General features: G+C 54.5%; 205 protein-coding genes, 4 pseudogenes and 2 riboswitches. Of the genes and pseudogenes, 69 read left to right on the forward strand and 140 right to left on the reverse strand.

Features of this window, described 5'->3' with window-relative positions; all coding sequences use genetic code 11:
- Positions 1–431: 431 nt before the first annotated feature.
- The 12 genes and pseudogenes from D7024_RS09770 (at position 432) to D7024_RS09820 (ending at position 10,284) form a co-directional block, all read left to right on the forward strand.
- A complete protein-coding gene (locus D7024_RS09770; RefSeq protein WP_243113847.1) occupies positions 432–1,343 on the forward strand; it encodes a hypothetical protein in 912 nt (303 codons plus the stop codon).
- 164 nt (positions 1,344–1,507) lie between these two features.
- Positions 1,508–1,675, forward strand: a complete 168-nt coding sequence (locus tag D7024_RS09775) for a hypothetical protein (protein ID WP_243113751.1) — start codon at positions 1,508–1,510, stop codon at positions 1,673–1,675.
- A gap of 71 nt (positions 1,676–1,746) precedes the next feature.
- Positions 1,747–4,488, forward strand: a complete 2,742-nt coding sequence (locus D7024_RS09780) for a UPF0182 family membrane protein (RefSeq protein WP_121451627.1) — start codon at positions 1,747–1,749, stop codon at positions 4,486–4,488.
- A 59-nt stretch (positions 4,489–4,547) separates the two neighbouring features.
- On the forward strand, positions 4,548–4,703 hold the full coding sequence (locus tag D7024_RS14840) for a hypothetical protein (protein WP_165859337.1): 156 nt from the start codon (positions 4,548–4,550) through the stop codon (positions 4,701–4,703).
- A gap of 82 nt (positions 4,704–4,785) precedes the next feature.
- A complete protein-coding gene (locus D7024_RS09785) occupies positions 4,786–5,571 on the forward strand; it encodes an alpha/beta fold hydrolase (protein ID WP_121451628.1) in 786 nt (261 codons plus the stop codon).
- A gap of 81 nt (positions 5,572–5,652) precedes the next feature.
- Positions 5,653–6,753: a 6-phosphofructokinase gene (locus D7024_RS09790; protein ID WP_121451629.1), complete on the forward strand. Its 1,101-nt coding sequence runs from the start codon at positions 5,653–5,655 to the stop codon at positions 6,751–6,753.
- A gap of 44 nt (positions 6,754–6,797) precedes the next feature.
- Positions 6,798–7,268, forward strand: coding sequence for an HAD family hydrolase (locus tag D7024_RS09795; protein ID WP_121451630.1), 471 nt, complete (start codon positions 6,798–6,800; stop codon positions 7,266–7,268).
- Positions 7,269–7,296: 28 nt separating this feature from the next.
- Positions 7,297–7,584, forward strand: a complete 288-nt coding sequence (locus D7024_RS09800; RefSeq protein WP_121451631.1) for a late competence development ComFB family protein — start codon at positions 7,297–7,299, stop codon at positions 7,582–7,584.
- A 16-nt stretch (positions 7,585–7,600) separates the two neighbouring features.
- Positions 7,601–7,712 (forward strand): annotated as a pseudogene (locus tag D7024_RS15665) (radical SAM protein); the annotation flags it as partial.
- 217 nt (positions 7,713–7,929) lie between these two features.
- Complete coding sequence (locus D7024_RS09810) at positions 7,930–8,385, forward strand: hypothetical protein (RefSeq protein ID WP_121451633.1); 456 nt, start codon at positions 7,930–7,932, stop codon at positions 8,383–8,385.
- 90 nt (positions 8,386–8,475) lie between these two features.
- Positions 8,476–9,651 carry a glycosyltransferase family 4 protein gene (locus D7024_RS09815; RefSeq protein WP_341466974.1) on the forward strand — a complete coding sequence of 392 codons (1,176 nt, stop codon included), beginning with the start codon at positions 8,476–8,478 and terminating at the stop codon, positions 9,649–9,651.
- A gap of 96 nt (positions 9,652–9,747) precedes the next feature.
- Positions 9,748–10,284, forward strand: coding sequence for a DUF2179 domain-containing protein (locus tag D7024_RS09820; RefSeq protein WP_121451635.1), 537 nt, complete (start codon positions 9,748–9,750; stop codon positions 10,282–10,284).
- A gap of 49 nt (positions 10,285–10,333) precedes the next feature.
- Here D7024_RS09820 and D7024_RS09825 read toward each other — a convergent pair whose 3' ends face one another.
- Positions 10,334–10,663 carry a hypothetical protein gene (locus D7024_RS09825; RefSeq protein ID WP_121451636.1) on the reverse strand — a complete coding sequence of 110 codons (330 nt, stop codon included), beginning with the start codon at positions 10,661–10,663 and terminating at the stop codon, positions 10,334–10,336.
- A gap of 887 nt (positions 10,664–11,550) precedes the next feature.
- On the opposite strand from D7024_RS09825, the gene D7024_RS09835 reads away from it, so the two are divergent.
- Positions 11,551–12,075 (forward strand): cation:proton antiporter regulatory subunit, encoded by a 525-nt coding sequence (locus D7024_RS09835; protein ID WP_121451638.1) that lies wholly within the window; start codon positions 11,551–11,553, stop codon positions 12,073–12,075.
- Positions 12,065–13,285, forward strand: a complete 1,221-nt coding sequence (locus D7024_RS09840; RefSeq protein ID WP_121451639.1) for a cation:proton antiporter — start codon at positions 12,065–12,067, stop codon at positions 13,283–13,285. Before D7024_RS09835 ends, D7024_RS09840 begins: the two co-directional genes overlap by 11 nt.
- Positions 13,286–13,436: 151 nt before the next feature.
- Here the strand turns inward: D7024_RS09840 and D7024_RS09845 are convergent, their stop codons facing one another.
- From D7024_RS09845 to D7024_RS09855, 3 genes are read right to left on the reverse strand one after another with little or no spacing between them, the layout of a single operon-like run.
- Positions 13,437–14,333, reverse strand: coding sequence for a glycine betaine ABC transporter substrate-binding protein (locus tag D7024_RS09845; RefSeq protein ID WP_121451640.1), 897 nt, complete (start codon positions 14,331–14,333; stop codon positions 13,437–13,439).
- Between the two features lie 2 nt (positions 14,334–14,335).
- The gene (locus tag D7024_RS09850) at positions 14,336–15,175 is read right to left on the reverse strand and encodes an ABC transporter permease (RefSeq protein WP_121451641.1); all 840 of its coding nucleotides are present in this window, start codon (positions 15,173–15,175) and stop codon (positions 14,336–14,338) included.
- Positions 15,172–16,332: a quaternary amine ABC transporter ATP-binding protein gene (locus D7024_RS09855; protein ID WP_243113752.1), complete on the reverse strand. Its 1,161-nt coding sequence runs from the start codon at positions 16,330–16,332 to the stop codon at positions 15,172–15,174. Before D7024_RS09855 ends, D7024_RS09850 begins: the two co-directional genes overlap by 4 nt.
- 227 nt (positions 16,333–16,559) lie before the next feature.
- On the opposite strand from D7024_RS09855, the gene D7024_RS09860 reads away from it, so the two are divergent.
- The gene (locus D7024_RS09860) at positions 16,560–17,975 is read left to right on the forward strand and encodes a metallophosphoesterase family protein (RefSeq protein ID WP_125185646.1); all 1,416 of its coding nucleotides are present in this window, start codon (positions 16,560–16,562) and stop codon (positions 17,973–17,975) included.
- A 163-nt stretch (positions 17,976–18,138) separates the two neighbouring features.
- On the opposite strand, the gene D7024_RS09865 is transcribed toward D7024_RS09860, so the two are convergent.
- The 3 genes from D7024_RS09865 to D7024_RS09875 all read right to left on the reverse strand — a co-directional run bounded on the left by D7024_RS09865 (position 18,139) and on the right by D7024_RS09875 (position 20,472).
- Positions 18,139–18,861 (reverse strand): amino acid ABC transporter ATP-binding protein, encoded by a 723-nt coding sequence (locus D7024_RS09865; RefSeq protein ID WP_121451644.1) that lies wholly within the window; start codon positions 18,859–18,861, stop codon positions 18,139–18,141.
- On the reverse strand, positions 18,854–19,549 hold the full coding sequence (locus D7024_RS09870; RefSeq protein WP_121451645.1) for an amino acid ABC transporter permease: 696 nt from the start codon (positions 19,547–19,549) through the stop codon (positions 18,854–18,856). Before D7024_RS09870 ends, D7024_RS09865 begins: the two co-directional genes overlap by 8 nt.
- 80 nt (positions 19,550–19,629) lie before the next feature.
- Complete coding sequence (locus tag D7024_RS09875; protein ID WP_243113753.1) at positions 19,630–20,472, reverse strand: basic amino acid ABC transporter substrate-binding protein; 843 nt, start codon at positions 20,470–20,472, stop codon at positions 19,630–19,632.
- Between the two features lie 374 nt (positions 20,473–20,846).
- On the opposite strand from D7024_RS09875, the gene D7024_RS09885 reads away from it, so the two are divergent.
- Together D7024_RS09885 and D7024_RS09890 are read left to right on the forward strand one after the other, a co-directional pair.
- The gene (locus tag D7024_RS09885; protein WP_121451647.1) at positions 20,847–21,767 is read left to right on the forward strand and encodes a DMT family transporter; all 921 of its coding nucleotides are present in this window, start codon (positions 20,847–20,849) and stop codon (positions 21,765–21,767) included.
- Positions 21,768–21,783: 16 nt separating this feature from the next.
- Positions 21,784–22,065 (forward strand): DUF503 domain-containing protein, encoded by a 282-nt coding sequence (locus D7024_RS09890; RefSeq protein WP_121451648.1) that lies wholly within the window; start codon positions 21,784–21,786, stop codon positions 22,063–22,065.
- Between the two features lie 165 nt (positions 22,066–22,230).
- Here D7024_RS09890 and D7024_RS09895 read toward each other — a convergent pair whose 3' ends face one another.
- From D7024_RS09895 to D7024_RS09980, 18 genes are all read right to left on the reverse strand, one after another.
- The gene (locus tag D7024_RS09895) at positions 22,231–22,902 is read right to left on the reverse strand and encodes a zinc dependent phospholipase C family protein (RefSeq protein WP_243113848.1); all 672 of its coding nucleotides are present in this window, start codon (positions 22,900–22,902) and stop codon (positions 22,231–22,233) included.
- 115 nt (positions 22,903–23,017) lie between these two features.
- Positions 23,018–23,326: an STAS domain-containing protein gene (locus D7024_RS09900; protein WP_165859339.1), complete on the reverse strand. Its 309-nt coding sequence runs from the start codon at positions 23,324–23,326 to the stop codon at positions 23,018–23,020.
- A 232-nt stretch (positions 23,327–23,558) separates the two neighbouring features.
- The gene (gene pstA, locus D7024_RS09905) at positions 23,559–24,443 is read right to left on the reverse strand and encodes a phosphate ABC transporter permease PstA (RefSeq protein WP_121451651.1); all 885 of its coding nucleotides are present in this window, start codon (positions 24,441–24,443) and stop codon (positions 23,559–23,561) included.
- Positions 24,440–25,417 carry a phosphate ABC transporter permease subunit PstC gene (gene pstC / locus D7024_RS09910; RefSeq protein ID WP_121451652.1) on the reverse strand — a complete coding sequence of 326 codons (978 nt, stop codon included), beginning with the start codon at positions 25,415–25,417 and terminating at the stop codon, positions 24,440–24,442. The genes pstA and pstC overlap by 4 nt, the downstream gene beginning before the upstream one ends.
- Positions 25,418–25,521: 104 nt before the next feature.
- Positions 25,522–26,424 (reverse strand): phosphate ABC transporter substrate-binding protein, encoded by a 903-nt coding sequence (locus D7024_RS09915; RefSeq protein ID WP_121451653.1) that lies wholly within the window; start codon positions 26,422–26,424, stop codon positions 25,522–25,524.
- A 268-nt stretch (positions 26,425–26,692) separates the two neighbouring features.
- Positions 26,693–28,084 carry an oxaloacetate decarboxylase subunit alpha gene (locus D7024_RS09920; RefSeq protein ID WP_121451654.1) on the reverse strand — a complete coding sequence of 464 codons (1,392 nt, stop codon included), beginning with the start codon at positions 28,082–28,084 and terminating at the stop codon, positions 26,693–26,695.
- 29 nt (positions 28,085–28,113) lie between these two features.
- The gene (mdh, locus tag D7024_RS09925; RefSeq protein ID WP_121451655.1) at positions 28,114–29,046 is read right to left on the reverse strand and encodes a malate dehydrogenase; all 933 of its coding nucleotides are present in this window, start codon (positions 29,044–29,046) and stop codon (positions 28,114–28,116) included.
- Between the two features lie 34 nt (positions 29,047–29,080).
- The gene (locus tag D7024_RS09930; RefSeq protein ID WP_121451656.1) at positions 29,081–29,521 is read right to left on the reverse strand and encodes a biotin/lipoyl-containing protein; all 441 of its coding nucleotides are present in this window, start codon (positions 29,519–29,521) and stop codon (positions 29,081–29,083) included.
- Between the two features lie 30 nt (positions 29,522–29,551).
- Positions 29,552–29,749: a hypothetical protein gene (locus tag D7024_RS09935; protein WP_121451657.1), complete on the reverse strand. Its 198-nt coding sequence runs from the start codon at positions 29,747–29,749 to the stop codon at positions 29,552–29,554.
- 22 nt (positions 29,750–29,771) lie between these two features.
- Positions 29,772–31,307 carry an acyl-CoA carboxylase subunit beta gene (locus D7024_RS09940; protein ID WP_121451658.1) on the reverse strand — a complete coding sequence of 512 codons (1,536 nt, stop codon included), beginning with the start codon at positions 31,305–31,307 and terminating at the stop codon, positions 29,772–29,774.
- Between the two features lie 18 nt (positions 31,308–31,325).
- Entirely contained in the window at positions 31,326–31,736 is a 411-nt protein-coding gene (mce, locus tag D7024_RS09945) for a methylmalonyl-CoA epimerase (RefSeq protein ID WP_121451659.1), read from the reverse strand.
- The gene (locus D7024_RS09950) at positions 31,733–32,158 is read right to left on the reverse strand and encodes a cobalamin B12-binding domain-containing protein (protein WP_121451660.1); all 426 of its coding nucleotides are present in this window, start codon (positions 32,156–32,158) and stop codon (positions 31,733–31,735) included. Before D7024_RS09950 ends, mce begins: the two co-directional genes overlap by 4 nt.
- Before the next feature lie 19 nt (positions 32,159–32,177).
- Positions 32,178–33,848: an acyl-CoA mutase large subunit family protein gene (locus tag D7024_RS09955; RefSeq protein ID WP_121451661.1), complete on the reverse strand. Its 1,671-nt coding sequence runs from the start codon at positions 33,846–33,848 to the stop codon at positions 32,178–32,180.
- A 20-nt stretch (positions 33,849–33,868) separates the two neighbouring features.
- A complete protein-coding gene (gene sucD, locus D7024_RS09960) occupies positions 33,869–34,735 on the reverse strand; it encodes a succinate--CoA ligase subunit alpha (protein ID WP_121451662.1) in 867 nt (288 codons plus the stop codon).
- Positions 34,736–34,767: 32 nt separating this feature from the next.
- Entirely contained in the window at positions 34,768–35,883 is a 1,116-nt protein-coding gene (gene sucC, locus D7024_RS09965) for an ADP-forming succinate--CoA ligase subunit beta (RefSeq protein ID WP_121451663.1), read from the reverse strand.
- A 73-nt stretch (positions 35,884–35,956) separates the two neighbouring features.
- Positions 35,957–36,511, reverse strand: coding sequence for a Fe-S-containing hydro-lyase (locus tag D7024_RS09970; RefSeq protein ID WP_121451664.1), 555 nt, complete (start codon positions 36,509–36,511; stop codon positions 35,957–35,959).
- Positions 36,512–36,540: 29 nt separating this feature from the next.
- Positions 36,541–37,383 (reverse strand): fumarate hydratase, encoded by an 843-nt coding sequence (locus D7024_RS09975; RefSeq protein WP_121451665.1) that lies wholly within the window; start codon positions 37,381–37,383, stop codon positions 36,541–36,543.
- A 265-nt stretch (positions 37,384–37,648) separates the two neighbouring features.
- Entirely contained in the window at positions 37,649–39,355 is a 1,707-nt protein-coding gene (locus D7024_RS09980; RefSeq protein WP_121451666.1) for a sigma 54-interacting transcriptional regulator, read from the reverse strand.
- 157 nt (positions 39,356–39,512) lie between these two features.
- On the opposite strand from D7024_RS09980, the gene lexA reads away from it, so the two are divergent.
- Positions 39,513–40,121 (forward strand): transcriptional repressor LexA, encoded by a 609-nt coding sequence (gene lexA / locus D7024_RS09985; protein ID WP_121451667.1) that lies wholly within the window; start codon positions 39,513–39,515, stop codon positions 40,119–40,121.
- 23 nt (positions 40,122–40,144) lie between these two features.
- On the opposite strand, the gene D7024_RS09990 is transcribed toward lexA, so the two are convergent.
- The 15 genes from D7024_RS09990 to D7024_RS10060 all read right to left on the reverse strand — a co-directional run bounded on the left by D7024_RS09990 (position 40,145) and on the right by D7024_RS10060 (position 57,603).
- Positions 40,145–40,783 (reverse strand): DUF1847 domain-containing protein, encoded by a 639-nt coding sequence (locus tag D7024_RS09990; RefSeq protein WP_165859340.1) that lies wholly within the window; start codon positions 40,781–40,783, stop codon positions 40,145–40,147.
- Positions 40,784–40,847: 64 nt separating this feature from the next.
- Positions 40,848–41,501 (reverse strand): succinate dehydrogenase/fumarate reductase iron-sulfur subunit, encoded by a 654-nt coding sequence (locus D7024_RS09995; protein ID WP_121451669.1) that lies wholly within the window; start codon positions 41,499–41,501, stop codon positions 40,848–40,850.
- Between the two features lie 2 nt (positions 41,502–41,503).
- On the reverse strand, positions 41,504–43,186 hold the full coding sequence (locus D7024_RS10000) for an FAD-dependent oxidoreductase (RefSeq protein ID WP_121451670.1): 1,683 nt from the start codon (positions 43,184–43,186) through the stop codon (positions 41,504–41,506).
- 35 nt (positions 43,187–43,221) lie between these two features.
- Positions 43,222–44,439 carry a Coenzyme F420 hydrogenase/dehydrogenase, beta subunit C-terminal domain gene (locus D7024_RS10005; RefSeq protein ID WP_121451671.1) on the reverse strand — a complete coding sequence of 406 codons (1,218 nt, stop codon included), beginning with the start codon at positions 44,437–44,439 and terminating at the stop codon, positions 43,222–43,224.
- Positions 44,440–44,475: 36 nt separating this feature from the next.
- Positions 44,476–45,882, reverse strand: a complete 1,407-nt coding sequence (locus D7024_RS10010; RefSeq protein ID WP_121451672.1) for an MmgE/PrpD family protein — start codon at positions 45,880–45,882, stop codon at positions 44,476–44,478.
- Positions 45,883–45,922: 40 nt separating this feature from the next.
- Complete coding sequence (locus D7024_RS10015; protein ID WP_121451673.1) at positions 45,923–46,819, reverse strand: succinate--CoA ligase subunit alpha; 897 nt, start codon at positions 46,817–46,819, stop codon at positions 45,923–45,925.
- Positions 46,820–48,046: a succinate--CoA ligase subunit beta gene (locus D7024_RS10020; RefSeq protein WP_121451674.1), complete on the reverse strand. Its 1,227-nt coding sequence runs from the start codon at positions 48,044–48,046 to the stop codon at positions 46,820–46,822.
- 12 nt (positions 48,047–48,058) lie between these two features.
- Entirely contained in the window at positions 48,059–48,961 is a 903-nt protein-coding gene (locus D7024_RS10025; RefSeq protein ID WP_121451675.1) for an HpcH/HpaI aldolase/citrate lyase family protein, read from the reverse strand.
- A gap of 233 nt (positions 48,962–49,194) precedes the next feature.
- Positions 49,195–50,895 carry a sigma-54 interaction domain-containing protein gene (locus tag D7024_RS10030; RefSeq protein WP_121451676.1) on the reverse strand — a complete coding sequence of 567 codons (1,701 nt, stop codon included), beginning with the start codon at positions 50,893–50,895 and terminating at the stop codon, positions 49,195–49,197.
- Positions 50,896–50,913: 18 nt separating this feature from the next.
- On the reverse strand, positions 50,914–52,197 hold the full coding sequence (locus D7024_RS10035) for a TRAP transporter large permease (protein WP_121451677.1): 1,284 nt from the start codon (positions 52,195–52,197) through the stop codon (positions 50,914–50,916).
- Positions 52,198–52,227: 30 nt separating this feature from the next.
- Positions 52,228–52,737 (reverse strand): TRAP transporter small permease, encoded by a 510-nt coding sequence (locus D7024_RS10040; protein WP_121451678.1) that lies wholly within the window; start codon positions 52,735–52,737, stop codon positions 52,228–52,230.
- Between the two features lie 123 nt (positions 52,738–52,860).
- The gene (locus D7024_RS10045) at positions 52,861–53,889 is read right to left on the reverse strand and encodes a TRAP transporter substrate-binding protein (RefSeq protein WP_121451679.1); all 1,029 of its coding nucleotides are present in this window, start codon (positions 53,887–53,889) and stop codon (positions 52,861–52,863) included.
- Between the two features lie 134 nt (positions 53,890–54,023).
- Positions 54,024–55,070 carry a TRAP transporter substrate-binding protein gene (locus D7024_RS10050; RefSeq protein WP_121451680.1) on the reverse strand — a complete coding sequence of 349 codons (1,047 nt, stop codon included), beginning with the start codon at positions 55,068–55,070 and terminating at the stop codon, positions 54,024–54,026.
- 169 nt (positions 55,071–55,239) lie between these two features.
- Positions 55,240–55,929: a response regulator gene (locus D7024_RS10055; RefSeq protein ID WP_121451681.1), complete on the reverse strand. Its 690-nt coding sequence runs from the start codon at positions 55,927–55,929 to the stop codon at positions 55,240–55,242.
- 84 nt (positions 55,930–56,013) lie between these two features.
- Positions 56,014–57,603: an ATP-binding protein gene (locus tag D7024_RS10060; RefSeq protein WP_121451682.1), complete on the reverse strand. Its 1,590-nt coding sequence runs from the start codon at positions 57,601–57,603 to the stop codon at positions 56,014–56,016.
- 282 nt (positions 57,604–57,885) lie between these two features.
- Here D7024_RS10060 and spoVK point away from each other — a divergent pair, with 282 nt between their 5' ends.
- The 3 genes from spoVK to D7024_RS10075 are packed head-to-tail and all read left to right on the forward strand — an operon-like array spanning position 57,886 to position 61,070.
- Positions 57,886–58,830, forward strand: coding sequence for a stage V sporulation protein K (spoVK, locus tag D7024_RS10065; protein WP_121451683.1), 945 nt, complete (start codon positions 57,886–57,888; stop codon positions 58,828–58,830).
- Positions 58,831–58,875: 45 nt separating this feature from the next.
- Entirely contained in the window at positions 58,876–60,123 is a 1,248-nt protein-coding gene (locus tag D7024_RS10070) for a methionine gamma-lyase family protein (RefSeq protein ID WP_121451684.1), read from the forward strand.
- Positions 60,120–61,070, forward strand: coding sequence for a selenium metabolism-associated LysR family transcriptional regulator (locus D7024_RS10075; RefSeq protein ID WP_121451685.1), 951 nt, complete (start codon positions 60,120–60,122; stop codon positions 61,068–61,070). Before D7024_RS10070 ends, D7024_RS10075 begins: the two co-directional genes overlap by 4 nt.
- A 2-nt stretch (positions 61,071–61,072) precedes the next feature.
- Here the strand turns inward: D7024_RS10075 and hfq are convergent, their stop codons facing one another.
- Genes hfq through mutS form a run of 7 tightly spaced genes read right to left on the reverse strand, consistent with a single transcriptional unit; the run spans position 61,073 to position 70,589 of the window.
- Positions 61,073–61,315, reverse strand: coding sequence for an RNA chaperone Hfq (hfq, locus tag D7024_RS10080; protein WP_121451686.1), 243 nt, complete (start codon positions 61,313–61,315; stop codon positions 61,073–61,075).
- Positions 61,316–61,347: 32 nt separating this feature from the next.
- Positions 61,348–62,307, reverse strand: coding sequence for a tRNA (adenosine(37)-N6)-dimethylallyltransferase MiaA (miaA, locus tag D7024_RS10085; protein WP_121452538.1), 960 nt, complete (start codon positions 62,305–62,307; stop codon positions 61,348–61,350).
- Positions 62,307–63,170: a class I SAM-dependent methyltransferase gene (locus D7024_RS10090; RefSeq protein ID WP_243113755.1), complete on the reverse strand. Its 864-nt coding sequence runs from the start codon at positions 63,168–63,170 to the stop codon at positions 62,307–62,309. The genes miaA and D7024_RS10090 overlap by 1 nt, the downstream gene beginning before the upstream one ends.
- Positions 63,127–64,902, reverse strand: a complete 1,776-nt coding sequence (mutL, locus tag D7024_RS10095; RefSeq protein WP_121451688.1) for a DNA mismatch repair endonuclease MutL — start codon at positions 64,900–64,902, stop codon at positions 63,127–63,129. The genes D7024_RS10090 and mutL overlap by 44 nt, the downstream gene beginning before the upstream one ends.
- Positions 64,903–66,273 (reverse strand): histone deacetylase family protein, encoded by a 1,371-nt coding sequence (locus tag D7024_RS10100; RefSeq protein WP_121451689.1) that lies wholly within the window; start codon positions 66,271–66,273, stop codon positions 64,903–64,905.
- Positions 66,263–67,951: a hydantoinase/oxoprolinase family protein gene (locus D7024_RS10105; protein ID WP_121451690.1), complete on the reverse strand. Its 1,689-nt coding sequence runs from the start codon at positions 67,949–67,951 to the stop codon at positions 66,263–66,265. The genes D7024_RS10100 and D7024_RS10105 overlap by 11 nt, the downstream gene beginning before the upstream one ends.
- Before the next feature lie 49 nt (positions 67,952–68,000).
- Entirely contained in the window at positions 68,001–70,589 is a 2,589-nt protein-coding gene (gene mutS, locus D7024_RS10110) for a DNA mismatch repair protein MutS (RefSeq protein ID WP_165859414.1), read from the reverse strand.
- 171 nt (positions 70,590–70,760) lie between these two features.
- Between mutS and miaB the strand changes: the two genes are divergently transcribed.
- Positions 70,761–72,098 carry a tRNA (N6-isopentenyl adenosine(37)-C2)-methylthiotransferase MiaB gene (gene miaB, locus D7024_RS10115; RefSeq protein WP_121451692.1) on the forward strand — a complete coding sequence of 446 codons (1,338 nt, stop codon included), beginning with the start codon at positions 70,761–70,763 and terminating at the stop codon, positions 72,096–72,098.
- Between the two features lie 31 nt (positions 72,099–72,129).
- Positions 72,130–72,510, forward strand: a complete 381-nt coding sequence (locus tag D7024_RS10120) for a YlbF/YmcA family competence regulator (RefSeq protein ID WP_121451693.1) — start codon at positions 72,130–72,132, stop codon at positions 72,508–72,510.
- Here D7024_RS10120 and D7024_RS10125 read toward each other — a convergent pair whose 3' ends face one another.
- The 18 genes from D7024_RS10125 to D7024_RS10210 form a co-directional block, all read right to left on the reverse strand.
- The gene (locus D7024_RS10125) at positions 72,511–74,229 is read right to left on the reverse strand and encodes an ABC-ATPase domain-containing protein (RefSeq protein ID WP_121451694.1); all 1,719 of its coding nucleotides are present in this window, start codon (positions 74,227–74,229) and stop codon (positions 72,511–72,513) included.
- A gap of 142 nt (positions 74,230–74,371) precedes the next feature.
- A complete protein-coding gene (locus D7024_RS10130) occupies positions 74,372–74,785 on the reverse strand; it encodes a chemotaxis protein CheW (protein ID WP_121451695.1) in 414 nt (137 codons plus the stop codon).
- 200 nt (positions 74,786–74,985) lie between these two features.
- Positions 74,986–75,108, reverse strand: coding sequence for an RCKP-type rubredoxin-like domain-containing protein (locus D7024_RS10135; RefSeq protein ID WP_121451696.1), 123 nt, complete (start codon positions 75,106–75,108; stop codon positions 74,986–74,988).
- Entirely contained in the window at positions 75,109–75,771 is a 663-nt protein-coding gene (gene rpe, locus D7024_RS10140; RefSeq protein ID WP_121451697.1) for a ribulose-phosphate 3-epimerase, read from the reverse strand. It lies immediately after the preceding gene.
- Positions 75,772–76,647, reverse strand: coding sequence for a ribosome small subunit-dependent GTPase A (gene rsgA, locus D7024_RS10145; protein ID WP_207666921.1), 876 nt, complete (start codon positions 76,645–76,647; stop codon positions 75,772–75,774). It abuts the gene before it with no gap.
- A gap of 28 nt (positions 76,648–76,675) precedes the next feature.
- Positions 76,676–78,541 (reverse strand): Stk1 family PASTA domain-containing Ser/Thr kinase, encoded by a 1,866-nt coding sequence (pknB, locus tag D7024_RS10150; RefSeq protein WP_341466976.1) that lies wholly within the window; start codon positions 78,539–78,541, stop codon positions 76,676–76,678.
- A gap of 76 nt (positions 78,542–78,617) precedes the next feature.
- Complete coding sequence (locus D7024_RS10155) at positions 78,618–80,048, reverse strand: peptidoglycan D,D-transpeptidase FtsI family protein (RefSeq protein WP_121451699.1); 1,431 nt, start codon at positions 80,046–80,048, stop codon at positions 78,618–78,620.
- 31 nt (positions 80,049–80,079) lie between these two features.
- Positions 80,080–81,375, reverse strand: coding sequence for an FtsW/RodA/SpoVE family cell cycle protein (locus D7024_RS10160; RefSeq protein ID WP_121451700.1), 1,296 nt, complete (start codon positions 81,373–81,375; stop codon positions 80,080–80,082).
- Between the two features lies 1 nt (position 81,376).
- Complete coding sequence (locus tag D7024_RS10165) at positions 81,377–82,093, reverse strand: Stp1/IreP family PP2C-type Ser/Thr phosphatase (protein WP_121451701.1); 717 nt, start codon at positions 82,091–82,093, stop codon at positions 81,377–81,379.
- Positions 82,071–82,574 (reverse strand): FHA domain-containing protein, encoded by a 504-nt coding sequence (locus tag D7024_RS10170; protein WP_121451702.1) that lies wholly within the window; start codon positions 82,572–82,574, stop codon positions 82,071–82,073. The genes D7024_RS10165 and D7024_RS10170 overlap by 23 nt, the downstream gene beginning before the upstream one ends.
- Position 82,575: 1 nt before the next feature.
- Complete coding sequence (locus D7024_RS10175; RefSeq protein WP_121451703.1) at positions 82,576–83,355, reverse strand: FHA domain-containing protein; 780 nt, start codon at positions 83,353–83,355, stop codon at positions 82,576–82,578.
- Positions 83,356–83,368: 13 nt separating this feature from the next.
- A complete protein-coding gene (gene rlmN, locus D7024_RS10180) occupies positions 83,369–84,403 on the reverse strand; it encodes a dual-specificity RNA methyltransferase RlmN (protein ID WP_121451704.1) in 1,035 nt (344 codons plus the stop codon).
- A 167-nt stretch (positions 84,404–84,570) separates the two neighbouring features.
- Complete coding sequence (rsmB, locus tag D7024_RS10185; protein WP_121451705.1) at positions 84,571–85,932, reverse strand: 16S rRNA (cytosine(967)-C(5))-methyltransferase RsmB; 1,362 nt, start codon at positions 85,930–85,932, stop codon at positions 84,571–84,573.
- Positions 85,933–85,938: 6 nt separating this feature from the next.
- The gene (locus D7024_RS10190) at positions 85,939–86,700 is read right to left on the reverse strand and encodes a DUF116 domain-containing protein (RefSeq protein WP_121451706.1); all 762 of its coding nucleotides are present in this window, start codon (positions 86,698–86,700) and stop codon (positions 85,939–85,941) included.
- Positions 86,697–87,653 carry a methionyl-tRNA formyltransferase gene (gene fmt, locus D7024_RS10195; RefSeq protein WP_121451707.1) on the reverse strand — a complete coding sequence of 319 codons (957 nt, stop codon included), beginning with the start codon at positions 87,651–87,653 and terminating at the stop codon, positions 86,697–86,699. Before fmt ends, D7024_RS10190 begins: the two co-directional genes overlap by 4 nt.
- Before the next feature lie 18 nt (positions 87,654–87,671).
- On the reverse strand, positions 87,672–88,136 hold the full coding sequence (def, locus tag D7024_RS10200; RefSeq protein ID WP_121451708.1) for a peptide deformylase: 465 nt from the start codon (positions 88,134–88,136) through the stop codon (positions 87,672–87,674).
- Positions 88,137–88,153: 17 nt separating this feature from the next.
- Positions 88,154–90,355: a replication restart helicase PriA gene (priA, locus tag D7024_RS10205; protein ID WP_121451709.1), complete on the reverse strand. Its 2,202-nt coding sequence runs from the start codon at positions 90,353–90,355 to the stop codon at positions 88,154–88,156.
- A 2-nt stretch (positions 90,356–90,357) separates the two neighbouring features.
- Positions 90,358–90,822, reverse strand: coding sequence for a hypothetical protein (locus D7024_RS10210; protein ID WP_121451710.1), 465 nt, complete (start codon positions 90,820–90,822; stop codon positions 90,358–90,360).
- A gap of 175 nt (positions 90,823–90,997) precedes the next feature.
- Here D7024_RS10210 and D7024_RS10215 point away from each other — a divergent pair, with 175 nt between their 5' ends.
- On the forward strand, positions 90,998–91,450 hold the full coding sequence (locus tag D7024_RS10215; RefSeq protein ID WP_243113756.1) for a MarR family winged helix-turn-helix transcriptional regulator: 453 nt from the start codon (positions 90,998–91,000) through the stop codon (positions 91,448–91,450).
- Positions 91,451–91,517: 67 nt separating this feature from the next.
- Positions 91,518–91,883, forward strand: a complete 366-nt coding sequence (locus D7024_RS10220) for a hypothetical protein (protein WP_121451712.1) — start codon at positions 91,518–91,520, stop codon at positions 91,881–91,883.
- A gap of 12 nt (positions 91,884–91,895) precedes the next feature.
- Here D7024_RS10220 and coaBC read toward each other — a convergent pair whose 3' ends face one another.
- The 9 genes from coaBC to D7024_RS10265 form a co-directional block, all read right to left on the reverse strand.
- Positions 91,896–93,104, reverse strand: coding sequence for a bifunctional phosphopantothenoylcysteine decarboxylase/phosphopantothenate--cysteine ligase CoaBC (coaBC, locus tag D7024_RS10225; RefSeq protein ID WP_121451713.1), 1,209 nt, complete (start codon positions 93,102–93,104; stop codon positions 91,896–91,898).
- Between the two features lie 18 nt (positions 93,105–93,122).
- A complete protein-coding gene (rpoZ, locus tag D7024_RS10230; RefSeq protein ID WP_121452540.1) occupies positions 93,123–93,329 on the reverse strand; it encodes a DNA-directed RNA polymerase subunit omega in 207 nt (68 codons plus the stop codon).
- A 15-nt stretch (positions 93,330–93,344) separates the two neighbouring features.
- On the reverse strand, positions 93,345–93,974 hold the full coding sequence (gene gmk, locus D7024_RS10235; protein ID WP_121451714.1) for a guanylate kinase: 630 nt from the start codon (positions 93,972–93,974) through the stop codon (positions 93,345–93,347).
- Positions 93,975–93,976: 2 nt separating this feature from the next.
- Entirely contained in the window at positions 93,977–94,258 is a 282-nt protein-coding gene (gene remA / locus D7024_RS10240) for an extracellular matrix/biofilm regulator RemA (RefSeq protein WP_121451715.1), read from the reverse strand.
- Positions 94,259–94,280: 22 nt separating this feature from the next.
- The gene (locus tag D7024_RS10245; RefSeq protein ID WP_121451716.1) at positions 94,281–95,159 is read right to left on the reverse strand and encodes a YicC/YloC family endoribonuclease; all 879 of its coding nucleotides are present in this window, start codon (positions 95,157–95,159) and stop codon (positions 94,281–94,283) included.
- Between the two features lie 67 nt (positions 95,160–95,226).
- The gene (locus D7024_RS10250) at positions 95,227–96,420 is read right to left on the reverse strand and encodes a pyridoxal phosphate-dependent aminotransferase (RefSeq protein ID WP_121451717.1); all 1,194 of its coding nucleotides are present in this window, start codon (positions 96,418–96,420) and stop codon (positions 95,227–95,229) included.
- A 25-nt stretch (positions 96,421–96,445) separates the two neighbouring features.
- A complete protein-coding gene (locus D7024_RS10255) occupies positions 96,446–97,624 on the reverse strand; it encodes an LL-diaminopimelate aminotransferase (protein WP_121451718.1) in 1,179 nt (392 codons plus the stop codon).
- Positions 97,625–97,646: 22 nt separating this feature from the next.
- Entirely contained in the window at positions 97,647–98,492 is an 846-nt protein-coding gene (gene dapF / locus D7024_RS10260; RefSeq protein WP_121451719.1) for a diaminopimelate epimerase, read from the reverse strand.
- Between the two features lie 151 nt (positions 98,493–98,643).
- The gene (locus D7024_RS10265) at positions 98,644–101,391 is read right to left on the reverse strand and encodes a calcium-transporting P-type ATPase, PMR1-type (RefSeq protein WP_121451720.1); all 2,748 of its coding nucleotides are present in this window, start codon (positions 101,389–101,391) and stop codon (positions 98,644–98,646) included.
- Between the two features lie 618 nt (positions 101,392–102,009).
- Here D7024_RS10265 and D7024_RS10275 point away from each other — a divergent pair.
- Positions 102,010–103,767, forward strand: coding sequence for an Rqc2 family fibronectin-binding protein (locus D7024_RS10275; protein ID WP_121451722.1), 1,758 nt, complete (start codon positions 102,010–102,012; stop codon positions 103,765–103,767).
- 24 nt (positions 103,768–103,791) lie between these two features.
- Here D7024_RS10275 and bioB read toward each other — a convergent pair whose 3' ends face one another.
- From bioB to D7024_RS10310, 7 genes are all read right to left on the reverse strand, one after another.
- Positions 103,792–104,754: a biotin synthase BioB gene (gene bioB, locus D7024_RS10280; RefSeq protein WP_341466977.1), complete on the reverse strand. Its 963-nt coding sequence runs from the start codon at positions 104,752–104,754 to the stop codon at positions 103,792–103,794.
- A gap of 176 nt (positions 104,755–104,930) precedes the next feature.
- Positions 104,931–106,307, reverse strand: coding sequence for an adenosylmethionine--8-amino-7-oxononanoate transaminase (bioA, locus tag D7024_RS10285; protein ID WP_341466978.1), 1,377 nt, complete (start codon positions 106,305–106,307; stop codon positions 104,931–104,933).
- A 196-nt stretch (positions 106,308–106,503) separates the two neighbouring features.
- Positions 106,504–107,247 carry a dethiobiotin synthase gene (bioD, locus tag D7024_RS10290; protein WP_121451725.1) on the reverse strand — a complete coding sequence of 248 codons (744 nt, stop codon included), beginning with the start codon at positions 107,245–107,247 and terminating at the stop codon, positions 106,504–106,506.
- Positions 107,247–107,816, reverse strand: a complete 570-nt coding sequence (locus D7024_RS10295) for a biotin transporter BioY (protein ID WP_121451726.1) — start codon at positions 107,814–107,816, stop codon at positions 107,247–107,249. The genes bioD and D7024_RS10295 overlap by 1 nt, the downstream gene beginning before the upstream one ends.
- A gap of 197 nt (positions 107,817–108,013) precedes the next feature.
- Positions 108,014–109,153 (reverse strand): alanine racemase, encoded by a 1,140-nt coding sequence (gene alr / locus D7024_RS10300; RefSeq protein ID WP_121451727.1) that lies wholly within the window; start codon positions 109,151–109,153, stop codon positions 108,014–108,016.
- 181 nt (positions 109,154–109,334) lie between these two features.
- Positions 109,335–110,480, reverse strand: coding sequence for an alanine dehydrogenase (gene ald / locus D7024_RS10305; RefSeq protein ID WP_121451728.1), 1,146 nt, complete (start codon positions 110,478–110,480; stop codon positions 109,335–109,337).
- A gap of 98 nt (positions 110,481–110,578) precedes the next feature.
- A complete protein-coding gene (locus D7024_RS10310) occupies positions 110,579–111,316 on the reverse strand; it encodes an amino acid permease (protein WP_341466979.1) in 738 nt (245 codons plus the stop codon).
- 126 nt (positions 111,317–111,442) lie between these two features.
- Here D7024_RS10310 and D7024_RS10315 point away from each other — a divergent pair, with 126 nt between their 5' ends.
- From D7024_RS10315 to D7024_RS15200, 3 genes and pseudogenes are all read left to right on the forward strand, one after another.
- The gene (locus tag D7024_RS10315) at positions 111,443–111,733 is read left to right on the forward strand and encodes a sensor histidine kinase (RefSeq protein ID WP_121451730.1); all 291 of its coding nucleotides are present in this window, start codon (positions 111,443–111,445) and stop codon (positions 111,731–111,733) included.
- 93 nt (positions 111,734–111,826) lie between these two features.
- The gene (locus D7024_RS10320; protein ID WP_243113757.1) at positions 111,827–112,201 is read left to right on the forward strand and encodes a response regulator; all 375 of its coding nucleotides are present in this window, start codon (positions 111,827–111,829) and stop codon (positions 112,199–112,201) included.
- Positions 112,143–112,366 (forward strand): annotated as a pseudogene (locus D7024_RS15200) (helix-turn-helix domain-containing protein). The gene D7024_RS10320 and the pseudogene D7024_RS15200 overlap by 59 nt, the downstream one beginning before the upstream one ends.
- Here the strand turns inward: D7024_RS15200 and pyrE are convergent.
- Complete coding sequence (pyrE, locus tag D7024_RS10325; RefSeq protein ID WP_121451731.1) at positions 112,314–112,925, reverse strand: orotate phosphoribosyltransferase; 612 nt, start codon at positions 112,923–112,925, stop codon at positions 112,314–112,316. The pseudogene D7024_RS15200 and the gene pyrE sit on opposite strands and share 53 nt — an antisense overlap.
- A gap of 129 nt (positions 112,926–113,054) precedes the next feature.
- Between pyrE and D7024_RS10330 the strand changes: the two genes are divergently transcribed.
- Positions 113,055–113,234, forward strand: a complete 180-nt coding sequence (locus tag D7024_RS10330) for a small, acid-soluble spore protein, alpha/beta type (RefSeq protein WP_121451732.1) — start codon at positions 113,055–113,057, stop codon at positions 113,232–113,234.
- A gap of 40 nt (positions 113,235–113,274) precedes the next feature.
- Here the strand turns inward: D7024_RS10330 and pyrF are convergent, their stop codons facing one another.
- From pyrF to D7024_RS10345, 3 genes are all read right to left on the reverse strand, one after another.
- Entirely contained in the window at positions 113,275–114,006 is a 732-nt protein-coding gene (pyrF, locus tag D7024_RS10335) for an orotidine-5'-phosphate decarboxylase (protein WP_121451733.1), read from the reverse strand.
- Positions 114,007–114,375: 369 nt separating this feature from the next.
- Complete coding sequence (locus D7024_RS10340; RefSeq protein WP_121451734.1) at positions 114,376–115,293, reverse strand: dihydroorotate dehydrogenase; 918 nt, start codon at positions 115,291–115,293, stop codon at positions 114,376–114,378.
- An 18-nt stretch (positions 115,294–115,311) separates the two neighbouring features.
- Positions 115,312–116,106 (reverse strand): dihydroorotate dehydrogenase electron transfer subunit, encoded by a 795-nt coding sequence (locus D7024_RS10345; RefSeq protein WP_121451735.1) that lies wholly within the window; start codon positions 116,104–116,106, stop codon positions 115,312–115,314.
- 177 nt (positions 116,107–116,283) lie between these two features.
- Here D7024_RS10345 and D7024_RS10350 point away from each other — a divergent pair, with 177 nt between their 5' ends.
- Positions 116,284–117,252 carry a polysaccharide deacetylase family protein gene (locus D7024_RS10350; RefSeq protein ID WP_121451736.1) on the forward strand — a complete coding sequence of 323 codons (969 nt, stop codon included), beginning with the start codon at positions 116,284–116,286 and terminating at the stop codon, positions 117,250–117,252.
- Positions 117,253–117,315: 63 nt separating this feature from the next.
- Here the strand turns inward: D7024_RS10350 and carB are convergent, their stop codons facing one another.
- The 6 genes from carB to D7024_RS10380 form a co-directional block, all read right to left on the reverse strand.
- On the reverse strand, positions 117,316–120,528 hold the full coding sequence (gene carB / locus D7024_RS10355; RefSeq protein ID WP_121451737.1) for a carbamoyl-phosphate synthase large subunit: 3,213 nt from the start codon (positions 120,526–120,528) through the stop codon (positions 117,316–117,318).
- A 4-nt stretch (positions 120,529–120,532) separates the two neighbouring features.
- Positions 120,533–121,609 (reverse strand): glutamine-hydrolyzing carbamoyl-phosphate synthase small subunit, encoded by a 1,077-nt coding sequence (gene carA, locus D7024_RS10360; protein WP_121451738.1) that lies wholly within the window; start codon positions 121,607–121,609, stop codon positions 120,533–120,535.
- 61 nt (positions 121,610–121,670) lie between these two features.
- Complete coding sequence (locus D7024_RS10365; protein ID WP_121451739.1) at positions 121,671–122,966, reverse strand: dihydroorotase; 1,296 nt, start codon at positions 122,964–122,966, stop codon at positions 121,671–121,673.
- Positions 122,959–123,891: an aspartate carbamoyltransferase catalytic subunit gene (locus D7024_RS10370; protein ID WP_121451740.1), complete on the reverse strand. Its 933-nt coding sequence runs from the start codon at positions 123,889–123,891 to the stop codon at positions 122,959–122,961. Before D7024_RS10370 ends, D7024_RS10365 begins: the two co-directional genes overlap by 8 nt.
- A 133-nt stretch (positions 123,892–124,024) precedes the next feature.
- Complete coding sequence (gene pyrR, locus D7024_RS10375; RefSeq protein WP_121451741.1) at positions 124,025–124,564, reverse strand: bifunctional pyr operon transcriptional regulator/uracil phosphoribosyltransferase PyrR; 540 nt, start codon at positions 124,562–124,564, stop codon at positions 124,025–124,027.
- A 234-nt stretch (positions 124,565–124,798) separates the two neighbouring features.
- Complete coding sequence (locus D7024_RS10380) at positions 124,799–125,074, reverse strand: YqhV family protein (protein WP_121451742.1); 276 nt, start codon at positions 125,072–125,074, stop codon at positions 124,799–124,801.
- A gap of 111 nt (positions 125,075–125,185) precedes the next feature.
- Between D7024_RS10380 and D7024_RS10385 the strand changes: the two genes are divergently transcribed.
- The 3 genes from D7024_RS10385 to D7024_RS10395 all read left to right on the forward strand — a co-directional run bounded on the left by D7024_RS10385 (position 125,186) and on the right by D7024_RS10395 (position 128,095).
- On the forward strand, positions 125,186–126,493 hold the full coding sequence (locus D7024_RS10385) for an MFS transporter (RefSeq protein ID WP_121451743.1): 1,308 nt from the start codon (positions 125,186–125,188) through the stop codon (positions 126,491–126,493).
- A 163-nt stretch (positions 126,494–126,656) separates the two neighbouring features.
- Positions 126,657–127,454, forward strand: a complete 798-nt coding sequence (gene comA / locus D7024_RS10390; protein ID WP_121451744.1) for a phosphosulfolactate synthase — start codon at positions 126,657–126,659, stop codon at positions 127,452–127,454.
- A gap of 185 nt (positions 127,455–127,639) precedes the next feature.
- Positions 127,640–128,095 (forward strand): DUF441 domain-containing protein, encoded by a 456-nt coding sequence (locus D7024_RS10395; RefSeq protein WP_121451745.1) that lies wholly within the window; start codon positions 127,640–127,642, stop codon positions 128,093–128,095.
- Here D7024_RS10395 and D7024_RS10400 read toward each other — a convergent pair.
- Both D7024_RS10400 and lspA read right to left on the reverse strand, forming a co-directional pair.
- On the reverse strand, positions 128,092–129,009 hold the full coding sequence (locus D7024_RS10400; RefSeq protein ID WP_121451746.1) for an RluA family pseudouridine synthase: 918 nt from the start codon (positions 129,007–129,009) through the stop codon (positions 128,092–128,094). The two genes, D7024_RS10395 and D7024_RS10400, sit on opposite strands and share 4 nt — an antisense overlap.
- Entirely contained in the window at positions 128,996–129,469 is a 474-nt protein-coding gene (gene lspA, locus D7024_RS10405; RefSeq protein ID WP_121451747.1) for a signal peptidase II, read from the reverse strand. The genes D7024_RS10400 and lspA overlap by 14 nt, the downstream gene beginning before the upstream one ends.
- Before the next feature lie 378 nt (positions 129,470–129,847).
- Between lspA and D7024_RS10410 the strand changes: the two genes are divergently transcribed.
- Complete coding sequence (locus D7024_RS10410) at positions 129,848–130,225, forward strand: AMP-binding enzyme (protein WP_121451748.1); 378 nt, start codon at positions 129,848–129,850, stop codon at positions 130,223–130,225.
- Between the two features lie 19 nt (positions 130,226–130,244).
- Positions 130,245–131,084, forward strand: coding sequence for an SDH family Clp fold serine proteinase (locus D7024_RS10415; protein WP_121451749.1), 840 nt, complete (start codon positions 130,245–130,247; stop codon positions 131,082–131,084).
- Between the two features lie 91 nt (positions 131,085–131,175).
- Here the strand turns inward: D7024_RS10415 and D7024_RS15205 are convergent.
- Positions 131,176–131,362 (reverse strand): annotated as a pseudogene (locus tag D7024_RS15205) (hypothetical protein); the annotation flags it as partial.
- A gap of 248 nt (positions 131,363–131,610) precedes the next feature.
- Positions 131,611–134,316: a bifunctional acetaldehyde-CoA/alcohol dehydrogenase gene (gene adhE, locus D7024_RS10425; RefSeq protein WP_121451750.1), complete on the reverse strand. Its 2,706-nt coding sequence runs from the start codon at positions 134,314–134,316 to the stop codon at positions 131,611–131,613.
- A 98-nt stretch (positions 134,317–134,414) separates the two neighbouring features.
- On the opposite strand from adhE, the gene D7024_RS10430 reads away from it, so the two are divergent.
- Positions 134,415–134,630 (forward strand): hypothetical protein, encoded by a 216-nt coding sequence (locus D7024_RS10430; RefSeq protein WP_121451751.1) that lies wholly within the window; start codon positions 134,415–134,417, stop codon positions 134,628–134,630.
- A 402-nt stretch (positions 134,631–135,032) separates the two neighbouring features.
- On the opposite strand, the gene D7024_RS10435 is transcribed toward D7024_RS10430, so the two are convergent.
- The 3 genes from D7024_RS10435 to D7024_RS15405 are packed head-to-tail and all read right to left on the reverse strand — an operon-like array spanning position 135,033 to position 136,443.
- A complete protein-coding gene (locus D7024_RS10435) occupies positions 135,033–135,260 on the reverse strand; it encodes a sulfurtransferase TusA family protein (protein ID WP_121451752.1) in 228 nt (75 codons plus the stop codon).
- A 27-nt stretch (positions 135,261–135,287) separates the two neighbouring features.
- On the reverse strand, positions 135,288–135,812 hold the full coding sequence (locus tag D7024_RS15400; RefSeq protein WP_121451753.1) for a YeeE/YedE thiosulfate transporter family protein: 525 nt from the start codon (positions 135,810–135,812) through the stop codon (positions 135,288–135,290).
- Complete coding sequence (locus tag D7024_RS15405) at positions 135,796–136,443, reverse strand: YeeE/YedE thiosulfate transporter family protein (protein ID WP_165859342.1); 648 nt, start codon at positions 136,441–136,443, stop codon at positions 135,796–135,798. Before D7024_RS15405 ends, D7024_RS15400 begins: the two co-directional genes overlap by 17 nt.
- Positions 136,444–136,620: 177 nt before the next feature.
- Here D7024_RS15405 and D7024_RS15610 point away from each other — a divergent pair, with 177 nt between their 5' ends.
- Positions 136,621–136,902 carry a TIGR02186 family protein gene (locus D7024_RS15610; protein ID WP_353961300.1) on the forward strand — a complete coding sequence of 94 codons (282 nt, stop codon included), beginning with the start codon at positions 136,621–136,623 and terminating at the stop codon, positions 136,900–136,902.
- Positions 136,903–137,033: 131 nt separating this feature from the next.
- Positions 137,034–137,666, forward strand: coding sequence for a manganese catalase family protein (locus tag D7024_RS10455; protein ID WP_121451756.1), 633 nt, complete (start codon positions 137,034–137,036; stop codon positions 137,664–137,666).
- A gap of 325 nt (positions 137,667–137,991) precedes the next feature.
- Here D7024_RS10455 and D7024_RS10460 read toward each other — a convergent pair whose 3' ends face one another.
- Complete coding sequence (locus tag D7024_RS10460; RefSeq protein ID WP_207666922.1) at positions 137,992–138,234, reverse strand: helix-turn-helix domain-containing protein; 243 nt, start codon at positions 138,232–138,234, stop codon at positions 137,992–137,994.
- Between the two features lie 172 nt (positions 138,235–138,406).
- On the opposite strand from D7024_RS10460, the gene D7024_RS10465 reads away from it, so the two are divergent.
- The gene (locus D7024_RS10465) at positions 138,407–138,823 is read left to right on the forward strand and encodes an RrF2 family transcriptional regulator (RefSeq protein ID WP_121451758.1); all 417 of its coding nucleotides are present in this window, start codon (positions 138,407–138,409) and stop codon (positions 138,821–138,823) included.
- 182 nt (positions 138,824–139,005) lie between these two features.
- Here D7024_RS10465 and D7024_RS10475 read toward each other — a convergent pair whose 3' ends face one another.
- Positions 139,006–139,656 (reverse strand): HAD-IA family hydrolase, encoded by a 651-nt coding sequence (locus tag D7024_RS10475; protein WP_121451759.1) that lies wholly within the window; start codon positions 139,654–139,656, stop codon positions 139,006–139,008.
- 104 nt (positions 139,657–139,760) lie between these two features.
- On the opposite strand from D7024_RS10475, the gene D7024_RS10480 reads away from it, so the two are divergent.
- On the forward strand, positions 139,761–140,948 hold the full coding sequence (locus D7024_RS10480) for a pyridoxal phosphate-dependent aminotransferase (RefSeq protein WP_121451760.1): 1,188 nt from the start codon (positions 139,761–139,763) through the stop codon (positions 140,946–140,948).
- 131 nt (positions 140,949–141,079) lie between these two features.
- Here D7024_RS10480 and D7024_RS10485 read toward each other — a convergent pair whose 3' ends face one another.
- Both D7024_RS10485 and D7024_RS10490 read right to left on the reverse strand, forming a co-directional pair.
- Entirely contained in the window at positions 141,080–141,403 is a 324-nt protein-coding gene (locus D7024_RS10485; protein WP_121451761.1) for a hypothetical protein, read from the reverse strand.
- A gap of 167 nt (positions 141,404–141,570) precedes the next feature.
- Positions 141,571–142,308: a metallophosphoesterase gene (locus D7024_RS10490; RefSeq protein WP_121451762.1), complete on the reverse strand. Its 738-nt coding sequence runs from the start codon at positions 142,306–142,308 to the stop codon at positions 141,571–141,573.
- Between the two features lie 88 nt (positions 142,309–142,396).
- On the opposite strand from D7024_RS10490, the gene D7024_RS10495 reads away from it, so the two are divergent.
- A complete protein-coding gene (locus tag D7024_RS10495; RefSeq protein ID WP_013822362.1) occupies positions 142,397–142,591 on the forward strand; it encodes a hypothetical protein in 195 nt (64 codons plus the stop codon).
- Positions 142,592–142,708: 117 nt separating this feature from the next.
- Here D7024_RS10495 and D7024_RS10500 read toward each other — a convergent pair whose 3' ends face one another.
- Positions 142,709–143,086 carry an ATP-binding protein gene (locus tag D7024_RS10500; RefSeq protein WP_121451763.1) on the reverse strand — a complete coding sequence of 126 codons (378 nt, stop codon included), beginning with the start codon at positions 143,084–143,086 and terminating at the stop codon, positions 142,709–142,711.
- A gap of 221 nt (positions 143,087–143,307) precedes the next feature.
- Between D7024_RS10500 and ylbJ the strand changes: the two genes are divergently transcribed.
- The 7 genes from ylbJ (at position 143,308) to D7024_RS10535 (ending at position 153,704) form a co-directional block, all read left to right on the forward strand.
- Positions 143,308–144,546 carry a sporulation integral membrane protein YlbJ gene (gene ylbJ, locus D7024_RS10505; RefSeq protein WP_121451764.1) on the forward strand — a complete coding sequence of 413 codons (1,239 nt, stop codon included), beginning with the start codon at positions 143,308–143,310 and terminating at the stop codon, positions 144,544–144,546.
- Positions 144,547–144,702: 156 nt separating this feature from the next.
- Positions 144,703–145,908: a glycosyltransferase family 4 protein gene (locus tag D7024_RS10510; protein WP_121452541.1), complete on the forward strand. Its 1,206-nt coding sequence runs from the start codon at positions 144,703–144,705 to the stop codon at positions 145,906–145,908.
- An 11-nt stretch (positions 145,909–145,919) separates the two neighbouring features.
- Positions 145,920–148,100, forward strand: a complete 2,181-nt coding sequence (locus tag D7024_RS10515; protein WP_121451765.1) for an amylo-alpha-1,6-glucosidase — start codon at positions 145,920–145,922, stop codon at positions 148,098–148,100.
- Between the two features lie 16 nt (positions 148,101–148,116).
- A complete protein-coding gene (locus D7024_RS10520) occupies positions 148,117–149,580 on the forward strand; it encodes an alpha,alpha-trehalose-phosphate synthase (UDP-forming) (protein ID WP_165859344.1) in 1,464 nt (487 codons plus the stop codon).
- Between the two features lie 20 nt (positions 149,581–149,600).
- Positions 149,601–150,389 carry a trehalose-phosphatase gene (otsB, locus tag D7024_RS10525; protein ID WP_121451767.1) on the forward strand — a complete coding sequence of 263 codons (789 nt, stop codon included), beginning with the start codon at positions 149,601–149,603 and terminating at the stop codon, positions 150,387–150,389.
- A 149-nt stretch (positions 150,390–150,538) separates the two neighbouring features.
- Positions 150,539–152,641 (forward strand): acetate--CoA ligase alpha subunit, encoded by a 2,103-nt coding sequence (gene acs, locus D7024_RS10530; protein ID WP_121451768.1) that lies wholly within the window; start codon positions 150,539–150,541, stop codon positions 152,639–152,641.
- Positions 152,642–152,651: 10 nt separating this feature from the next.
- Positions 152,652–153,704, forward strand: coding sequence for a phosphotransacetylase family protein (locus tag D7024_RS10535; protein ID WP_121451769.1), 1,053 nt, complete (start codon positions 152,652–152,654; stop codon positions 153,702–153,704).
- Here D7024_RS10535 and D7024_RS10540 read toward each other — a convergent pair.
- The 3 genes from D7024_RS10540 to rsmD are packed head-to-tail and all read right to left on the reverse strand — an operon-like array spanning position 153,701 to position 155,257.
- Positions 153,701–154,183 carry an ATPase gene (locus tag D7024_RS10540; protein ID WP_121451770.1) on the reverse strand — a complete coding sequence of 161 codons (483 nt, stop codon included), beginning with the start codon at positions 154,181–154,183 and terminating at the stop codon, positions 153,701–153,703. The genes D7024_RS10535 and D7024_RS10540 overlap by 4 nt on opposite strands.
- A gap of 2 nt (positions 154,184–154,185) precedes the next feature.
- Positions 154,186–154,689, reverse strand: coding sequence for a pantetheine-phosphate adenylyltransferase (gene coaD / locus D7024_RS10545; protein ID WP_121451771.1), 504 nt, complete (start codon positions 154,687–154,689; stop codon positions 154,186–154,188).
- Positions 154,690–154,693: 4 nt separating this feature from the next.
- Positions 154,694–155,257 carry a 16S rRNA (guanine(966)-N(2))-methyltransferase RsmD gene (gene rsmD / locus D7024_RS10550; protein ID WP_121451772.1) on the reverse strand — a complete coding sequence of 188 codons (564 nt, stop codon included), beginning with the start codon at positions 155,255–155,257 and terminating at the stop codon, positions 154,694–154,696.
- A gap of 138 nt (positions 155,258–155,395) precedes the next feature.
- Here rsmD and gpr point away from each other — a divergent pair, with 138 nt between their 5' ends.
- Entirely contained in the window at positions 155,396–156,391 is a 996-nt protein-coding gene (gene gpr, locus D7024_RS10555; RefSeq protein ID WP_243113758.1) for a GPR endopeptidase, read from the forward strand.
- 177 nt (positions 156,392–156,568) lie between these two features.
- Here the strand turns inward: gpr and D7024_RS10560 are convergent, their stop codons facing one another.
- Positions 156,569–156,826 (reverse strand): alpha/beta-type small acid-soluble spore protein, encoded by a 258-nt coding sequence (locus tag D7024_RS10560; RefSeq protein WP_121451773.1) that lies wholly within the window; start codon positions 156,824–156,826, stop codon positions 156,569–156,571.
- A gap of 216 nt (positions 156,827–157,042) precedes the next feature.
- A complete protein-coding gene (gene recG, locus D7024_RS10565; RefSeq protein WP_121451774.1) occupies positions 157,043–159,115 on the reverse strand; it encodes an ATP-dependent DNA helicase RecG in 2,073 nt (690 codons plus the stop codon).
- Positions 159,116–159,331: 216 nt separating this feature from the next.
- Here recG and rpmB point away from each other — a divergent pair, with 216 nt between their 5' ends.
- Positions 159,332–159,523 (forward strand): 50S ribosomal protein L28, encoded by a 192-nt coding sequence (rpmB, locus tag D7024_RS10570; protein ID WP_013822347.1) that lies wholly within the window; start codon positions 159,332–159,334, stop codon positions 159,521–159,523.
- Between the two features lie 170 nt (positions 159,524–159,693).
- Here the strand turns inward: rpmB and D7024_RS10575 are convergent, their stop codons facing one another.
- The 6 genes from D7024_RS10575 to D7024_RS10600 form a co-directional block, all read right to left on the reverse strand.
- Positions 159,694–160,737, reverse strand: coding sequence for a nicotinate phosphoribosyltransferase (locus D7024_RS10575; RefSeq protein ID WP_121451775.1), 1,044 nt, complete (start codon positions 160,735–160,737; stop codon positions 159,694–159,696).
- A 17-nt stretch (positions 160,738–160,754) separates the two neighbouring features.
- Entirely contained in the window at positions 160,755–161,222 is a 468-nt protein-coding gene (gene ribH, locus D7024_RS10580; RefSeq protein ID WP_013822345.1) for a 6,7-dimethyl-8-ribityllumazine synthase, read from the reverse strand.
- A 376-nt stretch (positions 161,223–161,598) separates the two neighbouring features.
- Positions 161,599–162,816, reverse strand: a complete 1,218-nt coding sequence (locus D7024_RS10585; RefSeq protein WP_121451776.1) for a bifunctional 3,4-dihydroxy-2-butanone-4-phosphate synthase/GTP cyclohydrolase II — start codon at positions 162,814–162,816, stop codon at positions 161,599–161,601.
- Between the two features lie 17 nt (positions 162,817–162,833).
- Positions 162,834–163,499 (reverse strand): riboflavin synthase, encoded by a 666-nt coding sequence (locus tag D7024_RS10590; protein ID WP_121451777.1) that lies wholly within the window; start codon positions 163,497–163,499, stop codon positions 162,834–162,836.
- On the reverse strand, positions 163,499–164,590 hold the full coding sequence (gene ribD / locus D7024_RS10595; RefSeq protein WP_121452543.1) for a bifunctional diaminohydroxyphosphoribosylaminopyrimidine deaminase/5-amino-6-(5-phosphoribosylamino)uracil reductase RibD: 1,092 nt from the start codon (positions 164,588–164,590) through the stop codon (positions 163,499–163,501). Before ribD ends, D7024_RS10590 begins: the two co-directional genes overlap by 1 nt.
- 123 nt (positions 164,591–164,713) lie before the next feature.
- Positions 164,714–164,866: riboswitch (FMN riboswitch) on the reverse strand.
- Positions 164,867–164,933: 67 nt separating this feature from the next.
- Positions 164,934–165,602: a hypothetical protein gene (locus D7024_RS10600; protein ID WP_125185647.1), complete on the reverse strand. Its 669-nt coding sequence runs from the start codon at positions 165,600–165,602 to the stop codon at positions 164,934–164,936.
- A 281-nt stretch (positions 165,603–165,883) separates the two neighbouring features.
- Between D7024_RS10600 and D7024_RS10605 the strand changes: the two genes are divergently transcribed.
- On the forward strand, positions 165,884–167,830 hold the full coding sequence (locus D7024_RS10605; protein ID WP_121451779.1) for an acetate--CoA ligase: 1,947 nt from the start codon (positions 165,884–165,886) through the stop codon (positions 167,828–167,830).
- 42 nt (positions 167,831–167,872) lie between these two features.
- Here D7024_RS10605 and D7024_RS10610 read toward each other — a convergent pair whose 3' ends face one another.
- The 4 genes from D7024_RS10610 to D7024_RS10625 form a co-directional block, all read right to left on the reverse strand.
- Positions 167,873–168,511 carry a GntR family transcriptional regulator gene (locus D7024_RS10610; RefSeq protein WP_121451780.1) on the reverse strand — a complete coding sequence of 213 codons (639 nt, stop codon included), beginning with the start codon at positions 168,509–168,511 and terminating at the stop codon, positions 167,873–167,875.
- A 122-nt stretch (positions 168,512–168,633) separates the two neighbouring features.
- Positions 168,634–169,266 (reverse strand): CBS and ACT domain-containing protein, encoded by a 633-nt coding sequence (locus D7024_RS10615; RefSeq protein ID WP_121451781.1) that lies wholly within the window; start codon positions 169,264–169,266, stop codon positions 168,634–168,636.
- Between the two features lie 100 nt (positions 169,267–169,366).
- The gene (locus D7024_RS10620; protein ID WP_165859345.1) at positions 169,367–169,540 is read right to left on the reverse strand and encodes an aspartyl-phosphate phosphatase Spo0E family protein; all 174 of its coding nucleotides are present in this window, start codon (positions 169,538–169,540) and stop codon (positions 169,367–169,369) included.
- Positions 169,541–169,802: 262 nt separating this feature from the next.
- On the reverse strand, positions 169,803–170,060 hold the full coding sequence (locus tag D7024_RS10625) for a transposase family protein (RefSeq protein WP_121451783.1): 258 nt from the start codon (positions 170,058–170,060) through the stop codon (positions 169,803–169,805).
- 180 nt (positions 170,061–170,240) lie between these two features.
- Here D7024_RS10625 and D7024_RS10630 point away from each other — a divergent pair, with 180 nt between their 5' ends.
- Together D7024_RS10630 and D7024_RS10635 are read left to right on the forward strand one after the other, a co-directional pair.
- Entirely contained in the window at positions 170,241–171,053 is an 813-nt protein-coding gene (locus D7024_RS10630) for a LexA family protein (protein ID WP_121451784.1), read from the forward strand.
- Between the two features lie 316 nt (positions 171,054–171,369).
- Positions 171,370–171,627 carry a hypothetical protein gene (locus D7024_RS10635; RefSeq protein ID WP_121451785.1) on the forward strand — a complete coding sequence of 86 codons (258 nt, stop codon included), beginning with the start codon at positions 171,370–171,372 and terminating at the stop codon, positions 171,625–171,627.
- Between the two features lie 11 nt (positions 171,628–171,638).
- Here D7024_RS10635 and D7024_RS10640 read toward each other — a convergent pair whose 3' ends face one another.
- The 12 genes and pseudogenes from D7024_RS10640 to D7024_RS10690 form a co-directional block, all read right to left on the reverse strand.
- Entirely contained in the window at positions 171,639–171,830 is a 192-nt protein-coding gene (locus tag D7024_RS10640; RefSeq protein WP_121451786.1) for a hypothetical protein, read from the reverse strand.
- 214 nt (positions 171,831–172,044) lie between these two features.
- Positions 172,045–172,827 carry an enoyl-CoA hydratase-related protein gene (locus tag D7024_RS10645; protein ID WP_121451787.1) on the reverse strand — a complete coding sequence of 261 codons (783 nt, stop codon included), beginning with the start codon at positions 172,825–172,827 and terminating at the stop codon, positions 172,045–172,047.
- A 40-nt stretch (positions 172,828–172,867) separates the two neighbouring features.
- Positions 172,868–173,722 (reverse strand): 3-hydroxybutyryl-CoA dehydrogenase, encoded by an 855-nt coding sequence (locus tag D7024_RS10650; RefSeq protein ID WP_121451788.1) that lies wholly within the window; start codon positions 173,720–173,722, stop codon positions 172,868–172,870.
- 18 nt (positions 173,723–173,740) lie between these two features.
- Positions 173,741–175,033: an acetyl-CoA C-acetyltransferase gene (locus D7024_RS10655; protein WP_121451789.1), complete on the reverse strand. Its 1,293-nt coding sequence runs from the start codon at positions 175,031–175,033 to the stop codon at positions 173,741–173,743.
- Positions 175,034–175,046: 13 nt separating this feature from the next.
- Positions 175,047–175,202: pseudogene (locus D7024_RS10660) on the reverse strand (electron transfer flavoprotein subunit alpha/FixB family protein); the annotation flags it as partial.
- 94 nt (positions 175,203–175,296) lie between these two features.
- Entirely contained in the window at positions 175,297–176,442 is a 1,146-nt protein-coding gene (locus D7024_RS10665) for an acyl-CoA dehydrogenase (RefSeq protein ID WP_121451790.1), read from the reverse strand.
- 458 nt (positions 176,443–176,900) lie between these two features.
- On the reverse strand, positions 176,901–178,520 hold the full coding sequence (locus D7024_RS10670) for an AMP-binding protein (RefSeq protein WP_165859417.1): 1,620 nt from the start codon (positions 178,518–178,520) through the stop codon (positions 176,901–176,903).
- 438 nt (positions 178,521–178,958) lie between these two features.
- Positions 178,959–179,084, reverse strand: a complete 126-nt coding sequence (locus D7024_RS15410) for a hypothetical protein (RefSeq protein WP_279220996.1) — start codon at positions 179,082–179,084, stop codon at positions 178,959–178,961.
- A 63-nt stretch (positions 179,085–179,147) separates the two neighbouring features.
- On the reverse strand, positions 179,148–179,375 hold the full coding sequence (locus tag D7024_RS10675; RefSeq protein WP_121451792.1) for an AAA-type ATPase lid domain-containing protein: 228 nt from the start codon (positions 179,373–179,375) through the stop codon (positions 179,148–179,150).
- A 258-nt stretch (positions 179,376–179,633) separates the two neighbouring features.
- Entirely contained in the window at positions 179,634–181,127 is a 1,494-nt protein-coding gene (gene glgA / locus D7024_RS10680; RefSeq protein ID WP_121451793.1) for a glycogen synthase GlgA, read from the reverse strand.
- A complete protein-coding gene (gene galT, locus D7024_RS10685; RefSeq protein WP_121451794.1) occupies positions 181,120–182,172 on the reverse strand; it encodes a galactose-1-phosphate uridylyltransferase in 1,053 nt (350 codons plus the stop codon). Before galT ends, glgA begins: the two co-directional genes overlap by 8 nt.
- Before the next feature lie 30 nt (positions 182,173–182,202).
- Positions 182,203–182,496, reverse strand: a complete 294-nt coding sequence (locus tag D7024_RS10690) for an MTH1187 family thiamine-binding protein (RefSeq protein WP_121451795.1) — start codon at positions 182,494–182,496, stop codon at positions 182,203–182,205.
- Between the two features lie 102 nt (positions 182,497–182,598).
- Here D7024_RS10690 and D7024_RS10695 point away from each other — a divergent pair, with 102 nt between their 5' ends.
- Positions 182,599–183,273 carry a septum site-determining protein MinC gene (locus tag D7024_RS10695; RefSeq protein ID WP_121451796.1) on the forward strand — a complete coding sequence of 225 codons (675 nt, stop codon included), beginning with the start codon at positions 182,599–182,601 and terminating at the stop codon, positions 183,271–183,273.
- On the opposite strand, the gene D7024_RS10700 is transcribed toward D7024_RS10695, so the two are convergent.
- Together D7024_RS10700 and D7024_RS10705 are read right to left on the reverse strand one after the other, a co-directional pair.
- Positions 183,270–183,818: an NUDIX hydrolase gene (locus D7024_RS10700; protein WP_121452544.1), complete on the reverse strand. Its 549-nt coding sequence runs from the start codon at positions 183,816–183,818 to the stop codon at positions 183,270–183,272. The genes D7024_RS10695 and D7024_RS10700 overlap by 4 nt on opposite strands.
- A 34-nt stretch (positions 183,819–183,852) precedes the next feature.
- The gene (locus D7024_RS10705; RefSeq protein ID WP_243113850.1) at positions 183,853–184,452 is read right to left on the reverse strand and encodes a DUF3786 domain-containing protein; all 600 of its coding nucleotides are present in this window, start codon (positions 184,450–184,452) and stop codon (positions 183,853–183,855) included.
- Positions 184,453–184,642: 190 nt separating this feature from the next.
- Between D7024_RS10705 and D7024_RS10710 the strand changes: the two genes are divergently transcribed.
- From D7024_RS10710 to icmB, 11 genes are all read left to right on the forward strand, one after another.
- Positions 184,643–185,080 carry an Hsp20/alpha crystallin family protein gene (locus tag D7024_RS10710; protein ID WP_121451798.1) on the forward strand — a complete coding sequence of 146 codons (438 nt, stop codon included), beginning with the start codon at positions 184,643–184,645 and terminating at the stop codon, positions 185,078–185,080.
- Between the two features lie 312 nt (positions 185,081–185,392).
- Positions 185,393–186,370 (forward strand): acyl-CoA dehydratase activase-related protein, encoded by a 978-nt coding sequence (locus D7024_RS10715; RefSeq protein ID WP_121451799.1) that lies wholly within the window; start codon positions 185,393–185,395, stop codon positions 186,368–186,370.
- Entirely contained in the window at positions 186,370–187,458 is a 1,089-nt protein-coding gene (locus tag D7024_RS10720) for an acyl-CoA dehydratase activase-related protein (protein ID WP_121451800.1), read from the forward strand. The genes D7024_RS10715 and D7024_RS10720 overlap by 1 nt, the downstream gene beginning before the upstream one ends.
- 117 nt (positions 187,459–187,575) lie before the next feature.
- Positions 187,576–188,529, forward strand: coding sequence for an acyl-CoA dehydratase activase (locus D7024_RS10725; protein WP_121451801.1), 954 nt, complete (start codon positions 187,576–187,578; stop codon positions 188,527–188,529).
- Positions 188,530–188,544: 15 nt separating this feature from the next.
- A complete protein-coding gene (locus tag D7024_RS10730; RefSeq protein WP_121451802.1) occupies positions 188,545–188,763 on the forward strand; it encodes a hypothetical protein in 219 nt (72 codons plus the stop codon).
- Between the two features lie 401 nt (positions 188,764–189,164).
- Entirely contained in the window at positions 189,165–190,346 is a 1,182-nt protein-coding gene (locus tag D7024_RS10735) for an acetyl-CoA C-acetyltransferase (RefSeq protein WP_121451803.1), read from the forward strand.
- A gap of 25 nt (positions 190,347–190,371) precedes the next feature.
- The gene (locus tag D7024_RS10740) at positions 190,372–191,517 is read left to right on the forward strand and encodes an acyl-CoA dehydrogenase (RefSeq protein ID WP_121451804.1); all 1,146 of its coding nucleotides are present in this window, start codon (positions 190,372–190,374) and stop codon (positions 191,515–191,517) included.
- A gap of 27 nt (positions 191,518–191,544) precedes the next feature.
- A complete protein-coding gene (gene cobO / locus D7024_RS10745; RefSeq protein WP_341467002.1) occupies positions 191,545–192,105 on the forward strand; it encodes a cob(I)yrinic acid a,c-diamide adenosyltransferase in 561 nt (186 codons plus the stop codon).
- Positions 192,106–192,115: 10 nt separating this feature from the next.
- Positions 192,116–193,060, forward strand: coding sequence for a methylmalonyl Co-A mutase-associated GTPase MeaB (meaB, locus tag D7024_RS10750; protein WP_013822306.1), 945 nt, complete (start codon positions 192,116–192,118; stop codon positions 193,058–193,060).
- Complete coding sequence (locus D7024_RS10755) at positions 193,057–194,718, forward strand: acyl-CoA mutase large subunit family protein (RefSeq protein WP_121451806.1); 1,662 nt, start codon at positions 193,057–193,059, stop codon at positions 194,716–194,718. Before meaB ends, D7024_RS10755 begins: the two co-directional genes overlap by 4 nt.
- 70 nt (positions 194,719–194,788) lie before the next feature.
- Complete coding sequence (gene icmB / locus D7024_RS10760; protein ID WP_121451807.1) at positions 194,789–195,187, forward strand: coenzyme B12-dependent isobutyryl CoA mutase small subunit; 399 nt, start codon at positions 194,789–194,791, stop codon at positions 195,185–195,187.
- Between the two features lie 209 nt (positions 195,188–195,396).
- On the opposite strand, the gene D7024_RS10765 is transcribed toward icmB, so the two are convergent.
- Both D7024_RS10765 and D7024_RS10770 read right to left on the reverse strand, forming a co-directional pair.
- On the reverse strand, positions 195,397–196,575 hold the full coding sequence (locus D7024_RS10765) for an aminotransferase class V-fold PLP-dependent enzyme (RefSeq protein ID WP_121451808.1): 1,179 nt from the start codon (positions 196,573–196,575) through the stop codon (positions 195,397–195,399).
- 207 nt (positions 196,576–196,782) lie between these two features.
- Positions 196,783–198,351 carry an ASKHA domain-containing protein gene (locus tag D7024_RS10770; RefSeq protein ID WP_121451809.1) on the reverse strand — a complete coding sequence of 523 codons (1,569 nt, stop codon included), beginning with the start codon at positions 198,349–198,351 and terminating at the stop codon, positions 196,783–196,785.
- 207 nt (positions 198,352–198,558) lie between these two features.
- On the opposite strand from D7024_RS10770, the gene D7024_RS10775 reads away from it, so the two are divergent.
- Positions 198,559–198,960, forward strand: a complete 402-nt coding sequence (locus tag D7024_RS10775; protein ID WP_121451810.1) for a YckD family protein — start codon at positions 198,559–198,561, stop codon at positions 198,958–198,960.
- Positions 198,961–199,094: 134 nt separating this feature from the next.
- On the opposite strand, the gene D7024_RS10780 is transcribed toward D7024_RS10775, so the two are convergent.
- From D7024_RS10780 to D7024_RS10790, 3 genes are all read right to left on the reverse strand, one after another.
- A complete protein-coding gene (locus tag D7024_RS10780) occupies positions 199,095–200,720 on the reverse strand; it encodes a sensor histidine kinase (RefSeq protein ID WP_121451811.1) in 1,626 nt (541 codons plus the stop codon).
- The gene (locus tag D7024_RS10785; protein ID WP_121451812.1) at positions 200,717–201,403 is read right to left on the reverse strand and encodes a response regulator transcription factor; all 687 of its coding nucleotides are present in this window, start codon (positions 201,401–201,403) and stop codon (positions 200,717–200,719) included. The genes D7024_RS10780 and D7024_RS10785 overlap by 4 nt, the downstream gene beginning before the upstream one ends.
- 81 nt (positions 201,404–201,484) lie before the next feature.
- Entirely contained in the window at positions 201,485–202,885 is a 1,401-nt protein-coding gene (locus tag D7024_RS10790; RefSeq protein ID WP_121451813.1) for a phage-shock protein, read from the reverse strand.
- 327 nt (positions 202,886–203,212) lie between these two features.
- On the opposite strand from D7024_RS10790, the gene D7024_RS10795 reads away from it, so the two are divergent.
- Positions 203,213–203,863, forward strand: a complete 651-nt coding sequence (locus D7024_RS10795; RefSeq protein ID WP_121451814.1) for a GNAT family N-acetyltransferase — start codon at positions 203,213–203,215, stop codon at positions 203,861–203,863.
- Positions 203,864–203,914: 51 nt separating this feature from the next.
- On the opposite strand, the gene guaB is transcribed toward D7024_RS10795, so the two are convergent.
- Positions 203,915–205,372 (reverse strand): IMP dehydrogenase, encoded by a 1,458-nt coding sequence (guaB, locus tag D7024_RS10800; RefSeq protein ID WP_121452545.1) that lies wholly within the window; start codon positions 205,370–205,372, stop codon positions 203,915–203,917.
- Positions 205,373–205,609: 237 nt separating this feature from the next.
- On the opposite strand from guaB, the gene D7024_RS10805 reads away from it, so the two are divergent.
- Positions 205,610–205,933: an alpha/beta-type small acid-soluble spore protein gene (locus D7024_RS10805; RefSeq protein WP_121451815.1), complete on the forward strand. Its 324-nt coding sequence runs from the start codon at positions 205,610–205,612 to the stop codon at positions 205,931–205,933.
- An 88-nt stretch (positions 205,934–206,021) separates the two neighbouring features.
- Here D7024_RS10805 and D7024_RS10810 read toward each other — a convergent pair whose 3' ends face one another.
- On the reverse strand, positions 206,022–206,246 hold the full coding sequence (locus D7024_RS10810) for a cyclin family protein (protein ID WP_121451816.1): 225 nt from the start codon (positions 206,244–206,246) through the stop codon (positions 206,022–206,024).
- A 186-nt stretch (positions 206,247–206,432) separates the two neighbouring features.
- Positions 206,433–207,695 carry a glutamate 2,3-aminomutase gene (gene eam, locus D7024_RS10815; RefSeq protein WP_121452546.1) on the reverse strand — a complete coding sequence of 421 codons (1,263 nt, stop codon included), beginning with the start codon at positions 207,693–207,695 and terminating at the stop codon, positions 206,433–206,435.
- Positions 207,696–207,833: 138 nt separating this feature from the next.
- Positions 207,834–208,010, reverse strand: a riboswitch (cyclic di-AMP (ydaO/yuaA leader).
- Positions 208,011–208,160 lie beyond the last annotated feature (150 nt).

Genomic DNA, 208,160 nt, shown 5'->3' on the forward strand with positions numbered 1-208,160 from the left:
CGTGCCGGGGTAAAATATTTTTGCCACTGCCCTAAAACGGCCTATTCATCTCTACTTCCGAACATCGCAATTGGCTCCAAAAGGTGTTGTTACCTGGCCGGAGTGTCGTTAACCAATTTTCCCAGGGAGCCATTAAATATATTAACCCGCGAAATACGGGATGACAAGACTGGTGGTTGTTGCTAAAATGAAAGAAACCTGAAAACCTTTGCGAAAGGGGGGAATGTCCCGGAGCGAAAAGATTATCCCTGGGCAGGTTAACGCAAAATAGACTTTCACCGCGCCGGGGATAAATAAATCGCACGGGCTTTTGAATGAGTATTGAGCTGTGTAAAATAGTAAACGAAACACAATTTCATAACCCCTTCCAGGGGTTTGCCTTAACCAGCACCCCAAGCGAAATTAGGTTTGATCCCTTAACCGGCCAAAGGGTGCGTATTTTGCCTTTGCGCAACCGCAAATTACCCCGCCACGATTGGACGCCCTTTGTGGAGGAATCAAGGCAGAAGTTTTGCCCATTTTGCCCCGAAAACCTTGAAAAGGCCACGCCCCGTTTTCCCGAGGATATGATACCCGGGGGCCGTTTGAATTACGGTCAGGCAGTGGTAGTGCCAAACCTGGCACCTTACGAGATTTACGCCGGGGTAACAGTAATGGGACCGGAGCATTACCTGTCCATGACCGCACTAACGCCCGGCATTATCGTCGATAGCTTCCGGGCGGCGCTGGACTTTCTTAAATTAGTTGAAGCTTACGATTCCGAGCGGGCCCGCTACGGTTCTGTGAACTGGAATTACATGCCCTATTCCGGCGGTTCTATAATTCATCCGCACTTACAAGTTTTATGCGGGCCACAGCCCTGCCGCTACGATGCGGAATTGATTGATCACGGAAGGGTTTACCTGGAAAAAAACGGCCGAAACTTTTGGGCAGATCTTCTGGAGTATGAACAGGAAAAGGGAGAACGTTACCTGGGCCAGGTGGGAAACATCCACTGGCTGGCTACCTTTGCCCCCCGGGCCCTGTGTGACGTTACGGCCATCCTGCCCCATAAAACAACCATCGCAGATGTCCAGAACCAGGATTTACAAGACCTGGCAGAGGGCCTGCTCAAGGTTATTCGTTATTACGATAATATAAACATCGCCAGTTTTAACGCGGCCCTGTATACCGCCCGGCAAGAGGACCGGGGTTTCTGGATCACCGTCCGGATCGTGGGACGTTACACCATTTACCCTCTGGTGGGAAGTGACTTCAGCCATCTCCAGGTGCTCCACGATGAACCGTGGACATTACATTTACCTGAAGAATTGGCCCAGGAATTGAAAACATACTTTAAGTAGAACACACTTTACTTTTTTTGCGAGGCAAAGCCTGCCGATTTACCGGCAGGCTTTAATATCAACCTCGCTAATAAAATCAGGGAGGAAATTACTATATGGCGGCGAATAAACACATATGAGAGAAATATATGGGGGAGGTGTTACCGGTGGGGGGGCGGTGTATCATGTGCGGTCGTTTAGTAGAAGTTGAAGAATTTAACCCGGATTCATACGATGATTACGAGGATGAGGATCTACAACCTAAAAAGTCATCTATTTTAATTTGTCAGTTATGTCAAGCAAAATTACGCCACGAAGCAGATGAGGCACAGAAAATTCCCAAGCCCATGTAATTTTTAAAGTAGCACCCGGACACCTCGGAGCAAGGGACGCTTCCGGCATCGCAACAGGGGAGGGTCATGTGTTGGGGATAACTTTAAGGTTATCTAAAACATTGCTAATTTTGGGTCTCTTTATTATCCTGGCCCTGATATACTGGGGGGCGGGTTTTTATACCGACTGGCTGTGGTTTAAATCCTTAAACTTTGAAAAAGTGTTTTTAACTATTCTGCTTTCGCAGTGGGCCGTAGGGCTGGTTGCCGGGCTAACGGTCTTCCTGGTCATTTTTATCAACCTGCTATTTACCCGCGGCCCGCTGATTAAGGCAGCCGAGACCAGGCCGATCAGTAATGGCGACATAGTCACCCTTTACCAGCCCCCCTGGAGCAGGTATGTCCAATCAAGGAAATTAACCGCGGTCATGGCCATTTTAAGCCTCATTCCGGCATTTCTGACCGCCCTGCCCGTAACCGATAATTGGAATATAGTCCAGCAATTTCTGCACAGCACCTCCTTTAACCTGAAAGATCCCATTTTCCATCGTGATGTAGGGTTTTACGTATTTCAGTTGCCCTTTTACCACTTTATCTACCGGCTTTTATTGTGGATCAGCGTGCTCAGCTTGCTGGCCGTAAGCGGCATCTATGCCCTGATTGGCGGCACCGCTCAAAACGGCTGGAAAAGCATTTTTCGTTTTGAGCAGGCCAAATATCACCTGTCGGGCCTGGCGGCGGCATTTTTCCTCCTGCGGGCCTGGGGGTATCGCCTGGATCAATACATGTTGCTTTATTCCGAGCGAGGAGTAGTCTATGGCCCCGGCTATACCGATATTCACGCTAACCTGCTGGCTTACAAGGTCTTGTTTGTTCTGGCCCTGGCCTGTACGGGGATTATTCTACTGAATATCTTTCTTTCCCGATTCCGGCTCGTTCTTTATACTATCGGTTTTCTGGTCGTTGGCTCTATAGTCCTGGGAAGTATTTATCCCGCCGCGGTTCAAAAATTTATTGTCGTTCCCAACGAGATGAACCGGGAAAAGCCTTATATTGAAAACGCGATTAAATTTACCCGCCTAGCCTATAAACTGGATAGCATCGAAAGAAAGTCCTTTCCCGCCGGCCGGGAGTTAACCGCGCAAGATCTCAAGAATAACCAGGATACCATTGACAACATCCGGCTCTGGGATTACCGCCCCTTGCAGCAAACTTACAGCCAGCTGCAGGAAATGCGTCTCTATTACCAGCTGAAAAATATTGATATCGACCGCTATATCATCGATGGCCGTTACCGCCAGGTGATGGTGGCGGCAAGGGAATTAAACCAAAGCCAGTTGCCCCCCCAGGCGCAAACCTGGGTAAACCTGCACCTAAAATACACTCATGGGTACGGTATTGTCATGAGCCCGGTCAATGAGGTGACCAGGGAAGGCTTACCACGCTTCCTCATCAAAGATATTCCTCCCACCACCCATACGGACCTGAAAATCGAACGCCCGGAAATTTATTTTGGTGAGGTCACGGATAATTATGTAATCGTCAATACCAAGAGCCCCGAATTTGACTACCCCAAGGGAGATGAAAATGCCTGGAGTACCTACCAGGGGAATAAAGGCGTCAAAGTTGGCTCTCTGGTGCGGCGGTTGCTCTTTGCCATCTCTTTCGGGGACTACCGGCTGCTTCTTTCCGGAGACATCACCAATGAGAGCCAGGTGCTTTATTACCGCAACATCTACGAACGCGTACCTAAATTGGTACCTTTCCTGACATACGACAGAGATCCCTATATTGTACTGGCCAACGGCAAACTGTACTGGATGTGGGATGCCTATACAACCACCAACATGTTCCCTTACGCAGAACCATATAACCACCGGCTGAACTACATCCGCAACGCAGTGAAGGTCGTGGTTGATGCCTACGATGGAAGCGTCGATTTTTATATTGCCGACAAGGATGATCCCATAATCCAAACCTACAGCAAAATATTCCCGGATGTCTTCCGGCCCCTTACCGAAATGCCTGAAGAGCTGAGGACACACATTCGTTACCCCGAAGACCTCTTCATGATCCAGGCGCAAAAATATGCCATTTATCACATGGAGGACTACCGGATCTTTTATAATAAAGAAGATAAATGGGATAGGCCCACCGAGATAGTTGAAGACAAGGAACAACCCATGGAGGCCTATTACATCATCACCAGGCTACCCGGGGAAAAAGAGCCCGAATATATACAGATCCTGCCCTTTATTCCCCAAAACAAAAAGAATATGGTGGCCTGGCTGGCGGGCAGGTCGGATGGCCCCAATTACGGACGGTTGCTGGTTTACGAGTTCCCTAAACAGGAACTGGTTTACGGCCCCATGCAAATTGAAGCGCGCATTAACCAGGATACCACCATCTCCCAGCAACTGTCCCTGTGGGACCAGCGGGGTTCCCGGGTCTTCCGGGGCAACCTGCTGGTGATACCGATCAAGGATTCCCTGTTGTACGTGGAGCCGTTATACCTGCAGGCAGAACAAAGCAAAATGCCCGAACTGCGCCGGGTGATTGTAGTCCACGGCGACCGGGTGGTCATGGAACCAACTTTAGAGGAGGCCCTGAAGCGCATCTTTACCGATGGCAAAGGGGAACCGGGCGCAACCACACCGGCGGCTAAACCTGACACCGGTGGCCAGTCGCTGGCTGAATTGGCACGGGAGGCCAGCAGGCTTTACGATCAGGCTATGGAAAGGCTTAGAAGCGGAGACTGGGCGGGTTATGGTGATTCTTTACAGCAGTTAAAACGTGTTTTAAATGAACTGACAGCCCGAACAACGGAACAATAAAAACCCCGGAGTATAAATAGTACCATCAAAGGGACCCGGGGCAAAAGGGAGGAGAAAAAATGTTTTTCGAACAATGGTGGCAGGGGGTTGCCTTTGGCTTTTTCACCATGCTGGTGATGCTGGTGATTGGCTCTGCGTTCACCACTATGTGGAAAAAGTATGAGGATGTGGAAGAAAAGCCAACCCATAGCTGCGACGCCCATGGGCATCACTAAACGTAAGCAGCAGCAATCCACCTAAAGCGTTTAATCTTTTACCGGTCCTGACGCCGGTAATTTTTTCATGGAGGGTTTCCTGATGCCTTTCATAACCCTTGAAGGGCTCAATTACCATTACGCCGCTGGGATGCCCCAAAATAAGGATCCAAAGCAAACCATCCTTTTTATTCACGGAGCGGGGGGAAGTCACCGCCACTGGCTTCATCAGCTCAACGGGTTAAAAGAGGAATACCTGGTGCTGGCAGTGGATCTACCCGGCCACGGCCAGTCGCAGGGAAAAGCAGCCGATGCTATTGCCACTTATCGCGAATTTATTTATGCTTTTGCGGAAAGGCTAACTGGTCATCCATTTTTCCTGGCCGGACATTCTATGGGAGGGGCAATCACCCTGGATTTCGCCCGCTGTTATCCGGAGAAACTGGCCGGGATGGTCTTAATTGGAACTGGTGCCCGCCTGCGGGTGCTACCTGTTTTGCTGGAGACCTTCCAAAAGAGCGAACACTACGAGGGTCTGATCCAACTGGCTTACGGCAAAAACGCGCCCCCGGCCCTGCTGGAAGCTGCTCGCAGGGAAATGGAATCCGTTCCACCCTCAGTATACCTGGCAGACTTTACGGCCTGTAACGGTTTTGACTTGATGGATGTCTTGCCTTTTATTGACGTCCCCGCCATGGTCATTGCCGCCGATCAGGACCTGCTCACGCCGGTAAAGTACGGCCAGTATCTGCAACAGAAGCTGCCCAGGGCCGAACTAGAGATTATTCACGGGGCCGGCCACATGATGATGCTGGAACGGCCAGGGGAAATAAACGCTATTATAAAACGATTCCTGGAGAAACACAGCACCATTACGGGGAATCATTGAGTTAATCAGGATGAAAGAAAAGTGTGGGGATAAAAGCGAGTAATGCTGTTTTTGCTTAAAACGTATGGGGGAGGTTCGACCATGGCTGGTCCAGCCAAAATTAAACGCATTGGTGTATTAACCGGCGGGGGCGATGCTCCCGGACTAAACGCCGTCATCAGGGCGGTGGTAAAAGTAGCCATCAGGGAATATGGGCTTTCGGTAATTGGCTTTTTAAACGGTTTTGGCGGATTGATTAAGAACCAGGCCCGGGAGCTTACGGAAAAGGATGTAGTCGGTATCCTGCCCCGGGGCGGAACCATTCTGGGTACCACCAACCGGGACAACCCCTTCCATTATCCCGTGGTCAAAGGCGGGAAAAAGGTATTTGTAGACGTCAGCGACCGCATTTTTGAAAATATCAGCATTCATGGGGTAGATGCCCTGGTGGTTATCGGCGGAGATGGCAGCCTGGCCATTGCTAAAGAGCTACATGCCAAAGGTTTAGCCGTGGTTGGAGTTCCGAAGACCATCGACAACGATTTGCTGGCTACTGACCAAACTTTCGGTTTTGATACTGCCCTTACCACTGCCACCGAAGCTCTGGACAAGTTGCACACCACGGCAGAATCTCACCACCGGGTTATGGTTCTGGAGGTAATGGGGCGTTATGCCGGTTGGATAGCTCTGGCCGCCGGGGTAGCCGGTGGGGCGGATGTGATCCTGATTCCTGAAATTCCCTATCACATTGAGAAGGTCATCGATATGATCAACCAGCGGGAAGTACAGGGTAAAAAGTTTAGCATCATCGTTGTAGCTGAAGGGGCCAGACCAGTGGACGGAGAATTAGTGGTTCAAAAAAGGGTGGAGGACAGCTTTGATCCCATCCGTTTGGGCGGTATTGGTCATGTGGTGGCTCAACAGGTCGAGGAAGCCACCGGAAAAGAAACCAGGGTCACCATACTGGGACACCTGCAAAGGGGAGGTTCGCCCACGGCCTTTGACCGTATTCTGGCAACGCGCTACGGTACGGGGGCAGTCCGGCTGGTTATGGAGGGACGTTTCGGACACATGGTCTGCCTCCGGGGTACCAGCATTGATGCCGTACCCCTGACGGAAGCTACAGGTCAGATCCGCTCCGTCCCCCTGGACAGCGATCTGCTGCTCTCGGCAAGGCAACTGGGAATTTGCCTGGGAGATTAAGTTGTTTTGACCAACATTATCGTTTTGGTAGGGGAGGGATAGAATTGCTCACCGTGGATATACCGGAGCGGGGGGTACTACAGCTGCAACATCTTGTTCTGGATTTTAACGGCACGATGGCCAAAGACGGCACCCTGCTTCCGGGAGTAGAGGAAAGGCTGAACACCCTTGCTGAACAGCTAGTGATCCACGTGCTTACGGCCGACACCTTTGGGACGGGGGAAAAGGCCTGCCGCAATATCAAGGCCTTCGTACACGTCCTGAAGCCGGGGGAAGGGGGTATCCAAAAGCTAAAATTTATTGAGAAACTGGGCACACAACATACAGTAACCATTGGCAACGGTACCAACGACAGCCTGATGCTTAAAAATGCCGCCCTGGGAATCGTTGTCCTGGGACCGGAAGGCACCTCGGTACAGGCCCTTCTGGCAGCCGACGTGGTGGTCACGGACATCTGCGAGGGCCTGGACCTGTTGCTGCATCCCAAGCGGCTAATCGCTACCCTGCGCTTATAGAAGGGTAGGAGAAAGGAGTGACCTTTCTGTGATCCACAATTACACTGAAGTGGCAGTGCAAAGGTTTTTACCAGAGGTATTAAAAGAATATGCCAAAAACAACCCCGGGACCTGTACCTGTACCCGCTGTCAGGAGGATATTATGGCTCTGGCTTTAAATCAATTGCCCCCTCACTATGTGGTGTCCGATGAGGGCACGATTTATACGAAAGTAAATTTTGACCAGATAAGCGGGAAGGCACAGGTAATCGCAGCGATTACCAACGCCATCAAGCAAGTGGCCGCCAACCCCAGGCATAACAAATCCCGGCCATAAGCAGGAGGGGGTAGGCATGCAATATGAACCACCCCTTTTCCGGCCACCCAGTGAAGCCAGCAGTTTAATTTTAAAGATTACCATCGGTTGTTCCCACAATGCCCTGTGCTTTTTGCGGCATGTACAAGGGATCCGGGCAGGGTTTCATTGCGTCCGGATTATGCCCGGGGTTTGTAACGCAAAAATTTCCTATAGGGCAAGTTGCCTTTTGGGCAACTTTTTTATTTAACCAGGTAAAAACGTAAAAAATTTCCCTTCTCCCACATAATGTCAATTTTTAACAAGGATGTATTTACCTTCTAGTCGTATACTATTCCAATAAGAACAAAGGGGAGGGAAAAAGAAATGAAACTTTGGCACGTTGTCATTACGGCCCTGTTTTTTTTGTTGCTGGCAGAAGGGAGCCACCTGGCCGCTAACACCACCCAACAGAATGAGATATATGCTATCATTATAGGGTCGGTAGAGGACGATTCCTGGTGGCAAGCACGAAACCGGGATGAAGTTAAGAAAAAGCTGGGAAAGTATTACGCCGAACCATTATTATCCGAGATAAGTGAGCGGGCATGGGATTTTATCGCCCGGCCCACCGATTGGTATTGCCGGGCTACCGTTACCGATGTTTCCCTTAAGTACCGGACATCAGATAAGGCAACCGTAAACGTAACCCTGCTGAACACCGATCTCATCACCGGGCAAATTCAAAAGGGAACAGGACATTTTAGTTTACATAAAACTCCATTGGGCTGGCGCATTGTTTCTGCCGATTACCGCTGGGAGGAAGAAGTCAACGCCCAATAAGTTATCAACGAAGGACTTGGAGCCCAAAGACGATAGCGATATAATATAATGGTAATATAATGGCAGTAGGGAAACCATCAAAAAAGGGGCGTGGGGTTTTTGAAAATCGGTGTTTTTACCGATAGCTACCGTCCATACACCAGCGGCGTGGTACGGTCCATAGATACTTTTACCGCTGAACTAACCAAACTGGGACATGACATCTATATCTTTGCCCCCAATTACCCTAATTGCTCCAGGGAAAAGCGGGTTTTTCGTTTTCCATCCGTCCCGGCCCCGACAAACCGGGATTTTGCCCTGGCGGTACCCTTTTCCTTTCGCCTGAAACCCACCATCAACCAATGGCAACCTGATATTATTCATGTTCATTCACCCTTTTTACTCGGGCGAGTAGGGGCTCGTTATGCCCATAAACTGGGCATCCCCCTGGTTTTTACCTTTCACACTCTTTACGATCAATATGTCCACTACGTACCCTTTGCCCAGGAAGTTACACGGGAACTGACCAGACGCTTTTGCCGGGACTTCTGCAACCGGTGCGATCTGGTGGTTGCGCCCACCGGCATTATTGAGGAACATTTAAAAAAAATGGGGGTGCGTACGAAAATTAAAGTCATACCCACCGGCATCAATCTGGAGGAATTTACGCAAGGGGATAAAAACTGGTTACGCCGGGAACATGGAATTAAATCGGAAGAAAAGATCCTGCTTTTTGTGGGACGGCTGGGGCAGGAAAAGAACATCAGCTTTCTGTTATCCTCTTTTGCGGAACTGAGCAGGGAGATCCCCAATCTAAAACTGGTTTTGGTGGGTGGAGGCCCGGAAGAGCTCAATTTGAAAAGACAGGCTGCCCAGCTTGGTATAGGCCAGCAAGTAATATTTACCGGCACGTTAAATAGAACGGAAGTAATTAACTGTTATCAGGGGGCCGATCTCTTTGTTTTTGCCTCCAAAACCGAAACCCAGGGGTTGGTACTGGCTGAAGCCAAGGCAGCCGGACTTCCGGTGGTGGCCGTTAAAGCTTTTGGTACAAGTGAAATGGTCAGAGACGGAGAAGATGGTTTTCTGACTCCGGAAAATAAGGACCTTTTTGTAGCAAAAATAAAAGAGCTCATCACAAACAACGACCTGTGGCAAAAAATGGCCGCCCGGGCAAAAAACAACGCCCAGTTGCTTTCTTCCTGCCAATCAGCTTTAAATTTAGTTGCCGAATACCATGCCCTCCTGGGAAAAAAGCATAATCATTTTATGCGCAGCTCGGTCTAAAGTTACAATCTAAAGTTCTAAAGCTCATATTAAAAAACATCGATTTAAAAACATCGAAAATGCTTATTGCGGGATACATTTATGGGGGGAAGAGGATTGGAAACATGGTTGCCACTGATAGGAGGTTATCTGTTTATTTTCTTTGCCCGGGTAGTAGACATGTCCCTGGACGTGATCAGAGTATTGATGCTGATGCGGGACAAACGGTTGCTGGCAGCTGCAGTTGGTTTTCTTGAGGTCTCCGTGTTCATACTGGCCCTTAATAAAGTATTGGCCGGAGGTTTAAACGACCCCGTTAAAGTAATAGCTTATGCCGGCGGTTTTGCAACAGGAAATTACATCGGCAGCCTTATCGAAGGCAGACTTGCCCTGGGCTACCTGTCACTGCAAGTGTTCCCGGCACCACAACTGGCCCCCCAGTTTATCGAAAGGTTGCGCCAGGAGGGCTTTGGTGTCACTAGCGTGGAGTGTCAGGGCCAGTGTGGCGAGAGGACGGTTTTGTTCGTACTTCTTAAGCGACGTGACCTGCAGCGGGCACTATCCATTCTGAATAAGCTTGATCCCAACACATTCTTTAATGTCTCGGACGCCCGGTTGATCCATGGAGGAGTTTTTCCATCTAAAGGCAAGTAAAGGAAAGAGATAAAGGCAGAAGAGTATATACCCCGATTACGTCAGGTATTTAACGGGCGGTGCTTAAAAGACCCGGTTCTAAAGATGTAGTCTGGCCGCCGGGCTGATCCGTTGTATCCGGTTTCTGCAGGGGAACCACGGTAGGGGCACCGTTCAATCCCGTAATGATCAGATACTCGTGGCCAGTGGCATTATCCCGTAGAACAGTAAAACCGCCCAAATTTTTAGTTTCGGAATGCTCATAAATAATCTTAAAACGCTGGGCCTGTCCGTCGGATGCCCCAGGGAGCTGCCCACGGTCGATCTCACCGGCATCCCGGGAACAACCGATCAGGACGATCGTAAGAAAAAGCAAAAAACCTAGAATAGCAGTACGCATAAAAAAGCAACCTCCCGCTTATGGAAATCACCACTTGCTGAAAGCCTCCTACAACGATTATTATATTTCAGCATGTGTAACATTTCAAAGGTTCCCAGGAAAGAAAATATAGAGAATCTCCATAGGCATAAAGAACTTATTATTAAACTTTATTAAACTGCACCTTGTCCACAAGCTGAGTCAGGGCCGGGGCGTAGACGTCGGCAGCAATTCTTTAGGGTCATGGATGCGAATAGACTTGCGAGAGCCGTGGTCGCGCCGAAGTGGCAAGAGTTCTCGGGGCTGGTTGACATAATACTTATTATAGGAACCTTCAGCAATAAAACTCCAGGATCGTGTTAATCTAAACTCCTCCGATTCCGATGATCATTGCCCTTCACCCAGTGGTGCTTTTCGAAAGTAAGGATTTCCTTCTGGGGTTGCTTTTTGGCAGGATAATCAACCAGTTTTAAACAGTTGGCACAATTATCACAGATTTTGTTCGGGTTCAGCTCGCAAATGAAACAATCACAGCAGTTGTCGCAAATTTTCCCCTCTTCTAATATACACATCTTGGTAACTTGTTTTATTTTATCCATGCTGAACCCATCCCATCTTTCCCATCTTTTACGTCATCTTTTATATCACCTTTATTTTATTACATTCCGCCATAAAGATCAGCAGTATTTCCCTTAACGGGCTAATCTACTACTTAAAAGGGAAAATAATAATCTTATCTGTATCACTTTTACTTCTTCTTTGAGCCCAGATGGGCGGAATGAATTTTATGTTTACCTTTTTAAGTCCTCCATTTAAGTCGCCCACCGAGTCACCTCCATGGTATAATGTAAATATTAATGGATTGGTGTAACCCAAGCGCACAGGGAATTGTAAAGGAGGAGTCAACCATGGGCGTGATTAAAGAAGCAGAGTTACCGGGGTTAGGCAAAAAATACCTGGTGGAACTGGAAGGCGGAGAACGTATCGGTGTGGTCGTCTACGACGAAGGTTTGCGGGACTTATTTTATTTTGCAGCCGGAGAGAACGAGCCTGCGTACACGGTAACGCTCACCGACCAGGAAGCCCGGCAGATAGCATCTATTCTGGGTGGAGTTTTTTATCAACCGAAAATGTTGGAAAAATTGGAAATGGCTATTGCTGACCTGCGCATTGAGTGGCTAAAAGTAACCCCACAGGCGCCGGCAGTGGGAAAAAGTATTGGCGAGCTAAACCTGCGCAAAAACCACGGGATTAACGTTATCGCCATTATTGAAGACGCCGGCCGGGGCAAAAAGAAATGTACGGCCATAAACCCCGGTCCCAGTTTTGTTTTCCTTCCCGGCCAGATGGTAGTGGCGGCGGGAAAAGCGGGGGACATTGAGGCCTTCGAGGAGTTGATCACAGGGGGAGGGGTCCAAAACGGTGCCGTTTGAGACCACGACCAATCTAACTATTATTTTCTTCCTCATCACCCTGGCCGTTTTACTAGCCAACAAGCTTCATTTCTCATCCATCCCCTTGCTCATCCTTCTGGGCATCCTTTTTGGCCCCTACGGTCCCCACAACGAATGGTTTGATTTAAGACTGGTGCAGAACTGTGAACTGGTGTCTTTCCTGTCTCATCTGGGGGTCCTGCTACTGCTTTTCTACCTGGGTCTGGAGTTTTCGGCCAGCCGGGTGGTGCAAAATGGCCCCACCATCCTCAAAGGTGGCACTGTTTATGTGGGGCTGAACTTTCTGCGCGGCCTCATCCTCGGTTGGGTGTTTTTTCATTCCCTGCCTGAAACGCTCATTGTGGCCGGGATCACCACCATTTCCAGCAGCGCCATGGTGACCAAGCTGCTCATGGAACTGAAACGCACCGCCAACCCGGAGACGGAACTGGTTCTGGGTTTTATGGTCTACGAGGACGCCTTCATGGCTGTTTATCTCTCCTTACTCTATACCTACTTTTTAACGGGAGGAACTTCCTTTACAAGCGGGCTCCTTAGCGGCCTGGTTACTCTGCTTTTTATCCTCGCCGTTCTATTCTCAGGTCCGCGATTTAGCCCCTACCTGGAAAGATGGCTGCACATCCGCAGCGGAGAGTCTTTTATTGCCATTGGCTTTACCCTTCTCCTCTTTACCGTCCTGGTGGCTGAAAAGCTACACGTGGCTGAAGCAGTAGGCGCTTTGCTCCTGGGCCTGATCCTGGCTGAAACCTCCCATGCCAGACGTCTCGTACAGATGATTGCGCCCATGCGCGACCTCTTTGGAGCCGTTTTTTTCTTCGCCTTTGGTATGGGTATAGACTACCGTGAGTTTTCGGTCGTAGCAGGTATCACTGCCGTGGCGGTATTGGCTACCGTCTTTGGCAACCTCTTCACCGGGTGGTTCAGCGCCTGGATTTGTGGCTATCGCGGACGATCGGCCCTGAACGTGGCCAGCATCATGATCCCCCGGGGGGAACTGGCTATTTTGGTTGCCGGCATAGCAGCCAGTGCTCAACTTACGGCAGCGTTCCAGCCCTTTGCCGCCCTTTATGTACTGGCACTCGCGTTAGTCAGCCCACCGCTGGCTAAAAAGTCGGGTCGGATACACAACATCGTGACTAATATTTGGTCAAGCCTGCGCCCTGCAAAACAATCCTCCAAGGCCAGTTAGTTAGACCCCTCCTTCCCCCGCTTCCCTACCCGGTATTCAAAAGCGCCGATACGGGTAGACACGACGCCACGGACAACAAAACGGAGTAGTAAGATGATACTACTCCCCTTACTTCCACGCCGCCGGCTTTTACCCGTAAAAGGCCCCCGACTTACTTATTCAGGTCTTCTATGGAGTTAATAGTTACGTAATCCGGTACTACCAGACCAATTTTAGCCCCCTCCAGGTTGGGACCGAGATTATCCACCTTGTCTTTCACCTGTTGATAATAGTCCCCGTGGGTGTACGGCAGCCAGGCGGCTACAATGGCATCAAAATGACCGGCTCCTATACCCGTCCACATTACTCCCGCATCAACTGCCTTGAGCTCAACGTCATAACCTAATTTCATGAGCACATGCTTCACCACGTGGGTACTGGCAATCTCGGAATCCCACTCCACATAGCCCAGCTTGATTTTCTTCAGGTTACCCTTGGGTACCCCTTCGGGAATCCATTTTTTCACTTTATCCTCATTTTCCCGGATCCACTTTTGGGCCGCTTCATCGGGATCCATTTTGTTCACATTAATATCAAGCATTACCGCTTCCATGTCAGACGGTTGCCAATAAAATGCATCCAGCATCTGATACGCAGCCGGAGCATCTTTCTGCAAACCTTTGCGCGCAATGGTGGCTATGTGCTCTTCCCCTCCATAAACTCCCTTGGGATCTTCCAGGTACTTGAGGTCCCACCTGGCAAACATCCAGTGGGGCGTCCAGCCGGTAACCACAATCCACTTTTTGCTTTCGATGGCCGACTTCAACGCAGCCACCATAGCAGCACTGGAACTATCCTTTAAGGTGTAGTCCAGACTGTATTCCTTGATCGCCTTTTCAGTAGCCTTCATAATCCCTGCTCCAGGCTCAATGCCTATGATCTCCCCGTTAAACTTCTCTTTAACCGTTCCCTGACCGGCCTCCTTTTCACCCGTTGTACAGCCAAAAACGGCAGCCATGAGGAAGACCAGCAATGTCGCCAACGTCAGTGCTCGGTATTGCCTGAACATAATTAATTCCCCTTTCGTATGTTTTTCTGCCCTAAAGTTTGGGTAACCCGGTCTAGAATGATGGCCAGGATAACAATGGCCAACCCGCCCTCAAAGCCCCTGGGAATGTCCAGCCTTTGCAGGCCGCGCAACACCTCGCCACCCAAACCTCCTGCCCCAATCATGGCCGCTATTACGACCATGGAAAGAGACAACATGATACACTGGTTAACACCGGCCATTATCGTAGGTAAAGCCAGCGGCAGTTGCACTTTAAGCAATTTTTGGGTACGCGTGGAACCGAAGGCTTCCGCAGCCTCCAGAAAATCCACTGGAACCTGCCTGATACCCAAACCCGTTAGCCTGATGACCGGCGGCATGGCAAAGATTACCGTGGCTAGAAGGGCCGGTACCCGGCCAATGCCCAATAGAATTACTGCCGGTACTAAATAAACAAAGGGAGGCATGGTTTGCATAAAGTCAAGAACGGGCATAGTCATCCTGTGCACCAGGTCACTCCACGCAGTTAATATGCCCACAGGCAAACCGACAATCAGGGCTAAAAACGTAGCACAGATTACCAGGGCCAGGGTTTCCATAGCCGGTTCCCATAGATTAAGGTTGTAAATGAGCAATAGGCCAACACCGCTCCACAAAGCCACATTCCTCTTACTGAGGAACCAGACCAGGACAACCAGCAGCGCAATGAGAATAAACGGGTGTACCGCCAGCAACAGGCCGGTTAAGAGACCCATCAGATGGTCAAAGTTGGTATTAATAAAGTCAAATAAACCCCCAAAATGTTCCTTTAGGAAATTGATGAGCACCTCCACCCAGTGGCCCAAAGGAATACTGAAAATCACTTCATTCCCCCTTTCCGTACCAGGGCTGCCAGCAATGCCCCGCGCACAATAACACCTAATAGGCGGTTCTGATCGTCGATTACGGCCAGGGGAAATTTGGAATGGGCCAGGAGCGGGATTAGATCATTTAATGGAGTCTCAGGGGTCGCAGTAGGAAAATCATGGCGCAAAATTTTCGAGAGATCCTCCTTGTTACTTTCGCTTGCTTCCAAAGCTTCCTCCGCCGCGATCAGCCCTGCTAATTTACGATCACGGGTTACCACAAAGATACTGGAAAAGCCTTCCTTACGCATGCGGCGCAGGGCTACCCGCGGGCCGTCTTTTAAGGATACGGTTCCCGCCGGCCGCATCACATCTTCAGCTGTCAGCACCCTGGTTACATCCACGTCTTCGACAAATTTAGCCACATACTCATCGGCCGGCCGGGTCAGGATTTCCTCAGGGGTACCTACCTGGACAATGCTGCCGTCCTTCATCAGGGCAATGCGGTCGCCAATCTTTAAGGCCTCGTCCAGGTCATGGGTAACAAAAATGATGGTTTTATTCACCTTGCTCTGCAAGGACAGCAGCTCATTTTGCATCTCACGGCGGATCAAGGGATCCAGGGCACTGAAAGCCTCGTCCATTAAAAGGATATCGGGATTGCTCGCCAGAGCGCGTGCCAACCCCACCCGCTGCTGCATTCCTCCACTCAGCTGGTCCGGCAGAGCCATCTCCCATTCGTTTAACCCCACCAGTCCCAGCATTTCCCGTGCCCGGGCATAGCGCTCGTCCCTTTCTACCCCTTGAATTTCCAGCCCGTAGGCCACATTGTCCAGCACCGTGCGGTGGGGGAAAAGGGCAAAACGCTGAAAAACCATGCCCACCTTCTTGCGCCTGATTTCCCGCAGGCGAACATCGTTGGCGGCAGTAACATCTTCATCGTCGATAAACACTTTACCCCTGGTAGGCTCTACGAGGCGGTTAATACAGCGCAGGACGGTAGATTTTCCACTTCCGGAAAGTCCCATGATGACAAAGACTTCCCCTTCACGCACCGCAAAATTGACGTTATTAACGGCAACGGTCTGCCGGGTCTTGGCTAATATTTGTTCTTTACCCCATCCCTGATCGAGCAGAGACAGGGCACTTTCGGGATTAGACCCAAAAATCTTCACCAGTCCCTGAACCTTGATTTTATCCGTATCCGTGAACCTCCTTTCCCAATAAACTTTTTGCTTTCATAATTTTATCAATGAACAAATATACCAGTCAACCCGTCTATATTTGCTAAGTTGGCGGATATCCAGGATAATACCCCATCCTTTTCCACTTGCCGGATGCCTGGGTTGAAATATACACTTTAGTTAAAGAATCAAACATTTGCACGCGAAAGGAAAGAAAAATGGCTTTACCCATTGCCAAGAATTATCCGTTTCAAAAACCTAAACCTGCCCCTCACCCGTTAATACCACTTTTACTGACCACCCTGGCCGGGATATGCTTATTTGTCACTTTCCTGGGGCCGGCCACTTATGAGATCCAGGGTTTTCAAGTGGGAATTTCATTAAAGCCCGCCCTGGAAGGACAAACCATAGTGGAACTACCACCCCTGGGAACCCTTTCAGCCCGTACCCACGCCACTCCTCTGGAGATAACGGTAATTCTCAAAAGTGTTAATCCAGATATTTTTAACCACCCATCCACCTTTACGGTCAAAGCGTTTCAGGATATCTTTTTTCCGGCAGCCAGAGAAGCTCTAAAGCGGTTTGTTCTCCGGCAGCTGCTGGTGGCGACCCTGGGCGCGGCCTTGTTAACGTGGCTTATATTACGTTCGTCCATCAAGCGATTGGCATTTGCCGCTGCAGCAGGCCTGTTTTTAATGCTAGCCGTGCTGGTGCTTACCCGGTACAGCTACAGTTATGATGCTTTCCGCCAGGCTGAGTTCCAGGGGGCCATGGCTGCCGCCCCACAGGTACTGGATTTGACTGGTAAAACCCTCGATAAGCTGGCAGAATTACGATCTAAAACCACGCTGGTGACGGCAAATTTACAGTCATTGTCGGGACGCATCGGACGATTGGATCTTCTCAACGCACCTGGAACAGGAAGCACCAATTTATTACTGGTTGCCGATATTCACAACAATCCCCTGGGAATAGACCTTATTCAAGCGCTGATTAAGCACTTCAACGTGGACGCCGTACTTGACGCCGGTGACCTCACCGACTATGGCTCCCTTTTGGAAACGGAAATGGTAAAATCGTTACGGGAATTGGACATCCCTTACGTTTTTGCTGCCGGTAACCACGACTCTCCGGCGGTAATGAATTTTGTGCGTCAACTCCCCCGGGGCCATGTGCTGGAGGGAAAGGTAATAACCATCGCCGGGATCAAAATTTTAGGCATACCAGACCCGTGGGCCTACCGCCCTATTCCGGGTACGGGCAATTACTTCCAGGATCAAATTCAGCAACTGGAAGAGGCCCTGGCCCGGAACAAATCAAAGCCCGATATTTTACTTGTGCATAATCCGCAGGTAGCCGAAAAATTCGCCGGCCGCGTACCTGTTCTGGCCAGTGGACATACTCACCGGCCCGAGATCAAACAAATTGGGCCTTCCCTGCTGGTGAACCCGGGGACTACCGGCGCCGCCGGTATCCGTGGCCTGCAAGCCAGCCAGGAAGTGCCCTATTCGGCATCTATTCTTTACTTTACTCCCGGTACCCCTGGCGAAAATCCGGAACTCACTGCCATAGATATGATCAAATACGAACCCCTTTCCGGGCGCATTACGGTGGAAAGACAGGTTACCAACTAAGATTTGGCTAAGCACTAAAATAAAAAAACCGTGGGACTTTCGGCTAACCTGTATAAAGGGGATGAGGGCTTCGTCTTAATTATGTGGAACTTCCCTTCTTAGAGACTATAGACGCGCAATGGGCCGGGTGACAAATGCCCGGCTTTAATTTTTTCCGGCTGCTTTACAGTATTTTACTAAGGAACACCTTTAAGCGTTCATTTTGGGGGTAATTGAAAATTTGCTCCGGTGTCCCTTCTTCCACAATCTGCCCCTCGTCCATAAACAGGACCCGGTCCCCCACTTCCCGGGCAAATCCCATTTCGTGGGTAACCACCACCATGGTCATGCCCTCCCGGGCCAGGTCCTTCATTACCGCCAGGACTTCGCCGACCATTTCGGGATCCAGGGCCGAAGTAGGTTCGTCGAAAAGCATTACCTTGGGACGCATGGCCAGCGCCCGGGCAATCGCCACCCTCTGCTGTTGCCCCCCTGATAGCTGGTCGGGATAGGCATGGGCCTTGTCGCTTAAGCCAACCTTGGCCAGGAGGTTATGGGCTATTTCTTCAGCCTCGTGTTGCGTCATTCCCCGCACCTTTATGGGAGCCAGGGTGATGTTTTCCAGGGCCGTTTTATGAGGGAAAAGGTTAAAGCGCTGAAAAACCATGCCCACTTCCTGCCGGACTTTGTTAATGTCCGTTTTGGGATCCATGAGATTGACCCCATCCACCACCACTTCCCCAGCCGTGGGCTGCTCCAGGAGATTCAGGCAGCGCAGAAAGGTGCTTTTCCCCGAACCGCTGGGTCCAATAACCACCACCACTTCCTGGGGAGCCACATGGCAATTAACGCCCCTTAAGACCTCCAGGTGGCCAAAGCGCTTGTACAAGTTGGATACCTTAATCACCCGTCTTCAACCTCCTTTCCAGGTAATCCACCAGCCGGGAGATTAGGATGACCATGATCAGGTAAATAAAGGCCACGGTGAGATAAATCTGAAAGGCCTTATAAGTAGCCCCCACAATGAGCTGGCCACGGCGGAAGAGCTCCTCAAAGCCGATGACCGAAAGGAGGGAGGTGTCTTTAAGCATGGCGATAAACTCGTTGCCCAGGGGAGGGATCACCCGCTTAAAGGCCTGGGGCAGAATAACGTAGCGCATGGCCTGTCCATGGGTCATCCCCAGAGAACGGGCCGCTTCCATCTGTCCCTTCTCAATGGACTGTACGCCGGCCCGGAAAATCTCGGCTATATAGGCCCCGCTGTTAAGACTGCAGGCAATCACAGCAGCCAGAAAAGGGTGTATATTTTCAAACACCGGGGTGAAACCATAGGCCTGGACAAGAAGATTTTGTATATCCCGCAAAATTTGAGGTATGCCAAAATAAACAATCACTATCTGCACTAATAACGGCGTGCCCCGGAAAAAGTCCACATAACAGGTGGCCAGAAACCTCAAAACTCGCTTTGGGGAAAGCCTCGACAAGCCGGCCATTAAACCGAGAATGCAACCAATAAAAACTGAGATGGCCGTAATCTGTAAAGTGATAACAGCACCTAATAATAGAACCGGCAGAGAACTTATAACAGTTTCCAAACGACTTCACTCTCCCTGTATACCGCTAACAGGCAAATATGCGTAACACGGAAGTGTTACGCATATTTGGCCTTGTCCCTTTAGTTGGCCGAAGGCTCACCGGGCAGGAATTCGGGAGGCTCCTTGCCAAACCACTTTTTATAGATCTCGGCATAATTGCCGTTTTCCTTCAAGGTCTTCAAGGCGCTGTTTACCTTTTCCAGAATATCCGGCTTGCTCTTGGGTACCGCAATGCCGTAGAATTCACTGGTCCGCAGGTCACCCACAATCTTAACGTCTTTGTTTCCCTGCTGGATAAAGTAGGCCGTTACCGGGTAATCGTTTACCACGGCATCCACGTTGCCATTCTTTAAGGCCATAAAGGCCTCGTTAATGGTGTTATAGTCGGTGATCTTGGCACCGGGAATCTTGCGCGCCTCGTCCGCTCCCGTAGTGGCAATCTGCACCCCTATTTTCTTGCCGGCCAGATCGTCAAAACCCTTGATGGTGTTGTTGCTGGCCTTCACCGCCACACATTGGCCGGACTGGTAATAGGGCAGAGAGAAATTAACCTGTTCTTTGCGCTTCTCGGTAATGGTCATGGCCGAAATGGCCAGATCCACGCTGGCACTCTGCAGGGCGGGCACAATGCCGTCAAAATTCATGCTCCGGATTTCATAATCCCAGTTATTGACCTCGGCAATAGCCTCGATCAGATCCATGTCAAATCCCACGTACTTGCCAGTCTTGGGATCTTGAAACTCGAAAGGAGCATAGGCCGTATCCGAAGCAACCAATATCTTTGGCTTGGCGGTGGGCTGCTGCCCGCTGCTGGCTTTGGCACTATCCTGGCCTTTATCTTTTGCCTGTTGCCCACCGCAACCGGCCACCGCCAGGGCCAAAACAACCAGCATAGCCACTATCACTTTTAATGTTCTAAACACAACTTGTCTACCTCCTTCGGTTATGTATTTTACCAACCCATACATTTTTTCCGTAAGGGCACTCCGGATTCACCCCAATGTGAACAACAAGGCAGCTGTTTGAATTTTTGGACAACACCCCCCCCCTCATCACTTTGCCATAGGCACTACACTTTCGCTTTAAAACGCCAAAATCCTGCTTAAAAGGTTTAAAAACCTGCATTTTTTTCATGGTACCTCTTTCCACCTCCCGGTATCTTACATAACTTCACTTATACGGGTTAAAACTGGTTTAATGCTTTAAACCCGTCTTCTCTCCTGACCTCCCGTAGCCCGGTTGACAGCCCTGAACTGCCGTGAGAGAATATAAAAGGTGCGGTCGGGAGGTGGCTTGGTTGACCGGACATAGGCAAAATCTTTTACAGTTAAAGGCCGATTTGGCCCTGCTGGGGGTAAGTTTTATCTGGGGTGTTACCTTTGTGGTGGTGCAAAACGCCCTTAGTTCCATCGGGCCCTATTACTTCCTGGGCATTCGTTTTCTACTGGCCTTCCTTTTCCTGGCCGCAATTTATCACCGGCAGCTAGTGCAGCTTAACCGGGACACCCTATGGGCAGGTTGTATCATTGGAGTGTTTTTATTTGGAGGTTATGCCTTTCAAACCGTGGGGCTTCAGTATACCACCGCATCCAACGCCGGTTTTATTACGGGTCTATCGGTCGTGCTGGTGCCTGTTTTCAGTGCGCTTTTCACCAGACAAGCGCCCGGCGTTTTTGCCGCTATAGGTGTAGTGCTGGCCGCCACCGGGTTGGGGCTGTTGTCCCTGGGAAGAGGATTAAGTTTTAATTACGGGGATTTGCTGGTTTTCTTTTGTGCTCTTTGCTTTGCGTTACATATCATCACGGTTGGGCGTTATGCCCGCCACCTCCACCCTCCCCTGTTGGCTTTAATTCAGATCGGGATTGTTTCCCTGGCCGGTTTTCTTTTTGGACTGGCTACCGAGACTTGGCCGGAGCATTTGAACCGCCCGGTATGGGTAGCTCTGCTGCTGACCGCTATACCGGCCACCGCCCTGGCCTTTCTGATTCAAAACAACGTTCAACGCTTTACCTCCGCTACCCATACGGCGATTATCTTTACCATGGAACCCGTCTTTGCCGCTTTAAGCGCCTATTTTTTAGCAGGGGAAATACTCACCCCGCGCAAAATCATTGGATGCATCTTGATCCTTAGTGGCATGTTGCTGGCCGAACTGAAGGGAAAACACATCCGGACGATAAGTAAAACATCAAAAGAAGTGCAAACCAGCACCCTGTAGACAGGAGGAACGCATATTGATTGTAGGTATACTGGTAATGGAGTTACGCACGAGTGAAGCTGATTCTCTAAAAAGCAAGCGGCGGGTGTTAAAAAGTTTGCTGGATAAGGTAAAGGCCCGCTACAACGTTTCCGTAGCCGAAGTAGGTAAACAGGACACCTGGCACTTCTCTACCATAGGGGTGTCTTTTGTCAGTAACGATAGTGCCCATGTTCACCAGACCCTGACGGCAGTGGTACGTTTTGTTGAGGACCTGGGAACGGTGGAACTGCTGGATGTGCGAATGGAGCTACTATAAATTCTGTCAGCATTATGTAAACAGCTTTCCCCCTCCCCCCTTATGCCCTTACCATTTCGTTATAAAAGAATTCTGTCTTTAAATATATGTCTTTAAAAAAACGGGACTGACGGTATTGTACCGCAGTCCCTTTATATTGAAGAAGGAGGTAGTGGGCGGTAAAGGTTATGTAACCAAACTAAAAAAGTAAGCTAAAAAGCCGGCCGTAGTGCGCTGTGCCAGGCCCAACAGCACACCGGTGACTTCGTGATATTCTCGCCCGGTGCGAACCCGGGGGTAATACTCCCTGGCCAAGCGGGCATTGGCGTAAACCCAATCACCGGGCCGGGAAGCAACCTGGTAATAGCCTCCCCTGTTCACTCTGAAAAGACCACAGTGTTCCTGCACCCAGGCCTCATATTGTTGATGCCCGTTAAAAGCTACACCGCACGCATGATGGGGAACACATAAATCCTGTACCAGATGAATAGCTGCTCCCAGGTAAAAAAGGGCCTGATCCCTTCTCCCTTTCTGCCAGCAGGTCAGCGCCCGCTGAAAATACTCCTCGCACTCACCGGCCGCATCAGGCCACGATCCGAGGCCCTTTCCGGAACGAGGGTCCAGGTAGTGGGCGAAACATTTCCACCCCCGGTCGGCCCAAAGGGTGCCCCGGTTGAATGTCACCAGGTGCCTGCGCAACAACCGAACCTGTTCTTTTAAACCATCCTGTTCTAAAATGGTTAAGGCCTGCTGGTTACAGAAAGTGTGGGTGACTCCCCCGCGATCCACCAGGTTTTGCAGGGGATCGGCCACGGCTAAGAATCGCTTGGCTATGGCCCACGTCGAAGGATTAATCACCAACGGCAAGTCCTCCCCCGTAAGCGCACTATTATCATAACCTGATTTTGCAAGGATTAATCAGCACACACGGGGGAAAACTCGATCCCGCCCTCTTTATCGGGGTTAGGGACTGTTACCCCACTTTACTAAACAGTTGCTCGTCCAACCAGAGACGAGCTCCCACCGCAAGAAACTTGGAAAGCACCTTGTCCTGGGCATTGATCAGTTCCACGCGGATACCCCGCTGAGATAGTTGATCTATAAAACTCAAAAGCTGACATACTCCCAGCTCATCAATAAACTCCAGCTCACGCAAATCCAGGACAATGCGCCCTTCTTCCCGGGCCGTATCTTCCAGTACCTTTTGCAACTTCTTAAAATGGTGGTTAACTACAATGCCACCCACGCGAAGAAAATTACGATCTCGCCAAATCTTGACCAACGGCCTCACCTCCTGACTCCTAATTATAACGTTCTTTTATTAACCTGCTGGTAAGTTTTAATTAAACCATGGTTAATTATTTATGAACTTTTAGCAAGTTTTGCGTAACCTTGTCACAGCTAGATTAAAAAGGCCGGCCAATAGGTGGGAAAATGCCTGCCGGGCCGGCCAGTTAAATTCTTCCCTGGGCTTATCTACTTAATTTGCTCTCCCCGCGTGATGAGTGACAAAATTACATGGCGGTCAAACGGCGGTAGATGCGCCTGCCCAACCAGCGGGCACAAATATTAAAAAGCAGCACAACCAGAATGAGCACGGCAGCCGAACCGTCGGCAACCCGGCGCACATCGGGGATCAGGGCTTCGGAATTGATTTTCCAGATGTGTACCGCCAGGGTCTCGGCCGGCCGGAAAGGATTTAGGGGCGAAGTAGGGCTCCAGGGATTGAGATCGGAAAAATTTAAAATGGGGCTGCTCATGCCGGCAGTATACAGTAAGGCCGCCGCCTCACCAAAAACCCTGCCGGCAGCAATAATGGCCCCCGTAACCAGACCGGGGAAAGCGGAAGGCAAGATCACCCGCCACATGGTTTCCCAGCGGGTGGCCCCCAGGGCCAGGCTGGCCTCCCTCAGCTCACAGGGAACGCTGCGAATGGACTCTTCGGAAATCCGCACCATCAGCGGCAAGTTAATCACTGCCAGAGCCAGCGCCCCGGACATTAAGCTATACCCCCATCCGGTCATGTTAACAAAGATAAGCAGACCAAACAGGCCCACCACAATGGAAGGCAAGGAGGTAAGGGTTTCGATGGACAGGCGGATGTACTCGGTAATACGTCCCTTGCCGGCGTATTCGGCCAGGTAAATACCCGCCAGTAAACCGAGGGGGGCGGTAATGAACATAGTCAACAGGAGCAAATAAAAGGAGTTAAAAATCTGGGGTCCCACCCCACCGCCGGCAGCAATGGTCTGGGGAGGCGTAGTCAGAAAACGCCAATCAATGACCCGGATGCCGTGCCAGAGAATATAACCCAAAAGCAAAGCTAAAATAGCCAGAACCGCAGCGGCACCCATCCAGAACATGACGGTAGCCAGGCGATCCGCCAGCCGGGCATTCATCTAACCATCCCTCCCCGCACGACCACCCGAATAACCATAATAAACAGGAAAGACATGAGCAGGAGAATCAAGCCCATGGACCACAGAGCACTGTTCCACAAGGAGCCCATGATGGTATATCCCATATCCATGGTGATGGCGCTGGTTAAAGTAATCGTTGGCTCCAGAAGGGAATGGGGAATGGTCCGGGTGTTGCCGATCACCATTTGTACCGCCAGGGCCTCACCAAAGGCCCGGGCCAGGCCCAGGACAACGGCCGTAATTAAACCCGAACGGGCCGCCGGCACTAGCACCAGGCGGATGGTCTGCCAGCGAGTAGATCCCAGGGCCAGGGCCGCCTCCTTCCACTGGGGTGGCAGGGCCCGCAAACTGTCGGTAGATACGCTGATAATGGTGGGCAATATCATGATCGAAAGAACAATAAAACCGGCCAGAACAGAAAAACCTTCCCCACCTAAATAATTGCGAATAAAAGGCACCAGCAGGCTTAAACCCACATAACCGTAAACCACCGAGGGTATGCCGGCGAGAATCTCAATGGCCGGTTGCAATGCCCTCTGTCCCCATACGGGCGCAATTTCTACCATAAAAACAGCCACAATGACGCTCAAGGGTGCGCTTACGGCCACAGCCAGCAGGGAAACCAGGAGGGAACCCAAAATGAAAGTTAATGAGCCAACCGCAGGGCCACCTTCCTCAAGAGGCCGGTCGGGCCACCATTGGGTGCTGAAAAGGAATTCGGTAACCCTGACTCCGTGCACCGTAAAAGTGGCTAGTCCTTTACTCCCAATGAAATAAATAATGGACACAGTGAGTGCCACTACCAGCGCCGCTGCCAGAAAGGCCGCTGAGCGCCCTAAAAATTCCCCGCATCTTTTGCGCCCCTGAATATTCCTTTTATCCGGGGCCCGGTAGATTTTTTTCGAACCGGCAGATTTTTTCCCATCCGGATCCGGGGAAAATTCCTTGTGCATAACTACCTCCCCTTCTGACAACACGAAAGGCAGCGAGGCAGTACTGGTTCAATAACCGCCAGAGCTGCCCCGCCACCGTCTAAAGGTGACCTCCTGTATGGGCCTTATTTCTTGGTTACATTACCCTGGGCATCCCGTTCTACCTGCATCTTGGTAATGGGGATATAACCCATTTTCTCAATCAGCTGACCCTGTACCTCGTCACCGAGCATGTAATCCAGGAAGGCCTTCTTTAAGCCGGTGGGTTCACCTTTGGTGTACATGTGCTGGTAAGCCCATACCGGATACTTGCCGTTGACAATATTTTCTACAGTGGGTTCCACCCCATCGAGCTTGAGGGCCTTAACACTATTGTCAATGTAAGACAGTGGCAGGTAAGAAATAGCGCCCGGTGTTTCGGCAACCATCTTGCGCACGGTGCCGGAAGAATCCTGTTCCATACCGGGGGCGCTGTCTTCCACGCCACCCAGGGCAAATTTCTTAAAGGTAGCGCGGGTACCGGAACCCTTGGGCCGATGAATGACCACGATTTTCTGCTCCGGTCCGCCAACTTCCTTCCAGTTGGTTATCTTGCCCGTAAAGATATCCACCAGTTGCTGTTTGGTCAGGTTATCCACCGTCACGCCGGGGTTGACCACGGTGGCCATCCCCACAACGCAAACCTTGTGATCCACTAGCTGGGAGGCATCAATGCCGCTCTTTTCTTCAGCAAAAATATCGGAGTTACCGATATCCGCCGCACCGGAGGCCACCTGGGTCAGGCCGGTACCGCTACCCCCGCCCTGTACCACGATCTGGGCCTTGGGATTCTTAGCCATGAACTGGGCGGCAGCCTGTTCCACCAGCGGTTGCATGGCTGTAGAACCAACTACCGTAAGGTTACCAGAAAGCTCTGCTTGTCCACCGGAAGGCTGCTGCCCACCTTGGCCACCACAACCAGCCACAGTAGCCACCAACACCAGCACAGCCGCCAGTGCCAGCACCCATTTAGTTCTTCTACTCAACATTTAATCCCCCTTTTTCTTTTGCAATAAAAAATCTTTTTTTATTTTAAGCAGCCTTACAGGGCTGCACTATTTTCACCAAGAACATTGTAGATAAAGACTGTTATGGGTGAGTTATCCTCCGGTTACCTGTGGGTTAAGTTTTTATTAAATTGGGGTTAACTCAAACTCTCATTCATAATGGGAATAACAGGAGCAAAAAACCGAAAACAAAAAGCGCCAGCATACTGCCGACGCTCATAAATGACCCCAAGGGAGTTGTCTAATGCATTTAAGCGGGGTAGAATTCGCTGCCCTGGGCGGCCAGTTCCAGGTCGATTTTGAGCTTTTTGGCCAGGCGTTCTTTCAGAAACTGGGGCGCGACCTGCGGGAAGAGGGCCACCGAGAGGACATCCTCTTCCTTTTGCATGTAGGGAGCCGCTTCCTTCCTGGCCGCGGGCAAACCGGGCTCCAGCAAGTCCGCCGGCCGGCAGGTAATGGGCTTTTCGTCGCCAATAATCATCCTGCGCACTTCCTCATCTACCGGCGCCGGTGGCTGGCCATAGTATCCCCGCATATATTGTTTAACTTCGTTGGTGGGCAGTTTATAGCGGCCCAGCAACACATTGAGCACGGCCTGGGTACCTACAATCTGGCTGGAAGGGGTCACCAGGGGCGGGTAGCCAAACTCCTTCCGCACCCGGGGCAGCTCCTCCAGCACCTCGGGCAGCCGGTGGAGGGCGTTTTGCTGGCTTAGCTGGGAAATAAAGTTGGACATCATGCCGCCGGGAATTTGATAAATCATGACGTTGACATCCACGCTCGGTGAGGCCACATCAAATTCCTTATAATGCTTGCGCACTTCCTTGAAATACTCGGCAATTTCCGAAAGCAGCCTGAGATCGAGCCCCGTATCATAGGGGGTACCCTGCAGGGCGGCCACCATTGTTTCAGTGGCCGGCTGGGAGGTCTGCAGTGCCATGGTGGAAATGGCACAGTCAATGACATCCACACCCGCATCAATGGCCCGCAGGTAGGCCATGGAGGCCATACCGCTGGTGTAGTGGCAGTGGAGCTGCACCGGTATCTTCAGTATCGATTTCCATTCTTTAATGATCTCGTAGGCCGGTTGGGGAGCCAGAATACCTGCCATATCCTTCAGGCAAATGGAATCTGCCCCCATCTCCTCCAGGGTCTTGGCGGTTTTTACGTAGTACTCCAGGTCGTGTACCGGGCTGATGGTATATACCACCGTTGCCTGGGCGTGGGCACCCTCCTGTTTAACCACCTCGATGGCCTTTTGCATGTTGCGTACGTCGTTTAAGGCATCGAAGATGCGGAAGATATCCAGGCCGTTGTAAACTGTCCTTTTTATAAATTCGGTGAGCACGTCATCGGGGTAGTGTTTATAGCCCACCACGTTTTGCCCCCGCAGGAGCATTTGCAAGGGGGTCTTTAGATGGCGGCGCAGGATGCGCAACCGCTCCCAGGGGTCTTCATTAAGAAAGCGCATGCACGCGTCAAAGGTGGCTCCGCCCCAGACTTCCAGGGAATGAAAACCCACCTGATCTATTTTTTCGCAAATGGGCAACATGTGTTCTATGCGCATGCGGGTGGCCAGCAGGGACTGGTGGCCGTCCCGCAGGGTGGTGTCGGTGATTTTTACCTTGCGCGCTTCGGTCATTTCTATCCTCCCCTCGACTGGCACAATTTTTAAAGCTGCGGCAATACCTCCATCAACTTGCGCACGGAGTTTGCGGACTTATCCAGGGCGGCCTTTTCTTCGGGCGTAAGCTCGATTTCCAGGACCTTTTCCACGCCACCCCCGCCGATAATGGCCGGCACACCCAAATAAATATCATGGTAACCGTATTCTCCCTGCAGATAGGCGGCCACCGGCAATATCCGTTTCTTATCCTTTAACACGGCCTCCACCATTTGCACCACGGAGGCACCGGGAGCATAAAAGGCACTGCCGGTCTTCAAATAGTTAACAATTTCGGCGCCGCCCTTACGGGTCCGTTCCACCATGGCCGCAATACGCTCGGCGGGAATCAGCTTTTCAATGGGAATGCCACCGGCGTAGGTGTACCGCACCAGGGGCACCATGTCATCCCCGTGGCCCCCCATGACAAAGGTGGTCACGTCCTCAAAGGAAATCCCCAGTTCCAGCGCTACAAAGGTCCGGAAGCGGGCGGAATCCAGCACGCCTGACATGCCAAATACCCGGTTGGGCGGGAAGCCGCTGGTTTTTAAAGCCACGTAAGTCATTACATCCAGGGGGTTAGTCACTACAATGATGTAGGCGTTGGGTGAATACTTGACCACCTGTTCGGTAACTGACTGGACGATTTTGCAGTTGGTAGCCAGCAGGTCATCCCGGCTCATCCCCGGCTTGCGGGCAATGCCGGCGGTAATCACCACCACGTCGGAGTCCCTGGTATCTTCATAGTTGTTGGTACCGGTAATTATGGCATCAAAGCCTTCCACCGGCGCCGCTTCCATCAGGTCCAGGGCCTTACCCTGGGGAATTCCTTCTACCACGTCAATGAGTACGATATTGCCCAATTCCTTGGCCGCAGCCCAGTGGGCGCAGGTAGCTCCTACGTTTCCAGCCCCAACAATGGTTATCTTTTTTCTTTTCAAAACTGGTCCCTCCCTAAAAAACTCTTCTCAAAGATTAACCTATGATTACCAGCACATCGCCGTTGTTTACCGTCTGTCCCGGTTTCACCCGTACTTCTTTCACCGTTCCAGCTACCGGGGCAGTAATTTCGTTTTCCATCTTCATGGCTTCCAGGATCACCAGGGGATCCCCCGCCTTGACCTGGTCCCCTACTTTAACCTTGACCGCATTGATATTCCCGGGCATGGGAGCGGTAACCGTTCCTGCTCCGGCCGGAGCTGCCGGTTGAGGAGCGGCAGGAGTGGCAGCCGGTATCGGCGCCTGTGCCGGGGGGGCAGTGGCTGCCGGCGGAGGTGCGGCCTGGGCCGGCGGGGCCGGGGGAGCAGCCGGGCGACTTTGTACCAGCTTAACGCCTGGCGGGGCGGCTGCCTCTTGAATTTCCTGTACCTGAACTTCAAAAGGTTCTCCGTTCACCAGCACTTTAAATTTTCTCATTGCCTTCCCTCCTGTTTACCTGACCAAAAACTAAAAACTGCTTAGATCCCGTCCGAGCATAAGTTCACGCAAACCGGCCATTTTCCAGGCGTTAGTCCGCTTCACGGGGCGAATGGAAGTAATCTGGCTGCCGGCGCTCAAATAGCCGGCGGCCGCCAGGGCGGCAGTAATCGCCGCCACAACCTGGGGACGCACACCCAAGGATGTTACTGGTTTGTTCAAAGCCATCAAACCGCCTCCCCTTTCGAACCTATACCGGCATGTTGCCGTGCTTCTTGCGAGGTCTCGTTTCCCGCTTGCCGGCCAGCGACTCCAGGGTGACGATAATACGCGACCGGGTATCCCTTGGGTCAATTACATCCTCTATATAACCCCTGGCGCTTGCTACATAAGGATTGGCAAACTTCTCCCGGTACTCGGCAGTCAGCTTGGCCCGCATTTCCATGGGGTTTTCCGCCTCGGCAATTTCTTTCCGGTAGATGATATTGACAGCTCCCTCTGGCCCCATCACGGCAATTTCGGCGGTAGGCCAGGCAAAGACGGCATCGGCCCGCAGGGAGCTGCTGCACATGGCCAGGTAGGCTCCCCCGTAAGCTTTTCTCAGAATAACGGTGATCTTGGGTACGGTGGCTTCGGAGTATGCATAGAGCATCTTGGCCCCGTGCCGGATAATCCCGCCATATTCCTGGGCCGTTCCGGGCAGGAAACCGGGCACATCCATGAAGGTAATCAGGGGAAGATTAAAGCAGTCACAGAAACGGACGAAACGGCTGATCTTGTCGGAAGCGTTGATATCCAGGCAGCCGGCCAGATAGTCGGGCTGGTTGGCTACTATCCCTACCGCCTGGCCATTTATCCGGGCAAAACCAATTACCGCGTTGCGGGCATAGAGGGGCTGCACTTCAAAGAACTGCCCGCCATCCACAATGAGACTGATTATTTTGCGCACGTCGTAGGACATATTCGGGTTATCGGGGATGATCTGCAACAGTTCTTCCGGATCGCCCGCCGGCTCCTGGGGAGCATACAGAGGGGGCTCCTCCAGGTTGTTGGAAGGCAAGTAACTCAACAAAAGGCGAACCATCTGCAGGCAGGTTTCTTCGTCGGGGGCCATAAAGTGGGCTACGCCGCTGGTCTGGTTATGGGTGGCGGCCCCACCAAGGGTCTCCATGGTCACCTCTTCACCGGTAACTGCCTTGATTACCTGGGGTCCCGTAATAAACATCTGGCTGGTACCCTGGACCATAAAAATGAAGTCAGTCAACGCCGGGGAATACACCGCTCCTCCCGCACATGGTCCCATGATCACGGAAATCTGGGGGATCACCCCGGATGCAATGGTGTTCCGGAAGAAAATTTCACCGTAACCGTTAAGGGCATCCACGCCCTCCTGAATGCGCGCTCCCCCGGAATCATTTAGACCAACCACGGGAGCACCGGTTTTCATGGCCAGATCGAGCACATGGCAGATTTTAGCTGCATGGATGCGTCCCAGGGAACCTCCTGCCACCGTAAAGTCCTGGGCAAAGATGTATACCTTTCGCCCGTCAACTTTACCGTAACCGGTAACAACACCTTCGCCGGGGTTTTTGAGATTGGAAATGTCGGGGTCACCGGCAAAAGTATTTATTTCAACGAAGGTACCGGGATCAAAGAACATTTCAATCCGTTCCCGGGCGGTTTTCTTGCCGGCCTCGTGCTGTTTTTCGATGCGTTTTGGCCCACCGCCCGCATGGATTTGCTCGCGCAACTGCCTTAGCTGTTCCAGCTTTTCCTGCATACCCAATGGCGTTCCCTCCCTTAATTAATTGTCACGCTCGCACAATTCCACCAGCGTGCCAAAGGTGGACTTGGGATGAAGAAAAGCAATCCTGGCCCCCCCGGCACCCAGGCGAGGCTTTTCATCAATGAGTCGTACACCTTTTGCTTTTAATTCCTCCAGCGCCTGCTCCAGATTTTCCACCCGGAAGGCGATGTGCTGGATACCCTCGCCATTTTTCTCAATAAACCGGGCAATAGGCCCGTCAGGGGTAGTGGACTCCAGAAGCTCCACTTCACTGTCGCCGGTAGGCAAGAAGGCAACTTTTACTTTTTGCTCCTCTACCACTTCGGTGCCTGTTACCTTTAACCCTAAAAGACCCTCGTAAAACTCAATGGCCTTGGCCAGGTCCTTAACGGCAATGCCAATGTGATCGATCTTTTTGATCCCGATCACTGTTTTCCCTCCTCCTTCTGGGCCCTTTTCGCCACTTCCTCCCGGATAAAGCGGATAATCTCCGTTGTGGGGGTGCCGGGGCCAAAAATTTCCGCGATCCCCGCTTCCTTCAAGAGAGGGATATCCTCATCGGGGATGATCCCCCCGCCCACCACCAGTATGTCATCAGCTCCCTGGGCCCGCAATCCCTCCACCACCGCCGGGAAGAGGTGCATGTGCGCGCCGGAGAGAATGCTCAAGCCCACCACCTGCACATCCTCCTGGAGGGCTGCTTCCACAATTTGCTCGGGAGTCTGCCGCAAGCCGGTATAAATAACTTCCATTCCGGCATCCCGCAGGGCCTGGGCAATAACCTTGGCCCCCCGGTCATGACCGTCCAGGCCCGGTTTGGCCACCAGAACCCGAATGGGCCGTTCACTCATCTATCTCCCCTCCTTGCCTTTAAAAGACAATTTGCTGGCGATACTCGCCAAAGACTTCCCGCAGGGTATCGCAAATTTCTCCCAGGGTGGCATAAGCTTTTACGGCGTCAATGAACAGGGGCATCAAGTTTTCCTTCGTGGATGCCGCTTCCCGCAGGTTGTTTAAAACCTGCTTCACTTTCTGGTTATCCCGCCGCTCCCTTAATGCCCGTAGCTTGGCCGTTTGACGCTCCGCTACCGCCGGGTCGACCTTTAACAAATTCTTGGGCTTCTCATACTCCATCTGGAATTTGTTAATGCCAATAACCACCTTTTTGCCGCTTTCAATGTCCATCTGATAGCGGTAGGCGCTGTCCTTAATTTCTTTCTGCATAAATTCAATGGCCTCAGGAGCACCGCCCAGCTCGTCAATCTTCTTAATATAGGCCATGGCCTTTTCTTCGATTTCATTGGTCAGGCTTTCAATATAGTATGAACCGCCCAGGGGATCCACCGTATCGGCAACGCCAATTTCATAACCGATCACCTGCTGGGTGCGCAGGGCAATAAGCACCGACTCGTCGCTGGGCAGGGCCAGGGCTTCGTCGTAAGAGTTGGTATGCAGGGACTGGGTACCACCCAGCACCGCGCTCAGGGCCTCAAAGGCAGTGCGCATGATGTTTACCATGGGCTGCTGGGCCGTCAGGCTGCAACCGGCAGTTTGGGTATGGAAGCGCAGCATCCAGGAGCGGGGATTCTTGGCACCAAATCGCTCCTTCATGATCTTGGCCCAAAGCCGCCTGGCCGCCCGGAACTTGGCAATTTCCTCGAAGAAGTTCAGGTGGGCGTTAAAGAAGAAGGATAGGCGGGGAGCAAAATCGTCCACATTTAAGCCGGCATCAATAGCCGCCTGGACATAGGCAATCCCGTCGGCCAGGGTAAAGGCCACTTCCTGCACCGCCGTGGAACCGGCCTCCCGGATGTGATAGCCGCTGATGCTGATGGTGTTCCAGTTGGGAACATTCTTGGAACAATAGGCAAAGACATCGGTAATCAGGCGCATGGATGGACCGGGCGGAAAAATATAGGTTCCCCTGGCGATGTATTCTTTTAAGATATCATTTTGAATGGTCCCGTTGAGCTTGTCGGGAGTAACACCCTGCTTTTCCGCCACGGCAATATACATGGCCAGCAGGATGGCGGCCGGGGAATTAATGGTCATGGAGGTGCTCACCTTGTCCAGGGGAATGCCCTCGAACAGGGTTTCCATATCCTCTAAGGAATCAATGGCCACCCCTACCTTGCCCACCTCGCCCCGGGCCAGGGGATGATCCGAATCATAACCAATTTGGGTGGGCAGGTCAAAGGCCACGCTCAAACCAGTCTGTCCCTGTTCCAGCAGGTAGCGGAAACGGGCGTTGGTTTCTTCGGCTGTACCGAAACCGGCATACTGGCGCATGGTCCACAACCGGCCCCGGTACATGTTGGGCTGCACTCCCCGGGTAAAGGGGTAGGAACCCGGAAAGCCGAGATCCCGTTCGTAATCAAGTTCAGCTATATCCTCCGGAGTATACAGGGTCTTGATTTCAATACCCGAATCGGTAACAAACTCGGCCTGCCTCTCCGGTCTTTTTTTTACCTGGGCTTCCAGCCGTTCCCGGTATTCCTTGACCGACGCCCGGATGCTTTCCAGCTTCTCCTTTTCGAACATCCATCTCCCCCCTTGAAGACTCAACCTAGAGCTTCCTTAATCAACCCGGGCACCTCAAAGGGCAGGGTAGCCACCCGGGCACCGGCAGCCGTCAGTGCCTGTACCTTGCCCTCAAAGGTACCCTTGCCCCGCTCAATGATTGCCCCGGCATGGCCCATGCGTTTACCGGGAGGGGCGCTCTTCCCGGCAATATAAGCCACCACGGGCTTGGTCATTTTCTTGATGAACAGGGAAGCCTCTTCCTCCGCATTCCCCCCAATCTCGCCTACCAGCACCACGGCCCTGGTTTCCGGATCCTTCTCGAATTTTGCCAGCACATCCACAAAAGATAAACCAACCACCCGGTCACCACCCAGTCCGACCACCGTCGACTGTCCTAAACCGTTGGCTGTTAGATTGGCCACGATCTCGTAGGTAAGGGTGCCGCTGCGCGCCACCACACCAATGTGGCCCGGCACGAAGAACTGGTTGGGTGGAATGCCAATTTTACACCGTCCCGAGGAAACAATTCCAAAAGTATTAGGGCCAATCACTATTGTACCCCGTCGCCGTGCAAAAGCAATGATCTCCAGTTCATCATGGACGGGAATATGTTCGGTAATAATGACCACAACCCGTACCCCGGCGGCAATTGCTTCAAAAGCAGCATCTTTGGCAAAGGGAGCCGGAATGAAAAGCACGGAGGCATCAATTTGATGGTTTTCCATGGCCGCGGCCACGGTATCATACACGGGAACCCCTTCTACCGTCTGGCCACCCTTACCCGGGGAAACCCCGGCGACAATCCGCGTTCCATAGGCCAGCATCTGCTTGGTATGAAACGTGCCCTGGTTACCCGTAATCCCCTGAACCAGAACATTGGTTTTTTCATCAACTATAATGGCCACTCCTGACCGCTCCTTCCTTATCGAGGGTGTCTTTAACCCTGGGCCCTGGCCAGTTCCACAGCCTTGGCCGCAGCCTCATGCATAATCCTGTAGGCTTCAATGCCATTTTCCCTGAGGATGCGTACACCCTCTTCTTCGTTGGTACCAACTAGACGAATGACTACCGGAACATCGATTCCCTTCTCCTGCTTCACCTTGACCAGAGCCCTGGCCACATCATCACACCGGGTAATGCCCCCAAAGATGTTAATGAAGATCACCAGGGGATTGGTGGACAGGAGGATTTCTAATGCTTTGGCTGTGGCCTCCATCCCGGTGCCGCCTCCGGCATCCAGGAAATTGGCTGGCGCACCGCCGTAATGCTGGATGATATCCAGGGTACCCATGGTAATGCCAGCACCATTTGCCATCACAGCAATATTCCCATCCAGCTGGACGTAAGAGAGCCCCAGGGCGTGTGCCTGCCGTTCGGCCTCGGTACGGTCATCCACCACGGGCAGATCCTTTTGCCGGTACAGGGCCTCGTCATCGATAGTCACCTTGGCATCGGCGGCAATTAATTTTTCGCCGCTCAACACCAGCGGGTTGATCTCTACCAGTTCGGCATCCTTCTCCCGGAAAATGCGATAAAGGGTAGGCAACAAACGGCCAAATTCCTTGGCCACCGCGCCCGTTAGACCTAACCGACGGCAAACTTCCCGGCACAAAAAGGGCTGGACGCCCAGGCAGACATCCAGGTGTTCCTTGACGATGAATTCATCGGGGACCTCTTCAATATCCATGCCGCCCTGGGCGGAAGCAATTAAAACCGGTGCTTTGGCTGCCCCGTCTACGGTAATGGCGACATAAAACTCATGATCGATGGCCAGCTTTTCTTCCACCAGGACCATTTCAACTTTCAGGCCCTGGACCGTCATGCCCAGAACCTGGGCGGCCGCCTCACGAGCCTGTTCGGGGGTGTCGGCAAACTTAATCCCGCCCCCCTTACCTCGTTTACCCGAAAGCACCTGGGACTTGATTACCACCGGAGCACCGATTTCCGCCGCTACTGCCGCCGCTTCATCCGGGGAGGTAACCATCTTACCCCGGGGTACGGTCAAACCGTAGCGGGCAAAAAGCTCCTTGCCCATATATTCATAGAGTTTCACAATTTTTCCCCCTTTAGCCAATAGCCCTTTTAAATCCCACGAAAAAACTTTTAGAAAAGGAAACTACCAGCCGCTACCGGCCGGCATAAATTTTGACTCCTTCTTCATACAAATCAGCACCAAGAACATCATTAACCACAATCACCGGAAAGTCCTCCACCACCAACTCATGGATGGCCTCCGGGCCCAGTTCCGGGTAAGCCACTACCCGGCATGATTTAATGGCCCGGGCCAGCAATGCCGCTGCACCTCCCACGGCAGCGAAATAAACGGCCTTGTATTGCTTCATGGCCTTAATTACTTCCGGAGAGCGTTTCCCCTTGCCAATCATACCCTTCAAACCCAGGGCAATTAAGCGCGGCGCATAGGGATCCATCCGGCCACTGGTGGTGGGACCCGCCGAACCAATCACCCGCCCGGGTTTGGCTGGCGAAGGCCCCACGTAGTAAATAACCTGTCCCCTAATGGGAATGGGCAACTCTTCCCCCCGGTCCAGCAACTCCACCATTTTTTTATGGGCCGCGTCCCGGGCCGTATAGAGTGTACCGTTTAACAAGACCCGCTGACCAATGCGTAGCTTCTCTACCACCTCTTCGGTAAGCGGGGTAGTTAGCCTGATCTGGGGCAAATTCTTCTACCTCCTACACAATACTCGCGTTAGAGTATTGCTTCTTTGTGCCGGCTGGCATGGCAGTTAATGTTTACTGCTACCGGCAAGCTGGCTATATGACACGGGAAGACTTCCACGTGCACCGCCAGAGCAGTGGTGCGACCGCCCAGGCCCTGGGGACCGATACCCAAGTTATTAATGGCCTCCAAAAGCTCCCTTTCCAGGCAGGCAATCTCGGCATCGGGATGGGGTTGTCCCAACGGGCGCAGAAGAGCTTCCTTGGCCAGCAAGGCGGCCTTTTCGAAGGTACCTCCAATACCCACGCCCACCACCACGGGCGGACAGGGATTGGGGCCGGCTGCTCTTACCTGCTCGATAACAAACTTTTTAACCCCCTCCACCCCCTCAGCCGGCTTGAGCATGCGCAGCCCGCTCATATTCTCACTGCCGCCCCCCTTGGGAGCAACAATGATCTTTAGTTTATCACCGGGAACAATGCGGGTGTGAATTACTGCGGGCGTATTATCTCCCGTATTTTTGCGGCGCAGGGGGTGATCAACGATGGATTTACGCAGGTAACCCTCCTGATAACCCCGGCGTACCCCTTCGTTTACTGCTTCGCACAGGTCCCCCCCGGTAATGGCTACTTCCTGCCCCACTTCCAGAAAAACAACGGCAAAACCGGTGTCCTGGCACATGGGAACCTGCTCCTCCCGGGCAATACGGGCATTTTCCAGCAACTGTTGCAGGACATCCTTGCCCGTGAGGGAAATTTCCTGGCCCAGGGCCTCTTTGAATGCCTCCAGCACATCTTTACCCAGTTCGTAGTTAGCTTTCTGGCATAATTCGGCAACCGTGGCTGTTATAGTAGCAACGTCTACAACTCGCAAACAGCCTTTCCCCCCTTCCACCTTTGCTGAGCAACTATTTCACAAGTGCAATTTTTATACCAAATGCAGGACAAACCGGTTAATACACCAAAAAAGGGTTTTTACCGCCCGCCCCAGAGTATTTATAAAATATAAAAATAAAAAGGGTGGCACCCTGTTCTTCTAGATTTTATAAAGAGAGGCTTAAGAAACCGATTATTTCTAGGGTAAAAAGGATAGACACATTGTTCTAACCTTTAGAATTAGTCTAATAATTATAATCTTGTCAATTGGTAAAATCATCAGCACGACTTTTCTTTAACTTGTTATATAGTGTGGCCAGGGAGATATTCAGGGCCTGGGCGGCCCGCCGCTTGCCTTCCACACTGGTTCCAAATTTGGCGATAGCTTTTCTGATTAGCAATTGTTCCATCTGATCAATGGGGATAAGCTCAATATCCCGTTCCGAGGATGCCTTAAACTGGCTGACATGCTGGATAAAATGTTTCTTGGTAAAAATCTCTTCATCTACGGTTACCATCACCCGTTCAAAGACATTTTCCAGTTCCCGCACATTTCCAGGCCAATCGTAACTGTAGAGAATTTCCTCGGCATCCTTGGATAAACCCTTCACCTTTTTGCCCAGTTTACGGTTTAGCTTGATAATCAAGTTGTTGATCAGGATAGGTAAATCTTCCTTGCGCACCCGCAAAGGTGGAATGGTAATTTCTACCACATTTAGCCGGTAGTAGAGGTCTTCCCGAAACCTTCCCTGGCGGATTAATTCCCGCAGGTTGCGGTTGGTGGCCGCAATAACCCGTACATCCACTTTAATGGTCTGGGTGCCTCCCACACGCTCAAACTCCATTTCCTGCAAAACCCGGAGCAGTTTTCCCTGCAGGTTCAGGTTCATATCACCAATTTCATCGAGAAAGATAGTTCCACCATGGGCCAGCTCGAACTTACCGATCTTAGATTTAACAGCTCCGGTAAAGGCTCCCTTCGCGTAACCGAAAAACTCGCTCTCCAAAAGGCTGTCCGGTATGGCGGCACAGTTAACCTTAATAAACGGCTTATCCCTGCGGGGGCTGGCATGATGGATAGCATGGGCAAACAACTCTTTACCTGTACCGCTCTCTCCCAGTAACAGGACGGTGGAGTTTGTACGGGCTGCCCTCTCGGCCACCTGGATACAGCGACGCAGCTCTGCACTATTGCCAAGGATATCGGCAAAAGTATATTTACTGGTCGTAACCTGGCCGAATTTATCTGACAGATTCTCGATAATGCTGGTACTCTGGCGCAATTGTTCCATTAAATTCATGACGTCGGTAAAGTGCTGAAAAACCACCACCGCTCCTTCCATCTTGCCGTCCACAAAGATGGGTGCGGCGTTGGAAACGACCTCGGCATTGCTTCCCCCTACCTTTGTACGGTGCCCCACCACACTGCGGCCGGTACGCAACACCGTGGCCAGAGCTCCATCGGGGGAAGCCTCAAAAATATTCTGTCCAATCCGTTCCCTTTCACTGATGCCGGTAATCCGGGTAAAGGCCGGATTGACGTACTTAATCACACCGCGAGAGTCCGCCACTTCGATGGCCTCCTGGACCGAATCCAGGATGGCAGCCAGTTCTCCCTGCACTCGCCTGGCTTCAAGCAATTTTTCCTTTTCCCTTAATACGGCCAGCATAAGATCCAGCGCCCGGGCCTCCATGATGGACGTTCTCCGCGGCTTTATCCGGTGCAGGTGCATCTGGATCTCCGGATCCCCGGTAGCCTCGATCAAAACATCCACGCCGGGCAGGCGTACCATTTCCGTATAATCGGCGGTGGTAAAAACCCCGTCCGCAGCCGCAGCTTTAACTCCCGGGGATGAAGGATCGGGATCGGCCACACCCAAAATTTCCACATCCCCCACGGCCTTTAACATGCGGTAAATGGAATAACCGTCCTCATTACCTCCAATAATGGCTACGGTCAACCTGGGCATGCCGCCTCACCTTCTACGTGATCCAAATTTTACGAGAGTATTTCGACGATTATCTTCTAATCCCTTCTAAAAAATAAAAAAATATTAATTCGAACAACTGTTTTTCTATAAATATCTTTATGGTATAATTCAAAGCAAAAAGGGAGGTTGACGGGTTATGAACACCGCACTCACTCCCCGGGAGAAGATTATTTTAGAAGTAATTAAAGAAAACATCCGCACCAAAGGCTATCCCCCTTCGGTTCGGGAGATTGGTCAAATTGTCGGGCTAAAATCCAGCTCTACAGTACATAACTATTTAAAGCGTTTAGAACATAAAGGTCTCTTACGCCGGGATCCCACCAAACCCCGGGCGCTGGAACTACTGGAGCGCACTTTGCCCTCAAGCCAGCCCATGCGGATGGTCCCCCTTTTAGGACGGGTAGCGGCCGGTGAACCCATCCTGGCCGTGGAAAACCAGGAAGATGTTTTTCCCCTGCCGGCCAGTTTTACCGGAGAGGGAGAATTCTTCATGCTTACCGTCCGGGGCGACAGCATGATTGAAGCTGGCATCCTGGATGGGGACCTGGTGGTGGTCCGGCGCCAGCCCAGCGCCGATAACGGGGACATTGTGGTAGCGCTTCTGGAAGACGAAGCCACGGTAAAAAGATTCTTCCGGGAGAACGACCATATTCGCCTGCAACCGGAAAACAAGGCCATGTCTCCCATCAGGGTAAAAAACCCGCTTATCCTTGGCAAGGTAGTGGGCTTGCTGCGTAAACTTTAAATTTAAAACCCCTCCCCCTGTCCCTAATCTGGCTTTTTGTAAGCTACCAGCTTCGGGGTATAATAATGGGCAGCGTAAACGGCACCCAGGGGATTATGGGCCAGCACCCGATCCTTGACTGCCAGCACAGTAACCGGAGCTGCCGAATATTTGATAAATAAGCTATCATGCCCGACACAAAGGCCCAATAAAACGTTCAATTCCGTTCCGGCCCGGTTCAATATGTGCGCCTGCGCGATGGGATTGCACATGGGTTCAAATTGACCGGGGCGGACCTTTTGTTCGTCCCGTATACCTAAAAACTCTTTGGGCGTAGAACCGGTCTTGCACATTACCGATTCGACAACAAATCCTGCCTGCTTGAAAATCTTTGCTACCTCGGCTGCTTCCTTGCGCAACCCAACGCAGAAGGCCAAGCCCAATCTGGTAAAGCCGGCCATGCGGCTGAACTGGATGATTTCCTCCAGCCTGGTCCATTTGCGGTAACCGGCAGATTCAGTTAAGGCCGAGTTAAGGGCTAGATTAAATACGCCCGGCCCCTGGTATTCCTTTCTGGCCTCCTCTAAAACGCTGCCTTCGGATTTCATGGGACAGTGCTCCGGAATCTTCCCCGTCTGACCCGTGTAGCAAGCATAAATTCCACATTCTGCACACCTGCTCATCATGGTTCACTTCCTTTCTCAAGCGCAAGGGAATGGCACGTTAATGGCCATTCCTTTGTCTGATTTATACGTGGCATACGTCCTCAGGCACCGTGATTCCTTTGGGACATTTTTCAGGTAAATTTTTAATGAATAACCTTAAAATGTCACGAGGTACCTTCATTAACTGCAGGCGGGCGGCACCCAGGACATCCCGGGGATCCAGGGCCAACCGCAAACCCTTCACCAGGGCCGCCGGTTTTACTTCCCCGGGATCATCCATGGCTGCGTGACAAACCCCACAGAGAATGCAGGTGGCCGGGCTTTCCAGTTTCCGTGCCACCTCCGGCGTCATGCGACCGTCGTGATTGTCCCGGATAACCACCCAGGGAACCACTGCTTTAAGAGATTCAAAGAAGGGGTCCAGATCCACCACCAGGTCTTTCAGCTGCCTGAAATGGGGTAGCGGCTCCAGGGTAATGCGCCCGTCCTCAGTTATGGCGTTACGAATCAGGGTCTGGCAGGCCAGGCCGGGGCGCCCGTTGATACAAAGGGCACAGGAACCACAAATGGCGCTGCGGCAGGAGCGGCGAAAGGATAGCCCGGGATCCTGCTGCCAGGCCTGCAGCAGGGCATCCAGCACCGTGTTATGCTCTTCCACCAACACGGTAAATTCTTGAAAATAGGGTTTTACATCCACTTCGGGGTTAAAGCGGCAGATGTTTAACACCACGTTCATTCCTAGTACCCCCTCTCCTGCGGTGCATAACGGGTAATCTTCACCGGACCGTTACTGAACTCCGGTCTGTCCTCCCCGCGGCGCACAAAAGTATGGCACAGCCAGTTCTGATCATCCCGCTGCGGATAATCAAGCCGGTAATGGGCTCCCCGGCTCTCGGTGCGGCGCAACGCCCCCCGGGCAATGATTTCACATAAATCTAAAAGGTATCCCACCTCCAGGTAATCCATCAGGGCATAATTAAAGGGCTGTACCCCGCCGGGAGGTTTAAGCTTTTGATAACGTTCTTTTAGTTTGGCCAACCGGTTAACCGCATCCTCCAGTTCACTGCCCACCCTGAATACCCCAACCTGGTTGGTCATCAGGTTGGTCATCTCCTGCCGGATGGCAAAAGTGCTGTCCTCCTGAACCCCTTGTCCCCGACCGGCTAACAGTGATGACCAGGATTCATAAGCACGGGTTATGGTTGCTGCAGAAAGGGTTGGCCAGGGCTCCTGCCGGGCCAGTTGGGCAGCCCGGTGACCAGCCCGCCGGCCAAAAACCACGGTCTCCAGCAGGGAATTGCCCCCCAGCCGGTTGGCCCCGTGAACGCTCACATTGGCCACCTCGCCGGCGGCCAGAAGGCCGGGCAAACTGGTCATACCCCAAACATCGGTGCGTACTCCGCCCATACTGTAGTGCTGGGCCGGTTCGATAGGCATGGGTGCACTGGCGGGGTCCACCCCGGCATACCGGATGGCCAGATCCCGCACCTGGGGCAGGCGTTCCGCCACCAGGGCCTCTCCCAGATGGGTTAGATCCAGATGCACGTACTGTCCCTCAAATCCGCGCCCCTCCTTAATCTCCTTGAAAATGGCCCGGGAAACCACATCCCGGGGAGCCAGTTCCATCTTCTGAGGTGCATAATGAACCATAAACCGTTCACCGTGGCAATTGCGCAGGTAGCCACCCTCTCCCCGGGCCGCTTCGGAAATAAGAATGTTGGTACCGTACAAAGTGGTGGGATGGAACTGGACGAACTCCATATCGGAAAGGATTGCTCCCGCCCGGTAAGCAATGGCCATGCCGTCTCCCGTGTTGGCGTGGGCATTGGTGGTCTTGGCAAAGGCCCGACCGTATCCACCCGTGGCCAGGATGACCGCCTTGCTGCGGATTACTTCCAACCTGGCCCGGGCCAGGTCATAGGCCAGCACCCCGGCCACCTGCCCGTCTTCCACCAGTAATTCCACCAGATGCCATTCCGGATAAATCTTAATTCCCCGTCTGAGAACCTGTTCAAAAAGGGTATGCAGTACTACATGGCCGGAGAAATCGGCGGCAAAGCAGGCCCGGGGAAAGCCGGCACCACCCAGGGAGCGCTGGGCCACCCTGCCTTCGGGGGTACGGGTCCAGGGCACACCCATCCGCTCCAGCTCTAAAATCACTTCCGGCCCCTCGCTGCAAAGTACCTCGATGGCATCCTGATCCCCGAGGTAATCGCTCCCCTTGACAGTATCAAAGATATGGTCCTCTATACTATCGTCTTCCCCCAGGGCGGCGTTAAACCCCCCTTGCGCTGCCCCGCTGTGGGAACGGGTGGGGTAGATCTTGCTCAAAACGGCCACATCGGCCTTTTGCGAGGCCACCAGCGCAGCCATCAGGCCGGCCAGCCCGCCCCCCACCACCAGCACTTCGTGCATGAGCATTCTTCCAAAGCACCTCCTTAAATCCTTTTGCACCCTTACTTTTCAACGTCGCTTTTTGTTTCCGGAGCCAGATGCAGTTCCCGGGCGAATGGGGTATAATTGGTCTGGCGATGATACTCCGGTACGGGCCAGCCAAAACGGCGCCGCTGCCTTAACCGGAAGGCTGCCGCGTGCTTTTTCAGCTCGTACCCTATCCCGGCGGCCAGGCGGGCAGCTTCCAGGGGAATCGTTTCCACATAGCCGTTTTTCACGGCCCCATCCAGCAGCTCTTCACCAGCTGGACTGCGCACCAGGCAGGAAGACGTTCCTAAAGCATGCCCGGCCCGCACCTGCGGGTCCCAGTAGTCACCTACCGACAGGTCAGCCAGTTCCGCGGCCCAATCCACGCACATCTCGCAGCGATCCCGCTTGAAGGCAGGCATGAGATGGTGGTACATATACTCGTGGCGGTCCAGGAGCGACCTCCGCCCGTCCTTCAGTTCCACCACCAGGTGGCCCGGCCAATCGCCGCCCCGGTAACTCAGCGAGGCAATATCTTCCAGCCTATCCACTCCCAGACGTTCTACCAGCAGGTGGCGCGTACCCTCAAAATAAAACTGGGAGGCGCAAAAAAGCCCCACCATCAGCACCACGCCCCGTGCCAGGGAAGCGGGCTGACCGTAAAACTGCATCTTGCGCAAGCCGTGGATATGACAGGGTAAACCCACCACCGCCAGGCGCCGGTAACCCTGTTCCAGAGCCCGGTTTAAAAGGGTGTTTACCGGTACACAGGCATACTTGCTCTGGGCCGCAGCCAGGAGCTGTTCGCGGTCCACCGCCAGCCTGGCCCCGGTACGCCAGGGCTGGTCCTGCCGGAAACCGGCTACCAGCGCGCCATCGATAATGCCCTTTTCCAGGGCATAAATCAGCAGGGCCGTAACCAATCCCCCGCCGGCACCCAGTTGCCTGGTGGCCCGGTCAGTGGCCCAGCCAGCCCGGGCTTCCCGGTAAAGACCCAGGTCGGGAATCTGTTCTTCCCTAACCCGGCCAAAAACAAACTGTTCCAGGGCAGGTAAGTTCACCTCTTCCCCGGGGCAGACGGCGGTACAGATACCGCAACCGGCACATTCCCCGGTTAATTCAGGCAGTGGTTCGTCATCCACATAAGCCCAGCCGATGGCCCCTGCCGGGCACACTCCGGTGCAAGTTCCACAGGTAGTACACAGCCCCCGCCGGATAACCCGGTTTTGCAATTCGGTAAAGGAACCTTTCATTAATACTGGCCTCCCCGGCTGCACCGTGTTTCGTGTTCACCTTTCGTGCTGTGTTATTCCGCAGGAGGACTGCCATACCCTCCCATAGTGGTTTGGCGAAAGTACCTGGAACAAAGCGGCCACATCTACCACGTTCTCCAGATCCAGAACCGCCTGCGCCAGAACCCGCGCCCTCTGTTCTCCCCAGGGCCCGGCAGCCAGAGCATGGAACTTGGTCACCAGTTCTTCGGCAGTAACCGGATTTTCCGGGTCGCCCCGGGGAAAATCCGTCCGTCCCCGGTATGCCTGGCCGGACGGAGTGCTTATCTCCACCACTGCCGGCCAGCGGGCGGGATGGAGGGCGTCAAGCTCCTCGTCCACCACCAGGCTAACCCGGGACATCAGTTCCCGGATTTCCGGATCAAAAAGATTGGCCGGGGTAAAGTCCTCTGGACCACAACGTCCGGTTTTCAAGGCCAGGGCCACACAGAAGGGCAAGCTGAACTTGGCCGCATAGACTGTGGCCGGCTGGTGATTGGCGGTAATGTCCAGGGCCGTGCGGTATGTACGGACGGTGATAGTTGCTATATCAGCTGGTTTAATACCGTAGCGGGTGGCCAGCTCCAGGGCTACATCCACCGCCGGGTGGGTATGACGGCAGGAGGCGTGGATTTTGAAGGAGTTTTCTTCCACCTTGTAGGGAGGCTTGCCCAGGCCGGCGGTAATTTTACTCAGGTCAAACTGGGGAGCCGTAGCCCGGCAGAACCCCCTTTCCCCTTCTAGAATACGCGTAGCTCCGCTAAAACCTTCTCTGGCCAGCAAAGCGGCCAGCACGCCATTCTGGGCGGCCTTACCCGGGTGGAGATGTTTGGACATGGCTCCGTCGACCAGAAATTCCCACAATCCGGCAGCCTGGGTACCGGCATTGCCCAGGGCCCAGACCAGCTGTTCTTTATTTAAACCCAAAAGCTTTCCGGCCGCAGCCGCTGCACCAAAGGTACCGCAGGTACCGGTGGTGTGCCAGAAGTAATAGTGTGACGGGGTAACAGCCTCGCCAACCCGGATGGCCACTTCATAACCCACCACAATGGCCTCCAACAACTGGCGGCCGTTCGCCCTGATCATTTCCGCCACGGCAAGGGCAGCCGGTATCACTGCCGCCCCGGCATGGATGATGGCGGCCCGGTGTACATCATCCAGTTCCATGATATGGGAGGCAATGCCGTTGGCCAGGGCCGCATTGAGGCAGGAGATCTTCTCCCCGGTCGCCAGCAGGGTGGCCTGGGGAGATCCCCCCTGCTGCTTTACAACCGCCTGGACCTTTTGAGCAGGCGCCTGCTGACCGCCGACAGCAGCCGAACCCAGCCAGTCCAGGAAAGCCAGCCTGGCCATATGCACTGTGGTCGCGGGAAGCATATCATATTGGATCTGGCCAATAAAATCGGCCAGCCGGTGGGACAACATGGAAAATCACCTTACTTTCTTCATTGAGATTCCCTCGTCCTTACCCCAGGATCTGTTTTAAAGTGGGAATCAGGTCATCAAAATTATCCAGCACATAGGCACCGGCTTCCCTCAACCTGGCAGTCTTGATGGAAGGACGACCGTAATTGCCGGAAATCAGGGCTGCCGCATGACCGAAAACAGTACCTTCAGGCATGTCTTCCGTAAAGCGGCCGGCAATGTAAGCAATGAGCGGTTTGGTAAACCCTCTTTCCTGGATGAAGGCCGCCGCTTCCTCCTCCTGGGAAGTACCCGGTTCGGAAAAAACGACCACGGCGCGGGTCTGTGGGTCGGCTTCAAAAAGAGCCAGCAGGTCTTTAATGGTACTGCCAATGAGGGCATCCCCACCAATGCTTACACTGGTGCTCACCCCGTAACCGGCACGCTTGATCATCCAGGAGGTTTCGGCAGTCATCCCACCGCTTCTGGAAATCACTCCTACCGGGCCGGGCACAAAGCAGCGCTCTACATTATCTCCCCCAATGGCCCCCAGTTTCACCCGTTCCCCGGGATTGATCATGCCCACGGAATTGGGGCCGATCACCCGCACCCCGGCCCGGCGGGCCAGATTTAAGAATTTCACCGCATCCTTTTGCGGGACGTTTTCGGTGGGAATAAGAATCAGCTTGATCCCGTTGGCCACCGCCTCAGCCACGGCATCGTAAACAAAGGCAGGAGGGACGTAGATCAAGGATGTATCTGGTTGATGTTCCCGGCAGGCCGCCTTTAAGGTATCGTACACCGGTACGCCGTGGACATCCTGCCCACCCTTCCCCGGTGTCACCCCGGCCACGATACGGGTACCGTAGGCCAGGGTGTGCCTGGTGACCATACTGGCCTCCCGGCCGGTGATCCCCTGAATCACAATGCGGGAATGGCGATCAATAAGAATGCCCATTTATGGCTGTCCCCCTTCCCCGTAAACTTCCTTCATCCGGGCCACCATCCGGGCACAGGCCTCGGTTAAAGTTACCTCATCCCCGTAATACTCCACCCCGGCTGCCGTAAAGAGCTCCCGGGCTATGGCGTCATTCACGCCGGCTTCCCGTACCACCACCGGAAAGGTGGCCGGATTGATGTTCAGTTCCTCCAGCGCCCGGATTATCCCCCGGGCCAGCACATCCACCTGCGTGTTATTGGTAATGTTATGGGCGACAAATAACCCTTTCACTCCAGGTTTGGAAAGGATTCCTTTGGTCAGGCCGTATACCTTTGCTTCGGGCGGGTTACCCCCTACTTCTGAATAATTGGCCGGCCGCCCCCCCAGGGACACCAGGGTATCAAAGCACAGGAGGCTGCCGCCACCACCCCCGCACATGAATCCGATATCACCGCCGGGCATCTCGGTATAGCGGGCCGTACCCCGGTAGGGGTCGGATTCATTTACTTCCACCATTTTCTTTTCCAGTTCCGTAAGGGGACGCCAGGCACGTTCACTGCCCAGCTGGACCATGTCCGCAAGACGGGGCTGACGGTACATGGCGCTATCATCCACGCTCATCACCGCCGCCGCGGCTACCAGTTCTCCCCCGGTGGTTACCACCAGCGGGTTGACCTCCAAAAGATAGGCATCGTAACGGTCAAAGGTGGCATAGAGTTTGCTTAACAGTGCCCCTGCGGCACCCAGCAGTTTGCCCCCTACCCCCAGGTCCGCCCAGATCTCCCTGGCCCGAAAGCCGGGCAAGCCTTCAAAGGGGTCCACCTGGTGAATGACCATCTCGGCCGGGTAGGAACGGCTCAATTCCTCCACATCCACCCCGCCCCTGGTGCTGGCGATGATCACCGGCAACTGTTTGTTCTTGTCGTAGGTAATGGAAAGGTACCATTCCTGGGCCACGTCCAGTTTTTCTTCCACCAGGACCTTTTCCACGGGGAAATGCCGCACCGTGATGCCCAGCAACTCCCCGGCCCTTAAAGCCGCTTCCTGTGGCGTGTCGGCAAATTTAATGGCTCCGGCCTTACCCCGTTTGCCCACGGGCACCAGCGCCTTAATGACCACGGGTTTACCTATACGCCGGGCGGCCTCCTGAGCTTCGTCTTCGCTGGTGGCCACCTCGTAACTGGGCACCGCTATGCCCATCTCTTTGAACAACTGCTTGCTGTGATGTTCCAGCAGACGACCCACTGTTTTCCCCCCTCAAACTCTTTGTTCTCCCGATCCTTTTTCCCCCGCCAGACCTAAAGCCCGGGCAATGGCCAGCGTCCGCCTGGCCCAGGCTGCCACGGGGTAATCAATAAACTTACCCTCCAGCTGCACTGCCGCAATGCCTTCAGCTTCGGCCTGTGCAAAGGCCTGTGCCACTTTAGCCGCATAATCAATTTCCCTGGGCGTGGGAGAAAAGATTTCGTTTACGGGTCCCAGTTGCGCCGGGTGGATCACCAGCTTACCGGCAAAGCCCAGACTGCGCACCAGGCGGCATTCCTCTGCCAGCCCTTCCTCATCTTTAATGTTGGGGTAAACTGTATCGATGGGTCCTTCAATGCCGGCCGCCCGGCTGGCCACCACCAGATGGGAGCGGGCATAAAAGATCTCCGTACCCTGACCGGTCAGCGATGTGCAGATGTCCAGGGTGTAATCCACGGCCCCGAAAGCCAGCCGCTTTACCCGCGGGCAGCTGGTGGCCACCTCATAGGCATTCATCACCCCCCGGGCCGTTTCCACCAGGGGAATGAGTTCCATCTCGCCGGTCGGCAAACCGTATTCCCTTTCCAGCTGACCGATGAGCCAGTCCACCCGCCTGACTTCTTCGGCGTCTTCAGCCTTGGGCAGCATGATGCCCGCCGGCCGGCCCCCCACCACCGCCATCAGGTCACCCACAATCCAGCGGGTGTTGACCCCGTTCACCCGCACGTAAATACCCTCGCGGCTCGTACGTCCCAGGACATCCAGCACCAGGCTCCGTGCCCGCACCTTTTCGGATACCGCCACGGCATCTTCCAGGTCCAGGATCACCGCATCGGCATCAAGGGACAAGGCCTTGTCTACCTTGCGCAAGTCGCTGGCGGGAGCAAAGAGGAAACTGCGCAACGGCTTTTCCATTCAACCTCACCTCCTGCTACCAGTGAGAAGCAAATTCCTTACCAAGCAAGAAGACAACCACAAAGGGCTTGGAAGTGCAGCAATATACGCAGGCCTGAAGGCAGAAGGCATACCGGTAGGTTATTTTAAATGTTTCACTTTTGCAATGGCATTTGAGATCATGCAATGACAAACATTGCAAATATGAAAAGCCACGGCTCCACAGGCCATGGCCACAAAGGGGAAAAGGTTTTTTAAGAGCCCGTTGTCGACCCTGATAGCAGCCCGAGTCTCTTCATCTTGCGCCACAAAGTGGTGGTGCTGATACCCAGCTTCTCAGCAGCTCGCCGGCGGTTGTAGCCCGTTTCTTCCAGTGCCCGCAAGATGGTTGACCGTTCCACGGCCTGGGTAGTTCCTTTCAACACGCAAAAACTCGGTGTTTTAAAAAAAGATCCATCGTTATCGGTCTTTGGCAGGTGCCCTTGGGAATTCAATTTTGCAAAGTAATATACCGGTGCGATTTGTCCGGATTGGGTTGCTGTTGCCGTGTTTTCCGGTAGCCGGCAGGCGCAGTTGCGAATTAGGGCGGGAAGATCCGAGGGTAGGATTACTTCGTGGGTGGCCAGGTTCATGGTTCTTTCAATGCAGTTCTGCAATTCCCTTACATTGCCCGGCCAACTGTAAGCCATTAGGCATTCCAGGGCCTCGGGGGAAATATCCCGTACAAAGGTACCGAAGGTGTCCCGGAACTGTTTGATAAAGTGCCGCACCAGCAAGGGGATGTCCTCCACTCTTTCCCGCAGGGGGGGGATGCGCAGGTCCACCACATTGAGGCGGTAAAACAGGTCTTGGCGAAACTTGCCACTGGCCACCATTTGCCACAGGTCCTTATTGGTGGAAGCAATTACCCGCACATCCACGGGAACCGGTTTCTTGCCCCCAATGCGCACCACTTCCCTTTCCTGCAGTACCCTCAATAAACGGGACTGCAGTTCCAGCTCCATTTCACTGATCTCATCCAGGAACAGGGTGCCCCCGCTGGCCTGTTCAAAAAGACCCTGCTGGCCTTCTCTGCGGGCGCCGGTAAAAGCCCCGGCTTCATAACCAAAAAGCTGGCTTTCCACCAGGCTGGCCGGAATGGCCCCGCAGTTTATGGCCACAAAGGGACCACCGGACCGCTGGCTGGCATTGTGAATGGACTGGGCAAAGAGTTCCTTCCCGGTGCCCGTTTCTCCATAGAGCAACACGGTGGAGTTGGTTACCGCAACCTGGCGGGCCTGGCGGATGCAATGCTGGATGGCCCGGCTGGTACCGATGATATGGGCGAAGGTATAGCGGGGGTAATCCCGTCGACTGGTGCTGGCCAGCATTTTCTTTTGTTTCACCGCCAGGACATTGTTAAAACCAAGACCGAATTCAGCAGTAACAGGAATGCGCACGGCCATGGCCCCCTCCTCCAGGAGGGACGGCCCTATAACCGGCCGCCCCAGTTCCATGGCCTGCCTGCCCAGGTAGGTAAATTCCCCCATCCCCCTGACCGATTCCTTTCCACCCGACCCCACGCTGAAAAAGCGCATCCCCTGGCGGTCAAAGAGCACCGCCTCGCCCCCGGCCACCCGGGCAATCAAAGGGAGGGCCTCCCGGAAGGTTGCCTTTAAACCAGCCTCCCGGCGGGCATGCAGCAAATTGTTTACTGCCAGAAGGCAACCCTCCAGGGGCAGGAAGAAATGCAGCACCCCTTCTTCCCTGCGGGAAGGAAACAGCAGGGGACTACTGATTTGCCGGACCTCTTCCAGACCCTCATAGTTTTCCAGGGGATAATGGGGAACCTCCCGGCCCGAGGCATCCACGGTTTTGGTGTTGCCACTGCACAGGTCAATAACCGTGGCATAGCCACCGGCCAGCCGGGCAATCATACCAAGAGCGGCACAAAGGGTTTCAAACAAGCCGTCCATACTTCCCCCCCCAGCCGGTTAACGTTCCATCAGCACCCGGGGAATGTACAGGGAAATCTCGGGCCAGAAGATGAAGATAACCAGTCCGGCAATGAGAATTAAGATAAAGGGCAGCACGCCCCTGATTACCTCTTCGACCCGTGCTTTAGCCATGGCCGAAACCACAAAGAGGTTCAGGCCCACCGGCGGGGTAATCATGGCCAGCTCCATGTTCACCGTCATGACCACGGCAAACTGGATCAGGTCGATGTTCAGCGCCTTGATGATGGGCAGCAGCAAGGGCAGGGTAATCAGGGTAATGGAAACGGCCTCCAGGAAAGTGCCCATGATGAAGAACATCAGGTTGGTGGCAAAAAAGAAGGCATAACGGTTCAGGTGGCTGTCGGCAATCCATTCGGCTATCTTATTGGGCACCTGTTCTGAGGTCAGGAACAGGCCGAAAACCATGGCAGCGGCAATAATCAGGTAGATCATTGAGGAGATATTGATGGCCTCCTGGAAGACTTTACGGATGTCCGGCAGCTTTAATTCCCGGTAAATAAAAGCGGAAACGATGATGGTATAAAATACGGAAAGCACTGCTGCCTCAGTGGGGGTAACTATACCCAAATAAATACTTCCCAAAATGAAGACCGGTAAAAAGGCACCGGGCAGGGCCTTGACGGTGGCCGTCCAGCGATCCCGCCAGGATGCCGGTTCACCGCGCCCGTAGCCCTTAATTTTGGCATAGAGAATCGCGAAGACAACCAGCATGCCGGCCAGGAAAAGACCGGGCAGCAGCCCGCCCATGAAAAGTTTGCCAATAGATTCCTCAGCCACTATCCCGTAAACCACCATGGTCACGCTGGGAGGAATGAGGATACCCAACGTACCGGAGGCTGCAATAAGGCCCATGGCATAGCGCTTATCGTAACCCCCTTCAATCATGGCCGGAAGCATGATGGCACCAATGGCCGCAGCCGTAGCCGGGCTGGAACCGGAAATGGCGGCAAAGATGGCGCAGGCCAGAATGGTAACCACCGACAGACCTCCAGGCAGGTGGCCGAACCAGCTGCGCAGGGCAGCGATGAGATATCTGGCTATACCCCCGTGGGACATGAGCACTCCGGCAAAGACAAAGGCCGGAATGGCCATCAAAGGCGGCGAGAGGAGGGAGGCAAACATGCGCTGCACGATCATATACATGGTAAAATCGGTGGTGGTAGCTAAAACGATTAGGGCAGCCACCGCCAGGCTGATGGCAACGGGCACGTTGATCAGGAAGAGTAGCACGAATATACAAAACAGCAACGCCGTTTCCATCGGCGGCACTCCTTTCCATCTTCATTCTTTTTAGTCTGGGCGTCTACTCTGGGCAGCTAACCAGTCTTTTCCGCCATTTTTAAAATGAAATAAAAGTTTCTCTATAAAACGGGCGGTAAACATTACACCACTGATGGGCATAACCAGGTTGACAATCCATAAGGGAAACTGGCTGTCGGTGGAGCGCTGCCCGGACATGATGTAAGTATATACCAGCTGGTACCCGTAAAAGGTGTAAAACAGGGCAAAACCCACCCCAATCAAATGGGCCAGAATGCTCACCCGGTAGCGAATGCCCAGGGGCAGCAGTCTGTAGACCATATCCACCTTAATGTGGTGGTCATTCCTCAAAGCCACGGCAATGCCGCATAACGTCCCCCACACCACAAAATAAACCGAAAACTCATCAAGGAGGGACTGGGGGCGCCCCCAAATATAACGCAACAGGACGTTGACAAAGACCAGTGTCAGCCCGGTGAACAAAAGACCTCCAGTAAAGTAGTCCTCAAAGGCCTCATAAGCTTTCTTGAATCGTTCCACACTAAACCCCCCTCAAAAAAAGGCAGGTAAATGTCATGTTTTTTCGTAATTTGGCGAAGCAAGGGGCAAAAAGGGGGACGGGCTGGTGAACCATACCGGGGCCCGCCCCCGGTGAAAAGCTATTTATTTAGTGTTCCGGGCCGCTTCAATGTACTCCCGGCCAATCTTATCGGTATACTTATCATAAACCGGTTTCATGGCTTCGATAAAAGCCTGGCGGTCCGCATCGGTAAGGGTGTAGATTTCCAGCTTGCCGCTGTTCTTCAGGTTCTCAAAGCTTTTCTGGTTCAGTTCATCGGCCAGCTGGCGCTCGTAGTCGGTAGCCTCTTTCATGCATTCCATAAAGAGCTTCTTCTGATCTTCCGTCAGGCTGTTCCAGAAAGTGGTATTGGTGAGCACCACATAATCCAGACGGCCATGGCCGGAAACGGTAAGGTATTTCTGTACCTCGGCGTACTTCTGGGTGTCTATGTTGTTGAAGGTGTTTTCCTGGCCGTCCACAGTCCCGTTTTGCAGGGCCACGTACACTTCACCAAAGGCCAGGGTCTGGGAACCGGCACCTAAAGCCTTAAACTGCTCATCCAGCACACCACCGCTCTGGGTCCGGAACTTTAAACCCTTGAAGTCTTCCGGCCTCTTTAAAGGCCGCTTGCTGTTGGTAAAGTGCTTGGATCCGTTGGGCCACCAGGCCAGGCCCAGCATGCCCTGAGATTCCAGGGAGTGCAGCAGCTTCTGGCCGTATTCCCCGTCGTAGAACTTATATGCGGCCTCATCGCTCTCAAACAGGAAAGGCATATCCACCAGCTGGAAGGCCGGGTTAAATCCTACCAGCTTGGTCACCGAAGGGGCAATGAGCTGCACGTTGTTTGCCCTTAAGGCCTCAAGCTCTTCCTTGTCACCGTAAAGCTGGGAGGAAGGGTAAACCTCCACCTTGAACTGGCCGTTGGATTTGGCCTCCAATAATTCTTTGAATTTTAAGGCCGCCTGTCCCTTGGGTGTGGTTTCAGCCACTACGTGGGAAAACTTAACCACAATGGGTTTCTTCTCCCCGGTCCCCTGGGCGCCCTTCTTTTCCCCGCCGCAACCGGAAGCCGTAAGCATCAGGCCCAGGGCCAGAAGGGCCACCAGGAAAATTTGGATTACTTTTTTCATTTTTTAGTCAAACCCCCTTAACTTTTTGACAGTCAGTTAACTTAGAACCTTCTGAATTATCAGTTCATTAATCCTCCAATGAACTAAATTTGCCGCCCCCCTTCTCTTTGTTATTTATAAAGCTACCATAGCCCTCAGGAGCCTGCTGCAGGGGAACCCTTTAACCTGAACGCTTCATCCAGAAGTTCAGCACCGATAATCGGTCTGAACTTCTGGTAGAGGGGTTCCAGAGCCGCCTGCCACTCTGCCCTTTCTCCCTCAGTCTGTATATGTACATGGACCTTTCCTGATTCCTTAATTTGCCTGAAGTTTTTGTCATTTAAACGTGCCGCCTGCTCCCGCTCCCACCAGGTCACCTCAGCCAGGGTCTTTTCAATAATCTCGCGTATATCGGGAGGCAGAGAGCGCCAAAAGGTGGCATTGGTCAGAACCACGTAACCCATATAACCATGATTGCTAACCGTCATATAGGGCTGTACCTGGTAAAAACGCTGGGAATAAATATTGGACATGGTGTTTTCCTGACCGTCCACCTGATTTCTGGACAGGGCACCGTAAACATCGCTAAAGGGCATCTGGGTGGCATTTGCTCCCAGGCTACGAAATTGCTCTTCCAGTACCTGGCTGTTAATCATCACCCGGAAAGTTAAACCGGCAAAGTCACGGGGATGCACCAGAGGTCTTTTGCTGTTGGTCATTTGTTTAAATCCGTTATCCCAGAAGGCCAGGGGATGAATATTATGGGGTTCCAGGGTGGCAAAAAGCTTTTTGCCTATTTCCCCATCCAGAGCCTGGTGCACCTGTTCTTCGTTCTCAAAAAGATATGGTAAATCAAGCAACTGCCATTGGGGAGCAAGGCAGCTTAACTTGGACGTGGTGGGGGCAATGATCTGGACCGCACCTTGCTGCAGGGCGTCCATTTCCTCTCCATCCTTATAGAGTACGGAATTGGGAAAAACCTGTACTTCCACCCGCCCTCCGGTCCGCTCCTGCACCAACCGGGCAAACCGCCGGGCCGCCTGCCCTTTAGGGGTATCCTCGGCCACCACATGGGAAAACTTGATTACAATCTTTTCCCGGGGATCTACCTGTTCCCCGTCGGGCCCCCGCCGGTCACATCCTGTGGTGATAAATACCACCGCCATGAAGATCAATAACCATATTCTTGCCCGATCAATCATGGCTGACCACTGCAACCTCCTTAACGGAGTGACCCCGGGAAGCAAATCCCAATTCAGTAATATGTTAATTGCTCCAGTTTTCTGATATCTCGTCCTAATTCTACCCCCATTTACCATCAATCCGCAATATTGCGGCCATAAAGTTGATTTTGGTCTTTATGTTCAGCGGTTAAACTATCTTATATCTTTTGATGGGACGACCTACGGAACCGTATTGCATCTCCAGGGTCACCCTGCCCAGCTGGCTCAAGTATTCTAAATAACGACGGGCGGTCACCCTGGCCAGCCCCAAACCGGCAGCCACCTCTTCGGCCGACAGGGCACCCCCATCTTTAATCAGGAAAAGTAAAATCTGCTTTAAAGTTACCTCATTTAAACCCTTGGGCATCTCTGCTGCACCGACTTCGTTAACAACTACCGGAGTTCGTCCCAGGGCCAGGCGGTCGATATCATCCTGATCCAGCCGGCCATCTTTGTTTAAACGGCTGTATAAATGGGCAAAGCCCTCCAGGGCAGTCTTTAAACGGCCGAATTTAAAGGGTTTAATGATGTAATCCACCGCTCCGTAACGGAAGGCGTTTTGAACGGTCTCCGCATCCTGAGCCGCAGTTACCAGCAATACATCAGTCGGCAAACCCCGGCGGCGAATCTCCTGCAGGGCAGCCAGCCCGCTCATATCCGGCAGGTAAACATCCAAAAGGGTCAGGGCGGGCTTCAAGCAGGCAGCCATCTCCACTGCTTCCTTCCCCGTGCGTGCCACGCCCACTACTTTAAAGCCGGGTATGGCGTTGACAAAACCACGGTTTACCTCCACCACCATGGGATCATCTTCAACAATGAGCACACCAATGATACTCACAAGCCTCACCCCCGTAAATTACCTCCGGGCAAGTGTTGTTCCGTCTTGACAGGTATTCTTAAAAGACGCACCTCTACCCACTCATTAATGACAGGGAATATGCACCGTAACAGTGGTCCCCTCCCCCTCCCGGGATTCCACGGTAATTTTTCCGCCAGCTGTATCAATGTGCTTTTTTACCAGATACAAACCGATTCCCCGTCCGGTACCCTTGGTGGAAAATCCCTGCTCGTAAATCCGCTCCTGAATGTGGGCCGGTATGCCTACCCCCCAGTCCCGCACAACCACCACCAGGCTCCCCGGTTCATCCCGCATCTCAAAGGCCACCCGCTTCCGGGAGGGCTCCATCTCCCGCACCGCATCAAGGGCGTTTTCCAAAAGATTGCCCAGCACCACCCCCAGGGCGGCGGCATCCATGCAGGGCGGCAACCGGGAAAGCCGGCAGGAGCGGTCGATATGCAGGTCCACTTTTAGCTCCCGGGCCCGGCTAAATTTACCCAGCAGCAACCCGGCAATACTGTAATCGCAGATGTTTTTGGTGAGCAGGCGGGTAAGTTCCTGTTGTTCCTCAGTAACGGCAAAGATATAATCCACGGCTTCCTGCACCCGGTTCAACTGGAGCAATCCGGCAATGGTATGCAAACGGTTCAGATACTCGTGGTTTTGCACCCGGAGGGCCTCCACAAAGGATTTTACACCGGTTAATTCCTCAGCCAGGCGATGCACCTCGGTACGGTCCCGAAAGGAAGCCAGCACCCCGACAATTTCCCCTTTCACCCGTACAGGTACACGATTAACAATAATGACGGTATTATTTAAAACCTGCTCCTGGTTAAACTCCGGTTGACCCGTTTGCAACACCCGGGGCAAAAAACTATCCGGGAGCACTTCGGTAATGGACCGGCCCACCACCTCGTCATCCGTACCCAACAAACGTTTGGCTTCTTCGTTGATCACGGTAATACACATATTCCGGTCGATAGCAATAATACCCTCGCCCATGGCCTGCAGCATGGCCGTGCGTTCTTCCAGGATGCGGGCGATCTCCTCGGGCTCCAGAGTGAACATGGCCCCTTTAATCCTGCTGGCCAGATAGAGGGAACCCAGCAAACCAGCCAGCAAACCGATGGCCAGAGATGGGTAGAGCTGGGCCTGTATGGCCCGGAAGAGCTCGGCAAAAGTGGGGGTAATAATACCCACTACCACCACTCCCACCTGCCGCGTACCTTCATCCACCTTGATGGGAGAAAAGGCACGGACGGCCGGACCCATCACCCCGACGGTACGGGTGATATACTCCCGGTCGGACAGGGCCGGGTCCAGATCCCGATCGGAAAATTTGCCTCCGATGCGTTCGGCCACCGGGTGAGAATAACGCACCCGGTTCATATCCACCACGACAATGTACTCCACCCCGGTAGCCAGCCTTATTTTTTCAGCCACGGGCTGAATGATGCTGGAACCGCCGGGATTTCCTACATTATTCTGGATGGTCTCCATCTGGGCAAGGGTACGGGCAATGGCCAGGGCACGCATGCCCATCTCCTCTTCAAGCAGGTGGGACACCTTAATCCCGATGAGCAGGACGGCCACCAAAATGGCCAGCACCACCGAAACAAAGGTCAAAATGGCCAACCTGGTACGCAGGGGTAGAATACGTCGATAAATGTCCAAGGCAGCCAACTCTCCCCCAGATGTTTATGACTATTGGGACTATTAACATAATTCGATAACCCAAGGACCAAACCCTCCTGGAGGGTCTTGCAGAAAGGCCGGTACGAAAGCAGGAGAAACCATCGAGGCATAGAAAAATAGCTCTGGGCAGTTCTATAGCTTTAGGAAACAAAGCTATTGGTAATAATAACCCACAAGGTTAAACAATCCCAAAGAAGGTCAATGATCCTCCCGGGCAGGCGTATAATTTAAAGTAAACCCTGGCCCGCGAGGTGATCACCTTTGGTGAAAATCAGGCTCTGGCAAAACCACAGTCACCAGAACCGGGCTGTGGAAACTGAACGCCGAAACCTACCTGTTTTTTCACCGGGGGGACAACCGGATGAAGACCAGCGCCAGAAAAACGTCCGGGAAATCATGAAGGAACTGGACTCTTTAGTTGGTCTTGCCGGGGTAAAGAAACTGGTGGGCGAAATCCACGCCTTTGTGGAAATACAGCGCCGGCGGCAAAGGGAAAAGCTGGCCACCGAACCCCAGGTTTTGCACATGGTTTTTAAGGGCAATCCAGGGACGGGCAAAACCACCGTAGCCCGCATAATCGGCCGCCTCTTCAAAGAGGTGGGTGTTTTACCCAAAGGCCACCTGGTAGAAGTAGAAAGGGCTGACCTGGTGGGGGAATACATCGGTCACACGGCTCAAAAAACCAGGGAGCAGATTAAGAAGGCCCTGGGAGGCATTCTCTTTATCGATGAGGCCTATTCCCTGGCCCGGGGCGGTGAAAAGGATTTTGGACGGGAAGCCATTGATGCCCTGGTCAAAGGAATGGAGGACCACAAGGACAATCTGATTCTCATCCTGGCCGGTTACCGCCAGGAGATGGAATGGTTCATGGAAAGCAACCCCGGCCTGCGCTCCCGGTTTCCCATCCATATCACCTTTCCCGATTATTCCACCACAGAACTGCTGGCCATAGCCGACCTGATGCTTAAAAAGCGCCAGTACCATTTGTCCCCGGGAGCCCGGGACGAGCTGCGCCTCATCCTGGAGGAAACCCGGTCCCTTCACGTGCACAGCGGCAATGCCCGCCTGGTGCGCAATATCATTGAACGGGCCATACGCCAGCAGGCGGTACGTTTGGTACGCAAGGGGCAGGTCAGCCGGGAGGAATTAATGACCATCACCCGGGAAGATATGCTCCGGGCACAGGAAAACAACCCGGAACTTTGATGTTCCTTTGACACACACTGTCTTTGCAAAGGAGAGTTTTAAAAATTGCAAGTAACAGACTTAACCGCGTTAGCGGCCACGGTAGAAGATGAAGTAAAGCCTTATTACGAAAAAGTCGAGGCGGTGGCACGCCAAAACCATGCCCGGGTACTGGCCGCCTTTCACCACGCCCGGGTAAGCGATTACCATTTGAAGGGTTCCACCGGTTACGGTTACGGTGACCAGGGACGGGAAACCCTGGAAAAGGTTTACGCCCGGGCATTTCAAGCCGAGGCGGCCCTGGTGCGGGGACAAATTGTTAGCGGCACCCACGCCATTGCCCTGTGCTTATTTGGCGTTTTGCGTCCCGGAGACGAACTGCTGGCAGTAACAGGAGCACCTTATGACACCCTCCAGGAAATGATCGGCATGCGGGGCCATGCTCCGGGTTCTTTAAAGGAAATGGGTGTTACCTACCGGCAGGTGGATCTACTACCCGATGGCAGCCTGAACCTGGCTGAAATTGCCCGATCCCTGAACAAGCGCACCCGGATGGTAATGTTTCAACGTTCCCGGGGCTACAGTTTGCGCCCGTCTTTAAGCCTGGACGAGATGGGCCGGGCCATCGGATGGATTAAGAAAAAACACCCCCACGTGGTGGTCTTTGTGGACAACTGCTACGGTGAATTTGTAGAACCCCTGGAACCCCCGGCGGTGGGAGCGGACCTGGTGGCCGGATCGTTAATTAAAAACCCCGGTGGGGGCCTGGCTCCCAGCGGCGGTTACGTGGTGGGGAGACAGCCTTACGTGGAAATGGCTGCCAACCGCCTGACGGCACCGGGCCTGGGCAGCGAAGTGGGACCCAGCCCCGACTACCAGCGCCTGCTCTTCCAGGGGCTTTTCCTGGCTCCCCATGTGGTAGCCGAAGCTTTAAAAGGCGCTATCTTTGCCGCCCGCTTCTTTGAACGGCTGGGCTTTAAAGTACACCCCGCACCCAATGAAGAACGCACCGATATTGTCCAGGCTATTCTTTTGGGCTCACCCGAAAGGGTGCTCGCTTTCTGCCAGGGATTGCAGCAGTCTTCTCCCGTGGATTCCCATGTGCGGCCTCAACCGGTGGACATGCCCGGTTATGGTGATGCGGTGGTCATGGCTGCCGGCACCTTTGTGCAGGGTTCCTCCATCGAGTTGAGCGCCGACGCTCCCATGCGTGAACCCTACGCGGTATACATGCAGGGAGGGTTGTCCAAGGAATATGTCCAGCTGGCCGTGCTCGCGGCAGCCAGGGCAGTACTGGCGGTGGAACAGGGATGAACTTAAAACAACTGGAAGCCTTTTTATGGGTAGCGGAACTGCAGAGCTTTACCCGGGCGGCCAAGCATCTTTACATGAGCCAGCCGGCAGTAAGCTTTCAAATAAAGTCGCTGGAGGAAAGCCTGGGTGCCACCCTTTTTTACCGGGGCGATAAAAAGGTGGAACTTACCGAAGCCGGACGCCTCCTCTACCCCGAAGCCCGGCAAATACTGCGCCATTTTCAAAAAATCAAAGCCGGACTGGATGAATTGAAGGGGCTTAAAAGGGGACACCTTTGCCTGGGAGCCAGCACCATTCCCGGTGAATACCTGCTGCCCCTGTTGATCGGTCGTTTTCACCGGCATTACCCGGGAGTAGAGGTTACCCTGCGCATAGCCGGAAGCGGCCAGGTCATCCGCTGGGTGCGGGAGAGGGAAATCGATCTGGGAGTCACCGGCGCACCCGTCAAAGAGGAAGGGCTGGAATGTTTGCCCTGGCATCAGGACCGGCTGGTGCTTATTGTAGGACCGGAACACCCCTGGGTGGACCGGGAATCGGTGAGTCTGGATGAATTGCTGGCCCAACCCCTGATTCTGCGGGAGCCAGGTTCGGGTACGCGCCGTTCCCTGGAGGAAAAACTGGCCCAGGTGGGCCATTCCCTGGAAGAAGCGCGGGTGGTGATGGAACTGGGCAGTACCCGGGCCGTAATTACGGCCGTACAGGCTGGCCTGGGGGTCAGCCTGGTTTCCGCCCTGGCCGCCGCCGAACCCCTGGCCCTGGGAAAGGTGTGCCAGGTGGCCCTGCAGAATATGGACCTGACTCGCTACCTTTATTTGATCCATGCGCCGGAATGGCCGGGAAGTTTCGCCGCCGGAGCCTTCTGGGACTTTATCCGGCAGGAAGAACGGGCAGGTAAACAAAATGAACCCAACAAAAAGGCCCCTCCAACGGAGAGACCGGCTCCTTGAATTTATTGTGTTTTTTGTTCGGAAAAGGTGGTGCTCATGGGACGCATAGGGCTGACGGTGGAAATGGCGTGTTTATAAACCATCATTTGTTTACCGTCGCTTTCCAAAATGACGGTGAAATTGTCAAAGCCCCTGACCACTCCCTTTAACTGGAAACCGTTGACCAGAAAGATGGTCACGGGAACGTTTTCCTTGCGCACCTGATTTAAAAAGGCATCCTGCAAATTTATTTGTGGCTTGCTCATTGGAAGGTCCCTCCGTCGGTAGTTATTTTTTTCTAATTGCTCTTCGACGTATATAGCAATATTCCTTCTGCCCGCCTCGTAATTTCTCGGGTAACTTCCGTTAAAGTGGTATATTGCCCTACATTTATCCAGTTAATTCGCGGGTCCCGTTTGAACCAGGTAAACTGCCTTTTGGCAAAACGCCGGGTGTTCCTTTTGAGCAGATAAATCGCTTCATCCAGGGTGGACAGCCCCCGCAGGTAGGCGATAATTTCCTTGTATCCAAGACCCTGCATGGAGGTTAAGCGGGGGCTGTACCCCCGATCCAGAAGCCCCTGCACTTCTTCCACCAGACCCATCTCCATCATCTGATCCACCCGGGCCTCGATGCGCCGGTACAGCCGTTGCCGATCCATGGTCAGACCAAGGATAAGCAGATTATAAGGAGGCTTTTCCCCTTCCTCCCGCAAGGCGCTTGATATGGGGCGCCCCGTGAGGTGATAAACTTCCAGGGCCCGGATTACCCGTTTTAAGTTGTTGGGATGAACCCGGGCCGCCGTCTCCGGGTCCACCTCGACCAGTCGCTGGTAAATGGCTTGCGGCCCCTTTTCCTCTGCCTCCCTCATGAGCTGACGGCGAAAATCTTCATCTACGCCGGCACTGGTGAAATGGTAGGGTTCAATTACCGAGCGAACATAAAGCCCGGTACCCCCGACTAAAAGGGGTAACTTACCCCGCTCCCATATTTCACGGATGTGTTGCCGGGCCTGCGCCTGGTAAAGGGCCACGCTGTACGGCTCATCGGGCTCAATGATGTCAATCATATAGTGGGGAATGCCCCGCCGTTCTTCCATAGTTGGTTTGGCCGTTCCGATATCCATATAGCGGTAGACCAGCATGGAGTCGGCGGAAACAATCTCTCCCCCCAGCCTTAGGGCTACCTCTACCGAAACGGCGGTTTTACCCACGGCCGTAGGTCCAACCAGGACCAAAAGGGGTATCGGTGTTTCCATCAACCCGTTCCCCCCCTTTTTTCTATAATCCCGTAAGCCACGGGGGAGGATTTGCCGCCCTCCACCCGGGTAAAACCCAACCGGGCAAATTCACCGCTGTCGCGGGTTTCCTTCATCACCACCCTTCGCCTGGCCACCCTCAGAGCTTCCTGCACAGCCTGAACTGAAAGAGGGGCGGGATTAGCTACCAGGCGTACGGGGTTGATGGCCGCAGATTTTTGTAGGGGTTTGCGAAACATGGGATCAAAATAAACCACATCAAAGCTTTCTGTGGCCAGCTCTTTTAAATAGGATAAATGATTGGTGCAAACCACCTCAATGCGGGCCATGGCTTTAATTAATTCCAGAGGGGCGTGGTCGCGATAGGTTTTAAGACCGTGCTCCACAAGAACCGCGAGCACAGGGGACGACTCCACCCCTACCACCCGGCCCCGGCTACCCACCACAAAGGAAGCCACGGTGGCGTCCACCCCCAGGCCCAGGGTGCAGTCTAAAACCCAATCCCCCGGTTGTAAGGCCATAGCTTTAATCATCCAGTCAGTTTTTCCAGCTTTTATTTCGCTTATACGCAACTTGGCCATGCTTGGGTGCAGAAAAAGCTCTTCACCATTATAGAAATAGGAAACCCGGCGGGCCGAGACCACCAGCACACCGGAAACACCATATTTTTTAGCCAGGGCGGGAATGGACAGGCCGGCACGGGGTACAAGGGGCACCCCCAGCCGCGAACTGAACAGGGCAGCCAGTTCCAACTCCGGGGCACCGGCCCGGTGGCCCGTTGTGACCACGCACACGGCCGACAAGAACACCACCTCCGCTTTAGCAGCGTTTAAAGCGTTGAGCCAGTTCCTGGTGGGAAACATGGATAATGGTGGGCCTGCCGTGGGGACAGGTAAAGGGATTCCCGGCTGCCGCCAGTTGCTCCAAAAGGGACCTGGCCTCCGCCCCGGATAGTCCTTCCCCGGCCTTTATTGCCGCCCGGCAGGCAGCCTGGGCCGCCAGGTGATGCACCAGGTCCTCCCGGGATGGGGAGCGGCCGGGTTCATCCAGGTAACCAATTATGTCCCGCAAGTAGGATTCACCTTCTCCCAGGGGGAAATCCGGTGGTAGTCCCCGCACTACTACCGTATCCTGGCTGAAGAAATCCAGTACAAATCCCAGGGAAGCTAGGAATTCCCGGTGTGCTTCCAACAGGCGGGCTTCCCGGTGGGTGAGAAAGACATTCACCGGCAGCACAAGCATCTGGGAAGCTGCTCCCGGGCCGGCCAGCGCGGCCAGGTATTTTTCATAGAGTACCCGCTCGTGGGCGGCGTGCTGGTCAATGATATACAGGCCATCCGGTCCCGCAGCTAAAAGATAGGTGGGCATGAGCTGGCCCAGATACTCTACCGCAGGAAAGGAGGGCCCGGCATGGTCATACACCGGCGCCGCTTCGGCCACGTAACCCTCCCTGCCGGCCGGGGGAAGGCTGCGCAGCGGATGGTCTGGAAACAAAACCTGTTGCCTGCCGGCCTCCGGCGGAAAGAAACAGGGTACCCGTGGCAGGGGCTCCTCCCGCAAATCAGTCTCGTGCTCCCGCGGCACCGCTCCTGGAATGATCAGACGGTTGCCCATCAGGGCCTCCCGGACGGCGCGGGTAACGGTCTCCGATACTTCCCTTTCCCGGGCCAGCCGGACCTCCAGCTTGGCCGGGTGAACATTGACATCCAGCAGTTCCGGAGCGACGGAAAGGGAAATCACCGCCACCGGGTAACGGCCGGCCGGTAAAAGGGTGTGATAGGCCTCGCACACCGCCATAGCAACCAGGGGGCTGTACACGTAACGGCCGTTGATCAACACGGTGATCTGACGGCGGTTGCTGCGGTGCAGAGTGGGCCGCCCGGCATAGCCCCTTATCTGCAGCCAATCCCGGGAGCTGTCCTCTACTAAGAGCATTTCCCGGGCCAGTTCGGGACCATAGAAGGAAGTGATGACATCCAGCAGCTTACCGGTCCCCGGGGAGGCAAAAACCCGCCGCCGGTTATGGGTAAACCGTATGGCCACCTCCGGCCGGGCCAGGGCCAGGCGGAAAACATAGTCCCCCACCACACCCCCCTCGGTGCCGGGGGACTTCATATATTTTTTCCTGGCCGGGGTGTTATAGAAAAGGTTTTCCACAGTAACTATGGTACCCGGAGCCAGGGCAGCGGGGCCGCTATTGATCACCTTACCCCCTTCCACCTCCAAAAAAGTTCCCCGGTCGGCAGAAGCGGGGCGGGTCTTCAGGGTCATCTTGCTTACTGCGGCTATACTGGGCAGCGCCTCTCCCCGGAAGCCCAGGGTGGTAATACGGAAAAGATCCGCCGGTCCGCGGATTTTACTGGTAGCATGGCGCAAAAGGGCAAGCTGCGCGTCCTCCTCATCCATGCCACAGCCGTTGTCCCGGACCACAATGCGGGTCAGGCCCCCCTGTTCAATCTCCACCGAGATGGTCGTGGCCCCGGCATCCAGGGAATTCTCCACCAGTTCCTTGACCACCGAGGCCGGTCTTTCCACCACCTCACCGGCGGCAATCTGGTTGGCCGTGGTTTCATCCAGAATAACAATGTTCGGCAATTATTCCCCCACCTTTGGACCTTCGGAAACCCATTCCTGGTCCTTATCCCGGTCAAAGGCCAGGAAGGTATCGGTGGATTTATCCTGCAGGTAGACAAACTGGTACTGGGCAAGCCCCCTTGCCTGTTCATAGGCGTCGTAAGCCTCGGTTTGACAGGCACCACAGGCCGTAAAGGGTATGGACACGCAGAACACCCGGCTGGGGTGACCGTAACCATGATCGGCCCGGGAGTCGATGGTAATATAGCCGGGGCAGTTGGGACAACGGCGCACCCTTTCCAGCTGTTCCTCCTCAATGTAGTCGGTATCGTAGTAGATATGTTTGCGACGCTGGAAAAAAGTGCCGGCACCAAAAATCTTATCCAGGTCCACCCGGTCCCTATTTTCCCACACATTCCGGAGCTGTTCTACCACCCGTTGTACCCGGGCTACCCGTTCCGGGTTTTCCGGCATCGTCCCGGGCCATTCGGGCTCCCGCACGTAAGAATAGTCATGACCGGCCAGGGCCAGCAGGATGGCCAGGTTGACATAGGGCAGGGCCGTTTCAATGGCATAACCACCTTCCAGCACTGCCAGGTGGGGGTTAAGCTTGCGGGTGAACTCGGCGTAGCCCCTGGCCGTAAAACGCATGCTGCCCAGGGGATCGGTAAAATGGTTGTCCTGCCCCGCGGAGTTGACAATAAATTCCGGTTTAAAGTCTTCTAAGATCGGTAAAATCAAATTATCTACCACATAATGAAAGGTCTCGTCCCCCAGTCCCGGCGGCAGGGGAATATTAATGGTGCGGGCATAGGCCCCGGGGCCGCCCAGTTCATTGGGAAATCCCGTTCCGGGGTAAATGGTACGCCCGTCCTGGTGAAAGGAAATAAATAAAACATCGGGATCGTGATAGAAGATGTCCTGGGTACCGTCCCCATGATGTACGTCCGAGTCGACAATGGCAATGCGCTTAATACCATGGTGGCGGCGCAGGTATTCTACCAGAATGGCCTCATTATTAATATTACAAAAACCCCGGTTGCCGTGGACCACCCGCATGGCATGGTGCCCCGGGGGGCGCACCAGGGCAAAACCGTTTTTTAATTCTCCATGCACAATGGCATCGGCCAGCAGGGTGGCCGAACCGGCAGCAATAAGATGCGCCTCGGTAACCTGGCTTTGCACCCGGGGAACACAGAAGTGTACCCGGGCAATGTCGTGGATGGTGGCCAGGCGGGGGGCGTATTCCTCTATTTCGGGCAGATCCAGAACCCCTTCTTCAAAGATCTGATCCCGGGTGTATAAAAGACGTTCTTCCCGCTCCGGGTGAGTGGGCGAAATGGCCCAGTCAAAGGCCGGGAAGAATACCAGGCCGGTTTTTTTATTTCTCATCACTGGTCCCTCCCGCTCCCACGTGGTGCAAAATCCCCCGCCTGGTCTGTACGGTGACATCAATTAAGCGACCAACCGTCACCCAGTCCCGCACCATGTTGAAGACTTCCCGCCTGGTAACCTCCAGCCCTTCCACGCAGTCTTCCAGCCCGTGACGGGCGGCCCGCTTGCACAGCCATTCTTTGGCCAGTTCTAAAGCCTTTTCCTCATTGAAGGAACGTTCGGTGATCTTTCCCTGGTAGCCCTCCTCCTGGATGATATATATACCCTGCTCCGTGTCGGCCCTTAAGGTTACCTGCAGGGTAGGCCGGGCCACTGCCGCTCCGATGGCGTTGGCCACCGGAGCGTAGGGCGGGATCACCGGGTAACACCCCAAACGGGCAGCAATCTGGGAAACAAAACCGGCCGCCCCACCGCCTACACCCACCACGGTACCGGGGCGCACTTTCTTCTTCTGCAGCACTTCCCAAACCCGGTAAGCAGGCTCCTGCTCCCAGCGGGAAAACATGGCTTCAATTTCCCGGGTAATGGTTTCAATTACCCGGGTGGTCACCCGGCTGGCCACTTCAGCAACGGAAAGCCCTAAAGGTGCGCCCAGCATCTGCATGGCTTCCCGGGCCCGGTCGACATCTCCAAGCCTGGTTAACCCCAGCACCCTCAGGGCATCGGTGGGTGTGGGCATAGGCCCGCCCAGGCAGTAGGGGGCTCCCAGGCGCTCGGAATAAATGATAATGTCCTTCCCTACCCGTTCGACAACGCTGTCGCCTCCCACGGGCACCGATTTCACCGCCAGCGCCCGCACGTGAGTGAGCATGTCATCCACCCGGGCTCCCCGGGAGGCTAAAAGGGGCTGACCGCTCAAGATCAGGGCCAGGTCGGTGGTGGTACCACCGATATCCACCACCACCGCTGTTTCCCCCGGCGGCGTCAACGCCTGCACTCCCAAAGTACTGGCCGCCGGCCCGCTAAAAATGGTTTCCACGGGCACCTCCAGGGAACTTTCCAGGGGCAGGGTACCGCCGTCGGCCTTAAGAATAAAGATGGCACCCTTTATTCCCCGCTGCGCGATGGCCTCCTGGACGGAACGGACAAAGAACTGGTATTTTTCCCGGGTGGCACAGGTGAGATAAGCGGAAACCACCCGGCGGGGAAAGTTCAATTGCCCGGCCACCTGGTGACCCAGCTCCACATGCCAGTCGGGGTAGTTCCATCGTACGCGGGCAGCCACTTCCTTTTCATGGCGGTGGTTACGGCACGAAAATTTGCCCACTACAGCCACTTTATGATAACCCCTGGCAGCCAGTTCTGCAACCGCCTGGTCCACTTCGGTCAAACGCAGCGGAATAATCTCCCGCCCCCGGTAGTCAATGGCTCCCTGGATGATATATGTGTCGGTAGGGAAACGGTACAGGCTGGGGCTTAAGCCGGGCCCGGGCATGAGGATCAAGCCCACGGGATCGTATTTCTTTTCCGCAATCAAATTTGTGATCACGGTGGTGCTGAAGACCACCCGCTCCACCAGTTCCCCCTCTACTCCCTTCATAATCTCGTCCAGGGCTTCCAGAAGGGAGGATAACAGGTCCTCCCGGGTAGGCACCTTGGCCATGGCCCGGACCAGCCCCCGATCCAGGAGAACCGCATCAGTACAGGTGCCTCCTACATCTATGCCTATATACACGGGAAGGTTTCACCCCCTACCGAAATCTCTTTTCCAAGAAATGACCACTCTAACTACCGTGGCCAACTGCCCGCCTTATACCCTGTTTTAAGCTTCGCTGCCAGGCGGCAAGGGTATTCAGGGCCTCCAGGGGGGTCATTTGCCACAGATCCAGTTTCACCAGTTCATCCAGGATAGGATGTTTGGGAACCGTAGTTTTCTCTTCCCTGTGTGCCGGCAGGTCCCTTGGCGCCGGGTTTACAACTCCCCCGTCCCGGCGGTACTCCAGTTCGCGGAGTATTTCTTCGGCCCTTTGCAGGATTTCCCCGGGCAAGCCCGCCAAACGGGCCACCTGGATGCCGTAGCTACGGTCTGCCCGCCCGGGACGCACCCGGCGCAGGAAAACCACGTCTTCTCCCCTTTCCTCCACGGCAACGGTAAAGTTTTTGACCCCGGGCAAGACATCCAGTTCAGTCAATTCGTGATAATGGGTGGAAAAGAGGGTTCGGGCACCGATGCGGCGCACGATGTATTCCACCAGTGCCCGGGCAATACTGATGCCGTCGTAGGTGCTGGTACCCCGTCCCACCTCATCCATAATGATCAAGCTCCGGGGCGTGGCCGCACTGACAATTACCTGGCACTCGCTCATCTCCACCATAAAGGTGCTTTGCCCCGCGGCCAGGTCATCGCTGGCCCCCACCCGGGTAAAAATGCGGTCCACAATACCTATTTCCCCGGAGGAAGCGGGAATAAAGCTACCCACCTGGGCCATTAATACCAGCAGGGCCACCTGGCGCATATAGGTGCTCTTGCCAGCCATATTGGGTCCGGTGAGCAGAATCAGGCGGGTATCGCCCCCCAGATCCACGTCGTTGGGCACAAATTCCCCCGGCTCCAGCACCTGCTCCACTACCGGGTGACGCCCTTCCCGGATGGTAATGCGGGAACCATCGTTTACCTCGGGACGGACATAATTTCCCCTCACCGCTGCCTCGGCCAGGGAAAGAAGGGCATCGGTACGGGCTACCGCCCCCGCTGCCTGTTGAATGCGCCTCACCTGCGCAGCCACTTTTTCCCTTATTTCGGTAAATAAACGGTATTCCAGCTGAACAAGCCTTTCTTCCGCTCCCAGGATTTGTTCTTCCAGTTCCTTTAACTCCGGGGTGATAAAACGCTCCGCCCCGGCCAGGGTCTGCTTGCGTATGTAGTCGGCGGGCACAAGATCAAGGTTGGGGCGGGTTACTTCCAGGTAATAACCAAACACCTTATTAAATCCTACCTTCAGGGAGCGGATACCGGTACGCTCCTTTTCCCGGGCTTCCAGCTGGGCCAGCCAGTTTTTACCCTCCCGGCTGGCCTGGCGCAGGCGGTCCACCTCGGGATGATATCCCTCCCGGATGATACCTCCTTCCCTGGATCCGGCAGGAGGATCGTCGTCAATAGCTTCATCTAAAAGCTGGACCACATCTTCCAGGCAGTCCAGATCCCCGGCAATCTCCTGCCAGAGGAGAGCTTTTCTATTGCATAGCACTTTTTTTACCTGCGGCAAAACGGCCAGGGAGTTTTTCAAAGCAAGCAAATCCCGGGGGCCGGCGGTGCCGTAGACTACCCGGGAGGATAACCTCTCCAAATCGTAGATGGTCTTTAAAAGGTGCTGCAGTTCCTGGCGGGCAAGACTATCATTGACCAGTTCCTCCACCGCATCCTGACGGGCACGAATGGCCTGCACATCCAGCAGGGGGCGCTCCAGCCAGGACTTCAACAAACGCCCGCCCATAGCCGTTACCGTGTGATCCAGCACCCAGAGAAGGGTACCCCAGCGGGAGCCATCCCTTATCGAACTGGTTAACTCCAGATTGCGCCGGGTGACCCCGTCCAGGTGCATGTACTGACCCGCACTGTATATTTCTACCCGGTTGATCTGGGTCAGTTCCCGCTTCTGGGTGGCCTTAAGGTAATCCAATAGTCCCCCGGCACAAAGGGTGGCCAGGGGCAGGCCGCTTAAACCGGTGCGGGTCCAACCCGTTCCCAGCTGTTCATGTAAGCTCCGGACCGCCTCCCCCCGTTCGAAGGCGGCGGGGCTCCAGAAGGAAGCCACCACTTTAGGCAGCCGGGTTTTGATGCCGCCGGCCAGCTCCCGGTAAAGGGGTATATCGGGCAGGAGAACCTCGGCCGGTTCCAGGCGGGTTAGTTCATCCAGCAGGGCATCCCGGCCGTCTATCTGAGTAACCATGAACAGGCCCGTGGTTATGTCCACCACGGCCAGACCGTAAGTATTGCCTTTTTCAACTACGGCCGCCAGGAAATTATGTTTCCTTTCCTCCAGGCAGTCCATGATCGTGCCGGGTGTAACCACCCGGGTCACTTCCCGCCGCACGATCCCCCTGGCATCGGCCGGGTCCTCGACCTGGTCGCAAATAGCCACCTTGTAACCCCGTTCAATTAAACGGGCAATATAGGTGTCTGCCGCATGATAGGGCACCCCGCACATGGGCACCCGGCCGGCTGCCCCGGCGTCCCTTCCGGTAAGGGTAATTTCCAGTTCCCGCGAGGCAACCAGGGCATCATCAAAAAACATTTCGTAAAAATCCCCGAGACGAAAAAATAGTATAGCGTCTTGATAATTCTGTTTAATCTGCAAATACTGCTTCATCATGGGGGTATAGGACACCAATAATCCCCTCCTGGGCACCATTATAACACAAAGAACTGCCAGGCAAAAGGAAAACCCGGTCCCAATGGCCAAGCTGGAAGCCCTAATGAAAATAAGTTTGCGCCCGGGCCCCAAATAAGATATAATACGAGGAGTGACAGGAAGGGATCAGTGATGAAGGAAAGAATACCCACCTATGAAGTAATAACCTTTGGCTGCCAGATGAATGACCACGACTCGGAAGTAATGGCCGGCATGCTGGAATCCCTGGGTTACGAACCAGCTGCCAGCACCGGTGAGGCCGATGTAATACTGGTGAACACCTGCTGCGTGCGGGAGACGGCCGAAAACAAGATCTACGGCCTTTTGGGGCGTCTGGCGCACTTAAAGGATAAAAAGGACGACCTGATCATTGGCATAGCTGGATGCATGACCCAGCAGCCGGAAGTGGCCCGCAAAATCAAAAACCGTTTTCCTCAGGTGGATCTTATCCTGGGTACCCACAACTTACACCGCCTGCCCGAACTCCTTTTACAGGTCCGGAAATGCCGGGAAAGGGTGATGGAGGTATGGGATCAGGCCGGCGAGATCGTGGAAAACCTGCCCATCCGCCGGGCCTCCAGGGTAAAGGCCTGGGTAAACATCACCTACGGCTGCAATAACTTTTGCACCTACTGTATTGTACCCTACGTGCGCGGGCGGGAGCGCAGTCGTCGGCCGGAAGATATCCTTAACGAGATTCGCCGGCTGGTACAGGAAGGCTATCGGGAGGTCACCCTTTTGGGGCAAAATGTGAACTCTTACGGCAAGGATTTGCCCGAACCCACCAGTTTTGCCCGCCTGCTAACAGAAATGGATCAAATTCCGAGTCTTTTGCGTATTCGTTTTACCACCTCCCATCCCCGGGATTTTACCCAGGAACTGATTGATACCATTGCCCGCTGTCCTCACGTGTGCGAACATATACATCTGCCCGTGCAGGCAGGTAGCAACCGCATCCTGAAGCTGATGAACCGGGGTTACGACCGGGACTATTACCTGGACCTGGTGAAGCGCATTCGGCAGGCTATACCCGGGGTGGCCATAACCACCGATATCATGGTAGGGTTCCCCGGGGAAACGGAAGAGGATTTTGCCCAGACCATGGATCTGGTGGAAAGGGTGCGCTTTGACGGCGCTTTTACCTTTGTATATAACCCCCGGCCGGGCACCCCGGCGGCGCGCCTCCCTGAGCAGGTACCCGACGAAGTAAAAAGCGAAAGGATCCAAAAGCTCATTGAAAGACAAAACGAAATCACCCTGGCCCATAACCAGGCCCTCGTTGGCCGGGTGGAGCAGATTCTGGTGGAAGGCGAAAGCAAAACCAACCCCGAAATGATGAGCGGCCGCACCAGGACCAACCGGCTGGTGATTTTCCCGGGCTCCAGGGACCTCGCCGGGCAACTGGTGAATGTGACTGTTACCGGAGCCCGCCTCACCCACCTGGAAGGCAAATTGGCGGCGACGGTATGATCAATATTTCCCCGGATGGGAGGTGATTGATGTGTCTGTAATCGCAAAGGCCCGGGAACTGGGAGAAGAAATTGCCCGCTCTCATGAGCTGGCGGCCATGATCCAGGCCCAGCAGGCCATGCTGCAGGATCCTGCCGCCAAGCAAATCATCGATGAATTTCATCAAAAGCAGCGGTTCCTGCAAATGATCCAGACTCAGGGCCTGGAACTTACGGAAAGCCAGAAGGCCGATGTGGAAGATCTGGAAAAGCGCATGATGGATAACCCGTTAATTACGGAATTTTTCCGTGCTCAACACAACTTCGAACAGTTACTGGAAGAAATCAACCAGATCATTAGCGATGCCATTTCCGGCGGCCAGCATTCCTGTTCCGATAAAAGCTGCAGTTGCTGCTGCGGCTGTGAGGCTTAGTTATGACTGCTGGCGCACCTGCAAGCGGCGGTAGCGGTTAATAGCGGCGGCAATTTCCTGCACCCGGGGGCGGGCATAATCCCCCGGGTGCTGGCCTTTAAAGGGAGATACAACATCCAGGCCCTCTCTATCCATATCCGCCAGCACCGCCAGGACTACTTCCCTCAAGGTTCGTTCCCCGTTAATGTAGTGTTTAGCCGCATACTTGATGATCTCAGCTATGGCCCGCAATTGAGCGGGGTCCACCAGTTGCTCCACATCCTGCAGGTCAATATCCATGTGGCCGTAGACAATTTCATCGGTACCCCGCGCTTTTACCTTGGCCCTTCCCTCGAGGATAAAGGAGGCAGGCAAAGGGATACGGGAGGTAACCCGGTTAAAAGTACCAACGGCCTCTACCCGGCGCTCATCACGGTGGCGCAAAGCAATTTCCCTGGCCCGCCGGGTTACATCCAGGGGGATGTAGTTTTGCATCATAATGACCCGGTCGGCCACCGCAAAGTAATCCCCCGATCCGCCCACCACCAGGACGGTTGAAACCCCCTGGTGCTCGTAAAGCTGGCGCACCCTGTCGATAAAGGGGGTGATGGGTTCGAATTCCTTGGCCACCAGTTCCTGCATGCGACCATCCCGGATCATAAAGTTGGTGGCACTGGTATCCTCGTCAAGAAGCAACAAACGGGTCCCCACTTCCAGGGCCTCCACGATGTTGGCCGCCTGCGAAGTGCTGCCACTGGCGTTTTCCGTGGAAAAAGCCCGGGTATCCTGGCCATGGGGTAAATTGTTTATAAAAGCGCTGATATCCACCTTTTCCACGCTACGGCCGTCCTCGGCCCGGATTTTCACCGCGTCATCCACGGTAATCACCAGTTCCCGCCCGTCTCCGGGGATATGGTTGTAGACTCCCCGTTCCAGAGCCCGTAAAAGGGTAGATTTGCCGTGGTAACCTCCTCCCACAATGAGGGTGACCCCCCGGGGAACGCCCATGCCAGTCACCGTACCGCGATTGGGCAGCTCAAAGGAAACCTCCAGTTCCGGCGGGGATTGAAAGGGAATTACCCGGCCCCGGGTTAAAGGGCGGTCGCTTACGCCACTTTCCCTGGGCAGGATGGCCCCGTTGGCCACAAAGGCCACCAGGCCCCGTTCATCCAGCCGGGCCCTTAAAAATTCCTGGTCTTCCACAAGTTCCACCTGTTGTTTTAAGGCGGCTGCGTCCAGACTTTTATAAAACAGGGATTCGTTGACTATAGACGGGACCTCTTCAAAGAAGATGCGCAATGCTTCCCGGCCGGTTATGGTACGCCCCCGGGCAGGCAGGCCAACGGTAAAACGGATCTCTACATACTCTTTATTCACAACTGCCCCGGTACGCTCGAGAATTTCCTGGCCGCAATGGCCTATAGCGATCAGGCCGCTTTTACCGGTACCCCGGTGCCCCCGGGCATGGCGGCTGATTGCCCGGCCAAACTGGCGCATCAGGTAGTCCTCCAGCGCAATTCTCCGGGGGGTGGTGGAATAAAGTTCGGGGGGGAAACCGGCCAAACGCTGGTCCACCCGCACCCGCAGGCGGCTGGGAGGTGCAAAGGGATCGCTTTGTACGTGATCAATAAAGAGAGTGTAACGGCCAAAGGAATAGCTACCGCTGATGGACTTATAGGCACCGTAACCACGGCCATCTATGCCCAGCAGGCGGGAACGCAGTGCTTCCTGGTTGGACAAGCAAAACACCTCTTTATTGTAATTTACTTAAGGGGAACGCCCGAAAACCCCGTGAAAAGTGCCATAAACCGAAACCCACAAAAAAAGCCACCCGGAAAAAGCTGCCCCCGGTGTGGCCCTGAAACAAGGCAAAACCCACGGCCTACAAAACCCGGCCCAGGTTCAGCAATAACCACAGGCGGTCGCCTTTTTTAATTACCCCCCGGAGGAACTCCATGTTGTCGCCCGCCACCGCCGGCGGTTCCATTTCATTGGCGTTGTAGCGACCCACCTCCAATACATTATCAACAATCATACCCACTTTTTGCCCTTCATACTCAACCACAATGATCCGGGTGGCATCGGTGTAATCCCGTACAGGCAGGTCCAGGCGCCTGTTAAGGTTAATCACCGGCACGATACTACCCCTGAGGTTGATGATACCCTCAACGTAGCTTTTGGTGTTGGGCACCCGGGTAATATCGGTCATGCGAATAATTTCCTGGGTTTCCTGGATGGGCAGGGCATATTGTTGATCATTTAATTGGAAGATTACCACTTGTTGCTCATCGCCCATAATTGACTCCCCTTCCTAATTACATCACACAATTAGCCTGAAGCGGCATGGCCCTGCGCCGCTTCCGCACTACAGGCTAAGGAAGGTTTTGACGAAAGGGAAGAAATTCCTGCCTGTGCCTGCGACAAATTTCTAAATAAAAGTCGCTCCTTCCAGGTTACCGCCCGCCCGGTTAAGTATGAGGCATGTGTCCCAGGGAACTACTTCTGGGGCTGGTCTTCCTTGACCAGCTTATCTTTGGGTGCGCCGCAGGACTTGCACTTGCCGGGCTTGCAGCGGGCCTCCACCACATTCCCGCACTCCTGGCACTTCCAGACAGCCATCTACTCACCCCCTTTTGCCGCCTGCCGGATTTCCTGTATAGCCTCTGCCGGATCCGGAGCACCAAAAACAGCCGAGCCGGCCACCAATACCGTAGCCCCGGCCCGGACCACCAGAGGGGCGGTGGAGGGACCGATACCACCGTCCACCTGGATTTCCACCTCCAACCCGGCACCATCCAGCATCTCCCGGATCTTGCTGATTTTGGGGATGGTCTGGGGAATAAAGGCCTGTCCACCAAAACCCGGGTTTACGGTCATGACCAGCACCAGATCAAAAAGTCCGGGCAGGTATTCCAGCACTTCAGGGGGAGTGGCCGGATTCAGGGCCACCCCGGCCATGGCCCCCTTTTCCCGGATGCGCGTGAGCGTGCGGTGCAGGTGCCGGCAAGCTTCCACATGCACCGTAACCAGGTCTGCCCCCGCCTCAACAAAGGAATCTATATAACGGTCGGGCTCTTCAATCATTAAATGAACGTCAAATAACAGCCGGCTGTGGGGCCGCAGAGCCGCCACCACCAGTGGTCCGATGGTAATGTTGGGCACAAAGTGGCCGTCCATGACGTCAAGGTGCAGGTAGTCTGCCCCGGCCCTCTCCACCCGCTGCACGTCTTCCAGAAGGCGGGCAAAGTTGGCCGAGAGAATCGACGGTGCTATTTTAATCACTCAGTATCTCCTCTCCAGTTCCATTACTTCCTGCAGCAGTCGCAAATAGTTTTCGTAGCGAAAGGCGGGGATTTCCCCCTCCTCGACGGCCTTTTTTACCGCACAATCGGGCTCCTGGAAATGCAGGCAGCCGGTGAAGCGGCAACCGTCGCGACGGGCCACGAATTCCGGGTAGAACTCCCCCAGTTCTTCCCGTTTCATTTCGGGTAAGTAAAGGCTGGAAAACCCCGGGGTATCTGCTACCAGACCCCCCCCAGGCAATCGCAGGAGCTCTACATGCCTGGTGGTATGCCGGCCCCGGCCCAATTTGCGGCTGATCTCCCCGGTTTTCAGATTTAAACCGGGGACCAGGGCATTTAACAGGCTGGACTTACCCACCCCCGAAGGCCCGGCCAGTACGGTAATATGCCCCTCGAGCAGGGCACGCAATTCATCAAGGCCGCTGTCATCCAGGGCACTGGTACAAACAACCGGATAACCTGCCTGGCGGTAGGCCTCGATCATATCCCGGATCAGTTCTTCTCCCAGGTCCACCTTGTTAAAACAAATGGCTGGCCCTACCCCGGCATGTTCGGCCTGAGTGAGAAACCGATCCAGTAAAAGGGTATTGGGGTCGGGATCCTTCACCGCAAAAACAATCAGTGCCCTGTCTACGTTGGCTACCGGCGGACGCACAAGGGTGGTCCGGCGGGGATGTACTTCTTCAATTACCCCCTGACCCCGAGGTTGGAGGCGAAAGGAAACCCGGTCCCCCACCAGCACCTGCTTCTTTTCCCGGCGAAAGCGTCCCCTCAAGGCGCAATCGTGGATTTCCTCACCGCTCGATACATAATAATGTCCGCCGTAAGCTTTGACCACCGTTCCTTCCCGCAGCATCTTTTAACCGGTTACGCTCCCCCCCTTTTCAATCATCGTCATCATTTTTCCCCTCTTGAAGAGGTTTCTGTTTCACCAGCTTATTATCAACGTATACCTCGATGGTAGCCCGACCGTAATAGCGTACGGTCGTTACTACCGTCTCCCCCGGTTGATGGGTATTTACGTAGGCTAAAGTGGTTCCCCGGACATCGTTAATCACTATTTTGACCTGGTGGGCCTGCCCGTCGTTGGGAAGGGGCACCTTTACCCTAACCTCCTTGGGTACAGGTCCCGGCCCCTTGCTTAAGGTTACCTTTACGGACGTACCCTGGTTAACTATGCTGTCGGGAGCAGGATCCTGGATGATCACCTGGTTCTGGAAGTAATCGGTACTCTCCACCCACTCGACATTTTCATCCAGGCTCAGGTTGTTTTCGGCCAGTTTGACCCGGGCCTGTTCCATCGTCAGCCCGATCAGGTTGGGCACCTTGGACTGCCTGGGTTTTGGTCCCAGGGAAAGATAAACCGTCACCGGAGTGTTAGGAGCTACTCGTTCCCCGGCGGCAGGAGATTGTTGAAAAATCAGGTCCGGGGGAACATTATCGTCGTAATCTTTCTGCACCTGTTCGGCCAGAACCAGACCCCTTTCAGCCAGGCGTATGCGCGCACCCTCCAGAGGCAGGCGGTACAAGTCAGGTACTTCCCGCAGGTCGGGGCCCAGGCTGACCGTGAGGGTAATGACCCGGGGAGGCTTTATCGGCGCGTGTTCCGGGCCAATATCCTGGTCAATCACATATCCTTCGGGGATCTTGGGATGGTGCACCTTGCGTACCGCCACCTGCAATCCCAAATCGGCAAGTATTCTCTGGGCCTCCGATAAATCCTTGTTTATCACCGACGGCACTGTTACTGGGGGTGGTCCTTCGAGATAATTGCTCAGGGCAAAGGCGCCCCCTGCCAAAAGGGCTACCAGGAGAAGGGCCAGGGCCACCCATCCCACCGGACGCAGCCTGCGCCGGCGCACCCCTTCTTCCCGGGGCTTCTCTACCGGCTTGAGCACCCGGGTGGCCATCTCATCCAGGGGAATGAAACGGGTGACCTCTTCCCCGTCCCGGGCAAAAAGATCTTCCAGGTGCCGGGCCATATCCCGTGCAGAAGCAAAACGCGATTGGGGATTTTTCTGCATAGCCCGCAGGACCACCTGCTCGAGCCCCGGGGAAACAGCTGGATTGCGCCGGGAGGGAGGCTCCGGTTCTTCCTGGATGTGTTTAATGGCTACAGCAATGGGACTGTCCCCGGCAAAGGGCACGCTACCGGTAAGCATTTCATAAAGGACCACGCCCAGGGAATAAAGATCTGATTGGGGGCCGGCCAGCTCCCCACGGGCCTGCTCCGGCGAGAGGTAGTGCACCGACCCTACAATGGTATCGGTCTGCGTGATGGTTGCCGCCGTGGCCTCCCGGGCAATGCCGAAATCAGTTAGTTTTGCCCGCCCGCTCTTCGTAATAAGGATATTATGGGGTTTAATATCCCGGTGCACTATGTTGTTTTCGTGGGCGTGTTCCAGGGCCTCCAGGATCTGGAAAGCTATCTGCACCGCCTTTTCCGGAGGCATGGCTCCTTCCCGGCGGATGACGGTTTTCAAGTCTTCCCCGTCCACATACTCCATCACCAGGTACTGGATGTCATCCTCCTGCCCCACATCGTAAATGGACACGATGTTAGGATGGGAAAGGCTGGCCACCGCCTGGGCTTCCCGGCGAAAACGACGGGTAAAGTCTTTATCCGAGGAGAATTCGGGGCGCAAGACCTTGATGGTAACCAGGCGGTTTAAGAAGGTATCCCGGCCTTTATAAACAATGGCCATTCCCCCTCCACCCAGCTGTTCCAGGATTTCGTACCGGTTCCCCAACTGCCTCCCAATCATTACTTGTCACCTCAAGTCTTGGTTGGGTAGTTTAGCTTTTCCAATTCCATTTTATTCTAAACTACGGGCCGGCAGTCAGTACCGCCCGGATCATCTCCCGGGCAATGGGGGCAGCCACCACCCCGCCGGCACCACCGTTTTCCACAATCACCGCCACCACCACCCGGGGCCTCTCGGCCGGGGCAAAGCCGACAAACCAGGCATGGGTGCCCCCTTTGGGATTCTGTGCCGAGCCTGTTTTACCGGCCACGGTTATCCCGGGGAGGGCCGCCCCCCTGCCGGTTCCCTCCCTTACCACGTCCACCATGGCCTCCTTGATGACACCGGCAACCTCCGGACTGACCGCGGTAAGCCAGGGCCGGGGGGCCGACTGTAAAAGAACCCCTCCCTGGGGGTCCTGCACCCGGGCTAAAAGATGGGGGCGCATAATCACCCCATCGTTGGCAATGGCCGCCGCCACCAGGGCCATTTGAAACGGGTTGACCAGCACCTCCCCCTGGCCGATGGCGCTGGAGCCCAGCTGGGGTTTATTCATCCTTTCCGGGGGGGTGAGGGTCCCGGGTCGGTAAGCAACCTCCTGGGGGCCACCCGCCCAGGGGTTTACAGTCAAGCCAAAGGCACGGGCAGTCTGGTAAAACCTTTTTGCTCCCATCTCCAGGCCCAGTCGGGCAAAAGTAGTATTGCAGGAAACCGCCAGGGCACGGCGAAAATCCACCTCCCCGTGGGCAGCAGTATCGCCAAGTCGAAAGCCGTCGATTATTAGACTGCCCTGACAATTAAAAATACGTTTGATTACCTCGGGATTTGTAGTCAGGGCACCGGCAGCGGTGATTAATTTAAAGGTTGAACCGGGCGGATAGGCTCCCTGGGTAGCCCGGTTTAAAAGCGGTGCCCCTTTATCTTGCTGCAACAAGTCATATACGGTGAGAACATTGCCGTCAGGGGAACGCCCGGCCGGTTGCCCGATGGCATTAGGGTCGTAGCTGGGACTGCTGGCCAGAGCTAAAATTTCCCCGTTCCTTGGATCCAGCGCCACGACTGCTCCCCGCCGGTTGCCGAGAAGTCGCATGGCCAGTTGCTGCAGGCGGGCATCCAGGGTAACTACCACATCGTTGCCCACCCGGGGACGCCCCAGCAGGCGGTCAATAATCACCTCAATTTTATCTTCGTCGGTCATGGCTAAAAGGTAACGGTCATACGCCGATTCCAGCCCGGTGCGCCCGTAACGCTGGGAGATAAAACCAACTACCTGGGCTGCATCTTTCCCCAGGGGGTAGCTGCGCCTGCCCTCCTGGCTTTTTGCCAGTACCGTTCCCCGGCGGTCGTAGATGGTGCCCCGGTGCACATTGGCCTCGTAAGCCGCCAGGCGCCGGTTGTGGGGATCTGTGGCCAGCGCCGGGCCAAGGAATACATTGATATAACCAATATAAAGGCTTAACAGGACAAATGAACCCAGGATCAAATAGCTTAACCGGCGGATGTTTGTTTTCATTTTCTCACTCGCCAATGTTTGCTCAGAAGCGCTAACCGTTTTCCAACGGCTTCAAGAGCTGTGTCTCGTGGGATATATTCAATAAAAGGCCCAAAATGATGAAATTGGCCACCAGGGAACTGCCGCCGTAACTGACAAAGGGCAAGGTGACGCCGGTTAAAGGCAACAGCTTGCTCACCCCGGCAATAATGATAAAGGCCTGCAGTCCCATCAAGGCGGTAAACCCTGTTGCCAGAAGACAGGCAAAATCATCCCGAGCTGCCAGGGCAATGAGAAAGCCCCGGTAAACAAAAAGCATGTAAATGATTAACAGGCCAAGACCACCGGCCAGGCCCAGCTCCTCCGTAATAGCCGCAAAAATGAAATCCGTATGCACCGCTGGAATGAACAGGGGAAGGCCGGCCCCCAACCCGGACCCGGTGAGACCACCCGCGGCCAGGGCGAAAAGGGACTGGACTACCTGGTAACCGGCAGTTTCCACGTACTGCCAGGGATTGAGCCAGACTTCCACCCGCAGCCGCACATGTTCGAAAAGGGCATAACTGCCTGCCGCCCCGGCTAAAAAAAGCGCCCCCCCCAGGCACACATAGGCAATCCGGGCAGTGCTGGCGTAAACCATGGCTAAAAAGGTGATGAAATAAATGAGCGCAGCGCCCAGGTCCTTTTGAAAGATTAAGAGCAAAAGGGAAACGCCCCACATGACCAGCAAGGGTCCCCATTCCTGCGGTGCCGGCAGGGCTACGCCCATTACCGTCCGGGTGCCCTCCGACAAGGCCAGGCGGTTTTCGGCCAGAAAGGCGGCCAGGAAGAGCACCAGCAGGATCTTCACAAACTCCGAGGGTTGCACCTGAAACAATCCTAAATCCAGCCAGCTTTTTGCCCCTCCCTGCTCCACCCCAAAAAAGATGGGCAACAAAAGGCCGATTACTCCTCCCAGGGCGTAAACATACTTATAATCGGCCAGCACCCGGTAACGGAGCAAAAAGCGGGTAATAACCCAAAGGGTGAACAGGCCGGCCATCAACCACACAAACTGACGAAACGCATAAGCCGGATTTAAACGATAAAGAAAAACCAGGCTGGTAGAGGAAAAAAGAGCCACCAGGGGCAGCAAAAAGGGATCCCCGGCAAAACCGGTCCACGACCAGAAGAAATGCAGGCCCCAGAAGGCCGCCATGGTGGCCAGCGCCCCCACCAGCACTACCGCTGTGGACGGCACCGGTTTCAGGAGATAAAGTGCTCCCGTCCCAACCAGCAGGTAAGCACAAGCCCAAAAAAGCAACTTCCCTTCGACGGCCCGCAAACGGAACACCCCGGGAGAAAACATTTCATTCCACCGCCATTAGAATCACGGTAATGTTATCACTGCCACCCCGCTCCAGGGCAGCCTGCACCAGCTTGCTCACGGCCCGGTTCAAATCCGGGTTTTTTTCCACCAGCATGCCTATCTCCTGAGGCGATAAATGCACCGTCAAGCCATCGGTGCACAGGAGTACTTTGTCACCTGAATGGAGTTTCACCCGCCCTCCATCCACTTCTACCCTGGGTTCAATACCCAGGGCCCGGGTGAGCACATTGCGCTGGGGATGACAACGGGCCTGTTCTTCACTGAGGCCCCCCAGCCGGACCAGTTCCTGCACCAGGGAATGATCTTCCGTAAGCTGGTGCATTTTTCCCTCGCGCAACAGGTATATGCGGCTATCCCCCACATGGGCCAGGTAAAGATAATTTTTTGCAACCAGTGCCGCGGTCAAGGTGGTGCCCATACCCCGGTAGCTCGCGCTACTGGAAGATAACTGATAAACCAGCCGGTTGGCTTCCTGCACACCCTGAACCAGCATTGTTCCCGGATCGTCCAGAAGGGGATGGTGTGCCTTAAGGAAGCGCACCAGTTCGGCGATGGCCATCCGGCTGGCAATTTCGCCGGCCTGATGGCCGCCCATACCATCGGCCACGGCAAATAAACCCAAACCGGGTTCTACGCACAGGCTGTCTTCATTTACTCGCCGTACCAGCCCCGCGTTACTGGCTTGACTCCACTTCATAAGCCCACCTCACAAATTGAAAGGTAACACCGCCGATACGTAAACGGTCGCCATCGGCCAGAACGGTGGGCCGGTCCAGGCGCACCTCATTAAGATAGGTACCGTTCAGACTACCCAGATCCTGCACCCAGTACTGGTCACCCCGGGAAAAAATAACCGCATGCTCCTGGGAGGAAAAAGGATCGGGAATAACCAGGTCGTTATGTTCCCCCCTGCCCAGGGTAATCCTTTCCCCCAGGTAAAAGGTCATTCCCTTTTCCAGCCGGGGATCGGGACTGGCCAAAACCACCAGCCGCCCACCTGGTTTCGGGACGGTAGCCTCCCGGAAACCAGCGCCGGAGATTCCCCCAGCGGCAGCCGGAGTGGCCATGACCGGGTTATCCCGTAGGCCCCAAAACATCTGGCGGACTACCACAAATAAGAAAGCGTAAAGGAGAAAAAGGAAAAGATACCGCAATACCGTCAGCAAAAGACCCAGCACATCATTCCACCTCGAAAACACAAAGGGTGGCGCCCATTTTAATGGTATCCCCCGGAGCTAATACCTTGGTATTCACCCGTACCCCATTAACATAAACACCGTTAGTGCTGCCCAAATCTGTAATCACATACTCGCCGCCCCGGTATTCCAGCTGGGCGTGGCGGCGGGAGACGCTGCCATCGCTTAAAACTACATCACAGGTATCCCGCCGGCCAATGACCATGGTGGAGGGTTGCAGAGGGAAAACCTTTCCTTCCTGGGGGCCGGCCTTGACTACCAGACGCGCCCTGGGCCCCGCGGGAACCACCGGTACCGGGGCAGTGTGCCGGGCCGGTTGATATTCCAGGGTATCCTCAAACTCCCCTTCCCTGTTCCCAGCCGGGCGTGCTTCCTCTTCGCCAGGTACGTAAACCGCTTCCCCAAAGCGTCCCTCAATGCGCATCTGCCCTTCCGGTACTGCCGCGTCCTCCTGGATTTCCACCCGGGGAGGGGCAACCAGGGTAAAGTTTTTTTCTTGCGCTTTCTGGGCCAGGTAATCCTGCAACTCCCGGGCCAAAAATGGAGCAATCGAAGAGACCGCACGGTAATCCTCCGGGTGTAAATAAATGGTAAACTCATTGGGTACATAAATCCGGCTGATACTTATCCGTTTCCGGTCCCGCATTTCCCGGGCCAACCTCTTGGCCATTTCCAAAGGCTGTACCCGGCCTTTAAATTTATCCCGGAAGAAGCCCTCAATGTATTTTTCCAAACTGCCTTCCAAACCGGAAAAGAGTCCCATGGGGTCCCCCTCCCTACCCATTCAATCCCAAGACCCGGCACCGCAGCTGCCCGCAAGCGGCATCAATGTCGCTGCCCAGTTCCCGCCGCACCGTTACTGAAAGCCCGGCCTTTCCCAGCAAATTTTTGAAGCGCTGTACCCGCACCGCGGGAGTGCGGGAAAAATCCCTTCCGCCCACGGGGTTCGCCGGGATGAGGTTGATATGGCAAAGCAATCCTCCCACCAACTGGGCCAGCTCAAGGGCACAGCGGGGGCTATCGTTCACCCCGGCCAAAAGGGCATATTCAAAGGTAATGCGCCGGCCGGTAAGTTTTATGTATTCCCGGCAGGCGGGTATCAACTCCCCCAAGGGATGGCGCCGGTTGATGGGCACAAGCCGGTTACGCAGCTCATCGTTGGGAGCATGCAGGGATACGGCCAGGGTTAGGGGCAGGCGCCGCCGGGCCAGCTTTAAAATCCCCGGTACCACCCCACAGGTAGAAAGGGTAATATGCCGGTACCCAATATGTAAACCGTAAGGTGCGGTAAGATGTTCCAGAAAAATCATGACGTGGTCGAAGTTGTCCAGGGGTTCCCCGGAACCCATGAGTACCACGTGGCTGATCCTCTCACCAACGTCGGATTGCATGGCCAAAACCTGATCGTACATTTCCCCCGGTGAAAGGTTGCGAATAAGACCGCCAATGGTGGAAGCACAAAAACGGCAGCCCATACGGCAACCAACCTGAGTGGAGATGCAGGCGGAACGGCCGTATGTGTGGCGCATGAACACGCTTTCTACGGCCTGGGCGTCGGCCAGGCCAAAGAGGTATTTGATGGTATCCCCCCGGCGGGAAACCTGCTTCTGAACCAGGGTCAAGCCCCGCAAAAGGGCCATCTCTTTTAGCCTGGCTCGCAAGTCCTTGGGCAGGTCGGTCATCTCATCCCAGGACGGGCAACCCCGCTGAAAAAGCCAGCGGGCTAGTTGCAGGGCCCTGTAAGGAGGTTCCCCCAACCGGCCTAAAAGGTCCTTTATCTGGTCAAGGGTGAGGTCCTTTAAATTAACCATGGCCGTGTTCCCCGTTTCGTCGACATCACCTATCCCTATATTATACATTATACCATACCCGTAACTAAATTTTTTCAGAACCTGGAGCGTTTGCTATCGGCGGCGGTCTCCCTCCTCAGGCCAGTGGCTCCTTGGTGACGACTGCCACCCTTGCCGTAATAGTTTTTTCACGCGGGAACCCTTTTGCGCAGGCGGGCCATAAAAAAGCCATCCATTCCGTGCCGGTGGGGTAAAAGCTGGATATAACCGCGGGATAGGGTTCCCTGTTCATCCAGACCGGCAGGCAAAAGTGTAGAAAGATCTTCCAGTTGAAACTCTGGATGGCGGGTTAGAAAGTCTTCCACCTGGCCGAGGTTTTCTTCCCTGGTTACGGTACAGGTGCTGTACACCAGCACCCCGCCCGGTTTCAGGCAGCGGGCCACCCCCTCCAGCATCTCTTTTTGCAGGCCTGCCATTTCTGCAATGGAATCCCCGGTCTTGCGCCAGCGGGCATCGGGCCGCCGGCGGAGCACCCCCAACCCGGAACAGGGAGCATCCAGAAGGACAAAATCGGCCCATTGATGCATGCTTTGGTCAGGGTAACGGGCATCCGCCTCCACGGGCCGGACACAGGTGATGCCCAGCCGGCGGCAGTTGGCGGCAATCAATTTTATTTTGTGGAGATGGATGTCCAGGGCAGTTATTTCCCCCCGATCCTCCATCAACTGGGCCAGGTGTGTGGTCTTAGTACCTGGAGCAGCTGCCGCATCCAGTACCCGCGCCCCCGGGAAAGGCGACAGGGCATGTCCCACCAGGATGGAACTTTCATCCTGGACCAGGAACAGGCCTTCTTCAAAGGGAGCAAAGCCGTGCAGGGAAGGAAAACCGGCTATCTTCAATCCTTCCGGAGCAAAGGAGGCAGGTTCCGCCGTCACACCCTCTTCCCTTAAGCGTTCCATCAATTCCTGCCGGCTGACCTTCAGGGTGTTGGTACGCACCGTGTTGGGAGCCGGGCCGTTGTTGGCCTGACAGAGGGCTATCGTTTCCTTTAGGCCATATTCCTTAAGCCAGCGCCGGACCAGCCAGGCCGGATGGGAGTAACGCAGGGAAATGTGGGCAACCGGGTCGTCATTTAGATCGGGAAAAGGTATCTGCCTGCCCCGCCGGGCCAGGTTACGCAACACCCCGTTTACAAAACCCACCACCCCGGGGTGACCGTAACGGCGGGCCAGTTCGCTGGACTCATTGCATGCCGCTGCATCGGGCACCCGCTCCATGTACATGATTTGATAGGCCCCAAGACGCAGAATATTCCGGATCCACGGGTTCTGGGAGGCCAAGGGTTGGCGTAAGAAGTGGCCCAGGAGCCAGTCCAGAGTATTTAAATGGCGCAGGACGCCGTAGGCCAGCTCGGTCGCAAAGGCCCGGTCCAGCTTACCCGGGCGGTAATGTTCCAGAATGCGGTCCAGGGCCAGGTTGGCATATGCCTTCTCCTGATCCACGGTATATAAAACTTTTAAGGCCACTTCCCTGGCATTGATCCGGGCCAAAACAAATCACTCCTTATCCAGCCCGCAAAAGTAGCGAATGGCTCCCTCCACCATGGGTATGGACACGCAGGTATTAAAACAGGGTCCGCAGGGTCGCTCGTTGGTCACCCCCAGAACGGGAATGGGATTGCTATCCAGAATGCCACTGGCCAAATCCCGTTCGCAGGCAACGGCTACAATCGCCCGGGGGTGGTATTCTCGCACGTATTTGCGGGCCAGGGTACCACCCGTAGCCAGGCCCATATTAAAACCGTATTTATCCTTCAAGTCCAGCAACTTGCTTATACAGCATCTCCCACAGCGGCGGCAGTTATCAACATGGACCGTGATTTTATGGGGACATTCGCTGTACTGCAGGCAGTGGGGTACAAGCAAAAGCAATTCTTTTGGCTGCACCTTCAAGTGCCTGGCCTGTACCAGCTGGTTGTTGACTTCAATAAAGGATCTTTTAATCCGGTTGGGGTCTATGCGCAGCAGGCGGCCAAGGGCAAGGGCCACCGGGAAAAACAAATTTACAGCCACCCGCATGGGTCCCTGCAGCGGCTCAAAGGTACGGGCTGCCAGAAGGGTAATCACTATTCCCGCCAGGCCGCCAAAAGCCCAAAAGACGACCCCTACCAGCAGGGAAACCATGGTAAAAAGGATCACCTGGTAGGCAATCGAACGGGCCGGGTTAAAAATCAAGTACCAGGTACCCGCCGCCAGTAAAGTTACCAATAACAGGCTGGCTCCTAAAAGCCCTAAGAATAGCCGCTTATGAGTGTTCATGAATAGCAACCGCCCTTTGTCCGGCTCAGAACCGTCCCCGGAGCCAGGGGGTGGCCGCGCAAAAACTCCGCCACGGGTAAACGCCGTCCCCCCTGCAGCTGCACTTCCTGCAAAGATAGACACCCCCTGCCCGTGGCCACCACCACTTCCTCATCGGCGGCTATCACCTGGCCGGGCAAGACTCCTTTTGGAACAGCTTCCTCCTTCACCACCGCCCGCCAGACCTTGAGCACCTGTTCTCCCCACCAGGTCCGGGCACCTGGCCAGGGGTCCAGCCCCCGGATCTGGTTGTATAAATCCCGGGCGGGTCTCTCCCAGTCAATTATTTCATCCTCCCGGGTTAAGGGGGGTGCATAGGTGGCGAGACTGTCTTCCTGGGGACAGGCATGAAGGTGTCCCTGTTTTAAGAGGTTCAGGGTTTGCAGCAAAAGCTCCGCCCCCAGCTGGGCCAGCCGGTCGTGAATCGCCCCGGCGTTATCCGCTTCACCAATAGCCACGGCCTGCTGCAACAGGATGTCACCCGTATCCAGACCCTCGTCCATGAGCATGATGGTTACACCCGTTTCCCTCTCCCCATTCATGATCGCCCGGTGAATGGGAGCAGCTCCACGGTAACGGGGCAGTAAAGAAGCATGAATATTGATACATCCCCGGGGAGGAAGGTGCAAAATGGAGGGCGGCAGGATCTGTCCAAAGGCCGCCACCACAATTACTTCCGGCTCCAACTGTTTAAGCTGCTCAACAAAGGCAGCGTCCCGTACCCGGACGGGCTGCAGGACCGGTAGCCCCATGTGCAGTGCAGCTTGTTTCACCGGAGAGGGTTGAATTTTTTTGCCCCTACCTTTGGGACGATCGGGCTGGGTAACCACTCCCACCACCGGGTATCCGGCACCCACCAGCCCCTTCAGGGCGGGCACGGCAAAGTCGGGAGTACCCATAAACACAACACGCATAAATCCTTCGCTCCCTAATCAGGCCCCTGGTTTGACACGCCGGATGCGCACGGCCCGGTCGATAAATAGTATACCATCAAGGTGATCAATTTCATGCTGCAATGCCCTGGCCAGGAAACCTCTGGCGTGGTGTTCTACCGGGTTACCGTGCCTATCCAGTCCTTTGACCCGCACTTCAGTGGCCCTGGTCACTTCCCCCACCACATTGGGTAGACTCAAACATCCTTCGGTATCAGTTTCTTCTCCCCGGGCCTCTACAATTTCAGGATTGATTAACTCAATTAAGCCTTCTCCAGTATCCACCACAATTACCCGCTTTGACACCCCGATCTGAGGTGCGGCCAGCCCTACCCCCCGGGCGTGATACATGGTGTCCCGCATGTTATCCAGCAGCTTATGAATATTGGGGGTAATTTTGGCAACCGGCCTAGCCTTTTCGCGCAATACCTCATCTCCATAAAGGACGATCTTAAAAACTGCCACCCCTTAAACCTCCTCAATTACATCATACTCTGTGGGGCAATGTCCACGGAAACCTGAACCCGGCGGTACCGGCCCGTCCCGGAAAAACCGTCCAGGGCGACCGTTACCGCTTCCCGCAGAACGCCTTGCGCCGAAGCTTTCAATACCAGGTGCCAGCGGTAGCGATCCTTAATGCGGGTGAGGGGAGCAGGGGCCGGCCCCAGCAGTTCAACCGGCACGCCAGCAGCATGGACTGCTTGTGCCAGGAAATCTGCCGCCTCCTGGACCTCCTTTTCCATCCTCCCGGTGACCAACAACCGGGCGAGGTGGGTATAAGGAGGGTAGCCCAGGGTCCGCCTTAAAGCCATTTCCCGGCGGTAAAACCCCTGGTAATCGTGGTTTTGGGCACAGGTCACGGCATAGTGATCCGGAGAATAAGTCTGGATCAGCACCTCTCCCCCCTGCTCTCCCCGGCCGGAGCGACCGGCCACCTGGGTGAGCAGCTGAAAAGTACGTTCGCTGGCCCGAAAATCGGGCATATAGAGGGAAATATCGGCATTGATCACTCCAACCAGAGTTACGCCGGGAATATCCAGCCCCTTGGCCACCATCTGGGTACCAATGAGGATGTCCGCTTCACCCTCACGAAAACTATCTACGATCTCCCTGTGGGCACCCCGTCGGCCTACGGTATCGCTGTCCAACCGCAGAACGCGGGCCGTAGGAAATAATCGCCGGATTTCCTGTTCTACCTTTTGGGTGCCCATGCCCAGATAGGCTACATGCCGGCTACCGCAGCCGGGACACAGGGAGGGAGCCAGCACACTGTAGTTGCAATAATGACAGCGCAGCCGCCCGCTCACATGATAGGTGAGGGAAATATCGCAGTAGGGGCATTTCAGCACCAGACCGCACTCCCGGCAAACCACCAGCGTGGAATAACCCCGCCGGTTTAAAAAAAGGATAACCTGTTCCCGGCGGGACAACCGCCGGGCGATGGCTTCCTGAAGATCACGGGAAAAGATGCCCTTGTTCCCTTCCTGCAACTCCCGGCGCAGGTCGACAAGGCGCACGGAAGGCAAGGGAAGTTCGCCCACCCGCCGGGTCATTTCCAGCAAATGGTACACCCCCCCACCAACGGCCTGGCAATATGATTCCAGGGAAGGGGTTGCGCTGCCCAGAACTACCACCGCCCCGGCATACCCGGCCAAACGCAGGGCCACCGTCCGGGCATGATAGCGAGGACTTTCCTCCTGTTTGTAGGAGGGTTCGTGTTCCTCATCTAAAATAATCAAACCGGGTTGCTCCAGGGGGGCAAAAATGGCCGAGCGGGCACCCAGCACCACCCCGGCCTCCCCGGTACGAAGGCGCTGATATTCATCATATCTTTCCCCGTCGGAAAGGCGGCTATGTAGCACGGCCACCTGGCGGCCAAAACGCCCCCTGAAAATATCAATCATCTGGGGGGTAAGGGCAATTTCCGGAACCAGCATCATGGCCTGTTTTCCCCGGGCCAGGGCCGCAGCGATGGCGTGGAGGTAAACCTCAGTTTTCCCGCTGCCCGTTACCCCGTGGAGCAAAAAAACCTGCCGTCCGCCTTTTTGATCCAGGGCCTCAATAATCTTGCTTACCGCCCGGATCTGTTCCCCATGGAGAACAGGTGGTTTTATCCTTTTTTCAGGCAAATCCTGGCACGGATCCCGGAACTCAATGCGTTCCTCACTGCGTAAAAGCCCCCTGGCAACCATGGCATCCACCACCCGGGGGGAAACACCGGCCGCTTCTGCCAGTTCCTTCCTGGACAGGCCGGGGCGGGCCTGAATAACCTGCCACACCGCAGCACTCTTTGGTGCTCGCCGGGGATCGGGAACCTCGCAGCAGGCTGCCGGCCACAATCCCCGTACCTTTTTCGGCCCCTTCACCTGTAAAAGGGGCCAGATCATGGCTCGCAGTGCTTTAACCGTAGGGCAGAGGTAATAGGCCGCCATCCAGCGGGCCAGAGCCAGTTGGTGGGGGGTGAATAGGGGCCCCTCGTCTAAAAGGGCAGCCACATCCTTTAAATCAGCAGGGTTCGGTGCCGGACTAAAACCAACCACATAGCCCTCTACTTTACGGCGACCGAAGGGTACCAGCACCCGGCTGCCAACCTGCACCTTGCCCGCCAGGGAAGGGGGCACGTTATAATGAAAGACCTTGTCCACCTGACGGAGAGCTAAAGACACCAGCACTTCCGCGTGCAACCTTATCTCTCCCTGCTACCAAACTTCAGGCGGGGTACACAGGCCCGGGGGGGCGGGGCAGAAACCTCCGGTAGGGACTCTTTTTTTGGTCTCTCAAATTGCCATTTTACGGTAAATACCGGTTTTTCCGTTTCCGCACCCTTGTCGGCCGCCTCCAGCATCCCGGGCGGCGGCACCGGCACCGGTACCGGTAACCGACCTTCCTCCGCGGGAAAACGGGGTGCGTGGGTAATGGTAATGCTGCTTAAAATGAATTCGTCTTCCCGGGTCAGCTCTCCACCGCTGTAATAACGCCGGCGTAATTCAGCCCTTGGAATAAAGGCCGAAAATTCCGCCGGCACATTCATCTTGGTGCGACGGCTCATGCGCATGGTTAATTCCCCAAGCCGGATGTCGACTTTGTCGACCTGGCGCCACTTATGCCGCTCCGGACAATGAGGCGCTGAAAACCAGGGATGGTAGAACATGGCATCACCCCCTGGTATATTTTACTGCCCATAGCGCTGAAAGGATACATTTATAACCTCTCAGTGTCAAAAATTAAGCAATCCTGTGCCCGCAGGGAGTATATGAACGGGTATTAACCGTTGACGGAAGTATTTAATATATTTACAATTAAAGTACAAGAATATTTTAGGAGGAATGCGCTTGCCTCCAGACGAGGGTTACTTGGCCGTGCGTGCCGTAATTGAGCTGACCCGTACCATGGACCTGCTGGAGGACTTGCTGGCCAGGCACTTTGCCCATTTCAACCTTTCTCAGCCCAAATTTAACGCCTTGATGGAACTGTATCATGCCGGGGAACAGGGCCTTCCCCTTTCCGAACTGGGGCAGCGCATGTTGGTTAGCCGGGCCAATATTACCGGTCTGGTGGATCGGCTGGAAAGGGACGGGCTGGTGGTTCGTGTTGTTGATCCTAAAGACCGGCGTGTGATCCGGGCTCAAATCACTCCCCGGGCCGTCCAGCTCCTCCACGGTGTCTTACCTCTACACAACGACCTGATCAAACGGGCTACATCCTGTTTAAACAGGGAAGAAAAGGAAACCCTTATCCGTCTTTTAGTTAAACTGCAACAGGGCCTGGATAAATTGTAAAAAATCTTTGAAACCGCCAGTCGCAAACGGGCGGATATTTAACACTTAATTAAGGAGGTTGATCGCTTTGAAGTGCGCCAGATGTCAGGAGGAAGTATTACCTCAAGATAGCTACGACTATTACGGGCAAACTTTATGCGAGGATTGTTACATTGTTGCCCTGCAACCTCCTAAACCCTGCGACCCGGCAGCCGTGGCCAGCGCTAAAGCCACCAGAAAACAGCTGGGACAGACAGGCACCGACGGTCTGACCCCGCTCCAAAAGAGAATTTATGAATACATCAAAGCAAAGGGAAAGGCAACCAAGGAAGAACTGGCCAGTACCTTTGATCTGCCCCAGTGGGAACTGGAAAAACAGTTTGCGGTTCTGCGCCATTGTGAACTGGTCAGAGCCACCAAAGAAGGAAATCAAATATATCTCACTTTATGGTAATATAAAAACCTTTTAGCTGTGCGTCTGGGAACGTAACTCTACCACCACATCGAGAATGCGGTGTGCCAGTGTTTTTTTGTCCATCACCGGCAGGGGCTGGATACGCCCGTCGCGATAGAACAGCTTGACAATGTTGGTGTCGGCGCCAAAGCCCGCACCCGGTTGGGTAACATCATTGGCCACCAGCAGGTCCAGATTTTTTTTGCGCAGCTTTTGCAGGGCATTGGCCTCTAAATCTTCGGTTTCGGCAGCAAAACCCACCAGTGTCTGGTGTGGTGCTTTACGTTGCCCCAATTCAAATAAAATATCGGGATTCTTTTCCAGCTCAAGGATCAGAACTCCCTCTGCCTTTTTTATTTTCTGGCCCGCCACTATTTTGGGGCGGTAGTCAGCTACTGCTGCCGCTTTAATCACCACATCCTGAGTGGAAAAGCGCTCCATTACAGCCTGATACATCTGCTGTGCGGTTTCGACGGAAACCAGCTCCACGCCGGCGGGCGGGTCCAAACTGGTGGCAGCGGATACCAGGGTAACCGCTGCCCCCCGCTGTATGGCTGCCGCGGCCAGGGCATAGCCCATTTTGCCCGAACTGCGGTTGGAGATATAACGTACCGGATCCAGGGGCTCCCTGGTCCCTCCGGCGGTAACCAGTACTTTTAATCCACCGAGGTCACCCGGTGAAGAAAACAGGCCTTTGATATGTTCCAGGATAACCTCGGGGGCAGGCATGCGGCCGCGACCTTCCACACCACAGGCCAGGCGGCCCACCTCCGGTTCTACAATATGGTAACCCATCTCCTGAAGCCGCTTCAGGTTGGCCTGCACCGCCGGGTGAGCATACATGTAGGCGTTCATGGCCGGGCAGAGGAGCACCGGGCAGGTAACCGCTAAAACCAGGGAGCTCAAAAGATCGTCGGCGAGGCCGTGGGCCAGCTTGGCCAGGATATTCGCCGTAGCCGGGGCAATCACAACTAAATCGGTCCTGGTGGCCAGCTCAATGTGGGGAATAGCCCCACCGGCATGGCGGCCAAACAGGGCAGTATGCACCGGTCGCCCGGTGAGGGCGGCAAAGGTTAGGGGTCGCACAAATTCCTGTGCCGCTTGCGTCATGACCACGTCCACCAGGGCACCGGCCTTGGCGAGGGCACTGGCCAGCTCTACAGCTTTATAGGCGGCAATTCCCCCGGTTACGCCCAGGATGACGGACCTGCCCGCGAGCATGCTTTTCGCCCCCCCGCACTACTTTACGCCATGTTTGGTCCGGCGGTAACGGATCTGACCCCGGACAATTTCGTGTAATGCCCGGGTAACCGGCTTGACTGTCGGGCTATCTCCCTCTTCTTCGCCTCTATCCGTCAGCATTCTGGCTCTTTTCGCCACCACCACGACCAGCGTGTAACGGCTATCAACTTTTTTCATTAATTCGTCTAGAGATGGTTGATTCATGGCGATCCCCCGCACTCACCAGGAATTCTCTTTAAAATCCATTAAATTACCCCAGCTTTCATCCATTTTTATGCGCTGAGGACGGCATTTTTCGGCCACAAGAATTGATTGTAGGGTAGCTACAGCTTCCTCAACATGCCGGTTAATCACCACATAATCGTAACGGAAAAGGAACTGCAATTCCGTGTTTGCCCAGTGCAACCGTCTTTGAATCTCTTCGATGGAATCAGTACCGCGACCGGTAAGGCGCTCGGCCAACGCAGCCCGGGAAGGGGGTAGGAGAAAAACCAGTACTGCTGAGTGAAACTTCTTTTTAACCTGCAGGCCCCCCTGAACATCAATCTCCAGGAGCACATCCTCACCCCTGGCCAGGGCATCCTCTACCGTTTTTAGCGGTGTACCGTAATAGTTGCCGTAGACCTCCGCCCACTCCAGCAATTCCCCGGCATCGATCATTTGCTGGAACTTTTCCCGGGAGACAAAAAAGTAATTAACCCCGTCCACTTCCCCAGCCCGGGGTTTTCTGGTCGTGGCGGAAATGGAAAGGTGAATCCCCGGTTCTTTTTCCAGCAAAGCACGGCAAACGGTTCCCTTACCGGCCCCGGAGGGACCGGACAGTACCATCAATATGCCCTCTGATCTCATGATTATTCATCCGATCGCTCTTCCGACTGAGCAGGAGTGCTCTCCTTGTTTACCAGACGATGGGCAACCGTTTCCGGCTGTACGGCGGAGAGAATTACATGATCGCTATCGGTAATAATCACTGCCCGGGTACGCCGCCCGTAGGTGGCATCCACTAGCTTGCCCTGATCACGGGCCTCGTTAATAATGCGCTTGATAGGTGCCGATTCGGGGCTGACAATAGCCACAATGCGGTTTGCCGAAACAATATTGCCAAAGCCGATATTAATCAATCTAATCTCCATCATTTTCCCCCCTGCCACGGGATTATTCGATATTCTGCACCTGTTCTCGCATCTTCTCCAGTTCGCTTTTTACCTCCACCACCACCCGGCTGATCTCAAGGTCAGGTGCTTTAGAGGCAATGGTGTTGATCTCCCGGTTCATCTCCTGAATCAAGAAGTCCAGCTTGCGGCCCACGGAGCCACCCTCGTTCAGAAATTCCCGGAACTGGGCTATATGACTGGCCAGGCGCACCACTTCCTCGGCAATACTGGAACGTTCGGCAAAAACGGCCACCTCCGTAGCCAGACGGGCTTGATCCAGCGGTGTATCGCGCAGCCACTCCTGCAGTCTATGGGTCAGGCGGTTGTGGTATTCCGCGACCACCTGCGGTGCCCTGGCCTTGATTTGCTCGTTCAGTTCTGCAACCCGTTCCAGGCGACGGGTCAAATCCGCCTTGAGCTGGCTGCCCTCGGCAAGGCGCATTTGCACCAAACCATCCAGCGCCTGTTCCAGGGCCCCGGAAACCAGGGGCCACCACGCATCATCATCTTCGACAGGTTCGTCCACCACCAGCAGTCCCGGTAGATTAATCAGATGCTGTATGGTGACGGGATCTGTTAATCCCAGGATGGCCTTTAATTCCTCCATTGCCTTATAATACGATTTAGCCAGGGCTTTGTCAACTTTTACAACTGGACTTTGCTCACCGCATTCCTCCACGGAAAAGTAACCGTCAATCCGCCCGCGGAAGATGCGGGACTGAATCAGCCTCCTGGCTCGATCCTCCAGGGAAACCATATTCCGGGGCAGGCGCAGGACAACTTCACAAAAGCGGTGATTCACAGATTTAAGTTCCACCGTAAATTTTTTGCCCTGCCCGCATGATTCACCCCGGCCAAAGCCCGTCATGCTCTTAAGCAAAAATCCTGCTCCTTTCCAAAAGTGTATTAATTGTTAGCGCAAGGGGAACGATCAGCCCTCGTTCCCCTTAATCAATTTGGAAGAAAAACTGTTCAATGCGGTTGAGTCCTTCCACAATGTTTTCCATGGAGGTGGCGTAGGAAAGGCGGAAACAGCGGTCATCGCCAAAAGCCACCCCGGGAACCACCGCCACCTTGACCTCATCCAAAAGAAGGCCGGCCAGATCGCTGGCTCCGTTAATCTGCCTCCCTTTATACTGGCGACCAATATACCTGGCCATAGAAGGAAAAACATAAAAGGCGCCGCTCGGGGTGTTACAGGAAATTCCCGGTATAGCGTTCAACCGCTGGAGCATGTAATCACGCCGCTGCCGGAATTCCGCCACCATTTCCTTCAGGGGCTCCTGGGTGCCGGTTAGGGCAGCCACACTGGCCGCCTGGGCAATGGAGGTGGGATTGGAGGTGGAGTGACTTTGCAAATCAACCATGGCCCTGGCCACCTCCGTGGGGGCGGCAGCATAGCCAATGCGCCAGCCCGTCATGGCATAGGCCTTGGACATTCCGTTAATGACCACCGTTTGCTCCTTTAAAGCCGGGCTTAAGGAAGCTATGCTCACGTGTTCGCAACCGTCATAGATCAGTTTTTCGTAGATTTCATCGGAAATAACCACCAGCCCGTGGTCTTCAATTACCTTTCCCAACTCCACCAATTCTTCCTTAGTGTATACTGCCCCGGTGGGGTTGCCGGGAGAGTTTATAATCACCATCTTAGTGCGCGGGCTAACTACCGACAGCAGTTCCTCGGCCGTCAATTTGAACCCGTTTTCCTGGCGCGTCTGGACGATTACCGGCACCGCACCGGCCAGCTTGATCTGCTCCAGGTAGGTGACCCAGTAGGGTGCCGGCAAGATAACCTCATCCCCCGGCTGAAGGAGCACCATCATGGCGTTGTAGAGGGAATGCTTGGCTCCGGCGGAAACCACAATTTGCTCCGGCGTATACTCCAGTCCGTTGTCCGCCTTCAATTTTTGCACGATGGCTTCTTTTAGCTCCATGGTACCGCCTACGGGAGTATACTTGGTCATACCCTTGCGGATGGCAGCCATGGCCGCTTCTTTTATATGCTCCGGAGTATCGAAGTCCGGTTCCCCCGCACCAAAATTAATAACCTTTTCTCCGGCAGCAATCATTTTCTTGGCCCGGGCATCGATGGCCAGGGTGGGTGAAGGACTGATGTTTTTGACCCTGTCGGCAAGTTTCACGGCTGATCACTCCTGCAACGCGTTTTTAGAATCTTACTGGCCCGAGGTTTTTCTTAATGCGTTCCACTGCTTCTTTTAGACGGGCGGTATCCACAGTGAGGGACATCCGGAAATAACCGGCTCCATTGGCACCGTAACCGGTACCCGGCGTTATCACAACCCCGGCCTTTTCCAAAACCAGCTCGGTAAATGATTCGCTGGTATGCCCCGCCGGAACGGGAGCCCAGACATAAAAGGTGGCCTTTGGTTTTTCCAGTTTCCAGCCCAGGGAGTTCAAGCCGTCCACCAGGATGTCCCGGCGTTCGCGGTAAAGGGCGTTAACCCGGTCAATAACCTCCCGCGGCCCGTTTAATCCCGCCATAGCAGCATACTGGATGGCCTGAAATTGTCCGGAATCCAGATTTGACTTCAGGCGGCCCAGGGCCTCGATGACTTCCGCGCAGCCTGCGGCCCAGCCAATCCGCCAGCCGGTCATATTAAAGGGCTTGGAAACGGAGCTAAACTCAATACCTACCTCCTTGGCGCCGGGGACTTGCAAAAAGCTTGGCGGCCGGTAACCATCAAAGGCCACTTCCGAATAGGCCGCATCGTGACAGACCAGGACGTCAAACTCCCGAGCAAAGGCCACCACTTCGGCAAAGAAAGACTTACTGGCCACCGCCCCCGTGGGGTTGTTGGGATAATTGATAAACATCATTTTAGCCCGCCTGGCCACTTCTGTAGGGATGGCAGCCAGATCGGGAAGGTATCCCCGATCGGCCTTTAAGGGCATATAGTAGGGCTCCGCCCCGGCCAGGATGGCTCCCCCTGCATAAACAGGATAACCCGGGTCTGGTACCAGCACCGTGTCCCCGGGGTTGAGATAGCACCAGGAAATATGGGCGATGCCTTCCTTGGAACCAATAAGGGTGACCACTTCGGTTTTGGGATCCAGCTGTACTCCGAAACGACCGGCATACCAGTTGGCCACTGTCTGGCGATAGCTGAGCATACCTATGGAAGAAGGGTACTGGTGGTTGGCCGGGTTGCGGGCTTCCTTAATCAGTTCCTCGATAATGTAGTCCGGAGTGGGCTGGTCCGGATCGCCGATCCCCAAGCTGATAATGTCCACCCCGGCAGCCTTTTTTTCCTCTATCAACCGCTCAATACGGGCAAAGAGATAGGGGGGTAAATTTTTTATGCGTTGCGCCTGTTCGAACCGCAAAATCAATACCTCCTTAACAACACTATTCTCGGCAGGAGATCTGGCCGCAGAAGACCTCCTCTGCCGGGCCGGTCATGTATAAATGATCGTCTTCCATCCATTCAATGAGCAGGGTTCCCCCGGGTAAGTGAACCTTGACCACACGGTCCGAGTAATTGTTCAGCACACCGGCCACCACCGTGGCACAGGCCCCGGTACCGCAGGCCAGGGTAGGCCCCGCACCCCGCTCCCAAACCCGTACCCTTACCTCGCTCCTGTTTAAAACCTGCACAAACTCCACGTTGGTTTTACGGGGGAAAAGGGGATGCTTTTCCAGTTTTGGCCCCAACCCGTGCAGGTCTACCTGCTCCACATCGGGAACAAAAAGCACACAGTGGGGATTGCCCATGGAGACGGCAGTTATATGGAAGGTTTGCCCCTCCAGAACCAGGGGTTCATTGATCACCCGCCCCGGAGGACCAATCATGGGAATGTCCTGCCGTTCCAAACGGGGGATGCCCATATCCACCCGCACCGCGGCCACCCGCCCGTTCTCCAGCACCAGCCGGGGCACCATCACGCCGGCCCTGGTTTCGATATGCATTACCTCTTTTTTGATCCCGCCCCGTTCGTAGAGATATTTGGCCACACAGCGAATGGCGTTGCCGCACATTTCTGCCTCGCTGCCATCGGCGTTAATGATCTGCATGAAAGCATCGGCCCTGGGGCTTGCACGGAGGAGCACCAGGCCGTCGGCCCCAATACCAAACTGGCGGTGACAGAGCAGCCGGGCTGTTTCAAATAAATCCTCCCCACCCGGCCACTCCTGTTTTACCAGATCAACCAGGATAAAATCGTTTCCCAAACCGTGTACTTTAAAGAACTGCAATTAGGTAAGCCCTCCTTAAGATCCTGCCGCCTAACCCCACTTGGTTTGGCGACAGTACCCCTGAATCGTATTATTTCCTTAGTCGGAAGGGACAAAATTAATACTTCGCCCTGCCCGGCAGTTTTCCTGCAAAAGATCCAAAGTTCGGGCTCTAGACTTTAATATACATTATTTTTTCCCTGACCCGCAACTGCAGGTGCCTGAAGGCGGTATTAAACAGGGGCGGGGTCAGGGAGACCAGAATAACAACCAGCCAGTGCGGAGCATCCAGGGGTACGGTATGAAATGCCGGCTGCAAATAGGGTACATAAGTAACCGCCAGTTGTAAAAGTATGGAACAGAGTACTGCCGCCAGCAGGTGGGGATTAGAGAACAACCCCACTTCCCAGATGGTATGATGTTCCGAACGACAGGTAAAGACAAAAAACAGCTGGGAAAAAACCAGGGTGTTAAAGGCCATGGTCCGGGCCAGATCCAGGTGGCCGTAACCCAGGGAATAAACGCCGGCAAAAACGATCAATGTACCCAGGCCGATAGCCAGGCCGCTGCCCAGGATACGCCAGGCCAGGCCGTGGGCAAAAATACTCTCCCGGGGGTGCCGGGGCGGCCTGTACATGATGTCGGGATCGGGCGGATCTACCCCCAGGGCCATGGCCGGCAACCCGTCGGTAACCAGGTTCATCCATAATATCTGAATGGGCAAAAGGGGTAAAGGCAGTCCGGCCAGCACGGCAAAAAACATGACCAGCACTTCCCCCACATTGCAGGAAAGCAGGTAACGGATAAATTTGCGAATATTATCATAGATACCTCGCCCCTCCTCCACGGCGGCCACAATGGTGGTAAAATTATCGTCGGCCAAAACCATGGAGGAAGCCTCTTTGGTTACGTCCGTCCCGGTTATGCCCATGGCAATACCGATATCCGCTTCCTTAATTGCCGGGGCATCATTGATCCCGTCTCCGGTCATAGCCACCACATGGCCGGCCTGCTTCAGTGCCCGTACAATGCGAAGTTTGTGCCGGGGCGACACCCGGGCGTATACCGCCACTTCCCCCACAATCCGCCCTAATTGCTCATCGTCCAGCTGGTCCAGTTCGCTTCCGGTTAAAATGCGCCCCTGCCTTCCCAAAAGACCCAGCTCCCTGGCCACGGCCGCAGCAGTCAGGCGGTGATCGCCGGTAATCATCACCACCTTGATTCCCGCCCGGCGGCAGCGTTGCACGGCCATCACTGCCGCCGGCCGGGGCGGGTCGATCATCCCCGCCAGGCCCACAAAAACGAGATTTTGTTCTACCTCCGCTTCCGTCAACTCCCCTGTGGATGCTGGCCCCAGCCTGCACCAGGCCAGGGCCAGGACCCGCAGGGCGTCGGAAGCCATGGCGGCATTCTGCCGTAAAATTTCTTCCCGCTGGCGGGGTGTTAAAGGAACTATGCGGCCCTGGCGGTAATGATGGGTACAGAGCTCGAGCACAACATCGGGCGCCCCTTTGACATAGGCAACCAGGGTGCCATCAGCTTGCTTGTACACCACGGACATGCGCTTGCGTTCGGAATCAAAGGGGAACTCCATGACCCTTTGCTCGTGGCGTTCCAGTTCTTCCCGCCAGAAGCCCCCCTTGGCCGCCATGACCAGCAACGCCCCTTCGGTGGGATCGCCGTTGATGGACCAGACGGGGGATTCCCGGCAGGCCAAACTGCGAAACAATCCTCCTATGGAAATCCCGCTGCGGGTAAGCACCGCATTATTGCACAGGGCGGCAATCTTGAAAAATAACTGGAGCTCCTCGGCACGGGGGGACAGCGAGGTAATGATTTGCCCCTTGGGATCATACCCTTCTCCAGTAAACTCCAGGGGAACCTGGCCCACCACGGCCCGACGCACCGTCATTTCATTTTGAGTCAGGGTACCGGTTTTGTCGGAACAGATCACCGTGGCGCAACCCAGAGTCTCTACCGCCGGCAACTTGCGAATGATAGCCCGACGCCGGATCATGCGCTGCACCCCAATGGCCAGGGCGACGGTAACAATGGCGGGCAGCCCCTCGGGAATGGCTGCCACGGCCAAACTCACTCCGGCCAGGAACATCTGGTGGGCCGGCTCACCGCGGTAAATGCCCACCGCCACCACCAGGGCACAAACCAGCAGGCAAAAAGCCACCAGTCCCCGTCCCAACTGGGCCAGGCGGCGCTGCAGGGGAGTCTCTTCACTCCCCGCCTCTTGAATTAACCCGGCAATGCGGCCCATCTCGGTGGCCATTCCCGTGGCCACCACTATCCCCCTCCCCCGGCCGCGGGTTACCACTGTCCCCAGGTAGGCCATGTTACGGGCATCTCCAGGGGTAACCCTGCCCGAAATGGGCTCTACCTTCTTTTTAACGGGGGCGGACTCACCGGTAAGGGCAGACTCCTCTATTTCCAGGTTTACCGCCTCCAATAGCCGCAGGTCGGCCGGCACCCGATCTCCCGCCTCCAGTAAAACCACATCCCCGGGTACCAGTCCTGCGGCGGAGGTCTTTTGTTCCATCCCCCCCCGGATCACCCGGGCCTCGGGAGCGGTGAGCTCTTTTAAAGCCTCCATGGAGCGCTCGGCCCGGTATTCCTGGATACAACCCAGGATGGCATTGATGATCACAATGACCATAATGGTGGCAGCATCCATAAACTCTCCCAAAAAACCGGAGATCACAGTAGCCGCCAGCAAAATTAAAACCATGAAATCTTTAAACTGTTCCACGAACATCCGCCATAAAGGCACCCGCGGTGCCCTGGCCAGTTCATTGGGGCCAAAGCGGGCGGCCCTCTCCCTGACCTCCCGCTCATCCAGGCCCCGGTGCGGATCGGACTGAAACACCGCTGCCACTTCTTCGCCAGTTAAGGAATACCATTGTTCCGGCATTGGCCCTCACCCCTACCATTGCGGTTTGTCCCACTTAAACATATGCGCATCACCTGGCAAAAATAACCTCCGAGGGGCATGATCCAAACTATCCCTTTGCTAAAGCTGGCAAAGGGAGCGGGGCAGCACAAAAACCATTTACGAAACGTGGCGCGGTGGTAAACAAACCGCGTATCTTGCGTAATCCTGTCGATATTGGTGCGGTACGGAAAAACGGTAGCAGAATCCTTGCCCGTACCTTGCGGGCCGCCGGCCGGAAGTGATAAACTGTTTGTAAATATTCAGTAAGCCCGGTTGGATGCGGCGCTGTCCCCGCTCACTCCAGTGCTCCGCGCCGACAGCACCGCGGCTCGCTTCGGACCGGCTCTGGCTCTCTGCGGATTGCCCGCCACTAATCATTCTTCGTTGTTACCTTTTGAAACAATATGTCTTAAAAGGTCCTCTTCCGGGTAGTTCATCATGCGTCCTCGAGAGCCGAGCCGGCAGCCTCGCTTCACCGGGTGCTGTTACCGGCGCTTCGCAAGTCGTTCGCTCCGGACAGCGCCGCATCCTCCTCATAACGGTTTTACTAAATATTTTCAACTGTTTGGTAACATGCCAGTGGAAAGGAAGTCTTCTATGCCTTTTGATGGACTGGTAATGGCAGCGGTACGCAAAGAGTTGGAAAACGAACTGCTCGATGGACGCATTGACAGAATCTACCAACCTTCTCCCCTGGAGATACATTTGCTCATCCACCGCCCGGGCACCCGGGCCCGCCTGCTGCTTTCCGCTCATCCGGAAAACGCCCGGGTACACTTAACCGGGCGGGTAAGGGAAAACCCCCCATCCCCACCGGTATTTTGCATGGTCCTGCGTAAGCACCTGGAGGGAGGCCGCATCCGGGAAATCCACCAGCGGGGGCTGGACCGGGTACTGGTTTTCCAGGTTCAGAGCTATAACGACCTGGGAGAACCCTGCCTCAAGGAACTGATATGTGAAATCATGGGGCGGCACAGCAACATTATTCTGGTTAACCCCGATACAAAGCAAATTATTGACGCCATCAAGCGCTATACCTACGCCGTCAGCCGCCACCGGGAGGTTTTGCCCGGGCGGGAATATATACCCCCACCGGAACAGCACAAACTAAATCCCCTTGAACTGAAAGAAGAGGAATTCCGCCAGGCGTTGCTAGAAGCTCCCCTGGAAACCCCAGTAGCCGCTATCTTGCAGCGCATCCTGGATGGGATTAGCCAGGTGATGGCCCGGGAGATCCTTTGCCGGGCCGGACTGGCTCAAGATCTTATTTTGGACCATTGCGGGGAATATGAAATAGTGGTTTTGTGGCAGGCAATTCAACAAATGGCCGGCGCCATTGCCCGGGGAGAATTCCAACCTTCCCTGGTGCTGGACGAACAGGGCAGGCCCAGGGAATTTGCCGCCTTTGATCTAACCCATTTTCACCCTTTAACCCGCCGGCAGGGCAGCATGAATGCTTTAGTCGATCTCTTTTATACGGCCAGGGAAGAAGACCAGGCTTATCAAAGTAAAAAACAATCCCTGCTTACCGTGGTGCGGCGGGAGATGGGTCGCCTATCCCAAAAGCTTTCCCTGCAGGAGGAAAGCCTGGCCAAAGCCGAACGGGCAGAAGAATATAGAATCTTTGGGGAACTGCTCACGGCCAACCTGTATCGCCTGGAAAAAGGTCTTAGCGAGGTTACCCTGGAAAATTTCTACGACCCGGAAAAAAAGATGGTAACCATTCCGCTCGATCCCCGGTTGAGCCCGGTGCAAAATGCCCAGGCCTACTTTAAAAAATATACCAAGGCCAAACAAACCAGGGAGGAAACCGGAAACCGGATAGAGCAAACCCAAAGAGAGCTGGAATATTTAAAGGGCGTAGAAACGGCCATTACCCAGGCCACAACCGTACTAGAACTGGTGGAAATCAGGGAAGAACTGGAGGAGCAAGGCTACTTGAAGCCGGCAAGCAGGGAAAAGAAAAGGGAACCGGAAAAACCCCGGCCCCTTGTTTTTACTTCCAGCGATGGTTTTACCATTTTAGTGGGAAGGAACAACAAGCAAAACGACTACCTCACCCTGCGCCTGGCCAAAGGCGAAGATGTCTGGCTGCACACCAAGGACATCCCCGGTTCCCACGTGCTCATTCGCACCGGCGGACGGACAGTACCGGAAACCACCCTGGCCGAAGCTGCCTCCCTGGCCGTTTATTTCAGCCGGGCCAGGGAATCGCAAAACGTGCCGGTGGACTATACCCTGTGCAGAAACGTACACAAACCCCGGGGAGCCCGTCCCGGCTACGTTATTTATACCGGACAGCGCACCCTCATCGTTAATCCCAATCAGGAATTGGTAAAAAGGCTCAAGGCGTAACCGCCGGAATCGCACCTTTCAGGATCAGCCCCCGGCGGCCAGCCTTAACCCTGCGGCGGCAATCATGTCCAGGTCCTTTTGTACTTCATTGCCCCGGGTGGTGAGATAGCTGCCGATCATCAGACCGTTAACGGCAACCTCCAGGGCTTTTTGCTGTTTTTCCCCCAAACCGGGCTCCCGCCCCCCGCACAGGCGCAAAACGGCCCGGGGCATGATCAGGCGGAAAAGGGCCAGGGTTCTGAAGATCTCCTCTACCGGCAGGGGCTTTTGTCCGGCCAGGGGCGTGCCGGGAATGGGATTTAAAATGTTTACCGGAACTGATGTTACCCCAAGTTCCCGCAGTTCCAGGATCATTTCCATCCGGTCAGCCATGGTTTCCCCCATTCCGATGATCCCACCGGAACAAACCTTTAATTCGGCCGACCGGGCGGCCCGGATGGTAGCCACCCTATCCTCAAAGGTATGGGTGGTGCAGATGTGGGGAAAATAACTCCGGCCGGTTTCCAAATTATGATGATAGGTGGTTACCCCGGCTTCCCTTAAACGCCGGGCCTTATCCCAATCAATGATCCCGAGGGAAGCACAGAGTTCCAGGCGGGTTTCGGTCCGAAGCACCCGGTAAATGTCCAGCACCCGCTCAAAATCCCGCTGTCCAATGCCCCGGCCGCTGGTCACCAGGGCAAAACGTCGTGCCCCGGCGGCTTCCATGCGCCGGGCCTTTTCCAGGGCCTCTTCCGGCCCAATCAAAGGATAAGTTTTCGCCCCGGTCCGGTAGCGGGAGGATTGGGCGCAAAAACGGCAGTCTTCACTGCAAAGACCAGACCGGGCATTGATGATGGAACAGAGCTCCACTTCCCGGCCCCCGAAGCGCTCGCGTACCTGCCGGGACAAGTCTACCAACTCCTCCAGCTTCTCCGGCGGCCAGCTGGCCAGGGCAAATGCTTCTTCCCGGGTTAAGCCCTCTCCTTCCAGGACCCTATTTTTCATCTCCTGCCACATAAGCTAAAACCCCCAAAGATTTTCAACTAAATTTATCCAGGCATGGGGTTCACCTGCTTTTTTAGGGTTGGGATAAGAACTTTTCCCTTGTTCATCGAGCGGCATCACATCACCTTCAAAAGGCGGCAGTCTTTTTCTACGAAAAATGGGATTAGATGGCTTTTTTACTCACCCGTGACCACGGCTATGGATTCATAAGTGATCTCCAGGACCTGGTTTAACTCCTCTTCCGACATGGTCAGTACGGGCATGAGCACGATCACATTACCCAGGGGACGGATAACCAGCCCTCGCCGGCGGGCCTCCAGGATCACCCGGTGGCCCACCTGCTCCTCCAAAGGGTAAGGTTGTTTGGTCTTCTTATCCGCCACCAGCTCAATACCCACCATCATGCCCCGCTGGCGGATGTCCCCCACATGGGCCAGCTCCCAGAAACCTTCCAGCTTCCGGCGCAAAAGTTCAATTTTGGGCTGCAGAGCGGCCAGCAAATTTTCCTTTTCAAATAACTCAATGCTGGCCAGGGCGGCAGCACAGGCCAGGGGATTGCCCGTGTAGGTATGGCCATGATAAAAGGTCTTGCATTCCTCCGGTTTACCCAGAAAGGCGCTATAAACCTCGTCGGTAGTCAGGGTGGCGGCAAGGGGGAGATATCCTCCGGTAATACCCTTGGCCAGGCACATCAAATCGGGAGAAACCCCTTCGTGTTCACAGGCAAAGAGTCGCCCCGTGCGGCCAAAACCCACCGCCACCTCATCGGCAATCAGCAGAACGCTATACCTGATGCATAGCTCACGCACCCGGCGGAGGAAACCGTCCGGTGCGGTGATCATCCCGGCGGCCCCCTGAACCAGGGGTTCGATGATCAATGCGGCAACCTCCTGGTGGTGCGCCTTTAGCAGTTCTTCCAGCCGGTCCACACAGGCCATCCCGCAGCTTTTCCTTTCTCTTTCCAGCGGGCAGCGGTAGCAATAGGGAGCGGGGGCGTGGAGACATTCAAAAAGCAGGGGCTTAAAGATGCCGTGAAAAAGGGGCATGCCGCCCACGCTGACCGAACCAATGGTGTCCCCGTGGTAGGCTTCCACCAGGGAGATGAACTTCGTCTTGCTGCGGAAGCGCCCCCCTTCCTTTTGCTGCCAGTATTGAAAGGCCATTTTTAAAGCAATCTCCACGGCGGTGGCCCCGGCGTCGGAATAAAAAACTTTATTGAGCCCCGGGGGAGTAATCTCCACCAGCTTTTTGGCCAGGAGGATCGAGGGGATGTTGGCCAAACCCAACAGGGTGGAATGGGCTATTTCATCCAGCTGTTCTTTGATGGCCCGGTTTAATACGGGATGACAGTGGCCGTGTACGGTCACCCAGAGGGAGGAAACTCCATCCAGGTAGCGGTTTCCCTCCACATCAATAAGGTAGCTTCCCTCACCCCGGGCAATAATCAGGGGTTTTTCCTGGGCATATTGCTGCATCTGGGTAAAGGGATGCCAGACGTACTCCTTGTCCCACTGTTCCAAAAGGGCGGGATCGTATTTAATCAAATCGAGCACCTCCGGAAGAAATAGACTGGATAAATGCCCGGTTGGCTGCCGCCCAGCACTCACCCCAAAATATGACTATACTACCGGCGTTCCAGGTTTAAATGGCACATCGGGTTTCGAAAAGAGCCAGTAATCATGGTGAGTGCTGGGTCCACTCGCCCATTTTAAGCGCAACGTTTTCATTTCATCCTGGGAGCAAGCACGTTTATCCTGTACCAGTGCACCCGCAAATCCGGGAAACCAAATCCTCCCAGACCACAGTGTTTTCCACTGTCTCCACCAGCCCGTCAGCGCTCCCTTTTTCCACACTGACCCCCGGGAGGTAGGGCACTATCCCCAGCACGGGCACGCCGGTCATAGTTGCAATAATCCCCGGGTTGTCCTTTTCCGCAGGACCCGCCTCCCCTGCTTTCAGGCCGTTAATAATTATTCCGGCCACGGGAAGACCTCTGTTTTGAGCATAGGCTACGGTCAGCACGGTATGGTTGATGCTGCCCAGCCCCGGGCGGGCCACCACCAGCAGGGGCAGGGAAAGCTCCCGGGCCAGGTCGGCCACGGTAAAGTCGGGACCGGAAAGGGGCACACACAACCCCCCGGCCCCCTCTACCAGGACCAGCTCGTGGCGTTGAAACACTTCCCGGCAAAAATCCACCACCCGTGACGGTTCAACTCTTTCCCCCGAAAGCTTTGCGGCCAGGTGAGGGGAAACAGCAGGGGTAAAACGATAAAGGTTCAGCTCATCTATGGACTGGGGCAGGCCGGCCACATGACGGTAAAAAACTACATCCTCGGGGACTATCCGCCCCTTGGCCTCAATTGCCCCGCTCTGTACCGGTTTTATGGCTACGGCATCAATTCCACGGCGACGCCAGACCCCCACCAGGGCGGCGGTGATGACTGTCTTGCCCACACCGGTATCAGTACCGGTAACCAGATATCCCCTGCCCATTAAAACACCTCCCGGTGGACTGGATTGACGGATTGTAGTGTCTTATATACCCTGCCGCCAACCAGGGAGGCTACCAGGGATAAAAACAGATCCCCCGGTGCACAGACAATGGCTCCAAACCATACCGCCTGGGCCAGGGTGAAGGGTTTTTGCACCACGTAATTTAAAATTATGTACAGGTGGATCACTCCCAGGACGTAAACCACCACGAGCCCGGCCATACTGGCCAAAAAATAACCGGGTACTCCCTTCTCCCTTACCCTTTCTACAACCGCCCCGATAACGTAAGCGCCCAGGGCAAATCCCACCAGGTAACCAAAGGTGGGCTGCAGCACGTAGGCCGGGCCGCCACCCTGGGCAAAAATGGGCAGTCCGGCCAATCCCAGGGCAAGATAGATTACCTGGCTCAAAAAAGCCAGCCGCTTGCCCAACAAAAGCCCGGCAAAGAGGACAAAGAGAAACTGCAGGGTAAAGGGCACATAAGGAATGGGAATCTTAATGAAAGCTCCCACTGCCGTCAGAGCGGCAAACATGGATACCAGAACCATTTCTTTTACCGACAGCCGCAAAATCCTATCCCTCCTATCGTTAACTATCAATAAATATTTGGTTAACATATAATATACAAAAACCCTTTCCTCAAGTCAACCAAAATTGCCTTATTCCTGGGAGGCCGTTCTCCTGGAGGCACTGTTTGGCCCAGACAACCGTCGCCTCAAAACTGCAAATTGGGCCGGGTTTAACCCGGCCCGTTCAGTCATCCTGTTCAATCATTAAGATAAATACGCGGTACCCGCTTACTGATCAAGCAAACCATCTCATAATTAATTGTGCCCATATGGGAGGCCACTTCCTCAACGGGTAAAAACTGCTCCCCCTGCACTCCAAAGAGAACGACCTCGTCCCCCGGCCGCACCCCCGGAATCCGGGTTACGTCCACCATGCACTGGTCCATGCACACCCGGCCCACCAGCGGGGCCCGCTGCCCGTGAATTAACACTTCGGCCTTATTGGACAACAGCCGGGACCAGCCGTCGGCATAGCCAAGGGGGAGAGTAGCAATAACCGAAGGGCCGGTGGTGGTAAATGTGCGGCCGTAGCTGATGGAAGTACCAGCCGGCACCTGTTTAACATAAGCTACCCGGGTTTTTAGCTGCATAGCCGGTTTTAAATCAATTACCCGCCGTACATCGGGAGAAGGCCACAGGCCGTACAAAATAATACCCGTCCGTACCATATCCAGATGCATTTCCGGTAAATCCAGGGTGGTGGCACTGTTGGCCACGTGTTTAAGCGGTATGGCTACGCCCCGGGCTTCAATGCCGGCCAGTGCTTCTTTAAAACGGTCGAACTGCCAGCGGGTGTAAGCTTTGTCCTGTTCGTCGGCGCAGGCCATATGGGTAAAGACCCCTTCTATAAAAATACTCGGCAGCCGGGATACGGCCACAGCAAAATCCGGTGCCTCGGCAGGGGTGACTCCAATACGGCCCATACCTGTGTCTATCTTTAAATGTACCCGGGCGGTTTTCCCCGCGGCTGCGGCAGCAGCAGAAATGGCCTGGACTACTTCCAGGGAAAAAACGGTCTGGGTCAGATCATGCTCCACCAAAAGGTACGCCTGTTCCGGGGGGGTATAACCCAGGATCAGGATGGGGGCGGTTATACCTCCCCGGCGCAGGGCCAGGGCTTCATCCAAAATAGCCACGGCCAGGCACTCGGCGCCATTGGCCAGAGCTACCCGGGCCACGGGCAGCGCCCCATGACCGTAAGCATCAGCCTTGACCACAGCCATTAGCTTTGTATCCGGTTGAAGCAATTTGCGGATCTCCCGCACGTTACGGGCAACGGTCCCCAGATTTACCTCTACCCAAACTGGACGGCCGTTACTGCAACTTCCGGTGATCATAGCAGAACCCCTTTTGGTACCATATGATAAAAACCTGAAGCGGTAATCATCCCTTCCACACCTATCCGAACATACGTGGCAGGTTCTTTCTCAAAATTATCTGCTATAAAGGCAGGAAGCCTCTCAGGGGAGAGGCCCTTTACTTATTTTACTGCTCCGCAAACCACCGGGCAAGTACGTGTTAGGAAATGCGCATTAAATCCACCGGCACATCCATCAATTCATGCAGCGGTGTGTACTCCAGATTCAGGGCTTCGGCCACGGCCTTGTACGTTACCTTGCCGTCCATTACGTTCACGCCCCGGGCCAGGGCAATGTCATCTTTGACCGCCTGGGCCAGGCCTTTATTGGCCAACTCCAGGGCGTAGGGCAGGGTAACGTTGGTCAGGGCATAGGTGGAAGTCCGGGCAACCGCACCGGGTATGTTGGCCACAGCATAGTGAATGACCCCATGCTTGACATAGGTTGGATTGGAGTGGGTGGTCACCCGGTCGGCAGTTTCCACACAACCACCCTGGTCAATAGCCACATCCACAATAACGGACCCGGGTTGCATGGCTTTAACCATCTCTTCCGTGACCAGCTTGGGAGCCCTGGCCCCAGGGATGAGTACGGCCCCAATGACCAGGTCAGCTTCCTTAACGGCTTCCTTGATGTTATAACTCGTGGAGATGAGGGTTTTGATGCGGGGACCGAATATATCGTCCAGATAGCGCAAACGTTCGGCATTCTTGTCGATAATGGTTACATCTGCCCCCATGCCCACGGCAATTTTGGCCGCATTGGTACCCACGGTACCCCCGCCAATGATAACCACCCTGGCAGGAGGCACGCCGGGAACCCCGCCCAGGAGCACCCCGCGACCACCATAGGTTTTTTCCAGGAACTGGGCACCAACCTGGACGGACATCCGCCCGGCCACTTCGCTCATGGGCATGAGCAGGGGCAGGGTACCCCGGTTGGTTTGAATGGTTTCGTAGGCAATGCCCGTAACCTTTTTGGCCAGCAGGGCCCTGGTAAGTTCCGGCTCAGGAGCCAGGTGCAGATAGGTGAAGAGTAACTGGCCCTCTTTAAACAAATCGTATTCTTCCGGCAGGGGTTCTTTAACCTTCATGATCATGTCGGCCTGCTCGTAAACATCTGCCTTGGTGGGCAACATGCAGGCGCCGGCGGCCACATACTCCTCATCGGTGATGCCGCTGCCCAGACCGGCCCCGGCTTCAATGACCACCTGGTGCCCGGCTTTAACCAGGGCTTCGACGCCGGAGGGGGTTATACCTACCCGGTTCTCGTTATCCTTTATTTCCTTGGGCACACCAACGATCATTTGCCATACCTCCCTTTAATGCTGTTATCAGCGCACATACACAACTCTACTTAATTACTATTCTTTCGACCAATCATTTCCCCTTGACGGTTTTTTGTCTAATTATATTGTAAATTTGTCCTTATACTAAATTTGTCCTTATACCTATTTTCCAGCATTTTTTTCGCCGGGGTAGGTTGGAACGCTCCCCTGCGCTCCGGGGTGCGCCGGTGTAGACCGAAGAAATAGTAGGATGCCACCGCCAGGGCAAACCAAACGGGACCAACGTACAGGGCCACCCGGGTGCCGGAATCAAAGGCCATGAGCACCAGTACAAAGGCCAGAAAGGCCAGCGCCGCCCAGGAAGCATAGGGCCACAGGGGGGTGCAGTAAGTTACTTTTGTTAACTCCTCCGGCGACAGCGACTGGCGGAATTTCATCTGTACCACCAGGATTATGCCCCAGATGTAGAGAGCACCGATGGTGGCCACGCTGGTGATATAAATGAAAACCCTGGCCGGTACCAGGTAATTTAAAACCACACCAACCAGCAGGAAAGCCGAGGAAACTAATATACCCACATAGGGAATGCCGTGGCGGGAAAGCTTCCCAAACACCGCCGGGGCATTTTTTTGCAAAGCCAGGTTATAGAGCATGCGCCCGGTGCTGAACAAGCCGCTGTTGCACGAAGATAGTGCCGCGGTCATCACCACAAAGTTAATGATGCCGGCGGCAGCTGGAATGCCAATTTTGGAGAAGGTTAATACAAGACTTAAAACAGATTTTTGACAATTTACTCCTCTCCCCTTGACAGTTCGAATACCACCCTTATCGTATTTTTGACCAGAAAACTTCAATGCACCAGGGAGAATATTAATATTTTGTCCAAGGGCGTTGTATTTTTGTCTTATTCATAATTTGAGAAAACCTTAACGCGCGATAGGACAAGAATTTTGATATAATAGTGCACGGGGGGATTTTTCATGAAACTCAGCCCCGAAAACCTGTCCCAATTAATTGAACCTAAAGAGGGCTTGGGACACCTGATCATTACCGGGGAAATCAAGGATGGGATCTGCGAAATCAGTGTTACCGATGACGGCGTGGGCATTCCCCGGGAAATACTGGCTGCTTTCAATGGTAATAATCAGGCCGGATCGGGTAAGCCGCGGGGAATTGGTCTTAAGAATGTGGACGAAAGGCTGAAGCTCTATTTCGGTCCTCAATACAGCGTTTCCCTGGATAGCCGCCCGGTTGGACAAGGGTATGTTTGAAGCTGCCCATAGATCTCATAATACGGTTCTGGCTTTCGCAAAAAGCGTAGACTTGAACACCCGACTTTCTTCACCGTAGGGGAAGTGATTTATGTGTACAAAATCCTGTTAGCCGAGGACGAAGAACTGGAACGCAGATTTTTACACCACCTGGTGGAAATTGCCGGCCTCCCCCTGGTCGTGGTCGGTGAGGCCACAAACGGCAGGGAAGCAGTGGAACTAGCTGAGCTCCTCCAGCCCGAAATCATTCTCATGGACATCAAAATGCCCGGAATAGATGGCCTTGCGGCCACCAGGACGATCAAAGAAAAAAAACCCGCCGTGGAGGTGATCATTATCACCGCCTACGGGGAGTTTTCCTACTCGCAGCAGCCGTCAGGTTCATTTAAGCCCGGCCTATTTAAGCCGCCTGTTCAAACAGTGCACGGGCCAGAGCTTTATCGATTACCTTACCGAGGTCTGGCTTAACGAAGCCAAGGCCCTCCTGCTGGCCGGGGAAAAACCATCGACCAGATTGCCAGCGCAGTGGGATTTAACAACAACAGCTATTTTACCGCGGTATTTAAAAAACGGGAAGGGGTTACCCCCTCGGAGTTCCGCCAGCACCGGAGAGGTGACGGCTCCCGGGTTTGACCGCGGGGATACCCTGCCGGCACAGGGGACATTCTTTCGGGCTATAGCTAACCGCCGGAACGGTTAGCAGTGCCCGGAGGATTACACCCAGATCAACCGTCCCATTGCTGCGGTCGACCAGTGCGGCGGCTCCCACAACCTGCGCCCCGGCTTCCCGGACCACGTCAATCACTTCTCGGACCGACCCGCCCGTAGTAATCACATCCTCCACCACCAGCACCCGCTCCCCGGGAGACAACACAAAGCCCCGCCGCAGGGTCATTACCCCGTTTTCCCTTTCGGTAAAAAGACTTCTAGCTCCTAGTGCCCGGGCTACTTCATAGGACACCAGAATGCCGCCCAGGGCCGGGCCGATAACAGTATCCACGTCTTTAAGCCCTTCATTTATCCATCCCCGGGCCAGTTCCCGGCACAACAACTCGCAATACCGGGGGTGTTCCAGCACCCGGGCGCACTGGAAGTAACGGTCGCTATGGCGACCGGAAGTGAGTATAAAATGACCGGTAAGCATGGCACCGGTTTTTTCAAAGATGGAAAGAATTTCTTCACGGCTGAGCAAAGCTAATTCACCTCAAATGTCGATTTAGAGAATATTATACCAGATCATCTGCTGCAGGAATGCCCCAGGGGCATAAATCACATAATAATAATGCCGCATTGTCCCGCCCGCCAAAAAGGAGGCAGGCTAATGGGTAGACGGCGTGGAGGATTGATGTCCGACAGGCTGAAATACGAATTAGCCCAAGAACTGGGAGTAGCCGACCTGGTGCGCAGGGAGGGCTGGGGCAGCGTTTCCTCGCGGAACTGCGGTAACCTGGTCCGACTGGCCATCGAAAGGGCTGAGCGGGCGATGACGCAGGGACAATAGCGGCAGGGGGTGCGCTATTAAATAGAAGCGCACCCTCTTTTTATACACTCGCTCCCATTTCATCCAGTACAGCCCTGGCGGCTTCTACCGGGTCCGGGGCGGCAATAATGGGGCGGCCTACCACCAGATGACTGGCGCCGGCAGCCAGGGCACCGGCAGGGGTTACAATTCGTTTCTGGTCGCCGCAGGCTGCTCCGGTTGGGCGGATACCGGGGGTAACGATCAAAAAGTCCGGTCCGCAGGACTGCCGGATGGCCGCCGCTTCCTGAGCCGAAGCCACCACGCCGTCCAGGCCGCACTCTTTAGCCAGCAAGGCCCAGGCCACCACCCGGTCCAAAATAGGCCCGGAGAGACCCAGTTCCCGGTTAAAAGCAGGCTGATCGATGCTGGTAAGCACGGTAACGGCAATGACCAGCGGTCGGGGAATGCCCAGGACCGCCGATTCCTTCCTGCAGGACTCTACCGCCGCCCGCATCATGGCGCGCCCGCCGGCGGCATGGACGTTGAACATGGCCACCCCCAGCCTGGCGAGAACCCGGGCTGCCTGGGACACGGTATTGGGGATATCGTGAAGTTTTAAGTCTAAAAACACTTTCACTCCCCGCCGGCACAATCCCTCCACCGCCGCCGGCCCCTGGCTGTAAAACAGCCGCATGCCGATCTTGAACATGCCCGCCCAGGGCTTGAGCCGTTCCACAAGATCAAGGGCCTGTTCCGTAGAGTCTACATCCAGAGCAACAATTAACTTTTTCCTGGCTTCGTCGATGTTCACAAAAACCCTCCTTAACCGGGACGGTGCGCTGAACCCCGCCAACCCCGGTGTGCTTGGCAGGCCGCTCGCCAGGAACCGGACCGTCCCTTGTGACCTTGTTTCGGGCGGCAATAGCTCCAAGCTATGACATAACCTGTACCAGGTACTGTCGCAAAACCAAAGACGGTACGGGCGGCGGTCGTCCCTTAAGGAGCGACCCAGCACTCACTAGAACAACTCTTTCGTTAGAATAGCCATTGAGCATATGTAAATAACGTTACTCAGAAGGAGTACTTTACCAGTGAGTGCTGGGTTTCGTCCGGCCTGTAGCACGGAGCAACGGGGGACGACCGCCGCCCCAGGTAGTTATGCGACAGTATCTACTAGAGACTACATGTGGGCCGCCCCGATTAACTCTTGAATGTCCGATACCCCTTCTTCCACCAGAAACCTTTCAATCCCCTCAATAATGTCCGTGGTGGCCCGGGGGTTGATGAAATTTGCCGTCCCCACAGCTACGGCGGTGGCCCCGGCCATGATGAATTCCAGGGCATCCTCGGCTGTAACGATGCCCCCCATGCCCACAATGGGAACCTTTAAGGCCTGGTAAACCTGCCACACCGCTCTTACAGCCACCGGCCTGATGGCCGGGCCGGATAGACCGCCCATGACGTTGGCCAGGGCCGGACGGCGGCGGCGAATGTCTATGGCCATTCCCAGCAGGGTGTTAATCATGGACAGGGCATCGGCCCCCGCCTCCACCACCGCTTCCGCCAACCGGACAATACTGGTCACATTGGGAGAAAGCTTGACCACCACTGGAAGTCGGGTAGCCCCCTTTACTGCCCGCACCACGGCCGCAGCCGAATCGGGATCGGCACCAAAGGCCAGCCCCCCCTTTTTGACATTTGGGCAAGAAATGTTTACCTCCAGTCCCGCCACGCCCGGCACCTCGTCCAGCCTGGCCGCCAGGGTGGCGTAATCCTCCACCGTATCCCCGGCAATGTTCACGATTACCGGCAGGTCAAACTGCCTCAGGTAAGGCAGAGCTACTTCGATGAAGTGATTCACACCGGGATTTTGCAAACCAATGGCGTTCAGGATACCTGCCGGTGTTTCCACAATGCGCGGTAGAGGGTTTCCCTGGCGGGGCAAAAGGGTGGTGCCTTTGACCACAATGGCCCCCAGGCGGTTTAAATCAACAAAGGGGGCATACTCGGAGCCGAAGCCAAAGGTGCCCGAGGCGGTGGTCACGGGATTTTTCATCCGTATACCGGCAACGTCTACGGCAAGGTTCGGTTTGGTCATAAAACATCCCCTCTTTTTCTAGTCCCAGACCAGCTGATCCGCCGGGAAAACCGGTCCTTCCACGCATACCCGCCGATACTGCAAGGGTTCGCCGCCTTTGCCGGCAGTTTTACACACGCAGGAAAGGCAGGCTCCCACCCCGCAGCCCATGCGCTCCTCCAGGGAAAATTCCCCGGGCACATCATACCGGGCTAAAAGCAAAGCCGTTTGGTGCAGCATACCCCGGGGACCGCAGGCGTAAACCATGTCCGCCCCTTCGCCAGCCAGTATTTTTTCCAGCAGGTCCGTCACCGGACCATGGTGGCCGCAAGAACCGTCATCAGTGGCCACAGCCAGCTCAAACGGGGCGGTATATCCCTCCTTTCCCACCGGCAATTGATCGGCACTGCGGGCGCCCACCAGTAAACAAACCTGGTTGTTTCTTTGTACCAATACTTGCCCTAAAAAAACAAGGGGAGCTACACCGATGCCGCCTCCTACCAGAACCACCCGCTGCCCCGGCGCCTGCAGGGTGAAACCACGGCCCAGGGGACCCATTACTCCAAGCCGCTCTCCCCTTCTCCTGGCGGCCAGCAAAGCGGTGCCCCTTCCGACCACCTGGTAAAGAAGGAATAGCTCTCCCCTTTCCCGGTTTACCCCGTGAATACTTATCGGACGGCGCAGCAAAGGATCCAGGTTGTCTGTACAACGTATGTAGACGAACTGACCGGGAACAGCCGAGCGGGTTATCTGAGGGGCATAAAGGCTTAGCCGGTAAAGCCCCGGCCCCACCTGCTCCTGCTGCACCACTTCGGCAGGTATATCAACAGCCATACCATGTTGCCTCCTGTTGGTGTTTTAACTAAAATTTTTTCGTATATGGGATACAGCAAACAAGGAATTTTCTCCCTGATAGCGAATATTTTACTCTCAGCTTTTGTCCCGAGGTGAAAAAGTTCTCCCGGGAGCTAACCCCGATCATTGGAGAAGACAAAACAGGAGAGGCGACACATGAACCTCTTAGGGATGACCAGACTATTACTCCTTTTCTTTGTACCATGGTCAGTTTCCTTTTCCTTTCCAACCCATTCCACCACCATCAGTTCCCACACGGGCTATCAAAACCGGGTGGCCGTACTCATGTACCACCACATCAGCGAAACCGACCGGGGTCCGGCGGTAATCACTCCCCGTTTATTCCAGGAACACCTGGACATCTTGCAAAGGAAAGGATACCAGGTTATCTCCGCGGAAAAACTGTCCCGGTTCCTGTCCGGAAAGGATACTATCCCGCCAAAGGCAGTGGTGATTACCTTTGATGACGGGTATGAGTCCTTTTATACTTACGCCTACCCGGAATTAAAAAAAAGAAAAATGCCGGCTACCTGCTTTGTTATTGTAAAAAAAGTGGGTGACCCGACGGAAAAAATACCCAAGCTCACCTGGGAACAAATGCGCGAAATGCAGGCCCACGGCATGAGTTTTTACCCCCATTCCTATGACAGCCACTACCAGGCCAGGTTTTCCCCGGGCCTGCCCGCCGCCCGGCATATACGACCGGCCCTGTCGGGACCCATCTGGCTCAGCAAGTTAAACCGCCGGGAAACAGAAGCAGAATATGAAGCCCGGGTGAAGGCAGATCTGCTCAAGGCCAAAGAGGTAATGGAAAGGGAGCTGGGTCGACCTGTAGACCAGTTTTGCTGGCCTTATGGAGCAGACAGTCCCACCGCCGCCAGGATTGCCCGCTCCCTGGGCTATAAATACCTCTATTATATCCGCAAGGGTTTGAACGACCCCCGCATCACCGATGGTTCTATCAGGCGCATCAATGCGGGCAGCCCGGATATCACTCCTGAAATTCTGATCCGCAATATCGAAAAGTATTCTTTGCTCACTTCGGCCCAACAGTGGTGTCTGGCCTTTGCGCCCCTTCACCCGGCTCTGTTTAATCCAACTTTTGTAGCCCTCCACACGCTTTGAAATCAGGTAAGCTCCTTAAAGGAAACGGAGAAAAACCCCGGGTAGTACGCCCGGGGTTAATTGCTAAACCGCCACCTCCTGGATGGGGATCAGGTCCATGACATCCCCCTCTCTGATCGAAACAAGCGCTTCCAGGATGGCCCGGGCGGTATCCAGGGAGGTCAGGCAGGGGACGCCGTGTTCCACCGCTGCCCGGCGAATGCGGAAACCGTCCCGCTCCGGGGCCCTGCCCCGGGTGAGGGTGTTGATGACCAGGTGGATCTTCCCTGCCCGGATGAGATCCACGATATGGGGGGAGCCTTCCCGCACCTTGTTTACCCGCTCCACCTCCAGGCCATTTTCCTGCAAAAAGGCCGCTGTCCCGGCGGTGGCGCAAATATTGTATCCCAGACGGGCCAGACCCCTTAAAAGGGGCAGGGCCTCTTTTTTATCCTTGTCGGCAATGGTGGCCAGGATGGTGCCGTTCCGGGGGATGTTGTAGCCGGCCGCCACCAGGGCCTTGTATAACGCCGCCGGGTAACTACTGTCCACCCCCATGACCTCGCCGGTGGACTTCATTTCCGGCCCCAGGGAGATATCTACCTGGAGCAGTTTGGCAAAACTGAATACGGGAGCCTTGACTCCGAAATAACGGCCTTCCGGGTAGAGGCCGCCGTCATAACCCAGGTTCTTTAATTTGCGCCCCAGGATAACTTTCGTAGCCAGACTGACCATGGGAATGCCGGTGATTTTGCTCATGTAGGGCACCGTGCGGCTGGCCCGCGGGTTGACTTCCAGCACGTAAACCTGTCCGTTGTAGAGCACGTACTGGATGTTGATCATTCCCCGCACATTTAAAGCCCGCGCCAGACGGGTGGTATAGTCCACCAGCTGGTTCTTTACTTCTGGAGCGATCTTGTTGGCCGGGTAAACGGCTATGCTATCCCCGGAATGAACGCCGGCCCGCTCGATATGCTTCATGATCCCCGGAATCAGCACCGTCTCCCCGTCGGCTATGGCATCTACTTCCAGCTCCTCGCCCTGCAGGTACTTATCCACCAGCACCGGGTGCTCGGGGGTGACCCTAACCGCATTGGCCATGTAGTTGAGCAGTTCTTCATGATTATAGACAATCTCCATGGCCCGTCCACCCAGAACATAGGAGGGCCTGACCAGCACGGGAAACCCAATTTCCCGAGCTATGTTTACTGCCTCGTCTACGGAAAAAGCCGCCCTCCCCGGCGGTTTGGGGATACCCAGTCCCACGAGTAGTTGATCGAAACGCTCCCGGTCTTCCGCCCGGTCGATATCCTCCACCGCCGTACCTAAAATGGGTATGCCGGCTTTGGCCAGGGGAACGGCCAGGTTAATGGCCGTCTGACCACCAAACTGGACAATTACCCCCTCGGGGCGTTCCTTCCTCAGAATGTTCAAGACGTCTTCCAAAACAAGGGGCTCAAAGTAGAGCCGGTCGGCAGTATCAAAGTCTGTACTGACCGTCTCCGGGTTATTGTTTATGATAATTGCCTTAACACCTTCTTCCCGCAGGGCCCACACCGAGTGCACTGAGCAGTAGTCGAACTCGATACCCTGCCCGATACGAATGGGCCCCGAGCCCAGGACCACCACTTTGCGTACAGCGGTGTTTTGCGCTTCGTCCTCATGATCGTAACAGGAATAGTAGTAAGGGGTAACGGCCTCAAATTCTGCCGCACAGGTATCCACCATTTTATAAACGGGCTTGATTCCGCAATCTTCCCGCAGGGCCCGTATTTTGGCCTCGTCCTGGCCGGTAATTTGGGCCAGATAGGCGTCGGCAAAGCCCATTTCCTTGGCCCGGCGCAAAAGGTCCGGCGTTAAGGCCGCCGGTCCCTGGCGGCGAATCTTCTGCTCCAGCTGCACAATGTTTTGGATCTTGTCCAGGAAAAAGCGGTCAATGCCCGTTAAGGCCCGAACCCTGTCCACAAGCATCCCCCGGCGTAAAGCTTCGGCCACCACAAACAGGCGCATATCTTCGGCCCGGGACAGCTTGGTTTCAATCTCTTCATCGCTCAACTGTTCCATCTCCGGGACCAAAAGACCCGCCAGGCCGATTTCCAGGGAGCGTACCGCCTTTAACAGGGCGCCTTCCAGGGTCCGGTCTATGGCCATAACTTCCCCGGTGGCCTTCATCTGGGTGCCCAGGGTGCGGTCGGCCAGGGCAAATTTGTCAAAGGGCCAGCGGGGGAATTTCAACACCACGTAGTCTATGGAAGGTTCAAAGCAGGCATAGGTTTTACCCGTAACCGCGTTTTTAATCTCATCCAGGGTCAACCCCACGGCAACCTTGCTGGACACCTTGGCGATGGGATAACCGGTGGCCTTGGAGGCCAGAGCCGAAGAACGGGACACCCGGGGGTTGACCTCAATTACATAATATTTGTAGCTGTTGGGATCCAGGGCAAACTGCACATTGCAGCCCCCCTCAACCCCCAAAGCCCGAATGATGTTCAGGGAGGCGGTGCGCAGCATCTGGAATTCCTTGTCACTCAAAGTTTGCACGGGAGCAACCACAATGCTGTCCCCGGTATGAATGCCCATGGGGTCGATATTTTCCATGCTGCAGATGATGATGCAGTTGTCGGCGCTGTCCCGCATCACCTCAAACTCGATTTCCTTCCAACCCACCAGGCCCCTTTCCACGAGCACCTGGTGAATAATGCTGGCCTTTAAACCACGGGTGACGGTAGCCTTCAGTTCATCCATGTCATAGACCATGCCCCCGCCGGTACCCCCCAGAGTGTAGGCAGGGCGAACCACCAGGGGAAAGCCGATTTCCCGGGCAAAGGCCACCGCTTCATCAACGCTGCTGACAATGGTGCTCTCAGGAATGGGCTCGCCAATGCGTTCCATGGTGAGCTTAAATTCTTCCCGGTCTTCGGCCCGGCGGATGGCTTCCAGGGGCGTACCCAAAAGCTGTACCCCCTCGGCCTCCAGCACCCCGGTGTTCGCCAGTTGCAGGGCCATGTTCAGTCCCACTTGGCCGCCCAGGCTGGGCAAAAGGCCGTCCGGTTTTTCCTTGCGGATGACCCGGGCAACAAACTCAGGCGTTAAAGGTTCGATATATACCCGGTCGGCCATGTTGGCATCGGTCATGATCGTGGCCGGGTTGCTGTTTACCAGCACCACTTCCAGCCCTTCTTCCCGTAAAGCGCGGCAGGCCTGGGTACCGGCGTAGTCAAATTCCGCCGCCTGGCCGATGACAATGGGCCCGGAGCCAATGACCATTACCTTGCGCAGTCCCTTTTTCAACGGCATGTTATCACTTCCTCCGCTGCATTAAGTCAATAAACTGGTCGAACAGATAAGCTGATTCCCGCGGGCCCGGGGAGGCCTCGGGGTGGTACTGTACCGAGAAAAGCGGCAGGTGCTTGTGCCGGATGCCCTCCACCGTACCGTCGTTCAGGTTCCGGTGGCAGACTTCCACGGGTAAACCGGCCAGGGAATCGGCATCCACCGCAAACCCGTGGTTCTGGGAGGTGATGTACACCTTGCCCGTAGCCAGGTCCTTTACCGGGTGGTTGGCCCCCCGGTGACCAAATTTCATCTTATAAGTTTTGGCCCCCAGGGCCAGGGCAATCACCTGGTGGCCCAGGCAAATGCCAAACATGGGGCGCTTTCCGATCAGTTCCCTGGTGGTCCGGATGGCGTAGGGAACATCCACCGGGTCGCCGGGACCGTTGGATAGCAGGATGCCGTCGGGATGCAAGGCTAGAATTTCCCGAGCCGTAGTAGTAGGAGGCACCACCACTACCTCGCAATCCCGCTCCCGCAGGTGCCGGATTATATTCAGTTTGGAACCCAGGTCTATCAAGACTACCCGGTACCCTTTACCCTCCAGGGTATAGATTTCCTTTGTGGCCACCTCGGGCACCAGCTCCTGCCCGGTCAGGTGGGGGCATTGTTTGGCCTTTTCCACCAGGAGGGCGGGATCGTTGCATTCGGTGCTCAAGACACCCCGCATGGTCCCCTGGTTGCGCAGGTGGCAGGTTAAGGCGCGGGTATCGATACCGGAAATGCCCACCACCCCTTCCCGGGCCAGGAAGTCGGACAGGCGGTAGCTCGCCCGCCAGTTGCTGGGCCGGTCGCACTCCTCCCGCACCACAAAGCCCCGCACATAGGACTTTTTCGCTTCGAAATCCTCCCGGTTGATGCCGTAGTTGCCAATCAAGGGATAGGTCATCACCACAATCTGGCCGCAGTAGGAAGGGTCGGTGAGGATTTCCTGGTAGCCGGTCATGGCGGTGTTAAAGACCACCTCTCCCCATCTTTCCCCCCTGGCCCCAAAGGCCCGGCCGGTAAACACGGTTCCGTCTTCGAGAGCTAGTATGGCCTGCATCATCGTAACACCTCGCATTCTGGTGGTTATATGAGAGTATCCAGTGCCGGTCGTGCCCCGTTCAGGATATCATCGCCAGGTTGCGGTTGTAAACTACCTGCCCTTTGACGATGGTGGCCACGGGGAGGCCCTGTAAACGTCTACCGGCAAAAGGAGTGTTCCGTCCCTTGCTGGCAAAGGTAGCCGGATCAACTACTTCGGTCAGCTCGGGATCGATGATGGTTATATCGGCATCTCCCCCCACTTTAAGCACGCCTTCCTGGAGGCCCAGGATGCGGGCGGGGTTCACCGTCAGTTTGCGGATGGCCTCCACCGGGCTTAAAACACCCGGTATTACCAGCTCAGTCCACACCAGTCCCAGGGCGGTTTCCAGGCCCACCAGGCCAAAGGGAGCCTGCTGGTATTCCACGTCCTTTTCCTCCAACGTATGGGGGGCGTGGTCGGTGGCAATGACGTCAATGGTGCCGTCGGCCAGGGCTTCTTTCAACGCCGCCACATCCTCCTCAGTACGCAGGGGAGGGTTGACCTTGGTGCTGGTATCATAATCAGCCACCGCCCGGTCGGTAAGAGTGAAATGATGGGGAGTAACCTCGGCCGTCACCGGCACTCCCCGGGCCTTGGCCTCGCGGATCAGGCGCACTGAACCGGCGGTGCTGACGTGGGCGATGTGCAGGGGGCAACCGGTGTACTCGGATAGAATTATATCCCGGGCGACCATAATTTCTTCGGCCGCAGCCGGGATGCCCGGCAGTCCCAAAACGGTAGATATGTAGCCTTCATGCATCACACCGCCGGCAGACAAAGTTGGTTCCTCGCAGTGGGAAATAACGGGTAGTCCCACCATCCGGGCATACTGCATGGCCCGACGCATCACCGCTGCACTGGCCACCGACCGGCCGTCATCGGAGAGGGCCACCGCGCCGGCCTCTTTCAAATCGGCCATTTCCGTTAGCTCTTCACCCCGGCTACCCCGTGTAAGGGCTCCGATGGGGTAAACTTTGACCAGGCCCGCTTCCTTTGCCCTGGCCTTGATGTAAGAAATAACCGCCCGGTTATCAGCTACCGGATCAGTATTGGGCATACAGGCCACAGCGGTAAAACCCCCCCGGGCCGCCGCCCGGCTACCCGAAGCAATGGTCTCCTTGGCCTCAAAGCCCGGTTCCCGGAAATGAACATGCATGTCGATTAACCCTGGGGCAACCAGTTTGCCGGCAACATCCATTACGGCACCTTCTCCCGGTTCCAGGCCGGGACCGACGGCGGCAATTTCCCCTTCCACAATCAAAATGTCAGCGGCAAACATTTTCCCGGCCTGGGGGTCAATCACCCGGCCACCTTTGATCAGCAGTTTATGCATCCGGTATCCCCCCTCCACCCAGCAGGTACAGTAGAGCCATGCGCACGGCCACCCCATTGGTAACCTGTTCGTTGATCACCGAGTTAATTCCGTCGGCCACCTCCGGGGATATTTCCACCCCCCGGTTCATTGGCCCGGGGTGCATAACCAGAGCACCGGGACGGGCCAGGGCCAGTCTTTCCCGGTTGAGGCCGAATAAACGGGCGTATTCTCTGATGCTGGGAAAAAGGCCCTGCTGCTGCCTTTCCAGCTGGATGCGCAGCATCATCACCACATCGGCGCCGTCCAGGGCCTCCTCTATACGCGTACACACCTGTACACCGGTGGCTTCTATCTCGGGAGGGATCATGGTAGCGGGACCACAGATACGCACCCGGGCGCCCATTTTGGTAAAACCCCAGATGTTTGAGCGGGCCACCCGGCTGTGTAAAACGTCCCCGATAATGGCCACGTTGAGCCCCGCAAGCTCTCCCTTTTTCTCCCGCACGGTAAACATGTCCAGGAGGGCCTGGGTGGGATGCTCGTGGGCACCATCGCCGGCGTTAATTACCGCCGCCCGGATGGTGCGGGCCAACAGGTTTGGCGCTCCGGCCATGGGGTGGCGCAGGATGACCACGTCGGCGCCCATGGCCGCCAGCGTCCGGGCGGTGTCCTTCAGGGTTTCTCCCTTGACCACGCTGCTGGTAGCGGTGGAAATGTTCACGCTATCGGCACTTAAATACTTGGCGGCCAGCTCAAAGGAGGTACGGGTGCGGGTGCTGGGTTCGTAAAACAACGTCACCACCGTCCGCCCCCTTAAGGCAGGCACCTTTTTAATGGCGCGCCCCAGGATCTCCTTCATGGGCACGGCCGTGTCAAGGATCAGCTTGATTTCTTCCGCCGACAGGTTTTGCAGGCCGAGAAGGTCCTTGCGCTTCCAGTTCATCATGCCAAGCCTCCGCATCTCCTAAAAATAAAGCCCCGCCCGGTATCAGTCCCGGAACGAGGCCGGCAAGCGCTGGGCGTGCCCTCCTTGCCGGCCTCTCTGGACCGTTGCTTAAAAGACGGCACCGGAGCATTTAATCCTTTTCTAAAATGAGCACCCTTTCATCACCGTCGGTTTCCTGCAACCGCACCGCGACCACTTCCCGCCGGGAAGTGGGAACATTTTTCCCCACGTAATCGGCCCGGATGGGCAGTTCCCGATGGCCCCGGTCAACGAGGACCGCCAGTTGAATCACCTGGGGCCGGCCCAGGTCCATAATGGCATCCAGGGCCGACCGGATGGTGCGCCCGGTATATATTACATCATCCACCAGCACAATTTTTTTATCCGAAACAGGAAATGGTACTTCCGTACGGTGCACCAGCGGTTGCTGGGCCAGGGTGGTCAGGTCATCCCGGTACAGGGTGATGTCCAGGGTACCCACCGGGACGGTGCTGCCTTCAATTTCCCGGATCTTTGCCGCCAGCCTTTCCGCCAGGGGCACCCCCCTCCGGTGGATGCCGATCAGGGCCAGACCGTCCGTTCCCTTATTGCGCTCAATAATTTCGTGGGCTATCCGGGTCAGTGCCCGCCGGATACCTTCTTTATCCAGGATCTGGGCCTTATGTTTCATTACCCTTCCCCCTCATGCCCATAAAAATGCCTGCTTGCCACCGGCAAGCAGGCATAGTCAACGCTTTAATCCTACGTCCTATGTTCCTTGCCGGCCTCACGGGACCGACTTCAAGGGCTTTTATTTTCATTCCCTAAAAGAATACAAAAATCCACGCCAAATGTCAAGTGATGAACGTACGCTTTTGTGATCCGTCTGTGATATTGTCAGGGTAAAATCCGTCAGTGAAAACTGCTACATCCGGTTAATGCCGATAAAAATCAGGGCGACCCCCAGCAGGATAATGGCCATGCTGGAAGGGGAAACTTTACCCGCCAGGCCCACCAGTCCCAGGCTGGTAGTCGTAAGCAGTACCGTTGGACCCACCAGGGCCAAAAGACTATTTATTTTAAAAGCCGTTTCCACCCGGTTAAAGTACAGCATTAACATGGCCGCGCTAAATTCAACGGATGAAGAGAGCAGCCGCAAAAGAGCCATACCTAAAACGATGCGGTCCAGGAACAGAAACATAAAATCCCTCCTGCCGGTTTTTACTAAAATTTCATATGCCCCGCGGCATAGATAAATGCATAGGCGAGGTTGGAGACAGGGAAAACTTTTGGCGAAAGGATGGGATAGCCGATGAAGCCGCAAAAAAGCACCCTGGTGCTGGCTGCCTTAAGTGGGGTGCCCTTTATTATGGTTTTGGGCAATTCCATGCTCATCCCGGTACTGCCCGCCATCAAGGAAGCACTGCACCTCACCCAGTTTAAGGTCAGCCTGTTGATCACCCTCTTTTCCATCCCTGCCGGAATTATCATTCCGCTGGCCGGTTTTTTGTCCGACCGCTTTGGCCGCAAAAAAGTAATTGCGCCGGCGCTAATCCTTTACGGTCTGGGCGGTATAGTGGCCGGCCTGGCGGCTATTTTATTGAAAAGCCTGGCTTATCCGGCCATTCTCGGGGGACGCATTTTGCAGGGCATTGGCGCGGCCGGGACTGCACCCATTGCCATGGCCCTTACCGGGGACCTTTTCACCGGTAAGCAGCGGGGCACTGCTCTGGGCATCATCGAAGCCGCCAACGGTCTGGGCAAGGTGGTAAGCCCCATTTTAGGGGCCTTGTTGGGCCTCATCACCTGGTATGCCACATTTCTTTTTTTTCCCCTGGTGGTTATTCCAGTGGTACTGGGGCTATGGTTCCTGGTCAAAGAGCCGGAAGGCAACCGGCAGGCACAAAGTGTAAACCAGTATCTGAAATCCATCGCCCGGATTTTTGAGAAAAAATCCGCCATGCTGCTTACTTCTTTTCTTGGTGGGGCCGTAGCATTACTTATTCTTTTCGGGGTGTTATTTTTTCTATCCGAACACCTGGAAACGGTTTTCCGGCTAAACGGAGTGCGCAAAGGCGGAGCGTTGGCCATACCGGTTTTATTTATGAGTACAACTTCTTACCTCACCGGCCGGATAATCAAAAAGCGCCTGGCATTAATGAAATGGCTGGTGGTGGGAGGTCTGGCCTTGATTGGCGGGGCTTTAACCATGATAGGTTTTTATCGCACAACCTATCTATTTTTTATCGCCATTTCCCTGGCCGGCATCGGTACCGGCCTGACCCTTCCCTGCCTGAACACCATTATTACTAGCTCCACAGCCACGGAAAGGCGGGGTCTGGTCACCTCCCTGTATGGCGGTGTACGGTTTATGGGTGTAGCCCTGGGCCCTCCCCTTTTCGGCCTGTTAATGGGCTACGGCCTGCCCCTCATGTTTTGGAGCACGGCAGCCCTGGCGGGGGTTACTGCCCTGCTGGCCGCCTTTTTAATCCGGGTGAAAGACATGAAAGCCCCCACCACGCCGGAAGAAATAAATCGCCCCGCCCCTTATACCCCCCAGCCGGCTTTCGGACTGGCCGCGCGCAAGCCCTGGAATCCCCCGGATGAACAGGGACTATGACCTCTGGTGGCTACTATTCCCAGTTTTACCAGGGTAACCTTTCCCTCCCCGCGGTAATATTTCTATGAATGGCTAACTTTTGCGGAAGGCCCGGGAAGGGGGTGTCCGACAAAGCGCCTGCAAAAACAGGTGCATTGCCATTCCGCGAAAGGAGCTTGAGAGCATGAGCGAACAGGAGGGTACCCGGACATGGCAGGCATTCCTAAGCTTTCCCCTGGGTAAGAGACTGGAAAAACCGCGGCAGCAGGGCTTGACCATGATCATTGACAAGGGCCTGGGCCTGGTGGAAACAAAGGATATCTTGCATGTATGCGGCCAATACATTGATTTTTTTAAGCTGGGATTCGGTACTCCCGCTTTATATGCTCCGGAGGTGTTAGAGGAAAAAGTTCATCTCGTCAAGTCCTTCGGCATAGATATCTACCCCGGGGGAACATTCTTTGAGGTGGCCATACTGCAGGAAAAAATTGAGGAGTACCTGTACCTGGCCAAGACCATTGGCTTTACAGCCATCGAAGTATCCGACGGCACAATCACCCTGCTCCCCGAGATCAGGGAAAAAGCCATTGCCCGGGCCGCCGATCTGGGTTTCAAGGTATTAACGGAAGTTGGCAAAAAAAATGGGGAACACCACTCAGTCCAACATTTAGTAGAGCAGATCCACCGGGATCTCCAACACGGGGCTTACCGGGTCATTCTGGAAGGCCGGGAGTCAGGTGTCAACGTGGGTCTTTATGATGACCAGGGGCGGTTCATCCAGGAGGAACTGGAGGAACTGCTTTGCGGCATCGGCGATCCCCGCGTGCTAATCTGGGAAGCGCCGCGCAAGAACCAGCAGGAAGAATTGATCCTGCGCTTTGGCCCCAACGTCAACCTGGGCAATATCCCTCCCCACGAAGTCCTGGCCCTGGAAGCCCTGCGGGTTGGTCTCCGGGCCGACACCCTCAAAACCACGTTATAACGTATATTATTTAGATAACCAGCTAATTTACAAGGGCTCCAAACGGGCATCCCCGGGCTGTTCCGGGAAACGCGCAGGACGGGTAAGAAGCAAAGCGCCTTTAAGGCGGCTTTGCTTCTTACTGGTAATATTGCCCATGGCTCGTACATATTTTAAACCAAAGAAACTTAGAGAAGGGGAAGGCCATGCCCGGAGTCACCCTATTGGTCGCGTTGTTGTTGATCGGCATTGTCGCTCGCTCCAATCTTATTGCCATGGCAGCCTGTGTCTTGCTCATCATCAAGCTCGCCAACCTGAATTTTATCTTTTCCCTGCTGGAAAAGCGCGGTTTGGAGCTGGGCCTGTTGTTTCTTTTACTCTCCATCCTGGTACCCGTAGCTACGGGCAAGATCAGCGAGCGGGAAATGCTTTACAACCTTACCTCCCTGCCCGGGTTGCTGGCTCTATTTGGCGGGGCACTGGCCACCCATCTCAATGGGGAGGGATTGAAGCTCCTGCAATTGCAGCCGGAAATTATCTTTGGCCTGATGATTGGATCGATCTTTGGCATTGTCTTTTTAGGCGGGGTGCCTGTAGGTCCCCTTATGGCTGCCGGTATTACCGCCCTTTTCATAGAGCTGGTTGCCTGGTTAAAGCACTAGCCCTGACGCAACCGGGCAAGGATATCCGTTAGTTCCCCGGGCAATGGGGCGGTAAACTCCAGATATTCTCCCCGCCTGGGGTGGTAAAAGCCCAGCGTTGCCGCGTGCAAAAACTGGCCCTGCAGGCCGAAGTGAGGCCGGGCTGGCCCGTATTTTAAATCACCCACCAGGGGATGTCCCAGGTGGGCCATATGGACCCGAATCTGGTGAGTCCGGCCGGTTTCCAGCTTTAGCTCTAGCAAAGTGTACTGGCCGAAACGCTCCAGGACCGCATAATGGGTTACGGCGTGGCGTCCACCCCGGCTTACTACGGCCATGCGCTGCCGGTCCCGGGGGTGGCGGCCAATGGGAGCATCCACCGTACCCCTGTCCTCTTTGAAGTTGCCATGGGCCATGGCAATGTAACGCCTGGTGACCCGGCGGTCTTTCAGTTGCCGGGCCAGTTCCAGGTGGGCAAAATCGTTTTTAGCCACCATAATCAGACCAGACGTATCTTTATCCAGCCGGTGTACGATACCGGGTCGCATTACTCCGTTCACCCCGGACAGGTCCCGGCAATGATATAAAAGGGCGTTTACCAGGGTTCCACTGTAGTTCCCTTCCGCCGGGTGCACCACCATACCGCGGGGTTTATTTACCACCACCACATCACCATCTTCATAATAGATGTCCAGGGGAATGTTTTCCGGAACCACTTCCAGTTCCCGGGGCAACGGTATTTTTAGCACCACCTCATCCCCCGGCTTCACCCGGTAACTGGAGCGCACGTGCTCACCGTTTACTGTTACCTGCTGCTCGGTTATTAATCTCTGGATATGAGAACGGGAAATATCCGGATTTTCTTTAACCAAAAAAACATCCAGGCGTTCCCCAGCATTTTCCTCCTTCACCCGATGACAACTAATTTTTTGCACCGGGCCCCACCCTTTCAGGTCCCCTTTCCCGGTCCTCCCGCCAGAACGCAAAGACCAGCAAAAAGGCGCCGATAACTATGGCCGTATCCGCCAGATTAAAAACCGGCCATATCCGAAAGTCCAGAAAATCCACCACCAGCCCGAAACGGACCCGATCTATGAGGTTGCCCAGGGCACCCCCCATGACCAATCCCAGGGATAAACGAAGCATGTGCCGCCCGGGGGAAAGACGCAGCGCGGCAACCAGCGCCCCGAACACGACAAGCAGGGTGACCGCGATAAAAAAGCCGGTGCGGTAGGCAAATAGACCAAAGGCCGCCCCCGGATTGCGTATGTACGTTAAATGAAAAATGTGCGGTATTACCGGAATGGATTGACCCTCCCACATCAGGCGCTGAACCAGTTCCTTGGAAGCCTGATCCAACACAAGAGTAACCAGGGCGGTTAACCAGAAAAGCAACGTTTCTCCCCCTTTACAATCTATATCTATAGCCCATGTCGGGCCTTTTAAACATTTAATCACAGGGCCTTAACCCGCTCGGCCAGGCACTTCCCCCCCTGTGCCCCAGCATATAATACCATGAAAACGGGTTGGGGGGCAAAACCCAGCCTTATTTCCATTAATGCAAACACCAGGCACCCAGGGCAGCAAGGGGCAACCGCCAAAGTGTAGCCGCAACGGCACCCTGACATTTACTCCCGTTACAACCCTCCAAAACGGGAAAGGGGGTTTCCGGACGGAACGGCCTGGCAAAACTTAACTAATTCAAAGGAGGATCAAAGCGATTTTTCGCGAATTTTCAGTATATAGGGATATACGTCAAGAGGGAGTGGTTGCATGCTTAAGGTGGTTAAAAACAGTCCCACTCCCCGGGAAATAACCCGGGAGCAGTTCCTTTTCCGCTCAATTGAAGCAGCACTGTTCCAGCACCCGGCCGTAAAAGATGCAGCCGTGGATTTGGTATGGGACAAAAAAGGCCGGCAGCTACTGGTGGCTTATGTGGTACCGTCTACCCCTGAACTGTCACCGACCGCGCTCAAGAATTTTATCTGCCGCAACCCGGAAATCCCCTGGAACGAGCAGCCCAGGCGCTATCTTCTGGTGCCTGCCATCCCCCGCACTCCCAGCGGCAAATTGCAGCGGCAAAAGTTAATTAATTACTATCTCCAGGCTATTGACTCGAGCAATAGAAAAAAACTTTTTAGTTCAAAATAAAAATGGGGTGAAAAAGAGCATGAACTTTTCCTTTGGAGACCTGTTGTGGATTTTTTTTATTCTATTGGCCTTTTTACCCGCCTCCCGGCAATACCGCCTGGAAACCATGCGGCTGCGCCTGATCCGGAGCCTGGAAAAAAAGAGGGGTAGTCGGGTAATCACCTTGATACACCGCCAGGAGTCGCTTAGTTTATTAGGTTTTCCCATATCCCGCTACATAAATGTGGAAGATTCGGAGGCAGTTCTGCGCGCCATTCGCCTGACCCCGGACGACATGCCCATCGACTTAGTCCTGCATACGCCGGGCGGATTGGTGCTGGCGGCAGAACAAATTGCCCGGGCGCTGCAAAAGCATAAAGCCAAAGTGACGGTATTTGTCCCCCACTATGCCATGAGCGGAGGGACCATGATTGCCCTAGCTGCCGATGAGATTATGATGGACGAAAACGCCGTTCTCGGTCCGGTGGACCCGCAACTGGGCGATATGCCGGCGGCATCCATTCTGGAAGCGGTACAGATCAAAGGCCGGGAACGGGTGGATGACCGCACCCTGATGCTGGCCGACATTGCTTCCAAGGCCCTGAATCAGGTAGAGGCATTTGTTTACCGTTTGCTGGTGGAAAAAATGTCCCCAGAAAAAGCCCGCCAGATCAGCCACCTGCTTACCAGCGGCCAATGGACACACGATTACCCCCTTAGCTGTGAGCAGCTGCGGGAACTGGGCTTCCCGGTTTGCGCCGAGCTACCGCCGGAAATCTATGCCCTGATGGACCTTTATCCCCAGCCGGCCCAGCGCCGCCCATCTGTACAATATATCCCCTTGCCCTATACCCGGGAGAATCAGGGCAACGACCGGTAGTTACTCTTCTTATAACTCCCTGCCCCCAGCAAGAAGTTTATCAAACCTTCCAACACTTACCATAGCCGGTATCTCCCGGCTTATTTTTCTTTTAGCGCAGGTACAACAGCCACAGGTAAAGGGTGGAGATGATGATGGACATAATCATCAATGGAAAAGCAGACCTTAATAAAATCCACAAAGGTCATAAGGGTACCCCTTTTCTCAGCCATACCGGCCACCACCACACTGGCCGAAGCGCCAATGAGGATGCCGTTTCCTCTCAGGCAGGCCCCCAGTCGGTACGGTGTATTTTTTAGGAAATAATTAAACCGTAACTGAGCAGGAACACACTGATGGACAAAATAACCTTCAAGTTCCAGATCAACAGCACTGCCCCCGCTTACCGTTAGTGTAACCTCCAAATCCCAGATGAACGTCCGGGATTAGCTTGGCCTGCCAATGTAGAAACCTTGCCGGCTAAAACTAAGTGGTTTGTAGCAGCCCCAAAGGGGATAAAAAGACCCGGCGGGGCCGGGTGGAATAATCATTGCAACGGGTTTTCCGGCCTTATTTCCGGAGGACCCTCTTGCCAGAAGAGCTGCAAGCGTTCATCCTTCCCGCTCCCCTGGAGCAGGGAAAAATTCAGCAACCCCTCACCCACTTCTCGGGACAACGGGGGACCGTAGGCCAAACGGTAAAGATCGGCCAGTTCGGCCACCAGGGGAAAACGGGGGTTGGTGGTGGTGGTCTGATCGGCAAAGGCCCGGTCGGCCATTTCGGTGATTTTGCGCTCATATACTGAACGTTCAATACCCAGATCAGCCACGGTGAGGGGCATATCCAGTTCCCTTAACAGTTGGAAGATAGCTCCAATGAGGCTCCTCACTCCCTCTTCCACCGTACCTGCGGGCAAATCCAGCAGGCGGGCCAGCTGCCAGTATTTTTCCGGAGCGTGGAAGTACTCGTACTGGGGAAAAGAAACAAATTTGGTCGGCCGGCTGGCATTGTAAGCCACCACGTAGGGTAAAAGGACGGCATTGGCGCGGCCGTGGGGAATGTGAAAAGCAGCCCCCAGCTGGTGGGCCATGGCGTGATTAATGCCTAAAAAGGCATTGGTAAAGGCCATACCGGCAATACAGGAGGCGTTGTGCATTTTTTCCCGGGCCTTGTGGTCCTGGGCGCTCCGGTAAGACCGGGGGAGGTATTGGAAAACCAGTTCCACGGCCTTGGCCGCCATGGCATCGGTGTAATCCGAGGCCATTACCGAAACATAGGCTTCGAGGGCGTGGGTAAGCACATCCATACCCGTGTCGGCCGCCACCTTGCTGGGCATGGTGCGGGCAAAATCCGGGTCAATAATGGCCACGTCGGGTGTGAGTTCGTAGTCGGCCAGGGGATATTTCACCTGCTCGCCCTTGTTGGTAATGACGGCAAAGGCAGTTACTTCCGAACCTGTGCCACTGGTAGTGGGTATGGCCACCAGTTGCGCCTTACGCCCCAGTTTGGGGTACTTGTAAGTGCGCTTGCGAATATCCATAAATTTGAGTTTGAGAAACTCAAATTCTACTTCCGGGTGTTCGTAAAAAAGCCACATGGCCTTGGCGGCGTCAATGACTGAACCCCCTCCTACGGCAATAATGGTATCGGGACGGAACTGATTCATCACCGCACAGCCCCGGCGTACCGTTTCCACCGAGGGATCGGGTTCTACCTCGTAGAAGATCTCGGTAACCACCCTGTTATTACGGTGGTTAAGGTGATAAAGCACCTTGTCCACAAAACCCAGGCGCTTAATCTCCGGATCGGTTACGATAAAGCCCCTCTTAACTCCGGGGAGTTTGCGCAAATATTGTATGGAACCGGGTTCAAAATAGACCCGTTCGGGAACCCGAAACCATTGTAATTTCGCCCGGCGCTTGGCCACCCGCTTAATGTTGATCAGGTTTTCCACACTGACATTGGAGGTGGTGGAATTGCTGCCCATGGAACCGCACCCCAGGGTAAAGGAAGGCACGTTCACGTTGTATATATCCCCGATGGCACCGTGGGTAGCCGGCGAATTGACAATAATCCGCCCGGTACGAATGCGGCGGGAGAACTCTTCAATGGCTTTTTGATCTTCGGAATGAATGACCGCCGTATGACCCAGTCCGCCAAATTCCACCACTTTTTCACATAATTCTACTCCTTGGGCAAAACCTTCCACGATGTAACAGGATAGAATGGGGCTTAACTTTTCCATGGACAGGGGGTATTCCGGCCCCACCCCGGCCAGGCGGACTACCAGGACCCTTGTGTTCGGCGGCACGGAAAAACCGGCCATCTCCGCAATCCTCCGGGCCGATTGCCCGGCCACCCGGGGATTCAAAGTGCAACTCCCCTGTTCCACGGCTACGGCTTCCAGCAGGCGGGTTTCCTCTTCATTCAGGAAATAGCAGCCATTTTCCTTCATCAGGGTAATAACCTGGTCGGCCACTTCCCGGTCAATGATGACACTTTGTTCGGAAGCACAAATTAAACCGTTGTCAAAGGTCTTGCTCATGATCAGATCGGTTACCGCCCGCCTCAAATTAGCGCTTTTTTCAATGTAGCAGGGCACGTTTCCCGGCCCCACGCCCAGGGCCGGCTTCCCGGTACTGTAGGCCGCCCGTACCAGCCCGGCCCCGCCGGTAGCAACAATTAAGGCCACGCCGGGGTGCCGCATTAAATAGCCCGTGGTGTCGTAGTTGGGGTTTTCCAGCCAGGATATGCAGTTTTCGGGGGCCCCGACAGCTACCGCTGCTTCCAGCAAGATCTTCGCCGCCGCAGCGCTGCACTGCTGGGCTCCTGGATGGAAGCTAAAGATCACCGGGTTCCGGGTTTTAGCGCAAATCAGGCATTTAAACATGGTGGTGGAAGTGGGATTGGTTACGGGCACCACGGCAGCCACCACTCCCACGGGCTCGGCCACTTCCAGGTACCCCTCTTCCTCGTTATCTTTTATGATACCCACGGTTTTGGCGTATTTAATGCTGTGATAAACCGCCTCCGTGGCAAAAATGTTTTTGATCGCCTTGTCTTCATAAACACCACGGCCCGTTTCTTCCACGGCCATGCGGGCCAGTTCCATATGTTTGTCCAGCCCGGCCAGGGCCATATTGAGCACAATGCGGTCCACCGCCTCCTGATCCAGGCGGGCAAATTCCCGGGCCGCCTGGTTGGCCCTTTCCACCAGGGCGTCAATTTCAGGAAAATTTCCCTGCTCACCCACTTGCGGACACCTCCCCTCTCATTATTTCCAGTAAAAGAGGGAATATGCCCGCCCAGGCGGGCTAAAATAAAACTTCAAAAGAGAGGGGATGCTCCCAGATGACCTGCCCGCTCTGCAACGGTATTTATACCGGCCGGCATATTTGCACCTGCGGAACTGCCATGGAGGATACCGGACCGGTGAACGATTATTATGGGCCCTACAGCCCTTACTTTAACCTGTCCTTTGAGGCGTCCGCCTGCGTGCATCTCTTTTCCTGCCCGGCTTGCGGCCGGGAACGGCACGTGGCCGTACCCGTCGACAATGGGGACTAAAAAGTTAATTTCCCCCTGCTGGGCTATCTGGAACAGGCTCTGGAAGAGGATACAGTTTTATACGTTAAACAGGTAACCAGTGTAGGTAGAAAAATTTTTACCCATTGTGGTTTTGCCCGGGATTGTAGAATTATTTAAAATGTTAAATCAAAGTATCGTATATTCAAAGAAAGAATTACCTTGACACCACCCGTGCTCACAAAAGATGTGTGGAGCCAGGTGTCCACGGGCATAATGGAGACGCCAAGACTAGAAAGCAGGATTATGCTGTTATTGTTCTCGGTATTCTGTTGCTGATAGCAGCTAAGATTTTCGCTTAAATGTTTTTAAGGTATTGTTAGTTCGCCAGGACAGGGGGGAAATCCCTGTCCTGAACCAGTTTTTGGATTCGTGGAATAACACCTAGCCAGTCTTGGTAACGGTAATTTCCCAGGTGCCCGAACCTGTCTTTTTGATCTCACAGGGGTACCCAACATTTTTTGCCCAAAGCGGGATGTTTTCCGTGGCCGAGACGCAGTCGGTCACCACCCGCAGTACATCGCCCACCTTCAGTTCTTGCATTTTTTTCTGTGCCTTAATGAGGGGAAATGGACAAGCAAGCCCCAGAGCATCTAAATCGATCACCGCCATTGTTTTACCTCTCCTTTCCTTAATATCCTAGGAAAAGTACTTCCAAAGCAGCCAGCTACCCAGGCCAGCCCCCAGCCCTACAAAGGCAAGGAACACCCACCCGGAAAGGCTTTGCGAGGGAAGGAGACCAAAGTAGGCCCCCAAATTACAAGTACCAGCTATACGCCCCCCGTAACCCATTAAAAAACCACCCAGGATAGCAGCCAGAAGCTGCTTGCGAGAAGCTATCTTGCGTAGCCGGAACTCCGAAGCCGAAAGGGCGGCCAGCAGAGAACCGGCCACCACGCCTAAAGTAAGAAGGCTACCAGCGTCCCGCCAGAACCCTCCCGCCAGGGCTTTGGCCTGACTTCCCCGAAAGAAACTCCAGGAAGCAGGTTCAAGACCAAGATATTCCCCTACCCATGCTCCCCAATAAAGCAGAGAAGTTTGTACTCCAACCGTTTTACCAAAGGCAAAATACAAGCACGCTAGCAAACCTAGGATACTCCCGCCTAGCCAGATAGGCCAGGGCTTCTCTAGAGCTCTCCATAAACTACTACGCTTGGTGGACATTGCGGCTCAACACCTCCCGCACCTTACGCCAGTGAACCAGTAAGTAAATAAACACGAGCAGGCCCAGCTGGAGCAAAAGCGCTAGTCCCCATCCCAGGGCCTTGGGGAAGAATACTTTCACTGCTCCCGGGAAAGCAGCTTCCCACCAATCGATGGTACGCGCCCCACCTAAAGCCCCGATTATAAAGCAAATGAATACTACTAGGTGAGATAACGACCCTTCACCCAGCCGTACCAGCATGCCTGAGGCGCAGCCGCTGGCCAGAACCATCCCCACGCCAAAGAGGAAGGCGCCAATGGCTACGTAACCACCGGCGGGAGAAACCTTCAATGGGACTTCTTTACCGGCCAGGAAAGCACTGTACTGGAGGGCAAAAAAACCAATGCTGGCAACCAGTAAGATATACCACAGGCCCCGAAATTGTGCAGCATCACGCAGTAGCCACAGGTCCCGGAAGGCCGACGCCAGACAAAGTCTTGAGCGCTGCAGCACAAACCCCAGGATCAGACCCACCAACCAGGAAACAGCTAAGAGCGAGGATTGCGATTTAAGCGCAAGGCCAAATACTATGACGCCAGCGAAAACAGAGATAGCCCAGGGCCATTGCTTCCTGGATGGTTCTTTGGGCATAAAAAAAGTCCCTCCTTTCCTGTTGATCATGGGCAAGATGAAAAAACGAGTTCGCTTTTTATGTATAAATCCCTTCTATGGGGTCGATAAAATATTTATAACCTGAATCCCGGGAGAATTAAAAATGTTTATAACCATAAATTCTTAGCTGGCTTGAACAAAACAAAAAAGTCTTCATTGAAACTCACGTTTGTATATCCTGCAGGGGAAAATTCAAGTAACGGTACTCGCCGTAAAAGCGGTAAAGTTGTCGGCAGCCAGGAGGGTTCGTTTACCGTTCGGAGCGAAGGTCTGGTTTATTGGCTGCGTCTTCTTTCCGGTACAAATGACCCGGTTTACGGGGGACTCGCGGTGATAATTGCGCTTTTCGCCGGAGTAGCAATTGGGATGGTTTTTAGCTGGATTGACTGCATACTCGGAAAAGGAGCGACCGGTGGCGTCGAAACGCATGCACATTAAACTTCTCGGGGTACCGGCTGCTAAAAGGTGTGCGGCAAGGGGTGGTAAGGACCTCGAGAGATCGCTTTGTTGCATAACAGCCTCCTTTGCGAAAAAGAATAATAAAAACAGTACCAAGGAGGCTGTTATCAATGTTTTATCATCGAAAAAACGAATTTTTATATCCATTGAGGGTAGCAGGTCCAGACCCAAAGTTTGCCAGCATGTTGATGGAACAGTTGGCGGGTCAAAACGGCGAGTTGGCTGCCGGGATGCAGTATATCATTCAGGGTCTTAAATGTAAAAATGCAAAGATAAAGGATCTCCTTTTAGACATTGGTACTGAGGAATTGAACCACATGGAAATGGTAGCTCATATGATAGGGCTCCTTGTAGGGGAACAAACCAGCACTGCTTCGCCTGAGGAGTTTGCCTTCCAACTCCTCGGTGGAGGTGGACCTTTGTGGATCAATTCCATGGGTTCACCCTTCTCCAGCACTTATGTTGACGCTGTTGGTGATATAGCTGCTGACCTGCAATCCAATATTGCGGCTGAATTCCGGGCCAAGGCTGTATACGAACGACTGTATCGCCAGACTAAAGACCCGGCAGTTCAGGATTTTCTCAAGTTCCTAATTAGCCGGGAAGAAGCTCATGCCAATTTGTTCCGTCAAGCATTGGATGAGGTTCAGGGCCAGGGTGTCCTGAAGGACTTTGTTGATACCAGCTACTCCAGGCAATATTACGATCTTTCACAACCAGGACAATCCTACCGGCTTACTTGATCATCTTATGGATCTTTGCAGAAGGAACATTACGGTTTAGACAGCCGCTGGGGGAATTTCACGACCTTTAATTGCTGGTATAATTTCATCGGGTGGGTTTTTTCTCCTCTCTTTACATGTAACTGCCGGGTGGGTAGGAGGGAAGGAATGCCCACCCTTTCTAATGCGGGCAACCGTGGGGTCCGCCGCCACGGGTGGTCTGGAGCAGGTTTCTTCGTACCATGCAGAGGTTTGGGCTGAGATTTGGATTGCCCTTGTTCCTGCTCTGTATTTGCATCTTTGATAGCTACGTCTGCCGTATGAGATGGTGGAACTGTTGGAAGCCTCACACTCTTCTTTCAAGCAAATAATCCGCTTTGTCGCATACTGACTTGGGCACAGCATGGCCAGGCTTACGGCCGCGGTTTTTGTGAGCCAGGAACGCCACACCCTCTTTTTGCATGCCTCCTTTAAGGCGTTTTACCTGACGTTCACTGAGACCGAGAAGCTGTGCTGCCTGTCGGACTGTTAATTTACCGCTAAGAACCTGCTCCATAACGAACACCCGTTTTACTTCCTTTGCACTCAAGAAAATGTCTCCTCTCTCCATGGTGACATTTTCTCAGACCGCTTACAGGGTGACAATATCACAGTCCGACGACACAAAAATTAATTTCCCCCTTGACAGACACAAAGAGGGCCAGCTAAAATATACCTAAAAGTTAACCAGTTAAGTATACTTTAAGAATGAGGGGCAATGGATGAGGCTTAATCAGGCTACAGATTACGCTTTACGGGCAGTGCTTTACCTGGCCCAATTACCTCCCGGAGAGGTGGTAGAGGCACAGGCTATCGCCACGCAGGAATGCATACCCATGCGTTTCTTGCTGAAGATTTTACGCCTGCTTACCAAGGCGGGCATCGTAGATTCCTACCGCGGCGTGGGTGGAGGCTACGCCCTGGCCCGGCCGCCCGCGGAAATCACCCTGTTGGACGTGTTGGTGGCCGTGGAGGGACCGGTACAAATAAACCGTTGCCTGGTGGACGCAGAATTTTGCAGCAAGCAGGGGCCACCCCACTGTCCCGTGCACCGGGCCCTGTCATCCATTCAAGAAACCCTCATCCGGGAATTTAAGCGCTATAATTTTGCCCAGCTTGCCGGCAAAATTCCCCCGTAACCGGGGCAAAATAGGGTAAAAATCAAAGATGGAGGTATCGGTGTTGGGGGATTATCATGTGACCCTTTACGTATCGCCCCACTGTAACGATTGCCGGAAGGCAAGGCAGTTTGCGGATGACTTAGGAAAGCGCTCTATGAAAGGGATGGGGTTTTATTTCCAGGCCCCATTCTTTTTTTGCGCTAGAGCCTTCCATTAGCTTTGTGTAGAAATGACTTTAAATCCGCCCAGGATTCCAGTAGCCCGTCGGGTTGATAACGTTCCAATTCCTCCCGGGGGGTTATACCCCAGGTGACGCCCAGGGTTACCGTTCCGGCCGCCCGGCCGGCCTGGATATCAAAATGACTGTCTCCCACATAGACGGTCCGGTGCGGTTGGGCATGAAGTATTTCCATGGCTTTGAGGATTGGATCGGGCAGAGGCTTATGCTTCTCCACGTCATGGGCCGTAATCATTACATCAATATAGCGGTCCAGGCCGGTAAAGTTAACAGTCCGCCACGCACCTGTTTTTCCTTTGGACGTGACGATACCTAACTGGATGCCCTTAGTACGCAAGCTCTGGAGCATTTCCAGCGTACCTGGAAAAAGCCGCGTATAAAGGTCGTGATCACGGTGGTAGTGGTACTGATAACGCTGGATAAACTCTTCCGCCCTTTCCCCAGCAAAATGCCGCGCAATATCCACGATGGGACGACCAATCCAGCGCATGACATCTTCACTGCCCCAGGGAATGCCCATTTCGGTAAACACCCGCCGGTAGGTATGTTTAATCAGGGGTAAGGAGTCGGCCAGGGTGCCGTCCAGATCAAATAAAGCCACCTGTAAGCACATGTTTCATTCCTGCCTTTCCTTCAACATTATAGCATAACCGCCGGTTGATAAGCAGGTGTTTTTTACTCTACGGCGAATTTCAAAACCCAAAGGAGGGTTTAATTGTGACTATCAGCAAAAAAATTGCCGGATTTCTTTCCCAAGCCTCTTGGATCCGCAAAATGTTTGAAGAAGGAGAGCGGTTGCGCGCCATTTACGGTGCCGACAAGGTGTATGATTTTACCCTGGGCAATCCCGACGTGGAACCTCCGGCGGCCTTTAAAGAGGAATTACGTAAACTGGCCGCAAACCCCATCCCGGGTATGCACCGGTACATGAGCAACGCCGGCTACGAGGAAACCCGCCGGGCTGTTGCCGAAGTGCTGGCCGAAGACACGGGACTGCCCTTCAGCGCCCGGCATGTGGTGATGACGGTGGGTGCCGGAGGGGGATTAAACGTAGTATTAAAAACCCTGCTGGATCAGGGGGACGAGGTTATTGTACTCACCCCTTATTTCGTCGAGTACCGCTTTTATGCGGATAACCACGGCGGAGTAATTAAAGAGGTGCCCACGGGCCCCGACTTTCAGCCGGATTTGACGGCCCTGGAAAAAGCCATTACCCCCGCGACAAAGGCAGTGATCATCAATTCACCCAATAACCCAACGGGGGTAATATACGGGGCCGGGTGCCTGGCGGAACTGGGAAAGCTTCTGGATAAAAAAGGGGAAGAACTGGGCACTACCATTTATTTAATTTCCGATGAACCCTACGCCAAAATAGTTTACGATGGCATAGAAGTACCCAGCGTCTTTCAGTTCACCCGGAACAGCATCGTGATCACCTCCCACAGCAAGGACCTGGCCCTGCCAGGCGAGCGCATTGGTTATATTGCCGTTCACCCGGAGATTGACGAAAGCGACCTGCTGCTGGAAGGGCTGGTTTTCTGCAACCGCACCCTGGGATTTGTCAATGCCCCCGCGCTGATGCAACGGCTGGTGGCCAAATTGCAGCGGGAAAAGGTGGATATTGCCGCTTACCAGGAAAAGCGTGACCTGTTGTATAATCACCTGGTTTCCCTGGGCTTTGAGGTGGTCAAACCCCAGGGGGCCTTTTACCTGTTCCCCCGCTCCCCCCTGCCTGACGACCTGGAATTTGCCCGGTTGGCTCAAAAATATAATATCCTGGTGGTACCTGGAAGCGGTTTTGGTTTGCCGGGATACTTCCGCATCTCCTATTGTATAAGCAAACAAATCATCCTCAATTCTTTGCCCGCCTGGACAAAACTGGCCCAGGAACTCGGCCTCAAGTAAACCAGGGGGCGTACAAGACCTGCATTAAATATTTAGGGCGGCGGCCGTCCGGAACGGCCGACCGCCCAGGCAAAAAATCAAAAGCCCTGCTGCACAAGCAGAGCTCCTCGAGGCAAATTTTCCAACCCGTTTTACTCCTCAACCAGCATCAACAATTTTTCATGCATATGCAGGTTCAACTGACGCATGACACTGCGCAGGGTTTCAGGATCCCTTAAGACCAGTCCATCTGCCCACCGTTCCAGGAGGTACTGCACAAACTCCATAAACCCGCTGGCCAGGGTTAGCGTATACAATTCCCGGTAACGGTTATTATCCGGCTGGCAACCAGTACCGAGGCTTTCTTTGTGGGTAAGCTTGAAATTGCGTAGCTCCTGTTCTTCCCTGGTCCAGGAGACCACACCATCAATGACCTGCACTTCCTTACCGCAGGTGTCACAAATAAATTTAGCCAAATATAACCCCTCCCTTATTCTACCCCCATAAAAACACTTCCCTATTTCCCCTCACTCAGGTCTTTAAAAACTTTTCTTTTCAGTTTATATTTAGATATAAAAGATTAAACTCCTGCTCCCCTTTTAAAATGGAATTTTTCCCTTAAAGGCAAAAAATAATTTTTCTTTTAAGAAGGAGGCCAATTCATAATCAGGCGCGGCGTGAAAGATAAATAGTCGGCGCTGGTGAGATAAAAGTTGATGCCCCAGGCCTGATCGGGCAAACGGTAACGGCAGGCCCGGGCATGCAGGTGGCCGTAAACCACATGTTTTACGCCGTACTCTTGAAAAATTTCGATAAATCCGCTGTATTCGTGTTTTTCATTAGTCGGCATATAATGCATAATGACAATGATTTCCTCCGCTGGCCTTTGCACGCTTTCCAGGGAGTTCCTCAACCGGATGAGTTCGCGCTTGTAAATTTTCATATCTTCATCCTTGAAAAAGGCGCCGTTGGGGCACAGCCATCCCCGGGTACCGCAGATGACCAGATCACCCAGCCGTATGTGGTCGTTCTGGATCAGGCGCATATTGGGAGGAGCCAGCGCCCGCACCCGGGAGATACTCTGCCACCAGTAATCATGGTTGCCCTGTACGGCTATAATAAGCCCCGGCAGCAAACCGAGAAAATGTAAGTCCGGCCGGGCTTCCTCCAAACGCATGGCCCAGGAAATGTCCCCGCCCACCAGCACCACATCGTCGTCAGTAACGATCCGCGTCCAGTTTTCGTAGATGCGAGATGCATGAGCGGCCCACGACTCATCTACCTCGGCCATGGGCTTATACTCCGGACTGTCCCCCCAGTTTGCCGGATCCGGTGTCCTGGAAAAGGATAAATGTAAGTCGCTGATAGCATATATTTTCATCTTAGTCTCACTCTCCCACCCAGCGTGCCCTGGCCTGGGGCCGGGCGCGGAAAAGGGGGGAACTTAAAGAACAAAGGGGTGTAACCCGATGAATGAGTACAAACTCGTGGTGGTGGTCGAAACCCAGGAACACGTTTACATTCGCCTGTTTGTCAACAATGTCCTTGCCAATCCCGAAGGCTTGATTCGCCTGAAGCATGCAGAACTGGACCAGCTATTTCGTGACCTGTTCAAGGGTTCCAGGGGTAAATGCATTAAATGCTACTGTCAATACTCCCGTTAACCCGGCCCCAGCATTCCTCTTCGACACATCTGTCCGGACTCCTGCTCCTGGTACGGGGAAAAAAAGACGCGACTTGCGGCAGAAGTCGCATCTTTTTTTCGGGAACCGTCGAAGAGGTTAACCGTGAATAAGCGGCGGCAGGCAGCGGGTGCACACCCAGAGGCTTTCGCCGCGGTGCCGGCAAGGGAGCAGCGGAATACGGTCCTCGGTGTTACCACAGCGGAAACAGGTTTGGGTAATGTAGGTTTTTTCCTTACCCTTTAAGTGCTCGTGGACTGCCTCTTCGGAAAAGGCCGGCGCTTCCCGTTCTTCAATGGAAAGGGCGCCCACCGGACAAACGCCGATACAAAAACCAGCACCATCGCATAGTTCCTCCCGAACTACCCGGGCCTTACCATCCACAATCTGGATAGCCCCTTCGGCACAAGGGGTCACACACAGACCGCAACCGGTACATTTTTCCTCGTCTATGCGCACGATCTGACGCTTAGGCATGAAAAAACCCCCTCTTGCTAGATTACATTACTTCCTGCCATTAAAATAACCGATCCTGCCCGCAAACGCTGTGCGCTTCTTCCCCCACCGGCTGTGACTATTCTCACATTGCTGAAAAAGTGGTCTATCGGTTAGCAGAGTCCCATATATATCAAAAGGGTCGCCAAATCCCACGTGCACGGACGGCAGTAATCAATGCGGTGCGAAGCGGGTGACCAAAAATGCAAAAACACCGGGAAACCATGCGTCTGTTCTGGACGGCCTGTGCCATCCTGTTTGTTTTGGGCATGATTACGCAGCCCCAAACCGTCTATGAGGGGGCCGTCTACGGCCTTGGTGCCTGGTGGAATATAGTATTCCCTTCCCTTTTACCTTTTTTCATCGTTTCCGAACTGCTCATGAATTTTGGGGTCGTGCATTTTATGGGTGTTCTTCTGGAACCGGTTATGCGCCCCCTTTTTAACGTCCCCGGTGCGGGATCCTTTGTCCTGGCTATTGGTTATACCAGCGGCTACCCCATTGGAGCCATGGTTACCGCCCGCCTGCGGGCCCAAAAGCTATGCACCAGAATCGAAGCGGAACGGTTAATGTCTTTTACAAACAACTCCAGCCCCCTATTCATGCTGGTGGCGGTAGCCGTAGGTATGTTTCACAACGCCTCCCTCGGTCCCCTCATTGCCGGAGCCCATTACCTGGCCAACCTTACCCTTGGCCTGGCTTTGCGTTTTTACGGCCGTCGCGACCCGGAGGTGATCCCCCGGCCTATGGCCGACAGGAATACCTGGATTTTAAAACGGGCCCTGGCCGAAATGGTCACCCGACAGCGCCAGGATAAACGTACTTCGGGCCAGATTATTGGCGATGCCGTAAAAAATGCCATCAATAATCTTTTAAACATCGGCGGTTTTATCATTCTCTTCGCCGTTATTATTCGCCTGCTTACTCAAGCGGGTTTCATTGACTTAGTGGCCCGGGCATTAGGGCTGGTGTTGGTGCCTCTCGGCCTCTCGCCGGCAGTGCTCCCGGCCCTGGCCAGCGGGCTGTTTGAAATGACCACGGGTACCAAGCTGGCTTCGGAAGCGGCTGCCCCTTTGCTTCACCAGTTGATTGCCGTAGCCATGATCCTGGCCTGGAGCGGCCTGTCCATCCAGGCCCAGGCGGCCAACATGATCGCCGGAACCGATATTCGCATGGGCCCTTTTATACTGGTACGGGTAGCACATGCCATCCTGGCCGCCTTTTATACCTGCCTGATGTTTGGCCCGGCCGCAACTTTAAACCAGTCTCTGATCCAGCCTGTTTTTACACCACTTCTCACCACGGTTCAACCCGTTTCCCTTTGGAGCGCGAGTCTTATTTCCCTGTTCCTGCTCCTTCTATCCCTGGGTATCATGATTATGCTGGCTGTGGTGCTGGTCATACTAACCCATATACGCGTCATTGTACTCCGTCCTAGATAATCTTGACAGTTTTTCTGGCAATTGCTTATAATAGTCTTAAAATAAGATAGAAAATTATGGTTTTGGGGGTTTTCTCCTGGCCGGATGAAGTTTTGCATTGAACATACCCGGCAGCAGAAAACCAGCCGGGACTACTATTTTTTGGGAGGTGTCAGTGTGAGAGTTGCTATGTTACACTGGGCTTTTCCACCGATTATCGGCGGGGTGGAAAGCCATCTGGCCATGTTGTGTCCAGAGCTTGCCCGCTACGGTTGCCAGGTAAGCCTGCTCACCGGGTCCACCCTGGAAGAGGAAGTGGATTACACCTGGCGGGGATTAAGGATCTTACGCCACAGGCTAATGGATCTGAACAGCCTGGATGCAAAACAAATCATGGACAGAAGAAATGATATTCGCCGGTTGATTGGCGATTTTATCCAACAAGTTCACCCTGACATTATCCACGCCCATAACATGCATTACTTCAGTCCGGTCCATCTTGAGGCTCTGCTGGAAGCAAAGAAGCGCTGGGGAATCCCCCTGGTACTAACGGCCCACAACGTCTGGTCTGACTCAGTCTGGGAAAAAATGTGCCGTCATGCCGCCGAATGGGATGCGGTAATTGCGGTGAGCCATTACATCAAGAAAGAACTGGTTAAAGCCGGTTTTCCTGAAGACAGGATTACCGTGGTGCACCACGGCATCGATCTGGAAAGATTTAGACCCCCTACCGAAGAGGATCTGCAAAAGGCGTGGGAAACCTATCCAGAACTAAAAGGGAAAAGGGTCATCTTCCACCCGGCACGCATGAGTTACGATAAGGGCTGCCATATCAGCATCAAGGCCTTCAAACTCATCAAGGAACAATTTCCGGATGCCCTGCTGGTGCTGGCCGGTACGGAAAAAACCGTGGACTGGGGCAGCCGGCAGCCCGAACACGTATCCAGGATCAAACGCCTGATTACGGAACTGGAGCTGGAACGGGATATTTTTATCCGTTTCTTCTCCTGGGATGAAATACCGTTGATGTACCAGGCCGCAGAAGTTAGCATCTACCCCTCCTGTTTTGAGGAACCCTTTGGCCTGGCCTTGCTGGAATCCCTGGCCACGGGTCGTCCCATGGTAGTCAGCCGGGCCGGCGGTATGCCCGAGGTAATCCAGGACGATATCAACGGCTACGTGGTGCCGATGCACGATCACGAGGCTTTAGCCGAAAGGTGCTGCCATTTGCTGGCCAATCCCCAGAAGGCCCGGCAAATGGGTGAAACAGGGCGGCAAATGGTAGAAAAAAACTTTACCCGCGAAGTCATGACAGCCCGTACACTCCAGGTTTACGGTAAAACACTGGCCTCTTACCTGCGCAAGCAAAAACAAATTGCCTAGGAGGTAATGCGGTGCTTGATATCACCCACATACCGGGGTTAGCCACCCGGACGTGCCTTTCCCAGGAAGTGCTTAAAGAAGGAGAACTTTTTTTCATTTGTGGACCCGAGGGAGAGGTATCCCATGAGCATAACGGGGGCTTTGGACTCTATTACCGGGACACCCGCTTTTTGAGCTGTCTGGAAATGGGGCTAACGGAAGGGAACCTTCTATTCCTCTCCTCCTCCATTAAGGACAGCCACTTTGCCCAATTCGAACTTACCAACCCGGCCCTGGACCGGGACAATCATGTTATCCCGGCAAGCACCATTCACATCCGTGCCCTGCGGGTCCTGGATAACGCCCTGTTTCAACGCTTGCGGCTAATCAATTTCAACCCCATGCCCGTAATGATCACCCTGCAGATCACCCTGGGAGCCGATTTTCGGGATATTTTTGAGGTGCGGGGCTTTATCCGCGACCAGGAGGGGGAAATTTTTATCCCGGTGTCTACCCAGGAGGGAGTCCTCTTTGGGTACCGGGGAAGAGATAGCCTGTGCCGTTATACCAGAGTTTCCTTTTCCCCTTATCCCGACGGTGTGGAGACAAACGAAGAAAAAAACCTGGCCACCGCCCGGTTCTCCCTCACCTTGCCTCCCGGACGCAAAGTTTACCTCTACATGCAGGTAAAGCCTTTTATTGGCAACAAGCCCAATCCTGCCTGCACCCGCGGGAGAGGAACCATTGCCGCGGGATTCAGCCGGGCAGTGCGCAAAACCTATTCTCTCTATGAAAAGTGGAAACAGCAGTGTACCCAGTTTAAAAGCGATAATGTCTTTTTGAGCAACATGCTCCGGCGCAACGTGACCGACCTGTACGCCCTGTGCACCTGCTATCCCGATCTGGGCACCATTGTGCAGGCCGGCATACCCTGGTATGCGGCCCCCTTTGGACGGGACGCCCTGATTACTTCCTGGCAGGCCTTAATTGTCAACTCCGACATTGCGCGGGAAAGCTTGTACTTCCTGGCCCGCCTGCAGGGGAAAGAGTATAACCCCTGGCGGGATGAAGAACCCGGGAAGATACTCCATGAGCTCCGCCGGGGAGAGCTGGCCGCCTGCGGGGAAATTCCCCATACTCCCTATTACGGCAGCGTGGACGCCACTCCCTGGTTCATCATCCTGCTTTCCGAAACCTACCACTGGACTGGAAACAAACAGCTACTAACCGATCTGGCTCCAAATCTTTTTGCCGCCGTGGAATGGTGCCGGAAATACGGGGATATGGACGGCGACGGGTTTATTGAATATGCCGTCCGTTCCCCCGGGGGGCTGACAAACCAGGGCTGGAAAGACTCCTGGGACGGGGTTATTGATCCCCGGGGCAGTCTGCCCACCGGTCCCATCGCCCTGGTGGAAGTACAAGCCTATTATTACCTTGCTTTAAAGCGGGCCGCTGAAATGGGCCGGGTACTGGGAAAGGATGACTGGGCCTGGGAGCTGGAACAGGAGGCCCTGGTCCTGCAACGCAAGTTTTTAGAGGCTTTCTGGATGGAAGAGGAACAGTACCTGGCCTTTGCCCTTGATGGTGACAAAAAACAGATTAAAACCATTGTCTCTAACCCGGGCCACTGCCTGTTTACCGGCATTCTACCCGATGAACTGGCCGTGGCCGTAGCCCGGCGGCTGTTAACCAGCGACATGTATTCCGGATGGGGTATTCGCACCATGAGCAAATCCATGGGGCCGTATAATCCCATGAGTTATCATAACGGTTCGGTCTGGCCCCATGACAACGCCATCATTGCTTACGGGTTACGTTGCTACCGCCAGTTTGACCTTCTGGAAAAAGTGGTCACCGGCCTTTTCGAGGCGGCCATGTCCTTTCCCTATCACCGGCTGCCGGAGGTCTTCTGTGGTTTCACCAGGCGCAGAGACGGCGGCCCCGTACATTACCCCACCGCCTGTGATCCCCAGGCCTGGGCCGTAGGGACCATGCCCCTGCTCATACGTACCATGCTGGGCATCTCCTGCTGGGGTAACGAGGTGCGGGTGAGTGCTCCCCAGCTGCCTCCCTGGGTCCAGGAAATCCAGATCTGCAACCTGGCCGCAGGCTGCGGAACGGTGGATCTGGAATTTACCCGTAAACAGGGCAAAGCCTATTGCGGAGTGCTGCGGGCCACGGGCAACACCCGCGTGATCATTGAAAATTAAAAAGGAGGTGGAAGTTGTGTACGGCCATGGACGAAACCCCGCACAGGTGGTTGTAGTTTCCAACCGGGGAGCCTATACCTTCCAGGAGGGTCACGATCAATTAATTACCAGGCGCACGGTAGGAGGACTGGCTTCGGCGGTGGAACCGGTTCTGACCGCCCACGGGGGAACCTGGATCTCCTGGTGCGGGCGCATTGATAATACGGGCAAGGACCGGGGCGTTAAGCTGGGCATCCCACCGGGAGAACCACGCTACCATATCCAGGAGGTTTTTCTCTCCGCAGAAGAACATGATAACTACTACCACGGTTTCTGCAACGCTTGTCTCTGGCCCCTGTGCCACCAGCTGCCCGAACGTTGTTCCTTTAAAAAGGCTTACTGGGATGCTTACCGCCGGGTTAACCAGAAGTTTGCCCACATCACCCTGGAAGCAAAAAAGGAAATTTACTGGATACACGATTTTCACCTTGCCCTGGTACCACAGCTCTTGCGGCACCAGTCACCCGGGGCTACCATTGCCTTCTTCTGGCACATTCCCTTTCCCCCGGCAGACCTTTTCCAGATCCTCCCCTGGGGACGGCAGATCATCTACGGTCTTTTGGGCAGCGACCTGATCGCCTTCCATACCAGCCGGTACGTACAGAATTTTCTCGATACCGTTGCCTGCTATTACCCGGCCAGAATTTACCCAGAACAGGGCCTGATACGCCTGCGCAACCGCCGCATTTTGGTGCAGGCTTTGCCGGTAGGTATTAACTGCCACCGCTTTGAACAGCTGGCCGCCGATCCCGCCGTGCGGGCCAGGGCGGAGGAAATACGCAAATCCCTTGGTGCGGAAAAGGTGCTTCTGGGCATAGATCGCATGGACTACACCAAAGGAATTCCCGAGCGGATACGGGCCATGGCCTACTTTTTGGAAAAGTGTCCTGAATACCGCGGAAGGGTCACCCTGTTACAAATTGCCGTACCCAGCCGCAATGGTATTGGCGAATACGGAGCCTTAAAGCAGGAAGTGGAACGAATAGTAGGCGAAATCAACGGACGGTACGACCAAATGTATGGAGCCGTACCGGTGCGCTACCGCCATCAATCCCTGGATCAGGCAGAGCTGGTAGCCCATTACCTGGCTGCCGACGTGCTGCTGGTGACGGCCTTAAGGGACGGCCTTAATCTGGTGGCCAAGGAATTTGTGGCTTCACGCATTGATGGCAAGGGAGTGCTTATCCTGAGCCCCTTTGCCGGAGCGGCCCAGGAACTTCACGGAGCACTGCTGGCCAATCCCTTTGAACCGGCCCACCTGGCAGCCAAAATCAAAATAGCCCTGGAGATGCCTTTCCAGGAACAAAAAAGCCGCCTGGAATCTTTGCGCCGCATCGTGAAAAGCCGGGATGTGCGCTGGTGGTGGCAGAACAACTTGAAACTGGTTAAAAGCCTGGGTTCCGGCCTCACCCCGGCAGCCATCAACGCGGCCAACCTGTAAACCGGGAGGCCGGTTCCCTGGTGCGCAAGGAACCGCCCATGACAACCCCGGAAAAACTGGCTGCATGGATGGCTGCGGCATCCCGGTTGCTGCTCATGCTGGATTACGACGGCACTCTGGTACCTATTGCCCCCACCCCGGATCTGGCCCGGCCGAACCCGGAACTTCTGGCTACTCTGCAAAAGTTAACCCTTTCCCCCGGTCGAGTGGTAGCGGTGATCAGCGGTCGTAAACTGGCCGAACTACAAAAACTACTACCCCTGACCGGCCTGTACCTGGCTGGTTCCCACGGGGCGGAAATACAGGAAACCGGGGGCAAAACATACCGCCTGTTCGAGAATCGCAAGCTGGAAGAAAACATTTCAAGCCTGGAAAGGGTAGCGAGGGAATGTGTGGCCAACAGCAGGGGCTTTTTAGTGGAAAATAAAGGCATCTCACTGGCCTTACATTATCGCCTGGCAGATCCCGACCTGGCCCGGGAGGTGCTGGATAGTTTTATCGAAAGAGTTGTCCCCATCATGGGCAAAAACCGGTTGGAAATCCTGCCGGGAAAAAAAGTGCTGGAAATACGCCCCCGGGGAGTAAGCAAAGGAAGAGCGGTGCAGTACCTCTGCGGGAAATATGGCGGGGCACTACCTGTTTATATTGGAGACGACCGGACCGATGAGGATGCCTTTATGGCCCTCAAAAGAGGCTATGGTATCCTGGTGAGCCCCCAATCCCGCGCCAGCGCCGCAACCATTCGTTTGTCCTCACCCCGGGAGGTGTACACATTGCTTCTCCTGCTTGCTAAGGAGGGTTATTTTTAGCCTTTTGAAGACAACTTGAGGCCAACAATAAGTTGCCCCCGCGTAATACAATAGCCGGTAATACAAATGCAGGCCGCCAATGGTATGCTTTTTCCCCTTGCCGGACATGATAAACACAACCGACACCAGGTTCAAAGTAGGTGAGATACTTGGCGGACCTGCATGCTTTTTTTCGCCCCCAAACGGTAGCCATTGTCGGTGCTTCCAAAAAACCGGGTAAAATTGGCAACGTGTTAGTGAAAAATATGATCGCCTGCGGTTACCCGGGCAGGATTTATCCCGTCAATCCCAAAGAGGAAGAAATAGAAGGGCTTCGCTGTTATCCCAATTTAAGCGCCATCGGAGAAAGCGTGGACCTGGTGGTGGTCGCCGTTCCGGCCAGCCGGGTAATCGCCGTAGCACAGGAATGCGGCCTTGCGGGGGCCAAAAATCTGGTGGTAATCTCGGCAGGATTTAAGGAAGTGGGCAAGGAAGGACTCATTCTGGAAAAGGAACTCACCCGCATTTGCCGCAGTTACGGCATGGGCCTTTTAGGGCCCAACTGCGTTGGCATGATGGATACCCACGTACCCATAAACGCCTCCTTTTCTGCCGTTTTTCCGAAGCAGGGGAACATCGCTTTCATTTCCCAGAGCGGGGCCATGCTGGTGGCCATTTTGGACTGGAGCCTGGCCACCGGACTGGGCTTTTCCCGGATTATCAGCCTGGGAAACAAGGCCGATCTTAATGAAGCGGATTTTATAGCCGACGCGGCCAACGACCCCAACACCAGGGTTATCCTCTGTTACATCGAGGACGTGGCCCGGGGCCAGCAGTTTTTACGGGTGGCCAGGGCGGCCAGCCGCAAAAAGCCGGTGATCATCCTCAAAAGTGGTGCCAGCCAGGCCGGGGCCCAGGCCGCATCCTCCCACACAGGGGCCCTGGCCGGCAGCGACCTGGCCTATGAGACGGCTTTCCGGCAAAGCGGGGTCATCCGTGCCCGGAGCATGGCCGAGCTTTTTGATTTGGCCGTTGCCTTTGCCCACCAACCCGTGCCCAAAGGAAACCGGGTGGCGGTGGTAACCAATGCCGGCGGACCCGGCATTGTAACCACGGACAGCATCGAAATGAGCGAACTGACCATGGCCCGCTTCAGCAAGGAAACCAGCCAGGAGTTAAGGGCCAACCTACCGCGGGAAGCGGCCATTTATAACCCGGTGGACGTCCTTGGTGACGCCGGCGAAAACCGCTACCGCTTTGCCCTGGAAAAGGTGCTCGGTGATCAAAGTGTGGATAGCGCGGTGGTGCTGGTCTGCCCCACGGCAGTCACGGAACCGGAACAAACCGCCCGGGCCATCATTGAAACTCACCGCATTCACCCGGATAAGCCGGTATTTGCTGCCTATATGGGCGGAAAAACCCTGGCGGCAGGAGCTAAACTCCTGGCAGAAGAAGGCATACCCTGTTTCACCTTTCCGGAGCCGGCGGTCAGGGCCTTGAGCGGGATGGTGCGCTACGCCCGGGCCAGGGAATTGCCGGAAAAAGAAAAGGAGCTCGAGCTGGGTGGTATCCAGCCCGAGCCGGTTAAGGAAATTTTGCAAAAAGTACGCCAGGAAGGCCGGTTAACTCTTGTCGGCAGTGAAGCCAGCCAGGTGGCCGGCTGCTACGGGATTGCCGTGGCCCCCATTGTCCTGGCCACCAGTCCCGATGAAGCAGCGGCCAGGGCACAGGAAATTGGTTTCCCAGTGGTCATGAAGGTAGCCTCCCCACAAATTTTACACAAAACCGACATCGGTGGAGTAAAAATAGGGGTGGAAACTCCCCAGGAAGTGAAAAAAGCCTTTATTGAGATTACCGAAAACGTCCAGCGTTTCCTGCCCAAGGTGGTTATCCACGGCATTGAGATTCAAAAAATGATGCCCAAGGGAACGGAATTAATCATTGGCATGACCCGGGACGTACAGTTCGGCCCTTTAATAGCCTTTGGACTGGGAGGAATTTACGTCAACCTTTTAAAAGACATCTCCTTCCGCCTGGCCCATGGCCTGACCAGGCAGGAAATCCAGCACATGCTTACCGAAACCAAGGCCTACACGTTGTTACGGGGTTACCGTGGCGAAAAGCCAAAGGATATCGGGGCAATCGTAGAAATGATTGCCCGGACTGCCAGGTTGGCGCTTGATTTTCCTGAAATTGGAGAAATGGATATTAACCCGGTTTTTGCCTATCCGGACGGGGCCTTTGCCCTGGATATAAAAATCACCATATCGTGAGGTGTAAGCGGTGAAAAACCTTTATATCATTGGTACGGCGGGCAGCGGAAAAACAGCCATGGCGGTGGGCCTGGCCCTAAAACTAGTCCAGCATGGATATAAGGTAGCCTATTTTAAGCCGGTGGGCCATCCCACCGGTGTAAGGGAACAGAATGACGAGGACGCGCGGCTCATGCAGGAGGTGTTAAATTTAAAACAACCTCTGGATGTAATCGCACCCTTTATCGCCGGTCCGTCCTATCTGTCGGGCTACCGGCAATGCGAGGCATTAGAACGGATCCTATCCTGCTACCGGCAGGTCAGTGCCGGGGCAGACGTGGTGCTTATCGGGGGAGCCGCCTTCCCCCATATCATGGGGTGCTGGGGCCTGGATGCCGTCACCCTGGCCAAAAAGTTTGAAGCCCTGGTCTTGTTCACGATCCGCATTGAAAATGATTTCAGTCTGGATGAAGCCATTTTCGTCAACAGCTACCTGGCAAATCAGGGCATCAAGATGCTGGGGAATGTTTTTAACAACGTCCCCCGCCCGTTACTGGCCAAAACAGAAGGGATTTATAAGTCCATCCTCACCGAACGGGGATACCGTACCCTGGGTATCATTCCCCAGCGTCCGGAAATATCTTCGCCCACAGTGGCGGAATTTTACGAAACACTGGGCGGGGAAATCCTGGCCGGCGAAGAAAATATGGACCGGCTGGTAGAGGACGTGATTGTCGGTGCGATGACTATTGAAAGTGCCCTGGGTTATTTGCGTCGGGCTCCCAATAAGGCGGTGATTACCGGGGGTGACCGGGCTGACCTGGCCCTGGCGGCCCTGGAAACCAGCACGTCAGTGTTAATCCTCACCGGTGGTTTATATCCGGACGTAAAGGTTATTGCCCGGGCAGCAGAAAAAAACGTGCCGCTTATTCTGGTGCATTACGACACCTTTACCACTATTGAAAAGCTGGCGGAGATTAGCCGGCGAATCCGCCCCCGGGACCGCAAACGCATTGCCCTGGCCCGGGAAAACGTGGAAAAATACTGCGATTTTCCCGCCATACTTCACGCCCTGGCGGATTAGCCCTGGGCCGCCCGGGAATTAACACCGTCACTAACCTTAACTCCTCTTAATTCAGCCCGTCCGTTGCGAATCTGGGTCATAATCTTGTCCAGTTCCTCTTCCAGCTCACCCAGAATCTCATCGGCATATTCCCGGGCCCCCTGTTTGATTTCCCTGGCCACCTGTTCCGCCTTATGGACAATTTCGTCTGCCATGGCCTGGGCCTTTTTCACCACTTCACTTTCTTCCGCCCGTTTTTCCAGCTGTTTCTGGGCATCCTCCAAAAGACGACCGGCCTCCTTGCGGGTGTCAGCCAGCACCTTTTCCCGTTCCTGGAGGAGCCAGCGTGCCTGGCGCAATTCTTCGGGCAGGGTGGTGCGAATGCGGTCCAGGTAATCCAGCAGGCGATCCTCGTCCACCATCACCCGCCTGGTCATGGGTATACGGGGACTATTTTCAATCATCTCCTCCATCTCATTTAAAATATGGAATAGCTCCACTCCTACCCCTCCCTAACCGGTTGTTGAAGGGTTATAAATTTTTCCCGCAACTTTTGTTCTACCACGGGGGGTACCAGGTCACGCACACAGCCCCCGAAGTAAGCTACTTCCTTTACGGCACTGGAACTGATGAAGGAATATTCCGCCCTGGTCATGAGGAACAAAGTATCTATTGAAGGAACCAGTTTTTTGTTGGTCAGGGCCATCATAAACTCGTTTTCAAAATCGGAAATGGCCCGCAGACCCCGGATAATTGCCTGGGCACCCAGGCTTTTCGCGTAATTCACCGTCAGCCCATCAAAGGAATCTACCACCACGTTATAATAGGGCTGCAATACCTCCCGCAGCATTTCTAACCTTTCACTAACGGTAAAAAGCGGCTTTTTGCTGGTGTTGCGGGACACCGCCACAACCAGCTGATCAAACAAACAGGCCGCCCGCTCAATTACATCAAGATGTCCATTGGTTATCGGGTCAAAACTTCCCGGATAAACCGCGATGCGCAAAGATTTAATCCTCCTCTCCGGCAATTCCGGGCTGATAAAATGAAAGCGTGGTATCTCCCACTTGATGTTGCCGGTATTGTACCAGCCGCCCCACCTGACCGGGCAGTACCTGCCGCTTGCTGCTTTCGGCCACTACAATGCCACCGCGAGCAACCAGTCCATGACGATCAATGGCCTCCAGAGTGGGCAACTCCAGGTCTTGTCCATAGGGTGGGTCCAGGAAAACCACATCAAACTGCTGTCCGCTCAATTGCCTCAAAGCCAGGAAAACGTCTTGCGCCAGCACCTCAGCCCCTTCCGCCAACCCCACATGAATAAGGTTATCCCGGATGGTTTTGACTGCCCTTTTATCCCTTTCGATAAACACTACCTGAGCAGCACCGCGACTCAAGGCTTCGATCCCCACGTTGCCTGTACCGGCATAAAGATCGAGGAAGTGAGAACCGGGAATCCGCGGGCCCAGGATATTGAACAGGGATTCTTTAACCCGATCGGCAGTGGGTCGCCCGCTCCATCCCCGGGGAATTTTCAAGCGGCTTTTTTTGGCAATGCCGGCAATAACTCGCAAGATCGCGATTCCTTTCCTCCCTGTGTCTCAACGCAAATATTATAGCACATTATACCAGAAAAATCGATCAGGCAAAATATGTAGTGTATAATCCTCCTCGAGGCGGACAATATATATATGAAACTTGGAGGGATTTTAATGAAAAGGGGGGCCGACGGTGTGCTCTTTGATCTTTTTCGTTCCTTTGGAGTCAACCTTGATTTAGCGCTGGAAGCCCGGGAAATTGTGCGGGGGGAAACGGGACAGGAAATCCCCGGTGTACGGGTGGATCGGGAAAGGTTTGAACATGGGGAAGTAACCATTGTACATATTGTCGAAAAAGCCGCCGAAACCATCATGGGTAAACCCGTGGGTACATATATTACCATCGAAGCTCCCGTGTTAAGGGAAAATCACCCGGCCGCCCACCATGAAGTAAGCCAGATTCTCGCCCGGCAACTGGAAAGATTTGTGGCCCATATTCCGGAGTATGGGAATATCTTACTGGTCGGTCTGGGAAACTGGCGCGCAACCCCGGACGCTCTGGGACCAAAGGTTATTGAGATGAGTCTTGTAACCAGGCACCTGTATAATTACGCCCCACAGGAGTTAAAAGGCGGCATGCGTTCCGTCAGCGCCCTGGCCCCGGGAGTGCTGGGGTTAACCGGTATAGAAACGGCAGAAATAATAAAGGGAGTAGTAGAAAAGATCCGTCCGGAGTTGATCATTGCCATAGATTCCCTGGCGGCCCGCAGTGTAACCCGTATCTGCACCACCATTCAAATAGCCGACACGGGAATCAGTCCCGGTTCAGGCATTGGCAACCGCCGGGCCGGAATCAACCGGGAAAGCATGGGAGTGCCGGTAATCGCTATCGGGGTACCCACTGTGGTACATGCCGCCGTCATCAGCCAGGATACCATTAACGCCTATTTGGAACAACTACAAAATACGCCTGTGAATACGGGGTTTAACCCCGCCCTGGCCCGGCGGGCCATTGAACAGGTTTTAGAACCTTTTGGCGGCAACCTAACGGTAACTCCCAAGGAAATAGACGCGTTAATTGCCACTACGGCCAAAGTTATCGCCGGGGGTATTTCCCTGGCCCTGCACCCAGGTTTAACTGAGGATGACTACAGCTATTATCTGCATTAAAAAATAAAACTGAACAAAGTATTTGTGGTTGGGCGTCCCTGCCGGGGGCCCAACCAACAGGGAACCAGATTCGGCCGGTCTTCCTGCTAGTTGGGACCCCCCGAAAGGGAACTGTACAAATAACCGGTACACCGCACCAGACCTTGTGTACCCAAAAAGCTCATACCTTAACCTCCGTTAAGGAGTGGTGCGAGCGTTGGTTACTTGAGGAGTCGGAGGCTGGGTACCGTTGGCCAGGCTTTGTTCATAGGCGGCAATCATCTTCCGGACCATGTTACCGCCAATGGCTCCGTTCACCCGGGAAGGCAGGTCACCCATGTAACCGCTCTGGGGAACCTGGATGCCTAGCTCGGCAGCGGTTTCCCACTTGAACTGTTCCATGGCCGCGGCGGCCTGGGGAAGAATCAGCTTATTCCGCTTTTGCCCTAACGCCATCTGTCGTCACCTCCTTGCCTTTAGGCTATTCTTATTATGGCCCTGTTGCAATTGATTATGTCTAGAACATTTTACCCCGGCATGCCACCACAGCCCCCTTAACATAAGGTTTTAAGAAAAGGGCTTTGCCTTGTTCTGTCTTGGTTTGGCTTTCCTGGCCTGATTTTAATATATTTTTGGAAGAAAAAAGCCCCTGTGGGCTTTTACTTTGGACTTTTAACCAATATCCAGGTATCCCGCCTTCCCGCCAAACCTCAAGCGCAACTCCCGGGCCAGGGGGCGGTGTTCGGGAGCTTTTAACTCAGGATCCTTTTTTATTAAAGCCACCGCCTCCTGCCGGGCAAGCTGTAGAGCGCGCCAGTCGCGGACTAGGTCGGCTATTTTAAGTTCAGGCAGCCCCGATTGTCTGGTGCCCGTAAATTCACCCGGCCCCCTTAACTGCAAATCTTTTTCCGCCAGGGCAAAGCCGTCGGTGGTGGAAGTCATCGCCTGCAGCCTGAAGCGGGCTTCTTCGGTGGAGCTGTTGGAAACCAGAACGCAGTACGATTGGGCTTTCCCCCGCCCCACCCGCCCCCGCAACTGGTGTAACTGGGCCAGTCCGAAACGATCGGCGTCCAGGATCACCATTACCGTGGCGTTGGGTACATCCACACCAACCTCCACCACGGTGGTGGTTACCAGCACCTGGATTTGACCCGTGCGAAAGGCCTCCATCACATCCTCTTTTTCCGCCGGTTTCAAGCGACCGTGGAGCAAACCCAGCCGGTACCCTGCCAGGGGACCCCGGGAAAGTTCCTCCATTAACTCCACAGCAGCCCGCACATCAATTTTTTCCGATTCCTCCACCAGGGGGCAAACCACATAAGCCTGGTGGCCTTTTTCCACTTCCCGCCGCACCAGGCCATAAACATCCGACAGGCGTGAAAAAGGAAGGGCATAAGTTTGTACCGGCCGCCGCCCGGGAGGCAGTTCGGAAATGGTGCTTACCTCCAGATCCCCGTAGAGGGTAAGAGCCAGAGTGCGGGGAATGGGTGTGGCCGTCATGACCAGCACGTCAGGACAGTGTCCTTTATATTGTAAAATAGCCCTCTGGCGCACCCCGAAGCGGTGCTGCTCGTCAATAACCACCAGGGCCAGTGACTTAAACTGCACTTCTTCTTGAATTAAGGCATGAGTACCAACCACCAGAGGTATCTCCCCGGAGGCAAGACCGGATAACAACTGTTCCCTCTTTTTCTTTCTCAAGCTCCCTGATAGCAGACCAACTTTTATTCCCAGGGGAGCCAGGCTCCGGGAGAGGGTAAGGTGATGCTGCTCCGCCAGGATTTCTGTGGGTACCATCAGCGCTCCCTGCAGTCCACTACCCACTGCCCAGAGCAGGGCCAGGGTGCTAACCACCGTTTTGCCCGCCCCCACGTCTCCCTGCAACAACCGGTTCATGGGCCAGGGGGCATCCATGTCGGCTTTGATTTCTTCCCAGGCCCGCTGCTGACCGGGGGTTAGGGTAAAGGGCAAACCGAGAAGAAATCTCTTGACCAGGTTCATGTGATCGTGGTAACGGTGCGGTTTTAACTTCCGGGTAATTTGCCTGCGCCTTAAGGCCAGGACCAGCTGGAGCAAAAACAGCTCCTCAAAAATAAAGCGTTTTCTCGCCCTGATGGCCTCCTTCTCGGTGGCCGGAAAGTGGATCTGGCGCAGGGCGCTGGAAAGCTCGGGCAGGAAAAACTTTTGCCGCACCCCCGGGGGGAGGAAGTCGTTGATGCGGGGCGTCCACTCGTCCAGGGCGAGGCGCATTAAGGACCGCATGAGACGCTGGGTCAATTGCTCCGTAAGGGGGTAAATAGGTACTATACCCCCCTGCGGTACGGGATCCTCGTCCTCTAACAATTCATAATCGGCAACCAGCAGCTGGATCTCGCCAAAGCGGCGTTCAATTTTCCCCGTAACCTGCACGCGGCTACCGGCCGTAAACAGTTTTTTTATGTAGCGCTGGTTAAACCAGACGGCAAAAAAGTGCCCCACCTGTTCCTGCACTTTTACCCTGGTGATCCATAATCCGGATCTGGGGTTAAGCTCGGTGACTCCTACAACCATTCCCTGCAGGGTAACCTGTTCTCCATGGGCACAGGCGTAAGACAGCCTCACCGTGCGCTCCTGGTATTCCCGGGGAAAGTGGTAAAGCAAATCCTTTATCGTCCTGATCCCCAATCTCTTTAGCAGGGCAAAACGGCGTGGGCCTACCATTTTCAAATATTGTACGGGATACTGCTCAAAATCAACTTCAGCCATTGGGTTTGCCTGGAAAGATTTTACCCCCTTTTCAACCTACGGTATCCTACTTTCAACTGCCGCCGCCGGAACAGGCTCCTACCTCCCCCCCCGGCACGGCAAGCCCGGGAATTATTTATGAGAAAAATATGGGGACACCTTCACCTGTCCACCTTGCACGGCAGTGGTATTTTTGCTAGAATGTAAGGAGTGGGCTTGCAAAAGGAGGTGGCTCTATTGGCCAGGAAATGTGCTGTTTGCGGTAAAGGTGTGGTGGTTGGGATGCAGGTAAGCCACTCCCACATCCGGACCAAAAGGACCTGGCAACCCAACTTACAGCGGGTAAGGGCTCTGGTCAACGGTACTCCCAGAAGAATCCTGGTGTGCACCCGCTGCCTGCGCAGTGGCAAGGTACAAAGGGCTATCTAGAGAAAGCGGCTGTCAAGCCGTTTTTTATTTTTTGGAGAAGGCACGACGTCGTCCTCCGCTCGCTCCCTGGCTTCCGGCGGCCTCGCTTCACCGGTGATGTTACCGGCGCTTAAGCTGCGTCGCTCGCTTATGACCACGTCGTACCTTATCGGACGAGCAGTTGGAGAATTTTAAAGGATCCTTTGCAAACGGGGGTTTGGGGTAATGCCGGGTATGCGCCCCCGCTTGGCAATGGGTTTCCCGTTCACTTCTTTCAAATCCATGGTCATGTCTATTGGTGAAGCACCGGATATGTAGCTGCCCACCCCGAAGGCATCCGCCCCCGCCTGGTTCAGCAGCTGGATCCGCTCGGGGGTTAAACCGCCGCTGACCACAATCTCTACGTGTTTGTATCCCGCCTGATCCAACCGGGCACGCACTTCCCGGACCAGAGCGGGAGTAACCCCTCCCCGCTCGCTGGGGGTATCCAGCCTGATGGCCGCCAGATCTTTCCCCAGGGCCTGGGCAACCCGCATCGCTTCTTCGGCCTCATCCTTAAAGGTATCCACCAGCACAATCACCGGCGTACCTGCAGGCATGGTCCGCTGGTAGGCCAGGGCTACCTCCAGGGTGTCTCCCACAATGAGCATGACGGCGTGGGGCAAGGTGCCCACGGGCTCCTGACCGGCAAGTTTGGCCCCTAAAATACAGCTGGCACCGTCGGCTCCCCCCACCACCGCCGCCCTTTCCATAACCGGCGCCACTGCCGGGTGAACGTGACGGGCACCAAAGCAAATCACCTGCTTGTTGCCCGCGGCTTCCTTACACTGCCTGGCTGCCGTAGCCCAGCCGCTGGAACTGGCCAGAATACCCAATAGGGCCGTTTCATAAATACCAAACCGGTCGTAGGGGCCGTGGATACGCAGAACAACTTCCTTTTCCCCAAACCATTCCCCCTCGGGTAAGGCCCAGACTTCAACCCCCGTTCCGGCCAGCAGATTTTTTACCTCCGGTACTCCGGCCAGCACACCCCTTTTGCTGGCAAAAACTTCGGCTACTACTTCCGTACCGGCAAGCCCCATGGCCCGCAGGATTTCCCTGGTTTTGATAAAGTAAATGTCCGTGGTCCAGCCGGCAAGGATTTCATAGCCATCGGCAGAAAAAAGACGCTGTTCGGGAAGTACACGAAAATCAACCACTTCCCTTAAGTTCTGGACTGTATGTGGCGCCCGCACGGTGTGGCCCCCTTTTCCTAACCAAGGCTACGCATGAGATTGGCCATTTCAATGGCTCCTACCGCCGCATCCCAACCCTTGTTGCCGGCTTTGGTTCCCGCCCGTTCAATGGCCTGCTCCAGGGTGTCGGCAGTGATGATACCAAAAATTGTCGGCACACCGGTATCCAACCCCACTTTGGCCACACCCTTGGCCACCTCGGCAGCAACATAATCGAAATGGGGCGTGGCCCCGCGGATCACCGCTCCCAGGCAAATTACCGCGTCAAAGCGCTGCATGGCCACCATGCGCCGGGCCACCACGGGAATTTCAAAGGCCCCGGGCACCCAGGCAATCTCAATATCCTGATCGGCAACACCATGCCGGTGCAGGGCATCCAGTGCCCCCGTCAACAGCTTGTTGGTAATAAACTCGTTAAAACGACCCACCACCAGACCAAAGCGCAACCCTTGACCAACCAGATGTCCTTCGTATACCTTCGGCATTGTGTTTCTCCTTTCTATAAGCGTTCAGCCAACCCACTTTAAGGCACGGTGTTGTCCCGCTCACTCATATGCTCCGTGTAAGATGCGCACCGCGGCTTGCTTCGGGCCGCCCAGCACTCACTGAATAAGCTATACTGCGAAGGCGAAATTTTTCTACTACCTTTTGCACCTTAGGAATGAGCATTTCTGCCGGTGAGTGCTGGGTTGCCGGGTGCTGTTACCGGCGCTCCGCAAAATCGCTCGCTCTAGACAACGCCGCGCCCTTGTAGTTAAGAGAGCGGTTTTACTGAACATTTACTCCTTTCTATATACTGTTGCGTGACCTGACAGGGCGGCGGTCGCCCGACCAATAGCCACCTTTTGGGACACTCTCATTTTAGCTTACCTCATCGGCGATATTGAGCAGGTGGCCTAGTTTCTTTCTTTTCGTCGCCAGGTAAAACCGGTTGTATTTGCTGGGACATACCTCAATGGGTATCCGGGCCACAACTTCCAGACCATAACCCTCCAAACCGGCAATTTTCCGGGGGTTGTTGGTCAGCAAACGAATTTTCTTGAGCCCCAGATCAGCCAGGATTTGGGCCCCAATACCGTAATCCCGCAAATCGGGTGGAAAGCCTAAAGCCTCGTTGGCTTCCACCGTATCCTTGCCCTGATCCTGCAGCTTGTAAGCCCGGATCTTGTTTAACAGGCCAATACCCCGGCCTTCCTGCCGCATGTAGAGGAGCACCCCGACCCCTTCCTTGGCAATCATCTGCATGGCCCGGGCAAGCTGGTCCCCGCAATCACAGCGGGTCGAACCCAAAACATCACCGGTCAGGCACTCGGAGTGAACCCGCACCAGGGGGGCCTCCACCTGGCTTAAATCCCCTTTGACCAGGGCAAGATGGCCCTTGCCATCCAGCAGGCTCTCATAAGCCACGGCGGTAAAATCACCATATTTGGTGGGCAGGTGGGCGGAATCCACCCGGCGCACCAGTTTTTCCGTCCGCCGCCGGTACTTGATTAAATCGGCAATGGTAATGATTTTTAGACCGTGTTGCCGGCAAAAGGCCATTAACTCTGGTACCCGGGCCATGGTACCATCTTCTTTCATAACTTCACAAATAACCCCAGCCGGGTACAGGCCGGCCAGGCGGGCCAGATCTACCGCTGCCTCGGTATGTCCGGCCCGGCGCAACACCCCTCCTTCCCGGGCACGCAAGGGGAAAACATGTCCCGGGCGGCGCAAATCTTCGGGGCGGGTAGCCGGATCTAAAATGGCTTTGATGGTCTGCGCCCGCTCGTAGGCCGAAATACCTGTGCTCGTGTCTTTATGATCCACGGACACGGTAAAGGCGGTACCGTGTTTGTCGGTGTTATGGGTGACCATAAGGGGCAGATCCAGTTCGTCGGCCCGCTCATTGGTTATGGGCATGCAGATCAACCCCCGGGCATGGGTAGCCATAAAGTTAACCGCCTCGGGAGTGACCTTTTCTGCTGCCATGATCACATCCCCTTCATTTTCCCGGTCCTCATCATCCACAACCACCACCATTTTGCCCTGGCGAATATCCTCGATGGCTTCTTCTATGGTGTTGAAACGAAATTCCATGTCCCGTCACTCCCCGTCTACTTTGATATATAGCCGTACTCAGCAAGAAAATCCAGCGAAATGCCTGATTTTTTACGTTGATCCCGTTCCTGGCCGGGGAGGGCCAGGAACCTTTCCACATACTTCCCAATAATATCCGTTTCCAGGTTCACCAGTTCCCCCGTTTTTTTATTGCCCAGGATGGTGAGACAGGCGGTATGGGGAATCAGGGACACTAAAAAATCCCCCTCACCCACCTCCACCACCGTCAAACTGGTACCGTCAACAGCCACCGAACCCTTTTTCACTATATAACGCAGCACTTCAGGTGCAGCGCCGATGGTGAGCAAAATGGCTATATCATGTTCCTGGCGGCGTAAAATCCGGCCTACGCCGTCAATATGACCTGTGACCAGGTGACCACCCAGGCGATCCCCCACGCGCAAAGCACGTTCCAGGTTGACCCGGTCTCCTGGCTCTAAATGGTCAAGATTGGTTCTGGCCAGGGTTTCGGCCATCACGTCTGCCGTAAAAGAAGAACGGTCAAAGGTCACCACCGTCAGGCATACGCCGTTTACGGCTACACTGTCTCCTAACTGCAAATCACCGGCAATTTTGGAGGCCTCTATGGTCAACCGGGCGGAATCCTTTCCCCGGGTTATACGGCGCAAAATACCTATTTCCTCTACCAGTCCGGTAAACATCAATCTTCACCCCCGCCATCCACGTACCCCTCCACACAGAAGTCCTCCCCGTAACGGGTAAAGGAAATATCCTTCAATCGCACTGCTTCCAGCAGACGGGCCGGCCCATCCCCGCCTACAGGCCCGGGCACCTGCCGTCCGCCAATAATCAGGGGAGCAATGAACCAGATCACCTTGTCTACCAGGCGGGATCCCAGGAAAGAGGCGTGAATTTCGCCGCCCCCCTCCACCAGCACGCTGGTTATCTCCCGGCGAGCCAATTCCTTCATCAAAACCTCGAGATCCACCCGGGGTCCAGGACCGGGTACCACCAGTATTTGCGCCCCGGCTTCCTCCAACCGGCAAAGGTTTTCTTTGGGTGCCCTTTCCGTCACCGCGACAATGGTTGGTGCCGGAGATTGCTGGGTAATCACCCGGGCGTCTGGAGGAGTACGGGCCAGGCTGTCTACAATGACCCGCACCGGGTCCTTACCATTCTCACCCGGAATACGGGTAGTCAGGGAAGGGTTGTCCTTCAGCACTGTATTTACACCAACCAGGATGGCGTCATAACGATCCCGGAGGCGGTGTACGGCCAGCCGGGCCCGGGGGCCGGTAATCCAGCGGGATTCCCCGGTACGGGTGGCTATTTTACCGTCCAGACTCATGGCCGCCTTTAAAACCACGAAGGGGCTACGGGTAGTGATATACTTTACAAAAACTTCATTTAATTTCCGCGCCTCTTCCTCCATCACTCCTACGGTTACCTCAACCCCGGCCTGGCGCAACCGCTCCAACCCCCGTCCGGCAACGAGGGGGTTGGGATCGGTCATGGCAGCCACCACCCGCTTGACGCCGGCGTCCAGAATCGCCTCGGTGCAGGGACCTGTGCGTCCCCGGTGGCAACACGGTTCCAGAGTAACATAAAGGGTAGCTCCCACGGCCTGTTCACCGGCTTCATTTAACGCGTGAATCTCTGCATGGGGGGTACCGGCCCGGGCATGATAGCCCCGGCCAATCACCTGGCCGTCTTTTACCAGCACCGCCCCCACCATGGGGTTGGGACTGGTTCTGCCCAGGGCCCGCCGGGCCAGGTCCAAGGCCATTTGCATGTAGTATTCGTCCAACGCCCTCACCTGCAAAACAAAATAGAAAAGCCCCGATTTGACGAGCAACCTTCAGGGCTAATGGGCATAATGGGGCATGATCCTGCTTTTTTTGTAAAAACAGTGCCTTCACGCCTTCTCCCATCCAGACTTTTACTGTCGGCTCTGGCTTCTCACCAGATCAACCCTGCAATCACCCACATGAGTACAGGGCTCGCGGGCTCGGAAGGTCACAACTTCCATACCGCCGGTAGGGAATTCCACCCGTCCCCGAAGGCTCTTTAATTTTTAGAACCACTAAGGTTATTATAGGCCCGTTCACGACCGGTGTCAATATTGGCGCCGCCAGCTAAAAGTCCAGCTCCTGTTTACTTAACCGGCTGCGCAGGCGGTTTAGTTCCGCCATTACGTCGGGAATGCGTTCCAGTGTGGCACGGCGGTTCTGGAAATCTGACCACGAGCTGCATTCCCCCAAACAGGCATAGAGCACACTCAAGCGCATGTGCAGACGTCGTGGCAAAAGAGCCACATCAGCCCCCAACCGTTCCCAGGCCCCCACGGAAAAGGTTATTTTCCCTCCGTGTAAAGAACAACTGGAATGTTTGCTGAGCTCGTCCAGAACACGCCTGTTTCTTTTTAATTCTTCCAGCAATTCCTCGATAATAAATAACCTTTTTTCTGCTACTTCCTGCTGCCTGGTTGTATGATAGTACCATACAGTGACAATTACTCCGTATAGGGTGAGCAACCCTCCGAGAACTGCCTGGTTAAAACCCATGGTAAACCAGTTGCTGCTTACATCTTTCCAAATGGTGGACGCTGCCGCGGGAAATAAAGCCGTCAGCCAGTAGGCCCGGGCCAGGTAATGGATTATTTCCCGGTTAATCACCAGAGTTAAAAAAACGATAAAGGGACTGAAAAAAATGGCCAGCACCAGCAATAGCTTGCGCAACATCCGCAAGCAGCGGCGAAAGCTACGGCCGGAAAGGAAGCACAGGCGAAAAAACAGTCTAGCCAATTTCACACATACCTCCTTTTGGCCCACCATTAAAAAAAGCCACCGGAAGGTGGCCTCTTCTATATTTTTTGGCTGTGAGGATTGCTTTATTCTTGCACCGGCAACTGTTCTCCACAAAACGTACAATAGCTTCCATTTCACTGGCCAGTCCATTCGCTCCTGCTATAAATCCACTCGGACTCAAAAAAATACATTACGCCGAAATTTTCTTAATCTTTGTCATATTTTCAATTTATATTTAAGTGTAGAGGTTTTGACTTTTGAAGGGGAGGTAATGTCGAATGACTGAAAAAATGGGTACCGGGATGGTTCCCCCGCAGGTAAAAGCTTTCATTGACTGGGCGGCCGAGGACCCGGAAGGTTTTTGGGCGGAAGCTGCCAATAAAGCGGCCCACGATATTCACTGGTTTAAAAAGTGGGATAAAGTATTTACCTGGAACTATCCCACTTTCCAGTGGTTTTCTGGAGGCCTGACCAACATTTGCTATAACTGCATTGACTACAAAGTTAAAAGAGGGAAGGCGGGCCGGGCGGCATTTGTTGCCGAATCGGGAGAAACCGGTGAGGTAAGGGTGGTAACCTACGGCCAGCTCCTTTCCCTGGTAAAACAATATGCAGCTGCATTAAGGGGTTTAGGTGTAAAAAAGGGTGACCGGGTGGCCATCTACATGCCCACGGGCATTGAATCCGTTACCGCCATGCTGGCCTGCGCCCGTATTGGAGCCATCCACGTGGTTATTTTTGCCGGTTTTTCCGCCGGGGCGGTGGCGGATCGCCTGCAAATCACCGGTGCCAGGTACCTCCTTACCCAGGACGAGGGCCTGCGGCGGGGCAAACCAGTACCCTTAAAGAAAATGATTGACGACGCCCTGGCCCTGTGCCCCGAGGATTTAATTGCCAAAGTGGTGGTTTTACAGAAAAATAAAGAGCAAGCACCGCCAATGAAAGCCGGACGGGACATTTTCTGGGACGAGTTCCTGGCCCTGGGCGAAGGGCAGAGTTCAGAAGTGGAACTCATGGAAGCAAACGAGCCCCTCTTCCTCCTGCCCACTTCCGGCACTACGGCCAAGCCCAAGGTCACCGTGCAAAAACACGGCGGCTACCAGATTTACATCTACTCCATGGCCAAGTGGATTTACGCCTTACAGGAAGACGACGTGTGGTTCTGCACTTCGGACATTGGCTGGATTGTGGGGCACAGTTACAACGTTTACGGACCCCTCCTGGTCGGGGCCACCAGCGTCCTTTACGAAGGCACTCCCGACTATCCGCGGCCGGACATGTGGTGGGATATCGTGGAGCGGAACAAGGTTACCGCCATATGGACATCCCCCACCGGTGTGCGGGGCTTGATGAGACTGGGCATTGAGCACGCCAAAAAACACGATTTGACCACGGTCAAAAGAGCCTTCTGTGCCGGAGAAGTATTAAACCCTGCCGCCTGGAGCTGGCTGCAGGAACAGGTATTTGAGAACAAAATTCCCGTCATGGACCACATGTGGCAGACCGAAACATCCGGCCCCATCTTTGCCAACCCGTACGGTCTGGGCATGATTCCCATTAAACCCGGCTCCGCGGGCATTCCGGTACCCGGCATCATCGCTGAAATTGTGGATGACAGGGAAGGCAAGCCCACAGCTCCCGGCGAGAAAGGAATTGTCACCATCCTGAGACCGTTCCCGGGGCTGACCTCCACCCTGTGGAACAACGAGGAAGGTTACCAGAAGGAATACTGGGAGCGGCTACCCTTTACCCAGGGCAGGTATTACTGTGGAGACGCCGCTTCCTTTGATGAGGACGGGTACATCTGGTTTGCCGGCCGCTCCGACGAGGTAATTAAGATTGCCGCCCACAGAATTGGCACCATTGAAATTGAAAACGCCCTCATCTCCCACCCGGCAGTGGTGGAAGCGGGTGTTTCAGGCGTACCCGACGAACTGAAAGGTGAAGTGGCCTGCGCCTTTGTAGTGTTAAAGCAGGGTTACCAGCCCGGCGAAGAAATGAAAAAGGATTTAATTGCCCACGTACGCAACACCATGGGGCCAATTGTCATCATCCGGGACATTCAATTTGTGAGCTCCCTGCCCAAGACCCGCAGCGGTAAAATCATGCGCCGGGTGATGAAATCCCTGTGGGTCGGCAAGGAACTGGGCGACCTCTCGACCATTGAAGAAGAAGCCTCCGTCGACGAAATCCGCGAGGCCATCAAGAAAATGCAACAGAGTTAAAGAGTTAAAAAGAAAGCCTCTCCCACCACGGGAGGGGCTTTCTTACTGTTTGGCCTCCGTACCGTTCACCAGGTTATAGACCTGTTCCTTTAATTCCGGCGGCGCCAGGACAATCAGGACATCGCCGGCCTGGATTACCGTGTCGGCCTGGGGTGAGAGAATTTCCTCTCCTCCGCGGTAAATGGCCAGGATGGTTGAACCTGTTTTGGCCCGGAATTCCGCTTCGGCCAGGGATTTACCCACCAGGGGCGAGGTGGGCAGCACCCGGATTTCTTCTATCCGCTGCAGGTTGCCGGCCATTTTAAAGGTATAATCCAGCAGCTCATTCATGAGCTTCTCAATTTCGCTGTTAATCCGATCCCTTTCCCGCAACAAGCGGTGCAACCGTTCCTGCATATCTCTTAATACCTGGCGATGGCCGCATTCAGCCAGAAAGGCCTCCGCCGCCTTCTGGGATTTAACCACAACCCCTACTCCCGGAGAGACCTGCACAATCCCCGTATCCTGCAGAAGGGTTAAAGCACGGCGGATGGTTTCCGGCGAAACGTTATACTTGCCGGCCAGGGTAGAACGGCCAAAAATCTTCTGCCCTTCACGGTATTCCCCCCGCGCGATGCGGGTGGCTATGTCGATAGCAATGGTGGCGTAACGGGATAAAACATGAGAGCCCAGGGATTCCATGGAGATCTTCTCCTTTACCTAATCCAAATATAGTGTAACCACCGGCAAAAAATTAAATCAAAATCAATCCGGCCCCATCAGGGAGCCGGATTTACAGGATCTATAATCATTCCCCAAACTGGTTAACTAACAGACTTCACTTCGAAGCCCTGTTTTTGTAAATCCTGCACCAGGGATTCAGGCTCCACCGTGCTAAGGCGCAGCATAATTTGCACCCGCTGATTTTCTTTTTCCCGGCAGGCCACACCAATGACATTGATCTGGTGCTCCCTGACCACGGCCAGGATATCGGCCAGGGCACCAATACGATCGCTAACTTCAAGTACTAAGCGAGTCCCCGCTTTGCGCAGGCCAAAGATGCGGATCAGAGCGTCCAGGATATCGGTCTGGGTAATAATGCCTACCAGCCCGTCATCCTCAACTACCGGCAGGCTGCCAATCTTATGCTCCCGCATAATCAAGGCCGCTTCTTCAATGGTGCAGTCCGGCCCCACGGTAATGGGATTGGTTTTCATGACATCCTTTATTACCATTTTGGAAAGCAGGTAATTCATTTCAAAAACACTGAGGGTGGTTGCCGGGGAGGGAGTAACAGTAAGCAGGTCCCGCTCGGTAATCAATCCAACCAGCCGGCCCTTGTCCACCACCGGCAAATGCCTGATCTTATTTTTCTTCATAATGTTTAGAGCTTCCAAAATGGGAGTCCCCGAGTGGATGCTGATGGGGGAAGTGCTCATGTAATCCCGTACAAACATGCTTAAACCTCCCGCTCAAAGCCTTTCCTTTATTATAACATTGCCCCCGGGGAACGCAACGTCAAAAATAACAAAAGTTGGCTTGTACCCCTTTACTTTTTTAGCACGAGGTACCCTGTCTCTCCTTCAATGCCACAAGAACATGCCGCTGGTACTGTACAATCAACCTGTCCAGGCGCCGGCTTAAAGCCAGGAGCTTATCCTGATCCTCCCTGCCCATGCCGTTTAATCTCCGGCGCAGGTGCTCAATTTGCACCCTGAGTTTCCGATCCAAGGCTTTCGCTCCCTCCTCAGTCATTGAAACGAGATAAAAAACCCACGTACTTAGCACGTACTTATCCTTGGAAACGTTGACAAACCTTCTCGTTTTACTTTAGCTTACGTACTTATACGACTGCCGTGTACAATTTTCTTAGAAGGAAGATCCTCTCCCGACCTGACAGCTATTCCATATCATGGTATAATATCTATTAACCGGTACACTTCCCGGACTTTAACTTTTCATGGTTTTCCCCCTTGCTACCAAATACACGCCCTTACTTTTGAAGGGTAATCTTTTCAGCAGCCGCATTGCGCTTGCCGCTGTCGGAGTCGGGGTCAGGCAGTTTCCAACTCCTGGTAGGGAGGCCGAGTTTCAGCATCCATACCGAAACCGTTGCCCTGCCCACACCAAACAGTTGGGCCAGCTGGTCCAGGGTATACCCTTTTTCGTAGTAATAGTGCCTGATAAGTGTTGCTACGGGCTCGCCAAACCTCGCCTCAATTTCGGCCATTTTACTTTTGCGACCGGCCACGTTATCACCTCGTGCACAACGTTTTCTCAATGATAACTTAATGACAAAAATAAAAGTTCCTGCCATTTATTCTAAAGTTATCATACTGATAACTTGCTGTCAAGAGGTTTTTCCGAAATTTTAAGGAATAATTAAGGAATAATATAGTTACACTTCCCTGGTAAAAATTAAGGTGACATTATGAAAAATTATTATGAAGAAATTGGCAAAAGAATAAAGATTGCCCGGGAAGACCGGGGACTCACCCAGGAGCAGCTAGGTGAAAAGCTGGGGTTCACTAAAACAGCCATCAACCTTTACGAAAAAGGGAAAAGGCGGATTTCCATAGATGATTTAAAACGAATATCAACTATTCTGGGCAAGCCCCTGTCCTTTTTTTTGGGGGAAAGTATTGTCCCAATGGAAACCATCAGTACGCTTATCCAGAAACCCCTGGCCGACTTCCTGCCCATCAAACAAGTCCCCCTTTTAGGGACCATACGCGCCGGGGCTTCCCCCTACAGTGAAGCGGATATTCTTGGTTACGTAAGCATCGACAAAGAGCTTGACGCCGATTTTGCCTTTAAGGTAAGGGATGACAGTATGAGCGGGGCCGGAATCATGCCCGGAGATATAGCCATTTGTAAAAAAGTTGACGCGGCAGAGCCGGGCCAGCTAGCTGTCGCATTCATAAACGGAGATGAGGTAGCCGTAAGGTATATCATTTCCGAGGATGGTCTTTGGAAGCTACGTGCGGCCAACCCCCAATATGAAGATGTTCCTTTTAGCCCCAGCGAAAAAAGGATTCATGGCATCGTAGTGTTAATCCAGAAAAAGCCACCAGCATTGGCAGAGAGAGTTTATGCCGGCCAAACCGACGACTGGCTGCAAGTCAGGGAAGTGGCGGCCAAATACGGTATCAGCCCGGAAAAGGCCAAACGGCTACTTGAATCGTTTGGCAGGTTAATGGAAAGTGAACAGGAAGAAGCCGTTAACAACAAAGAAAAGGAGTAAAAAGCCCGACCGACATAAAACCGGCCGGGCTTTTTTGGTTTAATAAGGTTTCCCTTGAGGACGCCAGGCGGAACTGACCGGACACATCGGGCAATTAAAGACACCAAGCAGTAATATTCTTAATGATAGCCCGAAAGATCCCGAGCCACCGAAGCAAGTATGGCACCGGCATCGATTGTTTTGGGTAATAACTTTTCCCGATCACGCTGCAGACGAAAATATGTTGCTTGCATTCAATTTTCGATACTTTTGTGTCTTTAGCTCATTTAGATATGATAAAATAGCAGGTAGAGATGTGGAAGCGAGGTGAACCTCATTGAGTGACCCCAAAGCGCCAGTTCAGGAAAATCGCCCCAATTGCCCGCCCTGCTACCACCCGGTACCGGTAGGCTCCCGGGGAGAGATATGCGTACGCTATGGCTGCTCTCCCAGTTGTGCCGTTTGTCCGCTGGCCAGGGTTAAAAATACACCGGCATGCTTCCAGAGCCTGCCCGGCTTTCCCGAGTATTGTATTTCCGAATATTTTATTCCCGAGTGCAAGCGGTTTTGCAAGTATGCCGTTACGGAAATATGATAACTAATCATCTAAAAAAGTCCGGGGAAAGCTGGATGGACGGGATTTAAATAATTAATTAAAGAATAGATGCCGATTAAAAGAAACAGGCCCGCCACCCAGAAGATCACTATTTTCCGGTGGTTCCAGGTTGTAAAGTCCCACAGGTAAAAATACAAAAGCATATACGGGCACAGGAACAGGAAGAGCCAGGTGATATCCACAAGCCCCACCCCCTATTCTTGCGTTACCAGACTACCCGGGCGCGTTCGTTCACTGCCCCTGTTCGCCAGGCATGGGTTCAATATACCTAACCCTAATTATACTATATCATTTTCAAAACAGGGGGACGCATGTAAAAAAGCAGGCTGTTTTCGGTGGTTACCCAGCCTGCTTTCCTGCTCTTGCCCACAAGCGAAAAATTGCGCCACCGTATGGTTAACGTCCCTGGAATTGCGGCTTGCGCTTGTTTAAAAAGGCCGCAATACCTTCTTCCCGGTCGGCCGTGGCAAATACCAGCCCGAAAAGATCCGCCTCGTGGGCCAGGGCCTTTTCCAGGTCCATTTCCAGTCCTTCATTCACGGCTTCCTTGGTCAACCTTACAGCCACCGGTCCCCGGGCGGCAATGCGTTCGGCCATCCCCCGGCAAAAGTTAAGCAGCTCCTCAGCCGGAACCACATGATTCACCAGGCCGATGCGCCTGGCGGTTTCGGCATCAAACATGTCCGCCGTAAACAAAATCTCCTTGGCCAGGCCGGGGTTGACCAGTCTGGTTAAACGCTGGGTTCCGCCGAAACCGGCAATTAAACCAAGATTCACCTCTGGTTGACCGAATTTAGCCTTTTCCGAGGCGATGCGAATATCACAGGCCATGGCCAGTTCGCACCCACCGCCCAGGGCAAAGCCATTGACGGCAGCAATTACCGGTTTAGGCAGGTTTTCAATCTTGCTCAAAACTTTCTGTCCCAACCGGGCAAAATCCTTAGCCTCCAGGGGGGTCAGCTTGCTCATAAAGGCAATGTCTGCCCCGGCCACAAAGGCCTTCTCCCCCGCACCGGTAATGATGATCACCCGCACCGCCGGGTCTGCCCCCAGCCCCTCAATGGCTCCGTCAATTTCGGTAAGCGTCTCGGCATTTAGAGCGTTCAACACCTGCGGCCGGTTGATGGTGAGTATGGCCACCGGGCCATCCTTTTCCACCAGGATATTATTCCAGGACATTATCCTACCTCCTCTGTTCCGCAAACCTTCAGGTCAGAAGTCACTGGTTGTAAACGTAGAATCCCCGACCGGTCTTACGGCCCAGCCAGCCGGCGGCTACGTATTTTCTCAGGAGGGGACAGGGACGGTACTTGCTGTCACCCAGCTCCCTGTGCAGCACTTCCAAAATGTAAAGACAGGTATCCAGCCCAATGAGATCCGCCAGGGCCAGGGGTCCCATGGGATGGTTCATACCCAGTTTCATCACCTGGTCTACTGCTTCGGGAGTGGCTATTCCTTCGTAAACGCAGAAAATAGCTTCATTAATCATCGGCAGGAGCACCCGGTTGGATACAAAACCCGGAGCATCGTTGACCTCCACGGGCACCTTGCCCATGCGTTCACTCATGGCCTTGACCACCGCAAAGGTTTCATCGGAGGTAGCCAGTCCACGGATAACTTCTACCAGCTTCATTACCGGTACCGGGTTCATAAAGTGCATGCCGATGACCTTTTCCGGCCTTTTCGTTGCCGCGGCAATCTGGGTTATGGGCAGGGACGAGGTGTTGGTGGCCAGGATGGTGTGGGCGGGGCAAATTTCATCCAGTTGTTTAAAAATGCTGGATTTCACTTCCATATTTTCTATAGCCGCTTCAATGACCAGGTCCACATCTTTAGCATCGGCCAGACTTGTGGAAGGTGTAATGCGCGCGAGGATTTCTGCCTTTTGATCTTCCTGCAACCTCCCTTTGCTCACATCCCGGCTCAGGTTCTTTTCGATATTGCTCAGGCCCCGTTGAACAAATTCGTCTTTAATGTCATTTAAAATGACCTGGCAGCCGGCCACTGCCGCCACCTGGGCAATGCCCGAACCCATCTGGCCGGCACCGACAACCATTACCTTTTGTACATCCATAAATCTCCTAAACCTCCCCTAAATATTTTCTACAATCATGGCCATCCCCTGGCCCCCGCCAATGCACATGGTCACCAGGCCGGTGCTAAGATTTCTTCTCTTCATTTCGTGCATAATGGTGACCACCAGCCTGGCCCCCGTGCAGCCTATGGGATGACCCAGAGAAATGCCGCTGCCCAACGGGTTGGTTTTTTCCAGGGTGAGGCCAAGTTCCCTCATACAGGCCAGGGCCTGTGCGGCAAAGGCTTCATTCAGTTCCACCACGTCTATATCCTGGATGGTAAGTCCCGCCTTTTTCAGGGCTTTTCTGACGGCCGGAACCGGCCCGATGCCCATGTAGGCCGGGTCCACCCCGCCGGAAGCGCAGGCTTTAATCGCCACCCAGGGCTTTAGCCCCAGCTCCTTCGCCTTCTCCCGGGACATCAGCACCACTGCCGCTGCGGCGTCATTTATGCCCGAGGCGTTGCCCGCGGTCACTGTTCCATCGGGCCGGAAGACCGGGCGCAATTTAGCCATCTTTTCCATACTGGTATCCATGGGCCGCTCGTCGGTGTCAAAGACTGCCGGCTCGCCTTTCTTCTGGGGCAGGGGTACGGGCACAATTTCTTCTTTAAAAAGCCCTTCTTTAATGGCTGCCCTGGCCCGCTGGTGGCTGAGCAGGCCCAACTCATCCTGTTCCTGGCGGGTGATTCCGTATTTAGCGGCGATGTTTTCCGCAGTATTACCCATGTGGTAGCCGTAGAAAATTTCCCACAGCCCATCGTAAACCATCAGGTCAATGCATTCGCCTTTGGCGTTGACATCCATCCGGTATCCCCAGCGGGCCCGGGGCAGGATATAAGGCGCCTGGCTCATATTCTCCATACCACCGGCCACCACCACCTCCGCCTCGCCGGCCATGATGGCCTGGGCGCCCAGGGCAATGGCTTTTAAGCCCGAACCGCAAACCTTGTTTACCGTAAAGGCGTTGGATTCTTTGGGAATGCCGGCATAAATGGCGGCCTGGCGGGCGGTGTTTTGGCCGCTGCCACCCTGGAGCACATGCCCCATAATGACTTCGTCAACCTGTACTTCCTGCAGGGAGTCATCCCAGTCATAGCAGTTTTGCTCCAAATCCGTTACCGGTTCACCTTTCAGGGCGTCGGGGCCATAATTTAAAAGCTCCTGGCTGGAGACGGGCCTTAAACCGGCCCGTTTTAAGGCTTCTTTAATTACCAGACTGCCCAGCTTGACCACCGGCACATCCTTTAAGGAACCGCCAAAGGCGCCGATGGCCGTACGCACCCCGCTAACTATAACCACTTCTTTCACCGGTGCTCATCTCCTAACATTCTTTTTCTTTCCCGAGGAGCTTTCTGAACTCCCGTGTGAGCAGGGGTACCACCTCAAAGAGGTCACCCACAATCCCGTAATCGGCCACCTTGAAGATATTGGCTTCCGGGTCCTTGTTTATAGCCACAATCACCTTGGATGAGCCCATATTTTGCCCTGCGCGTCGAGGGTGATTTTGGCTTCCGTGTCAAAGGTTTGTTTGGTGAATACTACTACCTTCATCTTCCCCCTCCTTGCATCAGCTATTTGAGCAGATAGTTAGCAATGACAATGCGCTGTACCTCACTGGTACCTTCATAAATTTCCGTAATCTTGGCATCGCGCATCATGCGCTCCACGGGGTACTCCCGGGTATAACCGTAACCGCCGTGAATCTGTACCGCCTTAGTGGTCACCCACATGGCCACTTCCGAGGCATAAAGCTTGGCCATGGCCGACTCCTTACCGTAGGACAGCTTGTTGTCTTTCAAAAAGGCAGCCTGATAAACCAGCAGGCGGGCGGCTTCAATACGGGTGGCCATATCGGCCAGCATCCAGGCAATGCCCTGATTGGCACAAATGGGCCGGCCAAATTGCTCCCGCACCTTACTGTAAGCCAGGGCCTGCTCGAAGGCCCCCTGGGCAATCCCCAGGGCCTGGGCGGCAATACCAATCCGCCCGCCGTCCAAAGTGGCCATGGCAATTTTAAAGCCTTCACCCTCTTTGCCCAGCATATTTTCTTTGGGGATACGGCAATTATCAAAAACCAGTTCGTAGGTATAGGAGGCCCGGATACCCATCTTGTGCTCCTTCTTGCCAAAGGCAAATCCCGGCGTACCCTTTTCCACAATAAAAGCGGTTGTACCCCGGTGTTTCTTGCTCATATCCGGATCCGTGCGGGCAATAACAACGTAAACGTCCGCCCGCCCACCATTGGTAATAAAAATCTTGGTTCCATTGAGCACGTACTCATCCCCGTCCCGCACGGCGCTTAATTTTACCGCCCCGGCATCGGAACCCGCAGAGGGCTCGGTCAGACCCAGAGCCCCAATTTTTTTCCCTTCCGCCAGGGGAACCAGGTATTTACTCTTCTGCTCCTCGGTGCCAAAAGCGTAGATGGGCCAGCTACACAGGGAGGTATGGGCCGAGATCAGCACCCCGGTGGAAGCACAAACCCGGCTCAATTCCTCCACCGCAATGGCATAACTGAGGTTGTCCATACCCGCTCCACCATACTCTTCGGGAAAGGGAATGCCGGTTAAACCCATCTCGGCCATCTTATCCCAAAGGGACCAGTCGTACTCTTCCGTTTCATCCATTTCGGCCGCCTTGGGAGCCACCTCGTTCTCGGCAAAGTCGCGTACGGTCTGGCGCAGCAATTGTTGTTCTTCCGTAAGCACAAAGTTCATAAATCTCTCCCCTTTTTCTATTCTCAACTTTTAATTTGAACACCTTTCCCCCATAAAAAACTTTTTGATAACCGCTGGCCCGGTTAAAGAATGTAACCAGTCTCCTTTGCAAGCGCCGTGCCTGACTTTTTAGAAAACTCTAACTTGACCTGCAAGGGCAGCAATTCCAACAACCTGTAAACCTTTCCTCAACAGAAATGAGGGATAAAACGTGCCTTCGCCATAGACATTGGGTGCCGCCTGAAATACCGGGATGGATGGAAAAGGTTTACGTAACCGGGCCGCCAAACTGGTGTTTACATAAGTAAACATGACCAGCCCACAGCTAGACATCCGGCTTTTGGGTCCGGTCAGGTTTGTACCATTGTTCTCTTAGTAGCATATTCTTTTTTTCAGCAAGAATCAAGAACACATGGATAAAGGCCGGGCAATTTTTCCCGGCCTTTGCTTTCTCGTAATTACCTGTGCTTACCGGCCCACTCCCGTTCCCGCAACTCCACCCGCCGAATCTTACCGCTGATAGTTTTAGGCAGTGATTCCACAAATTCAACCTTCCGCGGGTACTTATAAGGTGCGGTAATCTTCTTAACATGCTCCTGCAGTTCTTTTACCAGTTTGTCGGAGGGCTGATAACCCGGTGCCAGCACCACAAAAGCCTTCACTACCTCGCCGCGAATCTCGTCGGGGCTGGATACCACGGCCGATTCGGCCACCGCCGGGTGTTCCAAAAGGGCGCTTTCCACTTCAAAGGGACCAATACGATAACCCGCGGCCAGGATTACGTCATCGGCGCGCCCCACAAACCAGAAGTAGCCATCCTCATCTCTGTATGCCCGGTCACCGGTGATGTACCAGTCACCACGGTATACGCTGGCCGTTTTTTCGGGATTCTTCCAGTACTCCTTGAAGAGCCCCACCGGACGTCCGGGTTTTACCCTTACGGCCACATCCCCTTCGGTGTTGGGCGGCAGGATATTGCCTTCCTCGTCAATAACCTGGACGTCAAAGCCGGGGGAAGGTTTACCCATGGAGCCGAAACGGGGCTCAATACAGGGGAAGCTGCCACACAGCAGCACCGATTCGGTCTGGCCGTAACCATCACGGATGATTAAACCGGTAGCTTCTTTCCAGATTTCAATAACCTCCGGGTTCAGGGGCTCACCGGCACCCACACAGTGGCGCAGGGTGGGGAACTTGTACTGGCTCAAATCTTCCAGCACAATCATCCGGTAATTGGTCGGCGCTCCGCAAAGGGTGGTGATGGGATATTTCTGCAGCAGCTCCAGGGTTTTCTTGGGGCTAAAACGGGAAGTATGGTGGACAAATATGGCCGCTCCCATATTCCAGGGACCATAGAAGCTGCTCCAGGCCGCCTTGGCCCAACCCGTATCGCTTAAATTCCAGTGCAGATCATCCGGGCGCAGGTCCAGCCAGTATTTTCCGGTAACGATATGCCCAATGGGGTAACTGGCATGGGTATGCACTGTCATCTTTGGATAGCCCGTAGTTCCCGAGGTGAAGTACAAAATGGCGTTGTCATCACTCCTGGTATTTACCGTGGTAAAGTCGTCGCTGGCCCTGGCCACGGCTTCCTTATAATCCAGCCAGCCCTGCCGGGGCTCGCCAACGATAATGCGGGACTTTACCGTGGGGCATTCCCCAACAACCTCGTCTACCTTGGGAGCATTATCGTTATCGGTGATGACACAAACCGCTTCCGCCGTCTCCAGACGGTACTTGATGTCCTTGGCGGTCAGCTGGGTGGTGCCGGGGCTAATTACCACACCCAGGCGCAGGCAGGCCAGGTTGATCTCCCACCACTCGATCAAACGGGGCAGGATGACCACCACCACATCGCCCTGTTTTACCCCCTGTTCCCGGAAGACGTTGGCTGCCCGTTTGGAAGCCCTGGAAAAGTCAAGAAAAGTCTTGCGCACCTCGTTGCCCTCATCGTCAACCCACAGCATGGCCAGCTTGCTGGGATCCTGGGCCCACTTATCAATGACATCCCGGGCAAAGTTAAAATACTCGGGCTTTTCCCATTTAAATTCTGCATAGGTTTTATCATAATCCACCATGTTGTGCTGGCTCAACTTTGCTTCCTCCTTTAATGGATTACCGGCCTCGTACCGGGGTATCCCCATTTTCAATTGAGCCGGGCGCGAGACCGCTCCATTATGGCCGTCCTAACAGGGGCAATCCCGCGACCGTGCTCTTTTGAGGGATTGTGCTACTACAGCTGCTCAAAACCATACCAGCCCGCGAAGTCGTTTTAGTACCCTTTGTCACCCCCTCCCGCCGATTGCCGAAAATTCTACCATGCAATAATAACACCACAATTCTGACTTTTTACCTGGTAGTTGGTTAATTAGCGGAAGGGAACTGGTACCCAGGGACACACGCGTGAAAAAATTTGCACGTATATCCAAAAGAGTTGGTGGGTTAAACCCCCAAAATGAGTTGTCGGTGTGTAAATTTTAATAGACATGTTTTTGAGCGTATCCAAGAAAAAAGATTTACCCCTGTGCCTTTTTGGCCGCCACTATGACCTTTACCTGCTCCACAGTGCCAACATCTTCAAGACCGGTAATATCTCCCTTTATTTCCCCGCCGACGACAATTTCCTTGAGCAGCCGGCGCATGATCTAGTTCCGTCTGCAACAGGGTAACCACCTCCTTCATACTGACATTTTCACTGACGGATTTTACCCTGACAATATCACAGACGGATCACAGGCCAGGGTTTTCCCCTGCCTGAAGGCCACCGTCACCTGGGCAAGAAACCCTTTTACATCGGGCAGCTGGTTCTCCCCTGCCAGAGCATGCAGGTGGGCGGGCAAATGGTGCGGTTGAATAACCTTTTCTTTATCCACCAGGTTAAAGGCCCGCTCCAAACAGTTCTCCAGCTCACGCACATTTCCCGGCCAGGTCAAGCATTTGAGGGCTCAGGCCGACAATATGATCCGCCGCAAAATGCTCCTTTTGAACCCTGGAGGAAAGTTTTGGGGGGTGATGTCTCACTGATTACCACCGGTCCTTCCTGAATAGAAAAATTAAGAGGCGCCAGAGCAACTGGTTGGCTTTCGGGAAAGGGAATTTGAATTGATTAACTACTCTTAATATTGTAACACCCCCCTGGTGTAAACTTAAAAAGCAAAGGCCATCCAACGGGGGATGGCCTTTGCGTGCTTTCAGGCGATTTTCGCCCTGGCCAGATGCCGGCTCAAAGCTTCCTGGTAGAGCTGTAAATATTCCACTGCGGAACGGGCCCAGGAAAAGTCCAGCTCCATAGCCCTTTTTATCAGTTGTTTCCACTCGTCCGGCCGCTCCGTGTACAGGGAGAGGGCCCGCTGAATGGCGTGGTACAGGGCTTCTCCTTCATATTCGGAAAAGACGAAACCATTTCCGGAACCGGTGGCCGGATTGTAATCGTGGACCGTATCGGCCAGCCCACCGGTAGCCCGGACAATGGGAATAGTCCCGTAACGCATGGCAATCAATTGCCCCAGGCCGCAGGGCTCAAAGCGAGAGGGCATCAAGAACATGTCGGCACCGGCATAAATGCGCTGGGCCAGAATTGCGTTAAAACCGATGTAGACACCAGCTCTTTCAGGGTAACGATTGTGGATGTCCCTGAACATATCTTCATAGCGCCTGTCACCGCTACCCAGAACCACAAATTGCACATCATGGGAAAGCAACCGGTCGGCAATCTGGGCAATTAGGTCGAGCCCTTTTTGATCCACCAGGCGCGAGATCATCCCCAGCACCGGGACATCCCTTACGGGCAGATTCATTTCTTTTTGCAGGGCGTATTTGTTTTCCTTTTTATTTTCAATGCTGTTCTGGTCGTAGTTCCGGTGAATACGGGGATCGGTTTTGGGGTTAAATTCATGGTAATTAATGCCATTAACTATCCCGTATAGATCGTGGGTACGTTTACGCAACAGGCCGTCCAACCGCTCCCCCAGCTCCGGTCGCTGGATCTCGGCCGCGTAAGTTTTACTGACCGTGTTAATGACATCGGCATACAATATGCCCATTTTCATGTAACTGACCGTGCCGTAAAACTCAAGCAACTCGGGAGTAAAATACTCCTCCCCCACCCCCAAAAGCTTTAGCGTCTCTTTGGGGAAGTTGCCCTGATATTGCAGGTTGTGGATGGTAAACACCGTAGCTATACGGTTGCAAAACGGGTCCTGGGCGTAGCGAACTTTCAGGAAAAAGGGAATGGGACCGGTCTGCCAGTCGTTGCAGTGAATAATATCCGGTTGCCAGTTGAGGCGCGGCAACATTTCCAGCACGGCCCGGCAGAAGAAGGTAAAACGTTCGGCCTCGTCGGGAAACATGTACATGCCGTCCCGGTAAAAGTAATGGTGATTATCCACCAGGTACACCGGGATGATGCGATGCTCCCCCTGGTAATAGGCCTCGATGGTACTCTCCCGGATGATGGCCGTCTCGGCCCGGTTGTTGAAAAATACCGGAAAATCCATGCGGTAGGTGGCCTTTTCAATTCCCTTGTAATGGGGCATGGCTACCCGCACATCGTTCCCGAGGTTATCATTACCCACGGTAGCCAGAGCCTTGGGCAGGGAGCCGGCCACATCGGCCAGCCCCCCCGTCTTGGCAAAGGGAACGACTTCGGACGAAACCAGCAAAATCTTCAGCGGCCGATCAAACATACTGTACTGCCTCCCTTTCTCCCCCGGCATAAACTGGAGGCGGACAGAAGACTTCCTGTTCCCGCAGGACCTCCGCCGCCATTTCCGGTGGCGTGGGGTTAATATAAAAGCCCGTACCCAATTCAAAGCCGGCCATTATGGTTAGACGGGGCAGGATTTCCAGATGCCAGTGGTAATGAATCGTATCCGGCTCATTTACCGGTGCGGTGTGCAGGACCATATTGAAGGGCGGGCCACCCACACTTTGCCGCAAGCGCAACAGGGTGCTGCGCAGTACCCGGGCCAGGTCGCGCACCTGCTCCTCCCGGATGCTGGCAAAGTCATGCTGGTGTTCCCGGGGTACAATCCAGGTTTCAAAAGGAAACCGGGAAGCAAAAGGGGCAAAACTGATGAATTTATCTGTTTCAAGAACCACCCGCTGCCGCTCGGAAACTTCCTGGGCCAGCACATCGCAAAGGACACACCGGCCGGTAGACCAGGCGTAATGTTTAAAGCCCTGCATTTCCTCCTGTATATCCACCGGAACCATGGGCGTGGCTAAAATCTGGGAGTGGGTATGCTCCAGGGAAGCTCCGGCAGTCTGACCAAAGTTTTTAAAGATTTGGATATATTTCAGCCGGGTATCCCGGCGGAGATCCAGGGAGCGCTGCTGCCAGGCCCAGATAACCTCCTCCAGCTGGCGCTCATCCAGGGCATCCAGGTAAGCTTCATGATCCGGAGCCTCCACCACCACCTCATGGGCACCCAGGCCATCCATTACATCGTAGACCCCATGGCGGCGCACGCCGGTTTGAGCCTCGATACGTACCGCCGGAAACTTGTTCGGAACCACCCTTACCCACCAGCCCGGCATATCCGGTGAGGTGCCCCTTTCCCGGAAGGCCAGGACCTCCGGTGGTGTATCCCCTTCATGTCCCGGACACAAGGGACATCGTCCGCCCTTTTTTTCGTTTTGCGGCACCTTGAAGTCGCAGGGACGTTTGCCCCTTTCGGTGGCAATGACTACCCAGCGCTTCACCAACGGATCCTTTCTCCATTCGGGCACTTCCTTTCCTCCCCTCGCGAAGTATGTCAGTTATTGCAACACGGCTCGAACCATGTCTTCCATGGATTCCTCTTTATCCCGGCGCTCATCGATGGTGATGGATGTCACTACCCGCATGACGCCGTCGTTAAAGGGAGCACGGTGCATTTTTTTCACCGCATCCAGCACCCGGTCCAGTTCCCCTTCAATAATGGTGGACATGGGTGTTACCTGATGCTTGAGACCCGGCTCCCCCTTTAGCACCTCGTAGCAATGGCTGATATAACTGCTGACACTGGGATCATCGGTGCCCATGGGCATGACACTTACTTCCACTATAGCCATGTTTTTCTTCACTCCCTTCCGCGATAAATTCTAATGTAAAGTTACCGCAAAGGGTTTCTTTTTATACAATTAGACGGCAATATTTTCGTAAGGAGCAGGAAAGTGACGGCAAAAATCGAAATATGCTTTAGAGCAAGCAAAAAGGGGTTGGGTAAAGTGCCCAGGGAACTGGTAAGCATCAAGGGTACCCGGGAGGGCCTGGTCATCCTGCTCGATCCCAACCGGGAATTTGAAGATATCAAATTACACTTGAAACGAAAAATGGAGTCTTCCCGGGGCTTTTTCCGGGGTGCGCGCTTCACCGTTTACGGGCAAACGATCACTGGTTGCCAGCGCACCGAACTGGAAAATATTTGCCGCCAGTACGGGTTAATTCCCTCGCCGGACATATCCTGGCCCTTTGAAAAAAAGAAAGCCGCTTTCCCGGGGGAACCGGCCCGGCTGGTGCAGGGTGCTTTACGCTCGGGCCAGGAGATACGCCACCGGGGCAGCGTGGTGATCGTGGGCAACGTCCACCCCGGAGCCCAGGTGATCGCCGATGGCAGTGTCATCATCATGGGCAGCTGCCGGGGAATAATCCTTGCCGGAGCGGGGGGCAACAATACGGCCACCATCACGGCCCTAAAGTTCCAGCCGATCCGTTTATCTATTGCCGGGGTAACCGCAGACCCCGCCACTATCCCGCAAAGCAGCCCTTTCCCTTTAACTGCTAGACTGGAAAAGGGCAGGATCATTTTTGACTCCTACCGTAGCAAAACTACATGCCTGATTTTTTAAACCTTTTCCCGAGCCAAAAGGTAATGTGTGGCCAGCAAGCCAGCGGTGGACTTGGCGTCACAAATCTCGCCCCGCCAGAGCATGGCCAGGGCTTCGTCCAGGGGTACCTTCACCACCTGGACGAATTCATCTTCGTCCGGGTGCTGGCCTTCCTGGTTTAAATCCCGCGCCAGGAATAAATACATTTTTTCGCTGGTAAATCCCGGGGTGGAGTAAAAGCTGCACAGCGGCTGCCAGCGTTCCGCCCTTAGCCCGGTTTCCTCCGCCAGTTCCCTTTGGGCACACTGCAAAGGTTCCTCCCCATTTTCTATTTTACCGGCAGGTATTTCTAAAAGTTCCTTACCCACGGGATAACGGTACTGCCGGACCAGGAAAACTTCCTTTTTTTCATTCAGGGCCACGATGGCCACGGCCCCGGCATATTCCACCACTTCCCGGGTGCCGGTGCGACCGTCGGGCAAGAGCACCGTATCCACCCGCAGATTTAAGATTTTTCCCCGGTAAACCATCCGGGAATCCAGCTTCTTTTCGGTTAATGCGGACATTTTTATCCCCTTCCTGACGGCTTTTTTCATATGGCTACACGAGCCTTCTCATTTTCCCCAAAACAAGACCGGGCAAAAGGGCGTAGTCCTCGGTAGGCAGGTGGCGGGAGGCTGAAGCATCAAAGAGAACATTCCCCGAGGGAGGAAATTCCTCATCTCCCAGCCACAGGACAAAGGTTATGGGTATTTTTGGCAAAACCGGCACACTTACAGCCACGTCCCCCATTTCCACCCGCCTCCCTCCTAACATTTCCGCAGCACGCACCAAAAGTTCCGGCTTACCTCCGAAGATGCCCACCAGAGGGCGCACTGCACGGTTGTTAAAGGGGCCGACATAAATAAATCCGCCGGGCAGCTCCTGGAAGGAAATTAATCGCCCTTCCACCTGGGCCGGACTGGCCTTGGCGAGATAATGCAACAGGGTAATCTGTACTTCCTTGGGTACTTCTGCCCCGCCAGCTGCATCCATAACCTCACCGCCGGGATATTTCACCAGGTAGTACGAGCCAAGAAAGGGCACAATGAATTCCGCCGCTTCCGGCCGGTAAGTTACGGCTGCGTTAAAAGCCATGCTTTCCGGCTCCCGCAGGGCAAATTCCTCCTTTGCCTGCCGATGGGCAGGTTCAAGGTTCATCCAGGCCAAGATAATCCCCTCCCGAGAAAGTATCACCGCTTTAAACAGGCTTCGTCGCAAACGGAAGCTTTTCCTCCCCCAAAATGATCGAATCGCTGAAAGCCGGCAGGGTACTGCCGCCTTAATGTATATCTGAAACTATTCTGTACAAGATCTAAGTGAGAAACTATTCTTTCGGAGGTGTCCGGCCATGGACCTTGTACACTGGGAACCCTTTCACGAGCTTCGCCACCAAATGAACCGGCTTTTTAACAGCCCCTGGTTCCGGGGGGTGCCGGGTTTTTTTGGTCCTGAAGGCATCAGCCCCCGGGTGGATATTTACCAAACGGATCAGGAGGTTGTGGCCACAGCCGAACTGCCCGGGATAGCTTCCAAAGACGACCTGCAGGTAACCCTTACCGAAAATACCCTGAGCATTAAAGGGGAGTTTAAAAGAGGAACCGAGCAAAGACAGGAAGGTTACTACCACAGCGAACGCTATTACGGCACTTTCAGCCGCACCCTGCCCCTGCCGGTGGAAGTAAAACCGGAACAGGCGAGGGCCAGCTATAAAAACGGTATTCTGGAGGTACGCATTCCGAAAAAAGAACCCGGCAAGAGGAATATTTACCGGGTAGACGTTCAATAGCAAACAAATCTTCCCACGGTACTGCGGCAACTAAGCAAAACCCGGCAGACAGTAGCCGGAGCCTGAACAGAGGGCTCCGGCTTGCTATTGGTATATATTTGAGCGGCCATCTGGCGCCTGGGAATGGAAGACCCCGACAGCTGGAGAGTTCTTAGCGACAAATTTACCATCGAAAAGTAATTACGACGGCCGGACCCACGAGCCATTTTTTCTTACCAATTCAAGAAAGGATTTCCCGTCCTCAAAGAGAAATATTAAACATACCATAAATGAAAAATGTCATTTTTTCCCGCATGAAGGAGAGAGTACGATTTGACCGCCCGGGTTGGCATTCCCTGTTCATTGCTGTACTTTCTTTATTATCCGACCTGGAAAACCTTCTTCAACGAACTTGGGGCTCAAGTAATCCCTTCCGGAAACACTACCAGGGAAATGCTTGATCTGGGAGTGAAGGAAGCCCTGGCCGATGCCTGTGTGCCCATTAAACTATACTTCGGTCATGTGCAGGCTCTGATCGGCCGGGTTGATTATTTATTTATCCCGCGGGTGGTCTGTTTAAACAAGGAAACAACCTACTGCCCTAAATTTCTGGGACTACCCGATATGATCCGGCATTCTTTTAAAAAAATCCCCCCGCTTATTGACGTACGCATAGACGTACGGGAAGGATGCAACGCCCTGGCAAAAGCTTACCAGCAAGCGGGGCTGGTCCTGGGTGCCACCCGGGGAGCCATCGCTCTTGCCTGCCGCAAGGCCATGGCCGTAGAACGCCGGTTTTTCTCCCTGCTGCAGGAAGGCTGGCAACCTCTGGAGGCCATGCAAATTTTAAATACGGGCATCCGGCCTCAAAAACAAAAAGGCCGGCTGGTTTTTGCCGTACTGGGCTACCCTTATCTCGTTTACGATCAGTACATCAGTGTGGGCTTGCTGGGCCGGTTAAAAAAAATGGGGGTAGAAGTGATCACTGTAGAAAACCTGCCGCCCCGAGCGCTGTACAGGCAAAATGACCACCTGGACAAACGCCTGTTCTGGACCCTGGGGGACCTGGTCCTGCGGGCGGCCCATTATTTTTTCCGGCACACAAGGATCGACGGGATTATACACCTGACGGCCTTTGGCTGCGGACCCGATTCACTGGTAGGCAAGTTCCTGGAAATGGCTGCCCACGAGCACCAAACCGTCCCTTTTATGAGCCTGTCTATCGATGAACACAGCGGTGAAGCCGGTATTGCCACCCGGCTGGAAGCCTTTGTAGACATGGTATGCCGCAAAAAAGAGGTGTGTCTTTAGTGCCCAGAGTTACTTTCCCCCATGTGGCGGAATCCTATCGCAGCTTTAAAATGCTCATGGAAGATCTGGGTAATGAGGTCATCCTCCCTCCCCGCCCCAGCAAGCACACCCTGGACCTCGGGGTACGCTACGCCCCGGAATTTGCCTGTTTCCCGGTGAAAATACTCCTGGGCACTTATCTGGAAACCTGCCCGAAAGGGGTGGAGCTTATCGTCACCAGTGGCGGGGTGGGACCCTGCCGTGCCGGTCATTACGCGCAGCTACACAAAAAAATCCTGCATTCCCTGGGCTACCCCGTTGATATTGTTGTTTTTGAACCGCCACGGCTTTATCCCCTGGACTTTTTGCATAACATCCAGCGACTGAATCCCCGGCGCATGTCTTACCGCGCCATTTACGAGTGTATCCGGCGAGCCTGGCGTAAACTCCAGGCGCTGGACAATGTAGAAAAACTAACCCACAAAGTACGCCCCAGGGAAACCATCCGGGGTGCCACCACCCGTACTTACCGCCGGGTGCTGGAATGGATAGACAGGGCCTACAGCCTTGTGGAAATTGAGGAAGCCGAACGAAGTGCCCTTGAAGAACTGCAAAAGGTACCCCAGGATCCAAACCGGGATGTCTTAAGGGTGGGTATTGTAGGTGAAGTATATGTCCTCCTGGAACCGGCCAGCAACCTGGAAATTGAAGAAACCCTGGGGAACCTGGGGGTAGAGGTGGAAAGATCTTTATTTTTAACTGGCTGGACCAGGGACAACACCTGGGCAGAAACCACCGAGGGCCTAACGGTGAAAGAGGCCGCCATGCCTTACCTGCCCGAACTGCTGGGGGGGCACGGCCGGGACTCCATTGGCAACACGGTGCTTTATGCCAAACGGGGTTTTGACGGGGTCATTCAGCTCGCCCCCTTCACCTGTATCCCGGAGATTGTAGCCCGCACCATTTTGCCCCGGGTAAGCGAAGAACACAATATCCCGGTGCTGACTTTCTTCCTGGATGAACAAACGGGCAAGGCAGGCATGACCACCCGGCTGGAGGCTTTTGTGGATTTAATGCGGCGCAAAAAAGCCGCCCGCCGCCCGGCATAAAAGGGCCGCCGGGAAAAGTGACGTTTACAGTTAGTAAAATGCATTAGCTTTCAAGCTCATTTAAGCGGTTTTGAAAAGCATCATCTACAGTCTATTATGCAGCAGGAAGGGAAGGATATGAAAGCTTACCTGGGTATAGATGTGGGTTCGGTAAGCACCAACATTGTGATTTTAAGCGAGGCCGGAGAAGTCCTCACCGGCCTTTACTTGCGTACCCGGGGCCGCCCCATTGAAGCCATCCAGAGCGGTTTAAAGGCAGCCAGGGAGAGCCTCAAACCGGGCGTGGAAATAGCAGGTGTCGGTACCACCGGAAGCGGACGCTACCTGGCCGGCGTCATGGTGGGAGCAGACGTGATCAAGAACGAAATCACCGCCCATGCCGTGGCCGCCTCAATGCTGGTACCCGATGTACAGACGGTTCTGGAAATAGGCGGACAGGATTCCAAAATTATCATCCTGCGCAACGGCGTGGTGGTGGACTTTGCCATGAACACCGTCTGCGCTGCCGGTACAGGTTCCTTTTTGGATCAACAGGCTGCCCGGCTGAATATCCCCATCGAGCAATTTGGCGAACTGGCCCTGCAATCAACCAACCCGGTACGCATTGCCGGTCGCTGTACGGTATTTGCCGAGTCGGATATGATCCATAAACAACAAATGGGCCACGCCCTGCCGGATATCATTAACGGTTTGTGTGAAGCCCTGGTGCGCAACTACCTGAACAACGTGGGCAAGGGTAAGGAAATTCTGCCCCCTGTGGTGTTCCAGGGAGGAGTGGCCGCCAACATCGGTATTAAGGCCGCCTTTGAACGGGCCCTGGGCATGCCCGTGCTGGTACCGGAACATCATAAGATCATGGGTGCCATTGGCGCCGCCCAGCTGGCTGCCGAGAAGGTGGCCGGAACCGGCCAGACCGGGTTTAAAGGTTTTGGTATTACGGAACTCCCCTATCATACGAGGAGTTTCGAGTGTGACGGTTGTCCCAATGCCTGCGAGATTGCCGAGATTTATGAAGAGGATAGGGTTATCGGTCGCTGGGGTGCCCGCTGCCCCCGCTGGGATGTAATCTAGAGAGGAGAAAGCCACTTGTCGCCAGAAGTAGCTCTAGTCGCAACCTGGTTATTGCTGGGATTAATGGTGGGCAATGGTCTATGGGTGGCCTGGGATGCCCGCCGACGGGGCAAACCGCTGGGAGAAGTCATTGCCTGGGGGCTGTTTTCCACCGCTTTCTTTGGCATCGGGCTGGCGCTATACCTGATGTGGGGCCGCCACCTGCCCTCCGAAAACAACGACCGGAAAAGCTGATCTCCCGCCGTTATCAAGAATTAGGCTGCCAGGGGCCCGGGTATAACCTTTTATGGTGATTCCCGGGCCGTGCGGCACTTTTTTACTTGTAAAGTGCCGTCCACCCTTTTGTATACTAACGTAGACTATTTACATCTTTTAGAGGTAATTCACTATCCCTTGACGGTACTTTTTTTCGCAAAAGCCTGCTGTCGCGCCGCATATACGGCAAATCGGGGAAATAGTCAGTTTTGGCACAACTTTGTGACAACTATTCCCGCGGCTCTCTTCCCCAATTCCCTTCTTAATTTTGGTATAAATTTTGCTTTGCCTGATGTCTTGCGACTTGTGTGGTAAATTGACAAAACATATACAAGCGGTACGTCAAGTTTGCACAGGCACAAATGGAGGGGGGATAAATTTTGCGGGAAACGGTAATCGTCAGTGCAGCCAGAACGCCCTTTGGAAAGCTAGGCGGGGTTCTGGCGCCCCTCACTGCCGTTCAGCTGGGGGGTATGGTGATTAAAGAAGCCATCCAGCGGGCGGGCATCAACGGGGACCAGGTGGAAAACGTGATCATGGGGCAGGTGCTGCAGGGCGGCTGCGGCCAGATTCCCTCCCGCCAGGCCACCCGGCTGGCGGGGTTGCCCTGGGAGGTGCCCTCGGAAACCATAAACAAGGTCTGTGCCTCCGGCCTGCGGGCGGTAACCCTGGGCGACCAGATCATCCGGGCCGGCGACGCCGACATCATTGTTGCCGGCGGCATGGAAAGCATGAGCAACACGCCCTACTTTGTGCACGCCCGCTGGGGCCTGCGCATGGGTGACACCAGGTTTGTCGACCTGATGGTCCACGACGGCCTGTGGTGCGCCTTTTACAACCGGCACATGGCCATCCATGGCGGCGAAGTGGCCAGAGAATACGGCGTCTCCCGGGAAGAACAGGATGAATGGGCCCTGCGCAGCCACCAGCTGGCCATCGCGGCCATAGACGGCGGGCGGCTGAAGGAAGAAATTGTGCCCGTGGCCGTACCCCAGAAAAAGGGCGACCCGAAAGTGGTGGACACGGACGAAGCGCCCCGGCGGGACACCAGCCTGGAGGCCCTGCGCCGCCTGCCGCCGGTTTTCGACCCCAACAACACGGTTACGGCGGGCAATGCCCCGGGGGTCAACGACGGGGCGGGAGCTCTAGTGCTGATGTCCCGGGAAAAAGCACACGAGCTGGGCATAAAACCCCTGGCCACCATACTGGGGCATGCCTCCGTTTCCCAGGATGCCAAATACATTGCCACCGTACCGGGGCTGTCCATCAACAAACTGCTGGCTAAAAAGGGGCTCACGGTGGACGCCATTGACCTTTTTGAAGTGAACGAAGCCTTTGCGGCCGTGGTCCTGGTCAGCGCAAAGATTGCCAATTTACCGAAAGATAAAATTAACGTTAACGGCGGCGCGGTGGCTTTCGGCCATCCCATTGGCGCCAGCGGCGCCCGCATCCTGATGACGTTAATCTACGAGCTTCGCCGGCGGGGCGGCGGTTTGGGCATTGCGGCCATATGCAGCGGCGCCGCCCAGGGCGATGCCCTTCTGGTTCGGGTAGATGACTAAAAAGTCACGTAAGGAGCTGAGTTAAATGACCCTGGACTTTGACCTTACCGAAGAACAACTGATGATCCGCGATACCGTGCGTAAACTGGCCCAGAACGAATTTGCCCCCCGGGCGGCAGAAATTGACAAAGAACACCGCTTCCCCCGGGAAAACCTGAAAAAGCTGGCCGAGCTGGGCTTGATGGGCATACCCATCCCCGAAGAATACGGCGGTGCCGGGTGCGATTTTCTATCCTATATCATGGCCATTGAAGAAATCTCCCGTGCCTGCGCCTCCACCGGCGTAATCCTGGCGGTGCACACCTCTCTGGGGTGCTTTTCCCTCCTCCATCACGGTACGGAAGAACAAAAGAAAAAATATCTAACCAGGCTGGCTACCGGTGAGTGGCTGGGCGCCTTTGCCCTTACCGAATCCAACGCCGGTTCAGACCCCTCCAACCTGTCCACCAGCGCCCGGCTGGAAGGGGACCATTACATTGTCAACGGCAGCAAGATCTTCATCACCAGCGGCGGGGAAGCGGACCTCTACGTCACCTTCGTACGCACCAGCCCGGGCAAGGGGCACAAGGGAATCACCTGTCTTTTAATAGAGAAGGATACCCCGGGCTTTACCATTGGCAAAGTGGAGGAAAAGATGGGTCTCAACGGTTCCCGGACCACGGAGCTGATCTTTGACAACGCCAGGGTGCCCCGGGAGAACGTGCTGGGCCAGGAGGGCGAAGGCTTCAAGGTGGCCATGGCCCTTCTGGACGGCGGCCGCATCGGTATCGGCGCCCAGGGTCTGGGCATTGCCCAGGCGGCCTTAGACGTGGCCCTGGAGTATTCCAAGCAGCGGGTGCAGTTTGGCCGTACAATAGCGGAATTCCAGGCCATCCAGTTCATGCTGGCCGACATGGCCACCCAGATCGATGCCGCCCGGCTGCTGGTTTACCGGGCCGCCCGGCTGAAAGACAAAGGGCTGCCCCACTCCAAGGAAGCCTCCATGGCCAAGATGTATGCCACGGACACGGCCATGTTTGTCACCACCAATGCGGTACAGATCCTGGGCGGTTACGGCTACTGCAAGGAGTATCCTGTGGAGCGGTACATGCGCGATGCCAAGATCACCCAGATCTATGAGGGCACCAACCAGATCCAGCGGCTGGTCATTGCCAAAAACCTCCTGAAGTAGCAACGAAACTCCACCAGCGAAAAATTTATTTTAGAAAGGAGACATGCCATGAACCACCGGCGACTGGAGAAAGGATTCGTGCACGTGTACACCGGCAACGGCAAGGGCAAGACCACCGCCGCCCTGGGGCTGGCCCTCCGGGCCATCGGTCACGGCTACCGGGTGTTCATGCTTCAATTCATGAAGGGGAGCAAGGAATACGGCGAGATTAAGGCGGCTGAAAAGTACTTACCCGAGCTGACCATAGTGCAATCGGGCCTGGAAACTTTTGTAGATAAGGAAAATCCTTCCCCGGAAGATATCGCCCTGGCCCGGCAGGGTCTGGATATGGCCCGCAAGGTGATCATGGAAGGTAATTATGACCTGGTTATCCTGGATGAGATCAATGTGGCTGTTGATTTTGACCTGATCCCTCTGGATGCGGTTTTAGACCTGATTCGAAATAAGCCGAACCACGTGGAGTTGATCCTCACCGGCCGGTATGCCCATCCCAAAATCATTAAGGCGGCTGACGTGGTAACCGAAATGAACCTGATCAACCATCCCTATTATGACGGCGTTGAGGCCCGGAAAGGCATTGAATACTAGGGGGGATCCCATGAACAACCTGGTAGAAAAAATGCTGCAGGGCGACCGGCGCAGCGCGGCCAAGCTAATCACCTTGATTGAAAATGATGCACCGGAAAAAAGGGATGTTTTAAAGCAAATATATCCCCATACCGGCCGCGCCCATGTGGTGGGTATCACCGGGTCCCCGGGGGCAGGCAAGAGTTCCCTGGTCGACGAACTAACCAGGGAAATCCGCGGTGAGGACCTGAAGGTGGGTGTGATTGCGGTGGATCCCACCAGCCCCTTCTCAGGTGGAGCCCTTCTCGGAGACCGCATCAGGATGCAGGAACATGCCACTGACCGGGGAGTGTTTATCCGCAGCATGGGCACCCGGGGCAGCCTGGGAGGGCTGGCCGAGGCCACGCGGGATGCGATCAGGGTGCTGGACGCCTTTGGATGCGACGTTATCCTGGTGGAAACGGTGGGGGTTGGCCAGTCGGAACTGGACATAATGCACCACGCGGATACTACCCTGGTCGTCCTCACCCCCCAGGCGGGAGATCACATCCAGACCATCAAGGCCGGGATCATGGAAATTGCCGATATTTTCGTGATCAACAAAGCCGACCTTGAGGGGACCCGTAAAATGGTCACCGATATTGAAGCTATGCTGGACTTAAGTCCGCTGGTGAACGGGTGGCGTCCTCCGGTGGTGACCACCATTGCCATAGACCACCGGGGCATCCCGGAACTGTGGGCTACCATTAAAAAACACAGGGCCTGGCGTAAGGGTAACAAGGGCGAAACAAACAGGGAAAGGGTGCGCCGGGAGCTGGCGGAAATAATTCAGCGCCAGCTTGCGCACCTGATTTCCCGGGATCTGGACAGGCATTACGAACACCTGGTGGAAAAAGTGGCCGCGCGCCAGCTGGATCCATATTCGGCAGCCATGGATATAATTAGACAATCCTGGAAAGGAGGATTAACGCAATGAACGATCAACCGAAAGGGATCAAGGAGGGCCTGGAAAAATGGCGGGAAAACCGCTGTCAGATGAAGGACCGGGACTTCCGGTTTGAAACCGTTTCCGGTATGGAGGTTAAAGACCTCTACACTCCTCTGGACATCGAGGATCTTGACTATGCGCGGGATCTGGGGTTCCCCGGTGAATACCCTTTTACCAGGGGGGTTTACAGGAATATGTACCGGGGCCGGCTGTGGACCATGCGCCAGTTTGCCGGCTTTGCCACGGCCAAAGAATCCAACAAACGCTATAAGTATTTGCTGGAAAAGGGGCAGACAGGGTTAAGTGTAGCCTTTGACATGCCCACCATCATGGGTTACGACAGCGACCATCCCCGGTCCCTGGGTGAAGTGGGCCGGGTGGGTGTGGCCATTGACTCCCTGCAGGATATGGAAACCCTTTTTGACGGCATCCCCCTGGATAAGGTGAGCACCTCCATGACTATCAATGCCCCGGCTGCCGTCATCTGGTGCATGTATATTGCCACCGGGGAAAAACAGGGCGTGCGACCGGAAAAGCTTACCGGCACCATCCAGAATGATATTTTGAAAGAATACATCGCCCAGAAGTCCTGGATTTTCCCGCCGGAACCCTCCATGCGCCTGATCACCGACATATTTGCCTACGCCAGCCGTCACGTCCCCAAATGGAATACCATCAGCATCAGCGGCTATCACATCCGGGAAGCCGGCTCCACAGCGGTGCAGGAACTGGCCTTTACCCTGGCCAACGGTTTTGCCTACGTGGAAGCCGGCATCAAGGCGGGGCTGAATGTGGATGACTTTGCCCCCCGCTTGTCCTTCTTCTTTAATGCCCATATCGATTTCTTTGAGGAAATCGCCAAGTACCGGGCCGCCCGACGCATCTGGGCACGGCGGATGAAGGAAAAATACGGCGCCAAAGACCCCCGCTCCTGGTTGTTGCGTTTCCATACCCAGACGGCCGGTTGCAGCCTGACCGCCCAGCAGCCGGAAAACAACATTGTACGCACCGCCTACGAGGCCCTGGCTGCCGTGCTGGGAGGCACCCAGTCCCTGCATACCAATTCCATGGACGAAGTGCTGGCCCTGCCCACGGAAAAGGCGGTACAGATTGCCCTGCGCACCCAGCAAATCCTGGCCTATGAGACTGGGGTGGCCAATGTAATTGATCCCCTGGCCGGTTCCTATTACGTGGAAGCCCTGACCAACAAGATGGAAGAAGAAGTGGAAAAATATTTTGAAGAGATTGAAAAGCGTGGCGGTGTCCTGGCCTGCATCGAGCAGAACTTCTTCCAGCAGGAAATTGCCGACGCCGCCTACCGTTACCAGCGGGCCCTGGACAGCAAGCAGCGGATCCTGGTGGGTGTAAATGAATTTGTCAATCCCGATGAAAAGCTGGAGATCGAAATCTTAAAAATCGATCCCAAAATTGAACAGGAACAGGTGGCCCGGTTGCAAAAGCTACGCCGGGAGCGGGATAACATCCGGGTCAGGGAAACCCTGGAGGCCCTGCGCCGGGCCTGTGAGGGGACGGAAAACGTCATCCCCTACATCCTGGACTGCGTGCGGGCCTATGCCACCGAGGGGGAAATAATCCAGGTCATGCGGGAAGTGTTTGGGGAGTATAAAGAGAAACCAACGTTCTAGCAGGAGGCAACAAGGCAATTTTCCTCTTAACCCATACTGAATACTTGACTGGTGAAGGAGGGCAAAGTAAATGGCCAGAAAGATCAGAGTGCTGGTTGCCAAACCAGGCCTTGACGGCCACGACCGCGGTGCCCGTGTTATCGCCCGGGCGCTGCGGGATGCCGGTATGGAGGTAATTTATACCGGTTTGCACCAGACACCGGAACAAATCGTGGAGGCAGCCATCCAGGAAGACGTGGACGTGGTCGGTTTAAGCATTCTTTCCGGGGCCCATATGACCCTTATTCCCAGGGTGACACAGCTGCTCAGGGAAAACGGTGCCGATGACATCATTGTCATTGGAGGAGGTACCATCCCCGAGGACGATATAAGGGCCCTTAAGGAGGGCGGCTGGGTTAAGGAGTTGTTTACTCCCGGCACTCCCCTGGAAGCCATCGCCGAGTGGATCCAGACCAACGTAAAGTTATAACCGCCCATTTTTCATTGCACAAATCCTTTTTGACGCCACCAACAGAGGTCCGGTGAGTGCTGGGGAGGTCGAGCGATAGTTTGGCCTGCGAGGCTCACCGGAGAGCGCGTGCAAACGGTGGGCAAGTGCTATTTCAGAACAGCTTTATTATGTCCATAAAGTATTCTGGGGGAACCATACATTTTACGGTTCCCCCTTTTCGATGTCCACTAGCACCCGCAGCCACTGCTGCCTTCGGGGGCGGGTATGTCTTTTTCCACAATCTCCAAAAGACACCTGAGGGCATAATCCACCTCGTCGGGCCGGTTAAAATACGAAAAGCTGAAACGGACCAGTTTTTGTTCAAATGTACCCAGTGTCCGGTGAGCGTCGGGGGCGCAGTGCAGCCCGGCCCGGCAGGCAATGTTATACTTTTGATCCAGAATGGTGCCAATATCCCCCGCTGGCCGATTTTTTACGGCAAAGGAAACCACCGGAGCCCGACGTGCTGCATCCTGGGGCCCGTATACCCGTATGCCCTCAATTTTCTTGAGTCCTTCCAGGAACTGCCTGGTCAAATCCTGCTCGTGCCGCCGGATTTTCTCCATGCCCTCCCGACGGATAAATTTAACCCCCGCCCCCAGGCCGGCCAGGCCCACCGTGTTCAGGGTGCCGCTCTCGTAGCGCTCGGGCAGCACCTCCGGCTGGCCCGGCACATCCGAGTGGCTGCCGGTCCCCCCTTCTTTTAACGGCGTCAGTTCCAACCCCTCGGCCACATACAATCCCCCCGTCCCCGGCGGGCCGAACAGGCTCTTATGGCCGGGAAAAGCCAGCAGGTCAATGTGCATCGCTTCTACGTCAATATCCAGCACCCCCGCCGTCTGAGCGGCATCCACAATGAACCGCAACCCCTTTTCCCGGGCCAGGCGGCCGATTGCAGCCACGGGCATGATGGTTCCGGTCACATTAGAGGCATGGGTCATGATAATGGCTACGGTATCAGGCCGAATAGCGGCGGCCACATCTTCCACCCGGATGGCCCCGGTATGGTCGCAGGGCACCTTGGTTACCTCCACCCCCCGGCCCTGCAGGACATGGAGGGGGCGGGTAACTGAATTGTGTTCCATGGAGCTGGTAACCACATGCTGCCCGGGCTTTAGCAGCCCCTTGATGGCCAGGTTCAAGGCTTCGGTGGCATTCAAGCCAAACACGATGCGGTCGGGATCCCGGATGTTGAACAGGGCGGCCAGTTCCTTCCTCGTTTCGTCCACCAGGCGGTTGGCTGCCAGGGCCAGCTTGTGCCCCGCCCGCCCCGGGTTGGCCCCCACTTCCCGCAGGCAATGCTCCATGGCTGCCAGCACTTCCGGCGGCTTGGGCCAGGAGGTAGCCGCGTTGTCGAAGTAAATCAATTTATTTTCTCCCCTTTTCACCCCTGGTGAAATGGCCTTGCTTTTTTAATATAGCCGTTTTACTGACCAGTATATGCAATAACCCTGGGGCAAATAGGGGGCAGGGAACTACCCATCCTTACGCCTTAGCCCGCATCCCGCAAGTAGTGCTACGGTCGTGTTCGAAAAGCAAAAATAACATTAACGAAAAACCGGCGGATTTCACATCTAACCTTCCACCAGCCCCCGCTCAATTAACTTTGCCTTTACCGTGGGGTAATAGTCCAGGTTGGTGTGGGGTAGAAATTTGCTCCCGACGAATTTATTCATAAAGACCTGGTTGGCGTTGAGCTCGAAGTAAGTGATGTTACGGGCAATGGCCTCAGCCTCCGCGCGCTTCCGGTTGGAGAGCAGCACCAGCCGCGCCCCTTCTCCCGAAGCGTTGCCCAGGCGTACCATTTTATCCCGGGGCAAATCGGGGTAAAGGCCGATGGTGATGGCCGACTCCAGGTGCAGGTACTGGCCAAAGGCACCGGCGGCATAGAAGCGGCTGATGTCGGAAAGATCGCAGCCCACACTTTCCAGCAACAATTCCAGGGCAGCATTAACCGCCCCCTTGGTGCGCATGAGATTGTTGATGTCCACCTGGGTAACCACAATGTCCTTGCCGGTAGCTGATTCCGACGCGGGCACTACCACGAACTCCCTGCGCCCGTCCTTGAAACGCCCCGCCCGGTCGACGATACCCGCCAGCAAAAGTTCCGCCAGGCAGTCCACCAACCCGGAGCCGCAAATGCCCATGGGGGGCGCACCGCCGATGGTTGTGTAGCGGACCTTGCCACTTTCGAGATCGATAGACACGCTGTCTATGGCCCCCGGCTCGGCACGCATGCCGCATTCCGCCACACCACCCTCCAGGGCCGGCCCGGCGGCCCCGGCGCAGCCCACCAGCCAGTCCCGGTTGCCCAGAATAATTTCCCCGTTGGTGCCAATGTCTACAAACAAAGAGAGCTCCGGCTGCTGGTGCAAACCACTGGCCAGTACGCCGGCAATCACATCCCCGCCCACGTAACTGCCCACGGAGGGCAGGCAGTAGACGGGCGCCAGGGGGTTAATTTCTAATCCCAGCTGTCCGGCGGGTATAAGGCCCGGGTTGTTTACCACCGGAATGTACGGGGCCATGCAAATGCGGGAGGGATCCAGCCCCAGAAGCAGGTGAACCATGGTGCTATTGGCACCTACAGCAACGGCGCTGATGTTACCGCCGGTCAACCCATGTTCATCGGTTAAACGCCTGATCAGCCCATTCAAGGTATCCAGAATGGCCCGTTGCAATTGCTCCAGGCCCCCGGGCGTGCCCGCCAGGTATATGCGGGTAAGGATGTCCTCCCCCAGGCCAACCTGCCCGTTGTAATCCGCTGCCGTGCCCATAATTCGCCCGTCGTGCATGTTCACCAGGTAAACCACCACGGTGGTCGTGCCGATATCTACGGCCAGGCCGTAATGGCGTTTGACGGTATCTCCGGGTTCCACATCCACCAGGTTCCATACCCCGGGAGCCCCCGCCCCCACTGTGACCGTTACCCGCCAGTCCGCATCCCGCAAAACAGTGGGAATGCGGCGCATTGCCGCCAGGGGCACAACTACCGGCCCCACTAATTTCTCTAAAGCCGCTGCCAGCCTGTCCACATCGGCCCGGTTGTCCTCCAAACCTGGTTCCGTGAGCTCCAGGTAAATCTTCCTGGTCAGGGGATCCAAAACAATCTCTTCCCTGAACACCCCGCCGGTCAAAATCATCGCTTTGTCCGCCACGTTTTACACCTCGTTTAACCACTCTGATGCTAGAATTATAACATAACTGTCTTGAGAAGAATGATTTCTTTTCTTGATGTTGATCATTAATTTGTTCTTTGTAACAAAATCGTAACAGTTTCCCAACTACTTTGTGATAATTGAAGGGTATAATAAGCCCAGATAAAAATTCAGCTCAAGGAGGTGAATCCCATGAAAAAGAAACTGGTGATCATCCTGGCCACCGTCCTTGTCCTGGCCATGGCCGTCCCGGCCCTGGCAGCCACCGTATCCGCCGCCCTCACTCCGGAGCAGGCCAAGGAGTTGAGCGCCCTGCATCAGCAAATAATCAACCTGAGAAAGCAAATGATAGACAAGTACGTGGAATATGGCCGGCTCACCCCGGAACAGGGCCAGCAAATTAAGGCCAACCTGGACGCCAGGCAGAAATTCTTTGCCGAAAATCCCGACCGCTTTGCCGGGTACGGCCCGGGCGTCTGCCCCGGTTTCGGCCCCATGGGCGGGAGGGGCGGTTGGGGGAAGGGTCCCGGCTGGGGTATGATGGGCGGTTACTGGAACAGTAACCCCAACCCCGCGCCTTCCACCGGCAGTTAATCCTGGAAATAATTAAAGAGGGCTGGTACACAAAAGGTACCAGCCCTCTTTTTCGATCGTTTCTCAAAAACTACCCGGCCAGCGAGCGGGGCAACCGCGTCACTTATGCATTTTTGTGGGTTTTGCGAAACGTTTTATTTAATCAGCAGTTTTTCATTATCCATCGTAGCAGTTTCCAGGGAGATGGTAAAGGTAGCCCCTTGCCCCGGCTCGCTGTCCACTTTGATCTCCCCGCCATGCAGGTCGATGATCTGTTTGGCAATGGCCAGGCCCAGGCCGCTCCCGCCCCCGACCCGCCGGCGGGAGGGGTCACCTTTGTAAAACCGTTCCCAGATCAGGGGTATTTCATGGGCCGGAATCCCCGGTCCCGTATCCTTCACGGCAACCTCCACCCTGCCGGCCACCTGCCGGGCCGCAACTTCCACCCGGCCGCCGGCAGGCGTAACTCTCAGGGCATTATCAATCAAGTTATATAGTACCTGGGCCAGGCGGTCGCCGTCGCCGCAAACCGGCGGCAACACTTCCGGCAAATGCACCTCCAGTATCGTCCCCTTTTCCCCGGCCACACCGGCAAACCGCTCCACCACCTGGTTAACGAGCGCTTTCATATCCACCGGCTGTTTGCGCAGGGTGATCCGCCCTGATTCCATGCGGCGCAGGTCCAGGAGGTCATCCACCAGGCGGCGCAGGCGTAAAATTTCTTCCAGTATGTTTTGCAGGTATTCCCGGCGCTGGCTCTCATCCCGGGCCAGGCCGTCCAGGATGGCCTCGGTATAACCCTGCATAATGGTCAGGGGTGTGCGCAGCTCGTGGGAAACGTTAGCTACAAATTCCTTGCGTGCTGCGTCGATCTTTTGCAAGGCGGATATTTTTTCCTGCAATTCCCGGGAAAGGGTGTTGAGCGACTGGGCCAGGGCCCCAATTTCGTCCCTGGAACGCACCGTTACCTGGCGGGTAAAATCTCCCTGGACCATGGCCCGGGCCACCCGGTCCATTTCCACCAGAGGCCTGGCCAGGGTGCGGGAGAGGAGGAGGCCGAGCAATGTAGCCATTAAAGCCCCCAGGGCCAGGGCATAAAGACTGGATTGCTGCAGGGCCTTAAGGTTTGCGGCCAGGGGAGCCACCGGAGCATGAATAAACAGCGCTCCAAAGACCTGCTTTTCCTTTTGCAGGGGGATGCCGGCTAACACCACATCGGCATTAAAAAAGGGGTTATATTCCCGGCGCACAACCCTTTCACCGGCCAGCACCCGCTGGATCTGTTCCCGGTCAAAGGGCATCATGGCGGCCAAACTCCCCCCTTCACCGCGGCTGACAAGCGGTGTGGGGCAGGGCGCACCATCCCTTGCCTCCTGGCCAAACCGGGGCTGGAAGGATTGCTCATCGTTTGCTCCACCTCGCCAGGGCGCTCCCTGACCCCGGCCACCCCTGGGCCAGAGGGCTCCACCCATGTAGGGCATCATGTGGCCCATGCCCATGGCCTGCCAGTGCTCCACCAGCCCCCGGGGGTCAACCACCATCACGCTGGCATTCATCAACCGGGCGAGCAAGTCCACCTGCCGGGCCGCCAGATAGGGATCCTGCTGTTCCACCAGGATTTCCGCCAGCCTTTCCCCTTGCGCCACCAACCTGGCCGTTTGCTGTTCGTAATAGATTTTTTCCAGGATGCCGGCCTGGAACAGCGCAGATAACCCCAAAACCCCTACCACCAGAACCAGCATGGCCAGCCAGAGTTTGCCTACAATTCCCCGCAGCTTCATTTGTTCACCTCAAATTTATAACCCACACCCCATACGGTGACAATGCATTGGGGTGCTCCCGGAACACGGGACAACTTTTCCCGGAGCCTGGTAATATGGGTATCCACCGTCCGCATTTCACCAAAGAAATCATAACCCCATACTTTTTCCAGCAACTGTTCCCGGGTGAATACACGGCCCGGGGATAGGGCCATCACATAAAGCAAATCGTACTCCTTGGGAGTAAGGTTAACTACCTGCCCGTTGACTTCTACCTTCCGGGAAGAGGGGTCGATGGTCAACCCGTCATAAACAAGAACCTCCGGATCGTTTTTCTCCCCTCCAAAACGGCGCAGGACCGCTTTCACCCGGGCCACCAGTTCCCGGGGGCTAAAGGGCTTAACCACATAATCATCGGCCCCCAGTTCCAGCCCCAGCACCCGGTCAATCTCATCCCCCCGGGCGGTGAGCATAATGATGGGCACCGGGTTATCCCGCTTGCGAATCTCCCGGCATACCGTCCAGCCATCGGTATTGGGCATCATAAGATCAAGAATCACCAGATCAAAATGCTCCCGGGCAAGATAATCCAAAGCGGCGGCTCCATCGGCGGCCTCCACCACTTTGAACCCTTCTTTTTCCAGATACATACGCACCAATTCTCTGATCTTAACCTCATCGTCGGCTACCAGAATTCTTTTCACTTAGATCCCCCGGAAACAATATAACATAAAAACATTTAGGCGTAAAATTAGGGCCCACCACTTCCGGTGCGGCCCCCGGCTTTAAATCGGCTGCCCTGTCGGTCCTCCAAACCAGGAACAAAAACGTATGGCCAGTCTGACCAGAGGATTTTTCAAGCTACCCTGCAGGCGACGGTATTGCTCCTGGCAACGCTGCAGTTCCTTTTGGGTAAAGCGCAGGGAACGTTGTGCTTCTTCTCCCTTTTCCAGCGCCTCTTTCAAGTCGTTGCTTAAAAGGCTGATTTCTTCCCGCAGCTGCCTTTCCTCCTGTAAGGCCATTTCTTGAACCCGTTCCAGTTTTTGTCTGAGTTCTACAATTTCCGTCTGCAGCTCCGCCACCCTGGTGGCATGCTGTTCTTTCAACTCAGCTAACTTGCTCTTGTTTTCCCGGTCCCGCTCTTTATATTGCTGCAGCTTGGTAAACATGGTTTCCAGGCTGGCCTGGTTCTTGGCCAGCACCTGGCGCAACTGGGCGATTTCCTGTTCGCCGTCCCGGGCCCTTTTTACCCAAAGGCGGCATTGATGCAGGATACTGTTGGCCTTGGCCTCCAGCTTGTTGATGTGCTCCCGGTAGCGTAATATTTCCTTCTTGCGCAGGGAAAGAAGCAAATCCTTTTCCGCCATCTGGGTCACCAGGTATTCATGATGGGCCACTTCCTCTGCCCGCTGGGCAAGGGCCGCTGCCGCCTCCCGGTAGGCGGCATTTACCTCTTGCAATTGCTGCTCCAGCGTGCTTATCTTTCTGCGCCAGCGCTCCCGGTCCCGGTGCCAGCGAGCCTTTTGACGATTCAAAGCGGCCAGGTAGCGTTTCGTCAGGGCCTCATAGGCCGACTGTACGCCGGGGTTGTAAGTCCATACCCCTTCCCCCACCATCTCGAAATAGGGAAACTTCCTGAGTACCCCCTCGATAGCCGTTACCGTGGTTTGGCGCCAGGCATTGACCACTTCATAAATCTGCTGCAGGCTTAAACCCTGGGGATGGGTTTTTAAAGCCTTGATCACCAGATGTTTCAGGGCATACTGGCCGGCCTCCACCTCCCATTCGGTCAGCCCCCAGTAACCGTTGTCCAGCTGAATAAAGCGCCCATCGGAAATAAGGCTGGCTTCCTCAGCCACCAGGCGCCTGTTTTTCTTGTTTTTACCCCAGGCAGCACCTTTCAGCTCCTTTAAACTCATGGGCTTCTGGCGTTTGAGCAGCAGGGCATAAAAAGCATCATTTTCCCGGTTTCCTTCCAGATCCAGGTGCCAGGCGTTGCGGTTATCCACAAAAAAACAGGGATGTTGACGCAAACAAAGCACGACCTTTTCTTCCACCTGGGAGAGGGTGTAATCACGCATCATCCGCTTGTGCACGTAGGGGGTTAATTCCGCTACGGTTAAAGAATCAAAGAAAAACAGTGTTTTCTTTAAAACGTCGGTCAGGGAATAGAGTTTTCCTTCCATGGTAAAAACCCCACCTTCCTTCCTAACTTCTGAGAAATAATGGATCTATTCCCTGACGCCTGTTGTTTCCCCTGCAAAGAAATGCCACTTTTTACCACTTTTTTCCTGCATAATTCAACAGAAAAATTTCTATTGTCATCCAGGCGACAGGCAGGTTATAATTGGATCAAGCAAACGGTTGATTTAAGGGGTTGAATGGTCAAATACAACCCTGAACGTTTTCGAGCATGATAATCCCCATCCACTGGTTTTTAGGGCTGAATGGTCAAATACAATCCTGAATGGTTGGATGGCCATTCCGGACAAAAAACATCGGAGGTGAACATCATGAGCACCGCCTGTGCGGAGATAGGAAATGTGTTCCAGGTAATTACTCCCCACGGGGTAGCTTTTCTAGAAGGGCCTGTAAGCGGCGATTACCTGGACACATTAGCCTTCGATGAAAAATTAAATAATTTTCGCCAGCCGGAAAAACAAAAAGCGGCCCTGAAGGAAATTGCCGATCTACCGGAAGGCATGGTTTACATTGTGCGCGTAGGGGCAAAGGTGGTTGGTTATGTTACTTTCTTGCCGCCGGACCGCCACAGCCGCTGGAGCAAGCACCCGCGGGTGTTGGAGCTGGGAGCTATTGAAGTCAGCCCGGACTGGTGGGAATATAAACTGGCACGGAAGCTACTGGAGCTGGCCTTTTCTAACCCGGTAATGGAGGATTATATTGTTATCACCATAGAGTTTTGCTGGCACTGGGATCTGCGGAACACGGGCCTTGACGTGTGGCAGTATCAGAAAATGCTGACTAAACTTTTCGGCTCGGTGGGAATGCAAAAGGAACTCACCGATGATCCCGATATCCTGGAACACATAGCCAACGTGCTCATGGTTCGCTACGGAAAGCGGGTACCCCAGAAAGACATCGAACTATTTAAGGAAATGCTCTTTATGCGGCAAGGGGTGTTCTTCCGGGAGCAGTGTAAATAAAGGTTAAAAAAGAGTTAAAACCTCTCCCGCTGGTGGAAGAGGTTTTTTCGTTTACTTAAGGCTGTAGTTGGGAGCTTCCTTGGTGATAACCACATCGTGGGGATGGCTTTCCCGCAAGCCGGCCGGTGTGATGCGCATGAACCGGGTTTTGGTTTTGAGTTCGTGGATGTTCCGGCAACCACAATAGCCCATGCCAGCCCGCAAACCTCCGATAAGCTGAAAAACAGTTTCAGACAGGGGTCCCCGGTAGGGAACGCGCCCCTCCACTCCTTCCGGAACCAGTTTGAGCTGGTGCTCCTGAAAGTAGCGGTCGCTGCTGCCTTCCTTCATCGCCCCCAGGGAACCCATTCCCCGGTAGACCTTATAGCTGCGTCCCTGATAAATTTCAATTTCCCCCGGGCTTTCTTCCGTTCCGGCAAACAGGCTGCCAATCATCACCACATCCGCCCCGGCAGCGATGGCCTTGGTAATATCCCCGGAATATTTAATCCCGCCATCGGCAATAATGGGCGTATTGTGCGCCATGGCCTCCTGGGCGCATTCATAAATGGCGGTAATTTGAGGTACTCCCGCGCCGGCCACTACCCGCGTGGTACAGATGGAACCGGGCCCGATGCCTACCTTAACCGCATCGGCGCCGGCCCGGATCAAATCCCGCGTTCCTTCTGCAGTGGCCACATTACCGGCAATCACGGCCACCTCGGGATATTTGCGTTTGATCCTGGCCACGGTTTCCAGTACTCCCTTGCTGTGGCCGTGGGCGGTATCCACCACAATGGCGTCCACACCGGCACGAACCAGGGCGTCGGCACGTTCTTCCGTATCGGCGCTGACACCCACCGCCGCTGCCACCAGAAGCCGTCCCTTTTTGTCCTTGGCCGATAAAGGATACTGGCGCGCTTTTTCAATATCCTTGATGGTTATTAGCCCCCGCAGGTTAAAATCCTCATCGACAATGGGCAATTTTTCCACTTTGTGCCGCCGTAAAATTTCTTTGGCCTGCTCCAGGGTTGTCCCCACCGGAGCCGTAACCAGGTTATCCCTGGTCATTACCTCCCCTACCGGTTTACTGAAATCCCGCTCAAACCGGAGGTCACGGTTGGTCAGGATACCTACCAGTTTACCATTGACGGTTACTGGCACCCCTGAAATGCGATAACGTTCCATTAACAATAAGGCTTCGCTGATGGGGCTTTCCGGGGACAGGAAAATGGGATCGGAAATTACCCCGTGTTCCGACCGCTTAACCCGGTCCACTTCCAGGGCCTGCCGTTCAATGGACATATTTTTGTGAATTACCCCGATCCCGCCTTCCCGGGCAATGGCAATGGCCATGCGGGATTCGGTCACCGTATCCATGGCAGCACTCATCAGGGGGATATTTAGCTTAATATCCCGGGTGAGGTAAGTGGTGGTGTCCACCTCCCCAGGCAATACCTCGGATTTTGCCGGAATGAGCAGAACATCGTCAAAGGTAAGGCCGAACTTGGCAAATTTTTCTGGGTACAGCATAAATCCCTCCTCAATTTGTTGCCTTTTTTATATTCGTCTATTATAGCACAACCCGCCCCTTCTGTGCGTGAAAGTATAGTTAAATTTTTTAACATAAAATACCAGGGTCCTGGGCTGATTAAATCTATAGACCCAGGACCTTTTTCAACAGGACTCAGTTTGCAATTCTCCCTTAAACTAACGGAATGACTGTCTATGCGGACGGGAACAATACTGGTGAGGAGGTGTTGCCGCATGCCAAATCGTCAAAACAAATTATTGGTACCGGCAGCTGACTCCCGCCTGGATGCCCTGAAATACGAGATAGCCAATGAACTGGGGTATCCGTTGCATGTTGGTGAACGCGTGGCCACTCCCCAGAACTGGAACCGCATTTTAGATCAGATGAAGTACGAAATTGCTCACGAATTGGGGCTCACTCCACACATTAAAAACGGTTACTGGGGAAACTTGAGCTCCCGGGCCTGCGGCGCCGTGGGTGGACGCATCGGCGGCAAACTCGGCGGTAATATGGTCCGGCAGATGATAATGTTCGCCGAACAGAGCCTGCTCAAGTAGTTGTTGGCCGGGGAGGTGGCCTGACCACCTCCCTATTCCTTTTCTATAATGGAACCCTGCGAGAGAACAAGCAATCGAAAACCAGGCGCTAATCCTGTCCCATAATGGAACCAATACCATATCGCTCGAAACGGTCACGCAGATGGTAAATAAGTTTTTCGGTCACTCCAAATTCAGCGGCCATTTCCGCATCGCTCTTGCCATTTTTCAACCCTTCGATGAATTCATCAAAATCTATGCCCACTTCTTCGGTCTTTGTTTTAAGGCTTGGTTCAGTACTCCATGGGACGCGGGAACGGATGTATTCCTCCATAGCCATCACTCCCGGCTGCTTATCTTCTTTTATATTGTCCCATGGGCAAAGTTTTATTATTACTATTGAATTTAAGCCACCAAAATTTTGTGGAATTTTACGCTGGTTAAGCGAACCAATCGCCGCAGTACTGTTAAATCTAACTATAAGCCGGCACGATTAAACCCGTGCCGGCACGTTTTTCCCCTAGTGGTGGTTGGGGTAAGAAATGATCTTTTTTTCCCAGGTGCGAAAGACCACCTGCTTGTCGTCCCGGAACACCATATACCTGGGCAACACGGGGGTTTTCCCCAGGCCACCCGGGGCGTTGATGATATAGGTTGGTACGGCCAGCCCGGAGGTGTAACCCCTCAGTTTTTCCATAATCTCAATTCCCTCATCCACGGAAGTAATAAAGTGCCTGGTTCCTTTGACCTCTTTGGCGTGGAAGATGTAATAGGGACGGACGCGGATGCGCAAAAGGGTTTGGTTCAGTTTTTTCATCACATGGGGATTATTGTTGACCCCTTTCAGCAATACGGCCTGGTTACCCAGAACCACACCCGCCTTAACCAGGCGATCACAGGCCTCCTTTACTTCCGGTGTGATCTCCAGGGGGTGATTGAACTGGGTGTTGATGTATATGGGCGGGTGCTTTTCCAGGATGGCACACAGCGCAGGCGTAATGCGCTGGGGCATGGTCACGATGGCTCTGGTCCCGATGCGCTTTATTTCCACGTGAGGGATGGCGTCCAGTTCGCTCAATAACCAATCCAGGCAACGATCACTTAAAAGCAGGGCATCGCCGCCGGTAATCAGAACGTCCCGGATTTCCGGATTGGCCCGGATGTAATCCAGGGCTGCCTTGAGGACTTCCCTGGGCTGATGCCGGTCTATTTCCCCGATATTGCGGCGCCGCTGGCAGTGGCGGCAATACATGGCACACTGATTGGTCACATTGATAATCAGGCGGTCGGGGTAGCGGCGAGTAATGGCCGGTGCCGGGTTGGTAAAAGCCTCGGCCATGGGATCTTCACTGCCACCACTATCGTTCAACTCGGCCTCCTGGGGCACTGACTGCAGCCAGATGGGGCCACCAGGACTGTCAACAGCCAGCAGGCTGGCGTAGTAAGGAGAAATGGCCCACCGGAAACGTTTTCCCACCTGAGCAATACTCTGCCGCTCCTCGGATGTTAAGTCCACGATCTGGCTCAACAGGTCCACATTGGTAATGCGGTGGGCCATTTGCCAGTGCCAGTCTGCCCACTGCTCTTTCCCGGCATTGAAAATAGCCAGGATTTTTTCCCGGGCTGCTTCCAGCGGTTCTGCCAGATCAAGACCGGTTAATATCTTATCTTTAACCTGCAGGTAATCGCGAATACGCTCTTTTAGCTCCCGGGCCCGTTCCAGGGAGATGCGACGTTTTTCTTCGGGATCAAATCCAGCCGGAGGCATTGGAAAAATTGCCATTTTTAACCCCTCCTTATGCAAAGTTTTGACAAACACGTAAAAAACCCCCAGGAATTTTTCCTGGGGTGGAAGACAGCAAGCAAATACCCAGCTACGACACACAGGCAGAGAAAAAAAGCTGTGTGCCAGCCCAAGCACATGTCCTCCCTTCCACGCTTACGAAGTTAGCTGACGGGTTCGGGTTGAAAGGATAACCCTACCCCCGGGAAACCTGGTACAACGCCACGCATCAAGGGCGCCTCGTTTCCAGGGGGATTCACCCCAGGAAAATGGGTCCTCCGCTTCTTTGGGTAAAGAATTAAGCGTTCAGGACATAAAATATTTAATTGTTAACTTCCTTAAATTGTATCATCTTTAGAACAAATTGTAAATAGTTTTTGAGTATAATGAGCTATTTGCGTTGTAAACATTTTTGCCCTCTGGGAGGCTAACGCCCATACCAGACATGGACGTTTTCCAAGGCAT

This window comes from Desulfofundulus salinus, from assembly GCF_003627965.1.
Taxonomy (GTDB): Bacteria; Bacillota; Desulfotomaculia; order Desulfotomaculales; family Desulfovirgulaceae; genus Desulfofundulus; species Desulfofundulus salinus.

Excerpts from the sequence above, each read along its gene's own strand:
- pyrR (WP_121451741.1), bottom strand. The coding sequence starts at position 124,564 with ATGAAACATAAGGCCCAGATCCTGGATAAAGAAGGTATCCGGCGGGCA.
- D7024_RS10000 (WP_121451670.1), bottom strand. The coding sequence starts at position 43,186 with ATGCTCATGCACGAAGTGCTGGTGGTGGGGGGCGGGCTGGCCGGCCTG.
- D7024_RS15405 (WP_165859342.1), bottom strand. The coding sequence starts at position 136,443 with ATGCCCAAAGAACCATCCAGGAAGCAATGGCCCTGGGCTATCTCTGTT.
- D7024_RS10805 (WP_121451815.1), top strand. The coding sequence starts at position 205,610 with ATGCCAAATCGTCAAAACAAATTATTGGTACCGGCAGCTGACTCCCGC.
- D7024_RS10035 (WP_121451677.1), bottom strand. The coding sequence starts at position 52,197 with ATGGAAACGGCGTTGCTGTTTTGTATATTCGTGCTACTCTTCCTGATC.
- D7024_RS10775 (WP_121451810.1), top strand. The coding sequence starts at position 198,559 with ATGAAAAAGAAACTGGTGATCATCCTGGCCACCGTCCTTGTCCTGGCC.
- D7024_RS10380 (WP_121451742.1), bottom strand. The coding sequence starts at position 125,074 with ATGTTTCTGTTCCTGGACCGCATCGTTTTAGGTATGGCTCTTTTGCGG.
- D7024_RS10345 (WP_121451735.1), bottom strand. The coding sequence starts at position 116,106 with ATGGCTGTTGATATACCTGCCGAAGTGGTGCAGCAGGAGCAGGTGGGG.
- D7024_RS10410 (WP_121451748.1), top strand. The coding sequence starts at position 129,848 with ATGCTTAAGGTGGTTAAAAACAGTCCCACTCCCCGGGAAATAACCCGG.
- D7024_RS09930 (WP_121451656.1), bottom strand. The coding sequence starts at position 29,521 with ATGAGAAAATTTAAAGTGCTGGTGAACGGAGAACCTTTTGAAGTTCAG.
- D7024_RS09825 (WP_121451636.1), bottom strand. The coding sequence starts at position 10,663 with ATGCGTACTGCTATTCTAGGTTTTTTGCTTTTTCTTACGATCGTCCTG.
- D7024_RS10795 (WP_121451814.1), top strand. The coding sequence starts at position 203,213 with ATGAGCACCGCCTGTGCGGAGATAGGAAATGTGTTCCAGGTAATTACT.
- icmB (WP_121451807.1), top strand. The coding sequence starts at position 194,789 with ATGGCCAGAAAGATCAGAGTGCTGGTTGCCAAACCAGGCCTTGACGGC.
- mutS (WP_165859414.1), bottom strand. The coding sequence starts at position 70,589 with ATGATGAAGCAGTATTTGCAGATTAAACAGAATTATCAAGACGCTATA.
- D7024_RS10790 (WP_121451813.1), bottom strand. The coding sequence starts at position 202,885 with ATGGAAGGAAAACTCTATTCCCTGACCGACGTTTTAAAGAAAACACTG.
- D7024_RS09810 (WP_121451633.1), top strand. The coding sequence starts at position 7,930 with ATGAAACTTTGGCACGTTGTCATTACGGCCCTGTTTTTTTTGTTGCTG.
- D7024_RS10500 (WP_121451763.1), bottom strand. The coding sequence starts at position 143,086 with ATGCCTAAGCGTCAGATCGTGCGCATAGACGAGGAAAAATGTACCGGT.
- D7024_RS09845 (WP_121451640.1), bottom strand. The coding sequence starts at position 14,333 with ATGTTCAGGCAATACCGAGCACTGACGTTGGCGACATTGCTGGTCTTC.
- D7024_RS10395 (WP_121451745.1), top strand. The coding sequence starts at position 127,640 with ATGCCCGGAGTCACCCTATTGGTCGCGTTGTTGTTGATCGGCATTGTC.
- ylbJ (WP_121451764.1), top strand. The coding sequence starts at position 143,308 with ATGCAAAAACACCGGGAAACCATGCGTCTGTTCTGGACGGCCTGTGCC.
- carB (WP_121451737.1), bottom strand. The coding sequence starts at position 120,528 with ATGCCGTTGAAAAAGGGACTGCGCAAGGTAATGGTCATTGGCTCCGGG.
- D7024_RS10560 (WP_121451773.1), bottom strand. The coding sequence starts at position 156,826 with ATGGCGTTAGGGCAAAAGCGGAATAAGCTGATTCTTCCCCAGGCCGCC.
- D7024_RS10590 (WP_121451777.1), bottom strand. The coding sequence starts at position 163,499 with ATGTTTACCGGACTGGTAGAGGAAATAGGTATTTTGCGCCGTATAACC.
- D7024_RS14840 (WP_165859337.1), top strand. The coding sequence starts at position 4,548 with ATGTTTTTCGAACAATGGTGGCAGGGGGTTGCCTTTGGCTTTTTCACC.
- rpoZ (WP_121452540.1), bottom strand. The coding sequence starts at position 93,329 with ATGAATCAACCATCTCTAGACGAATTAATGAAAAAAGTTGATAGCCGT.
- D7024_RS10610 (WP_121451780.1), bottom strand. The coding sequence starts at position 168,511 with ATGGAATCCCTGGGCTCTCATGTTTTATCCCGTTACGCCACCATTGCT.
- recG (WP_121451774.1), bottom strand. The coding sequence starts at position 159,115 with ATGGCTGAAGTTGATTTTGAGCAGTATCCCGTACAATATTTGAAAATG.
- D7024_RS10670 (WP_165859417.1), bottom strand. The coding sequence starts at position 178,520 with ATGGTGGATTATGATAAAACCTATGCAGAATTTAAATGGGAAAAGCCC.
- pstC (WP_121451652.1), bottom strand. The coding sequence starts at position 25,417 with ATGCACAAGGAATTTTCCCCGGATCCGGATGGGAAAAAATCTGCCGGT.
- D7024_RS09990 (WP_165859340.1), bottom strand. The coding sequence starts at position 40,783 with ATGAGCAGGTGTGCAGAATGTGGAATTTATGCTTGCTACACGGGTCAG.
- D7024_RS10585 (WP_121451776.1), bottom strand. The coding sequence starts at position 162,816 with ATGGAATTTCGTTTCAACACCATAGAAGAAGCCATCGAGGATATTCGC.
- D7024_RS10665 (WP_121451790.1), bottom strand. The coding sequence starts at position 176,442 with ATGAACTTTGTGCTTACGGAAGAACAACAATTGCTGCGCCAGACCGTA.
- D7024_RS09980 (WP_121451666.1), bottom strand. The coding sequence starts at position 39,355 with ATGCCCAGGTTGACCGTAGCCATTATTGGAGGTAATGAGGACGGTTAT.
- D7024_RS10495 (WP_013822362.1), top strand. The coding sequence starts at position 142,397 with ATGAATGAGTACAAACTCGTGGTGGTGGTCGAAACCCAGGAACACGTT.
- D7024_RS10770 (WP_121451809.1), bottom strand. The coding sequence starts at position 198,351 with ATGATTTTGACCGGCGGGGTGTTCAGGGAAGAGATTGTTTTGGATCCC.
- D7024_RS09785 (WP_121451628.1), top strand. The coding sequence starts at position 4,786 with ATGCCTTTCATAACCCTTGAAGGGCTCAATTACCATTACGCCGCTGGG.
- glgA (WP_121451793.1), bottom strand. The coding sequence starts at position 181,127 with ATGTTTGATCGGCCGCTGAAGATTTTGCTGGTTTCGTCCGAAGTCGTT.
- bioB (WP_341466977.1), bottom strand. The coding sequence starts at position 104,754 with ATGAAAAATAGGGTCCTGGAAGGAGAGGGCTTAACCCGGGAAGAAGCA.
- D7024_RS10755 (WP_121451806.1), top strand. The coding sequence starts at position 193,057 with ATGAACGATCAACCGAAAGGGATCAAGGAGGGCCTGGAAAAATGGCGG.
- D7024_RS09860 (WP_125185646.1), top strand. The coding sequence starts at position 16,560 with ATGGCTTTACCCATTGCCAAGAATTATCCGTTTCAAAAACCTAAACCT.
- D7024_RS10075 (WP_121451685.1), top strand. The coding sequence starts at position 60,120 with ATGAACTTAAAACAACTGGAAGCCTTTTTATGGGTAGCGGAACTGCAG.
- comA (WP_121451744.1), top strand. The coding sequence starts at position 126,657 with ATGAGCGAACAGGAGGGTACCCGGACATGGCAGGCATTCCTAAGCTTT.
- D7024_RS09935 (WP_121451657.1), bottom strand. The coding sequence starts at position 29,749 with ATGGCTTTGAACAAACCAGTAACATCCTTGGGTGTGCGTCCCCAGGTT.
- D7024_RS10135 (WP_121451696.1), bottom strand. The coding sequence starts at position 75,108 with ATGGCTGTCTGGAAGTGCCAGGAGTGCGGGAATGTGGTGGAGGCCCGC.
- D7024_RS10165 (WP_121451701.1), bottom strand. The coding sequence starts at position 82,093 with ATGAAGTGGAGTCAAGCCAGTAACGCGGGGCTGGTACGGCGAGTAAAT.
- D7024_RS09950 (WP_121451660.1), bottom strand. The coding sequence starts at position 32,158 with ATGAGTGAACGGCCCATTCGGGTTCTGGTGGCCAAACCGGGCCTGGAC.
- D7024_RS10215 (WP_243113756.1), top strand. The coding sequence starts at position 90,998 with ATGCGCTTGCCTCCAGACGAGGGTTACTTGGCCGTGCGTGCCGTAATT.
- D7024_RS10350 (WP_121451736.1), top strand. The coding sequence starts at position 116,284 with ATGAACCTCTTAGGGATGACCAGACTATTACTCCTTTTCTTTGTACCA.
- D7024_RS10615 (WP_121451781.1), bottom strand. The coding sequence starts at position 169,266 with ATGTTTGTACGGGATTACATGAGCACTTCCCCCATCAGCATCCACTCG.
- D7024_RS10690 (WP_121451795.1), bottom strand. The coding sequence starts at position 182,496 with ATGGCTATAGTGGAAGTAAGTGTCATGCCCATGGGCACCGATGATCCC.
- miaB (WP_121451692.1), top strand. The coding sequence starts at position 70,761 with ATGAAGGAAAGAATACCCACCTATGAAGTAATAACCTTTGGCTGCCAG.
- D7024_RS10190 (WP_121451706.1), bottom strand. The coding sequence starts at position 86,700 with ATGAACACTCATAAGCGGCTATTCTTAGGGCTTTTAGGAGCCAGCCTG.
- rsgA (WP_207666921.1), bottom strand. The coding sequence starts at position 76,647 with ATGCTGCGGGAAGGAACGGTGGTCAAAGCTTACGGCGGACATTATTAT.
- D7024_RS10465 (WP_121451758.1), top strand. The coding sequence starts at position 138,407 with ATGAGGCTTAATCAGGCTACAGATTACGCTTTACGGGCAGTGCTTTAC.
- meaB (WP_013822306.1), top strand. The coding sequence starts at position 192,116 with ATGAACAACCTGGTAGAAAAAATGCTGCAGGGCGACCGGCGCAGCGCG.
- lexA (WP_121451667.1), top strand. The coding sequence starts at position 39,513 with ATGAACACCGCACTCACTCCCCGGGAGAAGATTATTTTAGAAGTAATT.
- gmk (WP_121451714.1), bottom strand. The coding sequence starts at position 93,974 with ATGAGATCAGAGGGCATATTGATGGTACTGTCCGGTCCCTCCGGGGCC.
- D7024_RS10275 (WP_121451722.1), top strand. The coding sequence starts at position 102,010 with ATGCCTTTTGATGGACTGGTAATGGCAGCGGTACGCAAAGAGTTGGAA.
- D7024_RS10050 (WP_121451680.1), bottom strand. The coding sequence starts at position 55,070 with ATGATTGATCGGGCAAGAATATGGTTATTGATCTTCATGGCGGTGGTA.
- D7024_RS10705 (WP_243113850.1), bottom strand. The coding sequence starts at position 184,452 with ATGAACCTTGAACCTGCCCATCGGCAGGCAAAGGAGGAATTTGCCCTG.
- D7024_RS10415 (WP_121451749.1), top strand. The coding sequence starts at position 130,245 with ATGAACTTTTCCTTTGGAGACCTGTTGTGGATTTTTTTTATTCTATTG.
- D7024_RS10160 (WP_121451700.1), bottom strand. The coding sequence starts at position 81,375 with ATGTTTTCTCCCGGGGTGTTCCGTTTGCGGGCCGTCGAAGGGAAGTTG.
- D7024_RS09995 (WP_121451669.1), bottom strand. The coding sequence starts at position 41,501 with ATGAACGTGGTGTTAAACATCTGCCGCTTTAACCCCGAAGTGGATGTA.
- D7024_RS10780 (WP_121451811.1), bottom strand. The coding sequence starts at position 200,720 with ATGAAGCTGCGGGGAATTGTAGGCAAACTCTGGCTGGCCATGCTGGTT.
- D7024_RS10700 (WP_121452544.1), bottom strand. The coding sequence starts at position 183,818 with ATGTCCGCATTAACCGAAAAGAAGCTGGATTCCCGGATGGTTTACCGG.
- D7024_RS09955 (WP_121451661.1), bottom strand. The coding sequence starts at position 33,848 with ATGTTCGAAAAGGAGAAGCTGGAAAGCATCCGGGCGTCGGTCAAGGAA.
- D7024_RS09835 (WP_121451638.1), top strand. The coding sequence starts at position 11,551 with ATGGGCGTGATTAAAGAAGCAGAGTTACCGGGGTTAGGCAAAAAATAC.
- D7024_RS10155 (WP_121451699.1), bottom strand. The coding sequence starts at position 80,048 with ATGAAAACAAACATCCGCCGGTTAAGCTATTTGATCCTGGGTTCATTT.
- D7024_RS10030 (WP_121451676.1), bottom strand. The coding sequence starts at position 50,895 with ATGGACGGCTTGTTTGAAACCCTTTGTGCCGCTCTTGGTATGATTGCC.
- D7024_RS15400 (WP_121451753.1), bottom strand. The coding sequence starts at position 135,812 with ATGTCCACCAAGCGTAGTAGTTTATGGAGAGCTCTAGAGAAGCCCTGG.
- D7024_RS10365 (WP_121451739.1), bottom strand. The coding sequence starts at position 122,966 with ATGCATAAACTGCTGATCAAAGGTGGCCGGGTGATTGACCCCCAGGCC.
- D7024_RS10435 (WP_121451752.1), bottom strand. The coding sequence starts at position 135,260 with ATGGCGGTGATCGATTTAGATGCTCTGGGGCTTGCTTGTCCATTTCCC.
- fmt (WP_121451707.1), bottom strand. The coding sequence starts at position 87,653 with ATGCGTGTTGTGTTTATGGGTACTCCCGACTTTGCCGTGCCCGCCCTG.
- eam (WP_121452546.1), bottom strand. The coding sequence starts at position 207,695 with ATGGCAATTTTTCCAATGCCTCCGGCTGGATTTGATCCCGAAGAAAAA.
- D7024_RS15410 (WP_279220996.1), bottom strand. The coding sequence starts at position 179,084 with ATGCGCCGGCTGCTCAAGGAAATTGTCGTCGGCGGGGAAATAAAGGGA.
- bioD (WP_121451725.1), bottom strand. The coding sequence starts at position 107,247 with ATGGGCAGGGGATATCTGGTTACCGGTACTGATACCGGTGTGGGCAAG.
- D7024_RS10490 (WP_121451762.1), bottom strand. The coding sequence starts at position 142,308 with ATGAAAATATATGCTATCAGCGACTTACATTTATCCTTTTCCAGGACA.
- ribH (WP_013822345.1), bottom strand. The coding sequence starts at position 161,222 with ATGCCGAAGGTATACGAAGGACATCTGGTTGGTCAAGGGTTGCGCTTT.
- D7024_RS10330 (WP_121451732.1), top strand. The coding sequence starts at position 113,055 with ATGGGTAGACGGCGTGGAGGATTGATGTCCGACAGGCTGAAATACGAA.
- D7024_RS10340 (WP_121451734.1), bottom strand. The coding sequence starts at position 115,293 with ATGACCAAACCGAACCTTGCCGTAGACGTTGCCGGTATACGGATGAAA.
- gpr (WP_243113758.1), top strand. The coding sequence starts at position 155,396 with ATGAAAAGGGGGGCCGACGGTGTGCTCTTTGATCTTTTTCGTTCCTTT.
- D7024_RS10315 (WP_121451730.1), top strand. The coding sequence starts at position 111,443 with ATGAAACTCAGCCCCGAAAACCTGTCCCAATTAATTGAACCTAAAGAG.
- D7024_RS10385 (WP_121451743.1), top strand. The coding sequence starts at position 125,186 with ATGAAGCCGCAAAAAAGCACCCTGGTGCTGGCTGCCTTAAGTGGGGTG.
- D7024_RS10650 (WP_121451788.1), bottom strand. The coding sequence starts at position 173,722 with ATGGATGTACAAAAGGTAATGGTTGTCGGTGCCGGCCAGATGGGTTCG.
- ribD (WP_121452543.1), bottom strand. The coding sequence starts at position 164,590 with ATGCAAATGGCCTTGGACCTGGCCCGGCGGGCCCTGGGCAGAACCAGT.
- D7024_RS10630 (WP_121451784.1), top strand. The coding sequence starts at position 170,241 with ATGAAAAATTATTATGAAGAAATTGGCAAAAGAATAAAGATTGCCCGG.
- pstA (WP_121451651.1), bottom strand. The coding sequence starts at position 24,443 with ATGAATGCCCGGCTGGCGGATCGCCTGGCTACCGTCATGTTCTGGATG.
- D7024_RS10015 (WP_121451673.1), bottom strand. The coding sequence starts at position 46,819 with ATGGGCATTCTTATTGATCGCCATTCCCGCATTGTGATTCAGGGGATC.
- D7024_RS10455 (WP_121451756.1), top strand. The coding sequence starts at position 137,034 with ATGTTTTATCATCGAAAAAACGAATTTTTATATCCATTGAGGGTAGCA.
- D7024_RS10710 (WP_121451798.1), top strand. The coding sequence starts at position 184,643 with ATGGACCTTGTACACTGGGAACCCTTTCACGAGCTTCGCCACCAAATG.
- remA (WP_121451715.1), bottom strand. The coding sequence starts at position 94,258 with ATGGAGATTAGATTGATTAATATCGGCTTTGGCAATATTGTTTCGGCA.
- D7024_RS10025 (WP_121451675.1), bottom strand. The coding sequence starts at position 48,961 with ATGGAAAAGCCGTTGCGCAGTTTCCTCTTTGCTCCCGCCAGCGACTTG.
- ald (WP_121451728.1), bottom strand. The coding sequence starts at position 110,480 with ATGATCGTTGGTGTGCCCAAGGAAATAAAGGATAACGAGAACCGGGTA.
- D7024_RS10475 (WP_121451759.1), bottom strand. The coding sequence starts at position 139,656 with ATGTGCTTACAGGTGGCTTTATTTGATCTGGACGGCACCCTGGCCGAC.
- D7024_RS10430 (WP_121451751.1), top strand. The coding sequence starts at position 134,415 with ATGACCTGCCCGCTCTGCAACGGTATTTATACCGGCCGGCATATTTGC.
- carA (WP_121451738.1), bottom strand. The coding sequence starts at position 121,609 with ATGCAGGCCATACTAGCTCTCGAAGACGGAACCGTGTTTACCGGCCGG.
- rlmN (WP_121451704.1), bottom strand. The coding sequence starts at position 84,403 with ATGGTTAATTTAAAGGACCTCACCCTTGACCAGATAAAGGACCTTTTA.
- D7024_RS10810 (WP_121451816.1), bottom strand. The coding sequence starts at position 206,246 with ATGGAGGAATACATCCGTTCCCGCGTCCCATGGAGTACTGAACCAAGC.
- D7024_RS09775 (WP_243113751.1), top strand. The coding sequence starts at position 1,508 with ATGTGCGGTCGTTTAGTAGAAGTTGAAGAATTTAACCCGGATTCATAC.
- D7024_RS09920 (WP_121451654.1), bottom strand. The coding sequence starts at position 28,084 with ATGACCGAAGCGCGCAAGGTAAAAATCACCGACACCACCCTGCGGGAC.
- D7024_RS10645 (WP_121451787.1), bottom strand. The coding sequence starts at position 172,827 with ATGTCCTGGAATAATATCCTGGTGGAAAAGGATGGCCCGGTGGCCATA.
- D7024_RS09790 (WP_121451629.1), top strand. The coding sequence starts at position 5,653 with ATGGCTGGTCCAGCCAAAATTAAACGCATTGGTGTATTAACCGGCGGG.
- D7024_RS10210 (WP_121451710.1), bottom strand. The coding sequence starts at position 90,822 with ATGTTCTACCATCCCTGGTTTTCAGCGCCTCATTGTCCGGAGCGGCAT.
- D7024_RS10725 (WP_121451801.1), top strand. The coding sequence starts at position 187,576 with ATGAAAGCTTACCTGGGTATAGATGTGGGTTCGGTAAGCACCAACATT.
- D7024_RS10265 (WP_121451720.1), bottom strand. The coding sequence starts at position 101,391 with ATGCCGGAACAATGGTATTCCTTAACTGGCGAAGAAGTGGCAGCGGTG.
- miaA (WP_121452538.1), bottom strand. The coding sequence starts at position 62,307 with ATGGAAACACCGATACCCCTTTTGGTCCTGGTTGGACCTACGGCCGTG.
- alr (WP_121451727.1), bottom strand. The coding sequence starts at position 109,153 with ATGATCACCGGAAGTTGCAGTAACGGCCGTCCAGTTTGGGTAGAGGTA.
- D7024_RS10740 (WP_121451804.1), top strand. The coding sequence starts at position 190,372 with ATGACCCTGGACTTTGACCTTACCGAAGAACAACTGATGATCCGCGAT.
- D7024_RS10090 (WP_243113755.1), bottom strand. The coding sequence starts at position 63,170 with ATGTTTCCCACCAGGAACTGGCTCAACGCTTTAAACGCTGCTAAAGCG.
- D7024_RS10005 (WP_121451671.1), bottom strand. The coding sequence starts at position 44,439 with ATGAAAGGTTCCTTTACCGAATTGCAAAACCGGGTTATCCGGCGGGGG.
- D7024_RS10010 (WP_121451672.1), bottom strand. The coding sequence starts at position 45,882 with ATGTTGTCCCACCGGCTGGCCGATTTTATTGGCCAGATCCAATATGAT.
- D7024_RS10130 (WP_121451695.1), bottom strand. The coding sequence starts at position 74,785 with ATGGGCGATGAGCAACAAGTGGTAATCTTCCAATTAAATGATCAACAA.
- D7024_RS10045 (WP_121451679.1), bottom strand. The coding sequence starts at position 53,889 with ATGAAAAAAGTAATCCAAATTTTCCTGGTGGCCCTTCTGGCCCTGGGC.
- D7024_RS09915 (WP_121451653.1), bottom strand. The coding sequence starts at position 26,424 with ATGTTGAGTAGAAGAACTAAATGGGTGCTGGCACTGGCGGCTGTGCTG.
- D7024_RS10370 (WP_121451740.1), bottom strand. The coding sequence starts at position 123,891 with ATGAACTGGAAGCGCAAGGACCTTCTCGGCCTGCAAAACCTGTCGGCG.
- D7024_RS10605 (WP_121451779.1), top strand. The coding sequence starts at position 165,884 with ATGACTGAAAAAATGGGTACCGGGATGGTTCCCCCGCAGGTAAAAGCT.
- D7024_RS10100 (WP_121451689.1), bottom strand. The coding sequence starts at position 66,273 with ATGAGAAATAAAAAAACCGGCCTGGTATTCTTCCCGGCCTTTGACTGG.
- hfq (WP_121451686.1), bottom strand. The coding sequence starts at position 61,315 with ATGAGCAAGCCACAAATAAATTTGCAGGATGCCTTTTTAAATCAGGTG.
- coaBC (WP_121451713.1), bottom strand. The coding sequence starts at position 93,104 with ATGCTCGCGGGCAGGTCCGTCATCCTGGGCGTAACCGGGGGAATTGCC.
- D7024_RS10175 (WP_121451703.1), bottom strand. The coding sequence starts at position 83,355 with ATGGGACTCTTTTCCGGTTTGGAAGGCAGTTTGGAAAAATACATTGAG.